The following is a 230,686-nucleotide window of genomic DNA, read 5'->3' as shown; positions in this document are numbered from 1 at the left end:
TTTCTTCTAATTCGTGGGTACGTATTTTAACTTGTTGTTCGAGTAGGCGTTTTTGATCATAGAGCGCAAGATGGGTTTTAACTCGCGCCTTAACCACAGGCGCACTCACGGGCTTAGTGATGTAATCCACTGCGCCCAAAGCAAAACCTTGGGCTTCATCGGAGGATTCAGATAAAGCAGTCACAAAAATGATTGGAATATGGCTGGTCAGCGGATCTTGCTTTAGCAGCTTGCAGACCTCATAGCCATTCATTCCCGGCATCATCACATCAAGCAGAATTAAGTCGGGCCGCGACTTTGCCACTAAGGCTAACGCCCTTGGCCCGTCGATAGCCACTTTAACTTTATAGTCATCACCCAAAATACCGATCAAAATATCGATATTCTCCGGTGTGTCATCGACGACTAATATTGTTGCCTTTTCCATTAACAACTCCACTTCATGTCATGCGTTTGAATTCAGTGTGCTACATTTTTATCCTAACTGAGCAATGACATCATCAATCAAGTCGATCGCCTCATCAAACTGGTACTGATTAATCATAGACAAGGCAGGGCTTAACGCTTGCCACATTGCACTGCTCACCTGCGGCTTTAAGGCATCAATTTTTGCCACTGCGCTGGCATCGGCATCATCTAAGTTCTGCCGCAAGGCCTGTAATGCCGCCCTTAAATCTTCAGCAGATAATAAATCAACAGCTTGGGGTTCGGCTTGATTCACCGCTGCGGGTTTGGCGTATTCAATCGCATCGCAAATAGAAGCCACTAGCGGTTGAATCTGAACTAACTCATCTTCAAAGGGCGCATTCTCAGTTAAATGCAACTCAAGTAAACGCGCTAACTCCACCAATTTAGCCGAGCTTAAATTGCCCGCTAAGCCTTTAAGGGTATGGGCAATACGCACCGCATCTTCGATTTGATTCGCCGCGATGGCTTTGCGAACCTGTTCCACCACATTACGCTGACTGCTCACGAAACGATCAAATATGCGTTGATAAAGCCGCGTAGAGTGTTGCACCAGTTGCAAACCTCTATCGATATCCAGCTCTGGGTGCTCAGGCCACTTAAGCAATACGGTTTGTTCTGCACTATGGCCTGCCTCACCCTTAGTGTTACTCAATATCGATTGAGTAAAGGTATCTACTGCAACCGTGTCAGATGCGGGAGCGAGATATTTCAACAGGGTTTGATAGAGAACATTCACTTCTATCGGTTTGGCTATATGGTCGTTCATGCCCGCCCTGATGCACATGTCCCTATCGCCAGCCATCGCATTGGCAGTCATGGCGACGACGGGTAAATTTGCCAACTCAGGCCTTTTTCTTATCGCCTGAGTGGCTTGGTAGCCATCCATCACCGGCATTTGGCAGTCCATTAATACTAGATCGAAATGCTGCTGCGACAGTTTGTCTAAGGCGATTTGACCATTGGTCGCTATGGATAAAATAATCCCCACTTGCTCTAAAAACTCGCTGGCGACTTCGAGATTCATCTCGTTATCTTCCACTAATAGGATACGCTTCCCTTGCAGTGGCAATAACAACTGCGGAGCCAACTCTTCGGTGCGGCGTCTCACGGGCAATATGCCTTCGCGGCCAATCGCGTTCATTATGCCATCGAGTAAGCGTGAGGCGCTGATGGGTTTACTGATGTATCCCGCTAAAGCCAGTTGCTCAATTTGAGTGAGGAACTCATGATCCGCATGGGCAGAGACCATCAATATTTTGGGCTGAGGATGAGACTGAGGTTGTGATTGAGATTGCGACTGAGCCTGCAATTGGATTTGACGCGCGGTTTCCAGCCCATCCATGTTAGGCATTTTCCAATCAATTAACGCCACTTCATAGGCTTGCAATAAGCAGCGGCTTATTGCTTCTTCACCCGAGCGAACCGTATCGACCCTAAAGCCCATACTTTCGAGCGTAGTGCGCATAATATCTCTAGCAGTCGCGTTATCATCGACCACCAGCACAGACATGCCTTCAAGCTCTTGCTCGAGTACTAATTTCTGACCATCGGAAATGTGCAACTTGACCGTGAAATAGAAAGTGCTGCCATGACCAAGCTGACTTTCTACCCCTATCTTTCCGCCCATAAGTTCGACTAGCTGCTTACAGATAGCCAAACCTAAACCTGTGCCACCGTATTTACGGGTGGTTGAAGTATCCGCTTGGGTAAAAGATTTAAACAATTTTGCTTGCTGCTGCTCAGTTAACCCGATGCCGCTGTCACGCACGCTAAAACGCAGCACGACATCATCATCTTGCTGCTCAACTAAGCTTAGCGACAGCAAAACCTCACCGCGTTCGGTGAACTTAATGGCGTTATTCATCAAGTTAATCAACACTTGGCCTAATCGCAGCGAATCCCCTAACAGATAACGAGGCACGTTGGGCGCAACGGCGAACAATAATTCAATCTGTTTGTGGGCAGCTTTCTCAGAGAACATATCGCTGAGATCTTCCAACATAGTATCGAGCTGAAAAGGTACTGAATCTATATCTAACTTACCCGCTTCAATCTTAGAGAAATCCAGAATGTCATTGATAATCGACAGCAAAGACTGCGATGCCCGCTCAATCTTCTCTACATAATTCTTCTGTTTTTTATCTAATTCGGTCTGCAAGCACAGCTGGGACATGCCAATAATGGCATTCATTGGAGTACGGATTTCGTGGGACATATTCGCCAAGAAGTCACCTTTGGCTTTACTGGCCGCATCGGCTTGCTCTTTGGCGAGTAACAGTTCATCTGAGAGCAATTTAAGCTCTGTCATATCGACCATGCTGATCACGGCCGATTCAAATTGTCCTTGGGCATCAAGCAGTGCCGACACATTGACTGTCATCCACAAAGGCGCACCGGAAGGACGAATAAAACTGCGCTCGCCACGATAATGGTCAATCTTACCTTCAACCAACTCCTGAAATTGCGCCTTGGCTATGGGTTGATCTTGCTCACTGAGAACCTCAAAAATAGCAGTATTACGTAAATGGTTACGTGACAGCGCCATATCGGCACAGAATTGGTCATTACAATCTAAAATAACGCCTTTAATATCCACATTGACTATGCCAATGGTCGCCCCATCGAACAGCGCCTTAAAGTGCGCCTCACTGAGGGCTAACTCCTGCTCTATGGTTTTGCGTTGGGTAATGTCCATCACATAGCCATTCCACGTGAGGGCACCCTCTTCACCCAAATGACCGCTCGCGCCCGCTTCCATCCAACGTATGCTGCCATTAGGGTGGCGATAGCGAAACTCGCGTATCCATTGCAGCCGGTCTTCACTCTGACCCGACAATGCCCGCACAACATCTGGCCTTTCTTCGTCAAAAATCCGCTCGGCTATGATGTCAAAATTACTCATCAGATCATCGCGATGCAGCCCAAGCATCTTCATGGCCGCACCAGAGAGGAAGGTAAATCTTCGGTCTGTAGGCGATTGCCACTGCAATTGATACACAGTGCAAGGAATCGACTCAGTAATATTGGTCATCTGTTGACGCGATTGCTCTAACTGTACCAGCGCGAGTTTACTCTCGGTAATATCGTCGATACTGCCGTCAAACCAGAGTGGAATGCCCTCTTCGGTATAACTCGCCTTACCTTTCTCATGTACCCAGCGAATACCGCCATCGCGGTGGCGAATACGATATTCCACTTCAAAGGTTTCTTGCTGCGCGAGTGCTCTATCAATATGCAAATGACATGTAGGCCTGTCCTCCTCTAAAATTAGCGAAGCAAAGGTACGTTGGCGATTTTCAATAAACTGGCTCGCTGCATAACCCGTAATCTCAGCAATATTGTCACTGATATATTCCATGAACCATACATCCCCGATGCGAGTCCGATAAACGGCGCCGGGAATATTCGTCACTAGCCCACGAAAACGCTGTTCGCTATCACGGATCTTCTGCTCAACGGCCAGTTTTTGTGTCATATCGCGTATTGAAGCCGCGACTTGCCTCTGTCCGTCAAAGGCGGAGGGAAGAATACTCAGCGCTATTTCCGCAATAAATTCATTACCATCGGCTTTTAACGCCCGCACATGACGGGCATTTGCCATACTTCTATCACGGCCTTCTCGCAGGAATGTTTGCCGTTCAAGTACATGCCTTTCTCCCAATTCTTGCGGCAATAACGCCTCAACCTGCAACCCCAGCATAGCGCCCGTTTCGTATCCAAATAGCTGCAGACAGCGACTGTTAGTGAACACGATTTGCCCTAGTTCATCGACAATCAACATGGCCTCGGGCGCGGCTTCCAGTACCGCATTTGACCAGACCGCCGCCGAGAACTGCTCTGTGACATCGGTAAATAACATCTCCACCGACATTAACTCACCGGTGTCAGACATTAATGGCTGCATAAACACATCGAGCCTTCTTAAATGCCCTTGATCATCCAGCATTTCCACTTGATGCGAAGGAACATTTTGGCCTTTTAAAGCAAAATCAGTGTATTGCCAGTTTTTCTCATTGAGGGGATTGGCCGAAAACAGTCTTTGGTATTTGCGCTTGAGCAGATCAGGGGAGATCCCCAGTACCTTAGTCACGCCCTCACTCACCTGTGCCAGCTGGCCGTCGGGATCGAGGGAACAATAGAAAGACTTATCGCTCATACCATCAATCAAACGAGCAAAGCGGTTGCCACGGGAATCAAGAATGGCTTGTTCACGGTCGGCGAGTAATGCCGCCATTTGATTGAAGGTATTGCTTAGCGTCACAATCTCACTCACAGCACCTTTAGGTACAATGAGCTGCTGGGTTTTACCCTGTCCAAAGGACAAGATACCCGACTCGAGTAACTCTAATGGCCGAGTCAGTCGCTTAGCGGCCAGATAGCAAGTCAACAATAATAAGAGGGTTAGCAAACTCAAATTGAGTATTATGGATGCCATATCATCGAGCAGGGAACTGAATAATTCTTGCTCTGGCGCTAGCACTATGACGCGCCATTTTAGCTGCGGAACGGTTGCAATACTCGCGAGGTAAACCACATCCTTATCGTCAACAAACCTTGCCTGACCATCAAGTCCTTTCGCTTGTAAGGCCCAAAAGTCAGCATTCCTGTATTTATTTTTATCGAGCCACTGTGTTGAAGTCGTGGCCAACACTTTTTCCCTATCGACATGATAAATCAGTCGCCCTTGATCGTCTAAAACCACCAGCCGATTAGGCGCAATTCCTAATTGTTTTGGTAAGCCATCTAAGGCTAAGTCAACCGTCGCGACACCAAAATAATGCTCGGCCTCACCAAAAGGAGCCGAATAAGTCACCATCAGAATATTGCCCGCCCCCTCATCAAAGTACGCCTTTGACCAGTAGCCCGCCGCTTGATTGATGGCATTGTTCCACCAGTCCCAAGTGCCATCGGTATAATCGTAACCCTCGGCGCCAATATCGAGATAATGGAGATCGTCGCTACCACTGGTGTCGCGGTAAACATAGGGAGAAAAGAGTTTGCGATTGGGAAAGGTGTTGGGTTTAAACGCGACTGCGGAGCCAAAGAAATCAGGATTACGTTTGAGTCGATTCATCAAGACACTTTTAACGCTCTCAGCGTCATTCATATCTTCTTTGCTTGACAAAAAACCAATAAAATCAGCAAGGCCTTGGGTATTGGCTTGTGCGTGCTCGAGTAACAATTGCAGACGCGAAGCCGAGTGACTCGCCTCCTGCGTAAGGCTATGGTAGAGCCGTTTCTCCGAGGAGAGATAACTAAACCAAGCATTGACAGCATAAACACTCGCCATGATTAAAATAAGAGGCAAGGCTATGTGGGATAAGATTCTGCTGCGAAAAGTACGAAGTTTACTTTTGTCCATGGCGTCGCCCTAAAGTCCTCGATTTTATATGCACTATTTTTTAAATAGTGCATATAAAGTAAACGAAGAATCCAGTGGCGACAATGTCAAAGTTAAAATAATATGAAGTAATTTATTGTTTTAAAAACACTAATAAACGGTATCTAAGGTTTGATTCGGTAAGATACGGGCAAAATAGCTTTGGGTTTCGGCGATAATGATATGCCTCAAGCCTACAATCGCGATCAAGTTTGGAATCGCCATCAAGCCATTAACCGTATCGGCCAGCAACCAAATCACATCGAGCTTGATAAAAGCACCACCGGCGATCAGTACTAAAAACACCACTTGATACAAGCGTAAACCGCGCTCGCCGACCAAGTAATACCAACAGCGTTCACCGTAGTAATGCCAGCCTAGAATCGTCGTAAATGCAAAACACACCAGCGCAATGGTCACCAGATATTGACCCACAACCGCAGAGCCACCGAGGGCAAACGCCGCGCTAGTCATTGCCGCGCCCGCAGTTTCACCACTCCACACACCTGTGATGATCAGCACTAAGCCCGTCATAGTACAAATAATGATGGTATCGAAAAAGGTGCCTGTCATGCTGACTAAACCTTGCTCAACGGGTTCATTGGTCTTAGCTGCAGCAGCTGCAATCGGCGCACTACCAAGGCCTGATTCATTGGAGAACACACCGCGAGCAATACCGATTTGAATCGCCTGCGCCACTGTCGCCCCTAAAAATCCTCCCGCTGCCGAGAGTGGCGTAAAGGCCGATTCAATCACTAAACCTAAGGCGGGTAAAATTTGCTCAGAAAATCCCACTAAAATCCACACGCAGGCCAGCACATAACCAATCGACATGGCAGGCACGAGCTTTTGCGCCACATTCGAAATTCGCTTAACCCCACCTAAAGTAACGGCGGCAACGAGCACAGTTAACACAGTCGCGGTCAACCAAGTCGGCACCTCAAAGGCAATCGTCAACGCATCGCTGATGGCGTTAACCTGTGCAAAAGTACCTATGCCGAAAAAGGCCACACCAACCCCGAAGATAGCGAACAATTTCGCCATCCAAGGCAGACCAAGGCCGCGCTCGATATAGTACATTGGGCCACCCGCAATCTGCCCGCGCGCATCGGTCGTGCGATATTTTACCGCCAACATACACTCGGCATATTTAGTCGCCATGCCAAAAAATGCCGCCAGCCACATCCAAAATAATGCGCCTGGCCCGCCCATTTTGATGGCTGTCGCCACACCGACAATATTGCCCGTACCTATGGTGGCGGACAACGCAGTACAGAGCGCCGCGAAGGAAGATAAATCCCCATGACCTTTTGCCGGTTTAAATAACAATCCCAGCGCCATAGGCAGACGGATAACTTGGATAAGCTTGAGGCGTGCAGTGAGATAAATCCCCGTGCCCACCAGTAAACAAAGGGTGATTGGGCCCCAGACGATGCCATTAATGCTGGCAAGAAAAGCTTGAAAACTCATGATATTCCTCGAATATTAAACAACAAAATTAATAAACGGAGGAGGAAAAGAAATGGCTGTGACGCGCCGCAGTCGGACGCTATTGCAAACTATTTCTAGCCTGTGCTCGACTGAGATTCACCCCAGCTGAACGCGAAATGCGCAGCAAGCGATGACTCAAACGAGTGCTTTTAATAGATGCAAAAGTGCGCTATCTCAAGCAAAGGGTAAAAATAGCCCACGACGACAAACGACAGGGACTGTGCAGTCATCCTCTCCTCTGTCCTTTTGCCTGAGCGTTTCGCGTCGCGGTTCAATAACACCACGACACTTTCGCCTTCGGCGCCACCTGATCACACTTTAAATTAAGTGCAATTGGCAGTCTCTCCAGAGGCTCGTCCAGTAACAGTCCACGCCTATCGGCACCTGAAAGAGTGCTTTGTTTTTATGGGAAGATTCGATTCAATAAAACCGTCGCTTCAAATAAAACCAAAGTTGCCTCGTCGGTGTGGGGTCAATTCCCCACTCTCCTGCTACCTTCATCCGAACGGATTGTTAGATTGAGATTGACTCCCAAGCTAACAGGACGCACAGAATGCAACAAACGCGACTTCAGCTCAAGCCGTTTGCTCACAGTTCGTCGAGGATTTAATTCAATTGACTATTTTTACGGCAAGTGACGATTTATGTTTTGTGATCTCGTTTATGATCCCATTACAGGAAAAATCAGTATCTATCTGAATAGAAAATGCTTTATCTTGAACACGGGATTGCAATGCTAAATTGCAGCCAGGATATGTTGGAGCCACAGCTTGAAACACTGCTTACCACATAAGCCGCCAATGGATATAAAGGAGTTGCTCAATGGCCGACGTCGCTAAACCAAATCCTGTCGACAAGCTTCACCCAGTCACCAAGCTTAACCAAGTCAGCAAGTGCTTTCGCGATGGCGAGCAATATCATCAAGTGCTGCAAGCGGTTGATCTGCAGATCCACAGGGGCGAAACCGTGGCACTCACAGGTCCCAGCGGCAGCGGCAAGAGCACCTTACTCAACCTGATCGCCGGTTTTGAAATGCCAGACTCGGGCGAAATCTTACTAGAACAAGCGTCCACCTCAACTTGGCAAGACAAAGATTGGAGCCGTTTCAGGCGCAATTCCTTAGGTGTCGTGTTTCAGCAATTTAACTTACTCACGCCACTCAACGTGAAAGACAACATCGCCTTCTCCTTAAGTTTAACCGCGCAGCCGTGGTCTGCCTGGTGTGACTATCTGGTTGAAAAACTTGGGCTGATGCCATTACTTCACCGCCAAGTTGAAGCCCTGTCCGGCGGTCAACAACAGCGCGTCGCCATCGCCCGCGCCTTAGCCCATAAACCGACATTGCTACTTGCCGACGAACCCACAGGTAACTTAGATGATGTATCGGGTAAGCAAGTCATGGCATTACTGTGTGAACTGGCACGGGAAAGCCAAACCAGTATCTTAATGGTTACTCACAGTGAAGAGTGCGCCGCCTTCATGCAAAAACGTTGGCACTTATCCCAAGGTGCAGTCGCTATCTATGAACAATAAACCGCTCACTAAGGCGACTCCCACAGAACTTAAGCAGATAGAACTTAAGCAAACTTGGCTGAGGCTGACGTGGCTCAGCCTAAAGGTGTTTATCGCCCATTATCGTCATGCGCCCTTGCAGGCGTGCGCGATTCTACTCGGTATCGCCTTGGCCGTGACTCTGCTGATTGGGGTTAAAGCGACCAACGACAATGCGGTGCGCAGTTATAGCGATGCGACTGAGCTTTTGAGCCAGCGTGCCGATGTACTACTTACTCCGCCCCTTGGACAAAACACCTTAGATGAATCTGTTTATTTCGCCTTAAGACGAGCCGGATTAAGTCAGGGTCTCGCCGTGGTGAATGGCAAAATTTCCGGTAAGAATGGTCAGTTTTGGCAACTGGAAGGCAGCGATTTGATTGCCGCATTAACGCTACAAAAATCGAGAAGTCACGCCTCGACTGAAACGCAGTCAACGACCTCGCCGCAGATGAATGAGTTACCGCTTGCCGATCTCCTCAACGGCGCCCCCACAGTAATAATGAGCCGCAGTCTAGCCGCCAAAGTTGCGCCCGACGGTAAACTTGTTTTAGAAAATAACACCTTAGATGTCATTGCAATTGATGATAATTTTGGCCTCGGCAGCGCCATCTTGGCCGATATTTCCCTCGCCCAGCAATTACTGAACATGCAAGGCCGATTAAGCTATATCGCCATGTTCAGCGAGCGAGAAAACTTACCTCAACTAAAATCCCAACTCGACGCTTTAGGGATTACGCCGCAAAAGGCCAGTTTTAGCCAGCAAGATCAAGGCCAAGCACTGATAGCGCTGACCCGCAGTTTTCACCTTAATCTCAATGCCATGAGCATGTTAGCCTTCGTTGTCGGCCTTTTTATCGCCTACAACGGTGTGCGCTACAGCCTAATGAAACGGCAAAAACTGTTAGTGCAGTTATTACAACAGGGAATCGAGCGCCGCGCCTTGATGACGGCGCTGATGTTAGAATTAATTTTGTTGGTTGTCATAGGCTCAAGTTTGGGCTTTATCAGTGGCTTGCAACTCAGCCACTGGCTGCAACCTATGGTCGCCATGACCTTAGAGCAAATGTATGGCGCCCACTTACTCCCCGGTATTTGGCAATGGACTTGGCTTATCGAGGCAATTGCCCTCACCTTAGGCGCTGCGTTCGCCGCTTGCTTGCCCTTGTATTTAGATCTTACGCGCCAAGCATTGGCACAAGGGGCGAATCGTTATCAGCAAATGCAGGCACACCGCAAAACTCATAGCATTCAATTTGCCTTAGCCTGTGGTTTACTGACCGTAGCGGCGCTGCTGTTTCCCTTCAGTCAAAGCTATAACATCAGCTTAGTGTTGCTCGGTATCGTCGCTATCGCGATCCCCTTGTTGTTGCCGCAATTATTGCATTGGGGTGTCAGTGCGTTAATGCCCTTGGCGCGCCCCGGACTTTGGCAATATCTGCTCGCCGAAACCCGTGAGCTTATCGCACCGCTCTCCCTTGCTATGATGGCAATCTTGCTGGCGCTCAGTGCCAATGTGTCGATGAACACCCTAGTGGGTAGCTTTGAGCAAACCCTGCGGACTTGGCTAGAAACCCGCTTGCATGCCGATCTCTATATTCGCCCACCGAGCCAGCGCATCGACACGATTCAAACCCAACTGATGCACGATCCTAGAGTCAGCGGTCTTTATCAGCAGTGGCAAATTGAAGCCCAGCTTTCACTCCCAGCATCGACGGATAATTCGAGCGAGTTGACGATTCCAATTAGCCTCCTTAGCCGTGATGAATATTCGATTCGCCACACCAGTGCACTAAAAGAAAGCCTGCCGACTCTGTGGAAATCCTATTTTAGTGCCCCCGTAATCTTAGTGAGCGAGCCCTTAGCCATCAAATACCAATTGCAGCTTGGCGATAGCGTGTCATTGGATGCGCTTAAGAAAACCGGTAACAGCCAAGCCATTATCGGCGGCATTTATTATGACCACGGCAATACCCACAACGAGGTAATTATCAGCCAGCCACTCTGGCAAAAGGCACAATTACCTGTACTGCCAATCAGTTTGGCGGCGAATTTTTATGGTAAAGAGCAAGGCAGTAAGATCAGTGAAGCACAGCTCGATGAACTACAAATCCAACTGGCTGCCGAGTTAGGCTTATCGCAAGCGCAAATCTACAGCCAAACTAAGATTAAAACCCAAGCTATCGCCATGTTTAAGCGGACTTTTTCGATTACCTTAGTGCTGAATAGTTTGACGCTGATTGTCGCCGCAATTGGCCTTTTTAGTGCCTGCTTAATGTTAACTCAGGCAAGGCAGGCACCACTGGCACGGCTCTATTCCCTAGGTGTGAGTCGTAATGCGCTGCGCGCTATGGTGTTTATGCAGATGCTGATTGTAGTGCTGATCACTTGTCTGCTCGCTATGCCAACGGGTGCACTGCTAGGTTACCTGCTCATCAACAAGATCACCTTGCAAGCCTTTGGCTGGACGATAAAAATGATTTGGGATTGGCAAGCCTATGGCAAAGCAATACTGATTGCCTTAACCACCTGCACCTTAGCCGTGCTCTTGCCGCTGTATTGGCAAACCCGCAAGCCACTGGTCGCCAGTCTGCAGCAGGAGACCCTATGATGAAAACACTCAGTATTGCATGGGCAGTGGTTGGGTTAATGCTTATCGGCGGCTGTGATAAAACGCCATCGACGCAAAACACTCAGTCCAAATCCATTGCCAATGTGGTGGGGAAAACCTCTACTAATCAAGATGATTTGGCCTTTACCCCTGTCGTTCCCGGCTATAGATTTGAATTTCCGCGAGCTCACTTGGCGCACAATAACTTTCGCCAGGAATGGTGGTATCTGACCGCCAATTTAACTACAGAAACAGGTGAGCAACTCGGCGCCCAGTGGACGCAGTTTAGAGTCGCCCTAAAACCCACAGATTTGCAAGCAACAGTACCGCAAGCAACAGATGTGGTTCCTCAAAGTGAATCCACTTGGGTGACTCAGCAGCTTTACTTAGCCCATAGCGCATTAACCTCGAGTAATGCTCACCTCGCCCATGAAAAATGGTCACGCCGTCATAGCGAGTTTGCCGAGGTTAAATTGGAACCCTATCAAATCCGCCTTGATAACTGGCGCTGGCAGAGCGAAACCAATGCACTCTTTCCCGCGACCTTAACGGTGGAGAATCCTGATTTTAGCTATCGACTTCAGCTTAATAGCCAAGCGCCACTGCAATACCAAGGCGTTAACGGCTATAGCCTTAAAAGCCGCGATGGCCAAGTGGCCTCTTACTACTACAGCCAGCCCTTTATTGAAATTTCAGGTGAAATCAACCGCAATGGCAAAGTGGAGCGAGTCACAGGCCAAGGTTGGCTCGACAGGGAATGGAGCTCGCAATTTCTCACTAAAACGCAACAGGGCTGGGATTGGTTCGCGCTCAGATTAAACGATGGCTCGACGCTGATGTTGTTTCAGTTACGGGATCAGTCTCCAGCAGAGAATACAAAGAATGCGCCTATCTCGGCATTTTATAGCGCCAGAAGAATGTTTGCCGATGGCACTGGGCGCAGTATTAATTCCACCGACAATCCTAATGACATACAGATGACGCCACTGAAATGGCAACACACAGTCAATGGCGACTATCCCGTCAGCTGGCGGGTAAAAATCCCCAGCGAGAATATCGATCTCACCATCACCCCGCTCAATCCTAATAGCGCTATGCCATTATCGACGCCCTACTGGGAAGGACCAGTGCAACTCTCTGGCAGCCATACTGGTACAGGTTATATGGAACTGACGGGCTATTGAGCCCAAACATAGTTCTTATAACCAGAAATGCTAAGTCAGCGCGAAGTAACATAACAAGATCGTTATTCAGAGAATGATCTTAAGCTGCTGTTGTATAAAGACATCGCAACACGCAATACGTGACCAAGCCCACAATAACACCCTATTTGCGATCGAGTTCAAGACTAATAATCAACCAATTGTTGCATTTTAATGTCAACCCAAATACATTATCATAAATTGAAATGACAACGTTGTCATAACGTACAGATAACAGTTTAACTCTCACGTTAATGAGTAACTGCAATACGCATCAACCAGCACAAATGGAGTTGTGAATGAGTTCTATCATCCGCATAGAGAAAGGTTTTACCTTAATTGAACTCATGATCGTCGTAGCCATCATCGGCATTCTCGCCGCTATCGCTATCCCTTCTTTTTCCGAATACCTAAAGCAAGGTCGTCGTTTCGATGCCCAGCAATATTTGATGACGAGCGTGCAAGCATTAGAACGCAATTATTCCCGTCAAGGTAAGTATCCTGCTGCGCAAACCTTAACCAACAGTCCTTACTACACTTTTAGCTACACACCGGCGGACGACAAGTTAAGTTTCTCCCTCTCGGCAGTCCCAACCAGCCGCCAATCGGATAGCTGTGGCACCTTAAGCATTAATCAGAAAGGCGTGCGAACTCCTGCTGCCAATTGTTGGACAAATTAAATGTCGAACACGTGGAATCAAGGATTTACCTTAGTTGAGCTTATGGTTACCGTCGCGATTATCGGTATTTTAGGCAGCTTAGCACTCCCTTCGTACCGCGATGTTATGGCACGTGAACAGCTAACCGCTGCCGCGAATGAATTGGTCTCTAGCTATAAATTTGCCCGCAGCGAAGCGATAAAACGCAGCACTTCAATTACCCTCACGGCAACAGAAGCGGGACTTTGGGTCATTAAAGATAGCGACGATAACGAATTGAAGGTTTTTACGCCCCCGACACGTGGGGTTGCTGTAACAGGACTGGCTAGTATCAGTATCAGTGCCACGGGCAATACAGCCAAAACCAGTATTTCATTGGCGAACAGTCAAGGTGAAAACATGAATTTATGCATTTTACCGAGCGGCCAAAGTCAGCTTCAGAGCGGGGATTGTGCATGAAAGCCTTTAATCACATAGGTAAAAAACACCTTGGCTTTACCATGACAGAAGTTTTAGTCTCACTCGTGGTATCAGTCACTTCATTGCTTGCACTGGCAAAAGCGCAGCTATCATCGCTACAACATGCCACCAATAGCTTTCAATACACAGTTGCCACAGTGCAAGCGCAAAATGTCATTGAACAGATTTGGCCAAGGTTATGCGAAGTGCAAAAGCAACCCGCCCGCTTCGAAGATATCAATTTTAGAGCCAGTTTAAGCCAAGATTTCCCCGTAGGCTTTGACTTAGTGTTACCCGCCACTTATCAAGACAACATGGCAATTACTGTGACTTGGCAAGATGGTCGAGTCGATACCGATAATAGCGTCAGTCTTAACGCCAGTTTTCCCCATCTGTGTAAGGCCTAACTGTGATTTCAGCTCATCACACTCAATGGAGACACATTAAACCCGCCTTAAGACAATCGGGGTTTAGCTTATCCGAACTGATGATTGCCATGGTATTAGGGCTGATCATCATGATCGCTGTGATCAATTTCTTTGCGCCACTTAAGGCCACCGTTGAGGAAAGTAAACGTCTAGAAAATGCCGCTGACGCCTTAAGATACGCCACGCTAACGCTCAGTAAAAGCATCAAACAGGCTGATAACGTCGCAAATGTATCGGCTAACGAACTCGTCTTAAGCACGCTCGCCTCTGCAAGCCAACCGAGTATTAGCTGCTTAGGCCAAAGTAAAACCGCTGATTACATTGAAACATTTAGCTTTATGGCACCTAACTTATCCTGCAACGATGGTGATGGAGCGCAAACACTCCTCACCGGGCTAGAAGCGGTTCACTTCTCGCAAGCTGGTGAACTCGTCAGTATCAATCTGAAGCCCTTAGCTTCGCCGACGCAATATGGTCAGGGTATTAGCTTGCAGGTCGCACTGCGTAAACCCCTTTGGCAACAAGCCATTAATTCACAACAAGTGCCATAGGCACGAGGAAGCACAGACATGCACACGGAACGTTCATTTGCTCACGCTTCGCCACCTCGCGGCAGTATCAATAAGCAAAAGGGTGCAGTGTTACTTATCGTCTTAGTCTTCAGCCTATTAGCCAGTTTATTAGTCGTGACATCACTGCGAGATAACTTAGTACAAGAGCGACTGAGCGGGAACTTCCAGAAACAAGTCAATGCACAACTCACCGCCGAACAAGGCATGTATGAAAGCTATAACACCCTCAAAGCGACTTTAATTAAAGTGCCCCAAAGCACGGCAGCCTCTTTAAATGACAGCCTGCCAAAAAGTGCCTCAGGCAGTATCGACAGCAGCGCTTATACGTTGACAAAAACCGTGACCCCGAGCGCCGAACTCAGCGTCAACAGCACAGGGCAACACTTAGAAGGTCAGGCCAAACTCAATGCACTCTTCGCCCTAAAAGGCGCAAAGGGCAATAACATTTTTAACGATGCTATCGTTTCCTGCGAGAGCCTCAATCTCACCGGCAGTAGCACAATCGATGGTTACGACTCACGTAAAGGCGCCTACGGCGATAGCTTCAACAATGCTCAAGGTAACAGCCAACTCAATAAGCATGGCAAAGGCAATGTGACGACGGTTGAACCGAATGCCGATGTAACCTTGTCGGGCAATTCGCCGATTTACGGCGATGTCAGTGCAACGGGAAATGTTACATTGACAGGCTCATCTTCATTAATGGGCAATATTCAGAGCAATAAAGATGTCATCTTAGGCACAGGTACTGTCGGGGGGAATATCGCTGCGGGTCAGAATTTCGAGCTAAAGAACAGTGGGACAGTTGAAGGCTCAGTGCAAGCCAATAACAACGCATCAACGGCTCCCGGTGCCAAAGTGAATGGGACGCTTCAATATGGCGGCGATGGTACCTTTCATCAAAATAGCAGCATTGGCCAAGCAGTGAAACAAGCGCCTAATGTCCCTCCCGTTCCCACTAAGTCCTGTGATCCATTAGATATTGGTGCCGTAATGGGAGGGTTTAAAATGCCCAACAATGGCGCGAGAACAATTGCATCGACTCAGAATGTTACCATTTCCCCAACGGGCTCGACTGCGAGTTCAGGTAACAGTAATGCGTTTCCTGCCCTGTCCTCAAGTTCAGAGAACATCTTCGGTTCTGAAACCCCAGTATTTAATCTCGACAGTTTAGTCATGAGTAGCGATGGTGTATTAAACATCAGCGGTGGGGATGTCACACTGATCATCAATGGTGACTTTAAAATGAGTGGCGCAAACCAACTCAATATCGCCCCGGGCTCAAGCCTAACGCTATTTGTGAATGGTGAGATTTCCTTTACGGCGGGTACCAACAACGGTAATAACATTAAAAGCCAAACCCTAACCAGCAGCAATAAACCGCCGTTAGCGATTTATTCGGGTTCAAATAAAGATGTGACTGTCAGTGGAAGCGTGCCGATTTACGCCGCGCTTTATGCGCCTAAATCCAAAGTCAATCTGCCCGGAGGTCCCGAAATCTTCGGTTCAGTAAGAGGAAAATCCATTACCGCCACGGGCAATGGCAAGATCCATTATGACAATGCCCTAGGCGAAGCCGATTTGGGCAGTGACAATGCCATTCCGCCTGCGATAGTGCTTAAAGGTTGGCAATATTTATAATCTTGAATTATTGGCTGTATCCCATATACGGCCAAGTACAACACACCTCATCAGCAATAAACTCACCGCTTAAATTTCAAACTGAGAGTTAGATCACTCGCAAAACTTTGATCCGGATCGACTATCGCTTGCAATACCTCTTGTGAGGTATACCCACATTTTTTATCAGGTCTAGACTCGCCAGTATCAGCACTCGGTTGCTCTCCTTTTTAATATTAAGCAAGCGAGTTAACGCCACTACAGGTCAGCCCTTATGAGTCAGGAATACCACGTCACCAGCCTTGTGGTGCATGCCGCACCTAAAGTCTTACAGCAGGTTGAAGCCAATATCCGCTCATTAATGGGCGCCGATATTCATGCGATTACGCCCGAAGGGAAATTGGTTGTCACCCTCGAAGGGAGTAGCCAAAGGGCGATACTCGACAATATTGAAGCCATCAATGCCCTGTCCGGCGTGTTATCTGCCAGTTTGATTTACCACCAAGTCGCACCTTTAGAACAAGAGAGTGAGGAAAGATTATGAGCATAAGCCGCCGCGAGTTTCTCAAGGCCAACGCAGCGGTTGCCGCCGCAACAGCCGTTGGTGTCACGCTTCCCATTAAAATGGTTGAAGCCGCCGAACAGCCAGACAATATCAAATGGGATAAAGCCCCTTGCCGCTTTTGCGGTGTGGGTTGTAGCGTATTAGTCGGCACCAAAGCGGGTAAAGTCGTTGCTACTAAGGGCGATCCTGAGAGTCCAGTCAACCGTGGCCTTAACTGTATTAAAGGTTATTTCCTATCAAAAATCATGTACGGCAAGGACAGATTAACAACGCCCTTGCTGCGGATGAAAGACGGCAAATACCATAAAGAAGGCGAGTTCACCCCAATCAGTTGGGATATGGCATTTGATACTATGGCAGCGAAATGGAAACACAGTCTCGCCACCAAAGGCCCGACGTCTGTAGGTATGTTTGGCTCAGGTCAATGGACTATTTGGGAAGGTTATGCCGCCTCTAAACTTCATAAAGCAGGTTTCCTTACCAACAATATCGACCCTAACGCACGCCACTGCATGGCCTCTGCCGTAGGCGGCTTTATGCGCACCTTCGGTATCGATGAGCCCATGGGTTGCTATGACGATTTAGAAGCCGCCGATCAGTTTGTGCTTTGGGGCGCAAACATGGCCGAGATGCACCCAATTCTGTGGGCACGTTTATCCGATAGACGTTTAAGCAGTCCAACTTGTCGCGTGCATGTGCTGTCGACCTTTGAAAATCGCAGCTTCGATTTGGCAGATAATCCTATGGTGTTCCGCCCGCAATCGGACTTAGTGATCCTCAACTTTATTGCCAATTACATTATTCAAAATAACGCAGTTAATACTGACTTTGTCACTAAACACACTAAGTTTGCCTTAGGCGTTGACGATATCGGCTATGGCCTGCGTCCAGAGCATCCATTAGAGAAAAAAGCCAAAAATCCAGGAAATGGTAAATCAACTCCAATTAGCTTTGACGAGTACGCCAAGTTTGTCAGCACTTATACGCTGGAATATGCCGCCAAGATGAGTGGTGTTGAGCCCGAAAAATTAGCAACCTTAGCCAAGGCCTATGCCGATCCTAACGTTAAAGTGATGAGTCTGTGGACCATGGGCATTAACCAGCATGTTCGCGGTGTATGGGCCAACAACATGCTCTACAACATCCACTTACTCACGGGCAAAATTGCTACACCAGGTAACAGTCCATTCTCGTTAACGGGACAACCTTCGGCTTGCGGGACTGCCCGTGAAGTGGGGACTTTCGCCCATCGTTTACCCGCCGATATGGAAGTCACTAACGACAAACACCGCGCCATTACCGAAAAGCTATGGCAAGTGCCTGCTGGGACAATTCCCGCAAAACCTGGCTACCATGCCGTACTCCAGAGCCGAATGCTCAAAGATGGCAAGCTCAACTGCTACTGGACCATGTGTACCAATAATATGCAGGCTGGCCCCAACATCGACGATGAAATTTATCCGGGTTTCCGTAATCCAGAAAACTTTATCGTGGTTTCAGATCCCTACCCAACCATCACAGCCATGGCGGCGGATTTGATTTTGCCAACGGCAATGTGGGTCGAGAAAGAAGGCGCTTACGGCAACGCTGAGCGCCGCACCCACATGTGGCACCAACAGGTTAAAGCCCCCGAAGGCGCGACCTCAGATCTGTGGCAATTAGTCGAGTTTTCAAAACGCTTTAAAGTCTCTGAAGTCTGGCCAGCTGAGTTGATCGCTAAGCAACCAGAATATGCGGATAAAACCTTATATGAAGTTCTATTCGCCAACGGCGTGATCGACAAGTTCCCCACATCGGATTGCAAAGCAGATCTCAACGATGAGAGCGAACACTTTGGTTTCTATCTGCAGAAAGGCATTTTTGAAGAATACGCCACATTCGGTCGTGGTCACGGCCATGATCTAGCTGACTTTGACCGTTACCACGAAACCCGCGGCCTGCGCTGGCCAGTCGTTGATGGCAAAGAAACCCTGCGCCGTTTCGTTGAGGGGAGCGACCCTTATGTCAAAGCGGGTGAAGGCTTTAAATTCTATGGCAAACCCGATGGTAAAGCGGTGATTTTCGCCCTGCCCTATGAGCCCGCCGCCGAAGAGCCGAATGAAGAATACGATTTGTGGATGTCGACCGGCCGCGTGTTAGAGCACTGGCACACAGGCTCGATGACAGCGCGCGTACCCGAGCTTTACCGCGCCTTTCCCGATGCGCAGATTTTTATGCACCCAGAAGATGCCAAAGCCCGCGGTGTACAACGCGGTGATGAAGTCATAGTGGCATCACCACGCGGTGAAGTAAAAACCCGTGTCGAGACCAAAGGCCGTAACAAACCGCCACGCGGCGTGGTATTTATGCCTTTCTTCGATGCACGCCAGTTAGTCAACAAACTGATATTGGATGCGACCGATCCCCTGTCAAAAGAAACTGACTTTAAAAAATGCCCAGTGAAAGTATTCAAGGCGGAGAATAACCAATGAGAAAAATACTCACCTTAACTGCGTTACTTATCGGCATAGCGGGCTGTTCCGGTCAGCAAGCCGACACCAATGCAGCGCCAGTTAATATTCAATCCCTCGCAGGAAACATGGCGATCACCGACATTCGCCCAGCCGATGCTATGGCGATTTATCCTAATCGCGGCTCCGCCATTGAGCGCAGCTTTAGCGAGCAACCACCGCTCATCCCACATAAGGACGATTACAAGATCACCTTAGATAAAAATGGTTGTTTAAGCTGCCATAGTTGGGACAAGGCAAAACGCATGAAAGCCACGCCTGTTGCTAAGTCCCATGTGATTGATGATAAAGGCACAGTTAACGGGCATAACTATTTCTGTACACAATGCCACGTCGCTCAAGCCGAAAACAAACAACCACTCGTGGAGAATCAGTTCTCCGACAAGTAAATCACTATCCCACACAGCAAAGCCACCCGAATTTATGAGGGTGGCTTTTTGCTATTTAAGCATCCCATCGTAATGAGTTGGCATGCAGTCATAATGAAGTATTCAAGTAAATATAAGACTAAACGTCTATCGCGAGTTAAGAGCTCGTTGCTGAACGGTACTTTCACGAAGGAAGGGATTGAGCATAAGTTAAAACGGCTAAGTGAGAATCGAGGGACATGAAGATAAGAGCAGAATCTAAAACGCAGAAAAGAAAAACCCAGCCTAGGCTGGGTTTACTTGTTGTTTTGCTTTATGCAAATCACCCGCTGGAGCCGTTTTAGTTACTTGCGCCGCTTTTGCTTTTTGCACATCTTTTGCCACAGGCATAGCCGCCTGCCACAAAGCACCTACCCACAGACTTGAACTTGATTTCATCGGTATTCCCCTGTTTTGTTAACAAGGTCAAAGTAATACTTAGGCCATCATTAGTAAAATGAATAAATTCCATAATATGGATTCCATTTGAGCATGAACATCCCAATCAAGACCTTACAGTGTTTTCTGACCCTAGTGGAAACTGAAAACTTTACCCGCGCCGCGCAGAAATGTTTTATCACTCAGCCGACACTGAGCAAAATCATCCAAAGACTCGAGGAGAGCCTAGGGGAAACCTTGCTGATCCGAAATAACCAAAAGGTTGAGCTCACTCAGGCGGGGCAGCTATTTGAGCACAGTGCACGGGAAATCCTCGGCCAATGGCATAGATTGCAGGAGGACATGAGTAACCTCAGCGGTCTCAAATCGGGGCGGTTACGGCTGGGTGTATGTCCTATGATGAGCAGCCTTATCATAGGTTTGCTCACTAGCTACCGTAAACGTTATCCGGGGGTTGAACTACACATGTATGAATACGGCGGATTCGGCTGCGAGCAAGCCCTGCTCAATAACAGTCTCGATATTGCCTTTACCGCGCTACCCACGACCCATGAGACTGAACTCGTCAACCAACCCCTGACTAAGTACCCTTTACTCGCATGCTTGCCTGAGGGGCATCCCTTAGCCGAGAAAGACCACTTAAACTGGCAGGACTTCCAACCCTATCCTTTTATCCTCTATAACGAAGACTTCTCCCTCGCCAAGTTGATCAATCGCCTCAGCCGCAAAGCAGGTGTTCAGCTCAACATTGCCTTTCGCAGCGGCCAGTGGGATTTTCTCGCCGCCATGGTCGAAGCCGATATGGGCGTCGCCATTTTACCTGAGCCGATTTGCAATAGATTAAGCACCAGCAAACTGGTCTTTAAACCTATGCAACCCGCAATGACATGGGATCTGGCGCTTATTTGGCGACAAAGTTTACCTTTAACGCCCGCGGCCAAGGCCTTGCTCGAATTAAGTAAACAAAAGACTGAACGCTGAAGTGCTGAGAAGATAAAGCGAGAAATGACATTCTGTTAAACAAAGGGGTACGGAGCTTCGTCAGCCGAAGCTGGTAATGGCCGTTGGATCTCACCCATAAAAAAACCGCTGCTAGCCTAGAGGCCGACAGCGGTTTTTATTAGCTAACTAAGCTAATAAAATATTAGCTTAGTTAAGTTAAGAATTACTTCTTAGCTTCAGCAGCTTTACGTTCTTTAACTTGAGCAACAACTTTCTCAGCTACGCTAGCTGGACATTGGCTGTAGTGTGAGAACTCCATAGAGAACTGACCACGACCAGAAGTCATTGTACGTAAAGTACCGATATAACCGAACATTTCTGATAACGGTACGTCAGCTTTAACGCGAACACCTGTTACACCAGCAACTTGGTCTTTGATCATGCCGCGACGACGGTTTAAGTCACCGATCACGTCACCCACGTTGTCATCTGGGCTGAACACGTCAACTTTCATGATTGGCTCAAGAAGTTGTGGTTTAGCTTTAGCGATAGACTGACGGAAAGCGCCTTTAGCAGCGATTTCGAACGCGATTGCTGATGAGTCAACTGCGTGGAATGCACCGTCAGTTAATTCGAACTCAACGTCTAACACTGGGAAGCCAGCGATAGTACCTGTGTTCATCATGCTCGCGAAACCTTTCTCAACTGCTGGCCAGAATTCCTTCGGAACGCTACCACCAACTACTGAAGATTTGAACACGAAACCAGTGTTTGGCTCACCTGGGCGAATGATATATTCGATCTTACCGAATTGACCAGAACCACCAGATTGTTTCTTGTGAGTGTATTGATCTTCAACCATTTGAGTAATGGTTTCACGGTAAGCAACTTGTGGCTCACCTACGATCAATTCAACGCCATAAGTACGCTTCAGAATGTCTACTTTGATATCTAAGTGAAGCTCGCCCATACCTTTAAGGATGGTTTCACCTGAATCTTCGTCAGTTTCTACGCGGAATGATGGATCTTCAGCGATCATCTTACCGATAGCGATACCCATTTTCTCAGAACCGCCTTTATCTTTTGGCGCTACTGCGATAGAGATAACTGGCTCTGGGAACACCATAGCTTCTAACGTAACTGGGTGTTTAACATCACACAGAGTGTGACCAGTTTGAACGTTCTTCATACCCACGATAGCGATAATGTCGCCAGCTTGAGCTGATTCAATTTCGATACGGTCGTCAGCGTACATTTCGCACATACGGCCGATACGTTCAGTTTTGCCAGTCGCGCTGTTCAGGATGGTATCACCCTTCTTCAGACGGCCAGAGTAGATACGTACGAAAGTCAGGGCGCCGAAACGGTCATCCATGATTTTGAACGCTAACGCTTTCAATGGCTCTTCAGCAGAAACGATAGCGAATTCGCCAGTTTCGTTGCCTTCTTCGTCAGTCAGTGGTTGTGGATCAACTTCGTCTGGTGCTGGTAAATAATCAACAACAGCATCAAGAACCAGTTGCATACCTTTGTTCTTGAACGCAGAACCACAGTATGTTGGGAAGAATGCAAGTTTACGAGTACCAGTACGGATACAACGCTTGATGTCTTCCATAGAGGGCTCTTCGCCTTCCATGTACGCTTCCATCACTGCATCGTCTTGCTCAACCGCAGTTTCGATCAGCATTTCACGGTATTCTTCAACCATGTCAACCATATCAGCAGGTACGTCTAATACTTCGAAGTTTTCTGGCAGACCAGAATCATCCCACACGTATGCTTTACGAGTTAACAGGTCAACAACACCGGTGAATTCATCTTCAACACCGATTGGTAAAACCATAACCAGTGGAGTTGCAGCTAATACGTCTTTAGTTTGCTTAACAACACGTAAGAAGTCAGCACCCATACGGTCTAACTTGTTTACGAAGATGATACGAGCAACTTCAGATTCGTTCGCATAGCGCCAGTTAGTTTCTGATTGAGGCTCAACACCGCCTGAACCACAGAATACACCGATACCGCCATCAAGCACTTTCAGAGAACGATAAACTTCAACTGTGAAGTCAACGTGTCCTGGGGTGTCGATAACGTTGAAACGGTGATCTTTCCAGAAGCAACTTACAGCAGCAGACTGAATAGTAATACCGCGCTCAGCTTCCTGTACCATGAAGTCAGTGGTAGATTCACCATCGTGAACTTCACCGATTTTATGGATTTTACCGGTTAGCTTAAGGATACGCTCGGTGGTCGTGGTTTTACCCGCGTCAACGTGAGCGAAGATACCAATGTTTCTGTATTTGGATAATTCGGTCATGATTCAACTTTAATGAGTAGTTTAAGAAGTAGACGGAGTATGCGACAAACACCGACACACCGCACATCAGATTATTTTAGGCGCATATTGTAAATTGGAACCCTTCTCGGCGCAAATGGCTAGACTACTTTTTCACGATAAAGTCGCGTAATAATTTAAGAAAATGGTCATAAACACGAACTAAAACAAATGAGTAAAACACTTTAGCTTATTTTTCACCCAATCAATAAAAATCGTTAAATAAACCGCATTCTAATGGGATAAGGCGATTTTCAAGGGATTTCTATCATATCGTCAGTACAAACATCGAACATTAACCGACATGCATTACTGCTGGCGCAATAATGCTAATCCTTTCTTTAAAATAAAGATGACATCATTGATTCAACTGAGTGGAAGCCATTTGCTCAGATAACGGCAAATCACGCTTGTGTAAATATTTACTTGTCGGTGCACATTTGATTACGCCCTTGTGCTTTAGCGCGATAAAGCGCGCGATCAGCACGTTCAAAGCACAACATCATAGGTTCGTTATCGGCGAGCTTAGCGACGCCAAAACTGCAAGTTAACTGCACATTGTCAGTAAATTGATAATGTTTGATCCTCTCTGCTATCCGCACACACAAGCTTTCAACTAAGGGCAAAGATGACTGCTGACAGAGGATCACAAACTCTTCGCCGCCCCAACGGGCAACCACATCAGATTCACGCACACAGTGCTGTAGCACCTGCGACACTTGCTGAAGGATCCGATCCCCGACGTTATGCCCTAGCGTGTCATTAATCTCTTTAAAGTAATCGATATCAATCATCACCAGGCACATGCCTGCTCTGGCAGATTTATCATGCTGCTCGTTATTAATAAAAAGGCGATTAAAGTAATGTCGGTTATACAACTTGGTCAGGGGATCATGGGTAGATAAAAACTCGAGTTCGGCATTTGAAGCCTCAAGCTGCTGTCGTAAGGTTTCGAGCTGCTGATTCTTATCGGTGAGTCTACGGTTATATTGGCTAATAAAGTAAGTTCTCGCCCCCAACATTAGCAGCAACAAACACGTCGCGCAGATAACTTGATAAACAAGCGAATAGTTAGTCTCATCTATGACAGTCACATTATTCCACTTCTGATAAATCAAGATCCGCTCCTGCTCACTCACAGCATTTAAGGCCTTGTTTATCAAAGGTAACAAGGACTCTTGACCATAGGCAACCCCCATCCGCAACTCATCTTCTGGTCCGCCCCAACCGGCTATTTTCAAATGATTAAATCCCGTCTGTTGGATGTAGGAGTTAACCGAAAACATCGATCCCACAAACAGATCGGCACGTTTATCCAGCACCGACTGCAATCCTGCTGGCTCACTGGCCACGGTAAGCGTCTCAATTTGTGGATAGTAATGCTGAATATATTCGGCTAAACGATAACCTTTTGGCACGGCTAAAGTACGCGCCCCAATATTCTCAAATCCTTGCAAGAAAGGCTGATCTTTAAGTGACACCAATACATTAGGCGAGCGGAAATAGACATCACTGAAGTGCAGATAAGTCTCTCGTATCAGAGTTTTATTCAGCATAGGGGTTAAATCACACTGCCCGCTTTGCAAAAAAGATAAGGTCTCGGTCCAAGAGGAAGTCGGCACCAGCTGAAACTTAAGGGAGGAATGCGATTCGATATAATCAATATAGTCTGACGAAATACCCAGATGTTTACCCTCTCGGATTCCTTCATAGGGTAACCAGTCAGGATCAACGCAATAACGGACTGTCTGAATCGTGCTAACGCTAGTGTCTTGGCCAGCAAGCTTGGCATTTGCCATAGCTAAACGGTCGGCATGAGCCAGTAATGGCGTACACATCAATAGCGGCAATAACCTCAATAAGTCACGCAATTCCATTGATAGTTTCAACCTAAAAGCAGACGCTCGATGGGGAATGTAAAAAAAGTGTATACGTGAAAACCGCATAATACCAATTCCCATCATTGCGAGTGCGTAGCGGTTATTTATCAATAGTCGGTTCAAAACGCTGAAATATGTGTCTGCGCGACGGTGTTTAGACTGGAAAGAAAACCTCTTGAGTCAGGAAGGTTAACATCGCTATAAGTGACCATTGAGGCTAAATATCACTTTTTTCAGATTTGGGCTTTCAGCTTTAATGAGCCTAACTGGACGCATATCGAGGATGTACCTGTCTATAAAGATAAAGCAAACCCGCAATCGTTTTGGCAAAAGTGATATTGTCTAATATGCCGAAACGAAAAAAGCCTCTACATTGCTGTAGAGGCCTTCATCTTTATGTTGGCGGGTGAAATATCGCGCAGCGATAAGCCCATGAACGAGAGGCATGGATAATGGAATGGACCCATCCACTTTTAATCGGCCTCGCAATGGGCCACGATGTAGTCGCTAAAACTCATCAGAAAGAGGACGGGTCCACTTATGAAGATTACTACAATTGGTTTAGATATCGCAAAGTCTGTTTTTCATGCTGTTGGTGTCGATAAAGCAGGCAAGTTAATCAAAAAGAAAATGCTTAGACGCAAGGACTTACTTCCCTTTCTTGCTCAAATTGAGCCGTGTCTGATTGTGATGGAAGCCTGTAGTGGGGCAAATTATTGGGCCAGAGAATTTGAGCTGTTGGGCCATAACGTCAAGCTAATCGCACCTCAATTTGTGGTGCCTTTTCGGCAAGGTAATAAAAATGACTACAACGATGCCTTAGCCATCGCTGAAGCTGCGCAGCGACCCAGTATGCGGTTTGTAAAACCCAAAAGCGTTGAGCAGCAAGATGTGCAACTGCTCCACCGCATGCGCGAACGATTAACTAAACAATCAACCGCCTTAATCAATCAAGTCAGAGGGATGTTAGCGGAATACGGCATCGTGATAGCCAAGAGTAAATCGGCTTTTAAAGTACAGTTCCCAGATATTTTAGCGGATGAAACCAATGCGCTAACCACCAAAGGTCGGGCCATTTTTTATCAGTTATATGAAGAGTTTAGTGATATAGAAAAACGGCTTAAGGGTTGTGACGTTCAAGTGCTCACTGAAACTAAGAACAATGTGATTTGCCAGCGTTTAGAAACTATCCCAGGTATTGGTCCAGTCACCGCTACCGCCTTTTATGCCGCCGCAGGTGATGGTAAAGATTTCAGTAATGGTAGACACTTTTCAGCTTGGTGTGGCTTGGTTCCCAAGCAACACAGCAGTGGAGGTAAAGATAACCTCCTTGGAATAAGCAAGCGGGGAAATGCTTACTTACGTACCCTGTTCATCCACGGCGCCAGAGCTGTGTTACAGCACAGTTGTCATAAACAGGATAAATTTAGTTGCTGGGCAATCCAGTTAGCAGAACGCCGAGGTTTTAACCGAGCCTGTGTAGCCGTCGCCAATAAACTCGCGAGAATGGCATGGGTTATCGCGGCGCATGACGAAGAATATCGACTTCCAGTATAGTGCTGAATAGATTCAATAAACGTTAATAATTAACCAACCAGCAAGTTGCTAAGACACTTGAATTGATGATGAGACAGTCAGACTGATCTACTGAAAACCTTAGCTCGGCATAGGCTCATAATGAAGCCGCAAGGATGATAATGAAGCCGCAAGGATGATAATGAAGCCGCAAGGATGATAAGGACAGTAGAAGCAGATATCCATCAGGGCCAGAGGCATACCTCAATAACAGGCCGAATATATGGGTGCAATGAACTCTTCTCAAAATCGCTATCGAATGTCTTGCAAACCGGATGGGTCCATATATGCCGAGCTGGGCTGTTAAGCAGGGATGCTGCTGGACGGGACGGCCGCGACGATTGAAATAGATAAATTCCAGATACGAAAGCCCTAACATTGCTGCTATACCAATTACATTAATTAACTGGTCAGCGTTGCCCACTGTCTAGTACACAATTCTATCACTCTTATTTTCTTCTCAATGAAGGTATTCCATGCGGCTAGAACACTGCTCGACAATGTCGTCATAGCCACTAAAACAACGATTGGCTAACACATTCTGACGCAGCCATTGCTATACCTGCTCTATTGGATTCAACTCCGGTGAATAAGGAGGCAACTTGAGGAGGGTGAGATTGTCAAAGTCATCGGTCAAATCCTGTTGATGCCAGCCTGCTCCGCCCATAATAACCAGCACGTGGCGTCCGAATGGTGTTGCGGTTGAGATCAGCTTTAAATGTTCGTACATATATTCGCGATTGGCATGTGGGGCAATAATGGCTTGTGTCGCGCCGGTTGTTGGGCACACAGCGCCATATAAATAAGCAGATTAAATTGTTGCTGCCTGACAGCCCTTGGACGAGTGCCTTTCTTAGCCCAAATACAGGTGGTTGTATTCTGTTGGCCAAATCGGGCTTAATCTTGAAACCAAACATCAATGCGATCGAGCGCAACATGCCCAGGCGTGTTAAGGATCGTTGCCATCCGGAAGTTTTTTAAAAGCCTCTTGTGCCGCTTCGGATTGTTTGGGGTGGCGAGAGCGAGTGGTCATCCATGAAAAGCCGAGTTGATGTAGCAAACGATAGATATTCGCTTGCTTGAACGTCACGCCAAATTCAGTCTGGATATAATGGCCGACGTCCTTGGCCATCAACCTGCCACCCTATTCTGGTAAGCTTTGGTGCTGTACGAACATTTTGAGCTTAGCTTGTTGTGCGGTGGACAATATCGAAGGACGGCCCGGATTAGGCGTATCGTCTAGACCACTTAAACCTTGAGCTAAATAGGTGGATATCCATCGATTCACACTGGTTCTACTGACCCTGAGCATGCTTGTGATAGCGGTACGAGAATGACCTTCGCTGAAATTAAGTAAGGCAAGATAGCGCATACGTTTGCGTGCGCTTTTCTCTGATTTCACTAAGGCTGCAATGTTGGGATTATTCATATTTCGTATGATTAAAAAGTGACAACTAATTAGATCACATAATTAATATATATGATATAAATTGAGGACAAACTAGGCTGAAATTGACAAATTGCTGACGCAAAAAAGCCAGCTTATTCAGCTGGCTTCGTTACATCTCAATGAGATAATTAGGCGCTTGGCGATGACCTACTCTCACATGGGGAGACCCCACACTACCATCGGCGCGTTTGCGTTTCACTTCTGAGTTCGGGATGGGATCAGGTGGTTCCACAAGGCTATTGTCACCAAGCAAATTCTGTTTATTACCGTGTCCATCTCTGGACCACGTTAATAATAATTCGGAAAGCTGATTTGCTTTGTTTGAGTTCGCACTTCATCAAGTGTCGATATTCTGTCTAAGGCTTTCAGTAAAACCCATCTGGGTTGTATGGTTAAGCCTCTCGAGTCATTAGTACATGTTAGCTCAACGCCTCACAACGCTTACACACCATGCCTATCAACGTCCTAGTCTCGAACGGCTCTTTAGAGGAATTAAATTCCTAGGGATGACTCATCTTAGGGCTCGCTTCCCGCTTAGATGCTTTCAGCGGTTATCGATTCCGAACGTAGCTACCGGGCAATGCCATTGGCATGACAACCCGAACACCAGCGGTTCGTCCACTCCGGTCCTCTCGTACTAGGAGCAGCTCCCTTCAATCATCCAACGCCCACGGCAGATAGGGACCGAACTGTCTCACGACGTTCTGAACCCAGCTCGCGTACCACTTTAAATGGCGAACAGCCATACCCTTGGGACCGACTTCAGCCCCAGGATGTGATGAGCCGACATCGAGGTGCCAAACACCGCCGTCGATATGAACTCTTGGGCGGTATCAGCCTGTTATCCCCGGAGTACCTTTTATCCGTTGAGCGATGGCCCTTCCATTCAGAACCACCGGATCACTATGACCTACTTTCGTACCTGCTCGACGTGTATGTCTCGCAGTTAAGCTGGCTTATGCCATTGCACTAACCGTACGATGTCCGACCGTACTTAGCCAACCTTCGTGCTCCTCCGTTACTCTTTGGGAGGAGACCGCCCCAGTCAAACTACCCACCAGGCACTGTCCCTAATCCCGATAAGGGACCTAGGTTAGAACATCAAAACTACAAGGGTGGTATTTCAAGGACGACTCCATCATGACTAGCGTCACAACTTCAAAGTCTCCCACCTATCCTACACATGTAGGTTCAATGTTCAGTGCCAAGCTATAGTAAAGGTTCACGGGGTCTTTCCGTCTAGCCGCGGGTATACGGCATCTTCACCGCAATTTCAACTTCACTGAGTCTCGGCTGGAGACAGCGTGGCCATCATTACGCCATTCGTGCAGGTCGGAACTTACCCGACAAGGAATTTCGCTACCTTAGGACCGTTATAGTTACGGCCGCCGTTTACCGGGGCTTCGATCATGAGCTTCTCTTGCGATAACCCAATCAATTAACCTTCCGGCACCGGGCAGGCGTCACACCGTATACTTCCTCTTGCGAGTTTGCACAGTGCTGTGTTTTTGATAAACAGTTGCAGCCACCTGGTATCTGCGACTCCCGTCAGCTTAGAGAGCAAGTCTCATCACCAACAAGAGCGTACCTTCTCCCGAAGTTACGGTACCATTTTGCCTAGTTCCTTCAGCCGAGTTCTCTCAAGCGCCTTGGTATTCTCTACCCGACCACCTGTGTCGGTTTGGGGTACGATTCCCACTAACCTGAAGCTTAGAAGATTTTCCTGGAAGCATGGCATCAACTACTTCAGTCCCTTAGGACCTCGTCATCAGCTCTCAGCGTGTACATTAAAGTACGTGTTCCCGGATTTGCCTAAGAACACCGCCTACCACCTTAAACGCGGACTACCAACGCCGCGCTAGCCTAGCCTTCTCCGTCTCTCCATCGCAGTTAGCGGAAGTACAGAAATATTAATCTGTTTCCCATCGATTACGCCTTTCGGCCTCACCTTAGGGGTCGACTCACCCTGCCCCGATTAACGTTGGACAGGAACCCTTGGTCTTTCGGCGAGGGGGTTTTTCACCCCCTTTATCGTTACTCATGTCAGCATTCGCACTTCTGATACCTCCAGCGTGGGTTACCCCTTCACCTTCAACGGCTTACAGAACGCTCCTCTACCGCGCACAGTAAACTGTGCACCCGTAGCTTCGGTGACTAGCTTAGCCCCGTTACATCTTCCGCGCAGGCCGACTCGACTAGTGAGCTATTACGCTTTCTTTAAATGATGGCTGCTTCTAAGCCAACATCCTAGCTGTCTAAGCCTTCCCACATCGTTTCCCACTTAGCTAGTACTTTGGGACCTTAGCTGACGGTCTGGGTTGTTTCCCTTTTGACGACGGACGTTAGCACCCGCCGTCTGTCTCCCGAGTAGTACTCATTGGTATTCGGAGTTTGCAAAGGGTTGGTAAGTCGGGATGACCCCCTAGCCTTAACAGTGCTCTACCCCCAATGGTATTCGCTCGAGGCGCTACCTAAATAGCTTTCGAGGAGAACCAGATATCTCCCGGTTTGATTGGCCTTTCACCCCCAGCCACAAGTCATCCGCTAATTTTTCAACATTAGTCGGTTCGGTCCTCCAGTTGATGTTACTCAACCTTCAACCTGCCCATGGCTAGATCACCGGGTTTCGGGTCTACACCTTGCAACTAAACGCGCAGTTAACACTCGGTTTCCCTACGGCTCCGCTATTCGCTTAACCTCGCTACAAAATGTAAGTCGCTGACCCATTATACAAAAGGTACGCAGTCACGGTCTCAAGAACCGCTCCCACTGCTTGTACGTATACGGTTTCAGGTTCTATTTCACTCCCCTCACAGGGGTTCTTTTCGCCTTTCCCTCACGGTACTGGTTCACTATCGGTCAGTCAGGAGTATTTAGCCTTGGAGGATGGTCCCCCCATATTCAAACAGGATGTCACGTGTCCCGCCTTACTCGTTTTCATCAATGGTTAGTTTTCATGTACGGGGCTATCACCCTGTGCCGCTGTGCTTTCCAACACATTCCACTAACACCCCACTGACTTAAGGGCTAATCCCCGTTCGCTCGCCGCTACTAGGGGAATCTCGGTTGATTTCTTTTCCTCCGGGTACTTAGATGTTTCAGTTCCCCGGGTTCGCCTCGCAACACTATGTATTCATGTTGCGATAACAGCTTATGCTGCTGGGTTCCCCCATTCGGACATCGTTAGCTCAAATGCTTGTTACTAGCTCGCCAACGCTTTTCGCAAGTTACTACGTCCTTCATCGCCTCTGACTGCCAAGGCATCCACCGTATACGCTTAGTCGCTTAACCATACAACCCAAATGAGTTTCACTCATCGAGCCGTATTGCGACCAGCTTGGTTTTACTTGTCTCACTTCCGACCAAGAAAGTGGACGCGCCTTAGACGTAAACTATTCAACAAAGAATAATTTACTTTTGAATATTCAAGACACTTAATAAAGTGTTTGAGAACTCATGATGCAAACGTTTCCACGTTTACATCGGTTTGTAAGTAACATGACGACAGACATCATCACATTACATACTATCAGCTTTCCAAATTGTTAAAGAACAATGCTAACCGGCTCGCGGCGCATTCAGCTCTGACTTCTCCTAAGAGAAGATAAACAAGCAATCTGTGTGAACACTCAAAAACACGGATGTTTTTGTGTCGACTCGGCACGGATGCCATGTTGTCGACCCAACAAGCGTAAGTTAGTCGTATAGGTAAGGAGGTGATCCAGCCCCAGGTTCCCCTAGGGCTACCTTGTTACGACTTCACCCCAGTCATGAACCACAAAGTGGTGAGCGCCCCCCCGAAGGTTAAGCTACCCACTTCTTTTGCAGCCCACTCCCATGGTGTGACGGGCGGTGTGTACAAGGCCCGGGAACGTATTCACCGTGGCATTCTGATCCACGATTACTAGCGATTCCGACTTCATGGAGTCGAGTTGCAGACTCCAATCCGGACTACGACGAGCTTTGTGAGATTAGCTCCACCTCGCGGCTTTGCAACCCTCTGTACTCGCCATTGTAGCACGTGTGTAGCCCTACTCGTAAGGGCCATGATGACTTGACGTCGTCCCCACCTTCCTCCGGTTTATCACCGGCAGTCTCCCTAGAGTTCCCACCATTACGTGCTGGCAAATAAGGATAGGGGTTGCGCTCGTTGCGGGACTTAACCCAACATTTCACAACACGAGCTGACGACAGCCATGCAGCACCTGTCTCACAGTTCCCGAAGGCACACCTGTATCTCTACTGGCTTCTGTGGATGTCAAGAGTAGGTAAGGTTCTTCGCGTTGCATCGAATTAAACCACATGCTCCACCGCTTGTGCGGGCCCCCGTCAATTCATTTGAGTTTTAACCTTGCGGCCGTACTCCCCAGGCGGTCTACTTAATGCGTTAGCTTGAGAGCCCAGTGTTCAAGACACCAAACTCCGAGTAGACATCGTTTACGGCGTGGACTACCAGGGTATCTAATCCTGTTTGCTCCCCACGCTTTCGTGCCTGAGCGTCAGTCTTTGTCCAGGGGGCCGCCTTCGCCACCGGTATTCCTCCAGATCTCTACGCATTTCACCGCTACACCTGGAATTCTACCCCCCTCTACAAGACTCTAGTTTGCCAGTTCAAAATGCAATTCCCAGGTTGAGCCCGGGGCTTTCACATCTTGCTTAACAAACCGCCTGCGCACGCTTTACGCCCAGTAATTCCGATTAACGCTCGGACCCTCCGTATTACCGCGGCTGCTGGCACGGAGTTAGCCGGTCCTTCTTCTGTAGGTAACGTCACAGCAACAGCGTATTAAGCTGCTACCTTTCCTCCCTACTGAAAGTGCTTTACAACCCGAAGGCCTTCTTCACACACGCGGCATGGCTGCATCAGGGTTTCCCCCATTGTGCAATATTCCCCACTGCTGCCTCCCGTAGGAGTCTGGGCCGTGTCTCAGTCCCAGTGTGGCTGATCATCCTCTCAGAACAGCTAGGGATCGTCGCCTTGGTGAGCCATTACCTCACCAACTAGCTAATCCCACCTAGGTTCATCCAATCGCGGAAGGCCCGAAGGTCCCCTCCTTTCCCCCGTAGGGCGTATGCGGTATTAGCAGTCGTTTCCAACTGTTATCCCCCTCGACTGGGCAGATCCCTAGGCATTACTCACCCGTCCGCCGCTCGCCGGCAAAGATAGCAAGCTATCTTCCCGCTGCCGCTCGACTTGCATGTGTTAGGCCTGCCGCCAGCGTTCAATCTGAGCCATGATCAAACTCTTCAATTAAAGTTTTGTTGCTTCCGTCTTGCGACTTCAGCGGCTCAATGAATTCTGATTTTTTGTTTCTCGCACTCCTTATAAAAGAAGGGCTAAAACAAACTGTACATATTGCTATGAACACTCATTGTTACATTGATTTAAATTTTTGACTGCCAACCCGAAGGTTAAGCAGTTTCGATTAACTCAACACCTGTGAGTGCCCACACAGATCTCTTGTTTTATCTTGTTAAAGAGCAACTCAATATCCGTAAGAGGACGTGAGTACCACACTGAGCGCCGAACGCTTCCAGTTGGCTAGGGCTGCGTATTCTACGCATTTCCCGTTTCGCGTCAAGGAGTTTTTTCAACTTCTTGCTGCGATTGAATTAAGTGCCATTCTCAACAGAGAGTAAGGCATTCAATTCAACTTCAACCTAACTCGTCAGCTTGCTTTCGCTGTCTGCCGTGTCAGTGGATGCGCATTATAGGGAGCAGGAGATTTTGTGCAACCCCTATTTTAAGGAAATTTGCAGTTAATTCATATTCTTCAAGCTAGTCACAAGATACTCACCACTTACCCCCAAACTTATCCACACACCGCTCAATTTTGAGTCAGTTCCAGCTTAATATGAGGTTGGATTGGCCTGTATTACTACGGATAAGGCATAGGGGTTTTCGTTGATTATCGAGGCCAAAGGTAGGTTCTTGGTGCTGCCTGTTCAGTTTTAATAGGCGAACGGCGATTAAAGAGACTCTTTGCCGACTTAATCAGAAATACTGGTCTTACACAAAGCTGATACTGGTCACTTGTATATTATCAACTTATCTCTTGGCTCTAAGTTATACCAATCAAATTAAATATCTAATCAGTTCAGAGCCTCACAGGCATCCCAATCCAAGGCGCATTGACGCAGAAATGGTTATTCCCTTTTAAGTCAATGCAACACCGGAGTGGGATGCCTGTGTGGCTCCCGAAGGGCGGGTTTCAAAGCGCTTTATACTGCGTTCAAGGCTTTCGACAGAGCACCACTATGCCTTCAAGCCTTCGCCTTGTCTAAAGCGTATTGAACTCCCGCTGAATGAACAGATATTTAATACGATTGGTATTAATTCATTAAAACCGTCATATATTAAGAGTGTTAACCTTCTTTCATATATTGGCGCCAAATAACAATGCTAAAAAAATACCCGCCAGTGGCGGGTATTTTCTCATTCAGCTATTGCGTTAAACGCTGAGCTTATTCTTCAACTGGCGAGACCACGAAGAGTAAGTCACCTTGAGACACTTGCTGACCATTGCTGTTCAGGATGCGCTCGATGCGATACTTCTTATCCTCAGGGTACAGAATCGCACTCTGACGGTTAAAGCCGGCTAAGGTCACTTGCGAGAACATCTTCATCGCTTCTGTGAGTGCTAGCGTTTGATCGACTGTGACTATGTCACCTTCTTTCACGAAATCCGCTTCACCTGGCGCAGAAGAGGTATAGAAGATACCTGCGCCTTGGGCTAACACTTTCAGTTCGTTACTTTCACCAACACGCAGTGACTCAGTGTCCACTTCCACAGTTTCAGCAGCGGCTTCCATTTCAGCGATCAACGCAGGAATATCCAGCTCAGCCATTAAACGTGGCAGATAGTTAGTATCGTAAACACCTTCGTTGAAGGTGCCGTCTTTCAGGATAAGCTTGAGTAACGGAATGTTAGTCGCGATGCCTTTCAGCACTACGCTGTCTAAGTATTCGTACAGTTTGGCAATCACATCTTCACGGTTTTCACCGCGCATGATGATTTGCGCAATCAAGCTATCGTAGTATGGCGATACTTCTTTACCTGGCGCAGCAATCGAAATGATTTCCACATCTGGATGTTCTGGGAACACACATTCAGTGATCTTGCCTGGATTTGGGATCAGCTGCAGTATACCATGGCTATCGAGCGCCGCTTTCTCAGCCGTCACACGTACTTCCATCGCATAACCAATTTCTTTCGGCTCTAACGCTTCAATTGAACGGCCAGCTGCGATATCAAACTGCGCGCTAACGATATCAATACCTGACGTCGCTTCCGTTACTGGATGCTCAACCTGCAGACGCGTGTTCATTTCCATGAAGTAGACTTCGTTTGCATCTAAGTTATAGATGAACTCAACGGTACCTGCGCCCATGTAATCGGTCGCGTCACCTAAAGCACGGGTATAAGCCAGTACTTGTCTCTTCAGCTCATCTGGCAACATAGTTGAACCAGACTCTTCGACCACTTTTTGGTTGTTACGTTGAACCGAACAGTCACGCAAACCTAATACTTTGGCGTTGCCGAACTTGTCACGCAGTAACTGCACTTCGATGTGACGCAGCGATGTCACATATTTCTCTAGGTACAAGTCACCATTACCAAAGGCTGCAGCCGCTTCAGTCGCAGTTTTTTGGAATAGACCAATCATGTCTTCAGGGCGTTTCACTACCTGAATACCTTTACCGCCACCACCTTGTACCGCTTTAAGCAGTACTGGATAACCGATTTCGCTCGCCACGTTTATGGCTTGCTCAGCATTGGTCAGAATGCCATGAGAACCAGGCACTACAGGTACATTTTGCGCTTGTGATGTCTTAATGGCGTTCGACTTGTTACCCATAGTCGTCATTGAATGCACGCTAGGGCCAACAAAGTTAACACCGTTATTCACACATAAGGCAGCAAACTGCGGGCTTTCAGATAAGAAACCGATACCTGGGTGCAATGCATCCACTTGCTCATACTCGGCTACTTTCAGCACTGAGTATGCGTTCAAGTAACTTTCGTCCGAGGTATTACCCCCTAAACAAACTAACTTGTCGGTGTCTTTCAACATGTCGGCTGGTACTGACGTCATATCAGGATCAGACGCCACTAATACCACATTGATATTATTGTCGTGAGCCTTACGGATCAGTTTCACCGCAGTACAACCACGGGCGTGAACCAATACTTTGTTAATTGGCTTCATTAACTGGCGTGGATCGTTCTGCACGATCACATCTTCTTCAACAGCTGCTTCAACCACTAAGGTCGATAGTGCATTGATGATCACGTCGTTAATTTTTGCCGAAGGCATTGGCATCAGAGGATCGATACCCGCTAACTGAGTGTCTAAATTGTCGCTGAATGGGTTATGGACTAAGCCCGCCATTGCGCCAGGTACTTTTGACAAGTAGTTAGACAGCGTTGCCGTTGATGGTAAGTAAGCTGGCACCACCATTTGACCCGCGAACGGCATGTTAGTACCAGACAGGTAGTAAGTTTGCACTAATGGGTGAGTCACAAAACTCGCCTGCGCACCACCGGTACAGTCACCAAAACCAAACATCAATACTGGTAATTCGTTATCACGAACAAAGCGCGTGATACGGTCGTTCACCACAGCCATAGAGAATAGCGCCGCGGCACCTTCTTTAGTCTGCATACCGCCAGAACTGATAAAGCACACGACAGGTAATTTACGCTTAGCACACTCGATCAATAGTGCAGAGAATTTCTCGGCACTGGCCATATCGAATGCACCGGCTTGGAATGCAGTGTTAGACACAGCCACACCCACACGCACTTTTTGACCTTTTTCTTTGAAGTCAGCAATACCTGTGATCAAACCACATGGGCGAATGCCTTTATCTAACGCGTCTTCAATCGATAAACGGAAGCCCGGGAAGTTGAGCAAGTTAGCCGACATCTTGTCGCCATTGATCTCTTCGAAATGGGTAAAGAACTGCTTAACCACATTTTCCCAAGTCATGTTGCCTTTACGTTTTTCGTCACGCAGCACTTTTTGGATCAATAGATCCTGATAACCCATGGTCAAGCGGTTCCAGAAGTCCTTACGACGACCGATACGCACAGGGTTGATCGCGCCAGTGTACTTACTGGTATCGCTTTCGCTATCGAAATACTCAGGCAGTAAACGTTCGAAGAAGTAAGTCAGTACCACGAATAGACTGTCGTTAAGCTGCGGGAAACCCACACTCTTCCACTGTTCTACGCGGACTAATAAATCTGCACGGTTCGATTGACCCATGAAGTATTTAAGCCACTTGTAGAACTTAGCTTTGTCGTTCGAGGTATCTTGTGTCGACATTGCATGGTCGATTGACTTGTGCAGCAGGTTGTTCACTGAATTACGTGACAAACTCTTCGACATCATGGCTTCTTTCGCGATTGACGCTAAGCTGCCGACAACGTTGTCGTACAAGGCATTGAAGATCAGAATGTTATGGCATTGCCAAATAAAGTCTTCACGCAGCTCTTCATTCACAACCACATCGAGTACGGTCAGCTGATTCAGCTCAGGCCATTTGGCTTGAGTCACAGACTTTGGCAAACTTTCTAAGTGCTGAATCAGCCCTTTGAAGTTGTTGGCCGCATTGCTCTTCCAGCGGTGATATAAAGACCAGCTGATGTTAAATAACAGCGCCTTACGTGCTTTCTTATAGTTCTCTTTTGGTTCACCCAAAATCAAACGAGTCAACATGTTACGCTCGGTAGACACTTCATCACGCTTAGCGACAAAAGTAGTCCACAATTTGTTCAGTTCTTCGTCATAAACCAGTTTGTCTGGGTTAGATAACCAAGCTTGGAACACACGGTCTTGTTCTTGTTGAATACGCGCCAACAAATCACCTTCTGGCACGCTAGCACGTGACAGACGACCATACTGCTCTTGAGAAATCGAATGGATACGGCTACGCAGCGTTAAATAACGCAGATAACGATAGGCGCTACCGAACAGGTTGTGGTGACTGGTCGGGCTCGTTGCCACAGCCAATTCTGCGTTCAGTTCCAAAGCCATCAAGTTTTTAGATGGATTCAAGAAACGGGTTAAGCTGCGATCATAATGCTCACGTAAATCTTTAGATTCACGCACAAAATTCATCGCTGCACGCTCAACCGCTTCTACGCTGCTAATAATAGCGCGGCGCAGATTGTGCTGACGCTCATCACGGTCGCCCGGTGAAAAGTCGATAATACCGTCGATACAACCTGAGGTATAAAGCTCTTCTGGCGATACACCCACAGATTTCGCACATTCTTGCCAAGATAAGTTGTACTTACGGGCAATACTTTGCAGACCTTGTGGCTGGATCGTGTTGAAAATACCGTCACGCAACGACAACAGAATGTTCGCCGCCGCTAATGGAATCGCACCGCCAGAATAACCGGCACCGATCACAATACCGACTGTCGGTACGTCAACGTTGGCGCTTTCTGCGATAGCTTTAGAAATTGAATGCGCTTGGTTTTGGCTGTTAGCGATTTCGCCAGCATCCGCCCCAGGAGTATCAATTAAATAGATAATTGGCATAGACAATTCGGCAAAATGACGAATTGCTTTACAGGCGGCGTAATGATGCTCAGGCATCCAAGCACCGTTGGCGGTAGTGCGTTCTTGGGCGATAAAGCCAATACGACGAGTGCGTGAACCGAAGTTCAGCTCGACCTCAGCACTGTAAAAAGAGCCCAAGTGAGTTTCAGTAATCAAGCGACCTTTAAGATCGGCAATGATACGTTTTGCACCAGGACGACCTTTATCTTGGGTCGGCTGGATCACTTTAGCAACGTAACCGTCGACATCTAACGATGCCAAGTCTTTCAAGTTTGCCTGAATGGCATCCTCATTTAAAAGACCTTTAATTTCTTCCGATAAACTCTGTTTGCTGTGCTTAGGAAACAGAGAAAAATCCTTTGCCAAATGCTCGGCTTGTAAAAAAAGCGGATCGGGCGTTTGGGCTTGAGTCATGTGTGTGGGCTGATTATTGCTGGTCATCAAAAGATCCTCTGCTTAGCCTCTGAAAATTTTTAGCCAATAAATATAACTTTGTTATCCCGTCAAATGCCATTAAACTGCATAAGACGCTATGTTCCAAATATGAGACAGTGGGAAAAACATGCCAGATTTAAACGGTATGATGCTATTTGCAGCCGTAGTTAGAGCTAAGGGATTCTCCCAAGCTGCACGTGAAACCGGCCACCCAAAATCCACCATAAGTCGCAAAATCGCGCAGCTTGAAGAACAACTTGGCGTGCGATTGCTACAGCGCGACACCCGTAACTTGAGTCTGACCCAAGTCGGGGCACTCTTTTACCAACACTGTGATTCCATTCGCAATGAGGTGGAAGCGGCCAAGGCTGTTATCGAGAATACTCACGATGATGTGTCAGGATCATTACGGATTGCGATCCCTGTATCATTTAGCCAAGAATTAATCGCTAACCTCTGTAGCGGATTTATGCGTTTATATCCCAATGTTGAATTAGATGTCCAGTTTACCGACAACGATATTGGTTTGGTCGGCGAAGGATATGACATAGCCATCAAATATGGCCCACTTCAATCATCGGACTTAGTCGCACGATTACTGTTTGAACGCCAACCGATTTTAGTCGCAAGCCCAGGTTACTTAAAACTCAAAGGCACGCCCGCAACGCCAAAAGAACTCAGCCTGCACAGTGGTATTTTATTGGGGACTTCTCGCTCGGCGCCGATTTGGCCACTGGGTAAAGGTTCGCGTAAAACCATGGCGAACTTCCAACGTAAAGTGCGGGTTAATAGCCCTATTATGGTAAAACAATTAGCCATGGATGATTTTGGCATCGCCATGTTATCCAATTCGGCCTGTAAGACCGAACTTGCCAATGGACAACTAGTACCGATTTTACAGGAATGGCCGATTGAACCCTTTAAGGTTTACGGGGTTTATTCGAGTCGACGTCAACTGGCCACCAACATCAGCGTCTTTTTGGATTTCTTCGTAAAACGCTTCAGCAGCCAAGAAAGCCTGCAATCCCTCATGGGTTAAAGTTTCCCGTCGCATAAAGGAAACCTGTTTCAAAAAAGCCTAATAAAAAGGCCTAGATCTGAGTCTAGGCTTTTAGCATCATGATTCATGTCAGCTAAGTAGGCAGCTTCATACGCAATTCTCGCAAGATTTAGATACGCGATGCTTACGCGACCTAGCATGACCTAAGGAATAACGTGTTCCAGTTTTAACACTTCTTTAGTGATGGCTTGACGCAATGGCAAACCTGCGGCGTCGGGTATATCCATATTCATTGCAAAAAACCACACATTATCATCGAGTTCTACCCAACCCACCCACCAGCCAATACTTGGCTCAGCTCTGACCGCATAGCCGGTTTTTGCGCGAATAATATAGTCAGAATTCGCCTCGGTGAGCATGGCCTGCTTAACGATTCGTTGACTGCGCTCTGAGGCATGGATCTTGTTGTGATAAAGCCGACGCAGGAAATCAATTTGCTCAGTGGCAGAAATTCGAATACCGCCATCGAGCCAAAAGCTATCTAAATTACCAGAGATATCCTCATTGCCATAATCGAAGGAGGCGATCATCTTCGACATCCGCGCCTCACCAATTTGGCGGGCAAACTCTTGATAGACAGGCACAACCGAATACTTCATCCCGGTAATCAAGTTGTGGTCACGATTCCAAGTGGCGATATCACGACTTTTACCATCCCATTTAAACACTTGATGCTCATCCTTCACCACACCCAGCTCGAGCGCAATCAAGCTATTGGGGATTTTAAAGGTCGATGCCGGTAAAAAACCTTGATTGGCACGTTTGAGATTGTTGGTGTATCCCTGTTGCTTGTTTTCGTTCCACAGCACCACCACGCCCGAGGCTTGTTGGGACTTAGTTTTTTGCGGTTTAGCTTGTTGTTGCTTAGCTTGTTGCGGTTCAACTTGGTGCTGAGTAAAAATGGCATCCCAACTGCGGGTTTCTTGCCACTCCGTCTTCGCCGCTGTTGAGGCAAAAGTTGGGGCAGCAAAGATTGACGACGCTAACAGTGAGGACATCACCAACACAGTCGATATGGCGAACGAACGCATAAAGTCTCCTTGTAGAAAACAAAAAATCCAATGAACTAAAAAAGTGCTTAAGGCTATCACTTAGCGTTTTAGCATGCCCTAGCAAACTGCTGATCAATTGTGGCAAAAAAGAGGCAAGTAAGTTCTGCCATAGAAGGACTGATGCCAGCTCCGCCGCCTTTGAAATAGAAGATGTTGAGATAGAAGATATTGGCATAAGATGACGAAGATCACTGAGCATAACTTTATTACCCTCAGCTTGTAGTGCATACTTTTTGGCATAAGAGCCTTCCGCAGGACGAGATGAACATCATTTCCAATCAATAACGTCTAATCACTACAGGGAAATCAAAAATGTTGAAGCCAGTGTTAACGCTAATCCTCGCCAGTAGCTTGATCAATACGGCCAGTGCTGTGCAGCTATTTGGTGATGTTGAAGTTTCCCGCCTACCAACAGCCGAAAAAACCATGGGCGAAGTCGTGACTCGTTATCAAGCACTCGATGATGGCCTGACTCAGCAGTTAATTTCCAAGAAAAACGAAGTCGATGCCACCCAATTAGCCGCGCGCCAAGGTCACAGATTATGGCTACAGGCGGTACGCGATGTGCAGTCAGGTCATGTTGACGACCGACCTTTATATTGGGCGCGCCTTGCCATGCTTAATAGTCTTAAGAGCACCAGCGCCAACTTTAAAATGGCCGATTGGCAAAATGACATATTAATGAGTGCAGTTGAAAAGGCCTCACGGGGATTTAGCGATATTCAATATGCTGATGATGTCCAAATCAAAATATTCCTCACGGGTTTCGATCCTTTCTTCCTCGATAAAGATATCACCCAGAGTAATCCTTCTGGCTTAGTCGCCCTCGCCTTGGATGGTTTCCGTTTTGAGGTTGATGGTAAAACGGCACAAATCGAGACCGCTATGGTGCCAGTGCGTTTTGAAGATTTTGACCAAGGACTTATCGAATCACTACTGAGCCCGATATACCGCGATCCTAAAACCCAATTTGTATTTACCGTCAGCATGGGCCGAACTGACTTTGATATTGAACGCTTCCCTGCCCGCAATCGCAGTGCAGCGGCGCCCGATAACCAAAATGTCCTCACTGGCGGCACTAAAACCGCACCGGTTGCCCCTAAGCTCAATGGCAAAGATTTTATCGGCCCGCAATTTGTCGAATTCTCGCTGCCGGTTGCAGCCATGCAAGTAAAAGATGGCCAATGGAAAGTCAACGATAACCACACTGTCACTACCCTTGCTCGCGGTGAGTTTAGTGCAACATCATTGAATGAGCTGCAAAACGAAACGTCGGTCGAAGGCTCTGGCGGCGGTTATCTTTCTAATGAAATTTCCTATCGCGCCATAGTGTTGCAGCAAAAGTTCAATAGCCATGCGAAAGTCGGCCACATTCACACCCCAAGAGTCAAAGGCTATGACGCCGATACAGAGCAAGCCATAGTCGAACAAGTGCGCACTATGGTGATGCAAGCGGCGGCGAGTTTATAACCAAGCCACACTGGCTGAAACTGGCATTGTCAGATAGCGTTCGCTATGATGCGAACGCTTGGCCTGACTCTTATTTCAAGCGCTAATTTCAATCGCTGATTTGGAAGGCTGAGTATAAGAGCGGATTGCAAGAACAAGCGTTCGAACGCAGAAGCCAAGCGCCATACTTAGGATTGGCTTCATAACTGATGCTTTTATAACTAAATGAGTGTTAAGCACTCAATGTTTACCTTTAACCGACGAGATCCAACGCTAACCTATGTTGAAACCTGCAGACTTACTCAACGCTTTACGTCGTCGCAGCAGTGAAGCACTCGCCCCACTGACAAAATCAACATACGCAGCCTTAGGCCAAAGCCAAGATAAGTCGCATGTGATAACGAGTCCACCAGTACAAGATACGGCTCAGGCACATATTTTCACCGGTTCATCACGTCCACTCTCGTCACTGCAAATACAAGTACTAGAGCGAATTGAAGCTTGTTATCAAGAAGCGGAGATATCGCTTAAGCGCGCTTTCCCGCGCCCAGTCACACAATTTAGTCTCAGGGGAAAGAGCGCGGGTACGGCTCATCTGCAGCAGAATCGTTTGCGATTCAATGCCGTGTTGCTACGCGAAAACAGCGAAGCTTTTCTAACTGAAGTTGTACCGCACGAAATTTGTCATTTATTGTGTTTTCAGCTTTTTGGCAAAACCAAGCCCCACGGTAAAGAATGGCAATCTTTAATGTTAACGGTATTTAAGGTCAATCCGAGTACCACCCACAGCTTCAATACCACTTCTGTTGCTGGTAAAGACGTGGAGTATCGCTGCGCCTGTGGACCGATTCGGTTGAGTATTCGCCGCCATAACAAGGTGCTACGCGGTGAAAGCCGTTACATCTGTAAACGCTGCAAGACCCATTTAACGGCGATCTAAGCACTCTTAGCGCACAATCCTCACACCCACTCCACAATTCGAATTTCAGCATTTGGGGATTGCGTGAGTAAAAAGTACGACGCAATTTGCATAAGCAGCGGCATTTCCCTTACCATCACGCCATAAAAGACGAGCCAAAGGCTCGCGTAGTGTTTGTTATTTTGGGATGAATTTTGAACAAAACTTCTTTAACCGTTAATTCGCGGCGACTTTTGCTGTGCCTAATCACTTGGGCCGCGACCTCATCTGTGCCCGCTAGCGCCTCAGTATCACACCCCAGCAGTTTCAGCCAAGCGAAAACCAAGTCGCAGGCGCTCTACGCCGGAAGTCGCCAAGGCACTCTACCCGCCACCAGTTTTTACTGTGGCTGCGATATTCAGATCAAAGGCAAATCGTGGAAACCCGATCTCGCCAGCTGCGGTTATCAAGTCCGTAAACAGGAAACCCGCGCCAATCGTATCGAGTGGGAACATATAGTACCCGCCTGGGAATTTGGCCATCAGCTACAATGCTGGCAAAAGGGCGGGCGTAAAAACTGCGCCGATAACAGTAACGAATTTAATAAGATGGAAGCTGATATGCACAACTTAGTACCCGCTATCGGTGAAGTGAACGGCGATCGCAGCAACTTCCGTTTTAGTCAATGGAACGGTAAAGCCGACCAATATGGCCAATGCGCTATGGTGGTCGATTTTAAGAATCGTCAGGCGCAGCCGCCCGTAAACGCCCGCGGTAAGATAGCCAGAACCTATCTCTATATGCAGCAGACCTATGGGCTTAAAATCGCGTCGAGCCAATTAAAATTGTTTAAGGCATGGGATAAAACCTATCCAGTTGATACTATTGAGTGCAAACGCGATAACGCTATAGCGCAAACTCAAGGCAACCATAACCCATTTGTGCAGAATGCCTGTAATGCGCCACCACTGCGTCAACAATTAGCCGAGTAAGGTCGACAATGAGAGTCCCAAGAATTTATCAACCTCAACCATTAGCCATAAATCAACAGTTGAACTTAGACGAAGATGGCGCGGCCCATATCGGTAAAGTGCTGCGTATGGGTAACGGCGAACATATCAGCCTATTCAATGGCGATGGCCATGATTATCTTGCTGAAATTGTCGATGCAGGTAAAAAGCATGTCACAGTAAAACTGCTTTCCTGTGAGGCCAATTTATCTGAGTCGCCACTCAACTTGCACTTAGGCCAAGTGATTTCCCGTGGTGATAGAATGGAATTCACCATTCAAAAATCGGTCGAGCTGGGTGTGAATACCATTACGCCGCTGTTTTCAGATCGCTGCGGTGTAAAGCTTAATGGCGAGCGCCTAGAGAAAAAAATTCAGCAATGGCAGAAAATCGTTGTGAGCGCCTGTGAACAATCGGGCCGCAGCCAAGTACCTGTGGTTCGCCCAGCGATGGACTTACACGATTGGTGCAGTGAGCCAACCTCGGCACTGAAACTCAATTTACATCCACGTGCCGCACACGGCATTAATGGCTTAGATTTAGCGCACACACGCGTGCGCCTGTTAATTGGCCCAGAAGGTGGTTTGTCGGCGGAAGAAATCGCCATGACAGAAACCTATCAATTTACCGATGTGTTGCTTGGCCCCAGAGTGCTTCGCACTGAAACCGCCTCGCTCACGGCCATTACGGCGCTGCAACTCAGATTTGGTGATTTAGGCTAAACCGCAGCCGCAAGCTGCGCTGGCATGACAGACCCCATTATCCAATAAATGCTTTTTTGCCTGCAAACGGCGACAAATAAGGAACAGATTAATGATAAAACTCGGCATAGTGATGGACCCCATCAGTGAGATCAACATTAAGAAAGACTCCAGTTTTGCCATGTTAATGGCCGCGCAGGACAGAGGTTATCAGCTGTTTTATATGGAAATGGCCGATCTTGCCATGGTCAACGGTGTGGCAATGGCCAATATGCGTCCGTTAACTGTTATCAATGATGCGAGTAAATGGTATGAGCTAGGTGAATCTCAAGACACGCCAATGAGCGAACTCGACGTGATCTTAATGCGTAAAGACCCGCCATTCGATACTGAGTTCATCTACGCCACTTACATGCTTGAGCGCGCCGAAGAGCAAGGCGTGTTGATCGTCAACAAGCCGCAAAGCCTACGCGATGCTAACGAAAAGCTGTTCACCGCATGGTTTAGCGAATTCACCCCAGAAACTATCGTGACCCGTGATGCCAAACGTATCCGCGCTTTCCACCAAGCTAAGGGCGATATCATTCTCAAGCCTTTAGATGGCATGGGCGGCACCTCGATTTTCCGCGTGAAGCAGGATGACCCTAACCTTGGGGTGATCATCGAGACCTTGACCAGCTATGGCCAACAATATGCGATGGCGCAAGCCTTTATCCCTGAAATTACCAAAGGCGATAAACGCATTTTAGTGGTCGATGGCGAGCCTGTACCTTACGCGTTGGCACGTATCCCAATGAAAGGCGAAACCCGTGGCAACTTAGCCGCTGGCGGTAGCGGTGTGGCGCAGCCTTTATCCGACAGCGATTGGGCGATTGCCCGCGCTATTGGCCCTGAGCTTAAAAAACGTGGACTGATTTTTGTCGGACTGGATGTCATTGGTGACAAGCTGACTGAGATCAATGTGACGAGCCCCACCTGTATCCGTGAAATCCAAGCGGCATTTGATGTCGACATCACGGGCATGTTAATGGATGCTATCGAAGCACGCATTAACGCCACAGCATAAGAATTTACCAGCGAGTTTATTGATTGTAAGGCGCGAGCAAATCGCGAGCGCCGAACCACTTCTAGGGATGTGATATGAGTTTCACCAAAGCGCCACTCTTGTTACTCGGCATCAGTTTGCTGTTATCTACGCCAGTTTGGGCAGATGAAACGGGTCCAACGAAAGCGCCATCGCGACCGAAAAATATCGTCATCATGATAGGTGATGGTATGGGGCCGTCTTACACTAGCGCCTACCGCTACTTCAAAGATAATCCTGACACTGAAGAAGTCGAGCAAACCGTATTCGACCGTTTACTGGTGGGTATGGCGAGCACCTATCCCGCGAGCGTCAGTGGTTATGTGACTGACTCAGCCGCGGCAGCGACTGCGCTGGCCACAGGGGTTAAATCTTATAATGGGGCGATTTCGGTCGATACCCAAAAGCAACCGCTGCCGACCATACTCGAAAAAGCCAAATCCCTTGGCCTCAGCACAGGTGTCGCGGTAACATCGCAAATCAACCACGCTACGCCAGCGGCCTTTTTGGCCCACAACGAGAGCCGTAAAAACTACGACGCTCTGGCACTCAGCTATTTAGAAACCAACGCCGATGTATTTTTAGGCGGTGGTCAAAAGTATTTCCCCCCAGCGCTGTTAGAGCAGTTCAAAGCCAAGGGCTATCAGCACATCAGCCGTTTTGAGGATCTCGCCAGCATCACCCAACCAAAAGTGTTGGGCCTGTTTGCCGAAGTACAATTGCCTTGGGCGATTGATGAGAAAGATGCAAGAAAACTCAGCACCTTAACTCAAAAGGCACTCAGCTTACTGTCGCAAAATGACCAAGGTTTTGTGCTGTTAGTCGAAGGGAGTCTCATCGACTGGGCGGGCCACAATAACGATATCGCCACTGCCATGGGTGAGATGGATGAATTCTCCAATGCCATTGAAGTGGTTGAGCAATTTGTGCGTGAACATCCCGATACCCTGATGGTGATCACCGCCGACCACAATACCGGTGGTCTATCGATTGGCGTCGATGGTAACTACAACTGGAACCCTGAAATCCTGCGTAATATCTCGGCCAGCACAGACACTTTGGCCTTGGCCGCCATCACTGGTGAACAATGGCAAGCCGATCTCGCCCGCGGTTTAGGCTTTGAGCTTAGCGAAGAAGAAGTCGCCAAATTAAACGTCGCCAGAATGCAGGGATTAGAAACCATGGCGGTCGCGATTCGCCATCTTATTGATAAACGTACTGATACAGGTTGGACAACCGACGGTCACACAGGCACTGACGTACAAGTTTTTGCCGCAGGTCCGGCATCTGAGCTGTTTAACGGCCATCAAGACAATACCGATATCGCCAATAAGATTTTTAGCTTATTGCCAAAACCGAAGAAACCTAAAAGCTAAGCGTTAATCGATTCCGTTCATTAAAGGCAATCACATAAGGCAACCGCATAATGCAGTTGCCTTTTTATTGGGTCTTTTTATTAGGGATTTTATTAGGTCTTAGCGCAGGGATTCGATGCAAACTGGCTCAGGCGTGAATAACGGGTATAATGCCCACACTTAAGTTTATAGGTGCCTGTAACTGTGTTAACCAATCCATCGCAAGTCATTATTCGTAATCAAGACAGCCTAAACCAACATAAAGTGTTAGTGCTCAATCATGAAGCCGATCTACTGCCAAAAGCCCTGCTCGATGTTGCGGCATCGGTCGATGCACTCGCCTTGGATTACCACCATTACTTGCACTTAGCGCCACACGCCAACTCAAAGCTGCGTTGCTATTTCGGCCATGACCTGCCGCACCAAGACCCGCTTGAACGAGAAAAGTACGATACGGTTATTGTTTATTTCCCCAAAGCCAAACCCTTAGCACCTTATTTGTTTAACCTCGCCGCCAATCATCTTGTGCCTAACGGCCAACTGTTAGTCGTGGGAGAAAACAAAGGCGGGATTAAGTCTTTAGTGAAGCTGTTGCCTGAGTATTTCGCGACTGGGATGAAGCTCGATAACGCTCGCCACTGCTTGTTATTTGGCAGCAGTTTAGAAGGCAGCGCGCCGGCGATGAAGCTCAGTGACTGGGTCAGTCAGTATCAACTGACTACGCCGCAGGGCGAGATCAGTATCTGTAACTTAGTTGGGGTGTTTAGCGAAAAACGCTTAGATCTGGGCACTGAATTATTACTGTCGCACCTGCCGACACTCTCGGGCCGAGTGCTCGATTTTGGTTGCGGCGCCGGCGTGATTGCCGCGGCCCTGCTCAAAGCCCAGCCGAGCTTATCCTTAGAGTGTGTCGATATTAATGCGATGGCCTTGGCTTCCTGCGAACTCACCTTAGCCGCCAATGGCATGACGGCCAAAGTCTATCCTTCCGATGGACTCGCGCAAACCACAGGGAAATTTAACGGCATTATCTCCAATCCGCCGTTCCACGATGGCCTTGCAAGCACCACCAGCATAGCGCAGAACTTTGTCACTGATAGTGCCAAGCAATTACAACATAACGGCATTTGGCAAATTGTCGCCAACCGCCACTTGCCCTATTCCGATATCATTGCCGCCGAATTTGGCCAATTAAAAGTGGTTGCCGATAACAACAAGTACAAGCTGTATTACTTCCAGCACAAGTAAAACCGCTATCGAGAACGCGCTTAGGCTTCAGCTATAGGCGCGTTATTGACTACGCCTCATACTCACTCGTATCACTATCCCTGTTTTTTCAGATAAAGCTTATCTTTCCTCGCGTTACAAAACTCAATATTGTGATCTGCCGCATGTCAGCGATTCCGGTAAACAGGCTTTCATTTACATCAAACTGCCGTTCCTAGCATAGGGATTTGATTTAAAACATCAAAATAATGGCTAAATCGAAAGTTAGCATTAAGTTGCGGCTTACACTGCTATGAGTACGAATAAACCAGAGATAACACTGCTTATCCCATTCAATTTCTTATAAAAAACTATTTAAAAACCACCCTATAGACCATTAACAACAAAATGCCAACATTTGCTGTTTTTGCAGCCAAAAAGGCTTCTTTACCCTAAGTTTCTACTGTTATACTCAAATCAGCTTCTTAAACAATAATAAAACGCAATTACTAGGAATGCCCCTATGCTGGACCCTGAACTCCTTGAGCTAAACAGCGATAAGACAAAAGCTGAATTGCGCCTGATCCCTAATGTCCATGGCCCAGTCACCCATGAAGATATAATGCGCCTGTTGTCTTTACCTGAATTCGCCTCCCTGTTTCCGCTAGAGCCTGCCATTACTAAAACCGTCGCTAAAATTAACTCTCTGTGCAGTCAAGACGACGGGAAGTTTGAGCTCTACGCCACTTTGGCTGAACGCCGCGATGGCACCATAGCAATCGAAATTAGCCCAGATAAAATGCAAGCCAGCCTAAAACTGACCGCAGCATGGGGCGGTAAACAGATAGATTTGCCAGAGATCCTTACCCATCTCAAAAAGAACAACGTCTGCATGGGGTTGAGCAAACTCAAAATTCAAGCGCTACTGAAACAACTCGGTACGCTCAAGGCGGGCGAAGTTTGCCAAAGTGACATCGCCCAAGGTAAAGCGCCAGTCAATGGACTCAATGCGGTATTAGAACGCAAAGTGTTCCTCGCACGCGAACGCTTACTCCAGCCACAAGAGCGGGAAGATGGCAGTGTCGATATGCGCAATCTCGGCTCTCTTATCGTCGTCAAAGCCAATGATCTCTTGATGGTTAAGCACCCCGCCACCGAAGGCACGCCGGGTTACAATATTAAGGGCGAAGTGCTTAAACAAAAACCGGGCAAAGATGCCGTGCTTCAAGCCGGTACAGGCACAGATTTTCATCCCAAAGATCCCAATAAACTCATCGCCACAGTGCCAGGGCAACCCGTCGAAACCCGTACTGGTATGAATGTCGATGATATTTTGCAGCTTAAAGATGTCGACATCGGCACAGGTCATATCAGCTTTAAGGGCAGTATTTTAATCACCGGCGATGTCCACGAGGGCATGGTCGTTAAAAGCTCGGGCGATATTACCGTGATGGGCTTTGTGGACTCCGCTACCCTAGAGGCGGAAGGTGATGTCACAGTCAGTAAAGGCATCATTGGCAGACAAATCAAAGCCAATGAATACTCTACCAATATCCATGCTCAAGGGCAGATCAGCGCCCAGTTTGTGCAATATTCCAATTTAGTGGCCAAGGGCAATATCTTAGTCACTAAACAGTTGCTACACAGCCATACCAAAACCGCTGGCAGTTTAACGGTCAGCGATCCGAGTGGTCGTCGTGGCGATCTAGTCGGCGGTGTCGCGCGTGCTGAGAAAGGCATCACGGCGGTTGTCATAGGGGCAACGGCGGGAACCAAAACCGACGTTTATTGCGCGATGGAACATGCCGAACTCAAGCAAGATCTCAAGCTGCTCGATGAAAGCGTTAAAGCTATGGTCGTCGCCAGTTTAGATATCGAGGCTCGCCTCAATAAGCTGCCGCCTAAATCAGAATGGCAAGGCGACGCGGCGATGATCGAGCAAATCAAGATGATGCTCGATGAGAAGAATCGCATTATGGATGAACGCACCCGCGAAGAACTCGAGTTCGATACCTTCAAACAAGAGGTCGAAGGCTATTACGAGAAATACCGTATCGAAGTGCTTAAACACGTATTCCTTAACGTTGAGTTACATATAGGTCCAGCGAATCATCGCACCGCCCGTGAACACGGCACTTGCTGCATTGCCAATGTCAGTCAAGAGATTAACTTTGACTATAACGCCAAAGCCAAAGCCGCACCGACCGCATAATCTTGGCTAGGAGTGATGACTCAGTCGTCACGCCTTCCTCATTCAGCCAGACTCAGTGAACTTGCTCTGGCCTCTATCAATCTTCCCTCAGCGTGGCATACTGCTGTCAGATAAACTCACGCAGCAGCATGCCAAGTATCTTCTTGTATAATCCTAATCCTTGTCTACTGCCGCCGATTGTTCTCAGAGACTGTCTCAGAGCCCATTTTAAACTTCCTAAGGATCTGAAATGACTAGCGTTAAGATGTCGAGTATTGAATGGCCAGCCATTGTAAAACTGACTCAAAGTGACGAATTACTTTACCTAGAACACCAAAGGGATTGGCTCGAACTCGCCTGTCTCTATCAGCATCATTTTATCGATACCGATCAATTACTCGACTCAAAAGGCCAGCGTTATCTAATCAGTGCCTGTCCGCAGAAAATCCATGAAGACCCCGTCGGCGAACTGCCGCAATTACTGCGCCAAAAACAAGATTTACCGCTCAATGAATTTATCAAGTGGGTTCAAAACCATGCCCAAGCACTGGGGCAATGCTGCGTCGCTAAGCTGGCTTTCACAACGATTTCCCAAGGGATTGAAATTGTACGCACCCTCGATGAATAAACGGCAAGCAGCAGAGATACCATCTGCCAGTAACACAGTTGCTCAATAAAAAACACTATGACCTTAAAAGCTAATATCCTCATAGTAAATTCACAGGCATAATTTGCCGCGGTGTAGCAGCGCCGAGTCCACTGGCAAAGCGCAGCTAAAATACACTTCAAAATGACCATTTTCTGCGTCGACTCAAGGGATGACGTTTAAGTTGGCACTAAATATACAAACAGATGGAACCGAAATTGGAACTACTTAAGATTGACTGCTTAGGCAAACAACTGCGCTTAGAAGGCTCACTCGCGGGCTGGCAACAACTCTTCTGGGACAACACCTTAGTCTCACAAAAAGAAGCTTCCGTCGACAATGGCGGCCTCAAGGTTCATGTCTTTGAGCTCACCCACCACAGCAGCCCATTGGCGATAGAAAGTGGCGAGCAAGCCATCGCCATGACAGAAAATAAAATTCAAGTTCGCCTCGAAACTGATCTCGTTTGGCAGCCTTTCCGCCTCGATTACTGCTTGCTGCTGGATGACAAAATTATCGACCAAGGCCGACGCACCGAAAAAGATATCGAACGCCAAACCCCAGAAACGCCCATCGTTAAGCAGCAAAAACTGAGCATGGTTGGACTCGCCTCCCTTGGTTTTAAACTGTTAAAAAGCGCCAAAGTCATAAAAGTGGTGTTAGCGGGCGCCAGCGTTGCGGCTTATTCTTGGCTATTCTCCTTCCAATTCGCCCTCGCGCTCATCGCCTGCTTGGTATTCCACGAATACGGCCATATCCGCGCGATGAAATATTTTGGGATGAAAACCAAAGGAATTTACCTTATTCCCTTTATGGGTGGGCTCGCGCTCTCCGATGAAAAAATTAATACGCGTTGGCAAGATGTGGTGATTTCCATCATGGGGCCAACCTTTGGACTCCTGATGTCCATCGCGTCCTTGATTGCTTACCACGCCACGGGCAATGTGTTTTTTGCGGGCCTTGCCGCCTTTAATGCGCTGCTTAACCTATTTAATTTATTGCCAATTTTACCACTCGATGGCGGCCATATTTTAAAGAGCATCAGCTTTTCGATGAACAGCATTATGGGCTTAGTCGCCTGCGCCGCCGGTGCCGCTTTCGGTGTGTATATCAGCTACACCTTAGGCTTAGCCTTATTGGGATTCTTGTTGTTGATCGGCAGCTTAGAAATCATCTTCGAGTGGCGCACTCGCCATCAAAGCCACCTGCTGCCGTTAGACAGATACGGACAAATCTTCTCGGTGATTTGGTACTTGCTCACAGTTGGCGCTTTAGTCGGCATCATCTGGCACTTAGCCGGAACCGGCGATGATATGCTCAGTCTGCCGCTGCAAATATTGCGCAGCTAATGTGGCTTAACGGCTAAACGCAGCGCAAAGGCACTAGCAACTCAGAGGCTTGCGCTTGCCTGAGTTATATAAAAACAAAAAACCGCTATTAATAGCGGTTTTTGTTTTTCTATAGTGCTGTGATGCTTTACAACAATGCGTTATTCCTTTGCCAAAGGCGGGGCGATATCGCTGCCGCCAAGGGCTTGATAAAGCGTCGCTTGGGCGGTGAGTTGGTTGTAACGATTTTCGAGCAAAGCCGCCTCGGCGCTACGACGATTCTCTTGGGCATCAATCCAATTCTGAATACCGATAGCACCATTGCGGTATTGACTCTCATAAATGGCTTCAACGGCTGCCGCCGCACTGAATTGCTGCGCCAACTTCTCCCCTTGATATCGATATTGCTGCTTAGCCGAAATCGCATTATCGACATCTTCAAAGGCGGAATAGAGCGTCTTGCGATAATTCACCACAGCGGTTTGATAATCGATATCGGCAATGTCGTTATTGATTTGCATTTGATTCCACTGCAAAAAGGGCAAGACAAGCCCCGCGCCTAAGCTACCAACAGGATTGCGTAACAGCTCTTTTAACTCTGAGGTCGACTCTCCAACACCGCCGGTTAAACTCAGGCTTGGGAAATAACTCGCATAGGTCGCGTCTTTACTCGCCAAGGCGGAGCGCAGTTGATACAAGGAAGCCTTCACATCTGGGCGTCTGACTAACAAATCTGCGGGTACGCCCACACTAACGTCCGGCACTGCCACGTCAGGGAGTTGCTTAATCTCAACCCAAGTCTCCCCTGAGGCTAAACTCTGCGCCGGATCAGCAGCTGGCGCCTGATTCAGTAATATCGCAAGGGCATTTTTAGCCACCGTTAATTGCTGGATAAGCTGACTATGGGCCGCCTCTTGTCCCGCCATACTGCGCTGCGCTTCGAGCACATTCACTTGCGTCACGGCGCCAGAATCATACTGCCTTTGGGTTAAATCTAACGTTTGTTTGCTGTACGCTATGCTCTTTTGGCTTAAATCAACCCGTTGATTTAAATAACCTATCTGCCAGTACAAGGATGCTGTGGTCGCCACTAGGCTTTGGGTGGTGCTTTCCCTATCTTCCGCGCTCGCCAGCGCCGCCCATTGGGCTTGGTCAATATTGGCTGACACTTTGCCCCACAAATCCACCTCATAACTGACAGACAAGTTGGCTTGATAACTCTTAGTCGCATCGCCGCCATCGAGTGGCTGATTATGGGAAGCGCCAAGATTGGCCGATAGTTGCGGGTACAGATCGTCCCGTGTTAGTCCTGCCTGCAAACGCGCTTTACGCAGGGTTAAGGTCGCCAGCGTTAAGTCATTGTTGGTGCTCAACACTTGGCTAACCAGCTTATCGAGCTCGGGCTGATGAAACAGCTGCCACCAAGGATCGACCTTTACTTGCTCGTTCACTGTGGTGTTTTGCCACTGTTCAGGAATCGCCAATGCGGGCGGTTCAAAGTCTGAACGCATAAAACTGCCACAGCCACTCAGCAAGGTGATTCCTAAAGCCATGCCCACAGCAATCGCGCAGCTACGAGGCGAAAAGTGTCGATTAAATATTTTTGTATTCATGGTGTTATTACTCTCTGGCTAATGCGTCAACGGGATCTAACTGCGCCGCATTGCGGGCGGGTAAGAAACCAAATAGCACACCAATTAAGGTCGAACAGGCAAAGGCGGCAACGATGGAGGTGGTGGAATAAATCATTTGGAAACTGCCTCCCGTTTGAGCAAACACCACGCCAATTAAGTAGGACAAAGCAATGCCTAAGGTTCCGCCACACAAACACACTAAGATGGCTTCGATAAGGAACTGGCGCAAAATATCACTCTGACGCGCGCCCACTGCCATACGTACCCCGATTTCACGGGTCCGTTCAGTCACAGACACTAACATAATATTCATCACCCCAATTCCGCCAACGACAAGGGAAATCACCGCGATCGCCGAGATCAATAAGGTCATGGTTGCTGTGGTTTTTTCGATGTTCTGCCTAATAGTATCGGTATTGATGGTGAAGAAATCTTGAGTGCCATGGCGCATTTTAAGTAGCGCGATAATGCCCTGCTCCGCCGCATTACTCGGCACAGTTTCATCGAGTCGTACTGTGATGCCATCCAAATAGTTTTTACCTATCATACGGCCAGAAACTGTGGTGTAAGGCACCCACACATTGAGCGCATCGCTGTTACCAAAGGCGCTTTCTTTTGGCTGCGTCACACCTATGATGCGCACGGGTAAATCCCCGAGGAAAATCACTTGGCCGATGGCCGAGTTATTCGCGCCAGCACTGCTAGGAAAGAGCTCCTTACGGGTGTTGTCATCAATCACCGCATCTTGGGCGAGTGTTGCAACGCTGGCATCATCCCAAAATTGGCCCTGTGCTAACTCGTAACCTCTCACGCGAAAGAACTCAGGCCCCACCCCATTCACCGAGGCCGATACCGCTTTATTGCCAAAACGTACCGTCGCGCTAGAACCAATACTTGGGGTCACGCTATCGACATAGGGCAGATTTTTAAGGGCATTGGCATCGGTCGCCGTTAAAGTACGCACCCGCGCCGAGCGTCGATCGCCAAAACCTGAACCTGGGCGAATATCAATTGTATTGGTTCCCATCGAACTGATACTTTTGAGAATGGCCTGCTGTGAGCCTTCACCTAAGGCCACCACAGAAACCACAGAGGCGATACCGATAATAATCCCGAGCATAGTCAAGAAGGTACGTAACCTGTGGGTCGACATCGCCACCAGCGCCATTTTAAGCGCTTCGACATATCTGTCCCACGAAGCCACCCGCGCACGCGAGCTGTCTTTCGCTAGCACTTTTTGTGACGCCGTATTTTTTAACGTTGAGCTTTGCGGCTTAGCCGTCTGTTTATCCTGACTGCGCTCATCGCTGATGATCACGCCGTCTTTAATTTCGATAATGCGGTCGGCATATTGGGCCACATTCATATCATGGGTCACGATAATGATGGTGTGACCGTCGCTGTGCAGCTCCTGCAACAGTTGCATCATTTCTTCGCCGCTGTGACTGTCCAGTGCACCTGTTGGCTCATCGGCGAGGATCACATCGCCGCCATTCATCAAGGCGCGCGCCACACTGACCCGCTGCTGTTGACCACCACTGAGCTGATTGGGTTTATGGTCGAGCCTGTCGCCAAGGCCTAAACGCGTCAACAAATGCTCGGCTCTGTCTTTACGCACCGTGCGCTCTTTACCCGCATACACAGCAGGCACTTCGACGTTGCCTATGGCGGTTAAATCGCCCAGTAAATGATAACGCTGAAAGATAAAGCCAAAGTGCTCGCGGCGCAGCTGCGCTAACTCATCCACGTCCATCGTTGAGGTATCTTGGCCATTGATAAAATACGCGCCCTCTGACGGCTTATCTAAACAACCAAGAATGTTCATTAGGGTCGATTTACCCGAGCCAGAAGCGCCTACTATCGCCACCATCTCGCCACGGCCAATCGACAGGTTCACATCTTTCAAGACAGTAAGTTGCTGCTCACCCGCCTGAAAAGTGCGATAACAACCTGAAATCTCAAGTAATGCCGTTGTCACTGTTAAAACCTCACGCTAGGTGGACGACGGAATTTGCTGCTGCCATCATCGGCGGACGGCATGCCAAGCACGACTTGATCGCCCTCCTTCAAACCAGTGGTGATTTCGGCATTGATTTTGTTGTTGATCCCAACCGTGACATCCACATATTGCACTTGGTTATCAACTAACACAGGCACTTGATATTGCGGGCCACTGCGGGCTTTACGCTCGCCAGACTTAGCCTCTGGCGCCGCGGATTTCTCCCTCGGCTTTATACGTAATATTTGCGCAGGCACTAATAGCGCATCATCGGCCTTAGCTAACACTATGGATACCTGCGCCGTCATGCCGATACGCAAGGTGCGGTCAGGGTTTTCAACATCAAATAACCCATGGTAATAAATGGCGTCTGAGTCGCTAGAGCTCATATTACTATCGTCGCCATCCATCGAAATCGGTCCAGGCTCAATCGCCCTTAAGATGCCTCGGTAGGGATGATTCGGTTTGCCAAGAACCGTGAAATACACGGCTTGACCCGGATGGACATTGACGACATCGGCTTCGGAAATCTGTGCTTTAACTGTCATGGTATCGAGCTGCGCCATTTCCACGATTGTCGGCGTCGTTTGATTGGCGTTAACGGTTTGCCCCACTTCCACCGCCGAATACACCACAGTGCCATCCATAGGCGCGGTGATTTTGGTATAACCTAAATCGATTCGGGCACTGTCGACGTTAATCTCAGCCTGTTGTTTTTGCGCTTCTAATTGCTCAAGCTCGGCTTGATAAACCGTTAAATTAGCATCGGCCACTTCATAATCTGCGCGGGAACTGGCCTTGTCGGCAAGCATTTGCTGCTGGCGGCTAAACTCCAACTTGGCTTGGCGGATCTGCGCCTGTTTAGCGCGGAACTGGGCATTGATACTCTTGAGTGATGCGAGGGCATCCTTCAAATTATTCTGCTGCGCTAGACTGTCAATCTGAGCAATCAAATCGCCTTTCTTTACTTCATCCCCCAGTGCCAGCGGCAAACTTAAGATTTGCCCCGATACCTGCGCACCCACACTCACCAGTTTAGAGGCCTGCAACATGCCATTGGCCAGCACTGAGTTTTCGATATCGCCACGGCGCACCGCTTCTGTCACATAGGCAGGTGCCGTTTCAGGCTTATGCCACATAAAATAAGCACCGCCACTCAGGAGGATTAAGCCGCTTAACGCGAGCAGCAATTTACGCTTTGAGGATTTTTTCATCGGTATTGTCGTGTCCATCAATGCTAAAGACAGCAAGCATGCATCTTGCTAAGGAACAGAAATTGTTCCAACAGTATATAGAGTTAGCCAAAGACAGTAGACGAAGGAAGTGTCGTTAACAGGTAAAGATTTGCAAATATCTGTGTAGAAATTTGCAAGGGAAGCACGGCTGAGTATTAGGTAGCAATGCCGATTTAGTGCGATACCAAATCGTTAGGCGGTAAATTGTAGGGGTTCGACGTTCTATGATTGTGCTACTTGTGGTAGTTCTGCCATGCAAACGAATCTAGATATACAAACTTCATTTAATTCTTTTTCAAGAAAGATCAAGGTCGTGGGGTGAAGTCTTATGACTTTGATGTCGATTTAAATACAAAAACGAACGATCCCATTCGACAACAATTACGCCAAGTACTGGCGATTCCCAGTGAATAACCCAATGATTAACCGAATGAATCACTTCATTCGGCTAATTCATGCTGGCAAGGATCACCTGCGTGGCATCAAAACAAGCGAAACATGGTTCGCCGACAGCCAACGCCTGCGTTTGAGTCAGTGGCATCACTGAATAGATGATGTCTTTGCCATCAATATCTATGGCTAATTCGGCCTTATCGCCAAGTTCAGTCACGCTCAGCAAACGGCCGCTGAGGCAATTTTGCCCATCTACTTCGCAAGCATGAGTCGTCGCCAGTACAGCGGGCGCTTTAAACAGTAACAACACAGATTTATCCATGGCTAACTGCAAGCGTTCGCGGCTCGAATGGGTCACTGAAATCTGAATCTGTTGTCCGCCCGCTAAGACCACGCTGATTTCGTCATTTAATCCAAATGAATCAATGCCATTGATACGAGCCGTTAACTGATTACGGGCACTAGTATTGAGGGAGAAATGCGCCATCACATCCAATAAACTGTGCATGTCGACGGACTCATCGAGCAAGGCAGCCAAAGCCATTTCTTGTACTTGGGAGGTGATGGAATACACCTTAAGCAAACGCTCGCCAAATTCGGTGAGTTTAGCGCCGCCACCGCCTTTGCCGCCCTTTTCGCTACACACTACGGGTTCGGGCATGGCGGTGTTCATCTCATTGATCGCGTCCCACGCCGCTTTATAACTGATCCCCGCAAGCTTGGCGCCTTGGCTTATCGAGCCTGTGCTGGCGACCTGCTCGAGCAGGCTTATCCGCCTAGGATTAGCGAAGGGCTTATCCCCAAGGGAAAGCGTAAGTAATGCATGTAAATCCATCGTTTATCCCGCACCCAAGTCTGACTTGAGCCCTATTGTCCTTCATCACCTTGAGGATACCAATAAGATTGACGAGATATTTCAGCGGATTAATGCCATTAATCCGCAAGAAACCGCACACAGATCACTAATTGATTGCTTAGGGCTTGAATAATCGATATATAGATTGGTATATAACGATCACTTTTTATCACGGAGGAACACAATGAAATCCATTCACCTTAAGCAATTGCTGCGTTTTACCACGGCTTCATTATTCACAATGGCACTGACATCTAGCCCAAGTTTTGCGGCAGACGATGAGCAAGTAACTGTTTTTGCTGCGGCATCACTCACCAATGCACTTAACGAAATCGGCCAGCAATATGAAAAAGAACACAATACTAAGGTGGTCTTCTCCTTCGCCTCTTCTTCAACACTGGCAAAACAAGTGGCTAATGGTGCGCCCGCCGATCTGTTTGTCTCGGCCAATCAAAAGTGGATGGATTATCTGGTCGAGGCCAAAGCGGTCGATGTTAACAGCCGTAAAACCTTGCTAAAAAACACCTTAGTCTTGATTGCAGAAAAAAATAGCCCCATCACAGAGGTGGTGCTCAATGGCGATTGGGATATCAAAACCGCATTAAAAGGCAGCCGTATGGCCGTTGGCGATCCTGATCATGTGCCCGCAGGACAATATGCCAAGCAAGCCCTCGAGAATCTCAAGCTGTGGCAAGCTACTGAGCCCTTACTCGCCCGCGCTAACAATGTCCGCGCCGCCCTCGCCTTAGTTGAACAGGGCGAAGCGCCGCTAGGCATAGTGTATTCAACCGATGCGAAAGTCGCCCAGAAGATCAAAATCGTGGCCACCTTCCCAGAGACGAGCTACAGCCCAATTGAATACCCTATCGCCTTAGTCAAACAAGAATCGACGGCAAGCGCCAAAGCGTTCAATGAGTATCTGCAAGGCCCAAGCGCAAAAAATGTGTTTGAAAAATATGGCTTTGGAGTGAATTAGGGTGCTGAGTGGTTCTCTACTAAGCGGCTCTCTTTTAAGCGACTATGAAATTGCCGCACTGCTGCTCAGCTTAAAGGTGTCATCCGTTGCCGTTATCGCCAGTTTACCCTTGGGCATTTTATGCGCTTGGGTGCTGGCCAGGGTCGAGTTTCCTGGCAAGGCTATATTTGACAGTGTGCTCCATCTACCACTGGTGTTACCACCCGTGGTAGTGGGTTACCTCTTGCTGATCAGCATGGGCCGCCAAGGTTTTATCGGCCAGTGGTTATTTAATTGGTTTGGCATCAGTTTTAGCTTTAGTTGGCGCGGAGCGGCCCTCGCGGCGGCGATAGTGTCATTCCCGCTGATGGTCAGAGCCATACGCCAATCCTTTGAAACCGTTGATATTCGACTCGAGCAGGCCGCACGCACTTTAGGTAGCAGTCGATGGCGGGTATTTCTCACCATCACACTGCCGCTCACCTCTCCAGGGATAGTGTCGGGGATGATTATCGCCTTTGCCCGAAGCCTAGGGGAATTTGGTTCGACCATTACCTTCGTTTCTAATATCCCCGGTGAAACCCGTACGATTCCGCTCGCCATGTACTCTTTTATTGAAACCCCAGGGGCCGAATATCAGGCCATGCGCCTGTGCATTATCTCGATAGTGATCGCGCTCGCGTCTTTACTCGCTTCCCAATGGCTGAGTAAAAAAGCCCTGCAGAGGACGGCAAGCGTATGTTAACAATCAATATTGAAAAACGGCTCGGACAACTGCAACTAAAAGTCGATACCCAATTGCCATTGCAAGGCGTGACAGCCGTTTTTGGCCGCTCGGGTGCGGGTAAAACCTCGCTCGTGAACCTGCTCGGCGGGCTTTCGACCCCAGATAACGGTGAAATCCGCCTCGGTGACAAACTGCTTTATCAGCAAGGCAAAGTGAACCTTCCCCCAGAAAAGCGCCATATTGGCTATGTATTTCAAGAGGCACGGCTGTTTCCACACTATAGCGTGAAGGGCAATCTCAACTATGGTGTGCGTAAAGCCAACCCAATGTTATTCGATAGAATTGTGCAGTTACTGGGAATTGAAAAACTGCTCAATCGCTATCCCAGCACGCTATCGGGCGGAGAAAAACAACGGGTTGCCATTGGCCGTGCCCTGCTAACATCGCCCGACATGCTGTTGATGGATGAGCCGCTGGCGTCACTCGATTTACCCCGTAAACGCGAGTTACTGCCCTACCTGCAAACCTTATCGCAGGAACTAAAACTGCCGATAGTGTATGTGAGCCACAGCCTAGATGAGATCTTACAACTGGCGGATTATATGCTGGTGCTGCATCAGGGAAAATTGATCGCCCAAGGGGCCTTAAGTGAAGTGTGGAATAGCGAGCAAATGCGCCCTTGGGTGCCATTGCAGGAACTCAGCTCACTCCTCAGTGCTAAGGTTGCCGACAGACATCCCGACTACCCCATGACGCGACTCGTGATGGATGATGGTAACCATCTATGGGTAAGCGGTTATCTGGCTGAAACGACTAAGAAACTCAAAGTGCGTATTCAGGCAAACCATGTCTCGGTTTGCACCGAAATCCCCAAAGGGTCGAGTATCCGTAATCTATTGAAGGGAGAAATTAAAGACTTATACCCCAGCGATAATGGTGAGCAAATCCAATTAAAAATCGCCCTAGGCCGCGATGAACTTTGGGCCAACATCACACCTTGGGCCTGCGATGAACTGCAACTCACCCATGGCAAAGCGATTTATGCACAAATCAAAGGTGTGACTATGACGCAAATGGATATCGCCGAATCCCACTAAATCGACCTACTGCCAAATTTCAGGTACAAAAAAACCGACGCTAGGTCGGTTTAGTTCCTTCATTAAGAAGGATTTGGTACCAGTGGCCAGACTCGAACTGGCACGCTTTTAAGGGCGCGGGATTTTGAATCCCGTGTGTCTACCGATTTCACCACACTGGCATATCAAGTATGCACTTAGAAGCAATCAAAACAACTGGCTGTCTCTAAGTGCTGGGAATTATACCTTTGCCCATGACAATGGCAAGTCTTTTGCCGCGACTTTAATACAAATTGCATTTAACCGCTCAAAAATCATGCTCTTGGGGTTATTCTGCGCCATGGGATAACAAAAAGGCGGTATATTCTTTATCACTTTTTTGGATATGGTTAACCAACCAAGCCTTCAAGAAAGTCATTAATTCGTCGGCAACATCTTCCCCTTTTACAACCCGCTTTTGAAAATCAAGTACTTGCCCGACTAACTTGCCGTGTTTATCCTTATGACTGTCGGTTTGTGGGTAACCAAAACGGGCAAAGAGCTCTTCTTCATAGGCAAAGTGATTGGCGGTGTAATCCACCAGCCCTTGCACGATACGTTTGATGGCTTCGAGTCCATACTCTTCGTTTAATGTGCGATGCAGTTCATTGATCAGCGACACTAATCGTTGATGTTGACGATTGATCTCTGGCATTCCTATGTCTAACTCAGGCCCCCATTTCACAAACAGTTTATTTTGTGCCTGACTCGAGTTAAAGAATGCCGCATTCACATGGAATCGGTGCAGCAAGGAGCCGATTTCCTGCGACATGTTATACACTTTCAAACTCGATAAGTTAGTGTTGTTGGTGTGGGACGCATTACTCAGGGCGAGCTCTGCCATCACAGTGATATTTTTATTAATTTCTTCAGCAACTGTGTGTTGTTGCCCCGATGCCGTGGCGATTTGATGGGACATATCGGTAATGGTCTCCACCTGCGTGACGATTTGTCCGAGCGCGCTGTGGGCTTGATTCACCATCTCAGCGGTTTCGTCGGCAATGACCACGTTTTTCAACATGACTTCAACGCCATGTTGTGCACCTTTTTGTAATGCGGCGATTTGTTGTTGGATTTCAACCGTGGCTTCAGATGTCCGTTTCGCAAGATTACGCACTTCATCGGCGACAACGGCAAAGCCGCGACCATGCTCACCGGCTCTCGCACTTTCAATGGCGGCGTTTAAGGCGAGTAAGTTGGTTTGCTCAGCCACCTGCGAAATCGTTTCGATAATGCTACTGATATTGTTACTGTCGGCGGCCAAGTGTTCAATTACAGTTCGAGTGTCATGGATCTGTGCTGACATAGCGCCAATTTTAGTCACTATGCCATTCATGATTTGGTCGCCATGCTTGGCAGAACTTTGGGCAATATCGGCAGCCTTGGCCGCACTCACGGCATTTTGCGATACCGCTTGCACGCTTGAAACCATTTGCGTCATCGCACTGGCGGCCAGTTCCGTTTGGTGCTCTTGCTCTAACACGCCTTGTTTTGCCTGCTCACTGATGACCTTGATATCCGAGGCCACTTTTTTCATCCCTTCGCAGGTATCAGTCAAAGATAGAATCGTGCGGCTTACATCCTCGCCCATGCGGTTGATACTATGCACGACCTTAATGAACACGCCCGCATCTTTCTCTTCTAATTGATAGCTTAAATCCCCCTCGCCTAAATGATGGGCGGCACGTTCAAGCTGTCTTAAATTGCGAATTAATTTATTGATGTTGAACATTAAAATGCCAGCGAGCGCGCTTAAACACAGGATGGCGACAAAGTGCCCTGTGATCACTAAACAATAGAGTGGATAAATCAGCAACAGCAGTGGCGCAAAGATAGAATTATATCCCATTGAATCCTTGCGACTTTTATTAGAATCCATTTTTTACTCCTTTAAAAAACTGATATCACAGCATTCATCTAAAAAAACAAGAACAAATAAATAGCATGGTGCGATAAAAAAATATCGATCTGGTTAAGTAGATTAATCCTAGACGCTAACTGAAGAACAAACAAAGCTAAATTATTTGAACTCATCCCAGTTAAACACCCACAGGAATATGACCAAGATCACAGAGTTAACTAAGGGTTATGACTTTGTATTCCTATGTCGATTCTTTATTGATCAAGATCAGTATTTTAGCTATCGAATACCGCTAATTTAGAGAGGACTTCACAGGAAAGAGGATTTCAGTCATGGCATTTTGGTTAGATCTAATGTTTGGTAACCCCATAGGCTTACTTTCAATGATCGTTATCTTTAGCACAATAGGGATAGTGTCTTATATCACTTGGATGTTCATTGTGAAGTCGGCACCGAAACAATAGTTTTTGCTCCAGTTGTTCTTCATGTTCTTGTATAAATGCAAAATCTAGGGGGTTTTTATCACCCCCATTTTTTGTTGTCTCGCTTTTCAGAATACTGCAACTCATCTAAAGCCAGCACTCATCCGAGCGAGACAAAACACGCCTATGCAGCGTGTTTTCTGTTTTGTACCAGACCATTTAAAAATTGCGGACGCGCTTTAATCAACGACTGCATCTCTTCTTGGCTCGGCTCACCTGCAGGCAAACGCAGCACATCGCGGTTGAGATACATGCGGGCTTTCATGGCAATCTTATAGTCGGCTGTCGGTCCCTGAATCGCATAATGGCGCTCGTTACCGAGTTTTTCTAAGATGCAGGCATTCAATAAACTTTTCACTGCGGTTTCATTTTGCGGCAGAGTCAAAATTGTGGCGCCCTGAAGAAAGAACTCTCTGACTAACGCTCGCTCTGCGGGATCAAGCAGGTTCACTTTAGCTTCAATCGTCTCAATAACGCGCTTATCACTTAAATGACGAATTGATTCATCTAAGCCTAAGTTAATCAACTGGCTCAAAAAATAGGCGATAGATATGATTAGGCCTAATCCAACAAACTGTGCATGTTCCGGCACAAATTTATCGAGCGCCAGCACTGCCAACACGTTCGGGGGAATAAGGAGTAAGACAGTACAACTCACCATTAGCCACAGCATGACCCTGAACATCATTTTCTTTGGACTAACAAACTTAACTGAATCCAGCTTGAGTTTAAACATAGTGCTATCCCAGTGACAAAAAATTGAACTTATCGGCTAATAAGCAAATTCAATGCCATAAATGAAGAGATATTTCGTTGATTTTATTCGCAAGAAAATGCACTTTCTGGAGCTGTAGGTCTATGCTTATAAGCATCTCAAGCCGCTATTGCATAAAGAAAATTTAAGATGCTGACATTCTTTAGCCAACTTATCAAAAGTCCCATAGGCAGGCACCTTACCTTGTCTATTGTACTTTTTAGCTCTGTTATCACCTTAATCACTACTGCCTATCAGTTGATCAGTGATTATCGCAATGACGTTGTGCGTATCGACAGAGTGTTTTCCAATATGGAAAAGGTGAACTTAGATGTGCTCGCCGCCAGTATTTGGGTGATTGACGAGCGGCTCATTAACACTCAGCTCAATGGCTTAATTCAACTGCCCGATATTAACTATATTTCGATTAAAGATGACAGCGGCCAAGCGTGGAATGCCGGCGTGCAAAAACAAGAGCACTCCTTAGATAAAACCTTTCCTTTAGTTTATAAATCCCCGACCGAGAGTATTAATGTCGGCACACTCGAGATACAAGTCGATGTCGATGCCATCTATCAGCGCTTGTATGATAAAGCCATTATCATTTTGCTCTCTAACGGAATAAAAACCTTCTTAGTTGCTGGATTTATTCTGTTTTTAGTATGGTTCAACATCACCAAACACTTAGATAAACTCAGCCAATACTGTAAAAATATCGACCTAGATCAAGAATACGAGCCTCTGCAATTTGCCCGCCAAGAAAAAATTGATGAGTTCAAACAAGTCGCCGACTCCATCAACAGCATGCAAGTGCAACTGAGAAGCTCCTTTGGCGCCTTAAAGAAATCTAAGACTGAACTGCAAACGGCCTTGGAAGACAGAGAGCGGCTACTCAAACTCGAACGTAGCTATAAAGAAGAACTCGCCAGACAAGTTAAAGAAAGAACCATAGAGTTAGAGCAATCCCTTAGTGCGCTAAAACGGGCGCAGCAGGTGTTAGTTGAGCAAGAAAAAATGGCGGCCTTGGGTGGACTCGTGTCGGGCGTTGCCCACGAGATAAACACCCCGATTGGCATTTGTTTGACGGCGGCGAGTGCGCAGCTCAGCCATATTGAAGAACTGATCGACCTGATCCACAGCGATCAAGCCACTTTAGACGAGATCAATGAGATCCTTAATGAGTATCAAGAAAGCTGCGAACTCATTGTCCGCAATATCACCAAAGCCAGTAGTTTGATCCAAAAGTTCAAAACGATCGCCATCGATCGCAGTCATGAAGAACACCAACCTTGTAACTTAAGTCAGCAACTCCACGAGATTTTAGAGTCGACATTAATTATGCATCCGCATGTCAACGCCGTCACTGAAATCAGCGTAGAGCCCACACTCAATATTCAAACCAATATCAGCTTATTGAATCAGATCGTCAGCAATATTCTGTCGAACGCCTTTACCCATGCTTTCCAAGGACGTGAAGATAATCTCATCCAAATCAGCGCCACTGTGGACGAAGAGTCGATTTTAATTAGCATTCAAAATAATGGCTTAGGAATTCCAGCCGATGTCGCTGAACACATGTTCGAGCCATTTTTCACTACGAATCGGAATAAAGGCGGCACGGGCTTAGGATTATCAGCGGCCTTTAATGCCGCGACACTGTTGAAAGGCACTATGAGTTATCGCGCAGACTCAACACTTGGCGGCCCGCAATTTGATATCAAATTTCCGTACACTCAATGCGAGCCTACGGTCCTCAATGGCCAACAAGATTTTTATATCTAGATATAACGCAGTGGAATGACACAATATTGCAGTGATACTCACCGCTCATACGAGCGGTGAAATCATCAGTAGAAAAACATTAACTGTTTAAAGCGTTTCTTGAGCCTGCAGTGCTAAGCGTGCTAATACTCGGCTTGCCGCCACAAAGCCAAATGTTCCTGTGACCATAGTGACAGCGCCAAAACCTGACGCACAATCCATTCTCATACTGCCATCGGCCGCCGCTTTAGTACCACAAACAGAGCCATCGGCTTGCGGATAAACTAACTGCTCACTGGAAAAAACCGCATCTATCGCAAATCGGCGTTGCACGTTTTTAGAGAAGTTATATTCGCGGCGCAAAATATTGCGCACTTTGGCTAACAAAGGATCTTGGTAAGTTTTAGCGAGATCAGTTAACTGAATTTGAGTCGGATCTGTCTGCCCACCCGCACCGCCTACCGTAACAATCTTGATTTTTTGACGCTTACACCAGGCAATTAACGCAGCCTTTTGCTTAACGGCATCAATACAGTCAATAACATAATCAATGTTGCCGCCCTCTTTAGCCCCGAGCAAATACTCGCCTAGATTATCCAATGTAATAAAATCTTCAATTTCATTCACTTGGCAATCAGGATTAATTTCACGGATCCGCTGCGCCATCACAGCGACTTTAGAGTTGCCGATAGTGGAACTGAGCGCGTGAATTTGACGGTTAGTGTTAGTGACACAGATATCGTCTAAATCCATCAAGCTTATCTGTCCGATGCCGCTTCGCGCTAAGGCCTCTGCCGCCCAAGTACCTACGCCACCAATACCAATCACCACCACGTGGGATGTGGCAAATTTAGCCAGAGCCTTTTGTCCATACAAACGGCCAATTCCGCCAAATCGATTTAGATAGGCCTCAGTCATAAATACTTACCTTATATTACCCAATAACAGCAGGAGCGCTTGCCCTAGCATCGAATGGATGCCAACAGGGGCAGCTTAATAGCAACACCAGAAATGTGCGGTGGATTCTAAACGATCTGGACATAAATCGAAATCAGATCAGCAGACACATAACGCCAGATGCAAAAGGATACGATTGCCAAGCAAGCGTAATAAATGCAAAGACTCATAATGCATGACCGAACAACTCGGTAATCAACATAATAAAAAGCTGCATTTCACTTGTAAAACAATATGTTAAATAAACCGCTCTTTATATGAAACTTGATCCAGATCACACTTTATTACTGAAAGTCTGTGCAGACTTTGCCACACAAAAGCTCAACAGCATGCATAGATACTTAAGTTATCCATGCATATAACAGCGATAAGCACAGGAAAATGAAGATGAAAAAGACTCTGCTGACTACGGCTATTATTTATAGCCTCACACTCTATTCATTCACAGCACACTCGCCGATGGCCCTGAATTCTATGGTCATGCTGATCTTGCTATTACCAACTCAGACACAGGTCACGCAACTCAGAACCAAAAGGACGGCACTGTCCTTGAAAACAACTTCTCATGGTTAGGCGTAAAAGGTTCTGAAGCTGTAAGCCCCTATTTTGACATCATTTATCAAATGGAATTTGGCGTCGAAAACTTTGATAACTCAAACAAGACGTTCAACGCCCGTAATACTTTCCTTGGTATCAGAAGTGCGGCTGGTACTGCCTTAGTGGGCCGTAACGACACTGTATTTAAATCAGCTGAAGGTAGCTTCGATCTCTTCGGCAACACCAACGCCGATATCGACTTGCTGGTTGCAGGCCAAACTCGCTCCGCCGATGGCATTTCTTACTATTCACCTAAAATTGCCGATCTGGTGACGCTTAATGCCACCTATCTGATGAGCGATAACTATGATCAAGTGGATAGCAATGGCGACGAGGTGTACAGCAAAGATCACATGTATGCTCTGAGCGCCACCTTAGGGGATAAAGCCTTTAAAGCACAAAACTACTATGTCGCTGCCGCCTATAGCGATGGTATTGATAATGTCGAAGCCTACCGTGGTGTAGCCCAAGCTAAATTCGGTGATGTTATCTTAGGTGCCTTATATCAACACAGTGAACATGTGGATGATAAGTTTGCCAATCTCTCAGGTGATACCTACTTCGTCAACGCGGCTTACTTAATTGGCGACTTAAAATTGAAGATGATGTACGGCAAAGATGACTCAGGTTTAGGTAAATACGTGAGCCGTTATGTCGGTGACCAAGACAACAGCGGCTTAGAACAAGTCCGTGATGTTGACCTGCAACAGTTCAGTGTGGGTGCCGATTACCGTCTGAGCACTAAGACTATGGTCTATGGTCACTACACGCGCTTCGATGGCGATCTTATGTTGGCTGATGTGAAGCAAGACCTGAATGACAACATCTTTACTGTTGGTTTACGCGTTGATTTTTAAATAGATTAATCAACTAACCACAAGGTTATTTCTTGATAAAAAAGCGGCTCCGGCCGCTTTTTCTGCTTAGATATCGTCCCCAAACACATATCCATAGCCGATATGACAGACTTGCTACAGTATTAGTATATGCTACAGTTACCCTCGCCGACCCACTGTCTAAGGCAATCCGCCTTACCTACCACTTAAGTAGTAAGTGAAAAATACAGTTTTGCACCTTTCAGGTAAATTTGCAGTCAAGGTATAAGGAAATATCCTAGAAATAGCCCGAATATGGACAAGGAGAGCCAAAAACATGATCTGCACCACAGCCTGCGAGTCGTAAAACTGTAAAAATCGGCTGCAACTTTGTTACCGACTCAGGTGACAAATGCGTTAAACCACACAAAAACCATGAAAAATGGAAAAGAACTTAGGTTCGAGGGAGCACAAAACATGAAAAAGACATTCATCTCTGCATCAGTTGCATCAGTATTGGCATTGGCTTCATTCGGTGCGCTAGCCGAAGGCCCAAGCTTCTATGGTCGTTTAGATTTATCTGTTACTAATTCAGATAAAGGCTATACCACACAGAATGGTAAAGAAGGTACTGTACTTGAAAACAACTTTTCTAACCTTGGTGTTAAAGGTAGTGAGAAAATTGCTGACGGCTACGACATTATTTATCAAATGGAGTTTCAAGTAGAAAATACAACTCAAACAAAAGATAAAAGCGGTGATGATGTTGTATTCAAAGCACGTAACACTTTCTTAGGCTTAAAAACCAATGCTGGTTCAGTGTTAGTTGGCCGTAACGATACCGTATTTAAACAATCCGAAGGTGGTATTGATTTATTTGGTAACTTTAACGCTGATATGGATCGTCTATTACCAGCTCAAACACGTAGCGCTGACGGTGTATGGTACTACTCACCAAAAATCGCTCAATTGGTTACTGTAAATGCTACCTACTTAATAGAAGATAACCAAGCCTCTACTGACAGCCAATATGCTTTAAGCGCGACTCTTGGTGATAGCAAATTCAAAGAACAAAACTATTACGCAGCAGTTGCTTATAACAAAGCAATTGACTCTGTAGATGCATACCGATTTGTAGCTCAAGCAAAATTTGGCGACTTTAAAGTAGGTGGCTTACTACAAAATTCTGAAAGTATTCTAGATAACTCTGTTGATGGTAATACCTATTTAGTTAACATTTCTTACAACCTAAACGGTGTAAATCTTAAAGCTGAGTATGGCGTTGATGAAGCTGGTTTCGGTAGTTACTTCAAAAATGCTTCTGGAATCGACCTTAAAAAGACAGCAGCAACTGCTGATGTAAGTGATGTGAGCGTTCAAAACATTACTATTGGTGCAGATTATCGTATTTCTAAATCTACAATGGTTTATGGCCACTATGCTATGTATGAAGGTGATTATAAAACTACTGTAGCTAAAGTGAATTTGGAAGATGATAACATCTTCACTGTAGGCGTACGTTACGACTTCTAATCTCTTAACCAAGATATAATTAAAAACCTACTGTAGCGATACAGTAGGTTTTTTTATGTCTCGAATCGAATAAACGGTCGAGACTCAGGCGATAAAAACAAAAAAACCACCCAAGTAAACTCAGGTGGCTTTCATTTATGTCTTTAATGCTTCAAAACCTTGAGTCCATCAAGGTATTAGATGCTCGGTAATGGCTCGCCGCCGTCACCTAATTCAACACTATCGACACGTTGTAAGCCTCTAGGCAACTTAGCGCCACGACGACCACGTTCACCACGATAATGCTCAAGATCGCTAGGCTTAAGAGTGAGCTTACGCTTACCCGCCCACAAGGTGACTGGCGTATCACTCGGCACTAATTGTAAGTGCGTCATCAGCTCTTCACGATTCTTGGCTCTTTCCGTAGGGATGCCGATAATCTTGTTACCTTTACCCTTAGATAATTGCGGTAAGGCTTCAAGGGAGAACAACAACATTCGACCTTCGTTCGTGATCGCCAAGAGCGACATTTCCTTCGTGCGATCAATCAACTTAGGCGTTAATGACTTAGCGTTTGTCGGCAAACTCAGCAAGGCCTTACCCGCCTTATTGCGCGACACCATATCATTGTACGAGCAAATAAAACCGTAACCCGCGTCAGTTGCCAACAGGTAACATTGGTCTTCCTCACCCATCAATACATGCTGCATGGTTTCGCCAGGCGCCATATTGAAGCGAGTCGTGATAGGCTCACCTTGGCTGCGTGCCGATGGTAAAGTATGACTGTCGGTCGCAAATGCCCGCCCAGACGAATCAATAAACACCGCCGCCTGATTACTACGCCCGATGGCGCTACACAGATATTGGTCGCCAGACTTATAGGAGAGCGATAATGGATCGATATCATGGCCCTTAGCACAACGCACCCAACCTTTCTCAGACAAGACCACTGTCACAGCCTCAGTCGGCGTTAACTCTTGTTCCGTTAAGGCGCGAGACTCGTTGCGCAGCACTATTGGAGAGCGACGATCATCACCGTAGGTTTCGGCATCTTGAATTAATTCTTTCTTGATCAAGGTCTTCAAGCGACGCTCTGAGCCCAATAACTGCTCGAGTTTCTCGCGCTCGGCTTCAAGCTCATTCTGCTCAGCCGTGATCTTAAATTCTTCTAACTTCGCTAAATGACGTAACTTTAACTCGAGGATCGATTCAGCTTGTTTATCACTGAGTGAGAAACGGGCCATTAACTCGGCTTTAGGCTCATCGTGAAAACGAATAATCTCAATCACTTCATCAATGTTGAGGAAAGCGATCATCAAAGCTTCGAGTATGTGTAACCGCGACACGACTTTATCTAAACGGTATTCCAAACGACGTTTAACCGTATCAACGCGGAACTCTAACCACTCAGTTAATAAGGTTTTTAGCCCTTTAACCCGTGGACGGCCATCAAGACCCAACACGTTTAAGTTAACTCTAAAGCTCTTTTCTAAATCCGTGGTAGCAAACAAATGCGCCATTAACTGATCGCAATCGACACGATTTGAGCGCGGCACGACCACCAGCCGCACAGGGTTTTCATGATCCGACTCATCGCGTAAATCGGCCACCATAGGCAATTTCTTCGCCTGCATTTGACCGGCGATTTGCTCTAAAATTTTCCCGCTACTGGCTTGATGCGGCAGCGCAGTAATGATTATTTCACCACCATCGACGGTGTAAACCGCGCGCGCTCTTAATGACCCACGGCCCGATTCATAAATCTTTGCAATATCGGCAGACGGGGTAATGATCTCGGCTTCGGTCGGATAATCAGGCCCAGGTACAAAGGCCATCAATTGCTCGAGATCAAGCTTAGGATCATCAAGCAATGCCACGCAAGCGGAGACTAATTCCCTGACGTTATGCGGCGGAATATCCGTCGCCATGCCCACCGCAATACCGGTAATACCATTAAGTAAAATATGCGGTAAACGTGCCGGCAGTACTTTTGGCTCTTTTAACGTGCCATCAAAGTTAGCGCCCCACTCGACCGTGCCTTGCCCCAGCTCGCTGAGCAGCACTTCGGAGAATTTAGATAAACGCGCTTCGGTGTAACGCATCGCCGCAAATGACTTAGGATCATCGGGCGCCCCCCAGTTACCTTGACCATCGACTAACGGATAGCGATAGGAGAATGGCTGCGCCATCAATACCATAGCCTCATAACAGGCGCTATCGCCGTGGGGATGGTATTTACCCAATACGTCACCGACCGTACGGGCCGACTTTTTATGCTTAGATTGAGCCGATAAACCTAACTCACTCATCGCATAAATAATTCGACGCTGTACCGGTTTAAGCCCATCACCAATGTGTGGCAGGGCTCGGTCCATAATGACGTACATGGAATAGTTCAGATAAGCCTCTTCGGTAAAGCGCCGTAATGGCATTTGCTCTACCCCATCGAGACTTAACTTGATAGCGTCACTCATTTTCTTCTAGTTCCTGTGGTTCTTCAGTACTATCGCCCTTGTAGAACAAGCGATACACGTTACCTTTTAAATCATCTGAGATGTACATAGCACCGTCGGCTGCCGATAACAGCGCAAAGGGACGAGCGACGGGAAATTCACCGTCAAGGAAACTGACAACCGTTTCACGACTCACCACTTTTTGATCTTCAATCTTAAGCATAACCACTTGGTAACCGACTTTACTCGAACGATTCCACGAGCCATTTTCGGCGACAAACAACTGATTATGGTAAATATTTGGAAATTGACTGCCGCGATAAAATGCGAGCCCTGTGGGTGCAACATGGGCTGGCAGTTCATATACTGGCAGCGTAATTTTTAGATTTTTTGGCTTTTCATAGGCAGGCTCAACCACAGTACTGGCATGTAAGTAAGGGAAGCCATAATGACTCCCTATCACATCGACGCGGTTAATCTCATCGGGTGGCAGGTTATCTCCCATCCAATCACGGCCTTGATCGGCAAACCATAATTTTTCGTCAAGCGGCGACCAATCAAACCCACTCGCATCACGTACACCGGCCGCAATCTGCTCACTCGCGCCAGTATCGATATTGATTGCTATGATACTGCTGTAAGGCACTGGCGCTTCACAGACATTACAGGGCGCACCAATAGACACGTATAAGCGACCATCTGGACCAAAATTAATAGACCGAGAACTCTTCTTCTCAGAGTAAGGCAAGTCACTGTAGATTTCTTTGGGTCGACTCGGGCGGCGCAATCTTTGCTCAATATCAACAAAGCGCACTATCTGATTTTCAGTGGCGACATATAAGTCGCCATTGTGAAATGCAATCGCATCGGGTGATTCAAGCCCTTTGGCTATCACGTAGCGCTTATCGACACGACCATCTTGATTGCTATCGACTAAAGCATGAATAGTGCCGCTCTTATGGGAGCCGACAAATAAAGTGCCATTCGCGCCCATCGCCATTTGCTTAGCATCCCCAATATCCGAGGCATATAGCGATAAGCCAAACCCCTTAGCGACGGTAATCATGATCGATTGGGACCCCGCAAAGGCGCTATTGCAGAACAATAACGTTACACTCGCTAGGAGCGTAAAACCGGCAGAAAACACCTTTAAGCAATTATAATTATTAGTTTTAATACACAACATTGTAATTTTCTTTATGCCTATGTTTTATTGTTATCGGCAATATAGTGCACAACATTAAAGTAAAGCCATGTCACCCTTATCTTCAAGCCAGTTTTTACGGTCCGGCGAACGCTTCTTAGCGAGCAACATATCCATCAAAGCATCAGTCTCTTCGATATCATCTATGGTCAACTGTACTAAACGACGGGTGTTCGGATCCATCGTTGTTTCACGAAGTTGTAAAGGATTCATCTCACCCAAGCCTTTAAAGCGGGTGACTTGCACCTTACCCTTTTTGTTCTCAGCAGCAATGCGATCTAAAATCCCCGCTCTTTCGGCCTCATCTAAGGCGTAATACACCTCTTTGCCGATATCGATACGGAACAACGGCGGCATGGCAATATACACATGGCCCTGTTCAACCAAGATACGGTAATGCTTCAAAAATAGCGCGCATAACAAGGTAGCAATGTGCAGTCCGTCCGAGTCGGCATCCGCAAGGATACAAATCTTGCCATAACGTAATTCAGATATATCACTGCTATCGGGATCGCAACCAATTGCGACCGAAATATCATGGACTTCCTGCGAGGCTAATACTTGTGAAGCATCAACTTCCCAGGTGTTTAAGATTTTCCCACGCAGCGGCATGATGGCTTGAAACTCACGATCGCGAGCCTGTTTCGCACTGCCACCCGCAGAATCCCCTTCCACGAGGAATAACTCTCCGCGCATTGGATCTTGGCCACTACAGTCCGTTAGCTTACCCGGCAGTGCAGGCCCTGAAGTCACCTTTTTTCGAGCAACTTTTTTAGCGGCCTTTAACCGACTCTGGGCATTATTAATGCACATTTCGGCTAACGATTCAGCGAGTTCAGTATTTGAGTTCAACCAGAGTGAAAAAGCATCACGCACAACGCCAGACACAAATGCGGCGCATTGACGGCTAGAAAGCTTTTCCTTAGTTTGGCCAGCAAACTGCGGTTCTTGCATCTTCACCGACAATATAAATGCGGCGCGATCCCAAATGTCTTCGGGTGAAAGTTTAATGCCGCGAGGAATTAAGTTTCTGAACTCACAAAATTCGCGCATTGACTCCAATAAGCCTTGGCGGAAACCATTCACATGGGTACCACCGAGCGGAGTCGGAATTAAGTTAACATAACTCTCGCCAATGGATTCACCGCCTTCTGGCAGCCAAGTAATCGCCCAATCAGCGGCTTCTAGCTGGCCCTTAAAACAGCCGACAAACGGCTCATCTGGCAACCTTAAATTGTCGCCAATCGCCGCCTTCAAATAATCAGTTAGGCCGCTTTCATAGAACCATTCATGGACTTCGTTTGTCTGTTTGTTGGTGAATTTGATCCGTAAACCAGGGCACAGTACCGCTTTAGCCCGCAGCAGATAAATCAGTTTTGAATTAGAAAAGTTAGCAGAATCAAAATAGCTGGCGTCGGGCCAAAAATGCACTCGGGTCCCAGTATTGCGACGACCACAAGTTCCCGTTGGGCGTAACTCTTCAACCTTAAAGCCATTTTCAAATGCGATATCATACACTTGACCATCACGGCGAACTGTTACTTCGACACGGCGCGACAGCGCGTTAACGACCGAAATCCCCACACCATGCAAACCGCCAGAGAACTGGTAGTTTTTATTCGAAAATTTACCGCCGGCATGCAATTTGGTTAGGATTAACTCGACCCCAGGAATGCCTTCTTCTGGGTGGATATCCACCGGCATACCACGGCCATCATCGGTGACTTCGAGGGAGTTATCTGTATGTAGAACAACTTCAATTTTGGTCGCGTGACCCGCCAATGCTTCATCGACACTGTTATCTATGACCTCTTGGCCCAAATGATTTGGTCTGGAGGTGTCGGTATACATACCTGGACGGCGTTTAACAGGATCGAGTCCGTTGAGAACTTCAATGGCGTCAGAGGTGTATTGATTCGTCATAGGGCACGCTATAAGTTATTGTATCCTGCCATGTTGCGGCTCGGCATGTCAGTTTGTCAAGGTAAGTGTAAAAATTGGCTTACAGTTTGCAGATGCGATTCGTAGCCAACAAAACTGTGATCGCCTCCCGCTTCAATTCGCAATTGGCAGTGATGGTACTTATTGAGCGCTTCGCGATAATCCAGCACTTCATCACCCGTCTGCAATAATACCAAAAAATGATCCGGATTGCGGATAACAGCCGTATTAAATTCAGCAACTTCCCGCTTATGCTCGGGCACGACAAGATAATGCTGTTCGGTATAGGGATTAAATTGCGGCCCCATAAACTCATCAAACAATTCAAAGGGTTTTACCGCTGGATTGACTAACACAGCCTTGCCGCCATAGGTTTCGGCTAAATAGCTGGCAAAATATCCGCCTAAGGATGAGCCTATGTAAGTTAATGGCTCATTGGCATCGACAGCCGCCTCAACATAAGTGGTTAACAGTGCCATGGCAGCCTTGGGCGTATTGGGTAATTGCGGCTGATAAAAGGTCACACTCGGGTGATACTGCGCCATGTACTCAGCCGTCATCACAGCTTTATCTGAAAAAGGTGAGCTATTAAATCCGTGAATATAAAGCAGCATATTTCCTCAGGCTGCGGTTATTCGCGTTAATAACCGCTAGAGTTGTTGTCGGGGGAAAAATGGTTACCCGGTACGCGATACACTTTAGTGTTGATGCTACCATCGGCTTTCAACTCCAGCAAACGATAACCCGGTTGGACGCTATCCAAAGCAAAATAAGGCGATAACGGCTTAAATTGAATACAAGTGGAAGGTGTCGCCATTAGCTGCATGCTGCCATGAGGGCCATTATGATGGGTATCGATACATTGGTGTACATGACCCCAGAGTAATCCTTTGACCTGCGGATACTTTGCTACTCGCGCAATAAATTCGGCGCCATTGTCCATGCAGTGTTGATCCAGCCAAGTGCAATTCACGACAATAGGATTGTGGTGCATCACCAATAAAGTGTGACATTCGGGATGTGCGGCAATGGCTTTATCAATTAATTCAAACTGAGTCTCGGCCATATTGCCGCCGGGCTTTCCCCGCACGGTTGAATCCAACATGAGAATTTGCCAGTTTCCGGCCAGAATACGCTGCTGTCCATAAATCTGTTCACCCTGCATGTGCAGATACATAATCCGCGGATCATCATGATTTCCAGGAAGATAATGACAAGGTAAACCAACAGGCGTGACGGCTTTCACGAATTGCTGATAGGACTCAGCCGAGTAGTCTTGACTTAAGTCACCCGTGGCAAGCATCAAATGAGCGGGATAGTCCACAGCTCTAATTGTATTTAATACGGCATCAAAACTCTTGCCAGTATTGACTCCTAATAGCTGAGCTTCAGGATCAGCAAAAAGATGCGGATCTGTGACTTGCACGATACGCACGCTTTCCCCTTCAGCTATGGAGTAAGAGACAGCCTCTTTCAGCACATTGAATACCCAATTCTAAGACTGGCACACGACACTATGGTGGTAACCAATCTTTAATAACTCTTCCAGGAATGCATTCACCTGGTACTTTTCATCACTTTGATACATACGGACATTGGGATAATCATACACTGGGCGTAATTGGTAAATCTGTTGACCAGTTAACACTTCTGCTAATTTAGCATCGTGATAAATTCTCACTAACACCTTGGGAGTATTGACAAACTCCTTGATTGCGATGGGACGAGATATCTCAACTAATTGAGTATATTTGGTATTTTCTAAAATTCGTACTACTAATATACCAAACTCACCTTCGAGTCGCCATGACTCACCGATAGCTATCTCTAACGGTAACCATTTCAACATGTAACCATAATTTCGCCCGCACAGTGCTAAAAAGTCACTGACGTTAGGTTTATAGCGCTGTTTTAGACTCGAAGTAGCCAAATTCATCCCAACTTAAACCAGTTGTTGATAGTTTAATTGTAACCATTGTAATCCAATGACGGTCGACGCATTATCGATCTCGCCCGCAACCACACTATTATAAGCTTGCTCGCGGCTCATGACATGCAATCGAATATCTTCGTGCTCTTCTGCTAATCCATGTAATCCACGGGCGTCGTTCGAATCGACATCGGCCCAATAGAAATAGAAACGTTCTGTGCTGCCACCTGGGCTGGCAAGATAACTATTCACGCTGTGTATTTGCTTAGCAACTAAGCCGGTTTCTTCCATTAATTCGCGGTGCGCAACGTCCAGAGGCGTTTCTTCGGGCGCAATCATACCCGCGACCAACTCGAGAAGCCAAGGAGATTTAGTGGTTGCTAATGCAGGAAAGCGCACCTGTTCGATGAGTACCACTTTATCTTGTCTGGCATCATAGGGCAGAACGACGACTGCATGACCCCGTTCAAACACTTCGCGGGTAACAGGTTTGCTCCAGCCGCCAGCGAATAATTTATGTTTGAAAGTGTATTCGTCCATTGAGAAAAATCCTTGGTATAGGGATTTTTTTTCTAAGATCTCAATATCCGTTTGCGAAAAAACAGGGGGTTTCATACTCTATCCTTAAAAGTTGAATTTGCGCCTATAATCAAGGCAATTTGAGCACATTTTTAAAATAAAATCTGTTACACTTCGAATTTGACTTGAAAGTGTCAGAGTTCTTAGACTCTAGGTCATTAAGTTTTAGCTGTATCGGGAAGCGTCGGGAAGCGCAAACCGCCTTGGTAAAGGCATTACTTAGTCTAAACGAAGTTAAAATATTCCTCCGTGGGGGGATTTTGTCTAATAAGGACAGCAAATGAAATTTAAGATCCATAATTTATGCGCAGCATTAACACTTGCGGCCTCCGCTTCAGCGGTGCAAGCAGATGATTTGTTGCAAATTTATCAACAAGCACTGACCAGCGACCCGCTCGTATTGCAAGCCCAAGCCCAGCGTAATGGTTTGTTTGAACAAATTGAACAAAACCGTGCACCGCTGTTGCCAACCATTAGTGCAAACGTCGGTTACGACAAAGCTTGGAATGATCCGAAGGATGATTCAAGCGGTCTAGTGGGTAGCCTGAAATTAAATCAAGTTATCTATGATCACAGTGCTTGGGTCGGTTTAAGCCTTGCTGAGAAAGCCGCTTCTCAAGCTGATTCTGCCTATGCTTCAGCATTACAAAACCTGATTACTCGTATCACTACAGCCTATTTCAACGTATTAACGGCGAAAGACAACTACGAGTTCCAAGGTGCAGAAAAACGCGCGATCGAACGTCAACTTGAACAAACTAAACAACGTTTTGCTGTGGGTTTAACCGCAATTACCGATGTGCATGAAGCCCAAGCTCAATATGACTTAGCCTCAGCCACTGAAATTTTAGCTGAAAACACACTCGCTAATAGCTATGAAGCCTTACGTGAAATCACTGGCATCGATCACAAGACAATCAACGTGTTAGATACCAACCGTTTCTCGGCCGTTACGCCAGCGCCAACGTCGTCAAACGAATGGTTAAAGATTGCTGAAACCAATAGCGTCGATTTGATGACTCAACGTATCGGTAAAGATATTGCTCAAGAAACCATTAAGCTTTATCAAGCAGGCCACATGCCTTCTTTAAGCTTGAATGCAGGTTACAACAAAGGTCTTGAGCAAAAAACCGGTAATATCAATGAGCCTGACTTCGATAACGTCAGTGTCGGTGTCAACTTAAGCATTCCGATTTTCGAAGGCTTTAAAGTGAGCTCACAAGTTAATCAAGCGCAATTTCAATATGTTGAAGCGAGTGAAAAACTTGAGCAAACTTACCGTGGTGTTGTGAAAAACGTCCGCAATAACTACAACAACGTAGGCGCTTCTATCAGCTCAATCAAAGCCTATGAACAGTCAGTTATTTCATCAGAAAGTGCATTGAAAGCCACTCAAGCGGGTTTCGAAGTGGGAACTCGTACTATCGTTGACGTACTGAACCGTACTCGTGACTTGTACGATTCAAAACGTAAATTATCCGATGCACGTTATAGCTACATCAACTCGGTCATTGCCTTGAAGCAAGCAGCGGGTACATTGAATGAAGATGACGTAATTGCCATCAACAATGGCTTAATTGCAGAGTAATCTCACTCTCGGTTCTCAGCTAAAAAAGTTGTCAGATAAAAAACCGCCGATAGGCGGTTTTTTTATACTCAAACACTAAATCAACAGATTAGAAGTTGATTTCAACACCTGCGAAGTAACCTTTAAATTTAGTATCGGCACTCACACCCGAGAAGTTACTCACGTCGAATAAAAACTCACGGTAGCCTACACGTACACGGGTATCGACGGCTAAACCATCGAATTGCCAACCTAAACCAATCGCATAATCGTGAACGCTTGATTCATTTACGCCCTGCATTAAATCAGCAAAACCGTACAAGCCTAAGCCAGGCATACCCACATGTGTACTGGCATAACCCATCACAATGCCGCTATCGACATCTATCTCTTCAGGGTGACCAGGGTCTTGCACGCGCAGTGAGCCATTCATTAACTTGTAAGCCGCACCGAGATCTAATGACACTATGTCGTTATCCAATATTTCGTAATAAAGCACGAAATCTGTGTTGCTCAAATCAGTATAAGTAGTCACATTACCTTTAAAATCATGACCATTGAAGTTGAAATCAGCATCAGACATGCTGCCTTTTTGATCTAAGCTATTTTCACGGATTTTAATATTTGGGACAAATGGCAAAGGATGTTCAACCGCAATCCAATAGCTACCTTGAGCCGATGAACTGTAATCAAATGATTGTTGTGGTTGACCTTTATCAGCAAAAGTACCGCTAGTATCGGCGCGCCAGTAGTCACCGCCAATTGTGAAACCGACCACAGTCGCCGCTTGGGCTGAAGTGGCCATGCATAATCCTAATACCGCACTGGCGAGGAGAGTTTTTTTCATAATTAACCTTGAGATAGCAAGTTCGTTAAATCAATCACCGCGGCATTTGCACGGGATACATAGTTAGCCATAACCAATGAATGATTAGCGACTAAGCCAAAACCGCTGCCATTAAGTACAACAGGGCTCCAGACAGTTTGCTGAGTGGCTTCTAGCTCACGAATGATCTGTCTTAAGCTCACTTCAGCATTTTTCTTCTTTAAGACATCGGCAAAATCGACTTCCACGGCGCGCATAAAGTTCAGTAAGGCCCAAGAAGCACCACGGCTCTCATAAAAAACGTCATCAATCTTCCACCAGCTGGTTTTCACCTGATGGCTTGCCAAGTTAGGCGTAGATTGACGCGCCGCATTATCGCCGGCTAAATCGGTATTTAAACGCTCTTGGCCAACACTGGCCGATAAACGTTGTGACATGCTGCCCAGACGCTTCTGCACTTCTTTCAACCATTCATTGAGGTTGTCGGCGCGAGCATAAAACTGTGCATCTTGATTGTTAGGGTCCATTATGCGAGCACGGTAAAGCTTCAGCAATTTAATGGCATCGCGGTATTCGCTTTCGGCACTTGGCACTAACCAGCTCGTGTGATCAATATTGAGCTTAGACTGGGCTTCGCCTAAATCTTTATCCGCTGCAGATTGAGACTGTGAGCGACTAAACTCTTTACGCATAATCAAGGCTAAATCGCGGGCTTGTTCTAATGCGCCGTATTCAAATGCGGGCATGTTATCCATAAAGATGGAAGGTGGCATCACATCGTTTGATAACCAACCGCCTTGCTTATCCAGTAATGTTTCGACCGTGAGGATCAGCGAAGTGGTGGTTGCGTATCCGACCACATTTTTATCGGTAGCCGTCAATTGTTGAGGATTGATAGGATCGGGCTCGATACTCCACCACACACTCAGGCCATAACCGATTAATACTAAAAATAAACCGACACCGGTAACTTTTTTCCATGTAATTTGCATCAAGCGACTCCTTAATGATGGTGATGATGCTCTTGCTCTGCGGCGTTTTCTGCTTCTTTACTAACAGGCAGTGTAATCGCCATTTTCTCGCCATCGTCAAACTCTAATTGCAGTTCAACTTGCTGCTCTAACACCAATGGCGCTTTTAAACCTAGCAACATGACGTGATCCCCTGACGGCGTTAACGTTAATGCGCCATGGGATGGGATATCAAAACCTTCAACATGGCGCATCTTCACCATGCCTTGATCTTCGATAATAGTATGTAATTGGGCATCCTTTGCCACTGTAGTACTGACGCCGATAAGACGAACCGCTTTATCTGTGTGGTTTTCAAGCGTAAAGTAGGCGGCAGTATTTGGTACTGTCTCAGGCATGGCGCGTACATGACCTTCGGTCACTATCACGCTTGCCAACGCTGAAAATGATGCACAAGATAAAACTAGACAATTAAACAGCTGTTTGAATATTGGTTTCAATGTCTTAAACTCCATGTCTACCCAATGTCGTCGTAAAGGAAACAACCCATGAGTCATATACAGGTTCAGGATGATCAGGGCGTACGTATTATCAGCTTTAATCGCCCCGATAAACGCAATGCACTTGATCTTAATATGTATAAACAACTGACAGAATACCTGATCGAAGGTGAAGCAGACAACGACATTCGTGCCTTTATGCTCCATGGCCAAGATAATTGCTTCACCTCAGGCAATGATGTTGCAGACTTTTTGAAAAATAGTGACTTAGGGCCAAATCACCCCGCTGTACGTTTCTTATTTTGCCTGCTGGAACTCAAAAAACCGCTGGTTGCCGCCGTTTCTGGCGCCGCCGTCGGCATTGGAACAACCGTACTACTGCATTGCGATCTGGTATATGCCGATAACACGGCGAAGTTTCAGCTGCCCTTCGTCAACTTAGCACTGGTGCCAGAAGCGGGGGCCAGCCTACTGTTACCTGAACTAGTGGGTTATCAAAAAGCGGCAGAGCTATTGCTACTCGGCGAAAGTTTTAATGCCGAGACGGCCCACAGACTCAATATGATCAACGAAATTGTGGCCCATGAAGACCTACTCAGTTATGCATTGTCTCAGGCTAAAAAGTTGGCAAATCAACCGCCACAAGCCCTACAAATCACACGTCAATTAATGCGTCCGCATAAAAATCGTGTACAACACCAAATGCATCAAGAATTAGAACAATTTAGCGCTAGGCTAAAAAGTGATGAGGCCAAGAGCAGATTTCAGGCTTTTTTGAAGAAGTAGTCTGCAAGCAGTATGCACATACATTTCGCATGAGGGTCAAAGTGCCCTCTTGTTGATAGGTTTAACACCCTATTTTTTAAAATATTCTTTCAATTTTTCAATCAAGACAAGCCTCAAATATAAGTCATCACTGCGGACTTACACGGGTCTTTTCCATTGATCAACTAACAGTGCTAAAACAAAGTAAATCAACAAACTCACGCCAGGCATAAATACCGTCGCGCCAGCCCACACCACTCGAGTCCAAAAGCAAGACCAACCAAATTTCCATGCCATACCAGCGGCAACACCACACACTAATCGCTCTGGGCTCTCCATACGTGCTTTTACTCGTTTCATCTCAAACCTCGACTCAATTGATTGTAATTTATTTATCATTATGCCACTGAAACCAGCAAATAATGCCTGAAAACAACGCAAGACTAATTACAGGTAACAGTAGCAAAGTCATTAAAGGTGCTACAAACCACATAAGCAGATCCCCTACTTAGCGCTATATTCATCGGCACTTGCCGACTCACCTTCATTCTCAGCGCTTAAGCCAAGTTGACTGTTGAAGTCATAAATACTTTCAGCGAGTTGTGTTTGCAATGACATCACAAACTCACGCTTAGCACTGACTAACATTTCTTGTGTTTGGGTAGTTAGCGTTTGCTCAATGGTTCCGACAACATCCGATATTGGCGCGGCTTCTGCGTGTACTGCAACGCTACCGACTAACGCACCTAATAACACACTCATTTGTACTGATTTTTTAATGGTTAACGTAAACATGATGGCATCCCTTTCGATTAATTAACTTGACGAAAGGAGTATTACAAACTGCGTGCCAACTTATAAAAATATTTTTAAGATTATGATTTTAATCATTTTAAAAAATTTTATGTGGACAAGATGAGATATAGGGATGGATTGGAAAATAACAAGTGGTGAAAAATACTACTCAAATTAGTAAATTTCACCATCTTTTAAGTCGAGTGGAATTACTCTGTAACTTCAGCCTGAATATTCTGAAAGGCCTGCTTTACCACTTCTATCCCAGCGCCGTTTTTATGGGCATTTTCGCTCAAATAACGACGCCACGCACGGGCACCCGGTAAGCCTTGGAATAACCCGATCATATGGCGAGTAATATGATTAAGTCGCCCACCCGACTGCAAATGTGCTTCGATATAAGGCAACATAGCCTCAATCACATCCTCACGGCTGATCACCGCCTTTTGGCTGCCACATAGAATTTGGTCTACCTGCGCCAGAATATAAGGATTCTGATAGGCCTCACGCCCCATCATCACGCCATCAAGCTGCGCCAAATGGAGTTGCGCTTGCTCAAGTGTGGTGACGCCGCCATTAATACCAATATTAAGCGTGGGATAATCGCGCTTTAGTTGATATACACGCTCATAATCGAGCGGCGGGATCTCGCGATTCTCTTTCGGACTCAAGCCTTGTAGCCAAGCCTTACGGGCATGAATAGTAAAATCCGTACAGCCTTTTGCACTGACCACGTCAATAAACTGGGTTAAAAACGCATAACTGTCTTGTTCATCAATCCCGATACGTGTCTTAACAGTCACAGGAATATCAACCACTTGCTTCATGGCATCAACGCACTCAGCCACTAATTCAGGTTCAGCCATCAAACACGCGCCAAAGCGACCATTCTGCACTCGATCGGAAGGACAACCCACATTGAGGTTCACCTCATCGTAGCCACGCTCAGCCGCGAGTTTAGCGCAACGCGCTAAATCGACAGGATTAGAGCCACCTAACTGCAACGCCAAAGGATGTTCTTCTTGGTTATATGCCAAGTAGTCACCACGACCATGCAATATCGCCCCAGTCGTCACCATTTCCGTATACAACAATGCATTAGCCGACATCAAACGCGCAAAATAACGGTAATGGCGATCAGTCCAATCCAGCATGGGCGCAATGGAAAAGGTGCGGTCGAGCGGTAGGCCATCATTAAGATTATTTTTCAACACGTTACTATCGACTCAAGTAATTAAAATTTGCCAGTAAGTTATCGCTTAGAAGGATAAAGAATCTTAATTTAAGCCGCAGATTACCAATAAACCTTAAGCTTAAAAATGGAAAAACAGTAAACGAGTTAACGTTTACTGTTTTATTGCCCCCTCAGAGCTAGCGCGATTATATCCTAAACAGCCCGCTTTGGGGAGATTAAGCTGGTATTGAAGCCTGTCTCTGAGCCAAAACTATAGCTCGCTCCAACGCCTGAGCAAGTTATGGTAAATCCCCGTCAGATTAAACAACTCTTGTTCTGCAGCCTGCTGAGCTGTGAGTGTTTGAATCGATTGATCAAGTTGAAATAGCAAACGACGCTGACCTTCATCACGAACCATACTTTGCAGCCACATAAAGGCGGCGGTACGCTCGCCCGACAGAACTGGCGTGACCTGATGCAAGCTGCTCGATGGATACAGCACTAATGAACCCGCAGATAATTTTATGCTTTGTTGGCCGTAGGTATCTTGGATAACTAATTCGCCGCCCTGATAGCTTTCTGGTTCACTGAGAAATAAAGTCGCTGACAAATCGGTACGGATCATCCCATCAGGAGTTGAGCGGATAGCATTATCTATGTGATATCCAAAGGTTTCACCGCCTTGATATCGATTAAACAAAGGCGGATAAAACTGTAATGGTAATGCCGCAGATACAAATTGTGGGTGTGCTAACAGCCTGTCCATAATCTGCTGACCTAGCGCGACGGCTACTGGGTCGTCCTTATCTAATTGCTGATTTCGCTTACGAGTTGTCGCCATCGCGCCGGAGGTTTGATTACCGTCTATCCAGCAACGCGCATCTAACTGGTCGCGTAAGTGACTCACTTCTTGTTTTGAGAAAACATTTGGAATTTCAATCAGCATCTCAGGGTTCCATAGGGCAAAAATACGGCATGACGTATACCGTTTATAAAACATAAAAGGCAGCCCGAAGGCTGCCGTAACATTAGCTAATGACTGACATTAAAAATGCATATCGGCACTGAGCATGACCAAACGTCCGGGCGCCATGTTAGCAAAATGCGCGGTATAGGCTTTATCGTAATAACGCTCGTCAGTGAGGTTTTGCACATTCAAGCGCAGCGTCAGAAAGTCATTCATCTTATAAGATGAAACCACATCAAAACGCCAGTATGAAGGAATCGATAAGGTATTGGCGGTATTACCGTAAACCTGCCCCATATAGTACGCGCCAGTTCCGACATTTAACTGTTCCGTAATGTCGTAAGTGGTAAACAGACTGATACTGTTTTTGGCCGTATTAGGGAAACGATTACCATCGTAAGCGGCATTAAATCCGTTACTTTCTAGGCTAGCATCAAGATAGGTGTATCCACCAAATCCATGCCAATGCTCAGTGATATCACCTGAAAAACCAATTTCGAAGCCCTTCACTTTCTGCTCACCAACGTTTTCTTGCGGTGAATTGCGATCGGCAGAAGTCGCAACGCGAGCGTTGTTCTTCTCGATTTGGAATACTGAACCATTAAGCGATAAGCGGCCACTGAAGAAATCCCACTTAGTACCTAGCTCGTAACTTTCAGTATCTTCAGGCTTTAAATCTTCATTGTTACTACCAAGACGATCTGAACCATCGCCATTAGATGTCCCTGGCGGATTCGAAGATGTGCCCCACGCTGCATAGATACTGCCGTTGACCGCAGGTTTATACAGCACTGATAATTGGTAGTTTAAAAAGTCATCGTCGTTGGATAGTGACGAAGTCGAGTTCTGTGCAGCAGTGCTGTAATCATCCCAGCGCACGCCGCCGTTAATCATCCAAGACTCATTCAACTCTATGGTATTAAAGGCATAAACTGAGCGAGTGTCCGTTTCAGTCACAGTGGCATCTGTTCCTAGCGTCACGCTGCCGACCCAAGGGTCGTGAGGATTAGGCTTCGATAGCAAAGTACAATTGTAATTAGCCAGTAGTGCATCATTACAACCCGCATTACGACCATTATCCGTATCGACCGTATAACTTAAGTTACTGGTGCGCTCGTTGCTAAATTCAGTGCCAATCGCAAAACGGTTGGTGAATCCGGCCAGCTTGGCCTCACCCGCCAGTTGCAATTGGGTCGCGAGCGTTTTAGTGACTGAATGGCGTGATTTAGTGTTACGCCATACATAACCATTGGCGACATTGCCTGTCGTGTCATCTGGGTTAGTCACAATGTAGTAATTGGTATTACGGCTATACACTGAGGTCGACGTAAATTGCATGTCATTGTTAAAGTCATGGCTTATCAGCACTGAAGCTGTGTCGTCATTATTATCGCGAAAATCCCGCGACAATAAGCCATAGAAGTTATTGGGATCAACATCGGCAGGCCTACCTGTCGCTTGATCATAGGGGATCCCATAGTCAGGTATGTCATGGTTTTCAAAATGATAGTATTCCAACGTCACCTTAGTGGGTGTCGTCAAGCCAAATGTCACCGAGGGTGCAATGCCCCAGCGATTACCAGAGACTTCATCACGACCCGGCGTATTGGCATCGTGCGCCATTAGATTCACCCGCACGGCAGCTTCATCTGCAATTACATGGTTAACGTCAAGGCTGGCGCGTTTTAAAGCATCAGTACCAATCGCCACATCCGCATTAATAAAATCTTCAGCTTGGGCTTTTTTAGTCACGATATTGATACTACCGCCAACTGCACCACGGCCGTTATAAACAGAACTCGGCCCCTTTAGCACCTCAATTTGTTCGATGTTAAAAGTCTCACGGCTCTGGGAGCCCACATCCCGCATACCGTTAATAAACGTTGAAGATTGAGCGTCATAACCACGAATAAACGGCCTGTCACCATAGGGATTACCACCTTCACCCGTACCAAGCGTAATACCAGGTGTTGCACGCAGAGCATCGGTAAAACTTTGTGCCCCCATGTCTTTGATCAGATCTTGATTAATCACAGTGACAGTTTTAGCGCTATTGAGCAGATCATCAGTAAATTTACCGGATTGTACTTTGCGCGTGTTGTAGCCCAAATATTCGCCGTTAACCTCAATATGTTCGACTTTCTTACCAGCGACTTGTGCCTGCTCCGCTGCTATCGCAGGGGTAGCTGATATAGCCATACCTATAGTTAATGAACCTAAAACATGGGCGCCGAGTGCGACTCGGCCATTGCGGCATTTTGCAAATTTCATTAAAAGCATTCCTGTTGCGGACTAAACCCTGTAACAGATGTCCCCCACCTGTTAATCGCCCGCTAATATAAGGAAATCACACAAACTGATCAATAACTATTATCATTTGCATTATTAGTTAACATTGGTTGCATAATTTATCGTCCAGCAATGCAGGTTTTTTCATTGCCTCTGAAATTGAGAGTAGTGGAGAAAGTGAGAGTGTCTTGATGTTTAAAAAAACCGGCGACGAGCTAACCACATAAAAATATTACATTATTACACGAGCCGAGTCAGTTTGTGCAATGACGACTGTAATTGAATTATCTACGGGGGATATTTTAATGTTGCTGTTGAGAAATCTCGTTAGCTGCCAGACGATAGCGAATGGAATGGTATCGCAGAATCGCACTAACCGAGATGCCACAGAGTCGGGCAATAATCGCTCTCCCCTCAGTTGTTGAATAGATAAAAGTCGAGTTACTCCATAAAAAGGCTAAAAAACTTTGCAGCATCGGCACACATGGGCCACTATGAATGGGGCTAATAGTGTCGATATTGCATCATATTTTGTATTTATGTAGCGTAAAACAGCGCCATTTGACGTTCAACGTCTTCCTGAGTAACACTTGTAAACTATGATGCAAAGCGATCGCAACCATAAATGGCACAGTGATATTGGGCCATAGCCGTATATATCTCGGATAAATGATAAGAATATCTTTAAATTAGCCTCACATTTATAGCTGTCTCATCTAAGCTGATAGAGTGTGATCAAGATTGCTGTCGATAAGCAACTTTTCTAATAGCCTTAAGCAATGCCATTACTTCATGGTTTAGGCTCAAAAGAGGACAAACTTAGGCATGAACGTTAATTTTATTAATCCTTTCCTCCAATCTCTGCTCAATGTCATTTCTACTATGGCGAGCATGGATTTGACGCCGGGCAAACCTCAAATCAAATCAGATAACTTAGCGAAGGGGGATGTGTCTGGCCTCATTGGGCTCGTTGGCCCCCAAACAAAAGGATCACTATCGATTACCTTCGAACAAAAGCTGGTTTTGCAGATAATGCAGAATATGCTAGGCGAAAACCCGGGTAAAATTAACGAGGAAGTGACTGACCTAGTGGGTGAAATCACCAACATGGTGACTGGCGGCGCAAAAAATCTATTGGGTCAGAAAGGCTATGAGTTTGAAATGGCCACCCCTATGGTCGTGTCAGGAAAAGGCCACACCATTTCCCATAAAGCGAATGGCACTAAGATTATCATGCCTTTTACTAGCCCACATGGGACCGCTTATATCGAAATATGTTTTGAAAACTAAAAACTTAAAATGTACCGAGTCAACATGGCTCAAATTACATTAACGCTCCTGTCGCTCTGGATCTTATGTTTCATTTGCTTATTTAAAGCTATATAACAAAGATCAGAACGGCTGGATTACCAGCACATGAATATACTTTTACCATTCATTTCACTGTCTCATTTGTGTTCGATAACTGTTCAATTCGCGCGGCTCTACCCGTAAACATATCGAGTCACCCAGCCTGCACATCAAATCAGTACTTAACTGCAATGCGCTTATCTAAGCCCTACTCGCTCAGCACACTGCAAAAATTAGCAAACTGTAACGCTTTTATTCGGAGCAATGAGACGATGCAAATATAGTGCTGATGATTCACCACGAGACTTCATCTTATACTTTCTACAAATAAAAAACGGTGTTTAACACACCGTTTTATGATTCTGCATCTTAACTCGCTCAAGCTAACGAGGTTCATTTCACCAGGCTAGTCTCATAAGACTAAGCACGCGAGATTAAGCCCATGAGAGTAAACTCACGCGATGAAGTTAACAAAGCTAAGCTAAACAAACCGCAACCCTAGGGGTGAGCTTAGTGACTAATTCATAAGCGATAGTACCGATATGTTCAGCAACTTCTTCAACGGGTAATGCCTTACCCCACAACAAAGCACTGTCGCCAACCTTATCCTGCGCATCTTGGCCTAAGTCGACAGTCAACATGTCCATAGAGACGCGGCCTACTATGGGTACGCGACGACCATTGACCCACACAGGTGTACCTTCCGGTGCATTGCGGGGATAACCATCACCATAACCAATTGCGACGACACCTAAACGGGTATCTTGTTTCGCGGTCCAGAAACAACCATAACCCACTGGCTGATTGGCTTTATGATCCCGCACCGCAATCAACTGTGATACCAGTTCCATCGCAGGTACTAGTCCGTGATTCGCACCGCAATCTCCAGTGACAGGTGACACACCATAGAGGGCGATTCCCGGACGGATCCAATCGCCTTGGCTTTGCGGCCAATACAAAGCACCGGCGGAATTGGCTAAGGTTCTAAATCCGGGTAAGCCAGCTGTTAAGGTATTAAAAGCCGCCATCTGTACTGAGGTATAAGTGTTATCTGGCTCATCTGCACAGGCAAAATGCGTCATCAAATGAATCGGTTTTGCCACATTGGGACAGGCCATTAATCGCTCGTAAACCGTTGAGAATTGCTCGGGCGTAAAGCCTAAGCGATGCATGCCTGAATCCACTTTTAGCCAAACAGTCACAGGTTTAGACAACACAGTTTGCTCTAACATCTCAAGCTGAGAGCTATGATGCACCACAGTGTCGATATCATGCCCGACGAGTAACGGGAGATCGGTGGCGCGGAAAAAACCTTCCAGTAATAACAAACGCGCTGTCACGCCGCCCGCTCGTAATTCTAAGGCTTCATCCAATCGTGCTAAGCCAAAACCATCGGCACTGACTAAACAATGGGCGACATTTAATAATCCATGACCATAGCCGTTCGCTTTAACGACGGCCATTACGCGACTCGCTGGTGCCTGTTGACGCAACGCAGCGAGATTGGTTTGCAGTGCACTACTGCTAATTTCTGCTCGGGGAAAAGGGTTCAAAATTTACCTTGCTCACTCAGGAAATAAAAAGTCACGGATATAAAAAATACATCAGCACAGCACGTCTTCTGCATACGCAAATTTACTATTTTCAAACGTAAATTTAGTCTTCTTCAAACTGAGGTCCGGCATAATTATCGAAGCGCGAAAACTGCCCTTGGAAGGTGAGTCGCACCCGACCAATCGGGCCGTTACGTTGCTTACCGATAATGATTTCGGCCGTACCTTTATCTTGAGAATCGTTGTTATACACTTCATCGCGATAAATAAACATGATGAGATCCGCATCCTGCTCGATAGCGCCCGATTCACGCAAATCCGAGTTTACCGGGCGTTTATCGGCCCTTTGCTCAAGCGAGCGGTTAAGCTGCGACAGGGCAATAATCGGGATTTCTAGCTCTTTGGCTAACGCCTTTAGGGAGCGTGAAATCTCAGAAATCTCTAAGGTACGGTTATCTTTCAAGGCGGGCACCTGCATTAACTGCAGGTAATCTATCATGATCATCGATAAACCACCGTACTCACGGGCGATACGACGCGCGCGGCTACGGACTTCGGTCGGCGTTAATCCCGAACCGTCATCGATATACATTTTGCCTTGCTCGAGCATAATACCCATGGTCGATGAAACCCGCGCCCAATCCTCGTCATCGAGCTGACCGGTACGGATTTTGGTTTGATCGACGCGGCCCAAGGAGGCCAACATACGCATCATAATCTGTTCTGACGGCATCTCGAGACTAAAGATAAGCACCGGCTTGTCTTCATTCATCGCGGCTTGTTCGCACAAGTTCATCGCGAAGGTGGTTTTACCCATAGAAGGACGCGCCGCAACGATAATCAAGTCGCCGGATTGGAAACCAGCGGTCATCTTATCCAGATCGTTAAAGCCGCTCGAAACCCCAGTCACACCGTTATGGGGGTTATTATAAAGCTGCTCAATCTTATCGACGGTTTTTTCCAGAATGGTCTTAATGCCTTCGGGACCTTCGTTGGAATTGGTTCGCATCTCAGCGATCTTAAAGACTTTACTCTCAGCAAGGTCGAGTAATTCGCTCGAATCGCGGCCTTCTGGGTTATAACCTGCATCGGCAATTTCGTGCGCTACGCGGATCATGTCACGCACTACAGCGCGTTCACGGACGATTTCGGCGTAGGATAAAATGTTACCCGCACTTGGGGTATTTTTCGCAATCTCACCTAAATAGGCAAAACCGCCGGCATCTTCTAATTGATTTTCAACTTCGAGCTGTTCAGAAACAGTGATCAAATCGATCGGCTGCCCCAGATCGACCAATCTGTGCATGGCAGAGAAGATCATCTTGTGTGAACGGGAGTAAAAGTCATCTTTTACGACGGCCTCAGCGACCCTGTCCCACGCTTCGGCATCTAACATCAAGCCGCCTAATACCGATTGTTCAGCCTCAATTGAATGCGGTGGCAGCTTGAGTCCATCAAGTTGCAAATCTCTTGGCTTACTTTTAGGCTTAAAAGCACCTTGTTGTGACATTAACGCTCCCGATTTCCAACAACTTAACAAAATATGATATAAAACCCGCGTCAAGCAAACAGGATGTTTACACTCGCCTGTTATCTCATTCCAACGGACACTCTAATAATCAATAAGGAAAGAACATGCGTATTGCATTGGTTGCGGCCTTAGTAATGACATCCGGCATAGCAACTGCCGACGAAGGACAATGGCAACCTTATCAAATGCCTTCTATTGCAGACAAACTCAGTGAACGCGGAATCGATATTCCTGCAGAAAAACTGGCCGATCTTACAAGTTATCCAATGAATGCCGTTGTAGGGCTGGGCTATTGTACCGCCAGTTTTGTCTCCCCCCAAGGGCTAGTTGTGACAAACCACCATTGTGCCTTCAAGGCGATACAATATAACACTAAGAAAGAACATAACTATCTCGAACAAGGCTTTTTAGCGACATCAATGGACAAGGAACCCTCTGCCGGTCCTAACGAACGTTTATACATCACAGAGGCAGTAACCGATGTCACCGCCCAAATCAATCAAGGCCTAAGCCAAGACCCGCTGAGCCGTTACGAAGACATTCAAAATCACAGCAAAGAATTGATCAAAAGCTGTGAAGCCGATGCGAATTATCGCTGTAATGTCCGCAGTTTCCATAACGGCCTAGAATACTACCTAATCAAGCAATTGATGATCCGCGATGTACGCTTAGTGTATGCACCTCCGGAAAGTGTCGGTGCCTTTGGCGGCGACATCGATAACTATGAATATCCACGTCATTCGGGTGATTTTGCCTTCTTGCGGGCTTATGTCGGAAAAGATGGCCAACCCGCAGCCTATAGCGACGATAACATCCCTTACAAGCCAAAGAGTTACCTTAAGATCAACGCCGATGGCGTGAAAGCCGGTGACGGCGTGTTTGTCGCAGGTTATCCAGGCTCAACCAGTCGCTATAACCTCACTAGTGAGCTTAAGTTTGCCAGTGACTGGCTGTATCCCACCCAAGCTAAACGCTATCAATTACAGATTGATACTATCGAAGCTATGGGGCAAAAAGATGCCGATATCGCCATTAAGTACGCTGGCAATATGGCTTCAATGGCCAACCGAATGAAGAAACTCAATGGCCTGTTAGCGGGTTTTAAAGCCACGGATATCGTTGGCATTAAACAAAGCCGTGAGGATAACTTTTTAGCTTGGCTTAAACAAAATCCTAAGCTAAATCAAAACCTCATCGCTGAGTTAGAAGTGCTACTTGCCGAGCAACAACAGGCGTTCCAAAGTAATTACTACTTTACTAATGCCCAATCGAGCACCCTGTTAACCGCAGCAAACAGCTTGTATCGTCTTGCGAAAGAAAAACAAAAGCCCGATGCCGAACGTGAACAAGGCTATCAAGAGCGTGATTTAGCGATGCTGAGCTCGCGTCTTAAACGTATCGATTCGAGTTTCGATGTCAAAGTCGATAAGACATTGTGGTTACAGGATTTAAATGCTTACCTAGGCCAATCGAATCGCGTGGCAGCGCTCGATAAAATGTTAAGTGTAAACAGTAAAGACGTAGATCTTGCGGCTAAACTCGATGGTTTGTATTCACTCACTACGCTCACAGACCAAGCCCAACGTCTGGCGTGGATGAATGCCGATGTTAACGCCTTCGAAACCAGTGCCGATCCCTTTATTCGTTTAGCCGTAGCACTTTACGACACGAATATGGCGCAGGAAAAAACGGAAAAAATCTTAGACGGTAAGTTATCAACTGCTCGCCCAGACTATATGGCCGCAGTGATCGAATACTATAAAGCCAACAACTGGCCAGTCTACCCTGACGCCAACGGTACGCTGCGTATCAGCTACGGTATGGTCGATGGTTATCAATCACGTGATGCACTCTACAAACAGCCGTTTACTCGTCTAGATGGCATAGTCGCGAAACACACAGGCGTTGAGCCCTACAATGCACCGAAAAAGCTCCTCGATGCGATTGCCGAGCAGCGCTTTGGCAATCATTTAGTGAAATCGGTTTATCAAGATCCCCGCGGCTGGATTTGCAGACTCTTCTCTTGCTTAGACAAACCCGAAGAATTTAACTCAGTACCGGTAAACTTCTTATCGAGCGTTGACACCACAGGCGGCAACTCCGGCTCACCAGTCTTCAACGGTAAAGGTGAGTTAGTAGGTCTTAACTTCGACTCCACCTACGAGGCCATCACTAAAGATTGGTTCTTCAACCCAACCATCACCCGCGCAGTACACGTGGATATCCGCTATATCCTGTGGATGATGGACGAAGTCGACCATGCAGATAACCTAATCCAAGAACTGGATTTAGTCAGAAATTAATACCTTGAGCTAAATCCGTTGCTCTAAACCAAAAGCCGCTCACTGTTATGCAGTAAGCGGCTTTTATTTGGGCTCGTATTTTAGCAGCGAATACACTTTGGGATGATGAGATTGAATGAGTAGGCGTATATCACCTAGCAATTATACCAATCGTATTAAATCCATCGCAGAGCCGATATCCAAACCTAAATACACTCAAATCCTAAATTTCAGCCATAAAAAAACACCGCCGAGGCGGTGTCTTTTTATATTTAAAGCGAGTCGTAATTAAGCTTCTGCAACCACAGATACTTTAACAACAGCTTTAACTTCAGTGTGTAACTGAACTTCAACTTCGAAGTCGCCAGTAGTACGCAGAGCGCCTAATGGTAAACGAACTTCTGATTTAGCCAGCTCAACACCAGCAGCAGTCACTGCATCAGCGATGTCACGGTTGCCAACTGAACCAAACAGTTTGCCTTCATCACCAGCTTTAGAAGCGATTACAACAGCTTCCAGTGCAGTGATTTTCTCAGCACGTAGGTTAGCAGCAGCTAATTCAGCAGCTAATTTAGCTTCTAATTCAGCGCGACGAGCTTCAAATACTTTAACGTTGCTTTCGTTAGCAACAACAGCTTTACCTTGTGGCAAAAGGAAGTTACGTGCGTAACCAGCCTTAACTGATACTTGGTCACCCAAGTTGCCTAGGTTAGCGATTTTATCAAGCAGAATAACGTTCATTATCAAATCCTCTATATTCGATTAGGAATACTGCAATTACTGATGTAAATCAGTATATGGCAGTAGAGAAAGATAACGAGCACGCTTGATAGCGCGAGCTAGTTGGCGCTGATATTTAGCACTAGTACCAGTGATACGGCTAGGAACAATCTTGCCGCTTTCAGTGATGTAGTTCTTTAAAGTAACGATATCTTTGTAATCAATTTCTGCAACACCTTCAGCGGTGAAACGGCAGAACTTGCGACGACGGAAATAACGTGCCATGTTGACAGTCTCCTAAGTTTTCAATTCGACATTTTCGGCATGGATAACTAAGCGGTTTTGACCATTGCGCCCCTGTTGAAGCGTCATAAAGCCTTGCACTTGTACTTCCACACCTGCTTTCAGATCTTCTGCGACGCTTTCAAAGCGTGGGCCACTCAAAATCACTTGAATTTGTACGTAGACGTTGCGGAGCATATCTGCTTCATAACGCTGCGATTTGTGTTCCAACATTATCACACTGTGTGCAATACCTGCTGGGCTTTTAAAGCGTCTTGAACGAGTTATCGTTCCTGACAACACCAAGTTATTGGTGGTCACAGATTACCTTACTCAGCGATTTCTTCAGCGTGAGCTTCATCGTATGAGCGTTCGCCAGCTGGGCCACGACGTGAATCGCGCTCATCTCTAGCTTTAGCCATTGGAGATGCTTCAGTAACGGCAACTTTAGTACGCATTACCATGTTACGCAGAACTGCGTCGTTGAAACGGAAAGCTGTTTCTAGCTCTTCAATCGTCTCTGCTTTAGCTTCAACGTTCATCAGAACGTAGTGAGCTTTATGCAGATCAAGGATTGGGTAAGCCAGTTGACGACGGCCCCAATCTTCTAAACGGTGGATTGTGCCGTTAGCTTCGGTGATAACACCTGTGTAACGCTCAATCATACCTGGTACTTGTTCACTTTGATCTGGGTGAACCATAAATACGATTTCGTAATGACGCATTTATTGCTCCTTACGGTTATGTAGCCTCGGTATTGGCTCAGTCAAACCAAATGGAGGCAAGGAACGAAAAATAGTGACTGATTTGAGCGCGAGATAGTACAGAAAGCAAGCCAGAAACTCAAGCAATAACTTTGCCTCGCCAATCAATACAGGTATGATGGCGCTTCATCTATATTCGGACGTCTGACATCAGCTAACCAAGAATAAAACATAATGCTAAAAGTTATTGCGCCAATCTTTTTATTTTCCCTTTCATTTCCTGCGCTTGCGCTTGTTCCACCTGATTATCAGGAACCGCCCAGCGATTTTACCGCAGAAATCGAAGCGGGTTTGCAACTGAATACAGGCAATACCGAATCCAGCAGTTTTAACGGTCGAACCCAACTGATTTACGACACTAAGCAAACCAAGCAAGAAGCCACGCTCAAAGCCTACTTTGCCTCAGAAAAAAGCAAAACGACTTCCGAAAAATACGAACTACAACTCCAGTCGAACTATAAACTCACTAAGGGTTATATCTTCGGACGCGGTGATTTCACTTGGGATCAATTCGGTAGTTACACGCAAATATCAACTATTTCGAGTGGTTACGGTTTTAATGCCATCAGTAGCTACAAGACCAAACTCAGTCTCGAAGTCGGCCCCGGTTATCGATATAACTTACCGGCCGAATCTGTCGATATTCCCAATCCTGATGCTGAGAAAGATATCATTTTGCGTACCGCTGCAAAGTTTTCTCAAAAACTGCAGGAATACAGCAGTCTCAATGCCGATTTAACTGCGGAAATGGGCGAGAACAACAACACCCTTACCTTAGACATGAACTACAAAAATCTGGTGTTCCAAGATTGGGCTTTTAAAATCGGCATGAACATCAAATACACTGAAGTGGTACCAGAGGGTAGCCAACAGACAGATACCATCACCACCTTTAACCTGCTTTATACCTTTAGATAACCACTTTTAGATAGTCCGAAGCAATACAAGAACACGACGCCAATGTCATCTTCGGCTGGCGTCAATGTTAAAGTTCCTCCGCCCCCTCTCAAGTCACTTCGACATAATCTAAGGATTTTTTGAGCAGAAATGCGCAATTAATCAAGATTTACCAACAATTTGCAACACAACATAAACACCAACCCCTGATATACTCACGGTTTATTATCAATCTTGTTTGTGTTTTCGGAGTTGTATATGACTAATCCGCTGCGCACTTTCGCCTCTTTATATAGCACCACCTTGTTAATGGTACTGGCCGGCGGTTTGCTCACAACTTACCTTGGGCTCAGGCTCTCGGTGATGAACGTGCCACAAATATGGATAGGTGGCATGATGTCAGCCTATTATGTTGGCCTTGTGGCGGGCTCTAAGATTGGTCATAGACTTATCGCCCAAGTGGGCCATATCCGCGCCTTCGTTGCCAGTGCAGGCATAGTCGCCGCATCTGCATTGGGTCATGCACTCGTGGATGAGCTAGCAGTTTGGCTGCTCCTCAGGCTCGTTGTCGGCATGGGCATGATGTGCCAATACATGGTGCTCGAAAGTTGGCTTAACGAACAAGCCGAAAGTAACCAAAGGGGCACAGTGTTTGCGAGTTATATGATCGTATCTTACTTCGGCTTGATCTTGGGCCAAGGCGCGATCAGTATCTTCCCCGAATTAGGCCTTGAGCCGTTACTGCTGATCGCGATTTGTTTCTCACTCTGTATCGTACCGATTTCACTCACGCGTCGTCTTCACCCTGCGCCTTTGGTCCCAGCTCCACTTAAAATTGCCCATTACTGGAAAAAAGCGCCGCAGGCACTCACAACCATCGCAATTGGTAGCATGATAGTGGGTTCGTTTTATGGTCTCGCGCCCGCCTATGCTAGTAACTTAGGTTTGCCGCCTGAAAAAGTCGCCACTTATATGACTGCAACAATTTTAGCAGGATTACTGGCACAATGGCCGATGGGGAAACTGTCCGACATTATGTCCCGCAGTCGCCTTATTCGTATCAACTGTATATTGCTTGGCATCTTAGCCTTAGCCATCGCCTTAACGCCCTATCATCCAGTGATTTCGCTGGTGATGACCTTCCTGTTTGGTATTTTAGGTTTCACCTTCTATCCACTTGCTACGGCACTGGCTAACTCACGAGTCGAACAGAATGAGCGGGTCGGTTTATCTGCCACCATCTTATTAACCTTCGGCTTAGGGGCCAGTATCGGCCCACTTATCGCCTCAACGTTGATGCAATGGCTTGGCAACAGCATGTTATATGGCTTTATGTCTGCCTGTACCTTCATCCTGTTTGTGCGGCTACGTTACGTGCATTCACAGCAAAAAGTCGAAACCAATGTCACCCAAGACTACATAATGGCGACGGGCGACCTAGTCTCTTCACCACTGGCGGCGGCGCTTGACCCTAGGGTTGATGTTGAATCGATTCAAGAACATATGACGCCGAGCGCCAACTTAGATGAATCTGAGCATGATTTAGGGGCTGATGGCGTCGATGACGATATTATCGACGAAAATGACAGTGATGAGGAGCAACTCGCCTTCAGTTTCGATATCGAACAAGCAGAGCCAGAAGCCGTTCAAACGGATGAAGCCGATAGCCATCAGGTTAACCTAGACAAAGCACTGACATAAAAAGGCCAACAAAAAAGACCGATTAACTGTTTAAAGTTAATCGGTCTTTTTATTACTGCAAGTGCTAACTACAACAAATAGTTACTGCAACAAGTCGTTACTGCAAGCCTGACCGCATGTGCGATATCAGGCAAGCATGAGCGTACTAGCTGCGGCGCTGACGCACAGCTTCAAATAAGCAAATACCGGTCGCAACCGATACGTTCAAGCTAGACACACTACCGGCCATAGGGATAGAGATCAGTGAATCGCAAGACTCACGGCTTAAACGGCGTAAACCTTTATCTTCCGCCCCCATGGCAATCGCCAGTGGCCCTTTAAGATCGGCTTGATAAAGCTCGCAATCTGCCTCGCCCGCCGTACCCACAATCCATACACCTTTATCCTGCAGGTGACGCATAGTGCGCGCAAGATTAGTCACTTGGAATAAAGGCACTGTTTCCGCCGCGCCACATGCCACTTTACTCACTGTCGCAGTTAAGCCGACTGAGTTGTCTTTAGGCACGATAATACCTTGCACGCCTGCCGCATCGGCATTACGTAGGCAAGCGCCTAAGTTATGGGGATCCGTCACGCCATCCAAAATCAGCAGAAATGGTTGCTCAGTGTTAGCAAGCAGCACATCTAGATCTTGCTCATTCAACACTTTCGCCGCTTTAACGCGCGCGACTATACCTTGATGCTGGCTACTTTCCGCTTTGTCATCCAAGGCTTTACGAGAAGCGACTTGAATCGTAGTGCCAAAGGCTTTGGCCTGATTGGCAAGCACAGTTAAGCGCTCATCGTCACGGCCTTGTAACAGCCATAACTCGATAATGCGCTCAGGGCTGTGTTTTAACAGGGCTTCAACTGCGTGGATCCCAAAAATAATATCTTGTTTTTTCATTTATTTCTTTCTCGTGCTCCGCTTAGCGGCTTTTGGCTTTTTAGCCGGATCTTTTACTGCTGTCTTTTTCGCTTTAGTGCCCGCTTTAGCCTTAGGTTTGGCTTTGCCAGCTTCAGCCTTAGTGCTAGGGGTTGCGGTTTTACCCGCTTTGCCTTGCTTAGCACCTTCGCGATTAACACGCTCACGGGCAGTCATCGGCTTATCACGGCTGGCAGAGGCTTTACGCTTGCCACCTTTGCCGTCATCGCCCAGCATGACTAAATCAATCTGTCTGTCATCTAAGTTAACAGCAGCGACCTTAACCGTCACAGGATCGCCCACTTGATAGACTTGGCCTGTATGCTCACCGATAAGGCGTTGACGCATAGGATCGAATTGGTAGTAATCGCTACCTAGGCTTGAGATATGCACTAAGCCATCGATAAACAGCTCATTTAAGCGCACGAACAAACCAAAGCTCGTCACTGAGGCAATCACAGCTTCGAAGGTATCGCCGACGTGATCTTGCATAAACTCGCACTTGAGCCAATCGCTAACATCACGAGTCGCTTCATCGGCACGACGCTCTGTAGTCGAACACTCTTCGCCCAATTGGTCGAGTTCATCGAGTTGATAGTGGTAGCCACCATCCTGCGTCCACTTCTCTGTGGCTTCGCCTCTTTCTTTCGCCAGTAAATAACGGATCACACGATGTAAGACTAAATCCGGATAACGGCGAATGGGCGAGGTAAAATGCGCATATTCTTCTAAGGCTAGACCGAAGTGACCTTCATTATCTGGGGTGTAAATTGCCTGACGCATAGAACGCAGTAACATCACTTGGATAAGTTCAGCATCGGGACGGTCGGCAATTTGCAGCATCACGTTCTGGTAATCTGACGGCGTTGGCTCAAGTCCGCCAGGCATAGTCAAACCACGCTCAGCAAGGAACTCTTTAAAGTTCGCCAACTTTTGCTCAGATGGCGCTTCATGCACTCGGTACAGCACGTCGCCTTTGTGTTTCTTCACAAATTTAGCTGCAGAAACGTTGGCTAAAATCATGCATTCTTCAATGATTTTATGGGCTTGATTACGGCCACGCGGCACGATTTTATCAATCTTGCGCTGCTCATTGAAAATGAACTGCGTTTCCATGGTTTCAAACGCAATCGCACCACGCTCGGCTCTTTGCTCATCTAGCGCTAAATACAATGACTGTAAACACTGCAGATGCGGGAACAAGGCTTCATGCTCAGGCGCAATCGGGCCGCCTTCTAACATCTCCGCCACTTGGGTATAAGTGAAACGGGCATGGGAATACATCACAGCCGGATAAAACTTATAACCCGACAACTTGCCTTTGGCAGACACTGTCATCTCAGCGACCATACATAAACGGTCGACGTGAGGATTAAGCGAACATAAGCCGTTGGAGATTTTCTCCGGCAGCATAGGGATCACTTGTGATGGGAAATACACTGAGTTACCACGGGCACGCGCTTCAGTATCTAAGGCTGAATCGGTGCGAACATAATAACTGACGTCAGCAATCGCAACCCATAAACGCCAGCCGCCACCGGCTTTTTTCTCCGCATACACGGCATCGTCAAAATCGCGGGCGTCTTCGCCGTCGATAGTCACTAATGGCAGATGACGTAAATCCACACGGCCGACTTTATCGGCGTCGGTCACTTCATCGGGAATTCGGCGCAGTTTCTTCTCGATCACAGGTGACCAAGTATGGGGCAAGTCATAGTTACGCAGGGCGATTTCGATTTCCATCCCCGGCGCCATTTGCTTACCAAGCACTTCAGTCACTTTACCCGCAGCCTTAACAAAACGACCTGGGCGACGCGTTAATTCAACCACAACCACATCGCCTTGACGGGCGCCGTTGCGATCTTCATTCGCGACTAAGATTTCTTGGGTAATACGCTTATCATCAGCAATGACAAATGCCATACCGCTATCAACATGATAACGGCCAACAATCGCGGCACTGCGCGGCTGGATCAAACGCACCAAACGCGCTTCGCGGCGACCACGACGATCTGTGCCCGCTTTTTGCGCCAGCACTTTATCACCGTGGAAATACATCAACATATCGCGGTTCGAAATAAATAAGTCATCACCGCCTTCATCGGGTTTGAAAAAGCCGAAGCCTTCTCTGTGTCCGAGTACAGTGCCGGGGATAAGATCCATTTTCTCGGGCAAGCCATAGCTCTGCCCACGGGTGAACACGAGTTCGCCATCGCGTTCCATCGCACGTAGGCGACGGCGCAGGGCCTCAAGCTGTTCTTCCTCTTGGATGTTTAACGCCGCGGCAATACTGTCACGAGTGATAGGTGATTTCTGAGAACGTAAGTAATCGATAATATACTCACGGCTTGGGATAGGGTTTTCGTACTTATCCTGTTCACGCTCAAAATGAGGGTCTTTGATCATTCAATATCCAAATAATGTGTCTCTAGATTAAGAGACCACTTAACGGGTTCGCAACTGTTCTTGCTGGGCCCGCGCCACTGCACTGGGGGGCATTTTAGCTGCTAACACCTGCAGTAAAGACAAGGCTTTTTTCTTCGTCGCCTCGTCCGCAAATACATCGTTATATAACCAGTGATAGGCCATCTCGTAATCCCTAGGACTACCATAACCTTCACCGAATAAACGCACTAACATCATACGAGCGGGTAAATCACCACTTGCAGCCGCAGGCAGTAAATAATGCACTGCTCTGTCTTTATTGCGGATGACAAATTTCCCACTCTGATAATACTCGGCAAGCTTTAACATCGCTTCTGAGCTACCTTGTTCGGCCGAGTCACGTAACAAAGCAATGCCCTTCACAGGGTTTGCCTTTACACAGGTTCCATAATTGAGCATTTCGCCCCACAGGAATTGATATAAAGGCTGTTTTAAGACTTGGGCTCGCGCCTCAATGTCTTGGACTAACTGGCAATCATCACGCTTCACTTTCGCTAAATATTGATCGCTTCGGATCAAATCAAGCAATTGATCTTGGCTATAAATATCCACCGCCTGCGTTTCAGCAAAGCACATTGAAGATACTAAGGGCAGTAGCGCAACTAGTGCTGTACGTAGCATAACGACTCTCAATGACAATAGGGTGAATACTTGCATCGGCAGTATAACCTATTTCTTGAGCTTGAGCTGAATTTCTAACCGCAGAATTAAACAGAGAAAGGCATAAAGAAGCAGAGAAAAAGGCCGTGAAACACGGCCTTAACAGGTCTTAATTGAACGGATTAACCAAAATCATGGTTTCGTTACGGTCAGGACCAGTAGAGATAATGTCGATTGGTGTTTCTAATAGCTCTTCAAGACGCTTGATATAATTGATCGCTGCCGGTGGCAGTTGCTCAATGGATGTCGCGCCAAAAGTCGACTCGCTCCAACCTGGCATAGTTTCATAAACAGGCGTAACCAGTTCATAACCTTCAGCCGCAAGCGGGGTCACTTTAGAGATAGTGCCATCAGGATTCTGATAACCCACACAAATTTTCACTTCTTTCAGACCATCAAGTACATCTAACTTAGTCAAGCAGAAGCCACTTACACTGTTGATTTGAACTGCACGGCGCATTGCCACAGCATCCAACCAACCTGGACGACGCTTACGACCCGTTGTCGCACCAAACTCATGACCTTTAGTACCTAAATGATCACCAACTTCACATAATAGTTCAGTTGGGAATGGACCTGCACCCACGCGAGTGGTGTAAGCCTTCATGATACCTAAGACATAGTCTAAGTGACGCGGACCAAAACCTGAACCCGTCGCAACACCACCGGCAGTGGTATTTGAAGAGGTTACAAAAGGATAAGTTCCGTGGTCGATGTCGAGTAATGTACCTTGAGCGCCTTCAAACAGGATTGGCTCACCGGCTTTACGCGCAGTATCCAACAGTTCAGTCACGTCAACACACATGCTCTTCAGATAATCGGCCATAGCCAAAGCATCTGCTAGCGTTTGCTCGTAATCAACAGCTTCGACTTGATAGTACTCTGTCAGCATAAAGTTATGGTATTTCATAACTTCTTTCAGCTTTTCAGCAAACAGTTCAGCATTGAACAAGTCGCCTACTCGCAGACCGCGACGGGAGATCTTGTCTTCATACGCAGGTCCGATACCGCGGCCAGTTGTACCAATAGCTTTATTGCCACGTGCTTTTTCACGGGCGATATCTAAGGCGCAATGGAATGGTAGGATCAGCGGACACGCTTCAGAGATCAACAGACGTTCCTCAACAGGAACACCACGATCTTTCAGCATGTTTATCTCTTTCATCAGGGCGTCAGGTGCAAGCACCACACCGTTGCCAATAATGCATTTCACATTATCGCGCAGGATACCCGATGGGATCAGATGAAGAACGGTTTTATCACCATCGATAACCAAGGTATGACCAGCATTGTGGCCGCCTTGATAGCGAACTACATATTTTGCCTGTTCTGTTAGAAGGTCGACAATCTTACCTTTTCCTTCGTCACCCCATTGGGTGCCGAGAACAACTACGTTTTTGCCCATTATTTGCTGCAAGGTTGCGGTTAAAAAAGAATTTTAACAGATCTTAGTAAGCAAGGGCAAGCAGGCTATTTTTTACGCAAAAATCACCAGAATCACCACTCCTGCAGTGACCAATGCGCCACCGAGTCGCTGGATAACCTGCTGATTTTGATGGGAGAGTTCATTTAAATAACAACGCCACTTGTTCGGAAAGAGTAAGGGCCCGACTCCCTCTAAAAGTAACACAAGTGCTACTGCCAGCATAAAAACTTGAAAAGTCATGCGCACCTCAAACTCAGTCGTTCAATACAAATTGATTGTATATCAGCCCACTCCAACAACAGAGTCTCTTATTTAAATGAATTCGCCAGCACCGTAAATTTTAGCCAATAAAAAACCCAGCATAGACTGGGTTTTTTGATATTCCAAAAACGAATTAACGCTTAGAGAATTGTGGCTTACGACGTGCTTTACGTAGACCCACTTTCTTACGCTCAACTTTACGAGCGTCACGGGTAACGAAACCAGCAGAACGTAGTGATGGACGCAGTGCTTCATCTAATTGCATCAGAGCACGGGTAATACCGTGACGGATTGCGCCTGCTTGGCCAGTGATACCACCGCCTTTAACAGTTACATAGATGTCCAGCTTGTCAGTCATTTCAACTAACTCTAAAGGTTGACGAACAACCATACGAGCAGTTTCACGACCAAAATACTGATCCAAAGGACGTTGATTTACAACGATGTTGCCACTACCTGCTTTAGCGAAAACGCGAGCTGTAGAGGTTTTGCGACGGCCAGTGCCGTAGTACTGAGTTGCAGCCATTTGCTTAATCCCGTTTAGATATCAAGAACTTGAGGTTGTTGTGCAGTGTGGTTATGTTCTGCGCCAGCGTAAACTTTCAGTTTACGGAACATGGCACGGCCCAGAGGACCTTTTGGTAACATACCCTTAACTGCTTTCTCGATGATCATTTCTGGCTTTTGCGCTTGCAGCTTTTCAAAGCTGATTTGCTTAATGCCACCAGGGAAGCCTGAATGCGAGTAGTACGTTTTGCCTTTCGCTTTGTTACCAGTAACAGTCACTTTTTCAGCATTAACAACGATGATGTAATCACCGGTATCAACGTGTGGAGTGTATTCTGGTTTATGCTTACCGCGTAAACGGGTAGCAATTTCAGTAGCGATACGACCTAAAGTTTTGCCGTCTGCATCAACGACGAACCAGTCACGAGTTACGGTTTCTGGTGTAGCAGTAAAAGTCTTCATTATTACAAAAACCCAAAGTTAATTTTCTGTCTCACATGCTGTCTGCATTTGCAAACAACACAAAATTGCCTTTTAGCACCCCTTCGAGCACTGACTTCGGCTTACAACTTCCGCCCAATTGGCGGAGTAACGTGGGCAGGTTGCGGAGTATAGACAAAGCTGAGTTAAAAATCACCTGATATTTTGATAAAAATTATAAAATATCGACCAATCTGGCTTGTCGTCCTAAGGATTAACAAGCCACTGGTGATTTAACACGGGAGTTAAAGCAAAACTCTTGCGCCGCAGGGTTAAGGCAGGTGCTCTGTTTTCAAATAATCGTGTGATTGCATCTCAATAAGACGCGAGCGACAACGTCTAAACTCGAAGTTAAGCAAGCCATCGGCGTAGATATCTTCGAGTGGCACTTGGGCCGATACGATAAGCTTTACATTGCGCTCGTAAAACTCATCGACCATAGCTAAAAATCGTCTGGCGATATCATCACCGGTCAGAAATGCCCCCATTTGCTCAATGCCGCTGACCAGTACAGTATGATAAATCCGCGCCAATTCCATGTAGTCACGCTGACTTCGCGGACCATCACAGAGCGCTCTAAAATCGGCCAACAATACGCCCTGCGCCTGCTGACGAATACTGATACTACGACCTTCGATTTCGATGTCGGCGGTAAGCACCTCTGACTCAGGCGCTAACTGGCTAAAATAACGCATAAGATTGGCATCGGCTTGTGCGTCTAACGGATGATGATAAATCTCCGCTTGCTCAAGGGTACGTAGTCGATAATCGATGCCAGAATCCACATTGAGCACTTCACAATGTTGATTAATTAAGGCTATAGCGGGTAAGAAACGTGCCCGCTGTAAGCCATTTTTATATAAGTCGTCGGGGATGATGTTAGACGTAGCGACCAGCACAACGCCTTCTTTAAATAGCGCTTGAAACAGCGTACCTAACAACATGGCATCGGTAATATCGGAGACAAAGAATTCATCGAAACAGATAACGCGATATTTCGCGGCCATCTTTTTCGCAATCACCAGCAAGGGATCGCGCACGCCTTTCAGTTCATCTAAATCTAAATGTAGCTGATGCATGAAACGATGGAAGTGAGCCCGCAGCTTTTGATCGCCAGGCAAGGCATCAAAAAAAGTATCCATCAGATAGGTTTTACCACGCCCCACACCGCCCCAAAGATACAGGCCTTTAGGTGAAGCAGGCGCCGATTTTAAGCCTAATGCACTAAACAATTTTCCTACGATAGAACTCGGCTCTTCCGCCGCCGTTAAGTCTTCATAGACACGTTGTAATGCTTTGACCGCAATTTCTTGGGCCGGATCATGGGAAAAACCGTCACGGGTAAGATCTTTTTGATAATGCTGCCAAGGGCTTAACTGAGGCACTTTTTAATTCTCTTATGTCCTTTATTAAAACTGCGATGATATTAGCACGGCCAATGTGACGCAGGATATATTAATGCTAAATACGACTTTTGCCTCAACGCTAAACAGCATACAAACGGCGAATAAACCTCTATGCTGTATTTCATTTTAATCGGCAAAACTTGCTGATATCAGGGCTTGAAAAATGAGTATCTTGCCCACAGTTTCCCACTCAGCAACGAGTATGAAACAGTCGATAAAATAGGCTCAAAAAAATTAACATTTGTTAATATGATGAACTTTTTCAATTAGGTGCGTGTCCGAATGGTTACCTAGGCAAATAGCCGGTACCGATACAGATTTGATCTGGCACTCGCACAATAGCTGATGCATTACATCCAGATCGTTCAACCCTTATTTGGAGTTATGAATAGATGAAAACAAAATTATCTGTACTTTCAGCCGCAATGTTAGCCGCGACCCTGACTATGATGCCAGTCGTCTCACAGGCCGCCATTCCACAGACGGTTGAGGGACAATCCATTCCAAGTCTTGCGCCCATGCTTGAGCGTACGACACCTGCTGTTGTGTCCGTAGCCGTTACGGGTACTCATGTTTCAAAACAAAGAGTACCTGATGTTTTCCGTTACTTCTTTGGCCCCAATGCGCCGCAGGAGCAAGTGCAGGAACGTCCTTTTAGAGGCTTAGGCTCAGGCGTTATTATTGATGCTGAAAAAGGCTACATAGTCACTAACAACCACGTGATTGACGGTGCTGATGATATTCAAGTTGGTCTACATGACGGTCGTGAAGTAAAAGCCAAACTCATTGGTACTGACTCAGAATCGGATATTGCATTGCTGCAAATTGAGGCGAAAAATCTTGTCGCAATCAAGTCATCAAACTCTGACGACTTGCGTGTTGGTGACTTTGCCGTTGCCATTGGTAACCCCTTCGGTTTAGGGCAAACCGTGACTTCAGGTATCGTCAGTGCTTTAGGTCGTAGCGGTTTAGGCATAGAAATGCTGGAAAACTTTATTCAAACCGATGCCGCCATTAACAGTGGTAACTCGGGTGGCGCACTCGTTAACTTAAACGGGGAATTGATTGGGATTAACACCGCAATTGTAGCGCCAGGCGGTGGTAACGTTGGTATCGGCTTTGCGATCCCAGCCAATATGGTGAAAAACTTGGTCGCGCAAATTGCCGAACACGGTGAAGTACGCCGCGGAGTACTGGGGATTTCGGGACGCGATCTTGATAGCCAACTCGCCCAAGGCTTTGGTTTAGACACCCAGCACGGCGGCTTCGTGAATGAAGTCGCTAAAGACAGTGCCGCCGAGAAAGCCGGTATTAAAGCGGGTGATATCATTATCAGCGTCGATGGCCGTGGCATTAAGTCCTTCCAAGAACTGCGTGCCAAAGTCGCCACTATGGGCGCGGGTGCTAAGGTTGAACTAGGACTCATCCGCGACGGTGATAAGAAAACCGTTAAGGTGACCTTAGGTGAAGCAAGCCAAACCAGTGAATCTGCGGCGGGCGCCGTGCATCCTATGTTGCAAGGTGCATCCTTAGAAAACTCATCTAAGGGCATTGAAATAACCGATGTCGCCCAAGGTTCACCTGCGGCAATGAGTGGCTTGCAAAAAGGAGATGTGATTATCGGTATTAACCGTACTGCCATTAAAGATCTTAAGGCACTTAAAGCACAGCTAAAAGATCAAGAAGGTGCGGTGGCACTGAAGATCATGCGTGATAAGAGCATGTTGTATTTAGTCCTACGTTAATCGACTAAATAGGCCATTTTTTCTACCACACATAAGCATAGGGAGCTTAGGTTCCCTATGCTTACATAGATTAAACATGTTAATCTAACTCACCTTTTTCAAGATCCATCCTGCCATGACGATAAAAGACACACTATTATATCTCGGTAAAGCCACCCTTTTCGGTCTTATCATGGCGGCCATGTTTTTATTGGTAACCCGTTATTTCGATAACCAATCCCTCGGTAATAGCCTGCTACAAACCCGAGCCAACAACACAGTCGAGCTCTCCTTTGCCAAGGCGGTCCGCCGCGCAGCCCCTGCCGTTGTAAACATTTATAGTCTCAGCATAGATCAGAACCGCCCTCTTAACTCGGGCTCGCTACAGGGCCTAGGTTCTGGGGTGATAATGAGCAAAGAAGGCTATATTCTTACGAATTATCATGTCATTAAAAAGGCCGACGAGATTGTTGTCGCCCTGCAAGATGGACGCAAATTTACCTCTGAAGTGGTAGGTTTTGATCCTGAAACCGATTTATCGGTACTCAAGATTGAAGGCGATAATTTACCGATTGTCCCCGTTAACCTCGACAGTCCGCCTCAAGTTGGTGATGTCGTACTCGCCATTGGTAATCCCTACAATTTAGGCCAAACCATTACCCAAGGCATCATAAGTGCCACGGGTCGTAACGGCTTAAGTTCTGGTTACTTAGACTTTTTGCAAACCGATGCGGCGATTAATGCCGGTAACTCTGGCGGCGCGCTCATTGACACTAACGGCAGCCTTATCGGTATTAATACCGCAGCATTCCAAGTGGGTGAAGAAGGCGGCGGCCATGGGATTAACTTCGCTATCCCGATTAAATTGGCCCACAGCATTATGGGTAAGTTGATTAAGAATGGCCGCGTGATCCGTGGTGCCTTGGGTATTTCTGGCGAGCCAATTAACCCTGTGGTGGCGCAAATCCTTAATCTACCCGACCTAAAAGGTGTGCTCGTTACAGGTGTCGATCCTAATGGCCCTGCGGCGCGAGCCCTCTTAATGCCAAGGGATGTGATTATTAAATACGATGGTGAAGATGTGCCAGGTGTTGAAATGCTGATGGACCGCATCGCTGAAACCACACCGGGTAAGAAAGTGATGATGACTGTGATACGCCAAGGTAAACAACAGGAGTTACCTGTGATTATCGATGAAAAGGTTGTGGTCGATAACTAGAGTGGCGCCCCTCATTGCGTAGCACACTAAAACGCAGACAACAAAAAACCAGCTTTTAAGCTGGTTTTTTAATGGGTCGAGATTTTAATCTCTCAGGCCTAACTCAATAGCTCAATAACTCGTTACTGAGTACGCACAACCTGCGCGCCTAAACCTTGGAACTTATTCTCAATATGCTCGTAACCACGGTCTAAGTGATAGATACGATCGACAATCGTCTTGCCATCGGCCACTAAACCCGCAATCACTAGACTCGCTGATGCGCGTAAATCCGTCGCCATCACCTGTGCACCACTTAAGGATTCAATCCCTTGGATAATGCAGGTATTACCTTCAAGCTCCATGGTTGCGCCCATACGAATAAGCTCTGGCACGTGCATAAAGCGGTTTTCGAAGATGGTCTCGGTAATGGTTGCCGTACCTTGCGCTAAAGCGTTGAGCACACAAAACTGCGCCTGCATATCCGTTGGAAAACCGGGATAAGGTGCCGTCTTGATATTGACCGCCTTTGGACGCTTACCTTGCATATCGAGCTCAATCCAATCTTCGCCCGTCGTAATCTTAGCGCCCGCATCTTCAAGCTTAGCGATAACTGACTCAAGTGATGCAGGATCGGCTTTTAGGCAACGAATACGCCCACGAGTTACCGCGGCAGCAACCAGGAATGAACCGGTTTCGATACGATCTGGCATCACGCGGTAATTACAGCCCTGTAAACGCTCAACCCCTTGAATACGCAAGGTTGCACTGCCTACGCCGGTGATTTTTGCGCCCATGGCAATCAAGCAATTGGCCAAATCGATCACTTCAGGTTCGCGCGCCGCGTTTTCAATCACGGTTTCGCCATCGGCTAACGCCGCAGCCATCAGCAAGTTTTCGGTTGCGCCGACACTGACCATGTCCATGAAAATGTGTGCGCCCTTAAGACGACCATCAACACGGGCTTTAATATAGCCTTCTTTCACTTCAATCTTGGCACCCATCATTTCGAGGCCATGTAAGTGTAAGTTAACCGGTCTTGCGCCAATGGCACAGCCGCCTGGCAATGACACGTCTGCGGTACCATAACGCGCCAATAACGGCCCTAAGATCAAGATAGACGCGCGCATGGTTTTCACGAGATCGTAGGGAGCGCAAAACTCATTCAGATTAGTAGTTGAAATGCGGATCTGTCCGTCGCCAAGCTCAGTCACTTCAGCACCGAGGCAGCGTAATAATTTACAGCTAGTAGTCACATCGCGAAGATTCGGCACGTTAGAAACCACAAAATCGGTCTCGGCCAATACGCCTGCCATCAGAATAGGCAGAGCCGCATTTTTAGCACCTGAAATGATCACATCACCGGCAAGCGGGGGGCTTGCCTGAATTGTTAGTTTATCCACTTTTCCTCACTAGCTAGGCATGTTGAAAACTTTTTCGCGTTTCCATTGAGTCGGCGTGAAAGTTTTGATCGTTAATGCATGTAATTCACCGCTGGCAATGTGTGCCGCCAACGGTGCATAAATGGCTTGTTGCTGTTTGACTCGGCTCATACCATCGAAGCATTCGCCTACGGCGATCACTTTATAATGGCTACCATCCGAGCTAGCGTGAACTTCTTCAAGCCCTAACGCATCACGTAAAATCTGTTCGATTAAGCTGCATTCCATGAAATCTATTACCCTATTCTCAATGCGCTTCTTCGGTAAAGAAGGCATGTAAATCATATAAATCGATGAGTTTTTTAAGTTGTGGTGAGGCAGAACTCAATTCAAGTTGGCTGCCATGTTCACGCACTAACGCCAGCAAAAATGCCATACCAGCGCTATCACTGTATTCAAGCCCAGATAAAGACAATATCTGAGTAGACTCGCACAGCAGTTGTTGCCGCCGTGGCCAAAGTGTAATGACATCGGCTTGGGTTATGCGCCCTTTGAGATGACAAACTGTGCCCTGTTGCACAAATTCAATCACGACTGCGACTTCCCTGATTTAGCCTTGATGGTCACTTTTTCTTTAGTGCGATCTTCAAGCATCTTAATCACAGGATCGATACCCTGCTGACGAATCAGATTCGAGATTTCAGACTGCTTAGAAGACAGTAAGCTCACACCTTCGGCGACTAAATCGAATGCCTTCCATGAGTCATCTTTCAAACGGCGTGCCTTAAACAGCAGTTTGATTGGCGGACGACCGGCTTCGATGATCTGCACGTTCACATCCACCATTTTCTCTTTACTGAAATCAACCCCAGGTGAAAATTCCACTTTTTGATTGGTGTATTCAGTAAAAGCTTGGGCATAGGTCGACACTAAATAACCTTCAAAGGCATCGACGAAACGATTACGCTGATCTTCGGTTGAATCCTTAAGATACTGGCCTAAGACTTTGTAAGATGCGTATTTATAATCGACATAAGGCATTAGTTCTTCACGAACGATCACCTTTAAATGGTCTGAGTCAGCATCGATTAACGCTTTATCTTTATGAAAACGATCAAAGGTTTTATTGGCAACGGCTTTCACCATGGCATACGGGTCCATAGTGTCGACCACCACATCGGCGGCAACAGCGCTCGTTGTCCCTAAAACCATCACTAACGGCAGTAAAAAACGAGATAAGTTTTTAAACATAGCGGTAACCCCTATTTATCCTTCGAACCCATACTATATAAGAACTGACCAATCAGTTCCTCCAACACTAATGCCGAGCGCGTGTCATCAATCTTGTCGCCATCTTTGAGCATACTGACATCATCGTCGACAAAACCCGGTGTTAACCCCAAGAATTGCTCGCCCAATAAACCCGAAGTCAAAATAGCTAAACTACTGGTTTCTGGGAATTTATCGTAACGCTTATCCATCACTAAGGTGACCACAGCCACTAACTTAACGGGATCTAAATCAATGCCACTGACGCGGCCAACCACAACACCGCCAACCTTAACGGGCGAACGTACCTTCAAGCCACCAATATTGGTGAAATTGGCTTTTATGGTATAAGTGCTATCGCTGCTTTTAACTTCAATATTGGCGACGTTAAAGACTAAGACCAAAAAAGCGGCCAATCCCGTTAAAAGAAACACACCCACTAATAATTCAATTTTTCGTGTCAACATGTTCGGCTACCACTCTGTTAATCCATCTTACCTGTGTCGAAATCCGCAGTGTTCCGTTAGCGGCCAAACATCAGGGCTGTCAGTAAAAAATCTAATGCCAATACAGCGAGGCTCGACTGAACCACAGTCTGAGTCGTTGCACGGCTGATGCCTTCCGGATTTGGGATCACTTGATAACCGCGATATAACGCAATCCAAGTCACCACTACGGCAAACACACCACTCTTGATCAAGCAGTTAACTATGTCCTGACGCCATTCGACAGACGCCTGCAGAATCGACCAAAATGCCCCGCTGTCGATACCCTTCCATTCCACGCCGACTATGTGACCACCGTAAATACCCACAGCGGTAAACATTAACGCCAGCAATGGCATACTGATAACCCCAGCCCAAAAGCGCGGTGCAATAATCTGCCTTAATGGGTCGATAGCCATCATCTCTAAACTCGATAGCTGCTCAGTACTTTTCATTAAACCAATTTCAGCGGTTAAGGCTGAACCCGCACGTCCCGCAAACAAAAGTGCGGTAACCACGGGCCCTAACTCACGCAGTAAACTGAGCGCCACCATAGGGCCTAAGCTTTCTTCGGTGCCAAAACCAACTAAGATGTTGTAGCCTTGCAGCGCCAACACCATACCGATAAAAAGCCCTGAGACTAAAATAATCACCATAGATTGCACGCCGACCACATAAATCTGGCGCACTAATAGTGGAAAACCTTTGCGCACCCATGGCCAGCGAAAAATCGCCCCCCACAACATGAGCCCTGCGCGGCCAAAACCGAGCACTAACTCAATCGCGCTGCGGCCCAAGTCGGCAATACTGTCTATTAACTTCACTTGCCAACTCCTTTTGCCATTAATTCTTGTTGGTAATCATTCGCCGGATAATGGAACGGTACAGGGCCATCCGGCGCGCCTTGAATAAACTGTTTCAGCTGCGGATTGTCGGCGTACTTCAATTCTTCTGGCGTGCCGTGGGCGATGACTTTTTTGTCGGCCACCACATATACATGATCGGCAATACCGAGGACTTCATCTACATCGTGGGACACCACAATGGAGGTCAGATTCAGCGCATCGGATAACTCACGAATAAGCTTCACTAACACGCCCATAGAGATAGGATCTTGGCCGGCAAAAGGTTCATCGTACATCACCATTTCAGGCTCAAGCGCAATGGCTCTGGCCAATGCCGCGCGGCGCTGCATACCACCGGATAATTCACTCGGCATCATCTGGGCGGCACCACGTAAACCTACGGCTTCGAGCTTCATCAGCACGATAGTGCGAATAATGTCTTCTGGCAGACCTGAATGTTCGCGCAGCGCAAACGCCACGTTATCGAACACATTGATGTCGGTAAACAGCGCGCCGCTTTGAAACAGCATGCTCATCCGCTTACGCAGACTAAATAATTCATTGCGACTCACGCCATGGATATCGTGGCCATCAAATAGCACTTGTCCGTGGTCAGGCGTTAATTGGCCGCCGATCAACTTCAACAGGGTCGTTTTGCCTATGCCGCTCGGCCCCATGATCGCCGTCACCTTGCCCCTTGGAATGGACAGGCTAATATCTTCATATATCACACGCTGACCGCGGCTAAACCCCAAATTACGGATCTCAACCAACGGCGTTTGTTCTTGAGTCATGCTTGATTCCGACATTTACAAAAGAGGTGATCCTAGTCTTCCTAGACTGACCAATCGAAGAGCCGCAAATTGTACGTAATTGCGCTTTAACCTACAACCGAATCGACACTATCGCCCTGCGATACTTTCAATTTGCCTCATTTACAGCGAAAATGCGCCCTAAGTTTTCACTCTGCACAGGTAAAATGTTACTTAATGTTTTCAACCTAGTTGCAGAATTGGCGATATTGGCTAATTCGTTCGCACTTAGCTCGCTCTTCGTCCACTTTTAGGTGCGATGAGTCGATATACGAGTGTGAAATAGAGGCATCCCGTGCGGTAATACCCGGCGCGATACGGGATAAATCCATTGAAATAAACAACAAAGACGATGATATTGCTCAAGACCTTCGACCGCTAAACAGGTTATTGTGCATGAATAGCTGCCGCAGCTGAACTTGACGAGTCGGATCAATCGCTCTAGCCTGCCGCAATTGTTTTGTTGTTTTAGGGAATTCACCATAACAAGACATAAGCTAAATCGTCTGAAAACAAACTAAAACTTGGCAGAAAGCCTATTACATATCATCTTTATCGCGTACCAAATTGTGCTATTCCAATCCCATCAATGGGGCGACAAAGACAATGCAAAAAGAGAGATAGACATGGTAGACAAATCACAACTGCGCCAATGGGGCTGTAAAGTTATCGACATTGAAAAGTCAGCCCTAGACAATCTTTATCAATATGTTGATTCGGCTGAATTTGCAGAAGCTTGCGAGTTGATCCTCAACTGCACAGGCAAAGTGATTGTCATGGGAATGGGCAAGTCGGGCCATATCGGCAATAAGATTTCTGCCACCCTCGCCAGCACAGGAACGCCCGCATTTTTTGTGCATCCAGGTGAAGCCAGCCACGGCGATCTCGGTGTATTAGCCGATAACGATGTGATTTTAGCGATTTCAAATTCCGGTGAGTCGAGCGAAATCCTCACCTTAATGCCCGTCATCCAACGTATGGGCGTGCCCGTTATCGCGGTAACAGGCAAACCCGAATCGAATATGGCGCGCTTATCTAAAGTACATTTATGTATTGAAGTCCCAGAAGAGGCTTGCCCACTTGGACTCGCGCCAACGTCAAGCACCACAGCGACCTTAGTGATGGGCGATGCGATTGCCATTGCGCTGCTACAAGCGAAAGGCTTTACCCGTGATGACTTTGCTATGTCTCATCCTGGCGGTGCTTTAGGACGCAAGTTATTGTTAAAAGTCTGCGATGTCATGCATAGCGGTGATGACTTACCGCTCGTTAACCACGATATTTGCATCACAGAAGCCCTGTACGAAATTTCCAAAAAAGGCTTAGGCATGACCGCGATTATCGATGATCAGCGCAAGCTGGTTGGTATCTTCACCGATGGTGATTTACGCCGCGTTATCGATGCCGAAGTGAATCTACGTACTACGCCCATCGCCGATGTGATGACCCGTAACTGCGTGACCATCACCGACGGTGTGTTGGCGGCCCAAGCGCTGCAAGTGATGGACTCAAAAAACATCAACGGATTAATTGTTATCGATAAAGACCGCCATCCAATCGGCGCTCTTAACATGCTAGACATGGTTAAAGCAGGAGTCATTTAATGCCACAGCAAGGATTTTACGGCCCAATCAGTGATGATGTGTGGCAACGCGCGCAAAAGATTAAACTGTTGATCTGTGACGTCGACGGGGTGTTTTCCGATGGTCGTATTTACCTAAGCAATAGCGGCGAAGAGCTAAAAGCCTTCCACACTCGCGACGGCTATGGCGTGCGCTCGATACTCACCAGCGGCTTTAATCTTGCCGTTATCACTGGACGTCAATCCAAAATCGTTGAAAACCGTATGACAGCGCTCGGCGTAACTCATATTTACCAAGGCGTAGACAATAAGTTCGAGCCCTATGAAGCATTGCTCGCACTCTATGGCGTTACCCCGGAAGAAGTGGCGTATATCGGTGATGACATTGTCGATCTGCCAGTGATGAATGTCGTCGGTTTAGCAGTCAGCGTAGCCGATGGTCATCCCTATGTTCGTCAGCACGCCCACTTTGTGACTACGCTCAATGGCGGCCACGGTGCCTTGCGTGAACTCACAGATCTATTGCTACTCAGTCAAAATAAATTCACTTCGGCCCATGGAATGAGTATATGAGTCGTGTGACACTCGCGATTATCGCTTTTTTTGGAACGGCATTAGTGCTTTATTGGCAAGTGCAGAACAAACACAGCGGTGATACCGATAACAGAGTAAAAGATCAAAATACCCCAGATTTCATCGTTGAAGATCTGCGCAGTGTTGAGTTCAATGAACAAGGGTTAGTCAATAGCCGTGTGACGGCGAAACACATGGAACATTATGATTCAACGAATCAAACTTACTTTACTCAACCTGTTTATCTTGTTTATCCAGACCAAGGTAAAGCACAATGGCAACTCAGAGCAGATCAGGGCAAGCTAAACAAGGAAACGGGCAAGGTTGTATTAGAAAACAATGTTATTATTGATGCCATTAGCCCAGAAGAACCGATCCAGACCTTGTCCACCAGTTATCTGGAACTCGATCTCAATACGATGATAATGACCTCTGACCGCACCATTTACGTCACAGGGAAAGATTTTAATATTCAAGGCCAAGGCCTTTATGCCGACCTCAACGCGCAAGAAGTGCAATTGACCAGTCAGGTAGTAGGAACATATGAAGCAAAATAACGTATTACTTGCCAGCCTAATGCTAATAATGAGCATGAGCGCCTTTGCTAAAGTCGACGACCTGAAACAGGAAGTCAAAATCAAGGCTGTGAGCCAAACGGCAGATATCAAGAACAACCAGATCATCTTCTTTGGTCCGGTTGAAGTCACCCAAGGTTCGATTAAAATCCATGCAGATCAACTGCGTGCATTTTCTGCCGAAGGTGAAAATAGCAAAATTTTAGTGGCCACTGGCAACCCTGCGACGTACAGCCAAGTATTAGACGATGGCCGTCCAGCCTCGGCGAGCGCGAAAGAAATTCGTTACGATATGGCGAGCCGCACCCTGACACTTAAAGGTTTAGCCTCGTTAGATCAAGCGGGCAGCCAAGTGACGGGTAATTTAATCCGCTACAACATCATCCAGCAAAAATTGATTGCCGAGAGTACCGGCAGTGGCGACGATCGCGTGATCACTATCATTCAGCCAGAAAGCTATCAAGATGATGCCAAACCAGACGCGCCAGCAGATAAACCTGTGAAAAAGCAGGACTCTAAATGACCCAAATCACCCTAAGAGCACAAAATCTGGCGAAGAGTTACAAGAGTCGCCAAGTGGTTAAAGACGTCAGTCTGACGGTAAAAACCGGTCAGGTCGTTGGCCTACTCGGCCCGAACGGCGCGGGTAAAACCACCACCTTTTACATGGTCGTTGGTCTGGTTAAAAGCGATAAAGGCCACATCTTTATCGACGATGATGATTTAACCGCAGATCCTATGCACCTGCGCGCCCGCAAAGGCATAGGTTACTTGCCACAGGAAGCCAGTATCTTCCGTAAACTGACCGTCCATGACAACATCATGGCCGTGCTTCAAACGCGTAAAGAACTAAAAAAAGAGCAAAGGGAAGAAGAGCTAGAGCATCTGCTTGAAGAGTTCCACATCACCCACATCCGTGACAGCCAAGGCATGTCATTGTCGGGCGGTGAACGTCGCCGTGTCGAAATTGCGCGGGCGTTAGCAGCAAATCCTAAGTTCATTTTGCTAGATGAACCCTTTGCTGGTGTCGATCCGATTTCGGTTATCGACATTAAAAAGATTATCGAACAGCTCAAAAGTCGTGGCCTTGGCGTGTTGATCACAGACCACAATGTCCGTGAGACATTAGATGTGTGTGAACATGCCTATATCGTGAGTCACGGAAACTTGATTGCCGAAGGAACACCCGCAGAGATCTTAGACAATCAGCAAGTTAGGGCTGTGTACTTAGGTGAACAATTCAGGCTATAGTTAATCAAGCGGAGCCAATGCAGGCAATTTATGCCACCATTGGACTCCACTCAAGATGATAACAAGCGACCTCATCCAACAATAATAACGTAGGGATCAGCGGTAACATGAAAGCGTCACTCCAGCTCAAACTGGGTCAACAGTTAACCATGACGCCACAATTACAACAGGCCATCCGTCTGTTGCAACTGTCGTCATTAGAACTGCAGCAAGAGATCCAGCAAGCCTTAGATTCTAATCCCCTTCTCGAGCTGGAAGAGGATCAATTCGACGCCACTAAAGACCCTGTAAACCAAACGCTATCCGATACGGATTTCAGTGAATCTAGCACCCTGCCGCCAGAAAAAGACAGCTCCACCATAGACACGGCAGAGTCCTTAACCAAAGAATCCATGCCCGACGAACTCCCCATGGACACCACTTGGGATGAAGTGTTCACCGCCTCTCCCAATTCTGGCCCCGGCGGCAGTCGTGAAGACGATATGCCCTTCCAAGGTGAGACCAGTGAAGGCTTGTATGAACACTTAGAATGGCAAAAAAACCTCACACCGTTTTCTGAAACCGATTTAGCCATTGCCACCGCCATTATTGATGCCATCGACGATCAAGGCTATCTCACCCAAAGCACTGACGAAATCCTCGAAGCCATGGGCAATTCTGAGGTTGAGCTCGACGAAGTCGAAGCTGTACTCAAGCGCATTCAACATTTTGATCCCATTGGTGTTGCCGCCCGCGATTTAAGCGAGTGCCTGTTGATCCAACTGTCGCATTTCGCCGCTGACACGCCCAACCTAGAAAACGCCCGCATGCTGATCAAAGATCATTTAGATCTGATCGCCGCCCGCGATTTTAGATTGTTGATGCGTAAGACTAAATTAAAAGAGGATGAGTTAAGAGACGGCATCGCGCTTATCCAAACCCTCAATCCCCGCCCAGGTTTATTGATTACGCCCAACGATGACGAATACGTCATCCCAGATGTGTCAGTGTCGAAGAAAAATGGCCGTTGGGTGGTTGAGCTTAATCCTGACTGCATGCCAAAAATCAATGTAAATCAACATTATGCTTCGATGGCGCGCAGCACTAAAAGCCAAGCCGATAGCCAATTTATTCGTGGTCATCTGCAAGAGGCTAAATGGTTTATCAAGAGTTTAGAGAGCCGTAATGATACCCTGTTGAAGGTGGCGAACTGTATCGTCCAATATCAGCAAGGTTTCTTTGAATACGGTGAAGAAGCCATGAAACCTATGGTGCTGAACGATATTGCCGAAGCGGTAGAAATGCATGAGTCGACCATCTCAAGGGTGACGACACAGAAATACATGCATACCCCTAAGGGACTTTTTGAACTAAAATACTTCTTCTCTAGCCACGTCGGTACTGACGATGGTGGGGAATGCTCATCCACAGCAATCAGAGCCTTCATTAAGAAACTGGTTGCAGCGGAAAACCAGAAAAAACCATTAAGCGACAGTAAGATGGCACAACTTCTGGCAGAACAAGGGATCAACGTAGCCCGCAGAACCATTGCGAAGTACCGAGAGGCTATGCTCATTCCGCCTTCTAATCAGCGTAAAAGTTTATAACCTACAGTGGATATCGGAGGACGTTTCTATGCAAATAAACCTGAGTGGACACCATGTCGAAATTACCGAATCGTTACGTGCATATGTAGAAGAAAAGTTTTCAAAACTTGAACGCCATTTCGAACAGATCAATAATGTGCACGTTGTGCTCAATGTCGAGAAAATGCAACAGATTGCCGAAGCGAGAATAAATCTTATCGGTGGTGAAGTTTTTGCTACTTCAGAGCATGCTGACATGTATGCCGCTATAGACGCCCTGATTGACAAGCTTGATCGTCAGGTTATTAAACACAAAGAGAAGTTAACAAAACACTAATAATGGAACTTTGTACCATACTGCGGCCGGAGTGCACTACCTGCGCCACTCCGGGCAGCAAGAAAAAGGTACTGGAACTCATCAGCGACTTAGTCGCTGCCCAGTACCCGACCCTCTCATCTCAAGAGATATTCGAAAGCCTAGTGGCGCGCGAAAAGATGGGGAGCACAGGTATAGGTAACGGCATCGCCATTCCACATGGTCGACTAGCCGATATAGATCAGCCCATTGCCATACTCATTAAGTGTGAAGAGCCGATAGCATTCGATGCTATCGATAAGCAACCTGTTGATATTTTATTTGCACTACTGGTGCCTGCAGACCAATGTCAGCAGCACTTAAGTACCTTGTCTTGCATGGCCGAAAAGCTGAGCGACAAGCAAATATTAAAGCAATTACGCAAGACGCATGATGAAACGGAACTCTATCAGGTAATCACTGGATGAAACTGGTCATAGTGTCGGGCCGCTCAGGCTCAGGCAAATCTGTCGCCCTAAGGGTACTCGAAGATCTCGGCTATTATTGTGTCGATAACCTTCCCTTGCCCTTAATCGGCACTTTGCTTGAGCAACTCAAAGGCAGTAACGATCTCGTCGCCATTAGTGTCGACGTGCGTAACATGCCTGAGCAGGACAAGGTCTTAGTAAAGCAACTCGCGAGCCTGCCTCCTGATACTGAGTTAACCAGCTTCTTCCTCAATTCCAGCGATAAAATTCTGCTCAAGCGTTACAGCGAAACCCGCCGTTTGCACCCTTTGTCGAAGAGCCAAGTCTCTTTGCAAGAAGCGATAAAACTGGAAGGGAAGCTGCTCGAGCCTATGTCAAAACTGGTCGATCACTACATAGATACGTCGAACCTGAATATCTATGATTTAAGCGACCAAGTCAGACAAATTCTGCTCGGCAGCGTTGATAAAGAGTTAGTGATTAACTTCGAGTCCTTTGGCTTTAAGCACGGTATGCCAACCGAAGCCGACTTTATGTTCGATGTACGCTTCCTGCCTAACCCACACTGGGAACTGGCGCTGCGTCCATTGACAGGCTTAGATGAACCCGTGGCTGAGTTCTTAAATCGTCAACCACTGGTCAATAAGTTCATCTGGCAAATCGAAAATTTACTGGAAACTTGGCTGCCACATCTCGAGCGCAACAATCGCAGTTATTTAACTGTGGCGATTGGCTGCACGGGTGGGCAACACAGATCGGTTTACGTCGCAGAGCAATTGGCTAAACGCTTTAGTAACGGTAAACATAAAGTTTATGCCCGCCATCGAGAGCTGAATAATGCCAAAGCTTGAACGTCAGATCACCATCTGTAACAAACTGGGATTACATGCCCGTGCCGCTACTAAGTTGGTGGTACTGGCATCCGAGTTTGATGCGACCATCACCTTAATACAAGGCGATAAACAGGCATCTGCCGCCAGCGTGCTTGGCTTATTGATGCTTGAAACTGGCATGGGTAAAACCATTAAACTTATCGCCGAAGGTCCAGATGCTGAGCCCGCTCTGGATGCCATTTGTGCCTTAATCGACGCTAAGTTTGACGAAGCCTGTTAGTTTGATTTCATACTCAGCGTTCCACACAGGCACTCAGATTAGTACACCTCACATTTAGCACTGCTTATTTGTGCAGTTCACATCTCGTTTCAAAAGCTTGGCGACACATTTGTCGCTCGACGGCACGAACCATAGGCGATTACACTAGCGAGCATTACCGCTGACTCACCTTAGTCTTAGCCGCCTTAATCTATGCGTAAAACGCATGACCTACACTGGAGCGCTCTATCTGTGACTGAAGCATAGTTATCGCGAAGTCAACGCTAAGTCTTAGCCCTGCGCCAAGCAGCGCACTCTCGAACCAATTTGCCGCACAGTGGCGGACAACCATGGAGGACAAATGCCCGTAGATAATTCAGAAAACAATCACACCGGACATAGTCTCGACCAGTTAAACCAAGCGCTTAGCAGTGGCATGTTTGTGCACGTGCGTAACATGCTGCAAAAAATGGCCGCCTCAGATATCGCGCTGATCTTAGAATCCTCACCACCCAGCGCCAGACAAGTGCTGTGGCAGCTTATCGATCAAGAACAAATAGGCGACATACTCGACGAGTTAAGCGAGGAACTCAAAGATCCGCTGATCCGCAGCATGAGTCCTGAGCGAGTTGCGAAAGCGACGGCGAGCATGGACACCGATGATCTGGCCTATATTCTGCGTAGTCTTCCCGATGCCGTTTACAAGCAAGTGCTGCAGTCGATGACAGAACAAAACCGCCAGCGGGTAGAACAGGCCTTATCCTATCCCGATGAGACCGCCGGCAGCTTGATGAACACAGATACCGTCACCTTAAGACCCGATGTAAATATCGATGTGGTGCTGCGCTATCTTCGCCAAAGGGGCAACCTGCCAGACACCACAGATACCTTATATGTGGTCGATAAACAGGACAAAGTGCTCGGCGGTGTCAGGCTGGCAGATCTACTGACTTGCGCGCCAAGCACCACAATTCGCAACATCATGGACCCCGATATCCAAAGTATTCCTGTGAGCATGTCCGACAGTGAAGTGGCGCAGAAATTCGAACGCAATGACTGGGTATCAGCTCCCGTTGTTGATAGCGATGGCAAGCTGCTAGGACGAATAACAATCGATGACGTGGTCGATGTTATCCGCGAAGATGCCGAACATTCCATGATGGGGATGGCGGGGATGGACGATGACGAGGATACTTTCGGCCCAGTGCTAAAAAGTACCCTACGTCGCTCACTCTGGCTCACGATTAACTTGTTCGCCGCGCTACTCGCCTCCTCGGTCAGTAATATGTTTGAAGGCACTATCGAGCAATTTGCTACCATCGCCATCTTGATGACAATTGTCCCTAGCATGGGCGGTGTGGCCGGTAATCAAACCTTAGCACTCGTGATCCGCGGTATTGCCTTAGGCCACATAGGCCAAAGCAACGCCCGTTGGCTTATTGGTAAAGAATTATCGATTGGTTTTCTCAATGGCTTAATGTGGTCGATTTTGGTGTTTATTGCCGTGTTGCTGTGGAAGGATGATATGGCACTGGCGGGATTAATTGGCAGCGCTATGCTGATCAACATGACAGTTGCTGGGCTTGCAGGTGCGAGTATTCCATTGATTTTAAAACGCCTTAAAATCGATCCCGCCCTCGCTGGCGGCATGGTGCTCACCACAGTCACTGACGTGGTTGGTCTATTCGCCTTCCTCGGGTTAGCGACGCTTTATCTGATGCACTAACGCACTAATGTTTTAACGCTTTAACGCTTTAACAGTTTGAGTTTATAACAAAAACGGCACCGAAAGGGTGCCGTTTTTTTATCTCGCTGAAAAACTAAAAAGGCTATTTTGCCGGAGGTTGAAAACCATAACTGCTCAGAATCGCTTGGCCCTTTGCCGATAGAATAAACTCAGCTAACGGCATTGCGGCAGCATTGGCGCCCTGCAAAACCAGCAAACCATAGTCGGCCCCCACGGCGAGTTCCTGCGGTAAGTCGATGATTTGTAGACTCGGCACTTCTTGTTTAGCCAGCACAGCATTGGTGCAATAGGTTAAAAAGATATCTGCTTGTTTGTTTTCCATCACCCAGCCATAAGGATTGCGATCTTTAGGTGGTTTAGCACTCTCAGGGCCGCCCGTCAGTTGCAATGCCTTGGTCTCTAACGCGGCTTTCGCATTGGGTTTTACCGCTTCGGCCTTAGCAAAAACAGCCCAGGCATAATCACCCGCCGGATCGGCTTTCGGGGTTGAGGTGCCAACTTTGATCTTAGGATCTAACATGGTATCGAGTAGCGTTGCGCTCGTCACCTGAACATTATCCTGAGCAACCGCGCAGAGTTGATTGCGGGCAAACATTTGCACCGCTTTCCCCTGACCCGCATCCACTAACGCCTGCGGATGTTTCATATTCGCCGAGGCAAAAATATCGACTTTTTCACCCTCTTGAATGCGTTTTAACAGTAAACCAGATGGCGCATATTGTGCCGCAACACTCGTGTGCGACTCGGCTTGATAAGCGGCAATAATATCCTTCATAGCAGTCTTTAAACTGCCTGCTGCGCGCAATTCTATCGGCGCCGCTCCTGTGGTCACTTCGGCTTTCATCGGCATTCCTTGTACAGCAGCCACCATGATGACAGGGCTTAAACTCAAGGCAACTAACACGTGTTTGCTTATCATAGTCATATTCTCCTCTGGGCGCTAAAAGTCATTCTTGTGACTTATCCCCATACAGAACGTGAAATCGGTAAAGGGATCAAGCTGAACTCATCCCAAGGCAAACCGCTGTGATGTGATTGTGGTGCAGATCACCCAAAACACAGGTTAGAGAGGACAAATTGTCTAGCTTAAATCTGCGAGGCACTTATCGCTAAATATACCTATCACAGAAACAAAAAAGTCGCCCTCAGGCGACTTTTGTAAAACTAGAATACTTAATGTCTATTGACCCGTCGGCGTTAATACAATCTCAACGCGGCGGTTTTGGGCGCGGCCATTGGCATTAGCATTTGATGCGATAGGACTCGCTTCACCCATGCCTTTTGATTTTACACGGGCAGAGGCGACGCCTTTGCTCATCAAGTAATTACCCACTTCACCCGCACGCACTTGTGACAGACGTAAGTTGTAAGAGTCTGAGCCACTGCTATCGGTATAACCTAAAACGTTAAGCTGTGTTTTGCTGTATTCCTTGGCCACAACCGCCACTGAGTTCAGTACGCGTTTAGCGCCGTCGCTTAACTCGGTTTGATCAACGCCGAAGGTGACTTCATTAGGCATATTCAAAATGATGTTATCGCCGCTACGGGTCACACTCACGCCCGTTGAGGCGAGTTGTTGGCGTAATTTGGTCTCTTGCACATCCATGTAATAACCAATACCACCACCAACTGCAGCGCCTGATGCAGCACCAATTAAGGCACCTTTACCGCGGTCACTTTTGCTCGAAGAGACTACGCCAATGGCAGCCCCTGCGACGGCACCAATCAATGCACCACTGGTCGCTTTAGCGGTTTGTTGTTCGTTTGAATAGGGATTGATTGTTGTACAACCCGATGCAACTAGCGCGGTCGTCAATACCACTATGGCTAACAGGGATGGTTTAGATTGCACTGCCTGAAAACACTTCATCATTTATAACCTCTTTATATGATTGATGACTGTGAATACCGCTCAAAGGGCAAGAAATATCACTTCACACTAAGTAATACGAATGACCTAGGGATTGCCACAAGGCAGGCAGTATATAAGTAATTGCGCTCGAGACAATCCTTTATCCATATTCAATTCTGCTAATCTAGATTGTAGTCAGCAAAGATACAGATTTCGGGCTTCAATCTTGGCTTAGACCGCCCTGCTCCATATCAAGCCGATGGCACCGAAATAGTGCGTCTTGCACCTTTTTTGTCAGCACTAAAAAATCACGCCGTTTTAATCGAATAAGCAAGATCATGATTTTAAACATTAAAATAAAAATTAGAATATTGGCACGAATTTTACATACTACTAAGTGAGTAGACAGTCAGACGCGGTAGAAATCGCCGAAAACTCAAGTCGACTTCAACAGGATTAATCCAAATTAAATGGACCTATCGAGACAGAAAATGAACTCGAGTATTTAGGGTCATGAAGGAGGAAGTATGAAAACAGTCATGAACTTTATCGCACTATGTCGCCACGAATGGATTTGTCTGCGCCACCTAGGTCTGAGCCAGTGGGATTTAGAACAGCGTCAATATCATCAATAAAAGGCAACGCAAACGGTCATATTTTAGTTCGAAAGCAGTAAAAGAGGGAACGCTCATGGGAATCGCAGAAAATAGTCTCAAGCTACATGTTATCACCGAGGTTAAAGTGCAAGGTCGCTTACTGTCGGATGTTGCACGTCAATACGGTTTATCTGCCAAGGCAGTTTACCAATGGGTGCGGGAAAGCGATCTGCAACCCCAGCAAAGAGAATGCGCATTAATGAGCGAGATTGCCCAACTGCAGAAAAGGATTAAACAGCTCAATAACGAGCTACGCACCATAGGTTAAGCGCTGCATGGCAATTGAGTGCCTGTACAACAAGTTAAACGTGCCCGAATAGACAAGGCCGGACGAGATTGCATATCGCCCTGCTGATAACGCTAACGATGTAAAAGATGTGCTAACAACAATAATAACAGCGCCCTTTTTAGTCCGGCCTTGTCGTCCAAATTGTTAAGCGAGAAAAATTAAGAAAATTAACCAGTTTAGGCAGAGTCGGATGGTTATCTATTATCGCTCCCCAACGACCTAAGATATGAATTGTGCAAATAACAATAATAAGTGTGCTGTTTACGACTATCTGACTCTGTCACTTCATTGATGAACCCAGCGAAGATTGGGAAATAGTAATAAAACCGACAAACGAAACGAACAAAGACAATGCAAAAGTTTCGGCAAGACTAGGGAGGGAGTTATCTCCCCCAAGATCAAATATGTGAATTGTGCTCCCCCAAGTCATGAACATATTTCTCTCTCTGGTCTTGTCATTTTATTCACAGGATCAATGATGATCCAGCGCTATAACAAGTGTGGCGCGCCAAGGAAGGCTGTGATTTAGTGTGCTGTTTCATAGATTGACTGAAGAGTTACCAAGGTTTCGGCAAGGATTGAAGGAGTTGTCTCCCCCAAAGATTAAATATGTGAATTGTGCTCCCCCAAGTCATGAACATATTTCTCTCTCAGCTCTTGTCCTTTTATTACACAGTTTGATGATTGCTAGCTTGTTTATAGCAACTAGGATGGACCCAGCTCCAACCGGAGATTAAGCCATGGATTGGCTAACGCCAAAAATTAAATAACAATAATAAAATCAGTAATAAAATCAACAATAAAAATAATAGTGACACTTAATTTTTAGCATAAAAAAAGACGCTACTTTGAGCGTCTTTTTTATGGGCGAAAAACGACTGACAATTAATAGTCTTCTTCGTTTGCCTCTTGGATCCTTTGTTTACGCTCTTGCGCCTCTTCAAAGGCCGCTTGAATTTCCTCTAACACGGCACTGACATCGGCTTCGACCAACACTTCGGTAAACTCACCGGTTAATGGCGTTTCAGGCTTCAATTCACCCGCTTCAAACAGGGCCCAAATCTCTTTGGCGTATTGTGTTTTCAACAGCTCAGGAGCATACAAGCCATAGTATTGGGTCATGTTATTCACATCACGCGCTAACATCCATTTGGCATGGTTATTCGCCGCGGCATCGACGGCCTGAGGCAAGTCGATAATCACTGGCCCTTCACTATCGACTAACACGTTAAACTCAGACAAGTCACCGTGCACTAAACCTGCACAGAGCATACGTTTGACATAGGTCATCACCAACGCATGATCGTTCAGGGCTTTTTCTGCCGACATACTGACATCGTTCAATCTCGGAGCGACATTGCCCTCGGCATCCGTCACTAACTCCATCAGCAACACGCCATCAAAACAGCCATAGGGCGTTGGCACGCGCACACCCGCATTCGCTAAACGATAAAGCGCTTCAACCTCGGCATTTTGCCAAGCTTCTTCCTGCTGATCGCGACCAAATTTAGAGCCTTTCTCCATCGCACGTGCACGACGGCTGTTGCGGACTTTTCGGCCTTCTTGATACAACACAGCTTGCTTAAAACTGCGCTTGTCCGCTTCTTTATAGACTTTGGCACAGCGGATATCATCACCACTGCGTACAACGTACACAGTGGCTTCTTTACCGCTCATTAACTGGCTAATGACCTCATCGACCAGTCCTTCATCAACCAGGGGTTGGATTCGTTTCGGAGTTTTCATAGCGCCCTTATACATTACTTAGGCATGATATGGAATACTGCGGGCAAATCTTCATACAAAAGCGGTCTCCAGCGGAAGTTTGATGAATATAGTTCAGGATTGTTAAACGAATTTTAAGTAAAAACTAATGCACTTGCGTGTTAAACACAATACCAGATTTACTGAGGACTTTGGCAAAGAAAGAGACTGAAAATGAAGCTTCAACTAAAAGAATATTCTTTTCCGCAAACCAGTATAAAGCAAGAGGTAAAACCACAGCCACGATCCTGCAGCGAACATTCAAATCTAAGACCGCTCAAATAGATATCCAAGCAGGTTTACGCAAAAACTTAACTCACACAAATAAGGCAATCACACTTCCCACAGTCGCCGCCGCTTTCAATATTTGGCCAGCGCTGTAATAAGTATCGTTCGAATCATTCGCGTCATTAGGGGCTGTATCGGGAGTAGGCGCCTCAGTTTTGCTCATCGCAGCAACATCGGAACTGGGCTCAGCTTTGGGAGCCGCCAAGCCCAATGCGCCATAGGTAAAGGATTTCAGTCCACTTGGCTCCGCCGTATCACTGGATTGATGAACCGATTTGGCCGTCGGTAATGAAGCAGAATGCGCCGATGAAACGGGTGAAATCATAGCTAACCCCAAAGCAGACATTAAAGTGTTAATCGCAAACTAACACAATATCAGCCTGTTATCATGCATTCATCCACTAAACTGTGATGGATTCTGCCCAACAAAACGCATCTATGGCAGTATAAACGGCGGTATATAAAACTAGATCTCCCCCATAAGAGCCTTTATCCTAAACGCCACAACATATAGAGAACTTGTCCATGCATTATCCTAGCCTTTTCCTCGCCCTTTCGGTCCTATCACTCACTCAATGCAGCAGCTTATCGATTGAAGAATGCGCCAATAGTGATTGGTTTGCCCTAGGACTGGCCGATGGCAACCGTGGGACGAGCGCAGGGCAATTGAATCAATATCAAAAAGATTGCCGAGAATTTAATCTCAGCGTCGATACCGGGCAGTGGAAACAAGGATACCAGCAAGGGTTAGCCAGTTACTGTCTTCCCGAAAATGGCTACCGCGTGGGCTTAGCGGGAGAAAGCTATTATGGGGTTTGCAGCAATAACGCCTTCGTTGAACGTTATAATCAAGGCCATCAACAATATCTGACTAACAAACGCTTATCTGAAATAGCCGATCGCTTAAATACCATCGATAGAGAGATAAGCAGTCTTGATGGCAAGATCAATAATCTCACCGATAAGGCCGACTTATTGAAACAGAAAAACAGCCTACTCAATGAGAAGAACCAACTGTTAGATGAAAGATCTCGCCTACGCAGACCCGATATGCGCTTCGAATTCAGATTCTAAACCATAAAAAACACTGAGCCCAATTGGACTCAGTGTTTAGGTTAATCACATAGGTTATGTCAGTTTCACAGTCCGCTATTTTTGTGGTAATCCAGCAGTGGATTTAACATGGACTCTTTGGCTAACATCGGCCAATTTAGCTTTTTTTAACCCTGATGGACGCAGGAAAAAACCATAGTAAAGTAGACTCGCCGACGTCCATGCAATAGCTAAACTCCATAAGTCATGGCTCAAGAAATGGGCACCGCGTAACTCTTGGCCGATACCAAACACTAGGCCTAAACTCACCCCGAAAATCAAACCAAACTTAGCTAAATGCGGACGATACTCACGCAAAACGTAATACAAGGCAACCCAAGCAAACCCGCCGCTGGCATGGCCGCCAGGGAAACATTGACCAAATTCAGCGCCTTCAGGTAAACGGGCAAACAGGGAGGAATGCAGCATACGGCCGCCAAACTCAATCACATCCCACGGGCAGGTCATATGGGTAAAGCTCTTGCCAATGCGTACCAGCAACACACTCGCCAATACGCTACAAAATAGATAAATCAAGCCTTTGCGGTACGGCTTAACCCTGTCACTTCGAAAACTAAAGGCAATGCCGACTACAACGCTCACCGCCAGCAAGATAACAAAGTTACGCCCAGCAACGTGCAATACATTTTCGGTCAGCCAATGGCCTCTTAATGGCCAAGAGTCGACGCCACCCTGCCAATGAAATAACAAGGTTGCCACTTTCATATCGGCGTGAGTCCATTCAAGTCCAAAGATGATCACCGCAAACACTAACAGTGGCGCGATTAGATGCCCTTTGGCAAAATCTATAAATGTCATCCTAACATTACCTTTCAAATAGTTACTCACTCATAAATCCAATGACTAGAATATCTTGCGTTAGGGTAGCGCTGAATTCTTATCTAAAACTTAAGAAACGCAATTGCGCCGACGTTAACACAAAATTTACATCGTAATACAACTAAATTTATTCAAAAAACTCACAACATGAGTAAAAAGACTATAGTTTATAGATAATATCGCGCCTCTAGGACTGAGCATTCATGCCATACAATTTCGCCATTAATCAGTCTCAAAAAGATCGTTTATTCGCCGACATTGCTATCGACACAGACAAAATCGTGGTTCCCCAAATAATGGTTGATAACTGGCAACAAACCTTAGATTTGCTCTCTGAATTAGTCGACACTCCCGCGGCTTTAATCATGCGTGTCCATCAAACCGATATAGAAGTGTTTACCTCGAGCCGCACTCAGGGGAATCCCTATAAAAAACACGACAAAGACAGTTTAGGCCACGGACTTTACTGCGAGACAGTGATAAAAGGAGGCAAGGAACTCCACATTCCGAATGCCCTAAAAGATAAAGACTGGGATAAAAATCCGGATATTAAACTCGGCATGATTGCTTACTGTGGCTTGCCTTTACGCTGGCCCGATAACAGCGCCTTTGGCACTATCTGCATGCTCGATAGCAAAGAGCATAATTACAGCCAATCGTTTCGCAGCTTACTCGCTCGGTTTCAAAATGGTATCGAAGCCAACCTCGTCACCCTCTATCAACAGGCAAAGCTGCAACTGCATAACCAAGAGTTAGAGCAAAAAGTACAACAACGCACCCATGAACTCGCCGAACTCAGTGGCAAGCTCATCAAAGAAATCGAAAATCGGACCTCCACCGAAACCTCATTGGAATACCATAAAAGCTATGATCCACTGACGGGATTACCGAATCGCATCAATTTGATTAATAGCCTTTCGACCATGCTCGAAGAAGTGAATCGCAAGGAAAAGATTTCGGTACTCTATCTGGGACTGCGTAATTTCAAATCCATTAACGACAGTTATGGCTATCTGATTGGCGATAAAATTCTCACCATCCTCAGCCACCGTTTACAACACTATGCCAATGAAAATACCTTCATCGCCCGTATTGCCGGCGCCGAGTTTGTGATTATTCAAGCCCATAAACCTTCGAACAACGAAACCAACAAACTCATCAATAAAGTGCTTAGCTGCTGTAATACTCCCTTTGGCGTGGCGGATTTTGTGATCACCATTCCATCGAGCATGGGTATAGCTCAAGCGCCCATCGATGGCATAGATGCCGCCATTCTGCTGCAAAAAGCGGGGGCTGCGATGACGATCAGCAAAGCCGATGGCTCAACTCACAGCTTCTTTAATCAAGATACTCAAGCGGCTTTGAATCTACGCTATCAACTGGAATCTCACTTAGTCGATGCATTGAACAAAAACGAGTTAAGCCTTCATTACCAACCCTTTATTAACTTAAAGACCCAAAAGGTGATAGGCGCCGAAGCCCTGCTGCGCTGGCACAATCCGATCCTTGGCAATGTCGCCCCAGACAGATTTATCGCCTTAGCAGAACGTAATGGGCAGATTATTGATATCGGTAATTTTGTATTGCATACCGCTCTGGCTCAGGCGGCTAAATGGTGTCGTGAGCTAGATCGGGAGTTTAAAATCGCCATCAACATCTCCCCTTTGCAAATGCGCAATCCCCGTTTTAGCGAGCATATAGCTGACTTACTCATCCTCTATCAATTGCCACCGACCGCCCTAGAGCTTGAAATCACCGAAGGCATGCTGATGCAGGACGAGCACATTGCCCACAACGCCATCCAAAAACTGCAGGAACTCGGGATCCGCATCTCCTTAGATGACTTTGGTACTGGCTATTCATCCCTAAGTTATCTACAAAAATACTCTTTCGACACCTTAAAAATAGATCGCTGCTTTATCAATAAACTCGAAGAAAACGAACAAGATAGGGAGCTCACGAAAGCGATTATTGCCATAGGCAAGAAACTGAACTTAGTCGTGATCGCCGAAGGCGTGGAAACCCTAGAACAAGATGCCTTTATTCGTCACGAGGAATGCGACTTAGGTCAAGGCTACCTCTACGGTAAACCCATTACCGCACAAGAGTTTGAGCAGGAATTTATCCATAAAAAAGAGCATTAAGTTCATCCTTAATGCTCTTTTTATCTCACGAATAAAAATCGACTGCACAATGCTGCGTGAATAGTCATTTCCACAGAATGTTATAACTCACATTTGGATAGATATGTGTTGGAGACTAATGTTTGGGACCATTAATTTTCGTCGTTAGCAGTTTAGCGTTTGCTGATATCCACTCATACAGGCTTGCCATGGTATTAGCGTAACCTGTAGATTTAAAAGCCTTACGCAACACACTTTTGGGACAATTCCGAGTTAGACTTTTAGCTCGAATTAGTGAGTTTCGAATTTAAATATCTATGTATAACAAACTGTTAATAGGGAAATGGTGTTTGGCTATAATTTTGGAACATAGAGATAAAAGCCAAACAGTATTTGTCCCTGTTGAACAGCTTGTATGTTACCGCTTCTTGATTACGTTACCGTATCTATCTCTCCAACCTTCAATTTCAGGCGTTGAGAGCAAATATGCGTGAAAAGTGATAATACCATGTGTTTTTCGAATAGTTTCAGCCCACCAAATACCCACAATAAAACCGAGACCTGATGCTCCGTACACAATGTTCAATGCCGTATTGAATTCGAAAAAATAAAAGCTAAATAAACTGGGCATGCAAAATAATGCTGTTGCCGAAAGAATTATTTGGAAATACAACCAAGCGAATATAAGCCAAGCTGTTAAATGTAGGTAGCCCTCAAGTGGCTTAATTATGATTAATTTTAGATACTTCATGCAATTCCATTTGGTAACATAACGTCTTAGTATTTATGCGCTGCGCTGCGCTGTTTGCAGGGCATAAATCGCTTGTTCACTAAATCTCAAATATGGCCGCTGCCACATCCATGTCAATTGGTATAAATGATGCTATAGGAATTTACTTTTTTGCGGTAGCGGTTTTTTATCCAGTTTGATGGGTAATCACTTGATATCGTTTTAGCTTTCTCATTTTTAGCGCTTATTTTTTGCTGATGAATCGCTATCTAACGACTCAAAACTCCAAGGAATACACCTCCCCTCGGAGTTGCCGCAGGGCGAATAGACAAATTGCGTGAGTTCGGTCATGGATGACCGACTAGCTTTCGCAGGTGCAGTGTAGTGGTCAAGTAAAATTGGCCACGGTTTTAGAGTCATTCCAATATAAACGTTCTGACTCATTTGGCGTTAACCCACCATTATATTGATGGGGTCTGGTCTCACTGTAATATCCAGTGATGTAATTTGTGATCTCTTTATCTGCTTCTGTAAAATTCCCATAACCACTGGCGGGTATCCACTCAGATTTCAAACTTCTAAAGAAACGCTCCATTGGTGCGTTATCCCAACAATTCCCGCGACGACTCATACTTTGCTCAATCTGAAGACGCCATATTAATTGTCTGAATTTCAAGCTCGTGTAATGTGAACCTTGATCGCTGTGATATATCACATTCTCAGGCTTACCCCTTAACTCAAATGCCATTTTCAAAGCTTTACAGGTCAGCTCACTATCTGGTGATAATGACAAAGCCCATCCAACAGGTTTGCGGGAAAATAAGTCTAAAACAACGGCTAGATAGGCCCAGCGATTACCGACCCAAACATACGTCACGTCGCCACACCACACTTGATCTGGTTGAGTTACTGCAAACTGTCGATTAAGCGTATTGGGGATTGCAACATGCTCTTGTGTCGCTTTCCGATAAGAATGCTTAGGCTGCTGACAGCTTAATAACCCAAGCTTTTTCATTAGATTACGGGCTCGATAACGACTGAGACCAATCCCTTTGTTAGTCACTAATTGCGCTATCGTTCGCGCACCGGCAGAGCCATGACTAATGCGATGTGCGGCCTTCACTTCACTGCATAAAATAGTAAAGTCTGCATCAATATGTTCTTTTCTTTTTAGCCAATACTTATAGCTACTTCGATGCACTTTGAATGCATTACAAATTGTGAGAATAGAGTGGCTCTGCTTGAGTGCGCTGATTAGCGTAAATTGTTCATCGAGTCTGACATCAAGAGAGCGGTAGCCTTTTTTAGGATAAGATTGTGCTCCTCAAGACGAGCTATTTGCTTCTTCAGCTCACGGATTTCAATTTGTTCAGGGGTAATCGGAGATGCTTTTGGTGTGCCACCCTGGCGTTCTAGTTTTAACTGTCTCACCCATTTATCCATAGTGGACTTACCTACGTTCATCGCCTTTGCAGCTTCGATGATACTATGGTTTTTATCGAGGACTAATTGGGCTGCTTCAAGTTTGAATTCAGCACTAAATGTTTTTCTGGTTGTCGATCTCATGTGTTCACCTAAAGTCATCTACGAGGTAATAATATCACCTCTATTTAGGTGGCCAATATTAGTGTGCCACTACACAGGGACGCATCCTTCGGAAGCGATAGCAAATTTGGCAATGAGCACAAGGGGCTTTCAACTCCGCTAGGGGCGTCTTGGAGCATCCAAGGAGGATAGGACGAGCAGTCCTCCTTGGTCGGGTGTGGGGTGAAGCCCCACGACTTTGATTTTGATTAAAGCATTCAAACTACGAAAAAGAGAAAAAGATGGGACATGCATAACTTCTAAGTCGAACTAGACCCTTTCACATCAACTTTTCTATAGGCAAAGCTTTACTTGGCCTATTTCCCTTTTGAACTGCGAAACACACTTTGGAACAGTAGTTTTTAGCTGAAGGAACAGCTAGAAGGTTAGAGAGGATTGGCATTGTTGCAACAGTGACCTTCTAAAACATGGATGACTAAAGCGGCGACCATCAACGGATAGTCGCGGCTTTACATCTCACTCATAGGGATAGGGAAACGAGACTAGTCTGCTTTGATGACGGCTTGTTTTAGTATTTCTTCATCATTCTTATACACCACTAGCTCGCCTGGAGGGCTATCGCTGGTGCCTAAGACGGTGACATAACAATGATACTGGTATGGGCCGCTGTGAAATTGGAATGAATGATTCCCGCCGCTACCATCGAATACGAGTTTGCCCTTATTCAGCACTAGATCTGGCTTTTCGCTCAATGACTTACCCTTTGCCCAAGCGGCATAACGGTATTGGCTGTTCCCCATATTATCGACACGAATCGTAAACTTAGCGGTTTCCCAAGTTAATTCTGGGCTCACGAACTCACTCACGCTCGCATGTAATCCCGTTTTTTGCTTAGCGATCAGCTCAGCTTTCAGTTTTGCCTCTGCAGGTGTTTGGTAGTTAATGGCTATGATCTTGCCATCTAAATCCAGCCACACTTCACCGCTGCCGAGCATAATGCCGCGCCAGCCCATAATCTGCCAATCAGCATCAACCTTAGAATTAGCAATCAGCTCAATTAGTTGCGAATCGAAGACTTGGTTGAAACGTGCGACCATTTCCTGGGTATTTTGAATCGCTGGGATCGGATATTCACGTTTAAGTGGGTAAGCCAATCGCTTAACAATGGCTTCTGGATCGTTCGCCTTAGCCGCATCGATAAGCCCTTGCACCAGAGGAATATATTCCTTTGGCAAAGCCTCATCGGCGGCATTCACTGTGCTACTCAAACCCATAGCACCAAATATCAAAGCGGCATAATACGCGATTTGCATTAGTTTAGCTTGGCCGAAAACTGCTAATTTTATTGCCTTTAGTGGTGAGGCGAGTGACATCTTTATCCCTTACATCCAAACGTCTCTACTGAGACCAAAGGCCAAGAATAACATAAATGCACAGGACTAAAACCTAAGCTGATTGACGCTACGCCTGACTAAGCCGTGAGCAACAGGTTAGCGTAAATAGCCAGCGCGACCGACATAAAGATGACACCAATAATTGCATCGATAATCGGTGTCAGTCGCTGCAATTTAAGTTGCACCTGCGCCTTAGATAACATCACCGCCAAAAAGCCAAACCATGCCAGCGACAGCGATAACAACAAGACAGCGGAGGCAATTTTAGTGCTAGTGGTGACGCTTGGGGTAATCAAGGCCGAAAACAGCGTTAAGAAAAACACTAATGCTTTGGGATTCAATAGATTGGTATAAAGCCCAGTCAAAAAACCTTGCTTCTGTGACATAGCGCCACCTAAGCCACCAGCAATAGACGCAGTGCCTTCAACGTCAGCAGAAAGAGCATCAACATTTGTCCCAGCATTTGTACTGGCACTCGCTTTACGTTTAGCCAGTATCGCAAGGCCTGCACGCAGGGCACCAAACCCCATCCAAGCTAAGTAAGACGCACCCACAATTTGCACTAATAGATACAGGGTATGCGAACTTTTAATAAGCAGACTCACGCCAGTCAGACTTAAAATCGTGTGGGCTAAAATGGCTATTGAAATCCCCACGGCTGCGGCAATCGCCGTGCTTCTGGACTGCTGAGTAGCAATCTTCACCATAATAGCGAAATCGGGTCCGGGGCTTATCAAGGCAACCGAGTGGATCACGGCCAAGGTGAGTAATAAAGATAAATCCATAGAGATGCGGCTCCGCAAAAAAGGTGATAAACGATAACTGAGGCTGTCAGTATGGCCATTTGTCGCAGGGCTGAATTGTAATAAATTGCACTATTCTGTTTTATTCGAATCAGTCGTCGAAAGACGGGGGAAACTAGAGCATACGTCGCTGAAATTGCACCGGCGATAATAGGAATGCCTGCTTAAAGGCTTTATTTAAATGGCTCTGGTCAAAAAATCCGAATTGCTGCGCCACATCCGCCACTAGAGCGCCATGACTTAAGGATTTTTTCGCCAACTCTAAACGCACCCGCTTGAGATAAGCATGGGGTGTCATCCCTGTCGCCTGTTTAAATTGCCTTAAAAACTGAAACTTACTTAAGCTCACTTCATTGGCTAAGGTTTCAAGCTGAGTATTATGCCAAGGCTCATCGTGAATTCGCTGTTTCACTAAGCTCACCTGCAACTTAGATAGCCCCTGCGGTTGATTAGGCTTAGTGATGCAAGATGAAACGCCGCTTGGGTAACGCTCCAGCAGCAGATGAATAAAGTTCAGTAGGTGGGACTCGCCCGCGAGCGCACTGCATTGGCCTTGGATTAATAGTTCGTGTAGCTGAATAAAATATTGATAAAGCGTCGGGTCATCCACCATAGGCGCGCTGAAAAAGTGCTCCTTCAACCCCAGTTCTTGGCTGACTTCATTCATATATTCCACGGGGATAGACATGACTTTCACCCGATAACCGTCGGCATCGCGGCTCTGGCCATCGTGGGTTTCGTCAGGATTTAAGGTCGATAGACTGTGCTGACCAAGCTGATAACTGCTGCCCTTATTCACAAACTGCTGCGCACCTTGGGTGACTACACCTAAGTGGTAATCCAGATGCACATGTTTATCAAAACTGAAATGCGTGAATTCCGCCTGACTCAGTTCTATGCCTGATAAGCTGGGATGACGCCAATAGTTAATGTTTTCAATGGGTGTTGCTGTACTCATCGCTCGCGGCTATTACCTATTACATCAGTTGCAAAACTGGGGGAACTCAAATCCACTAGGGTTCATTTTAGCCTTCATTGTCAGCGCGGGAATAGTAAATTATTGCAGCCATATCGTTTGATGAAATGTGCGCATAGATTGGCACATTAACTAGCGCATGAATGGGTGTTCACATTAGCGCCGAAGAAAAACAAAAAACGCCCAACTCTGTGGGCGCTTATAAATACGGACTGGCTTACGTTATAAGTTCTACTCAGCGCGAAGCTCGTCAGTATCACTTACACTTAATATCGATTAATGCGGATTAATGCGAATGGCTGCCGTGTCCGCCCTGGGCTTCAATAGATTGGCCTTCGCTGTTGTAAAAACCGCTACCGCCATGTTCAATAAAGCCTTGGTTGATCATCTTAGCGATAAAGGGATCGGACTCACTGTCACCAACATCGGCAAAATCAATATCTTGATAATCTTGGGTTAATACCACAAACGCATCGCTATCAAATGGTTCTACGCCCACCAGCTTGTACGCTAGATTCGGTTGAGATTGACCTAAGATAAACTCAGCGGGCAGGCCGATGGCATCAATCCAAACAAGCTCACTCTCTAAACCGTTAACCTTACCTTCAAAGGCTTGAGTCGCAAAACACGCCTCTTGCTTAGCTTGTGTCTTGGCCATGTGGGTCGGCAATGCTGGCGATACGACATGGTACAACTGGTCGCGATCGTGTTGAATGTTGAGTGCGCGCAAATCACCTTTGCGGTAAGTCACAGAACGTTTTTCAGCGGGGAAATAACGCACGTACTCGCCATTGCTCGACCATTCTTCAAATGTTGATCCATCACGCTGAATAATAAAGTCTTGTCCATTACGGATGAGGGTCATTTGCCATTGCTGGCCCTTGCCATTGGTCACTTGATATTGAGCCTTTAAATGCTCGGCTTGTAGCGTTGGACACTGAGCCTCTTGCGCTGCCATAGCAACATTGGGCAGAACTAAGCTGGATAACATTAGAGCCAATAGACGGTTTTTCATTAGACTTCTCACTTGCTGAACAGAGTAAACACTTAAGCTTTTGTAAACGCTTTGGTATGTTAAATCGTTAGGTTAAAGGCCGATGGATGACGTATGCCCCCCATCGGCACTGCTTTTACTTAACTATTTCTTACTGCACTATGTCTTACTTCACTATTTCTTACTGCACTATTTCTTACTTCACTATGCAGAGACTAAGCGGGCCTTACTTAACGGCAGCCGCTTCAGCTTTAGCCACTAAATTTGCCGCGCGGTTCATCACGTGGAAAATGTGGTTCTGCTCAACCGTACCTTGGATAAGATCCGAACTTGGGCCGCGGGCGAAAATCGCTACGTCTTCCCCAGCATGGGTCTCATCGCTTAATGGCACTAGGGCTTCTTGGTGGAATCCTGCACTTTGGGTATCAACAAAGTTCAAGTCCTTACGGCCTGCGTCCACTGGGAAGTTGTAACGCTCATCGCCACCTGTCGCTAATGACGCATAGCCCATGCCGTTAGCGTAACCGACTGTGGTATATGGCAAACCGTTAGCATCGGTAGAGTTAGTCACTTCAGCAACGCCGTTGGCGTCGTTCGACTTCACTAAACCTAGGATAGGGTTACCGCGAGTTGGATAACCTGCGATGGTGAACACATGGCTGTGATCCGCTGTAACCATTAACAAGGTATCGTTTGCCGAGGTTTTTTCCATCGCCACACGTACCGCTTCAGACAATGCCATTGTGTCATACAGCGCACGCGCCGCATTACCCGCATGGTGAGCGTGGTCGATACGGCCAGCTTCAACAATCAGCACGAAGCCTTTTGAGTTTTTCTTCAGAATATCAATCGACTTAGCCGTCATTTCCGCCAGTGATGGCTCACCAGTCACACCAGCTTCTTTACGGTCGTAGTCGTATTCCATGTGCGATGAGTTGAATAGGCCAAGCAAATGATCTGTGCTTGTTGCATCCACACTGAGGAAACCGTCTCTGTCTTGCACGTAAGCGGCGTTAGTGTATTTGCTCATCCACTCAGCAGTGAGATCGCGACCATCGTTACGCTTACCGGCTTTACCTTCTGGATCTACGGTCGTCTTAGGAATAAAGGCGCGGCGACCGCCACCCATCATCACGTTAAGACCGCTGCCGTAGTTAAAGTCGAGCATTTGCGCGGCGATATCTTTACAGCCGTTAGTCACAGCTTCAGCTGGCAGGTTTGAATCGGCTTCCCAATCACGTTCTGGCACATGGGCGTAAGTCGCCGCAGGGGTTGCGTGGGTTAAACGCGCAGTCGTTACCACACCCGTTGCCATTCCCGCCATTGCAGCAAGCTCTAATGATGTCACAAGATTTTGATCTTTAGTCGAAGCACAGTTAGCACGTACTACGCCTTCAGCTTGTGAAATCACACCCACGTCAGTTTTTACACCTGTCATCATCGCCGACATAGTGCCTGCAGAATCCGGCGTTTGGCCGTCGACGTTATAGGTTTTAGAAAGACCCACATAAGGCAGAGTTTCGAAAGATAACGAGTTTTCTTCACCCGTTTTACCTTTTAGCTGGCCTTCTAAAATACGTGCGGCAGTAATGGTTGATACACCCATACCGTCACCGACAAACAGGATCACGTTTTTCGCGGCGCCAACATCATTGTTAACCGTTAAGCCTTCGGCTTTGGTCACGCGAGCTTGTGCATCGACATACCACTGATTAACAGCAGTCCAATCTTTGCCATTGCTACCGTTAGACCCATTTGATCCATTGCTACCCGGTGTTCCCGCGGTACCGTTATCACCATCGCTACCGCATGCGGCTAAACCCAGCATGGCTGAAATCGCGACTACTAGTAATTTCTTATTCATTTTTTGCTCCAAAAGTGAGGACTCAGTAACTAATACGTGATTAGTACTTAGTGCCGCCAAGCTGCTGCGCTTGGTTGATAATGTGGAAGATCACGTTCTGCTCAATCACGCCCTGAACCAGATTCGAACCTGGACCTCTGGCATGTAAGCTGATGTCTTCACCGGCGTGAGTCTCACTTTCCATTGGGATAAGCGCTTGTTGCATAAAATCTTTATCTTGCGTATCGACTGAGGTTAAGTCGTCACGCACACCCACCACAGCACCTGGGCCGTTGGTATAAGCCAGCGTGGTATAAGGCTTGTTGTCATTCGCTGTCGCTAATGTGCCATCGACGTTATGCACTAAACCTAAGATTGGGTTACCGCGTTTTGGGTAGCCTGCGATAGTGAACACATGGCTGTGATCCGCTGTAACCATGATCAAAGTATCGTCGCTGCTCGTTGCATCCATTGCCGCTTTCACTGCATTAGATAATTCAACCGCATCGGTCAACGCGCGGCTCGCATTGCCCGCATGGTGACCATGGTCGATACGGCCAGATTCAACGATCAGCAAGTAGCCTTTGTCGTTCTTCTTCAAAATATCGAGGGATTTCGCGGTCATTTCAGTTAGTGATGGCTCACCACCTACGTCATCGGCGCGGTCAGCTTCGTATTCCATGTGTGATGGATTAAATAGGCCGAGTAAATGATCTGTGTTGGCAGCATCAATGGCGTCGAAGCCTTTTTTGTCCCACACGTAGGCAGATTTGCTGAAGTTATCGACCCAAGCTTTGGTTAAATCTTTGCCATCTTTACGTTTACCGGCTTTGTTCTCGCCATCTGTCACAGTTGTGGGTAGGAAGTAGCTACGGCCGCCACCTAATGCCACAGTTAACGAATTAGCTTCATCGCGCATCACCAATTGGCTGGCGATGTCGGTACAACCGTTCGCAACCGCTTCGGCAGGTAAGTTGAAATCGCCTTCCCAATCGCGCTCAGGTGATTTGGCATAGGTTGCCGCTGGCGTGGCGTGGGTTAAACGCGCCGTAGTGACTATGCCCGTTGATAACCCTTTGGCATTAGCAAGGTCGACCAGAGAAACAAGTTCATTGCCTTTTGAAGACAAACAGTTACCACGTAAGCTGGTATCTGAAATAGAGATAATACCCGCCTTGGTTTTAACGCCCGTTGCCATGGCTGTCATAGTGCCCGCAGAATCTGGCGTTTGTTGGTTAGTGTTATAGGTTTTCACTAACGCCGTGTGGGGGAACTGTTCGAAACTTAAGAAGTTTTCTTCGCCGCCTTGGTTATCAGCTTTGTCCTGCCCTTGCAGAATACGGGCTGCCGTGAGCGTCGAAATACTCATGCCGTCACCGACAAATAAAATCACATTTTTAGCGGTTTTTTTAGTGTCAACTTGGGCTTTAGCCACCACGTTTGCTGCACTGTCTTTAAACCACTGACTGTCTGTTTGTGTTGCTGGCAGGACTGCAGCATGCGCTACAACCGTCATTAAGCTGCAGGAGATAGCTGCAGCGATCCGTTTAATATTCATCACGTTCATCACCGATTTATTATTGAGTGTATGAGGGTATTCCCTGTAGAGGCGACCCGATTTTCAGGCATTTATGTGACGAATAAGCGTGATTTGGATGGCGGTTTTATTGCAGCTAAGTGTCAGATTTATTTCAACTAACAATATGCAAGACGTTAAGTTTGACCACCAGCATGGTGGCCAAACTGCTCAAAAGAAGGGGTAATCTTAGAAATGGTAACTCAGGCTCACTCTTACCATACGCGGCTCAACGGGATGATAATGCTGATCTTCAACGCCTTCGGCTGCTTCACCGGGTAAGCGTGAGGCATAGAAGTAATCTATGTCGTGATCTTTACTATCGAACACATTGAGCAGCTCAAGCTTAGTGTCAAAGCTGCGGAACTCGTATCCTAGCGCAAGGTTAACTAATGTGGTCGCATCGGCCTTGTGATCATTAAAACTGTCGAGCACCCGCTCACCAAGGTGGCGCACGCGTACACTCGAATACAGGCCATCGCCGTCGGGTCGATAGGTGATGCCCGCACTGGCAACAAAAGGAACCGCGCCATCGATATACTTGCCCTCTTCGAGTTCGTTTTCAGTAAATCTAGCATTGGTCCAAGCCAACTCCATATCGATACTGACGGCATCATTCAACCAATAATAAGCCGTTAATTCAGCACCATAACGTTCAGAAGCACGACTCGGCTCAGTGTTGCCGGCATCGCCGACAAACACGAGTTCTGAGTCTAATTGCAGATACCAAAGCGCGGCGGAGAAATTGATAAAGTCCCTATCATAATATTTCACCCCAAATTCACCGCCATTGGAGCGCACGAGCAGATCGACTTTCTCAACCTCATCACCACTCACGGGATCGACGTTAATGGTCGCACCACGGGCATCGTTCGAATGTAGCCCTTGGCCTGCATTCACATATAACTCAAGATTATTGCTCCACAAATAGGAAGCGCCCGCCTTAAGACTGAACATACCATCGGACGCATCGCCACTGTTCAGTGGATTATCACTGTCGACCTGCACATCAAAATAGTCGTAACGCAGCCCAAGGTTGAAGCGCCATTGCTCTACGGGCAGCCACTCCACTTTGCCAAATATGCCGCTCGACAACTCTTGCACCTCATCGAGCCTGACGGTATTCAGCCGTTGTCGCGCCTTAGTGTTATACAAACCCACAGCGCCAATATCGTCATAACGTACATCGGCGCCCACACTGTAATTCAGTTGAGTGCCGCCAAGGTAAGTTTGCCAGTCGCGTTTCAGATCGCCCCCCCAAAGCGTACGCTCATCGACTTGTTCAAACTCATCACCATTAACGGGGTCGTTTAAGAAGTAGGTAAAATTAGAGAATAAATTCATGGTCGAGCGAATGGCATACACATTTCCCTGCAAATCGCCCGCATCGTAATTGGCAGACACGCTATAGCGGCTTGAATCACCGCCGACGTCTTTATCTAACGAGCCGTAAAAATCGATTAATCCAGAATCTACCGCGCGGGCGGGGATCTGATCCGCCGAATTCCAGCTGTTGTCATAGGCCATCATAGTCACGCTCAAGTCACCCTCACCGAGCCGAGTTAAATAACGCCCCACCAAACTGACTTTACTCACATCCTCATTAATATCCGTCCACGGACCATCATAGGCTTGTACCTCACCGCCAAGAATAAACCGCCCCATATCAGTGTTTAACTCCTGCGTCGCCACAAGCCGCTGGTAACCATATTCCCCAAAAGTCACGCCCACTTGGTTGTGGGGCAATTGATCGGCAAGCAGCAATTGGGCGGCACCCGCACCGGAAAAATCGGCCACCTCAGGATAATAAGCGCCTTTGGCATAACGGATCTCACCAATAAGTTCTGGGATCAAAAAGTTAAGATCCGTATAACCCTGACCATGCCCGTGGGTGCGCATATTCACCGGCATACCGTCGACGCGGGTACTAAAGTCTGTGCCATGATCCAAGTTAAAGCCGCGTAAGAAATACTGATTCGCCTTACCTGAACCACTGTGTTGAGTGACTATCATCCCAGGAACAAATTCGAGGATTTCCCCCGTGCGCAATAGTGGTCGACTCTCAATTTCAGCCGCGCCGACTATCCCTTCAGATGCTGAGGTGCTATGGCCTAAGGTATTAATCTGCCTGCCGCGCACCTCAAGGCGTTCAATATTGTCAGTCGCCGCATCAGCCATAACCACGCTGGATAAACTACAGAGAGGTAATAACCATGCCATTGATAACCAAAGTTTTGATAACCGTATTCCTGGTAGTTCACGTCCCGACTTCATCCCTTATTTCCTAGTACAAGTAATAGATGACGCCGATTTAACGCCTAATTCACACGGAAAAAGCCGATCGAGCTCAAACTCTGATGAGTAAAAAAACAGCAAAATACCGGCAAATATTAATTCTATGTGTTGTATCGCACATTTTTAAAAGCAAAAGGACAAAATGTCCGCCAGCAGATCACATTTCAACACCCTATTGATGCGAGTTCATGGAAACGAGTGATTTAACTTGAATAAAAATGAACCCATTTATTAGGCTAGCTATACTCTAGATAACTCAACACGTTTAGGGACAGGCTATGCAGCGACGGAGCAATATGCGCATTTTTTGGGGGGTGATAGTCCTATTCTTTTGTTTCTCAGTTCCTGCGATCTGTAAATCCACAGCAGAAACTACAACGGCGCTTGCAGCTAAACCTATTATTACCATGGCGTTTTATGAGGACCCCAAACACAACTTTTACTTTAAATGGGCTGAGCTGATATACACCCAAGCCTTTAAACGCTTAGGCTATGGCTTCTCCTATCAAGTGGTTCCCGCTGCCCGCGCCAGTATGATGGCAGACTCTGGAAAAGTGGATGGTGAACCGGGACGCGTATTTCATTATGGTGAAAAATTTACTAACCTCATTCGCATCGAAGAACCGGTTGTCGATACTCATTTAATTGCCTTCGCACATAATCCCAACATCAAGATTACCAACTGGCAAGCACTGCAAAAGAGTCGATATAAGATCGAATACTATCGAGGCGTGTTCCTCGCAGAACAGAAGCTAAAGGGACTCATTCCAAAGGAACGCCTGACGGAATCCTCATCCCCAGTGAGCTCTTTTCGTAAAATGCTCCGCAACCGAATTGATATCTATATTGATACAGAAGCAAGCTCATTGGATCTATTACAAACGCCAGAGTTTCAAGGTAGCGAGATCAGCGCGATTGCCACCCTAGAAGAACTCACCAGCTATGGTTACTTGAATAAACGTCACGCGGCACTCGCCGTTAATCTTGCTCGGGAGTTAAAACAGATGAAGCAAGAAGGCATATTTGAAACCTATAAACAGCAGGCAAAAAAATCACTTAATGATGCAGTGAATAATGGCGATGCCCCACAATAACTTAATCGGCATCGCCAATCTTGTTTCAATTATTTCATTGACTTAATTTCAAAGCGTTTTAGTGTTATCTAAAGTATGTCGCTGACAATATATGGCTTAACTGACAGTACATGACTTAATTGGAAATACATTAATTAACTGGCAGTGCATTGCCCAACGAAGAGGCTGACCCACAACCAAGCGGTACTTTGATTTAGCATGTGGAACAATCAATCTAAGGAACAGATGAACAACAAAATAACCTTCAAAAATAGCAGGCAAATCGATTCACTCCTTCTCCCTAAGCTGCCCACTCTAGAGTGGCGCCACTGTATTGGTTGTGGAGCATAAGGATGGGGACTCAGTTCACACGCACATTAGCTATTTTACGGCAACGAACTCGCTCAACGGTTGCTAAGGTTCTGTTGATCATCAGCATGTTTATCGGGATCTGCATCGCCCTCGTCGCCCTAGTGTATATTCAAGGCAATATATTTGATGGTGTACGCACCTATGTCCGCGGTGAAGGCTTGTGGGCCAAGGCGCAAAAAGATGCGGTACTTTATCTCACCCATTACTCTTACACCCAAAATGATGTGGACTTTCAGCGTTATCGTGCAGCGACTAGCGTCATGGAAGGTGATCATCAAGCTAGGCAATCCCTACTCGCAACGCCAATCGATGAACAGGCCGCCAAACTGGGTTTTATTCAGGGCCTCAATGACGAACGGGATACCGACTCACTGATCTGGTTCTTCCGTCACTTTCAATCCAATTCCTATATGCGGCAAGCGATTCAGCTTTGGGGCTTAGCCGATCAACGCTTCGAGTTTGTAATGCAACTCGCCGAGAATATGCGTATTGAAATCAATCAACTGGGTGGCAGACCCGAAATCCTCGCGCAATACCGCCAGCAATTGATTGATGTAAATGAAGAATTACTCAGCCTAGAAATTGAATTTTCAGCTGTGCTCAGTGAAGGCGCACGTTGGGTCAAGCAAATGACCTGGTTGATTAGCCTTGGCGCCCTACTGCTGTTTATTAGTATTGGGATCTTCGCCAGTCGGCAGATCATTCGTAACATCGCCAAGTCTGAACGGCAGTTACTGATCAGTGAATCTCGCTTCACTAGCCTGAAAAACTCCGACACTATCGGGATCATTTCATGGCAACTCGATGGCACCATACATGATGCCAATGATCATTTTCTCCAGATGCTCAATTTTGACCGTGCGGATTTAACCTCAGGCTTAATCAACTGGCGCTCAATTACCCCACCAGAATATGAAACACGAGATGCCATTGCGATTGCAGAGTTAGAACAGTTTGGTCACTGCCAACAATATGAAAAACAACTTATCAGCAAGAGTGGTGCCTTAGTGCCTGTGATGTTAGCGGCCAGTTTTTTAAATGGCAGCAAATGTGAAGGCGTGGCTTACTTTATGGATCTCACCGCCAGTAAACAGGCCGAAGATAAACTCAGGCTCGCGGCAACCGTGTTTAATGCCAGCACCGACGGCATAATGATCACCGATCCCCTGCTGAGTATTATTTCTATCAATCAAGCCTTTACTCATATAACTGGCTTTACCCAGCAGGATTTGCACGGCGATGCCAACCACTTCCTCAATGACGGGCACAATAGTGATGACGCCCGCCAAGCCATGCTAAATCTGCTACAACAGGGCGAACAATGGCAGGGGGAATTACTCAAACAAGTTAAATCGGGCGACTTACTGCCACTCAGTGTGCGCATCAATACAGTGCGCAATGAGCATGACCGCCTGACTCATTTTGTCATTGTGATTACCGACATTGCCGAACGCAAGGCAGAGGAGGAATATCTGCGTCATATCGCCCATCACGATGCCCTGACTAACCTGCCTAATCGTGTGTTATTCCACACTAAACTTGAACAAGCCATAGTGCACGCCCAAAGGTCTGATGATATTTTTGCAATCCTTTTCTTAGACTTAGATAACTTTAAGCCAGTGAATGACCAGTTTGGTCACGATGTGGGAGATAAACTATTACAGGAAGTCGCGAAACGGCTTTCATCTGGGATTCGCCAAATGGATACCATCACTCGCCTCGGAGGCGATGAATTTGTGATCCTGCTAGAACACCTTGCCAATACCCACAGAATCGGCCAACTGATCCCTCAGATAAGCCAAGCTATTTGCGCGCCTTACACTATCAATGGTCATCAAATCCATATCGGTGTCAGCGTCGGTTTGGCGATTTATCCAGAAAACGGCACAGATGCAAAAAGCCTGATCAATCATGCTGATCAGGCCATGTATTCGATGAAAAAAACCAATAAGACTCACCTGCAAAGCCTAGGTTAAGCCTTACTGGCTGGCGAGTTTACGCCAACGTAATCCATCACGAATCACCTCATACCCAGGGAACATAGCGGCAATCACTAGACTATAACTGAGCCATTTATCTAGCTGCAGTAACGTAAATATCCCCTGCAATTCAGGTCCTTGGTTCTGTACTTGGTTCTGTACTTGGGTTTGTAATAGTGGCGAACTAAATGCCAGAAAGACTAAGAACGAGGCATAAGCAAGATTAATCCCCATATTCGCCAGTAACAATTCAGTGGTCCACACTCTGCGGCGTAACTGCCACAGACTATTGCCCATAGACAGCAAAATAATAGGGCTAAACCATTGCAGTAATTGCTGAGCATTGGCGCTAAAAATCACAGTACGTGCAGCTAATTGCTCGCTACTCATCCACACAGAACACCAGATCACGAGCAAGAGGAAGAGATACGTCGCCAGATCGGCAAACACATCGCTTAAACTAATATGCTGCCAACCGGGGCCGACCTTTGGCAAATTCTGCGGCTGCCATTTTTGACAATTACTGCCAGATAGGGGTTTTCCTTGAGCCGAAAAGCTCCAAAAAGACAAGCCAATTGCAGTAAAGGCAAGACAAGCATCGCCGATAAAACCCTTGGCAATATGATGGATAAATCCGAATAGATTCCCCTCTGCCGAGCCCAGCCATTGAGTAGTGCCACCCACCACCTGCAGCACAAACAAGACACCAAGCACCATGAAAAGTGTATGTTTAAAAAGCGGAATATCCTCAGAAGCAATAATAGACACTGCCGGTACAAATTGCTGCGCGACCTTACAGGGATGACCCATTTGCTTTAATACAGCGGCAATTTGCGATTCGGTCAATTCACCTTGTTCAGATAAGGCATCCAATTGGTCGCAGATATTGGCTTTTAATTCACGACCAATTTCCTGACGCTTGTTCTCGGGCAATTCACGCTGCACCGCGGCGATATAGCGATCGACTAATTCCATATCAAATCTCCTCTGCGCTCTCGTCTGAGCTATTAATATCAGAGCCATTAGTGTCAGCGCTTTGCTCCAGCAAAAAAGCCAAGGCGCCATTAAGTTGCTGCCATTCATCGGTAAGTTGACTGAGTAACTCAGCCCCCAATGACGACAATTGGTAATAACGACGCTCACGCCCTTCGGCCTGTCGCCACTCACTATCCAACAATCCTTGATCGGCTAGGCGGCGCACTAAGGGATACAGAGTCCCCTCATCAATATCGATACCGCCTTCCTGCAACTGTTTGCGGAGCGAATAACCGTAATGGGGTTGTTTTAATAATCCCAGTACTGCCAACACTAATACCCCACGACGCAACTCGAGTCGCATTTTGACTAGCTGTGAACTTGTCATAGTCGAATTCCTATCCTGAACACTGTGTCACACACACTGTGCGCCACACAGCAAATACTATGCAGCACACAGTAAGATTGCAAGTTCTCATTGCACACTTTTTGCTCTTTATGTTCAAAATAAACACAAGCAATTGTTTGTATTGAATTTAGAAAAATGCCAACCGTTTCTGCTATATGCTCACATATCCCCTACTCCATACGCTCAAAGCGAATGACTCACACATAAGCAAATTCAGGATAAAAAATTGCAAAACTTCCTATGCTTGAGTAACTTAGCAGCCAACACTGGATAATCGACCAGTCAACCTAAGAACGGTTTACTCCTCAAAGGGGATAAATCGGATCGACTCAAGTAAGTGTTGATATTCAATAACTAGAATATTAAACCGTTAAATTAAGGACATAGAAAATGCTCATGGATAGAGGCGTGCTGGTACGCTGGAACGATGAAAAGGGATTTGGCTTTATTCAGCCTGAAAAAAACGCAGCCCAAGATGTGTTTATTCACATTTCGGTGCTAAAAAAGATGGCGAGAAAACCCATAGTGGGCGACAGCATTCTGTTTCAAACTGAAGTGCAAAATGACGGAAAAAGAAAAGCGGTTATCGCCTCGATTGAAGGCGTCGCTGTGGTAGCGGCAAGCTCAGCGCCACGCACTAATTCCCACTCTCATGTCCAATCACGCAATGAAACCTTCAACTTCAACAACAAAGGCAAAGCGCATTCCCTTAGCCCAAGAAAATCGTCCTTTAATACGATAATCCCGCTGCTAATAATCGTGGCCATCGTTATCTTTGGCTTTAAACAATACCAAGAATTCAATGAAGCTCCTGCAATCGATGAAGTACCTGTCCTCACGAATGAAGACACTCAGCCAATGCCCATGTATGAAACTAAAGCGCGAACACAAGCAACGGCAACACCAAAATTCCAATGTGAAGCGGGTAAAACCCATTGCAGCCACATGAGTTCCTGTGCTGAGGCGACTTTCTACATCCAACATTGCCCCAATACTCAAATGGATGGTAACGGTGATGGCATTCCCTGCGAGCGCCAGTGGTGCAGTTAGCGATACGACACCCATGAATTCATACCCATAGCAACTTCTAAATGGCAACGCATGCACACTGATATCATCATGCACATTGATTCACCTGAGATGCTTGAGTCCATGTTAACCGAGCACGCAGCGGTGCTGTTGTTATTTGGCGCGCCAAACTGCGGTGTGTGCCAAACGCTCAAACCGAGAATTGCGGAGCTGTTAGCGCAAGCGTTCCCGCTGATGCAGATGGCCTATATCGATTGCCAAGCCCAAGCTGAGATAGCGGCGAGCCACAATGTATTTACTCTGCCAGTGGTGGAATGTGTGTTCTATGGCAAAACCTTTGGACGGTTTTCTAAGGTGTTTTCGTTAGCGGATATTCGAGGGGCGCTTGCCCGCCCCTATGGTTTAATCGTGACGGAATAATCCAGAGTCAACACTGGGATGACTTGTGTGTCAGCGGTCTAAAACCAGCGTAATGCACTGACTTATCGAGTGTAACCTGTGCTGCTGGCGTGCTTATAAGACGTGTTGAGCCAGATGCTGCTTTAGCTTTTCCGCTGCAACCGCAGCCGTCACCTGTAGAATGACAACATCCGCCCTTGGCCGCATGTTTGAGTGAAGCGCGACCTTGGGATGCATCCGTCAACCTAAGATTAAGATCCGCCGTTTGTGCAAGCAAAGTCGCCACTGTTTGACTAGCACTGCCTTTACTCACGCTAATCCCCGCATCGAGCAACTTTCCTAACATGCGCTCACCGATATTCTGGGCAATCACAATGTCGGTACCTTGTTGAATAATCAGCTCAAGTAAGGCTTTTTTAGCACTACAGTCACCCTCTATTGCCGGGCTATCCACCAGCTTAATTAGCTGAAACTGTTCGTTATAAAACCCAATTTGCACGGCTTTAGTAAAGTGACTGGCAAGTCGTTCGCGGCTAATCGGCATGGCAATAATCATGATAAATCCTTGTCTGTTTGGGTTGGCAGTCTCAAGGCTTGACCTTGAGTAATGGCCGTCGCCACCTTTTTACGGGCATTGGCGAGAAGGTAACCAAAGGTTTGCCGAGAGATCCCCATCAAGGCCGCGGCTTCGATCTGGCTTAATCTTTTCACATCACCCAGTTCGAGAGCCTCAAACTCATCGGCCTCTAATTGAATATGAGTTAATTTAACCGCAGGGATCCCATTAGGCTTAAATAGGCTACAGGGCACACAGCTCGATAATTGACGGCATTTTTTGGGTCTTGGCATAACGGTTTTTATCTTTAAGTCGTCTTATATGTCTTGAAATCGTGTTTTAGGTCTTAGTGCACATCTTCGGTACTACGAGTAACACTCGGGCTCAACTAAAGCTCATCTAAGGCTCATCTCGCTAAGGGAGTCCATAGCTTTGGATTCTCAAGCGTGATAACTGACTTGATGAATAAGTTCGGTGGATGAAACATAAAACTGTCACGAGTTTCTGGCCTAGGCCAGAAACTATTATTCGCGCCAACGACATTAAAAACTGTAGGACGGCTCACAGTTACCTATATCAAGCATGACTAATTAACAGAACGGCTGTCTGGCGTGACTCACATTCTCAATGGCTAGCGCCCTGTAAGGTCAGTCTTAACCTGCGTTGGAGTGCCGAGGGATAATGACAAACTCTGCAAACAAAGAAGCAGCCGTTAAGCTGCTGCGATAGGTGGCATTTACAGATTTAAACGGGTTAAATCCTCAGACTCACAGTAGTTCACCTGTACCGAATAGCCGTCATCTTGCTTGATGAAATCGACAAAGTTTTTAATCGCAGGTAAGGCATCTTCCCTATGGTGCGACACGTACAGCAATTGGCTCAGATGATGCTCGGCTATCATCTCCAACGCCCGCATCACTAAGGTGCGATTGATAAAATCTAAGCCCTGATACGGCTCATCTAAAATCAGTAATAAGGGCTGTTTAATCAGGGCGCGACCTATTAGCAATAACCGCTGCTGACCATAATCGAGCTTCTTAAAGCTGGTGCTTGCCAGCCCTGTCATGTGCAAAATGGCTAACCATTCCTTCGCCAAATCCAGCTGAGGTTTAGTAGGTTTCTGGTACAGACCAATAGAGTCAAAAAAGCCCGAAAGCAGCACATCTAATGCCGAGCAACTGACGCGATACTGCAAGTGCAGCGCCGACGATACTATGCCAATCCGTTGTTTAATCTGCCAAATACTCTCGCCGCTTCCGCGAGGTCGGCCAAAGAGCGTAATGTCGTTGCTATAGCATTGGGGATGGTCGCCTAAAATCAGCCCCAGCAAAGTGCTTTTACCGCAGCCATTTGGGCCGCGAACTTGCCAATGTTGCCCTGCTTCGATGCGCCAATTAACGCCACTGAAAATCAGCCCACTGACATATTCCACTTTGCCATTTTTAATCTCGACCAGAGGATCAAACGCCTCGGCGTTGTGCCTTTGCCGCTCCATCAAGGCCAAGAGTTCATCACTACGCTGCGCCGATAACGCATTAAGCTGCGCCATCACAGGATGATTGTGCCATTGCTCAATCGACATCGACGGGCTGAGTTTGTGCACACTCTGCCCCGATTTGAGCATCTCGCCATTAAACAGCGCCACATGGCTGATACACGGCGGCAATTCTTCTTGGCGCGAGGTGATGATCAGCAACTGAGTATGCTCAGCCACTTCACTCAGCAGCTCAGATAAACTCGCCTGATGTTCAGCATCGAGCCCAGCATAAAGGTCATCTAAAATCAGCAATTGCGGTAACATTGCCAGCGCACGCGCCAGCATGACTCGGCGCGTTTCGCCCGTAGATAACTGCCGAAAACCACGCAGACGCAGCGGCTCAAGCCCAACCTTTTGTAATAATGGCGCGAGTTGTGCGGCATCTTGGCAGCATTCCAACACTAAGGATTCGACACTCGAACCGTAATCCAACTCGTCTTTTTCTAACTCGCGCTCCAGCAACGCTTGCTGCAACCCAAGTGACACCCAGCCGATACGTTGCGGCAGGCCAACAATCGTCCCTTCATCGGGCAGAATATCACCGATTAATATTCGCCCGAGCAAGGAACCACAATAACTATCGGTCGCGAAAATAGCCCAGTGTTCAGCAGGGTGCAGTTGCCACTCATCGACCACTAGCACCTCGTTATCACGCCCATATCGTAACTGTTTAACCACAATACTTTTGTCTTGGTTCGCGACAACATCAAGCATAACCACAGTTCCTTTCCATTTTTAAGGGATGATAAAATCTAATGCGCTTAATGGCATAGGCAAAGCGTGACAAAATCCAACGGGTACAGCATGTGTGGGGCAACCACTCTGGCAGAATTGTGATAAAATCGGCACCTGTTTAACTTTCATATCAACAAGGTAACGCAATGAACCCCATTATTGCCATCTTAAAAGAACACAAGGTCAGTGACGCTAAGATCAACGAGCTATTTCAAACATTAACCGACAATCCATTAATGGCGATGGGCACGCTCGGTCAATTAGGTATCCCAGCCGAAAAATTACAACAACTGCTGGGGCTAGTGATGCAGAAACCGGCCTTGATCAAAGAAGCCGTACTTGAACTCGGTTTGGATTTCTCAAAAGTAGAAGCCGCAAAAGCCCAGCTACAAAAATAAGCGCAGACTTTTCAAGTTTGTAACCATCGTGCGCTAGGGGAATCCGCGTAACTCAGATCCCCTAGCGAATGTTAAAACCACTAAACCTCAATGTAACTAAATCTCACAGCAACTAAATCTTGCAGCGGCTGGGTAAAATCCGTCGCACTACTGAGCGCCTTATCCACATAGCTATCGCCCATCACAGCACGACGCACCTCAAGCCCCTTCTCGTATTGCTCATCGTTCATCGATGCATCCTTTTTGTTATGTAATTAAGCTATGTGATTAAGCTCTGTAATTAGGCTTATTGAACCGCCGCCAAACAATCTGCCCTATATCCTTACCACCTATAACTGATAACTAACGTTAGATTGAGCGCACCCAAGAAACGAACTCTTCGGCGAGTCTGGGAGGGTTACAGGCCTCTGTCTGATCTGCGATCTCGTTATAGTACTCGAGCTCGTGAACTATGATGGGTACCGAACGACCGAAAACGCGACTAACGGTTAAGTTAGAATGGAGTGTAGAAGCGACAACGCATACTGCAGCAACAAATTGCTCGGTTATCTCCTGACCAAGCTCAAGGCAGCGCTCAAAATCGACATCTTCCTCCGCATCACTGTACCCGAGACCGAGATCGGCCACCCAGCGAGCTAAGATATCCGCTGTCTGAGAGTCAGAATCCCCAAAGACAAGGAGTTCGTTTTGAAGCCAGAAGGCATAGTTCCATTTTGCTTCGTCAGAGCTAGAAGCCTTTGGAATCGAGGCATGCCACTCGTCGACTGTGTTATAGCCGACTGTCAGCGTAGGTAGGCGGGGATCGTCATATTCGTTGTTGATATAGAAAGACAATGCATAGATCTGCTCCGCCTCAGCGGTTGGTATACTCGCGAGCGCTTCGGTAATAGCACTCAGAAGCGCGGTAATCATTGGGATATTCATGCTGGGTTTCCTGCTCGTTTAATGCCGCATTTAGCGAATGAAAATAGTGCATTGTAATTGAGAATAAGAGCTTAACCCACTATTTTTGTTCAGCTTAAATGTCTGCCAATATATTAGTATTCAACCAATTTATCATTAGGATTGTCTCCAATCTATCACACGTAAGACTGCCACTTTTATATAACCCTACGGCCAAGTGATAGAAGCTTGGAATACTCAAAGACACCTATATTTTTCTTGTAAATAACTCAGAAAGAAATATGTCAGTCCTCGCTTTCGATCTTATCAAAGGTCGGCAAACTCTTTTGCTGCTCGTTTGCGGCTTAACAGCCGAGGTGAATCAAGCTGATGATTAAGCACTGTCATTCCTGTGACACGCCACCCCTTTTATTTCACAAGAAGTATCCATGAGGGCTCGACTACGGCATCTGCTGCATACGGAAGTGCAAATGCCGCGATCACATGGATGTGAAAGAGCGGCCATGCCGTCAACGGTCACTTACATGCCAATGCTTAATCCAACCAACTATCCAGTTATCGGTATGCCTTTTTACAAGAACACACTCTGCAAATTTAACAATGGATGGCTCGTTAAATTCTTTTGCTGCTCGTTTGCGGCTTAACAGCGGAAGCTGATGATTAAGCACTGTCATTCCAGTGACACGCCCCCCTTTTATTTCACAAGAAGTATCCATGAGACCTCGACGACGGCATCTGCTGCATACGGAAGTGCAAATGCCGCGATCATATGGATGTGAAAGAGCGGCCATGCCGCCAACGTTCACTTACATGCCAATGCTTAATTCAACCAACTCTCCAGTTATCTGTATGCCTTTTTATAAGCATACACTCTGCAAATTTAACAATGGATGGCTCGTTAAATTATTAAAATTTATAGCGCAGGTTAAATTAATTTAATTGCTTGCAGATTCTGAAAGGGATACATTGTAAAGAAAGAATACGATTGGATGTAACGATATGAAAGTTAATGGATTAATAAAATACCCTCCCTTCTGGGGTGTACTTGTGGTAGGCCTGCTTATCTCGGGTGCCTCTGTCATTGCTTTATATATTGAGGAAGTTAGTGCTAATGATTTGGTTTTGTGTGGAACTAAAAAGTGTTTTTTTAATTTTATAGAAATATACCACTTTCCACTTGAGATATTAAAAGCAACAATTGCATTATTAGCAATTATTGCTTTAATCCATAAAAGCGCTGAAACTCAAAAGCAAATTATAATATCGGAAAGTCAGAATAACTTTTCAAATCACCATAAGCACATGGAAGAGTTCTTTAAATATATTAATTCATTCAATATTGGGATGGTTAAATTTCAAAATAGAAAGTTGCACGCTGTATTATACCCAAGATCAAGGGTTGGTGAATTAAGGGTTTCAGCCGAAACAATTGATAAGCTTGATGTTGATATTGGGAAGATGATTGAATTCATTAAGGCACTATCAGTTATTGACAAGGATAATTTATACGATAGATATGTTGATGCCATTTTGAATTATGAAGTTCTGAATAACTTATTACATTATCTACATATCGATTTAGAAGATAAAGTAATTCTCAGTAGAGAACTCACTGAGAAAAGTGCATTCCTTTTCTGTTTAAAGTCATTACATTCAACATTGTTGCTTTTACATATTTTAAATTATGTAACAGATTTTGATGGAATTGCTTGTTTTTCTCTAAAAACCAATAGCATATTTAAATCAATCAATATGAAAGATATTACATCGAGGATCAATAGTATAATTTATGGGAACTCAAACGATTATGGAGAGCCTACATTTATTTTTAACTTTAAGACGGATAAGGATAGTTCAGTAAATTCGCTGAACGAGTTAAGTGCAATCATTAATGAAATAGTTTAACCACAACTTACCCGTTAACGAATACGCTTTCTTCCCACCTCAAATCCCCGTATACCTATAAACCGCAGGCCCGCCAATGCTGTAAAGCGTGGGCAACTTAACCGCCGTGAGGCGCTAAACTCTGCAGTGAGGCAGTGCATCCCAAGGGGAATAAAATTTAACGATCCACCCATTGTTAAATTTTATGACAAAGATGGGACAGGCATAACTCTTTTGGATCTAACAACAGACACCGAGACTACAGAAGTTCACCCTCACCTGCGAAGTTGCTGAAGGGCGTTGAAGACTCTTTATTGAAAGAATGGCGTGTGACGCAGACAGGACGTCTGCGTAGCTTTCGGGGTACAGGATGTACCATCGGAAGCGTTAGCGATTTTCGAATAAGCACGAAGCCACTAACCAATGCATGTAACTTAGCTAGGGGCGTCTTGGCTGCTTGTGAAAACAATAGCAAGGAGGATAGGACGAGCAGTCCTCCTTGGTCGACTCTTGATTAAGAATCAGAGGGGTGAAGCCCCACGACTTTGATTCACCTCGGCCGTTAGGCCGCAATGACTAACAATGTAGAAAGATGGAACCATCTAACCACCAGAAAAAGTATACGATGTTACACTTTCAGTAACGATTTCAGTGCTTAAATCCCAAAAAGTGTAGCTAAGTACACCAGAAACTTACTCACATCGTTAGACCAAGAAAACATAACCCCGACTCAGTTACCCGAGTCGGGGTTTTCATTTTTCTCTTATAAGAATTTAGGTTTTAAGCGATTAAGCTAAAGACCGCAGATATTTTTGCGCAGGATAAAACGTTCAGTACAAGGCGCTGTGAGCGTAGCATACGTTGTGTGTATGTGAGCGAGCAGCAACGCCGCACCGATCTAAACCAGCAAAAATGTCGACTAAGGGACAAGCATTACTGCTTTTCCCTCCCCTAAGAACCGTACGTGTGAATTTTCCCGCGTACAGATCAAGCCTTTATAAATCAATAGCTAATTGCAGACCAGCGACTAAATAACTTTGACTCGCAATTATTATAACTCTATGATGATTCCAGTTTCGACGAACTTTATCCTCTTGTTGGAGAAAGTGGTGAACTCAGGCCATATCTGAACCTAGCCACCATAGGGCTCAAAGCAAGACCTAGTCTGCTAACCCTAATGGTACACCCGCGGTTAATCCCGTAAGTGTCACCATGACTTTAAACCCCAACCTGTAAGGAGCCAATTATGATAATTGAGTTGCGCGTCGAGATAGACCCAGCATTAGTTATCATGGTGATGCGAATCATTATGATGCTGATGTAAGTCGGTGGCGGGGGCAGAGGCGCCCCTAAGCCATTTATTAATCAAGCATTCGCATGTAATTGCCTGTGACAGGAACACAAAGATGGGACAGTCACAAATCTCCGAAGATTAACAGCCAACACTGTGGCTAAAGAAGTTCTCCCCCCTGCGAAATTACCGCTGGGTGATAAGATGTAGCTAGCACCACACTTCCACATCCCTGACCTCGGCGGCAAAACTAAGGTAACGATCACATCTCGCCAGCAACTGCGCTTTGTAATGAGCCACAAATACTGTTTCACTCTCATCGAGGGCCGGGAGCATTGAAATCACACCATCTATTGCCTGCGGTATTCTTCGCGCTATTGTCGTTAAGTTACTGATTAATAAATTTCTTGGTAAACCTAAGCCATCAATAAATGCGGCCAATTGATACGCGTAAATGCTATTTGGATCAAATTCATCATCAATTGCCATCGCAAGCTGTTGTTCAAAATCCTCATACATAGCCACACTGACCAAATCGTACCAAGGAGTTGGCTCCATTCCGCTTGCCGTCATAAAAAATGAGTAGTTTTTACCGTGTGCATCGGCATTGCCGGTCAGTAAATTGAACAGCGCCCACTGCAACATATCCTGCTTAGCGGCCACTGGATTACGGCATTTTGCGGCAAGACTAAATAGCCTGTTAAAACTTACCCCTTCTCGAATATCTTTAACATCGCGCCCTGAACCAAAATTACGTTCATATTTTTTGCTAACACTAAAACCAAGGGCTTGGCAGCTATCGACAATATGCCTTCTTAATACCCTTTGTTCACTTGGCATATAACGTCGGTCAAAGCGTTCGACACAGAGTACTTTGTAATGGCCAAAATGAACGATATCAACATTCGCCACATTCATTCCAATCGCCTTAGCTAAGCGCATCGTCATAAATTCATTGAGCACTAAATGGCGATATTTTTCGAATTTAACTATATGGGTCGATGACAGCACGCCTTCGGCAAATGCAAATTCTTCACCGTTATAAAACAGGTTTAATTTAGGTTGTACACCCGCAACCGACAGTCGTGGTTTGCCGTCCCAAATTTCCATCGGCCACATTGTGGGATCTTCAATGCGCTGAATAACTTCTTCAGCCTTAATTGGCCGTAATTGTGTTTCAGGCAGCAAAGTCCCTTTAGGAACAAAAGCAACAGCACCTGCGGTATCGAGACCAATGGCGCGGATCAAGGCAAAGGTATTTCCCTTGGAGACGCCAAGCGATTCAATTAGATAATCTAATCCTTTGTTTTCTGGCAATAAGTTAACCAAAAACATCGATATCTGACTGCTACTTCCTGTGCCATCTAAGGGAATTGTTGGGGATAGTGGAAATCCACTCTGCTGCCAGTGCTTGGTGTAATGTACGGCAAAGGTGTCGGTCGTGGCATCAAAGGATAGCTCCCCGATAATTAAATCACCGAGGTGCATCTCTAACGTGAGCTTTTTGGAAGTACTCATAGGTTAATACCAGCCGTTAGTTTCGGTGTCGCTGGCTTGAGCCGAAACGATCTCAATCCCCAGACCATCAAGGATTTTGAATACGGTTGAGATATAAACATCCTCACCTTTTTCAACTCGGATCAGCGTTTTTTTGGTTACGCCGCACAGCATGGCTGCCACGTCTTGAGTAAGAGCAGCACTTTTCCTTCGCTCTTTAATTAACAAGCCGAGGGATTGTTGATTTAGCGGTGATACCATCATCATCTCCAAAAGTGTAACTTCATACACCTTAGCCCTAAAACCAGCCCCATTCAATATAAAAGTGTACAGAACTACACTTTTGGATGATTGAAAATGACAAGCCATCGAAAAGTGTACAATATTACACTTTTAGTAACCATTTCAGCGCTTAAATCCCAAAAAGTGTAGGTAAGTACACCAGAAACTTACTCACGTCGTTAGACCAAGAAAACAAAACCCCGACTCAGTTACCTGAGTCGGGGTTTTCATTTTTCTCTTACAAGAATTTAGGTTTAAGCGATTAAGCTAAAGACCGCAGATGTTTTGCTAATCTAGCGCAGGAAAAATCGTTTTAGAGCAAGGCTTTTTGTTGCGACGTGTAGTGTTTTTCTACACGAGTAACAAAGTAACGCAGCTATAAACGATTTTAACCAGCTAGGATCACATCATGCCGCCCATTCCGCCCATCCCACCCATACCGCCCATATCTTGGCTAGCATTTTGTGGAATTTCAGCAACCATAGCTTCTGTAGTGATCATCAGACCTGCGATTGACGCAGCGAATTGCAATGCACAACGGGTCACTTTAGTTGGGTCAAGGATACCCATTTCTAACATGTCACCGTAAGTGTCGTTGCCGGCGTTGTAACCGAAGTTACCGCTGCCGTTCTTCACAGTGTTAGCAACAACTGACGCTTCTTCACCCGCGTTAGTGGCGATTTGACGTAGTGGCGCTTCCATTGCACGCAGTGCGATAACCACACCGTGTTTTTGGTCTTCGTTTAATACTTCAACTTCAGCGATCTTAGAAGCTACGCGAACCAAAGCAACACCGCCGCCAGGAACCACGCCTTCTTCTACCGCAGCGCGAGTTGCATGCAGAGCATCTTCAACGCGGGCTTTTTTCTCTTTCATTTCAACTTCAGTCGCTGCGCCAACTTTAATCACTGCTACGCCGCCAGCTAGTTTAGCCATACGCTCTTGCAGTTTTTCTTTGTCGTAGTCAGAAGTTGATTCTTCAACTTGTTGTTTGATTTGGCTTACACGAGCAGCAATTTGTGTTTGCTCGCCGTTACCATCGATGATGGTGGTGTTGTCTTTAGTGATCACAACACGCTTAGCTGTACCTAAATCTTCCAGGGTTGCTTTTTCAAGCTCTAGGCCGATTTCTTCAGCAATAACAGTACCGCCAGTCAGGATTGCTACGTCTTGCAGCATTGCCTTACGACGATCGCCAAAGCCAGGTGCTTTAACGGCAGCCACTTTCACGATACCGCGCATATTGTTCACAACTAAAGTTGCTAATGCTTCGCCTTCAACATCTTCAGCAACGATAAGCAATGGCTTACCGGTTTTTGCCAGACCTTCAAGGATAGGTAACAGTTCGCGAATGTTAGAGATTTTCTTGTCTACTAACAGTACGAATGGGTGGTCTAACTCAACGCTGCCGGTTTCTGGCTTGTTGATGAAGTATGGAGATAGGTAGCCACGATCAAACTGCATACCTTCTACTACGTCCAATTCGTTTTCTAACGCTTGGCCTTCTTCAACTGTGATCACGCCTTCTTTGCCGACTTTTTCCATCGCAGTAGCGATGATTTCGCCGATAGATTCGTCAGAGTTTGCAGAGATAGTCGCAACTTGCGCAATCGCTTTTGAATCTGCACAAGGTTGTGATAAGGCTTTTAATTCAGCAACAGCAGCGATAACGGCTTTGTCGATTCCGCGCTTCAGATCCATTGGGTTCATACCGGCTGCAACAGCTTTTAAGCCTTCAACGACAATGGCTTGAGCCAGTACAGTTGCAGTAGTTGTACCATCACCGGCGGCGTCGTTGGCTTTAGAAGCAACTTCTTTCACCATTTGCGCGCCCATGTTTTCGAATTTGTCTTCTAACTCGATTTCTTTGGCAACAGACACACCGTCTTTAGTGATCAGTGGTGAGCCGAAGCTCTTGTCTAATACCACGTTACGGCCTTTAGGGCCTAAGGTCACTTTTACTGCGTTCGCTAGAATGTTTACGCCAGCCAGCATTCTTACGCGAGCGTCATTACCAAATACAACTTCTTTAGCTGCCATCTTGATTATCCTTTAAATTTTTAATGATTAATTGGAATGTCGAATTGATGCTGAGGATTAACCCACTACTGCCATCAGGTCAGCTTCCGACAGGATCAAAACTTCTTGTCCGTCGATTTTTTCTTTCTTAACGCCGTAACCTTCATTGAAGATCACCACGTCACCCACTTTGACATCCAGTGGTTTAACTGTGCCATTTTCTAAGATACGGCCATTGCCCACAGCAAGGATTTCACCGCGAGTTGATTTTTCAGCGGCGCTACCGGTCAGTACTATGCCACCCGCTGATGTTGATTCAACTTCTAGACGCTTAACGATTACGCGGTCATGTAATGGACGAATATTCATCTATGAACTCTCCTAATGATTTGATGCCCTACAATCGAGCCTATTTGTGATTAAAAAAACAGACACCTGAGTCTGCTCTTTTGCTGTCTGAGATATGGGGCTGGTAGTGTCGAGATCCAAGGGCATTTACAAAAAAAACTTCAATTTTTTGATGTCGGTTTTTTCAAGTCCGCACAATCCTGCTAGAATCTCGCCTCCGCTCGCTAACAAGGCACTATTTTTCCATGAAAGACAGACACGGGCTGCTCACCGCGCCAATTGGTCGTGTACTGCTCAACATGAGCCTCCCCAACTTAATTGGCATTATGACCATTCTAGGTTTCAGCCTCGCTGACACTTTTTTTATCAGCCAATTGGGCACCGAAGCCTTAGCCGCCATCAGTTTTACCTTTCCGGTGACCTTAGTGATCTCGAGCATCGCCATTGGTATTGGTGCTGGAGTCTCGACCAATTTAGGCCGACTAATTGGCTCGGGTAATGCCCACAAGGCCAAAGTATTCTTGCATGATGCCTTATTACTGACCTTTGGCTTGATTGCCAGTTTAGCCGCCCTGGGTAGCATTTTTATCGAGCCACTGTTTCGCTTACTCGGGGCAAACGATGACAGCTTGCCGCTGATCCACGACTATATGATTTACTGGTATGTCGGTGCGCCGCTGCTGGTGTTGTTGATGGTGGGCAATCAGGGCTTACGTTCCACTGGCGATACCCGCTCGCCTGCGATGATTATGGCGCTGGCGGCAATCATCAACCTCATTCTGGATCCATTACTTATCTTCGGTATTGGGCCGTTTCCACGTTTAGAAATTCAAGGTGCCGCGATTGCAACCCTGTTCGCTTGGTTGGTGGCGTTATCTTTGTCGGGTTATTTGTTGATTGTCAGGCGCAAGATGCTCGAATGGACAGTGTTTGACATCGACAGAATGCGCGCCAACTGGACTAAACTTGCCCATATCGCCCAACCCGCCGCCTTGATGAATTTAATCAATCCGTTAGCCAATGCCATTATCATGGCTATGTTGGCGCATATCGACCACAGCGCAGTGGCAGCCTTTGGTGCAGGAACTCGCTTAGAGTCAGTGCTATTAATCGTGGTGATGGCGCTATCGTCGAGCTTAATGCCCTTTATCGCGCAGAACTTAGGTGCAGGCCAGCCACAGAGGGCGAAAGAAGCCCTGCTGCTATCGATAAAATTTATCTTTATCTTCCAAACCATACTTTATATTCCACTGATCTTTTTGGCTGAACCTATCGCGCACTTGTTCAGTACCGATCCGCTGGTGATCGAGTGGTTGAGTTTTTACATCTTAGTGCTGCCCTGCGCCTACGGCCCTTTGGGCATAGTGATTATTGTGGCGACCTCGCTCAATGCTTACCACAGACCTATGAGTTCACTGGTGATCAACCTGTGCCGCTTAGTGCTACTTATGCTGCCGCTGGCGGCTTTAGGATCCTATATAGGTGACGTTAAAGGCCTGCTGCTGGCGCTACCTGTGACCAATATTTTGATGGGAATTGCCTGTTACTGGCTGGCGCAGCGGATCTGTGAACCGACAAAGATCACAACCGCCAACGCCATTCGCGAGGGGTAAACTAGCTTGATTTTTTAACGGGAAAGCGCAACACGTCGTCTGAAAAATCTCCCGTAGAGGCTTTGCAGGATCGACGTGGGCCTTGCTCGCTCATGTTGATCGGCACGCCATTTGGCACTAACTCTTGCATTATGTAGTCGATAAAGCGTCGACAGGCTAAACTCACGTAACGTCTTGATGGATAAGCTAAGAAACACTCGCCTTGGTGGGGCTGGATTTCAGGTAACAGAGTCACCAACTCACCGCTTTGTACATATTCATCCACGACTTCAGCAGGCGCATACACTATGCCGCGTCCTTGCAATCCAAACTCAACCGCCACTTCAATACTGTTGGAGCAGAAATTGCCTCTGACTCTCACCTCTTGTTCTGAACCGATAAATAACTCATTAAAAATTTTGCCGTTGGATAAACGGAACATAGACACATTATGCGCTTCAATCTCTTTCGGTGTTTTAGGTGTGCCGTGTACCGCTAAATATTGAGGACTCGCGTAAAAACGTAAGTCAGTGGTAAAAATTGGCCGCACCACTAAATCTAAGGTATCCAACGCAGGCTCAACCACAAAGGCCACATCGAGATTATGTTTCACCATATCGACGGATTCTGAGCTGCTGATGACTTCTAAGGTGAGTTTAGGGTGCATATCCATAAAGCGGAAAATGGCTTGCATCAAGATTTTCATGCTATGGATAGGGAACATTTGAATACGCAGATGCCCGCTGATCTCAGCATCATCATTGGTCATTTCGAATAGGGTTTCATCGAGCTGGGCCAGAATGTTTTGCGAGCGCTGGTAGAAATGACTGCCCGCAGACGTGAGCGTCATGGAGCGGCTCTGGCGGTGGAACAATTTAATATTCAGCTCATCTTCCAAGGCTTGCAAACGCCGACTGACAGTCGATTTTGGCAAGTTAAGTAAATCAGCCGCTTCAATCAAACTACCGGTTTCAGCAATTCGGTGGAATAACGCTAAGTCCTCTGTCTTCATTTTGACCTTAAGTTCAATCTCATTATGTGGGACTGATAATCCCAAAGTATCCCGTTTATTGCAACTACTTTAGCTGGTATCTTCGCGCCCAGAAATGCTGACAACTTGTTAACTAGGAAATCGCCACCATGAAATCATATCGACTCTTGCCACTGGCAATGCTGCTTCCAGCCCTGCTCAGTGGTTGTTCGCCTGCGGAAAGTTCAGTACAAGTGGACACTGTCCGTCCGGTTAAACTGTTTGAAGTGCTCAACGTAGAAGCTGGAGATTTTAGAACTTTTCCTGCCCGCGTTGCCGCCAATAGCCGCGCCGAATTGTCGTTCCGTATTTCAGGGCAATTAACCGAACTGACATTAGTCGAAGGCCAAAGAGTCGCTCAAGGTAGTCTGCTCGCCCAGCTTGACGACAGGGATGCCAAAAATAACTTAATGACCCGTGAGGCCGAGCACGAACTGTTAGCTGCCGACTTTAAACGTAAGGTCGAGCTGCTTAATCGTAAGCTGATTTCACAATCTGAGTTTGATAGCACGCAAGCGCAACTCAAATCGGCCAAGGCTGCCCTTGCGGCAGCGCGCGATCAACTGAGTTACACCCGCTTAACCGCGCCCTTTAGCGGCACGATTGCTAAACGTTTAGTGGATAACCACCAAATAGTGCAGGCCAATCAGGGGGTGTTAACACTGCAAAACAACAACTTGCTCGATGTGAGCATTCAAGTGCCCGAGGCGATGGCGGCGGGGCTGAAGCAATATACCGATCAAGCTCACTTTACGGCGAAAGTGCGTTTTAGCGCCTTTCCCGAGCAGAGCTTCGACGCCAAATTTAAAGAATACTCCACCCAAGTCACCCCAGGTACTCAAGCCTATGAAGTGGTGTTTTCATTGCCTCAACCCCAAGATATTCAATTACTTCCTGGGATGAGCGCCGAGTTAACCTTAGCCTTAGTTAAAGATCCAAGCGCCCTTGCATCCAGCATAGTACCCGTGACCGCCATCGATAAACGCGATCAAGATGGCCAAGTGCAAGTGTGGGTTTATCAAACCCAATCGGGTGAAGTTAAGCCGACTATGGTGACCCTAGGGCGCGTGAGTAACCAAGGTGTTGAGATTTTAACGGGTATCAACAAGGGCGATCTTATCGTCAGCGCTGGGGTGTCTCAATTATCCGCTGGCATGAAAGTCAAACCACTACGCTGGCAGCGTGGGGTGTAATTGATGAACATTGCAGAGTATTCGATACGCCACAAAGTCATCAGTTGGATGTTTGTGTTGCTGCTACTCGTGGGTGGCGGCGTGAGTTTTACCGGTTTGGGGCAATTGGAATTCCCCGAATTCACCATTAAAGAAGCCCTAGTGATCACGGCTTACCCCGGCGCATCACCTGAACAAGTTGAAGAAGAAGTCACGCTGCCGCTCGAAGATGCCCTGCAGCAACTCGATGCCATTAAGCATGTGACCTCGATTAACAGTGCGGGCCTGTCACAAATCCAAATCGAGATTAAAGAAAGCTACGACAAAACCACCCTGCCACAGGTGTGGGATGAAGTGCGTCGTAAGGTCAACGACACGGCGGGCAACTTACCTCCGGGTACAACCGCGCCGCAGGTGATGGACGATTTTGGCGATGTGTATGGCATTTTATTTAATCTCTCAGGCCCCGATTACAGCAACCGCGAGTTAAGCAATTACGCCGACTATCTGCGCCGCGAACTCGTACTCGTGCCCGGGGTTAAAAAGGTTTCAGTTGCTGGCAGCGTCACCGAGCAAGTCGTAATTGAAATCTCCCAGCAAAAGCTGTCAGCACTGGGATTAGATCAAAGCTATATCTATGGTTTAGTGAACAATCAAAACGTGGTCTCCAACGCGGGCAGTTTAGTGATTGGTGATAACCGTATCCGCATTCATCCCACGGGCGAATTTAGCAATGTGCAGGATCTGGCGCGCTTGATTGTCAGCCCACCGGGTAGCACTGAGCTGATTTACCTTGGCGATATTGCCAATATCGAAAAGGATTACGACGAAACCCCGAATGTGCTTTACCACAATAAGGGCGAAGCGGCGTTATCACTGGGGATATCTTTCTCTAGCGGCGTGAACGTGGTCGAAGTAGGGCAAAAGGTCAGTGACCGTTTAGCCGAGCTTGAATCCCAACGCCCAATCGGGATGAATTTAGCGACGGTTTACAACCAGAGTCAGGCGGTCGATGAGACAGTCAATGGCTTCTTAATCAACTTATTAGAATCGATTGCTATCGTGATCGCCGTGCTCCTGCTGTTTATGGGGCTGCGCTCGGGTATGTTGATGGGCCTGATCTTACTGCTGACGATTCTAGGTACCTTTATCGTGATGAAAGTGCTAGGGATTGAGCTGCAACTCATCTCCCTCGGCGCACTCATTATCGCCCTTGGCATGTTGGTCGATAATGCGATTGTGGTCACCGAAGGTATTTTGATTGGTCTGCGCCGTGGTAAAACCCGTCTCGAAGCGGCCAAGCAAATTGTGGCTCAAACCCAGTGGCCGCTATTGGGCGCGACTGTCATTGCCATTATTGCCTTTGCGCCCATTGGCTTATCGCAAAATGCTGCAGGTGAATTCTGCCGTTCTTTATTCCAAGTGTTGATGATTTCGCTGTTTATCAGCTGGATAACCGCCATCACCTTAACGCCGTTCTTCTGCCATCTGTTATTTAAGGATGCGCCGAGCAATGAAGAAGCCCAAGACCCCTACAAGGGCTGGTTCTTCAGCTTATATCGCGCAAGTTTAACCCTAGCGCTGCGCTTTAGATTGGTGAGTATTCTGCTGGTTGTCGCCATGCTGTTCAGCGCAGTAGTGGGCTTTGGTCATATCAAGAATGTGTTCTTCCCTGCCTCTAACACGCCGATTTTCTTTGTGGATATCTGGATGCCAGAGGGCACGGACATTAAGGCGACCGAACGTTTTACTGCCGATATTGAGCGCCAGTTACTGCAACAGAACGAGCAAAAAGATATAGGGCTAAAACACTTAACAACCGTTATTGGCCAAGGTTCGCAGCGTTTCGTCCTGCCTTATCAGCCAGAAAAAGGCTATCCCGCCTTTGCCCAGTTGATAGTCGAAATGCAAGATCTCGCCGCCGTTAAAGCCTATATGCCAGAGTTAGAAACCTTGTTAAATCAACGTTTCCCACAGGCACAATATCGCTTAAAAAACATGGAAAACGGCCCGTCGCCCGCAGCCAAAATTGAGGCACGCTTCTACGGCGACAATCCTGAAGTGCTGCGCGCTTTAGGCGCCCAAGCCGAGGCCATTTTCCACGCCGAACCGAGCATGGATGGCATACGTCACAACTGGCGTAATCAAGTGCCCTTGATCCGTCCGCAACTGGAAAATGCCCAAGCGCGAGAAACGGGGATCAGTAAGCAAGATCTCGACAATGCCCTATTGGTTAACTTTAGCGGTAAGCAAATTGGTTTATACCGAGAAACCAGCCACTTGTTACCCATCGTCGCCAGAGCGCCCGCCGAAGAACGTTTGCAGGCCGACAGCCTATGGAAGTTGCAAATTTGGAGTAGCGAACACAACACCTTTGTGCCTGCTACCCAAGTGGTGAGTAGCTTTAACACTGAGTGGGAAAACCCGCTGGTGATGCGCCGAGATCGTATGCGTATGCTCGCTGTGATGGCCGATCCTAAGCTTGGCAGTGATGAAACCGCCGACTCTGTACTGCGTAAAGTGAAAGACAAGGTCGAAGCGATCAGCCTACCCGCAGGTTATCACTTGGAATGGGGCGGTGAATTTGAAACCGCAGGCGAAGCGCAAACCGCGGTATTCAGCTCGATTCCCATGGGTTATCTGGCGATGTTTTTAATCACAGTATTCCTGTTCAACTCAGTGCGTCAGCCCTTAGTGATCTGGTTTACTGTGCCCTTGGCCCTGATTGGAGTGTCTGCCGGACTCTTGTTGTTCGACGCACCTTTCAGCTTTATGGCGCTACTCGGCCTGCTGAGTTTGTCAGGCATGGTGATTAAAAACGGTATCGTCTTGGTCGATCAAATCAACCTCGAACTCAGTGAAGGCAAACCCGCTTATTTCGCCTTGGTCGACTCCTGTGTCAGCCGCGTGCGCCCCGTCATGATGGCGGCGATTACCACTATGCTCGGGATGATCCCACTGATCTCAGACGCCTTTTTTGGTTCAATGGCGATTACGATTATCTTCGGTCTCGGTTTTGCGTCACTGCTGACACTCATAGTACTGCCAGTGATGTACAGCCTAGTATTCAATATTAAAGCGACAGCGATAGGAGGTGAGTCACCTAACAAATAATACTCAACTTTTTAGCTCCGCAATTGATCCAAAAACGCTTCCCGGCGCGGCCGGTCAGTCACTCGTGGCTGGCTGGTCATTTCTAATACATGTCCCCCCCTAGCTATTGCGATCTGTTGCGCTTATCTGACTTGCCATTTACACTTGATGGCGAGCGACAAGCTCAAGGAAGTGATTATTAAATAAGGAAGTTATATGAAGCTCATCAAGCTAGCTGTGCTGCTCGGCCTCGTTTTTATGGCGTATCAAAAATGGTATGCGGTCAAACCCCTCGAATCCCATGTATTAACTTCTGTCCCCGTAAAAGTGCACATGTTACCTAATCCCAAGGCGCTACATAAAAACTCGGGACAAGTCAGCGTTGAAACCATTACCACTCAAAAACAAGCTCAAGAACCGCTGGTATTGAGCGTTATCGCCTACAGCTCCCAGTTTGAAACCATAGACGAGGAAGACATTACCGAGCTTTCCTTCGATGACACCAACACGCTCGCGAAAAAGTTTAAAGAGATGCAGGGAACAGATGAGCTGAAATTGACGCGCGGATATATCGAACACGGCGGGCAGCGGGGTTATGAGATCAGTATGGATATGGGTAAAGATCTTGGCACTTTAGTGCAGCATGCCTATGCCTACAATAATCACCTGCTGATTTTAACCGCCAGCTATGATGACAACGGCCAAAACCGTCGCACCGCAGAAGCCTTTCTCAACTCAGTGGAATTTTTATAACGAGTGGATGAAGTGCACCAGCGGCGCAGCTCAGAGGATTCTGAAGACCGCTGGTATTGAAGCGAGATTTGGGTAGAAGTTCAAGCGAATAAACGCGCAAACCAAATTAGCTAAACCATAACAGACTAAGGCTTAGGATCTTTATCCTGCGCGTTACCTTGTTCTTTATTCTGATCTTTATCAGGCAGCTGGTGACTCGCGGGCTTGAGATCACTTGGATCGACTTTATGTTCGAAGTCGCCCTCAAACACATTACCGTCTTTCTTCACGCTATCATCAAACGGCGCTTGGCCAAATGGGTCCTGCGGCTTAGGCCCAAAGGGACCTTGACCCGCTTGAAAACCGCCGTGCATTCCGCCCTGTAACCCCGCCACAACCCGCAACTGCATGCGCTTGAACAGCAAGGCAGCAATGGGACGACGGGTGAATGGCGTCAGCAATAACAGGCCAATGGCATCGGTTACAAAACCGGGGATCACCAGTAAAATACCCGCCATGGCTAACATCATGCCTTCGACGATTTCTTGCCCCGGCGCTTCACCGCGAGCGAGTTTTTGCTGTACTTGCATTAAGGTGCTTAAACCTTGGCTGCGAACCAAAGAGACCCCGAGCACAGCGGTAAACAGCACTAAACCTATGGTAGTCCAAGTGCCAAGCACTTCACCCACACGGATCAGCACCGACAGCTCTATTACTGGGATCAGCACAAAGAGTAAAAATATAATGAAAAACATACCGACCTCAGGTTTATCTGACTATCTGTGTAAACTAAATGGGGACTATCCGGTCTTAATTCAAGTCAGGCTAAGCATTGCGACAGACTAAGGGGCTAATAACCTCTGATTGAGCAACGGATTTAACAACTGATATTTAGCTCACCCTTTTGTTAACGCGCTAATGTATGAGACCATTAAAACACGTAAAGTAGCCTAACTCAGTTGGCTTAAGCGAACTTTAAGATTCTTAAGAGACGATACCTAATACCATGCAGCATCAGTATTTAATGGTTAGCACTACCTGCCCCGATGAAGTACAAGCCAATACCTTGGCTCGGGCTTTAGTTGAGTCGCGTATTGCCGCTTGTGTTCATATCTCCGCCCCGATACGTTCAATTTATGCTTGGGAAGGGAAAATCTGCGAAGAACAAGAATTTAGCTTACAGATTAAATGTTTACAAAATCGATATTCAGAGTTAGAACAACTTGTGCTTAGACTTCACCCTTATCAAGTACCAGAAATTATTGCCGTGCCTGTGACTCACGGGCTACCAGCCTACTTAGATTGGATAAAAGACAACACTCAGCCATGAAAAAACTACTCAGCCTTATTTTCACGTCTTTATTGCTCCTCACGCCCTTAGCGCACAGTGAAGGGGTTTTCGGTAACAAATTCGACTTCATGAAGAGTGAACCGGAATTGATGCCTGTCGATCAAGCATTTGCCTTCGATTTCAAGCAAGAAGGTAATCAGGTCAAACTCAATTGGGTGATTGCCGACGGTTACTACATGTACCGCGACAAGCTCAAATTCAGTGTCAATGGCGCCGAACTAGGCACAGTGGCGCTGCCCAAGGGCAAGCCCCATGAAGATGAGTATTTTGGCGAGCAAGAAGTCTATTACACCTATGTGGATATTCCCGTTGCGCTGAAACAGGCCGATGAAAATGCCACGCTTACCGTCACTTTTATGGGCTGCGCCGAAGGCAAGTTGTGTTATCCACCGACCAAACGTGACGTCGTGCTAAAAGCGATTGCCGCCAACGATGGCTTGATCGCAGGTGCCGAAGCGAGCGAATCGACCGCCGCAGAACCAGCAAGCACTGAGTCAGCCAGCAATGAGCCGAACACGGCCGATAAAGCCAATACCCAACCTATTACTCAGCAAGATACTCTGAGCCAAATGCTGTCAAACGACAGCCTGATTTGGACCTTAGTGATCTTCTTTGGTCTAGGTGTCGGTCTGGCATTAACGCCCTGCGTGTTCCCTATGTACCCGATTTTGTCAGGCATTATTGTCGGCCAAGGGCAAAAGCTTTCAACCGCCAAAGCCTTCACCTTGTCCATGGCTTACGTCCAAGGTATGGCAATCACTTACTCTATCTTAGGGTTAGTGGTCGCATCGGCGGGACTGAAATACCAAGCGGCATTGCAACATCCAGCCGTGTTAGTGGTATTGGCGATTCTATTCTTTGTGCTCAGCTTATCTATGTTTGGCCTGTACGATTTAAAACTGCCATCGAGCTGGCAGGAGAAGATGAACTCAGTATCGAACAACCAAAAAGGCGGCAACTTAGTTGGCGTATTCTTGATGGGCGTGATTTCTGGCCTTGTCGCATCACCTTGCACTACCGCGCCGCTATCGGGTGCGCTCGTTTATGTGGCGCAAACCGGCGACTTACTCCAAGGCTTCCTAGCCCTGTATGTGCTGAGTATGGGCATGGGTTTACCGCTACTGATTATCGGCACCTCAGGCGGTAAATTATTACCTAGAGCGGGCGCTTGGATGGACATCATCAAGACCGTCTTCGGCTTCCTGTTGATCGCTGTGTCTATCGTAATGCTCGGTCGTATTTGGACGGGCGTGGTATCCGATGTGCTTTGGTCACTGTGGGGCGTGAGCTTCACCGGCTACTTGATGCATCAGAACAAACTCAGTCCCTTCAACTGGAAACAAACTGTCCGTTCAGTGCTATTAACGCTGACGCTACTGGCAAGTTTCTCCTACGGATTCCAAGCTGTGATGGGCCACTTTGGTTTTAATCACAATCCCGTAGGCACCGCGGCGACGACCGAAGAAGCCCATGGCTTTAAACGGATTAAATCCATTGAAGATCTTGAGCAAGAAATCGCCGCCGCTGCTGCCCAAGGTAAGCCTGTGATGCTGGATCTCTACGCCGATTGGTGTGTTGCCTGTAAAGAGTTTGAAGCCATCACCTTTAAGGATGCTGACGTGTTAGCCCGCATGAATAAAATCGTGCTGCTGCAAGCCGATGTGACTAAGAGTGACAAGGTCGATGTGGCCTTACTCGAAAAATACAATGTGCTCGGTTTGCCTACGTTGTTGATGTTTAACGAACAAGGTGAGCAAAGGGAAGATTTACGTGTGACTGGTTTTATGGGCCCTAAAGATTTTGCCGCCCATTTAGATCATCTGGTGAAATAGTCACGATTTAGACTTAGACCACTAAAGCGATTTAACTCGCGCCGGTTTTAACCAGCAAGTGTATTTGCCGCAACACCAATAGAAAGCGGACTTTTTTCATTAAAAGTCCGCTTTTTTGTTCCAGTGTCATAGATTTCTTATACAATCACTCATAATTTTGGACTTTTTTAGATTGGAGCATCATGGAACCCGGTATCCTCATTATCACACTCATCTGCGGCATGCTCGTCAGCCGTATAGGACTGCCACCGCTCATCGGCTACTTAGTGGCGGGCTTTGTACTATTCGTCCTCGGGATAGATAAAGAAAGCCTGCCATTGCTGCAAGAACTCGCCAGCCTAGGTGTGACTTTGCTGCTGTTTGCTATTGGTTTGAAACTCGATATTCGCAGCCTGTTCAAGGCCGAAGTGTGGGCGGGTTCGAGTGTCCACTTAATTCTCTCCATTGTCGTTTTTGTACCGATTCTGAAACTCTTTGGCTTACTGGGTTTAAGCCAACTCACGAGTCTTAACCTTGAGCAACTGACGTTAATCGCCTTCGCGTTAAGCTTCTCCAGTACCGTATTTGCGGTCAAAGTGTTAGAAGATAAGGGCGACGTCCAATCCCTCTACGGCCGGGTCGCCATTGGTATCTTGATTATGCAGGATATCTTCGCCGTACTGTTTTTAACAATTTCTAAGGGCGATGTACCTTCGGTATGGGCCTTCGCATTACTCTTACTGCCACTGGCTAAGCCGCTTATTTATAAAGCCTTCGACCGTGTCGGTCACGGTGAACTGTTAGTCCTGTTTGGTCTAGTGATGGCACTTGTGGTTGGCGCTTGGTTATTTGAATCTGTTGGCCTGAAACCCGATCTCGGCGCACTGATCATAGGTATCTTGTTGGCGGGCCACAAAAAGTCCTCAGAGCTGGCAAAATCCCTGTTCTATTTTAAAGAACTCTTCCTCGTGGCCTTCTTCTTAACGATTGGTCTCAACGGTTTACCTACGGTATCGGATATCGTTCTCGCAGCACTGTTAGTGCTGCTAGTACCACTTAAAATCCTGCTGTTTGTTTACATTCTTACCCGCTTTAAGCTGCGTTCACGTACCTCTATGTTGGGCTCGTTCAACCTAGGTAACTTCAGTGAATTCGGTTTAATTGTCGCTGCCGTCGCCACCTATAAAGGTTGGTTGCCTCCCGAGTGGCTAGTGATCATCGCCGTGGCATTAAGCTTTAGCTTTTTACTCGCCGCGCCGCTTAACGCTACCGTCGGTAACATATATCAACGATTCCAGCAGCGTTTAATCAAGCTTGAAAAACGCCCATTGCACCCAGAAGACAGACCGATCGCCATTGGCAACCCACGCTTCTTAATCTTAGGTATGGGCCGCATTGGTAGCGGCGCCTACGATGAACTCAGGGAACAATTTGACGGCGAAATTCTCGGCATTGAGCACAAGCAAGACTTAGTCGATTTACACAAAGCCAAGGGCCGCAACGTAGTGCAAGGTGACGCCGCGGATACCGACTTTTGGGAGAAACTCGACAGAGCGCCTAACCTTGAGTTAGTGCTGCTGGCCATGCCGCACCACGCGGGAAATATGTTTGCGGTTGAGCAACTCAAAAAACTGAATTATCAAGGCAAGATCAGTGCGATTGTGCAGTACAGTGACGATGCCGCGGCACTTCGCGAATCGGGCGTACACAGTGTTTACAACCTGTACGAAGCTGCGGGTGCCGGTTTTGTGGATCATGTGATTTACGAGCTGTTGCAAGACTCAGAGAAAAACGCCGCGCAAGCGGAAGAAATAGCGCAAGTGGCTGATCCTAAAATTAATGCCGAGTCCAATAGTTAAGTGCCTGCTAATGCTGCATTGAATTAAAATCACGCCATAATAGGCCGCACAAACGAGCAGTAACTTCCTCTGCAAGTTTGTGCGGCCTCCAACTAACTACTGACTAATCTTTACAAATCAATCGACTAGATAACGCACTGAATACGTTATTTTGACTTCCTATCACAGTATCGATTTTCTCATTGTCGCCCATCGCCATTTCAGCAAAAAATCTCAGTTACATCACCGACTCAGTCGTGATATAAATCGATGACGGTAACGAAATTAGCTCAGCTTTTTTGGAATTTTTTACAGCATGTCAAACCCTGCGCAGCGCGCCACAAAGTTATTTGTCCAAACCTTTGGCACTAAAGCCGACGATTTATATCAAGCCCCTGGGCGCGTCAATCTGATCGGTGAATACACGGATTACAACGACGGTTTTGTACTCCCGGCAGCCATTAATTTTCATACAGTGATTGCGGTAAAACGCCGTGACGACACTAAGTTTCGTGCCGTTGCCGATGCCTTTCCCGGACAAATTAAAGAGTGGACCTTCGGTCAAGAAAACGACATGGACCCGCAAGATGGCTGGGTGAATTACCTCAAAGGTTTTACTGCGGCTATGGCGCAAACGGGCTTATTAGCCAAGGGCTTAGACTTAGCCATTGTGGGCGATGTACCACTTGCGGCGGGGTTATCCTCATCGGGCGCCCTCGTTGTCGCCTTCGGCACTGCCATCAGTGATACCAGCCAATTGCATTTATCACCAATGGCGGTAGCGCAACTGGCCCAACGTGGTGAACACAGATATGTCGAATCGGCCTGTGGCATCATGGATCAAATGTGCAGCGCTATGGGTGAGCAAGACCACGCGCTGCTGATTGACTGCTTAGATCTGGACAGCGAAGCCATTCCTATCCCAGAAAACTTAAGCCTTATCATCATAGATGCCCATATTGAGAAGCAACGTTTAGCCGCCACCAATCAACAACGTCGCAACGAATGCGCCCAAGCGGCAGAATACTTTGGCTTAGATGCGCTGCGTCACCTCGATTTACGTCGATTAGAAAGCGCAAAAGCCGATTTAGATGAAGTGTTATATCGCAGAGCGAAACACGTCGTCACAGAAAACCAAAGAACCCAGAGTGCAGCCCGCGCGTTAGAGCAAAATAACATTCAAAAATTCAGCCGCTTAATGGCGGAATCCCATGCTTCACTGCGGGATGATTTTGAAGTGACACTGCCCGAATTTGATACCTTAGTTGAAATTGTCAGCCAAGTGATTGGCGAGCGTGGCGGTATCCGCATGACTGACGGCTGCGTGGTGGCTTTAGTTGACCATGAACTGACCGATGCTGTCGTTGCTGCCGTTGAACATGAGTTTTTCGACAAAACCGCAATCGATGCCACTGTCTATTTATGTTCCGCCAGCGCTGGCGCGGGCCGCATAGATAATTAGCCAGAACACGCTTAAAACAAAGAAAACCAATACAGTGACAAGGCCGTCGATAACATACGAATTCATCGCTGAACTTTATGGTGTTGATGGCAAATAATAGGGTTAACATACTAATTTAACACAATAAGCAGTGAGCATATTCAACACAGAGGGAAGCTAAATGGTACGTTTCAGTGTTTTGGATCCTTGGACCGATCCCCGCGGCGGCGAAATCGAACGGGTTCGGATCGACAATGGCATACTCGCATTAGAAGTCATCAGCTTAGGCGGAATTATCCGCGCTCTGTGGACCCCAGATAAACACGGCGAACGTGCCAATATCGTCCTTGGTTGCGACAACGCCGAAGACTACCTGACGCAATCGGCTCACTTAGGCGCCATTGCTGGCCGCTTTGCGAATCGTATCGCTAACGGCAAAATGCACTATCAAGGTCAAGATTATCAACTTGATGTCAACCAAGCGACTAACTGTTTGCACGGCGGCCGTGAAGGATTTAATCGTAAAAACTGGCACTTAGGCCAACTGCCCGATGGTGTGCGCTTGACCTTAATGAGTCCAGACGGCGACATGGGTTTCCCCGGTAATTGCACGGTTCAACTGGATTACCGCCTCGCAGGCAATAATCTCTATGTGGAGATCTTAGCCTCGGTGGATAAAGCCTGTCCCGTGAGCTTAACCCAGCACAGTTATTTCAACCTCGATGGTTCAGAGACCAATCACGAGCATTTGATGCAAATCGATGCCAAGCGTTATCTCACCATGAATGATGTCAGTGTTCCCACCGGGATTGCCGAGACTGCAGGATCGATTTTCGACTTGAGTCAGCCGATACGCTTAGGCGACAAACTGCATGCCGCAGAATTGGCGAGCACGCGCGGTTATGATCATTGTTATATGATGAATGACCCCGACGGTTCACTCGCCCGCTTTGGCTGTTTAAGCAGTCCAGTGAGTGGCCGCGCTATGACGGTTTATACCAATCAACCGAGCGTGCAGCTCTACTGCGCTAACTTTTTAGATGGCACCGTGGGTCGCAATCAACAGGTATTAAATCAACATCATGGCGTGTGTTTAGAACCGCAGATGCTGCCAGACTCACCGAATCAAGGCGAGCGCTTTGGTGATGATGTTTGGTTAGTGCCAGGCAAGGTTTATCACCACATCAGCCGATATCAGTTCGATGCCGATGCGTAACATTAGCTATAAATTAGCGGTATATTAACGGGTAAATCGAGTCGCGATAAAATAGCGATGAATTGAGGTTAACGCGCGGTTTCGCGGAAGGAAATAAAGCGATAAGGAATAAAATAAGCACTATTTTATTCCTTACACTCACAGTGTTAGCCCTTAAGCCGACACTGTGTTAATCATCAAAATCATCGACCCAATCATCGTCAAAATCGACGCCTACGGCATCGGATTCCACTTCTGGTTCAACTTCAGGTTTCGCCTTACGAACAGGCGCAGTTTCCTTCACGTTGTTTAGGTCAATACGAGCTTGATGCTTACTCATGAATTGAGCTCTAGCCGCCTTCCATGCACCACTAAACTTAGCCTCAGCAGCTTTTAACGCAGCCTCATCTAAGTCGTATAGGTTCACTTTGACGATATCTTCCACATACTCAATGATCGCATCGCGATCGGAATTGTATAGGTAGATACGTCCTGGGGAGGCATCGGGCAGCTGGTTGTCATGGACGACAATCGCGTTGCCTTTCGATGTTCTCAGCTCACCATACCAAACCTGTTTCTTTGCTGTGTTATACATATATGCTAATACCCTTAAATCAACACATACACTATGAGTTTTTTAGCCTGAATAAGCGAAGCATCGCTTGCTTTGATCCACGAATAGCGCCTGAAAGTCTCTGACGTTTTCAACTGGGTATTTTTACAGAATATTTCCGATAATCAATGCCTCATACCATGAAATTTTCACTAATTACGTATTAATTTCTGCCAAAGTACCCAAAAAGTTTAATCATTAACGACTTTAGTCTAAAAAATCGACGCGGCAAGTTTTATTCCCAATAAAAAGCAATCATATCGACTATGTTCGATGGGCATAAATTTTACGATTCGAAGTTGCTGTTCGAGGTTACTGCAAGGTTAAGCATCAGGTTTAACCATGACGATTTAACGACAGTAGCGCAAACGACTATTTACCCCTACGTTACTCAGCCACGCTTTTGTCAGAACGCTCTCAGACTTGCCTCAAATGGCCGTGACCTAAACGATGCATCGCAGCCAAACCAACGTGCCGAGCCTAAATGACCGTCAGTACCACCTTGCCCCTGTGCTCACCCGACTCCATCAGCGCATGGGCTTTCGCGGCTTCGCCTAATGGGAAGGTCGCAAAAATATTGGGCACAATTTTATGGGCGTTTAACAGCGGCCAGACTTTCTCAAATAATTCGGCGGCAATGGCGGCTTTAGCCTCCACGCTTTGCGGCCTTAAAGTCGACCCTGTCCACATAATACGTTTTGCCATCAGACGGAAAATCTCGACCTCGGCCTTAGGGCCACGCTGCATCGCCACCGACACCATACGGCCGTCCATCGCTAAGGCTTGTAAATCAAGATTAATAAAATCGCCACCCGCGATATCAAAGACCACGTTCACGCCCTTATCTTGGGTGAGCGCCATGACGGGCTCAACAAAGTTGTGGGTGCGATAGTTGATGACTTCAGCGGCGCCAAGGCTCAAGCAATAATCGCGCTTCTCATCTTGCCCCGTCGTGGCAATGACTTTTGAGCCTAAGGCGCTGGCAAGTTGAATGGCCGTACTGCCGATACCGCCCGAGCCGCCGTGGATCAGCACAGTCTCGCCCGCTTTCAGTCCCGCACGCATAAACAGGTTGCCCCATACGGTGAAGAAGGTTTCTGGCAGCGCGGCGGCCTGCACATAACTAAAGCCCGTTGGAATAGGCAAACAATGGGCAGCATAGGTGAGCGCATACTCGCCATAACCACCGCCCGGAACTAAGGCGCAAACCTTGTCGCCGATTTGCCATTGGCTTACGCCGTCACCTAGGGCACAAATATCCCCCGCGACTTCAAGACCAATAATCGGTGATGCACCCGGTGGTGGCGGATAAGCGCCCACCCTTTGTTTGACATCGGGGCCATTTACTCCTGCTGCATGCACGCGGATCAACACTTGGCCAGCCGCTGGCACAGGCAAAGGCGAGCGCGATAGCTGCATCACCTCGGGCGCACCGGGTTGCTCAACATGGATATGGGTGTATTCGCTTGGTAAAGCTGACATAAAAGCTCCTTTGGGAATGGCATCAACCTCATCGCAGATGGCTTAGCATCTCAGGGTTCGAGTGCTAACTGCGGAAAAGTGCATCTAACCTTAATGCGGCTAAGCTAGCGCGAATTCAAGCCAAATAGCCACTCTTATTCCACAAGGTATTCAATCAGGTATTTCATAAGGCATTCAATTAGGCCTTTCTAAGCTGTGGAGTCCAACAGACTCAGCTTCTGGCGCGAGTCCTTTGAGTAATAAGCTGAACCTAAGCTGAACAGAAAAGATGTATCAAACAAATTTACAGGTAAATACTAGATATATTAAAAACTTACAGCCATCATTTGAACGCATTATTTGCCAGCTGCGATGTTTGTCGCGCTATTGTTATCACGCAAATAATCCAATGAGGTTTGATGCAAGCTTAGGTTCCACGCATCAAATAACGCCCAAGGAAGATCTGCTTTGCAGACTAGATAACTACGGATACACAATGAAAAACACACTGCTCTTCGCAGCTATTAGCTTAGCTTTTGCGACTCCCGCTCTCGCCCATGACACTCATACGAGTCACCCATTAGGCAGCAACACACCCAGCAATCCACAAGCGCAACCCGCACCACGACCACCCTCGGCGCCCATTAGCCAAATAGAATCCCATAGACCGCTACTGCGGGAGACGCCATTGATGGCATCCCCGAATGAGCCAACTATGACAGAACAGACAATGACAGAACCGCCTAAGATGCATTCACGCAAGAAGCGAGAAGTATCTGAGCAACCGCCACTTAAGTTACAGAGTCGCAGCGCCGCACTGCAGAGCAATGACTGCAGTGACTTTGTCGGTAAATCGGGCCAAGCCCTAGTGGATCAATTGAGCCAATCGACACCCGAGTGCGTCGGTAAGCTCTATAGCCTCAAAGGCAGTGCTGCGACCGCGCTATTTAGCGAGGCCAATGTGATCAGTGTCGCCAACGCCATTGCCACTAAAGCCAAGGACTACACTGGGGTCGATGTTCAGCATCTTGAATCGCATATTTACTTTGTCCGCGCCGCCCTCTATGTGCAGTTTTACAGCCCAAATGATGTACCCGCTTACAGCAGCGCCGCTAAGGCCAGCTTAAAATCGGCCCTCAACGCTTTATTTGCGAACGCTGCGATTTGGACTGTCTCCGATGACAATGCTGGCGTGTTGAAAGAAGCCTTAATCCTGATTGACTCTGCCGAGCTCGGCGCCGATTTTAATCATGTCACCATAAAAGTGCTAACGGACTACGACGCTAACTGGCAAGCCAGTTTCGCCATGAACGCCGCAGCAAACTCAGTGTTTACCACCTTATTCCGCGCCCAGTGGAATGATGAGATGCAGGCGCTGTTCGCTCGTGACCAAGGCATTTTAGATGCGCTAAATAACTTCCAGCTCGAACACCGCGACTTGTTAGGCACCAATGCAGAGTATCTGTTAGTCAACTCAGTCAAAGAGTTATCTAGGCTGTATTACATTGATGCCATGCGCCCGCGAGTGACTCAGCTAGTTAAAAACATCCTCAGCAGCACCAGTAAAACCGAACCGAGCAAAGTGCTTTGGTACGCGGCGGCTGAAATGGCCGACTATTACGATCGCAGCCATTGTAACGATTACAATATCTGTGGCTTTAAGGCGCAGCTAGAGGCCGATACCCTACCGTTCAACTGGAAATGCTCCGATAGCCTCAAGATCCGCGCCCAAGATCTCTATCAAGATCAAGCCAAGTGGGCCTGTGATGTGCTGACCAGCCAAGAAAGCTATTTCCACAGCAAACTTGAAACGGGCATGCAACCTGTAGGGCAAGATAACAACGATGATTTAGAGCTAGTGATATTTGGCAGCTCGTCTGAGTATAAATCCTTAGCCAACAGTATCTTTGGCATCAATACCGACAACGGCGGCATGTACCTTGAAGGCTCGCCCGCCGGACTCAAAAATCAGGCGCGTTTTATCGCCTATGAAGCCGAATGGCGCACGCCGGATTTCCATGTCTGGAACCTGCAACACGAATATGTGCACTACCTCGACGGGCGCTATAACCTGTTTGGTGACTTTAGCCGCGGCACTTCGGCCAATACTATTTGGTGGATTGAAGGTCTAGCGGAATACATTTCTTACCGTGACGCCAATACCGCGGCGATTGCCATGGGCGAAACCGGTGAATTTATGTTGTCGACCATATTTAAAAACAACTATGAATCGGGCCAAGACCGTATCTACCGTTGGGGTTATCTGGCGGTGCGCTTTATGTTTGAGCATCACAGGGACGATGTAAGACAGATTTTGGCCTACCTACGTAACGACCAATACGCGGAATATCAAACCTTTATGGATGGTATCGGTACACGTTACGACAACGAGTGGCAAGGTTGGCTCGCCAGCGGCTTGAGCACGGCTGACGATGGCATTGTCGATAAAGGCCCAAGTGATGTCGATGCTGAGCCCAGTGGCCGTGAAGGTAACTGGGCTGGTCCTGCGGGCACTATCAGTAAGGATTACTCTCCTTGCCAAGTAACGAACGAAGCCTACCGTTACACTGAATCGGCTAGCCTGAAAATCGATGTGCCGATGGAATGTATCGACTCTAAACTCGGTCGCGCCAGTTTCAGTTTCACTAATACCGATCGCTCGGCCCAAGATCTGTGGATCAAGATTGGCGGCGGTTGGGGTGATGCCGACATTTATTTCAATTCTAAAGGTTGGGCAAGCCCAGAACAAAACCAAGGCGCGGGGATCGGCAACGGTAACTATCAAGTCATTAAAGTGCAGTTAAACCCTGACGAATATTGGCATTACATTACCTTGTCGGGAGATTTTGGCGGCGTTGATATGCAAGTCAGCACCACTGAGCTGTTCGCTGATGTTGATCCCGATCTGGGAGATGGCGGCGTGGATCCTGAGCCACCAGCAAATTGCGGTGCAGTGACCTTAGATTACGGCCAGCTCACACTGGGCAAAAACGAGTGTATCAGTGGTGGACGCAACAGCTTCTACTTCTGGGTTGAGGAAGATAATACTCAGTTCACCGTCACCACTAAGGGCGGTTCTGGGGATGCCAATCTTTACTTCAATGCCAGTCAGTGGGCCGACGCCGAAAATGCCGATGCCAAGAGCACTCAAGCAGGTAATCAAGAGTCGCTAAGTTTTAGTGCCAATCGCGGCTGGCGTTATATCACAGTTGATACTGCCACTGAGTTTAGCGGCGTAACACTCACCCTCAATACAGGCGCGAGCAACACGCCTTCGCCAGCTCTCATCGCCAATGCTTGCGCGACGCAATCACCCTTGAGTCATGGTGAGCTGAGTTCAGGCAAAGCCATCTGCACCACCGATGGTCGCAGCGATTACTATCTTTGGGTGCCAGAAGGTACGAGTCAGTTAAGCATCAACTCAGCCCACGGCAGTGGTGATGTGAGCCTGTTTTCGGGGACGACTTGGGCCAATGCTCAACACTTCGATGCAGCGTCTGTCACGCCTGCTAACACTCAAGAAAGTATCACAGTCGATGCACCAAGCCTGGGTTGGTATTACATCACAGTGCAGAGTGAACCCCAGAGTTCGGGTGTCGCACTGCAGGTTGATTTACGCTAGTTGGCTGTCGTTGCTTAAGCCAGAACGTTTAAATCTGCTTATTTAACTCTAGCCACTTAACACTAGAGGCTTAAATCAAGCAGCTGAATAAATAGCAAAATCCCTGCCATGGCAGGGATTTTTATTGGCTAAATACTAACGAATACTCTTTTATATAAACATGAGGTTATAAGCGCAGCTGTTCGAGCACTTGCACTCTGTCCTTGGCCCTTGCTTCATAGTCATTTGAAAATCGCTCTGCAATTTCAATGCTCTGCTGATAAAGCGTTAACGCTGTTTTCGCATCGACCGCGCCGCCCTCGCCTTTATCTAATAAGGTTGCGAGCTGGAAGTATGCATTGCCTAAAATATCCGCCTGCAAACCTTGCTCAGCACCCAGCGTCGTTACTCTTGCTAACCAGTAGCGCGCATTAACCGCATCACGATGGGTTTCCGATAACAAGATATTGGCAAGTTCGGCTGCGGCATAAAGACCCCGCTCGGCGGCTATCTGCCAAAACTCCTCACCCGCAGCAAAATTATCCGCCAAATAGTAGTAATCGCTGGCCGTCGCATGGGCCAGTTCAGGCTTAGCCTTCACGCTCAGACGATAATTTTCCAGCGCGGCATTAGCATTAAAATACGGCGAATAAGGTAACAGTTGATAGAAAGCCATAAGGCTGCTTGCCTCTGGCAATCCTTGGTCAACTAATTGATTTAACTGCTGCCACGCTTGCGTTTCTCTGACCTTATCTTCACCCGTATTAACGAGGCCACGCTCGATGGCAGATAAAGGCAAATGGATTAACTCAAGCTTTGCCTCTTTATCACCAAAGCTCGCGGCGCGCCCGAGCCAATAGGTTTTTTCATCAATTCGCCCCGCGTAACCGGCTTGATCTAGCATCCAGTGCAAGGCCTCAATATCGCCCGCCTCTGCGGCTTCACGGTAATACTCTTGTGCCTTAGCCTCGTCCTTAGGTAAGGCGTGGCCCAACTCATAAATACGCGCCAATAAGCGCTTATCTTCGGCCTTGGCACTTTGAGCTAAGGTCTTGATTTGTGATTCAGGTTTGCCATAGGCATACAGTTTTACTTCACTGTTGGCATAAGCATATTGAGTGCCGTCGGGATACTTCACTTCAACCGTATCGGGCTGATACCAAACATCGACCTCGTAATGCTCGGCAATCTGTGGATTAAAGTTCACCCGCATTACCGCCTCCTCACCGCGCCGAACCGCTTGAGTATATGGGCTGGCCCACAGGCTAGAAGTGCGCTGCAGGCTACTCTTCAGCCGTGCCTCGAAGGGCTTGTCTTCCTCTGGATAATGAATAAAAACCGGATAGTAAACTGGCGCTAACGATAACGGCGTGGTCGCCAGCAGTGAGTTATCCGCCTCGCTGCCTGCATGAATAGGATCGATATTAAGCTCATGACTTAGATAAAAATCATCGTGGGATGACACTTGAGTCGGCAACACCGTTTGGCTGGCAAGCTGAGCCGCAGAAGCCGAGGTGCCCTGCAACTTGGCGAGGTAATCCCATTGCAGCGTTTTAGCTCTCTGCCACAGCGGGTGGTTCGGCAGTATCGTCACATCGAGCATTAAATCCTCGAGATGCCACTGACAATCACCGCCACCATTTAAGGCTAAGGGCAGCGAAAACTCACTCGCTTTGCTACCACTGCTAATCACTTGCCGTAGCACTGAGGTTTCTTCGAGTGTGGCGCGGTAGGGATTAGCAAGATCGCCACTGGGAAAACGGATTTCCTTGCGGGTACAAATCGATGAGGCGTAATAACCGACGAGTTCTAATTGCGTATTAGCGGGCAACACACCGACAAACTCGAAACGCTGGCTGTCCGCCGGCGCCGTCACTTGATCGACTGGCAACTCACGGCGAAACAAGGACTCCCAAAAAGAGGCCATGACCGGAGAGGCAAACATCAGCCCAGCCGAACAAGCCAAATACAGGGGCGCCCTATGAAAGCACTGTAACAAACTCATAATGCCAGCTCTCCATCGCTGATGAGGCAAATCCACTCGCACTAAAACACTCGCTTAAATACAAAAGATCATTAAGTTATCAAAAAAATAAGCCAACGCGCTTAGCTATTGGCTTAAATCATAACGTATTTGCGGGCAAGTTGAACCCATGCTGTCGATCTAGTCTCGATAAACCCCAACGAACCTAGGACTAAGCTTTGGCGCTGCGCAGTCTTGCAAGCACATCCTTAGCTTTGAGCTCGGCCATAGCGACATAGGCCACAGGCACTACAAATAACGAGAAGAAGGTCCCTGCCAATAGACCACCAACTAAGACTAACCCTATGTTGGCTAACCCTAAGGAGCCAGGCCCAGAAGCCAGCGCTAAAGGAATGGCACTTAAAATCATGGTTAAAGACGTCATTAAAATCGGTCTTAAGCGAGATTTAGCACTGCTTCGCGCTGCCTCAATCGCACTCAAGCCTTGGTCTTGTTGCTTATTGGCAAACTCCACCAGCAAAATACCGTGCTTGGTCACTAGCCCCACTAAGGTTAATAACCCTATCTGCGAGTAGATATTCACGCTCTGGCCAAACAAGGTTAAGGTCAACAGCGCGCCAACAATACACAAAGGTACAGTCAGTAAGATGATTAAGGGATCGACGAAGCTTTCAAACTGCGCGGCCAAAATCAAATAGATAAACACCAGTGCCAGCAAAAATAGCGACTGAGTACCCGCCTGTGAATCCATTAAATCTTTCACTACCCCATTGTATTTAAAGCCTTGGGCATCGTTGAGCAATGTTGGCAGTTGCTCGTCTAAGTAGGCTTTGATTTCATCGGTGGAATAGCCGGGCATAACGTCCGCCGTCAGCTCGGCGCTATCAAGGCCCATAAAGGTCTTAATGTTCGATTCTGCCGTGGTCTGCTTAATCGACACAAACTGCGATAACGGCAGGGCTTGCCCAGATTCTGAGGTGACGTACAGCTTATTCAATACTTTGAAATCACTGAGCTTATCTAAGTTCACTTGCACTTGAATCGGATAAGTAAAGCCATCGGTGGCATGTAAGTCTGCCGCCTTAACTGAGCCCAAGAAGGTCGACAGCGCATTCGTCACATCGCCATAACTGACGCCCGAGAGGATAATGGCGTTGCGATCGATAGACAGATCGTAGCGCAGCTGATCCCTCAGCACTGAGTTACCGACGTTGTTCAGTCCAGGATAATCCTCGAGTAACTTTTGCACTTTGGCGGCAGTATCATTGAGCTCGTCCTTGTTGCGATCTAAGGTCGTCAGTTCTAATCGCAGGTTATTGGCAATGCTGAGATTATTCGCCGAGCGAATACTAAAGGACATGTTATAGGCAGAAACGCTTTCCTTTGATTTTGTCATCAAGTCGCTGATCACATCATCTATGCCCTCGCTACGCTCACCCCAAGGTTTAAGCAGCACATGGTTTACTGGCTCGCCCTCGATGTAAGACAGGTTCGCTCCAACGGCGGGATGCTCATCCATCACGCCATTAAGCTCAGCATTATGGTTCAGATGATACTGGCGACCCACACCGGTTGGGCCATTGGACGCCACATCGATAAAGCCTGAATCTTCAGCAGGCAAGAGTATTTTCGGCAACTGCCAGTAGGCGATACCTGCAAGACCGATAAGCACCACAGCCACGCCTAGCATTAAGCGCTTACGGGTAAACCACTTATCCAGCTCTTTGATATACATATCGTTTAACTGCTGCAGCGCATGCTCGACTCGGCTAAACCATTTTGGCTGCTGCTCAGTGGTATTGATAAGATAGGCGCTCATCATAGGCGACAAAGTTAACGCCACCACCCCAGAGATCATCACGGCGGCGGCCAAGGTGAAGGAGAATTGCCTAAACAGATCGGCGGTTAACCCCGACATTAATCCTATCGGCAGATACACGGCCGCGAGCGTTAAGGTCATGGCAATGATCGGGAAGATGATTTCCTGACAGCCTTTAATCGCCGCGTTAAAAGGCGTTTCACCGTTTTCGATGTGGCGATAACAGTTCTCCACCACCACAATGGCGTCATCCACCACCAGACCGATGGCCAAAATTATTGCCAGAATGGTCAACACATTGATGCTAAAACCGAGGGCCGACATTACGGCAAACACCCCAATTACACACACTGGAATGGTAATAATCGGAATAGATGCCGCCCGCAGGCTGCCCAAAAATAACACCACAATCAGCGACACTAAGATCACCGCCTCAATCAGCGCAGAAAAGCCTTCGTCGATGGAAGCCTCAATAAAGTCGGCCTGATTGTAGGCCAAGGTCATTTCTAACCCTTGGGGTAAATGCTGCTGCATACGCGCAATTTCGGCCTTAATGTTCGAGGCCACTGTCACAGGATTCGCGTTACTCAGCGGTAAAATTTGCAGCGACATCGCGCTATGGCCGCCGATAGACAAGATACTCGGCGACAGACTTTCTTCGCCCATCACCACATCGGCGACGTCGGCCACACGGATGATCTTGCCTTCGCTGACCTTGATCACTAAGTCCTTCACATCTTCGAGTGTTTCAACTTGATTCAATGGGTTAATCGAGAAATCCCGCGACTTACCTTTAATCGCGCCCGAGGTGAAGCTGGCATTGTAGGAGCCTAAGGTGCCCACCACATCGGCGGCCTTAATGTTCAGCGCCTTCATCTGCTCGGGGTTGAGCCAGACTCTAACCGCCTTTTGTGAGCCGCCATACGGCCCCCACACAGCGCCAACGCCTTGAACTTGCTTGAGCTGCGGCACTAGTTGCTGGCTAATGTAGTCGTACATGGCCTGCTTTTCCATGCCGCCCGCGTTCACAAAGGTAATGATATTACTGGCAGAATCTGTGGCCGAGGTATCGTCGGTGACCGTTGGCTTATCTATCATGCTCTGGGGAAAATCGTTAATCCCTTCAACGCTGCTACGCAACTTATTCATTAAGTTGGTGTATTCAATATCGCTGGTATCGTCATTGAATTTAATGGTTAACGAGCAGCGCCCCTCGCTACAGTCAGTCGACATAGTATCGACCTTGTCTATGCCCGAAGCCGCAGCAATCAACTTATCGGCCACATTGCTCGACATAAAATCGGCGCTCGCCCCTGCAATCGATGCATTCACAGATGCCGAGTGGGTGGTGTGCTCAGGAAAATATTGGATATCGAGTTTTTGAAAGGCAATCAAGCCCAGTAACACAGCCATAATGCTGAGTACGGAGGCGAAGATAGGATGACGAATACAGACTTCGGGTAAACGCATTATTCGGCTCCCTCAGTGCTAGGTTCAGGACTTGGAGTAGCATCCGCACCTGAGTTGGAACTGGAGGCTGAAGCTTTATCGGCCGTGTTTTTATCCTGAATGACTTTGATCTTGCTATCGGACTTGAGGTTTTGCATGCCCGTCTTAACCACGAGATCGCCTTCGGCTAAACCTTCGGTCACGACCGCATAACCGTCATTAGTGTTTTGCGCGAGTTTAACCACTTGTTTTACGGCGCTATCGTCCCGCACTAACCAGACAAAGCGTTCGTCATTATTGGCGATAATCGAATTTTGCGGCACTAATAAGCGTTTAATCCCACGGCTATAGAACTGCTTAATATTGGCGAACATGCCGGGCGCTAGTTTGAACTCTGGGTTGTCGAGGGCGGCGTGCACTTCAACTCGTCCAGAGCTTTCATCCACCGCTGGAGCCACATAGTTAACTAATCCTTTGAACACCTTATTGCCATAGGCTTCGACCGTCACATTCACCTTCTGGCCTTTTTGCGCCTTACCAAAATCGTTCTGGCTAATGGCATAACGGACTTCGACGGGATTTAAACTATAGAGAGTGACTAAGGCTGTACCTGCGCCAATTTGGCTACCGATGGACTGACTAAAGCTTGTTAGCTGACCGTCGAAGGGCGCCTTGATCAAGTAGTCGTTCATGGTCGCTTGTTTCTGGCGAAAATCGGCATCGGCCAGATTCACATTTTCCCGCAGCTCATCTACATCTTGCTTGGCGAGTGCGAATGGCTCTTTGATCAGCAGGTCTTCAATACGCTCAAGCTTAGTTTTCGCCAGTGCTAAGGTGCTCTTAGCCTTGTCTAAATCGGCCTTGGCCTTAGTGTTATCTTGCTCGGCAATCACTTGGCCTTTCGTCACTTTGTCGCCGTTACTAAAATGAATGGCACTGATTTTTTCGCTGGCGTTGAAGTTGAGTATCGCCGAATCGATGGCGTTAATTTTACCGACTTCATTGACGACATCGGCAAAGGAGGTTTCTTTAATGGCCTCGACCGTCACAGGGATAACGTCGACCTTGTCCGCCGCAGATACGGCTATAGGGGTTAAGGTGAAAAGACTCGCCAATAGAAACGTCAAAGGCGCGAATAAGGGCGCCTTTGGGAGATGATGGGGGCTTTTTAATGAAATATCGCATGCACTGCGTGCTCGTTCAGTCACTCTTTGTATAAACAGCGTTTGTGTAAACAGCGTTCGTGTAAACATAGTATGCAAACCTATCGTTCTTACTATTCAACGGACATCCTATCCGACAATAGCAAACCGGATTGAACCCAAGACTAATACCAAGTCCCCCAAATGCCTGTTTCAGCAATTTGAGGTTATTTGGGTATACAGCCTATAGGCATAATCCCAGTCAGTGCCAGTAAAAACTCGGCTACACAACCAAACAAAACAATGAGTTAACGCTAAATCCAATAGAGCAAACTTAAATCACACAAGGACACATAAAACACAACAAACTAGAAACAGATGTAAAGTCAGCCTGTTAGCAAGCCACTATTTGCCTTTTAGCAGGGCTTCGATGGCCTTTTTTACCTCTGCAAAACAGGGGCGCTGAGTCACATCCAACTGCATACATTCGTCTTTAATCGCATTCAACTTTTTATAGTGTTCAGGGCCAATCGAGGCACTCACATAGGCCGATGCATCCACATAGGCCAACAGATCCTCAATCAAGCAGCCCAGCGCGCGCACTTCAATCGCTTCCATCGCCAAGCGATCTACTGTAGACAGATTGCGTAAATTAGATGCCGCGCCAAAATCACCAAACAACAAGTTCATCTGTTGATTAACCATAATGTTATGGGCGTAGACATCGCCGTGGCTCACTTGCTTAGCGTGCATGTGCGCCATCGCATCGGCCAATTGGAGTGCAATCTTAGCCACATCATCAAGGCTAAACTGAGTACCTGCGTTAAAGGTATCACGGGTGCAGGTTGCCAAGCTTGGCGGTAAACCTAAATTGCTAAACCCGGGCGGGATGAGCTCCATCACTAAGCCCAATTGGTCTTTCTGGCTGATGTGCGCCACCACCTTAATAAGGCTCGGGTGATCTCCCGTTGTGAGGCAGCAATCTAACTCGTCGGCGGGATAACCATCGCTGGTCACCTCCCCTTTAAAGAGTTTTACCGCAATCTGTGATGACCCCGTCGCGGCGACCATGGCCTGATTCAACCAATCACCACGGTAAATCACCCCAGAGGCGCCTTCGCCCAGTTTTTCTGCCAACTTGATATCATGCAGAGTCACGTTTGCCACTGTGGCCACATCGGCATGGGGATCGACCAAGGTATGGCTGAACGGATTACCCGCAAAAGCGAGCCAAGTCAGCTTAGGCAAACCCAGTAGCCAAGCTGGCAACGCTTGCAGTTGATTGGCCGATAGACGCACTAATTCTAAGTTACGGCAATTGGCCATCGACTCGGGCAAAGCCGTTAACCGGTTGCCCGCTAGTGCTAATTTTTGCAGACGAGGTAAATCGCCCATAGCCGCAGGCAAGGTCTCGATGTGGTTATCGGTAAGGATAAGCCAGCGGGTTTGTGGCGGTAACGCGGCGGCAGTCACAGTGCGGATTTGATTCGCCTTAAAGCCAATCATCTCTAAATTCGCACAGCGCCCTAATGCCTCGGGTAAGTATTCGAAGCGGTTATTAGAAGCAAAGAGGATCCTTAAACGCGATAAACGGTGCAAGTCCTCGGGCAGAGTACTCAGTTGATTATTTGACAAATCGAGGATTTCGAGGCTATCGGCTAAGTCAAAAATCTCCCGCGGAAACTCGGTTAACTCCTCGACCAATTGTAAACGCGTGATCCCTTGTAACTGCCCTGCTCTTAACTGCGCTAACGTCTGCACTTTGCTACCCAAGTCAATGAAAAATCGCCACTATGGTAGCGCATTAATGGTTAAAGCTAAACGCAAGATATACAGCCAAAGTGCAGCACGATCGGCGCTAAACGGACGTTAAGCGGGCGTTAGGCGGGCGCTGCAAATAGGGGGAAACCGTGGGGAGCTATCCAGAAACGCGAAAACAGATTAGCATGTGCACCAATATGGAATGCCCAGTTAACTCATCACAGGACAATCATGCGGAAACATTTTCGCCAAACGCACTCTTTTACAGTGCTAATGCTGGCCATGTTCGTGGCCCAATTGAGCGGTTGCGCGACCACGTCGGCAAGCCCATCAACCACAGAATTCAGTGCCCCAGCAAATGATGTGAGTAACGGTAGCTACCACTCGCCACAACACCAGCAGCACACGCCACCCGCTGTGGTTGAGCAGTACAGCGACGTTTGGGAAAAGATCCAACACGCCAATACCATTGACGTACATGACGATGCCGAAGTGCGCAAACAGCGTAACTTTTTCGATGATAAACAGAAATTTATGAACCAAGTCGGCGAACGCGCCGAGCCCTTTTTATATTACATCGTCAGCCAGCTAGAAGCCCGTAACATGCCATTAGAATTGGCGTTATTACCCATAGTCGAGAGTGGTTACAATCCACTGGCACAGGCAAACGGCCCGGCTGGACTGTGGCAGATGATCCCAGCCACAGGGCGTAATTTTGGCTTAACGGTTAACTCTGCCTACGACGGTCGCAAAGATGCGCTGGCCTCAACCGATGCCGTGCTCGACTATCTACAGCATTTATACGACACCTTAGATCACGACTGGATCAACGCCGTCGCCGCCTACAATACTGGTGAATTGGTGATTAAAGCCGCCATCGACAAGAACAAAGCCAAGGGTAAACCGACGGACTTTTGGTCGCTGGGCATTCCGGCGAAACGCGTACAAACTGTGCCTAAGTGGCTGGCGTTTATTCAAATTATTCGCGCCCCTAATCATTACAATCTAAAAGTGCGACCGATTGCTAACCGCCCATTCTTGGATAGAGTACCAGCGCCCAATGGCGTGGATATCGGCCAAATCGCCAATGCGGCAGGGTTGAGCAAGGCAGAATTTAAAACCTATAACCCTGGCTTTCGCCAAGGCGTGATCCCGAGCAAAGGCAAATATCAAATCGCCTTACCGCTGGAAAACATAGGTCAATATCAGGAAAACCACGACAAACTCTACGCCCAAAAACGCTATGACAGCCAAAGCTACATCGTTAAATCCGGCGACAGCCTAGGCACAATCGCGGCCAAGTTTGATACGTCAGTCAAGGCATTAAAACAGGCTAATAATCTGACCTCCGACCGCCTCAAAGTCGGCCAAGAGCTCACACTATTAACGCCAATGGCGGCCAATGACAATGCGCCTGAACCCGCTAAAGCCAACACTAAGGCCGATAGCAAAGTCAACAGCAAGTCATCGACTAAAGCAAATGCCACTAGCACTAAAGCCACCAGCTCAAAATCGGCCGACAAACCAGCGGCAAAAGCGAAAACCTATAAAGTGAAATCCGGCGATTCACTGGATAAAATCGCCCGTAAGAATAAGGTCAAACTGGCTGATTTAATGAAGTGGAACCAGCTCAATGGCAAAAGCATTATTAAGCCAGGCCAAGAGCTGAAAATCAGCGAATAACACTTGCGATATTAACTGCAAAAAAGCCCAACAAAGCGCCAATTAAAAACGCTGTGTTGGGCTTTTTTGTGTCCCACACTTACAGGAAGAGTGGCTTGTGACTTGCGACTTGCGACTTGCGACTTGCGACTTGCGAAGAGTCACTTGCGAACAACCACTTCAAACCCATCTTTTAAAATAAGTCACTTAAAATACAACGCTGCTATTTTGTGTCTTTCTTCGCTAACCCAAGGGGATACAATTGCTGCTTAAACATGCCAACTGGCATGTAATCGCCAACGACACCATATTGCTCTGGCCACTCTTTCTGACCTCGAACGGCGGTCCCAAATAAGTAATCTAAAAATGAAAAGTGGGCAGCATAGTTACGATCGATAGCCGCCTTATCGGAAGCATGATGCCAATGGTGGAACTGCGGGCTGACGATTAAGTAACGTAGCCAACCGAAGTTAACTTGGACATTGGCATGATTAAAGACCGCCTGCACGCCAACGATAATCACATAAATACTGATGATGTCTTTAGAGAATCCCAAGATAAAAATCGGCGTGAGTACCAAACAACGAGTAGCGATCAACTCAAACATATGTTGCCGAGATCCCGCCAACCAATCTAAATGCTTGGCGCTATGGTGCACTGAATGGAAGCGCCACAGGAAAGGAATTTCATGGTAAGCGCGATGCGCTGCATATTGCATTAAATCGGCGACCAATAGGATCAACAGCAGTTGCAACACAAAGGGCAGACCCGCGATAAAGCCTTGCACTGTGCTGGAAATGGCCCAAGAAAAGCTCGACTGCACAAATTGGTTTGCCACCAATAATACAAATCCAATCGCTAAATGATTCACCAGAAAATGATTCAAATCCCCTTGCCACTCGGGTCTCAATATTGGCTGTTCAGGTTTATGGGGTAACCATTTCTCGATAAAAATGAAAATTAAGGTTGAGCCTAATAAGTCTAAAATAAACCAATCCAAACCCAGTGAGACCTTATGATTGGCAAAAGGCTCGACCTCGACTTGATGGCCACCGAAGGCGATCGCTAAGCTCACAAATACCCAAGCCACAAAGCCAAATCGTTTATTTTTATTTCGAATAAAATTCAATAAACCTAAGCTGCCCGACACCACCAAGGCGACAAATATCAAACTACGAATAACATCGACGTTATAGCTTTGGCGTAATTCGGGAGTGGTGAGATATTCGGGGAAATGAAATGCCAATACACCCAGAAACGATAATATGGCTAACATACACGCTATGGTGCCGCTAATACTGCCTTCACCAATTTGGAAATGGCCGTCTTTAAATCCTTTACTCATCACAGTGAACTCCTTTTCCTATTGTTGCTCGCGTTATCCACGCAACAGCGCTATTCACACAACAATCACTCAGCTTGATTTTTGCCGATTAGCCTACATTAACCCCACAACCACAATCAATAAAAAGCGCACGCTAAGAGAATAATGCTGAATCTATTAAGCCTCTCTAAAACCAACACCTAAAAAACAGCCCAAAAAAAGCGCTACCTAAGTAGCGCTCTTGTATTAGCTAAGTTTACTCACCTTAGCGGTTAGATCTTAATCAAGTTATAACCAAAGCTAGTCGCAGGATCTTTATTCAGCACCATAGTGACATTGTCTTCATTGCTGAAATCCATTAAATCGGATGCATAGACAACGGTTTTAGTGCCGTTTTCGACTGCGATGACTTTAATAGAATATTCGCCTGCTGGTACAGTCACTGACTGAGGGCTAGCTGGGTTGACCGCAGTGATTTTATTTACCGCAGTTTCAATCGTGTCATTTGCTTTTAAGAAATATACAGTGAGATTGCTTTTATCGGCAAAACTCACGATGTCAAACTTAAAGCTATAGGGACTTGGAGTCTGAGTTTGCTTCATCTCCATCGCCTTCACTTGGCTGCCCTGCTCTGTCGCCTGCTCGTAAATGAAGATGGTTTTAATATCATCTTGATTAAGGGTGATCAGCACATTGTCGAGTAATTTAGCTTGGCTAGTATGGTCAAGTACGCTCACACCAAAGTCATTAAACTCGGCGCCTTGGTAAGCTGTTACGCCGAAGGGGGCCACATTGCTAAATAGCGCTTCTTGCTTACTACTCACCACTTTCACATCGACATTATGTGCAGCCAAGCCATTGAATACCCTAAAATCTACACTGCTTTCGAGGGCGACATGGTTACGCACATTGGTGGTTGAGTCGACGCTGTCTAAACTGATTTTAGCGGCTGAAGCGCCAAAGCTTTCCCTTAAAATCAACTTATAAGGCACCTTGGTTTTAAAGTTAATGCTTGCCGTGGTGTAACTGATATTGGTCGTACCCGCCGCAGTCAGATAAATTTTATAGTCGCCTGTATCTAAAATCTGTGGTGTTGAAACCTCACCATAGGAGACGCTGCCTAGCATCACTGCATCGGCAAAGCCTTTATCCGCTTTGGCAATATAGGCATCGTAGGCAGGTGCATCAGTCGCAGTGTGTGCAATCAATAATTGCATCTTACTCTTGTCCGCTTCGGCATTTTGTTTATCGAGCTCGGTACGCGAGTAATTGATATTCAAAAGGGCTGGCGAGGCAAAATCCCCATGCAATACAAAGAAATGGTCGGTTGCCGTTTTTAAATCGATATTCTCTTTGTAGAGTGAAATATCTTTATTTGCCGCATCCTTACCCATCACCTCTACCTCACTCACACCGGGGGTAGATGTAAATCGTGGCATCGCATCTGCGTAGCTCACGCTTTCATAGGTTTTATCGCCAATCTTCAGCGCGGTAGCAGTGCTCCCCACTGTCGCATTATAGAATTGCACATAAGTATCAGTTTTAGAGGTATCCTCATCCTTGTCATTATCAGAACCACCGCAAGCGGTCACGCCTAAACAGGCGAAGGTCAAAACCGCGAATCCCTTTAGCTTACTTTTTATCATTGTTTCCCTCATTAGCAGACAAAAATTCAGTTCAGTCTACGCAGTTATACAATGACAACAATGGCAATTTCCACTAAAAACAAAAACAAATATTTCACAAACTCAAACACTTAACAAACATTTCAATAACACACCAAATACTGATACAAACGCCACTTTTCAGGCCCTTAATTGATACAAATGCGGTTGCTGATACCTTAGTTCACATCTACAAAAACGCATCTGCTCCAGAGAAATAATGCTGGCATATCGAATACCCTCTTTTAGGTTATTGCGACCATGGAGAAATCATCCGCAGTTGGTGCAAACCTTGTTCGACTTATGCGATTGAGTTACTCTCGCACCGCCAATTAAGCCTTTGGGATGGATAGGGTTTGCAAGGGATTCTCAACTACTACAAACAGTGTTTTCAACACGATAGTGCTGAAATTAACCTTTGGTCTAGCCACAAACTTGCTGAGCAAGAAAAGCTATTGCTCCAAGGAGAAGACGAGTTAAGCAGTGGCTTTCTACCACGCTTGCCGGTGCCATTTGCCCAAGCCTCTGCATTAATGGCGCGTAGTGCCTTGTATCTACGTGAAAAAGTACTATTGCACTGTTGTTTTTTTTTCTGCGGCACTGTCGAGCTTAATGGCGAAAAACGTAAAGTCGTCACGCCACTGCTGTACCGTGAATGCCAGTTACAACTTGATGGCAATAACATTTACCTCGAATCTAATAACAGCTTCTCTGGCGGCGGGCCATTCACCATCAATGAAGCCCTGTTAGAAAAATTAGTCGTTGAAGGACACAGCTTAAGTCAAGAGTTACGCGATAATCCAACTGATGTCAGTGGCTGGATAGCTTGGCTCCGGGCGGGCCAAGCCGATGTTGATACCAGTCATTTATTGCATTTTCCCAAACTGATCGATGAGACTGAATTCACTGGCTTATGCCGTAAACGTGGGCGGTTTATGGTTAGTCGCAGCCAAATTATTCTTGCAGAGCGTTCACAGGCAAGTCGCGGCATATTGCACGAACTCGACAGTCTCATCACAGCGCCCTCACACTCTGCGCCGCTTCAAGCGCTTTTTGGGCAAGCGCCAACTCGAGATTCAGTTAGTCACAATGTCGATACCCAAGAGCATTACCTTCCTGGGCTATTAAGCCGCGCCCAAATTCAGGCGTTAAAGATAGCGGCCAATCAAACTTTGGGGCAGATCTCAGGCCCACCCGGAACAGGTAAAAGTTATACCATAGCCACAGTGGCGGCGGAGCAGGTATTAAGGGGGAAATCTGTCCTCATCGTCGCCCATACCGATGTTGCCGTTGATGTGATTGCCGATAAGTTAGAGCAACAATTCCAGCTAGGTAGCAGTCTTATCCGAGCCGGCTCGCCGCAGTTTATTAAAGTCCTTAAAAACCAGATAGATGAAATGCTACATGGTCAGCACCCAGCGACTGATGAAACCATTTCAGATATCTTACTACTCAATGCAAAACAGCAACTTAATACTGTGACTCGCGAGCAAACCAAAATGGAAGCCGGTTTTATACACCATTGCCGCCACGCCATACGTCGCGGCCAAAAACTGGCGACCTTACAACAAGGACAATCACGCTGGCGCTTAGGATTTTACAACTGGGCTTACCGTGCCGGGATCAAACAGTTTGCTCAGCAATGGGATGTGCTCGATAAATTAACCGCCCTTATCGCCCAAAAAGAAGACTTAAGCCTCAAATACTTACAATTGGCCACTCACTATCGATTAAACCAATTACTCAAACATAAGCGCAGTACGCTGGTGAGTTTTGCCAGTGCACTTCGCGCTCGGCAGTCCGCTAAGCAACTCGACGGTTTCTACAAAACGGATTTTGATGCCTTAAAGCAAACCTTTCCCATTTGGTTATCGAGCCTTGCCAGCTTGCATAAAGTGCTGCCCATGGAGCAGCAAATGTTTGATCTAGTGATTATTGATGAAGCCACCCAAGCCAATATTGCCGCATGTTTACCGGCCTTACAGCGGGCAAAAGCGGCACTGGTGGTGGGCGACAGTAAACAGCTGCGCCATTTCTCGTTTTTATCCCGCGCAAAACAAACCCAAATCCAAACCCAACTTGGACTTGCTGCGGATTGCCGCGGCCTAATGAGCTACCGTGATGCCAGTATGCTCGACTTAGTATCACAATCCCTTGCGAGCCAATCCCAAGTGGTATTTTTAAATGAGCATTTTCGGAGTAAACCTGAGCTGATCCAATTTAGTAATCAGCAGTTTTATCAAGGTATGCTGAAGATTATGCAGCACAGACCCTGCACAAGTTCAGGGCACTTACACAGAGTCCAGGTGACTGGCAACCGTCATAGCAAGGGCATTAACGCCATAGAAGCTGAGGCATTAATTGAAAAGTTAGCTCAACTGATTGATGAACAAGAGAATGCATTAGTGCCCGCCAGCATTGGAGTGCTCTCCTGTTTTCGCAATCAGACTGAGTATTTATCCCAGCAGATCCTCGCACGCTTTAGCACGCAGCAAATAGAACGTCATCAATTGAGGATTGCCACGCCCTTTGGTTTTCAAGGGGAAGAGCGCGATATTATGCTGCTGTCGTTTAGCATTACGGCCAATGACAGCCGCGCCGCCGTGTATTTAAATCGAGCCGATATGTTCAATGTCGCCATCACCCGCGCTAAACAAATGCAGTGGCTATTTTTATCGGTACAAGAGCATGAGCTCCCCAACAATAATTTACTGGCAACTTACTTAGCATCGGCGGGCCAATTTCAAGCGGCACACAATTATGTCGATGCACTCGATACCTTTGGCCAGTCGGTGGCACAGGCGATTGAAGAAAAAGGGATTACAGTATGGCGCGCCTACCATATGGCGGGGCTGGAACTGGATATTCTGTGCCGTTATGGTGACCAATATTTAGCGATAGATTTAATCGGTTACCCAGGACCATGGGCGGACTTTTTCGATATTGAACTGTATAAACTGTTACAGCGTGCGGGGATTAAACTCATCCCCGTCAGCTACGGACTGTGGTGTCAGCAGCGGGAACTGTGTATCCAACAAATCTGCAATCAATTTAAGCTAGAACAATCGAATTAAGCAATAAGCATCTCACGGATGACATCCCAGTTGACGACCGATGAAATAGGCCAAGACTGAACGTTGGAGGTAGAACAAAATATCCCCTGCACTGGCTAGCACAGGGGATATGGCGGTAAATGATCAATCTTCTATTCTATGCACCAACACTCATTGCTGAGGTTCAAGTGGTGCAGGAAGGACTTGGATGGTTAAACTGCCATCAGCTGGCAAATATTGCTGTGCCAGTTTACTGAGCTCTGCCGGTGTCATCTTCTGTGCCAACGCTTGTCTTTGTTTAAAGGTGGCAAAGCGTCCAGGATAACTCTGGGCATTTGATGCCAAATCTAACCAAAAACCATTGCTCTGCGGCGCGGCTTGCATCCATTCAAGCACAGGTTGGCGGGCTCGGTTAAGTAAGTCTTCGCTAATCCCCTGCGGCTGCTTCACTTGGTTAACTGCAGCGGTGAAATACTCGGAAACCGTTGGCAACATGGCTTGAGTCGTCACGCTAAATAGAACGAGATAACCATATCCGCTGGCATTGAGATCATTGTAAGAAAAGGCCGATGGCGAATAACTCGCGCCCGCTTTTTCTCTCACATTTTCCGTTAATAGGATGCTGAGCACTTGCTCCAACAATCCCAGTCCAGCGTGTTGGCTTAGGTGAGTCATATCCGTTGTTGGCCACACCATGGCCAGCGCCGCTGAATCTGGATGACCATAGTGTGTTAACGTCATCTTAGCCGGCACTTTCGGGAACACAGGCACTAGCGATTGGCCATTTTCAGTGGGGCTGCGTTTGATTGCCCCGAGAGTTTCAGCCACTGCAGCGATGGCGCTGGCTTCGTCAAAATCACCCACTATGGCGATTTCAATTGCCCCTTGTTCGACGGCTGAATGGAAACTCGGCGCCAGCTCTGCAAACTGACGTTTTAAAATTTCTTCCGGTTCACCATAACCATAACGTTTATCACCACTGTGGGAGATGCGGGCAAACTGATTAGAAAACTCAGTTTGCGGGTTGCTATGGAGACTTTGCTGCTCGGCAATCACTTGCTCGCGGAACAATTGCTCAGCCTGCTTATTCATGCCGGGTTCAATCAAAAAGGCCGTCATTAAACCGAGCTGCGTGCGCAGTTCTGCAGCATTGGTACTAATCTCACCGCCAAAACTCTGCTCACGCACGCCTAGGTTGATGGAAATATCTTGCCCAGCAAAAATCTCCTGCAGGCTTTCATTATCATGGGCCTTGAGTCCACCCTGCACAAACGCACTGTTAAACAGATAAGATAAGCCATCTAACTCAGGGAATGGCACTTCACCAAAGCCTATGTTGAGGCTGACCAAAGTAGTGCCTTTATTAAAGTCAGTAGGCTTAAGATTAAGGCGCACGCCATTGGAAAATTGTAGCTGGCGGATGCCTGTTTCGGCATCGCGACTATCGGCGATTAACTTGCCTTGATCGCCAAATTGAGTGTATGCAAACTCATCAATCGCCTTAGTTGCTGGCGCACTCACAGCTTGTTTGCGGCTTTTCTCATAGCTAGCGATAAGCTGTTTTTCAACATTTTCGATGGGCTTATTGCTCGTCAGATACAGATACGGCGTAGCATTCCATGTCTGATTAAACACTTGCTTTAGCTTTTGCGGCGTCACTGTTGGCAGTATTTTTTCAAAAAATGCCAGCTGCCACTCAGGCTCTACAGGCACGCGATTTTCCGCGACCGAATACACTAACCCCTCGGCAATATTCACACTGTGGATAGTAGTGCTACCCGCTGCGCTGAGCTGATACCCTTTGTGCATACGTTTGATTTGTTGGTCAATTTCCTGCTGACTAAAACCAAACTCTTGTGCTTGGCGCAGGGTTTGCTCCAATATTGCTATGCCCTCTTGCCAGTTATTCTCCTGCGTACCTAAGCTCATTTGAGTGCCATAGGCGATATCAAATTGATCCCCAACCTGCAGGCTAACGCCAGATAAACCTTGGCTATGTAGTAACTGCGACTCCATTCTGCGATACAAGATGCCGTGGGCGAGTTCAAGCAGTATTTCCTGCTTTCGCACGGCAGGGCTGTCGGCAGGGTATGCCATAGGCTTGAGCATACCGAGGGAAACCGAGGTCGATAGGCTAGGATCGAAAAATGCCGCCGCATCGACGCGTTGACGCTCTGCGACAGTGCCTAGCGCTTGCGGCTTAACCTTCGCCGCCAAAGGCGCGGCCTGCCAACTGGCAAACTGTTGTTTTATCTTTTGTTCAACTGCGGCTACCTCGATATCACCCACCACAATTAAGGTGGTGCGTGAGGGCGTGTAAAAACCTTGGTATAAAGACAGCAGCGTCTCGCGAGTAGCATTCTTGATGCTGTTCGCCTCACCCACAGGTAAGCGCTTTGACAACAGTGTATCTGGCATTAAAAACTGTAATTGATTGCGGTAATTCTCCAGATCCGCACCGCTACGCTCACGCAGTTCAGCCAATACCACCGCTTTTTCACGCTCGATAAGCGCCGGGTCAAGTAATAAATTACTGCCAATTTCGCGCATTAAAAACAAAGCGGTATCGACTTTATCTTGGCTATTACTTGGCAAGTTGAATTGATAAACCGTCTGCTGAAACTCAGTCACAGCATTGGTATCGGCGCCAAAACTCAGACCAAGACGCTGCAATGTCGGGATCATCTCCCCCGCAGCCAAACCCGTCGAGCCATTAAAGGCCATGTGTTCAAGAAAATGCACTAACCCCTGCTCGGTATCAGACTCCACCACTGAGCCCACGTCCACCCGCATGCGTACTATGACAGCCTGCTCTGGCGTCTTATTGCTCACTAATAAATAGCGCATGCCATTGGCAAGTTCACCGGTCTGGATTCGCCCACTCATGGGCAAGTCAGCCGTCCCCATCCACAGCGGATCTTCGCTCGCCTGTAGCGGCAACGCCACACTTAATAATGCCAGCAGTAACCACTGACGCATCAAACTAATCACCTTGAAATTGTTCATTAAAATTCGCACTTTCCCCCCAAAATCAAATAAGAAACCTAGGAAGCGCACACCTAAGTTTCAGATAAAATAAGCTTTCACTATAGTACCTAAAGCACTTTAAGTCACAAAATCAATACCTTATGCCGTACTAAAAATAGTTTATAGCCTTGATATTTAGCAGGAATATCTTGAAAAATAAGCGCGAGAGGGGATAGGGCAAAGGATAGTATTCAGTAAGCTAACAAAATTAGCTTATACCAACCGTATTAGTTCCCAGATGTTGGCAGTGACTTTAAAAAAGCAGAATATAAGTGATTAGAAATATATCCCGCTATCATATTCAGAAATTTAAACTAACAAGGTGAGAGCATAAATAATCATCGCCCAATAGAAACAAAACAGAAAAATCCATATCCAATTCAACCAAGTTAAGCGTGAATTATCAGGATATTCCACAGATTCAAGCGCAAAATTAACTGCTTTTTGAGCTTGATACAGCGGATATAAAACAGCTAATGGAACAAATATTGATGCCACAACTAATGATATTGGCAACGTATCAATTTGATTAAGAATTCCGCCAACGACTAACAATACAACATAAAATGTCGCCATAGCTGAGCTATTCCAGCGATACTCTCGATTATCTTCTTTAATGTATTCACTAATATAAACAAATAGAGAATGTGTATAAAAGATAGAAAAAAAGCTACGCGCTATTGGCCATGCATCTAAGTCATAGTAATTTTTTAAAGCCTGCCACTGTTTATAAAACCAATAAACTTGGTAGAGACCAAAGGTCGCAATAAACATGATAATTAACTTGGTCAGTGATACATGAAACAGCGGTACCCCATGGGTTTTAACCTCTTCCGTTGTTAACCTAGCATCACTTTCTAGCGAACTGTTTTCCTGACGAATCACTTCTTCCATGGTGGGGGAAATTCCTTTATTTTTCTCAATTATCTCAATGTTAAATAGCTCTATTGCTTTCAATTACATCATCTAAAACTGATGCGAGTAACATTCTAATCCACAATGTAAAATTTGTTAACATAATTTGGGTGGTACTTGGCGTTATGAGTAACTAAAATACTGCTAAGAACAACGACAGCCTAGTTGCTGCTAAACGAGATAGGCGCCTGCAGAATGAGAGTGAAGAGTGTTAATTAGATAGCGTGTCACTCCGACAGAACGTCTGTATCACTTTCGTAGAAAAGGAAATATTATCGAAAGCATTAACTATTTTTGAATACACGTGAAATCAGCGCGATAAACATAAGTCATGCATGTCATTTCGATAAGGCGAATAGTTTGTTGCAGCACATACACTCGGAATATTTGAATACCCTACATGGAAGTCGTTCTGTTTAGTGAATAGAAGGATCGGCAGTCCGCCTTGGTCGCCTCTTGATTGAAGCTCTGAATTGAACCCTCACTATTTTTAGCTTTCAAAATCACAACCAAGTTGAGATATCTCTACTCATGGCATCTAGGAAAAACAACGTCATGGATAGCTCCTCAATGACAAAATGCAAAAGCCCTACGAATATGCGCAGGGCTTTTGTTTTATCACTCAACTGAGATCCTAAAACTGTTGAAACCAACGTTGGATCTGCTGTGGATCTTTGCTTTGCGTTAACGACAGCATCAACAAAATACGGGCTTTTTGCGGGTTAAGATTACCTGCTGCAATAAAACCATATTTAGCGTCGTCTATTTCGGCATCGAGTGTCGTTGCACCAGTGGGCACTCGACTAGAGCGAACGACTAAGGTGCCTTTTTGACTCGCTTTAGCTAAAACATCGAATATAGAGTGGTAGATATTACCGTTACCCACACCGGCACTGACTATGCCATCAAAACCCGCTTCAACCATGGCTTTGGCTGGTAAATCACTGGCATTGGCGTAGTTATACACTATGCCTACCTGCGGTAACTTGTCGAGTTTGCTGACATCAAAAGGCGTCTGCGTAGTATGTTGACGCTCAGTATTACCCATGTACTCAATCTTGCTGTTATGGATCACGCCAAGCGGGCCAAAGTTAGGCGCGGCAAAGGTATGCACACCTGTGGTATTCGTCTTAGTGACGTCGCGGGCGTTCAATACGGTATCGTTCATTACCACTAATACACCTCTACCTTTAGATTCAAGGTTCGCGGCGGTTGCGACGGCGTTATACAGATTCATTGGACCATCGGCACTCATGGCGGTTGATGGACGCATAGCGCCAACCAGTACCACAGGTTTATCGCTCTTGATGGTGAGGTTTAGAAAATAAGCGGTTTCTTCTAAGGTGTCGGTGCCGTGGGTGATGACGATACCGTCGACCTCTTTATCGGCCAGTAACAGATTGATGCGCTTGGCTAACGCTAGCCAAACTTTATCGTTCATGTCCTGCGAACCGATTTTAACCAGTTGCTCACCTTGAATATCGGCAAGCTGTTTCATTTCAGGCACGGCCGCAATTAAGCTACTAATGCCCACTTCGCCAGCCTGATAGTTAGACTCAGTGGCCGATTGCCCTACTCCGGCAATGGTGCCACCCGTGGCAATGATCCGTACCTGTGGAAGCGCCTGCGCCGCAGAGGAGAGAACTAACCCTAAGGTGACCGAGAGCAAGAGCTTACGCATTGAAAAATTCATGCTTACATCCTTTTATTAATAATAAACGCTCCACAGTGTGCACTATTATTTAAGTCTAACCGTGATAATTCTCACTAAAATGAAATAACAAATTTAGCGTTATCTAATTGATTATTTAAAACTTAAATAAAACACCATGCATTTATTATTGAGTAGATTTAACTAATCAATGATTATTCGCGACTGATAAAGTGGAAATTAAATAGCGTACGGTTTATTTAGATTCAAAAACACTTGAGTAAATATGTCGCCGATTGGTTAACAAATAACAAATCTATAGCTAATTTGCATCAAAAAGTAATAGCTCACACTAGCTAACCGAGTTGAGATGCTTATCTAATAAACAAAACAAATCTACCATTTCAAACAGTTAAGTGATCCCCATCTAAATCCTGTTATTGCCAAAGCGTTAAGATCTGTGTCGATAGTCAAGGAGACGATTCTCCTTCATGTTTTCGATGAGTTATTTTTGAAGTGTTACGCATACTTATGTACGCACCACAACTCAATACTCGGAGATATATCTTACTATTAACCGGATTTAATAGGATCGAAATGAAAGATACTAATAGCGTACGGATCGAAGAAGATTTATTGGGAACGAAAGAAGTGTCCAATGAATTTTATTACGGCATACATACATTACGTGCCATCGAAAACTTTAAGCTGAGTAATCAAAAAATTTCCGATGTACCTGAATTAGTCCGTGGCATGATGCTAACAAAGAAAGCAGCTGCCATGGCCAATAGCGAATTAGGCGCTGTAAGTCCTGAAATCGCTGACAAGATTATTGAAGCGTGCGATTTGATACTCACAACGGGCCGATTTGTGGATCAATTCCCAGTCGACGTGTATCAAGGGGGCGCAGGCACTTCAGTCAACATGAATACCAATGAGGTATTAGCCAACGTTGCACTGGAGATCATGGGGCTTGAAAAAGGCCGTTACGATGTCATCAATCCTAATGATCATGTCAACAAGTGCCAATCGACCAACGATGCCTATCCAACAGGCTTCCGTATTGCGGTCATCAACAGTACCGATATTCTGCTAGATGCATTAACTGACCTTATCAGTGCCTTCGACACTAAAGCCGCAGAGTTTAAAACCGTCTTAAAAATGGGCCGCACTCAGTTGCAAGATGCCGTGCCTATGACCTTAGGCCAAGAGTTTCATGCCTTTGCTGTCACACTGCGAGAAGAAATTAAGTCCATCAAGCGTTGCCAAGAATTACTGTTAGAAGTGAACTTAGGCGCAACGGCTATTGGTACCGGCCTTAACACGCCAGTGGGTTATTCCTCACTCGCCATTAAACATCTGGCTGAAATCACTGGCCGCGCTTATGTGCCAGCGGAAGATTTAATCGAAGCGACCTCCGATTGTGGCGCCTACGTCATGCTGCACAGTGCGATTAAGCGCATGGCGATTAAAATGTCCAAGATTTGTAATGACCTACGCTTACTGTCATCGGGTCCACGTACAGGTCTGAAGGAAATCAATCTGCCTGAATTACAAGCGGGTTCTTCTATCATGCCAGCCAAGGTTAACCCTGTGATCCCTGAGGTCGTCAATCAGGTTGCCTTTAAGATTGTCGGCAACGATATCACTATCACTATGGCCGCCGAAGCGGGCCAGTTACAGCTTAACGTCATGGAACCTGTGATTGGTCAGGCGATGTTTGAGTCACTCAGTTTAATGGGTAATGCCTGTATTTCCCTACGTGAGAAATGCGTTGAAGGTATCACTGCAAACCCAGAGATCTGCATGGCCCATGTGATGAACTCCATCGGGATCGTGACCTACCTTAACCCCATCATCGGCCACCATGAGGGTGACATCATCGGCAAGATTTGCGCCCAAACGGGTAAAAATGTCCGTGAAGTGGTACTCGAACGCGGTTTGTTAACGGTTGAAGAACTCGATGACATTCTCTCGATTGAAAACCTGATGAATCCTAAGTATCAAGCTAAACGCAGCAGCAAAGCCAAAGTGTAACTCAGTGGGGCTGGGGAGCCTTTCCCAGCCCAAAACTCGATGATTCAAGAATAAGCCTGCGCATAGTGAATATGCTCAGGCTATTGAAATTAAAAACAAAATAGAGTTAACACTATGATTATATTAGAGATAATTATCGTACTCGGGGCCATTTACCTAGGTGCAAGGATGGGTAGCATGGGAGTCGGCTTTGCGGGCGGTGTCGGGGTACTGATACTGACCGCAGGGATGGGACTCAAACCGGGCAATATTCCGATTGATGTGATCCTCATCATTATGTCGGTTATCACCGCGATTGCGGCCATGCAAGTATCAGGAGGGATGGATTATTTAGTCTCACTGGCAGAAAAATTATTACGTAAACATCCAAAACAAATCACTTTTCTGGCACCTGTAGTCACTTATTTCATGACACTCTTTGCAGGAACAGGCCACACAGCATTCTCAACCTTACCTGTTATTGCCGAAGTCGCAAAAGAGCAAGGTATTCGTCCCTCTCGTCCTCTTTCTATCGCCGTTGTCGCGTCCCAAGTCGCCATTACCGCCTCACCAATTTCAGCGGCAGTCGTGTTCTTCTCAGGCATTCTAGAACCCTTTGGCGTGGACTATTTAGTACTGTTAGCCGTATGTATTCCTTCAACTTTCTTAGCCTGTATGGTCGGCGCCGTTGTTGCTAACTTAATGGGTAAAGAGCTGGCTGATGATCCTATTTATCAAGACCGTTTAGCTAAGGGCTTAGTTAAAACACGCGGTAAAACGGAGATCAAGATTAAAGCCGGCGCAAAACGATCTGTGATGATTTTCTTGCTGGCGATTGCGGCTGTGATGGCTTATGCCACTGCGATATCTGACAAAGTCGGCTTGATTGTTGACCCTGTACTGCCACGCGATGCCGCCATTATGGTGCTGATGCTCACGGCAGCTGCAGCTATCACGATTTTCTGTAAGTTAGACGCAAGTGAAATCTCCAATGCGGCCACCTTCAAATCGGGCATGTCAGCCTGTGTTTGTGTGTTAGGTGTGGCTTGGTTAGGCGATACCTTAGTGTCGAATCATATCGAGGAAATCAAAGATTTAGCAGGCACCTTACTGCAAAGTCAGCCTTGGTTATTGTCGGTAACCCTGTTCTTTGCCTCCATGTTGCTCTACTCCCAAGGCGCAACCACTAAGGCGCTGATGCCTGCGGCCTTAGCCATTGGCGTGAGTCCTTTAACTGCCGTTGCCTCTTTCGCCGCCGTCAGCGCGCTGTTTGTATTGCCCACTTATCCTACGCTACTGGCTGCGGTTGAGATGGATGATACCGGCTCGACGCGGATTGGTAAGGCGGTATTTAACCATCCGTTCCTGGTCCCTGGCGTAGTAACGATTGCCACCAGCGTGGCATTGGCCTTCCTGTTTGGCGGCATGATGCTGTAGCGCAACTTTACCCAAAGTGTTCTAAGGGCTAATGCCAATAATTGGATTAACCCTCTTCTTTTAATCTGGATCTAAAGACTTTGTGTTGGCGTGATGCAGGTACATTCACGCCACAACAAACCTGGTAAGAGGTGAATTAATGTCAGCGAAAACGCGTGTTCCTACCGCCATTAACGGCGGACCATTTGGCCAAGCCTGGTCGGCTAAAGCAGACTGCTTACAAAGTGCGACAGGGCTTATATTGGGTATTTTCCTGTTATTTCATATGCATTTCGAGGCGAGCATTTTATTTGGTAAAGAAACCTTCTTTCACATGGTGCAATTCTTAGAAGGCAGTATGTTTAGCTCGACGGGTCATGGCTTCCCCATAGTGACCAAGATCATTTCAGTCATTATGCTGGTGATTGTTGCAGTACATGCCGCCACCGCACTACGTCGTTTTCCAGTGCAATTAGGCCAATGGCGAGCAATGCGTGGCTTCATGTCGAGTATCAAGCATAGAGATACCCAAGCATGGTTCTGGCAAATGATCACCGGGTTCTTACTGTTTTTCTTAGTGTCAGCCCATCTCGCCACTATGATTTTAAACCCTGATATTGGCCCTCACCTTTCGGCCGAAAGGGTTTACCACGATAACGCTTGGCTCTTATATGCGGTGTTTTTACCTATCGTGTTATTCCACGGCATCGTTGGTTTATACCGAGTGATATTAAAGTGGGGTGTGAGTAGTAACCGCCCACTTATCCGCACTATAGCGCAAGTATTGATCGTCTATTTATTGTGTTTAGGCACATTAAGCCTAGTGACCTATATCAATATTGGTATCGAATTAGTTCTGCCAGTACAACCGTTTATTCCTCAGTAATGGGCATGACGCTATCGGCGCACTTAGCCTGTATAGCAATACAAACAACATACGGATCCTCCTCTGATACATAGTTGCCGCGCATCTATGCCCGAGGAGTGCAATGATAAATCCATGAAATGTTATCTAAATTATTAGATAAGGATCTGATTTGAAAATCATTTATACAGACTCATTAGTCATTGGCGCAGGATTGGCAGGCCTCAGAGTCGCGATTGCCACCAAAGAGCGAGGCCTAGATACCTTAGTGCTATCGTTAATTCCCGCAAAACGTTCACATTCGGCCGCCGCACAGGGCGGAATGCAAGCCAGCCTAGGCAATACCGTTAAAGGCATGGGCGATAACGAAGACATTCACTTTCAAGACACAGTCAAAGGTTCTGACTGGGGTTGCGATCAAGACGTCGCCCGCATGTTTGCCCACGTTGCACCTAAAGCGATCCGCGAACTCACCAACTGGGGCGTGCCTTGGTCGAGGATTTCCGCCGGCCCGCGCGAAGTCATCATGAACGCGCAAAGGGTAACGCTCAATGAGGCCGAAGAAGCTCACGGCCTGATCAATGCCCGCGATTTTGGTGGCACAAAAAAATGGCGTACTTGTTACACCGCCGACGGCACTGGCCACTCTTTACTGTATGCAGTGGATAACCAAGCCATTTCTATGGGCATTCCAGTACACGAACGGATTGAAGCCCTGTCGCTTATCCATGACGGCAAGCGTTGCCATGGGGTGATTGCCCGCTGTTTAGTCACAGGTGAACTGCGCGCTTATGTCGCCAAATCCACCACTATCGCCACCGGCGGTTATGGCAAGATTTATGAAATATCGACCAATGCCACCATCTGCGAAGGCATAGGCCAAGCGTTAGCACTCGACACAGGTGTCGCCACCTTAGGCAATATGGAAGCGGTGCAGTTTCACCCTACCGCCATAGTGCCCGCGGGGATTCTTACCACTGAAGGATGTCGTGGTGATGGCGGTATTCTGCGCGATAAAGACGGTCATCGCTTTATGCCAGATTACGAGCCAGAGAAAAAAGAACTCGCCTCCCGCGATGTGGTTTCCCGCCGCATGACAGAGCATATGCGCAAAGGCAATGGGGTCGAAAGCCCTTATGGCCCTCATCTATGGCTGGATATTACGCAGCTGGGCCGTGAACATATCGAAACTAACCTGCGCGAAGTGAAAGAGATTTGTGATTACTTCCTTGGTATCGATCCTTGCAAAGATTGGATCCCCGTCCGCCCTACCCAACATTACTCTATGGGCGGCGTGCGCACCAATGCCACCGGCGAAAGTCCACAACTCAAGGGGCTGTTCAGCGTCGGAGAAGCGGCCTGTTGGGACATGCACGGCTTTAACCGTTTAGGCGGTAATTCGGTGGCAGAAACTGTGGTCGGCGGCATGATCATCGGCAAATATGTGGCTGATTTTTGTGAGAATAACGATTTAGAAATTGATACCGCGCTGACTCAAAAATTCATCGATAAATTGCAGCAAGAAATCGATGGGCTGGTCGAAGGCAATGGCACAGAAAACCCCTTCCAAATAAAGAAAGAAATGCAACGCATCATGATGAACTACGTCGGGATCTTCCGTAATGGACCCGAATTAGATAAAGCCATCAAAGGCTTGAAAGACTTAATGCTGCGGGCAAAAAATCTCGGTCTTAAATGTAAAAAACGTCACGCTAATCCTGAGTTAGTCGAAGCACTACGCGTCACGCGTATGTTGAAAGTGGCCCTCACCGTCGCCTGTGGCGCAGAGGCTCGCACCGAAAGTCGCGGCGCCCATTCACGGGAAGATTACCCACAACGCAATGATAAAGATTGGCTTAACCGCACACTGGCAACTTGGCCAGATGCCGAGTCACTGGAACCTGTGCTGCGTTATGAAGCGTTAGATGTGATGAAAATGGAGCTACCACCGGGATACCGAGGCTACGGCAACGATAACACTATCGCCCATCCTGATACCGAAAAACGCGTACAAGAAATCAATCAAGTGCTCGCGCGCTTAGGTGACGATCCCGATAGAAACACACTGCAGCGAGCCCTAATGCCATACGAGCTGCCAAGTCATCTGCAGGCTCCCAATGGACGCCTCAGCGATACCTTAGCGATCACTCCAGCCCAACCGGTAGGGAATAAACCACTATGAGCCGTCAAATCAGCTTTAATATCTTCCGCTACGATCCGCAAGATGGCCAAGACAAGCCAAAGATGGAACGTTATCAGTTGACTGAAACACCGGGCATGACAGTGTTTATCGCCTTGAATCAACTGCGTGAACAACAAGATCCCTCGCTGCAGTTCGACTTTGTCTGCCGCGCGGGCATCTGTGGCAGTTGCGCCATGGTGATCAATGGTTTCCCCACATTGGCCTGTCGCACGTTAACGGCGAATTATCCCAATGGCGAAATCACCCTAATGCCACTGCCCGGCTTCGAACTGATTGGCGATTTGTCGGTGAACACAGGCAAATTTATGCGCGAATTAGCCGAACGCTTAAAACTCTGGCTGCACCCTAAACCCGATGATCAGGACATTCATCACCTCGAAAATCCAATGGCACCTGAAGAAGCCGCGCGGATCTATGAGCTAGAACGCTGCGTCGAATGTGGCGTTTGTGTGTCAGCCTGCGCCACCAAACAAATGCGTGACACCTTTGTTGGCGCGGTTGGCATGATGAAAATTGCCCGCTTCGAAATGGATAGCAGAGACAGCCGCAGTGCGGATGATTTCTACCATGTGATTGGCAATCAAGACGGCGTCTTCGGTTGTATGACGCTACTCGGCTGCCAAGATAACTGCCCTAAAGATTTGCCGCACATGCAGCAGATTGCTTACCTGCGCCGCAAAATGGCCGCAAGCATACTCTAGTTGTCCTTAACCTAAAGTCCCGCTGCGTTAGCGGGGTTTTAAGGCAACACCTTTCCCAAACCAGCGGGCAAATCATATCTGCCCGCTGCAGATATGCGACGCCTTGCCTCTGAGCGAGACGCCTCCTTGAGCACTATCACAAGTGCAGATCCTTACTACTAGCAGTACTGTTCCATCGGCAACAAAATCCATTAACGGCAAGCTAGTAGTTGTTATGTAAGGAAACATAAATGAAGCAGTTCAAACTAACATCAGCCGTGCTTGTGCTGAGCTTTGCCACACCTATCTTTGCTGTTCAAGCCAATGATACCGCTGCAACCAATGACGAGTTACGCACTGAATTACAACAAATTCAGCAAAGACTCGCCATGCTCGAAGCCCAAGAAAAAGAGGCATCGATTTTATCGGATACTCAGTTTAATTTTTATGGTTCTTTACGCCCGACTTTCGGCCTGACCCATACTAACTCGGACGATGTGTGGGATGTGGGCGATGCGAACTCGCGAATTGGCTTTGCCGCAGAACACCAACTTGGCAATGGCTTAGTCGGGTTTGCGAAAGGGGAATTTAAGGTCGATATCAAAGATGACGGCGACTTTGGCGATGCGCGCAAAGCTTATGTTGGATTAAAGGGATTTTTTGGTAGCGTAGCCATAGGTAAACAAGCCGTCACCCAGGAGATCATTTCCGATCCCGTCGACATCTTTAACCGCTCAGGAACCCCACTCGCCTATGACAGTGCGAGCCCCTTCAGGCTCAATAATCTCGTGACCTATCGTAAAGAATTTGGCGATCTGTTGTTTTCGGCCGATGCACAATTCGATGGCAATAAAGGCAGTGGCGGCAGCGACTTCGTTAACGCGGGTATCCGTTATAAAACTGACCTAATCTATATAGCCGCAGCTTTTTATAACAAAGAGTTAGACGACGGCAAAGATGAGAACACTGTCGGCGTCACCCTAGCAAAAAGTTTCAATGCCTTGTACCTCGCGGCTGCCTATCAAAACATTGAAAAAGACGACATTGATGGAACCACATTGGATGGCTCAACATTAGATGTGGTCGCCAGCTACCCCATCACTGACAGCTATAAAATCAAGCTGGGCGTGTCCAGATACGACGATGGCGGCAATGACATCACCTCTGCTAAATACAACGCCTATAACACTACGCTTGAGTGGCATAAAACACCGCAATTCAGCACCTTCATCGAATATCAAAAGACAGATTTTGAATACCGCGAAACCAATGACCAAATCATGCTGGGCATGCGTTATAACTTCGATTACACGTTCTAAGTTTTATCTCAAGCGTATAGTCATGTGAGTGAAGGGTTTAACGGCTTCACGGCATAAAGACTAAAAATATAAAGACCAGAAACAACAAAGCCACGACTCGCGTGGCTTTGTTCATTAAAGACGATACCATCTTTACATTTCGATAAATCCCAAATCAAAACGGAATATCGTCATCCCAGCCATCATCCAAATCTGGAGTGAAGTTTTGCTGTGGTTGTGGTGCTGGACGTTGTGCCGGTGCTGCTGGCGCTTGGTAAGCAGGTGCTGGAGCGGCTTGTGGCTTAGGCGCATAACCACCTTGTTGTGGTTGAGCTTGTTGCTGTCCATATTGCTGCTGAGCAGGTGCTGGCGCAGCATATTGTTGCTGAGCTGGCGCTTGGTAAGCAGGTGCAGCTTGAGGCGCTGGCGCATATTGATTTTGCGCTGGAGCCGCTTGTTGTGGTGCAGATTGGTAACCTGCGTTTTGTGGCATGCCGCCGCCCATTGGCGCGCCTTGTGCTTGGCCACCTTGACCACGGCTACCTAGCATTTGCATGCTACCGCTTTGGTCGATAACCACTTCAGTGCTGTAACGGTCTTGACCGCTTTGGTCTTTCCACTTACGGGTTTGCAGTTTACCTTCAAGGTAAACCTGTGAACCTTTACGCAGGTATTCACCTGTAATTTCAGCTAATTTGCCGAACAGAACCACACGGTGCCATTCAGTACGCTCTTGCTGTTGACCTTGTTGGTCTTTCCACGATTCGCTGGTCGCAACTGTGATGTTAGCGACTGCATTACCGTTTGGCATATAACGCACTTCTGGATCTTGTCCCAAATTGCCAACCAAAATTACCTTGTTAACACCACGACTGGCCATTGAAATCTCCTGCGATTCTTTAAATAATCTATTAATTCAGTATGTTGTTTATCTGTGTCGCCATAGAGGAAAATCAGCTTCCCCAAATATCACACGGCAGACCCAGATATTATTGAGCAGAGCCTAACACAGCTCGTGCTTCTCTTAAATCGAAATGCTCGTCGACCTTAAGATAAGCAACTTTTTCATCAAGCACGACGATCGCTTCGACGACGCCCATGAGCTGTGATAACTGAGCCGCCATATCCCGCGCTTGTGCCTTGTCTTTGACTTCGGCTTCTAAGGTGTAACTCTTTAACAGCACGGGATTTTCCATGCCCAATGTCAGGAATAACCAAATAGACATTAAGATCACAGCAACGATAAACACCCCGACCGCGCCCACTAATTGGAAGGCGCCACCGCCCAGCATACCACCACAAAAGGCCCCTAAAAACTGACTAGTGGAATACACGCCCATGGCCGAGCCTTTTTCACCGACGGGGCAAAATTTGGCAATCAAACTGGGCAATGAAGCTTCTAAATAGTTAAAGCCAGTGAAAAACAGCACCACAGCAAAACTCAGCACCCATAAGTTGTTAGAGAATAAAGCCATCGCCAGCAGCGCCACTATCATGATCACTAAGGCGATTTGGAACATAGCTTTAGTATTCTTACGTTTAACCCCTATGATGATTAACGGCACCATCAGGAAAAACGCGCCCACAAAAGCGGGGAAATACAGCATCCAGTGTTTTTCTTTGACTAAGCCCGCATCAACCAGATCCAGCGGCAAGGCCACGAATACTGCGGTTAACACTAAATGCAGAATAAAGATCCCCGCATCGAGTCTAAACAACTGGGGATCGGTCAACATACGCTTGAGTCTGGCAGGCGTGGCTAACGTGTCACCCTTAGGCGCGTGGGAAATCGGATTCGGTACTAAAAATTGCACGATCAACATGCCCGTCACAGCGAGAATCGCCGTGAGGAAGAACAGGCCTGATAAGCCCACATGTTGTGCCACAATCGGGCCGACCAGTAAGGACAGCGCAAAAGAGCCGCCGATACACATACCAATAATCGCCATGACCTTAGTACGCTGTTCATCGCGGGTTAAATCCGCTGCCAGCGCCAACACGGCAGCCGCAATCGCACCCATGCCCTGCACTGCTCGACCAAACACCACGCCGTAAATCGAATCAGCATTGGCGGCAATCAAGCTACCAATGGCAAACAGCACCAGACCGATAAGGATAATCGGCTTGCGACCATATTTGTCAGATAAAATCCCCATAGGGATTTGCAGCACAGCTTGAGTCAGACCGTAGGCGCCGATAGCAATACCGACCCACAGCGGCGAGAAGCCTTCGAGGTGCTGACCATAAAGTGCAAAGACGGGCATGATCATAAACAAGCCCATCATGCGTAAACCAAATACACTGGCTAAAGAAAACGCGACTTTTTTCTCAGTACCCGAAAGTCCGTTGTTACCCATGATTTTGCCCTGGATTGAAGTCTTTTAAGGGGCGCATGTTACCACACCCAAAAGGATTTGCTCAAAAGGAAATAGTGGTCTAAACCACTGCCTGTACAGTTAACTTTTATCCCGATTATCACAGACCTATATTGACCGTGCTCGGGTTAACATGTTTATTTTTCTGCCCTATTTAACGCTCAGGCACTGGGAACCGAGTCTAACATAGTGTTCACATTTGTCCTGTGAGTCAGTACGCAACAACCGCATTAATCTTAGTTAATCCACTCGGTACATAACTGTCACTGTCAGCAAGGTGATTAAAAGCCAGTGCCAGCCCTAGGATTGGTGCCGATCACAGAATCAACTAAACTCAGCCGCGGAACTGTGCGATACTTATGCTCATTTTTTTAAGCATATGGCATTAGAGCGATAGATGGATAAGATTGAAATACGCGGCGCACGCACCCACAATCTCAAGAATATCAACCTGACTATCCCAAGGGATAAACTGATTGTCATCACGGGCTTATCGGGATCTGGCAAATCCTCCCTTGCTTTCGATACTTTATATGCCGAGGGCCAGCGACGTTACGTCGAGTCCCTGTCAGCCTATGCTCGCCAATTTTTGAGTTTGATGGAAAAGCCCGATGTGGACCATATTGAAGGCTTAAGCCCAGCGATATCCATAGAGCAAAAATCCACTTCCCATAACCCGCGTTCCACCGTGGGCACGATTACCGAAATTTACGATTACCTGCGCTTGATGTTTGCCCGCGTGGGTGAGCCGCGTTGTCCGACACACAATCAACCTTTGGCGGCGCAAACCGTCAGCCAGATGGTCGATAAAGTGTTAGAAATGCCCCAAGACAGCCGCTTAATGCTGCTCGCGCCTGTGGTCAACGCCCGTAAGGGTGAACACGTTAAATTGCTCGAAGGTCTATCGGCGCAGGGTTATATCCGTGCGCGTATTGACGGTGAAGTGTGTGACTTAACCGATCCGCCAACCTTAGACTTACACGTTAAGCACACGATTGAAGTGGTCGTCGACCGTTTTAAAGTGCGTGACGATATCAAGCAACGCTTAGCTGAATCCTTTGAAACCGCACTGGAACTCTCCGGCGGCATAGCGACCGTTGCCACCATGGATGACGACACAGGTACTGGTAAAGCAAAAAGCGAAGAACTGATTTTCTCTGCCAACTTCGCCTGCCCGCACTGCGGATATTCGATGGCGGAATTAGAGCCAAGGATCTTCTCCTTTAACAATCCAGCCGGCGCGTGCCAAACCTGTGATGGTTTAGGGGTACAACAATTTTTCGATCCTGAGCGCGTGATCAGCAACACAGAGCTGTCACTGGCTGGTGGCGCGATTCGCGGCTGGGATAGACGCAACTTCTACTATTTCCAAATGCTCAGCTCACTCGCCGAACACTATAAGTTCGATGTCGAAGTGCCCTATGAGCAGCTCAGCGAAAAAGTCCGCAAAATCGTCCTGTACGGTTCAGGCAAAGATAGCATTGCCTTTAAGTACATCAACGATCGCGGCGATGTGGTGGTGCGTAATCACCCCTTCGAAGGCATTCTCAACAACATGGACAGGCGCTATCGCGAAACCGAAAGCAACTCGGTACGTGACGAATTAGCCAAGTTTATCAATACCCAAGCCTGCCAAAGCTGTGGTGGTTCGCGTCTGCGCGAAGAAGCCCGTAACGTGTTTTTAGGCGATATCAATCTGCCGCAACTCACCACTTGGTCGATTGGCGAAGCCTTAGATTACTTCGAAAAAGTCGAGTTTAGTGGCCAAAAAGCGCAGATCGCCGAGAAGATTTTAAAAGAAATCCGTGATCGCTTAGGTTTCCTCGTGAACGTGGGCCTCAATTATTTGAGCCTATCACGCTCGGCGGAAACCCTCTCGGGCGGTGAAGCCCAACGAATTCGACTCGCCAGCCAAATTGGTGCCGGACTTGTCGGCGTGATGTATGTGCTCGACGAACCTTCAATCGGCCTGCATCAAAGGGATAACGAACGTCTGCTGCAAACCCTGATCCACCTGCGGGATTTGGGCAACACAGTAATTGTGGTTGAGCACGATGAAGATGCGATCCGCATGGCGGATCACGTGATCGACATCGGCCCTGGCGCAGGTGTTCATGGCGGCGAAGTGATTTGCGACGGCCCGATTGAGAAAATCATCGCCTGTGAAGAATCAGTTACCGGACAATATATTTCCGGTAAGCGCTGCATTCATATCGATACGCCGCGTATTCCGTTCGACAAAACTCAAGTGATTGAGTTATTTGGTGCGCGTGGCAACAACCTGCGCAATGTGGACTTAACCATACCGATTGGCCTCTTCACTTGTGTAACGGGCGTATCGGGTTCAGGTAAATCAACCTTAATCAACGATACCTTCTTCAAGATCGCCCATAGAATGCTCAACGGTGCGACTGTGGATGAGCCATCACCCTATGATCGTATCGAAGGGATGGAGCTGTGCGACAAAGTGGTCGATATCGACCAAAGCCCGATTGGCCGCACGCCGCGCTCTAACCCTGCCACTTATACTGGCATCTTCACCCCAATTCGCGAAATTTTTGCCGGAACCCAAGAGTCACGCACTCGCGGTTATCAAGTCGGCCGCTTCTCCTTTAACGTTAAAGGTGGCCGCTGTGAGGCTTGCCAAGGCGACGGCTTGATCAAGGTCGAAATGCACTTCCTCCCTGATGTGTATGTACCTTGTGATTCCTGTAAAGGTAAGCGCTATAACCGCGAAACCTTAGAAGTACGCTATAAAGGCAAGAATATTCACGAAGTACTGCAGATGACAGTGGAAGATGCGCGCACTTTCTTCGATGCCGTACCTGCCATTGCCCGTAAGTTGCAAACCTTGATGGATGTGGGTTTATCCTATGTGCGCCTCGGCCAAAGTGCGACCACACTTTCGGGCGGCGAAGCCCAAAGGGTGAAACTTGCCAAAGAGCTGTCTAAGCGTGACACGGGCCAAACCTTGTATATCTTGGATGAACCGACCACGGGCTTACACTTTGCCGATATCCAACTGCTGCTTGACGTATTGCATCGTCTTAAATCCCACGGCAACACCATTGTGGTGATTGAGCATAATCTGGACGTGATCAAAACGGCGGACTGGATTATCGATTTAGGTCCAGAAGGCGGTGGTGGTGGCGGTATGATTTTAGCCACAGGCACACCGGAAGAAGTCGCCGAGCATCCAACCTCCCACACGGCCCGCTTCTTAAAGCCACTGCTAAAACGGGATATTGAAATGGCAAAGGCCAATAAAGCCAAGGTATAAGTTTCAAGCCCTTGGTCTGAGTACAGTAGAAGCGCAGTCGCATAAGCACTGCGCTTCTTTTTTTAGTTCAGCATGTTAAGTGCATAGTGCTAATTCTAGTGCTCGTTTTAAGATCCAAAGCTGACGATTCTGTATTCCAATAAGCCTAAGCTGCTATATAAGACAAGCTGGCGAATAAAGCCTAAGCTTTCAACATCCATCCACTCTCAGTAATAGCACAATCAACATCAGCCACTGACATAAGAACAGTCGACTCACGCAGCATGTCGCCTTGGCTTATATTCGCCCCTCGTTGAATACGGCGCTGGTTAAACTCGACTTAGGTTGAATTCGGATCAGCTTTAAGCAAAGATGACAGTTATCTTCAGGCGAAGGCATCAGCAATAAGGACAAGGAATATCCATGCGTGATAGTACTCAGCTCCCTGTTACCCGCCGTATGTTACCGAGCCTATATCAGTCAATCTGCCTAATCCTAAGCAGCCAAAACCTCAGCGGCATAAATCTAAGCGTTATAAACCTAAGCAGTATAAACCTAGGCCCATCGACCTTATTCCACCATACACGGCTTAGTCAGCGGCTCGCAAACTTCAAAATCCAGCGTCCTATAAAACATCAATCCCAACGATTTGGCATATGCGCACTGGCCTGCTTTGTGGCAGCGACTCTCAGCGGCTGCGCTAACTCACTAGAAACCTGTGCGCGCACTGAGCTTAAACTCACTTGGGCCGAGCGAGCAGAGTTACAAGCGACAGTGACAAGATTAAGCTCGGATGAATTTGAAGGCCGCAAAACCCAAACCCAAGGTGCGGCAAAAAGTCGTGACTATATAAAGCAGCAATTTGAAGATCTCAATTTACAGCCTTGGGGAGCGGACTTTATCGTGCCCTTTGAATACCAAACCTTCTTCACCCAAGAAACCGGCGCCAATGTGGTCGCCACCGCGATGGCGCCAGAGCCGACGAATCGATGGCGTATTATCGTCGCTCACTATGATCACTTAGGCATGAGCGGCAGCAAGATTTACCACGGCGCCGATGATAACGCCTCCGGCGTCGCCGCTATGCTCGCCATTGCCAAACATTGGCAGCAGCAATTTGCCCTGCAACCCAATACCTTGCCTAAGGTGAATCTAATGTTTGTGGCAACCGATGCCGAAGAACCGGGACTCTATGGCAGCATCGCCTTGGTTGAACAACTCAAAACCCGCCTACCAGAGGCGACATTTGAATTAATGATTAACCTCGACATGGTGAGTCATCCCGGTAGGCCCTATGGGATTTACCTTGAAGGCAGCCGAAACTTCACTCAGTTCAATCAATTTAAACCTCTACTTAATCAACAGAACCGCCTTTGCATTAAGCTCACGCATCCAAAACCCGTTGGCCGTAGCATACAAAGTACCGACTGGCTGCGGGCATCGGATCATTATCCCTTCCACAAAGCCAATATCCCTTGGCTGTATTTTGGCGTGCCGACCCATCCCCAATATCACACCCCTGAGGATACCGTCGCGACAATCGACATCACTTTTCTCGCAGCCGTGACTGAGTCAGCATTTGAGTTACTTCAATTAAATGCCGAATATTTAAAGAATTAATGGGAAGTGGCGCGTTTCTTGCTCAGTTTTAGCGAAAAAAATGCAGAAAACAGGTTAAATAGCGTGACTCTGATTGGTAAAGTGCCGTCCATGCTGCTATAATCCGTCGTTCGCGGGAAATCGACACGGGGTTGATTTTCTGTCTGTGAAACTTTAGCGCCATTTCGCGCGCGCATCCACAAGGCTACAACCCAATGTCATCCGATGAAAGAACTTTCCGTGAACTCGGCCTATCCGAGAATTTGTTGCGTGCTCTTGACGAGCTAGGTTATGAAAAACCGACGCCAATCCAATCAGCCAGTATTGATCCACTTATGGCTGGCAAAGATATTTTAGGTCAAGCGCAAACAGGTACAGGTAAAACTGGCGCCTTCGCTTTACCACTATTAAACAAAGTTACCAGCCAAACTACACCGCAAATTTTAGTCTTAGCACCAACACGTGAATTAGCCGTGCAGGTTGCTGAAGCGTTCAGTAGCTATGCCAAATTTATGAAGAATTTCCACGTTCTTCCTATTTATGGCGGACAAAGCATGCAACAACAGTTGAATGCCCTGAAACGCGGCCCACAAGTTATCGTTGGTACGCCAGGTCGTGTTATGGACCATATGCGTCGCGGCACCTTGAAACTCGACTCATTACAAGCTTTAGTGCTAGATGAAGCCGATGAAATGTTAAAAATGGGCTTCATCGATGATATCGAATGGATCCTTGAGCACACGCCAAGCGAGCGCCAACTGGCGTTATTCTCTGCCACTATGCCAGAGCAAATTAAGCGTGTAGCTAACCAGCACTTACGTAATCCTGTACATGTTCGTATCGAATCAAGCCAAACGACGGTTGAGTCAATCGAACAGCGTTTCGTACAAGTATCACAACACAACAAACTTGAAGCTTTAGTACGTGTATTAGAAGTTGAAAACACTGAAGGTGTGATCATATTCGTACGTACTCGTAACTCATGTGTTGAGTTAGCTGAAAAGTTAGAAGCCCGCGGTTACGCTTCATCACCACTACACGGTGACATGAACCAGCAAGCCCGTGAGCGTGCAGTTGACCAACTGAAACGTGGCAAGTTAGACATACTGATCGCGACTGACGTTGCTGCCCGTGGTCTTGACGTTGAGCGTATCGGTCACGTTGTAAACTACGATATTCCGTATGATGCCGAAGCTTATGTACACCGTATTGGCCGTACAGGCCGTGCTGGCCGTACTGGTATGGCGATTCTGTTTGTAACTAGCCGTGAAATGCGCATGCTGCGCACTATCGAGCGTTCAACTAACAGCCGCATTTCACCAATGAAAATCCCAAGCCCAGAGACTGTTGCAGAACGTCGTCTGTCTCGCTTAGGTGAGCAATTGGCTGAAACCATCAACGGCGATTTAGATTTCATGAAAGAAGCTGTTGCTCAATTATGCCAACAGTTAGAAGTCGATACTGATCTGCTAGCCGCTGCATTATTACAGCAAGTTCAACAAGAACGTCCTTTGCAATTGCCAGCAATTCAAGAACGTGCTCGTGATGAACGCAGTGAACGTGCTGAACGTAGCGACCGCGGAAGTGATCGTGGCGACCGTGGTGGTGAGCGTGGTGAACGCAGAAGTCGCGAACCGCGTCCAATGCCAGCAAGCTTAGGCTCAGCTGAAGCGTTGAAAGACAACCCAGATTTGAAAATGTGCCGTTACGTGATCGACGTAGGTCGTGAGAATGGTGTAGGTGTGGGTAACATCGTTGGCGCTATCGCGAATGAAGCTAACATCGACAGCCGTTACATTGGCGCAATCCAACTTTACGATGCAGTGACCACTGTTGACCTGCCAGACGGCATGCCAAAAGACGTGTTACAGCACCTACGTAAAGTACGTGTTTGTGGCAAGCCATTGAACATCCGCGAAGCTGGCGATCAAGTATTTGTTGATTCAGGCCGTAGTGCTCGTTCAGACCGCCCTGCTGGTGACCGTAAACCACGTGGCGATCGTCCAACGGGTGACCGCCCAGCTGGTGACCGTAAGCCACGCGCTGCGTCTACTGGTGACAAGCCTTTTGCTGACCGCAAACCACGTGCAGACAAACCTGCCGGTGAGCGTAAGCCACGTAAACCACGTGAAGACTAATCTAGCTTAAGCTAGAGACTAAAAAGGAGCCTAGGCTCCTTTTTTGTTGGCTTAAAATCAGCAATCTGTCTCTAATGAAGAGAGCCTACGACCATTTACAACATGAATACAGGCCTCAGATAACGAGTTTGCTAACAGCTAAAACTAGCATCCATCGGTCTCGAATAAAAACGAGTGTCCAGTTGAGGTATGGTGATATTCGGCATAGCACTGGCCGGCAGTTAAATCTCCCGTTCCATAACCCAACCGCGAATAGTCATTATCTTCAAATGCTTGTATATCGCCGTAATCAGCCTGCCTTTTAGTATTATCTTTAGTCTGTTGTTTAGGCACGCCTAAATCCATAAAAGTCTCTAAGAAATACAAATTAGGTGACGTAGATTCACTCTTAGTTTCAGGAAAACCTGCATAGAACTGATAATCACCGTATTGGGTCGCGATAGTAACATCGTCGCCAGTGGTGTTGACGATTTGTGCTTTCATATGCAGCATCTTGGTCATATCTTGCATCTGCCCCAAATACCCTTTCACGGCATTCACTTTGGCATCTCTTTGCAAGTTCATAAATTTAGGCGCGGCGATAACAGCCAAAATGCCTAAAATAATGATCACGACGACCAATTCAATTAAGGTAAACCCTTGAACATGTTTCTTTAAAGACATCTGCATTTTTATTCCTTTTCCTCCAGAAGCTGCCATGCAAGCAGTGGAAGAATACGCTCTGTGTAGACTGATGTTAATAAATAAACGACGAATAGGCAGCGCAAAGACACAATATCGACAAAAACAGACTCCTTAACAAGCAGCCATGGCTCAAGATTGACTCTAACGCTTATTGGCTTAACAATGTCATCCAAACGCTAAGTGTTCCCTTTGAGAGTTTCCCCATGAAAAAAGCCCTTACCGCTGGACTATTATCCGCCTTCGTCGCCCCTGGCAGCGGCCATTTTTATCTGCAACATAAACGCAGCGCCTTAGTGTTTTTTGTGCTGGCAATACTGAGTCTCGGCCTGTTGCTGCAACAAGTCATGCAAGTGGCGCAGCTTATCTCGCTAGATATTCAAACTGGCGTTTTGCCGCTGGATATGGGCGTAATTGCGGCCGAAGTGACCAAGCAAACCACGACAACCATTCGTGATGGTGCGGACAAGCTGATGTACGGATTTATCCTCTGCTGGCTGATTGCCTTACTGGATAGTGTACGCTTGGGACTGAAGCAAGATAAGCAAGATGCAGCCCCAAACAATGCCTAGTCACCCACTGTCCACGCTTCGATAAAGCTATGGTAGCAAGCCACAAGCATGTCGGCGTCGTGGGCATAATCGGGAATGATGTCAGGACAATAAAGTGCACAGCGGCTACCCGCATTACGCGCAGTTTGCAGATCAAACAAATAATCGCCCACATATAAGATATCTGCGGGGGCGAGTTGCCACTGCTGGCAAATAAGATGAATCCCTTCGGGATGCGGCTTAGGCTGCGCGTCGTAACGGGTTAATACTAGTTCGATATCGATGCCGAGCTTATCGATAGTGATTTGCGCCGCTTCCGGCATATTGCGGGTCAAAATAGCCAAGGGCAGCGATTTAGCCCGTAGGCATTCGATAAGCTCACGCGCGCCATCAATCCAACTGGCATTGAGTGAGCTTTGTCTCTCGTACTCATGGACGGTTTCCAGCGCCTGAGCCTGTGCTTCACCCGCACTCAGGCTATCCACATGGGCCAAGATATCCGTACCAGAATGAATCCCCAACTCACGCCGCAGACCAGAAAAATCCGGATTGGAGTGCGCTAAGGTGCCGTCGAGATCGAAGATGACCCCACGGATATCCTTAAGTTTTAAATCGCTGAGTCTAGTGATCACTGGCCTTTCCCATGGGTAAAAATGTATGTTTCATATGCTAATTAAATACCATTGGGCTAATCAAATACCATGGATATTAGGCAGCCTGCAAACGCTTCGCCTGACGATTGCGATATAGAGGCAGTAATTGTACCACCATCACAGACACAATAATGACGCCAATCCCCAGCAGAGATAATCCATCTAATTCATCGGCATGGAAGACTTCTGGCCACCAGCCAATGCTTACTACCAAAGCAGTGGCACTAAAGCTAAATACTGGCGTTAGGGCCAACATGGCGCTCACCTGTGCCGTCGGCCAGTACTTCATCGACTGCCCAAAACAGCCATAGGCGATCAAGGTATTGGCAGCGCAAAACAGCGCTATCTGCCACTCGAAGCTGTCCATACTGGCAAACTGACTAAAGTCGCTAAAGGGAGCCATTACGAAAATACCTAAGCCATAGATCACTAAAAGCACGTTCGCGGGCGATAAACGATTGAGTAATGATTTTTGCAACAAGGCATAGCTAGTCCACGACAACGCCGAGAACTGGATAATCATCACCCCAATCCAAACCTGATGATTATTGGCGCCAGATAAATCCAAATACGGATGGAAAAACATCAACATGCCTAAGGCCAGTGTCGCAAAACAACTGAGCTGCACCGCATTCAGCCGTTCCTTAAAAAACAGCACACCACCGAAGGCGAGGAAAAAGGGCGAAGTCTGGAAATTCAGCTGGGCAGCACCCGGCGCGAGATAATCGAGGGAATAAACAAAAGACACATAATTGAGCATCAAAAACACGCCCGCAAGCACTAACCTTAACCAGACTTTGGCATCGAGCGCCGCAAATTGCTTAAGGCTGCCCGCGCTCCATTGGATCAATATGCTGACCACAAGCGCAACCAAAAAACGAAACCAAGTCAAAGTGACAGGATCGATAAAAGCCCCCGAAAGCTTCAAGGCTATGGGTAACATACCCCAAAATACAATCGCAACTGAGATGAAGAGCAGCCCGAGTTGAGCATGATTATTTGCCTGAGGGGCGTTATGGCTAAGGTTCACGGAGATGTCCAGTAGAGACCGCAAAATGGAGCGTCATTCTGGCACTGAGTCAGCACAATATCTAGCAGCACATAATGGAAACATTCGCGTTAGCATGGATACTTTAGCTGACACTTATGTGGGGCAAGTATCAGCATCTTACGATGATTGGAATATTGGCCGCACTCTTGATTCAACTGCAGCAGATTTACCCAGAAAGCCAACATTGGCATTTCCAGCCATGGCAATAACCGAGTATATTTGGCCGATTAAATGGCCTCTCTGCCACACTGTTTCTACGTCACGTCTTTCTAGGCTCACTCTTTAAATAGGAAAGTTAATGTCATCTACCGCAACGCTCGAACCAGTTCAAATGCAGATTCATGCCGCAGCAAAGGAACTCGCCGAGCGCCGCGCCGCAGGCACCAGCGGCGATTTACTGATCCCAGAGCTGAGGCCAACGAGCTTCGAACAGGCCTTCGCCATTCAGCAAACCGTGGCTGCAATCTATAAGGCTAACAACAATCCTATCGCGGCGTGGAAATGCCTATTACCCTCGGCGGAAAAAACCGTCGTAGCGCCTATTTATCAAGCTGATGTGTATCTGCAATCGGCCACTTGCCCACTCTATCCATCGACTAAAGATCTGGCCCGAGTCGAACCTGAACTCGCCTTCGAGATTGCTCGCGATTTACCACCAAGAGCCACACCTTACACAGAGGCTGAAATCGACGAGGCCTTAGGCCACACTCGCTTAGCCTTGGAATTGATCAAAAGCCGCTACCATACGCCCAGTGAAGCGACGCATTTCGATGCCCTCGCCGATGGCTTAGTCAATCAAGGATTATGGTTAGGGCCAGTGCTAAACCCGCTAGCAGGTATAGAGACCAGCCATTTCGAACTCAGCGTTAACATTCACAATGGCGAAACACTGCAAAAATCCGCCATTCATCCTAATGGTTTCCCTAAGGCGGGACTCTACTGGTTAGTTAACTTTTTATCCGCCCAAGGCATTGGCTTAACTCAAGGGCAATATGTGATCACAGGCTCCTACGCTGGCGTCCTCGATCTGCCATTGGCGCAGGTTTGTGACTTTGAATACGGCGCGCTCGGGCAATTTGCCATAACGTTCACAGCTAAGTAATTGCGGCGAGTAAAAGCACTTGTGGCTAATAAAGCGACAAAGCTCTGATAAATAAGCGAACTCGGTTTCAACTAGGCTCGCTTATTTTTAATCTCAGATCTCAATTCTCAACTCTCAACTCTCAGTTATCAGTTATCAGTTATCAGTTATCAGTTATCAGCACTCCACCAGCATTATTAACAAAAGCCAAACCGACTTGTCCCATAATGCACATCTATGTATCATCTAAATTCATCAATAATAAGGATATATAGAATGTCGCACGGAAAAATGTTGCCCATCGCCTGTCTTCTTGCCCTCACTTTAGGCACATCTCTTAGCGTGCACGCCTCAGAAAATAGCTTTGCCAAAGCCTATAGTGACTATCAAGCCGCCGTAGAAAAAGGCGATGCAGCTAAGATTGAAGCGAGCGCAAAAATCGCTTACCAACTCGGCGAAGCTCAATATGCCAAAGACAGTGTCGGCTTAGCTAACCTCGCCTTGAACTGGGCCAGCGCGATAGAAAAGCAAGTCGCCCCTTACCCATTTACAGAAAAGAATTTGCCCAAAACGGCTAAGGCGAATGAGCTGTATCAGCTCGCTCTGGCTAACTATAAAGTTCATTATGGCAAACAAGCGCTTGAGCTTATCGATCCCTTACTTGGCGCTGCGCAAACCGCCGTCGAAGCCAAAGATGCGAAAGAGGATTTGCTTACTGCAATCGCAATTGCTGAAAAGTCCGATAAAAAGAAACTGATCGCCGATGTAAAAATGGCAGCCTTTAACCGCTTATCCAATACTGAGCTATACACGAGAAACGTAAGACGCTATGCCTTCGATGCCTATGATATTTATAAAGAGATTTTGCCAGAGAACGCCATAGACAGAGTCAAGGCAACCTTTACTGTTGGCGCCGTTGAATTTGCAGACAAACACGATGGTAAAGCCGAACCTTTACTGCTGGAAGTGGTTAAACAATTCGACGCACTCAATTTTAGTCACCCCTATGCCTTGAGTGCCCATGCGTATTTAGTCGAACTGTATGAGCGCCAAGGAAAGCGTGACGTATCCACCGCTCACTGTATTGCTATTGGCAAAATGCGTCCTTGGGCCGACACGCAGGAACAACAACCTATTTTCCGTACCGTCCCAGACTATCCAATGTCCTATGCGCAGCGAGGTAAAAGTGGCTGGGTTCAGCTTAAATTTACTATCGATGAGCATGGCTTCGTCAAAAATCCTGAAATTTTAGCTTCTAAGGGTGGTGCTCTCTTCGAGAAAGAAACGCTAAAAATGATAGATAAATGGCGTTACGCACCCAAGTTTGAAAATGGCAAAGCCGTGGAAGCACAAACTAGCGTGCAACTGGATTACACCATAAATCGATAGCTCATTACTTCAGCCCGCTATTTCACCTCATAACCTAGCCCATCGCTCACACTCGATGGGCTTTTTTCATCCTGCATTGTAATCTGCCCCTGACTTAAACTCTGCTTGAGTTGGCTTAGACAGGTTTGGCAAATACACGCATCGGCAGACGGTAAAATGGGGCTAATAGCCCCTTGCAGCGAACCTAATGCTTGCGCTTGCAAGGCAGCCAAAGGCGGGAACATCTGCTGCGCACACCAACAGTCCTCAATACCCTTACCTAAAATCACCGCACATTGATTCGCGCCTTTGCACAGGGGGCAAATTTGCGCAGTTTTTAACTTAGGTTGTTCCGATGGCTGAGACACGGTAATCCTTATAGCAAGATAAGTTGTTATAGCGCGGAGATCATAATGGTTTTTCAATAAGCGCGGGATAGATTATTCAATGAAGCAAGGTGCTCATGTCAATTCAGCGTGCAAATTAACACCTAGGTGTTTCTTATCCTTCAATTGGTTATATTCATCAAGTTATCTAACTTAAATGATATTTGGGTGTATTCATTTGGCTCTGTGAGCTGCATTCCTGCGTTAGAGCAAGTGTGTTCACAGATGCATACATTATAGATTAATAAACTTTACTTACGGGCAAGCATACGCTTATGTTAGGCACAGCCCATACATTCATTTCATAAACAGAGACATGGACGTTAGAGCACAAGGAAATTCAGTTTAGTTTGTGAATAAAAACTATACACACTTTCAATCATACTAGGGATAGAAAATGCTCAATATTCAAAGCGAGATTAGAACTTGGCTCTATACACAGCAAGACTGGCTACAAGAACTAGCCGATAAATTATTAAAACAGGGTAAGTTGAGCGAAGAAGATTTAGCTATTGCATGTCAAAGTATCAAATCAGTAAATGGTCAAAAGGTGAGTCAAAATCGGAATTTTGCTGGTTTAATTCAACCTAGTTTAATTTCAGGTGAATTACGATTGTGCAGTATTGGCAATGTTCATGGGATTGAGAATCTTGCACCAAGACTGCCTTTATCCTTTTCATCAGGTAACCTGACGGTTGTTTACGGTCAAAATGGTTCAGGTAAGTCTAGTTATACTCGCATTCTAAAGAAAATGTCCGGTAAGCCTCGCTCTGCAA

The 230,686-nt window shown here is 47.0% G+C and carries 180 protein-coding genes, 1 tRNA gene, 3 rRNA genes, 3 pseudogenes and 1 riboswitch (2 of these 188 only partly in view); of the genes and pseudogenes, 87 read left to right on the top strand and 100 right to left on the bottom strand.

Annotated features, from left to right (window positions below):
• The 3 genes from AC5YB3_RS15700 to AC5YB3_RS15690 form a co-directional block, all read right to left on the bottom strand.
• Positions 1 to 427, bottom strand: partial view of a response regulator gene (locus AC5YB3_RS15700; protein WP_006082980.1) — the beginning only. The gene continues 590 nt to the left of window position 1, outside the view; the window shows 427 of its 1,017 coding nt (coding positions 1–427); it begins with the start codon at positions 425 to 427; its stop codon lies off the left edge, out of view.
• A gap of 48 nt (positions 428 to 475) precedes the next feature.
• The gene (locus AC5YB3_RS15695) at positions 476 to 5,830 is read right to left on the bottom strand and encodes a PAS domain S-box protein (RefSeq protein ID WP_494525676.1); all 5,355 of its coding nucleotides are present in this window, start codon (positions 5,828 to 5,830) and stop codon (positions 476 to 478) included.
• Positions 5,831 to 5,959: 129 nt separating this feature from the next.
• Positions 5,960 to 7,318, bottom strand: a complete 1,359-nt coding sequence (locus AC5YB3_RS15690; RefSeq protein ID WP_011847708.1) for an alanine/glycine:cation symporter family protein — start codon at positions 7,316 to 7,318, stop codon at positions 5,960 to 5,962.
• A gap of 249 nt (positions 7,319 to 7,567) precedes the next feature.
• A riboswitch (glycine riboswitch) is annotated at positions 7,568 to 7,698 on the bottom strand.
• A 463-nt stretch (positions 7,699 to 8,161) separates the two neighbouring features.
• On the opposite strand from AC5YB3_RS15690, the gene AC5YB3_RS15685 reads away from it, so the two are divergent.
• From AC5YB3_RS15685 to napB, 11 genes are all read left to right on the top strand, one after another.
• Positions 8,162 to 8,872: an ABC transporter ATP-binding protein gene (locus AC5YB3_RS15685; protein WP_494525675.1), complete on the top strand. Its 711-nt coding sequence runs from the start codon at positions 8,162 to 8,164 to the stop codon at positions 8,870 to 8,872.
• A complete protein-coding gene (locus AC5YB3_RS15680; protein WP_494525674.1) occupies positions 8,862 to 11,501 on the top strand; it encodes an ABC transporter permease in 2,640 nt (879 codons plus the stop codon). The genes AC5YB3_RS15685 and AC5YB3_RS15680 overlap by 11 nt, the downstream gene beginning before the upstream one ends.
• On the top strand, positions 11,498 to 12,685 hold the full coding sequence (locus AC5YB3_RS15675) for a lipocalin-like domain-containing protein (RefSeq protein ID WP_494525673.1): 1,188 nt from the start codon (positions 11,498 to 11,500) through the stop codon (positions 12,683 to 12,685). Before AC5YB3_RS15680 ends, AC5YB3_RS15675 begins: the two co-directional genes overlap by 4 nt.
• A gap of 317 nt (positions 12,686 to 13,002) precedes the next feature.
• Entirely contained in the window at positions 13,003 to 13,383 is a 381-nt protein-coding gene (locus tag AC5YB3_RS15670) for a type IV pilin protein (RefSeq protein ID WP_006086002.1), read from the top strand.
• On the top strand, positions 13,384 to 13,821 hold the full coding sequence (locus tag AC5YB3_RS15665; RefSeq protein WP_107946583.1) for a GspH/FimT family pseudopilin: 438 nt from the start codon (positions 13,384 to 13,386) through the stop codon (positions 13,819 to 13,821).
• Positions 13,818 to 14,228 carry a type IV pilus modification PilV family protein gene (locus AC5YB3_RS15660; RefSeq protein ID WP_006086004.1) on the top strand — a complete coding sequence of 137 codons (411 nt, stop codon included), beginning with the start codon at positions 13,818 to 13,820 and terminating at the stop codon, positions 14,226 to 14,228. The genes AC5YB3_RS15665 and AC5YB3_RS15660 overlap by 4 nt, the downstream gene beginning before the upstream one ends.
• Before the next feature lie 2 nt (positions 14,229 to 14,230).
• A complete protein-coding gene (locus tag AC5YB3_RS15655; RefSeq protein WP_115335440.1) occupies positions 14,231 to 14,800 on the top strand; it encodes a PilW family protein in 570 nt (189 codons plus the stop codon).
• 18 nt (positions 14,801 to 14,818) lie between these two features.
• Positions 14,819 to 16,462, top strand: a complete 1,644-nt coding sequence (locus AC5YB3_RS15650; protein ID WP_494525672.1) for a DUF7305 domain-containing protein — start codon at positions 14,819 to 14,821, stop codon at positions 16,460 to 16,462.
• Positions 16,463 to 16,715: 253 nt separating this feature from the next.
• Positions 16,716 to 16,985, top strand: a complete 270-nt coding sequence (locus tag AC5YB3_RS15645; protein WP_259580065.1) for a chaperone NapD — start codon at positions 16,716 to 16,718, stop codon at positions 16,983 to 16,985.
• The gene (napA, locus tag AC5YB3_RS15640; RefSeq protein ID WP_494525671.1) at positions 16,982 to 19,477 is read left to right on the top strand and encodes a nitrate reductase catalytic subunit NapA; all 2,496 of its coding nucleotides are present in this window, start codon (positions 16,982 to 16,984) and stop codon (positions 19,475 to 19,477) included. The genes AC5YB3_RS15645 and napA overlap by 4 nt, the downstream gene beginning before the upstream one ends.
• Positions 19,474 to 19,905 carry a nitrate reductase cytochrome c-type subunit NapB gene (gene napB / locus AC5YB3_RS15635; protein WP_494525670.1) on the top strand — a complete coding sequence of 144 codons (432 nt, stop codon included), beginning with the start codon at positions 19,474 to 19,476 and terminating at the stop codon, positions 19,903 to 19,905. The genes napA and napB overlap by 4 nt, the downstream gene beginning before the upstream one ends.
• Before the next feature lie 264 nt (positions 19,906 to 20,169).
• Here napB and AC5YB3_RS15630 read toward each other — a convergent pair whose 3' ends face one another.
• Positions 20,170 to 20,322 (bottom strand): hypothetical protein, encoded by a 153-nt coding sequence (locus tag AC5YB3_RS15630; RefSeq protein ID WP_006086010.1) that lies wholly within the window; start codon positions 20,320 to 20,322, stop codon positions 20,170 to 20,172.
• A 93-nt stretch (positions 20,323 to 20,415) separates the two neighbouring features.
• Here AC5YB3_RS15630 and AC5YB3_RS15625 point away from each other — a divergent pair, with 93 nt between their 5' ends.
• Positions 20,416 to 21,303, top strand: a complete 888-nt coding sequence (locus AC5YB3_RS15625; RefSeq protein WP_006086011.1) for a LysR family transcriptional regulator — start codon at positions 20,416 to 20,418, stop codon at positions 21,301 to 21,303.
• 184 nt (positions 21,304 to 21,487) lie between these two features.
• Here AC5YB3_RS15625 and fusA read toward each other — a convergent pair whose 3' ends face one another.
• Together fusA and AC5YB3_RS15615 are read right to left on the bottom strand one after the other, a co-directional pair.
• Positions 21,488 to 23,581: an elongation factor G gene (gene fusA, locus AC5YB3_RS15620; protein WP_012586852.1), complete on the bottom strand. Its 2,094-nt coding sequence runs from the start codon at positions 23,579 to 23,581 to the stop codon at positions 21,488 to 21,490.
• 440 nt (positions 23,582 to 24,021) lie between these two features.
• Positions 24,022 to 25,476 (bottom strand): diguanylate cyclase, encoded by a 1,455-nt coding sequence (locus AC5YB3_RS15615; protein ID WP_494525669.1) that lies wholly within the window; start codon positions 25,474 to 25,476, stop codon positions 24,022 to 24,024.
• Positions 25,477 to 26,019: 543 nt separating this feature from the next.
• Here AC5YB3_RS15615 and AC5YB3_RS15610 point away from each other — a divergent pair.
• A complete protein-coding gene (locus tag AC5YB3_RS15610) occupies positions 26,020 to 27,036 on the top strand; it encodes an IS110-like element ISSba19 family transposase (RefSeq protein ID WP_268649793.1) in 1,017 nt (338 codons plus the stop codon).
• Positions 27,037 to 27,456: 420 nt separating this feature from the next.
• Here the strand turns inward: AC5YB3_RS15610 and AC5YB3_RS15605 are convergent.
• From AC5YB3_RS15605 to AC5YB3_RS15590, 4 genes and pseudogenes are all read right to left on the bottom strand, one after another.
• Positions 27,457 to 28,483: pseudogene (locus tag AC5YB3_RS15605) on the bottom strand (IS630 family transposase).
• 155 nt (positions 28,484 to 28,638) lie between these two features.
• A 5S ribosomal RNA gene (rrf, locus tag AC5YB3_RS15600) occupies positions 28,639 to 28,754 on the bottom strand.
• A gap of 138 nt (positions 28,755 to 28,892) precedes the next feature.
• Positions 28,893 to 31,795: ribosomal RNA gene (locus AC5YB3_RS15595) — 23S ribosomal RNA — on the bottom strand.
• Between the two features lie 418 nt (positions 31,796 to 32,213).
• A 16S ribosomal RNA gene (locus AC5YB3_RS15590) occupies positions 32,214 to 33,758 on the bottom strand.
• The 16S, 23S and 5S rRNA genes sit together here, the layout of an rRNA operon.
• 937 nt (positions 33,759 to 34,695) lie before the next feature.
• Here AC5YB3_RS15590 and AC5YB3_RS15585 point away from each other — a divergent pair.
• The gene (locus AC5YB3_RS15585) at positions 34,696 to 34,902 is read left to right on the top strand and encodes a hypothetical protein (RefSeq protein WP_259213675.1); all 207 of its coding nucleotides are present in this window, start codon (positions 34,696 to 34,698) and stop codon (positions 34,900 to 34,902) included.
• 67 nt (positions 34,903 to 34,969) lie between these two features.
• Here the strand turns inward: AC5YB3_RS15585 and AC5YB3_RS15580 are convergent, their stop codons facing one another.
• On the bottom strand, positions 34,970 to 39,523 hold the full coding sequence (locus AC5YB3_RS15580; RefSeq protein ID WP_006082993.1) for an ATP-binding protein: 4,554 nt from the start codon (positions 39,521 to 39,523) through the stop codon (positions 34,970 to 34,972).
• A gap of 121 nt (positions 39,524 to 39,644) precedes the next feature.
• On the opposite strand from AC5YB3_RS15580, the gene AC5YB3_RS15575 reads away from it, so the two are divergent.
• Positions 39,645 to 40,556, top strand: a complete 912-nt coding sequence (locus tag AC5YB3_RS15575) for a LysR family transcriptional regulator (protein WP_006082994.1) — start codon at positions 39,645 to 39,647, stop codon at positions 40,554 to 40,556.
• A 164-nt stretch (positions 40,557 to 40,720) separates the two neighbouring features.
• Here the strand turns inward: AC5YB3_RS15575 and blaOXA are convergent, their stop codons facing one another.
• On the bottom strand, positions 40,721 to 41,608 hold the full coding sequence (gene blaOXA, locus AC5YB3_RS15570; protein WP_107402613.1) for an OXA-548 family class D beta-lactamase: 888 nt from the start codon (positions 41,606 to 41,608) through the stop codon (positions 40,721 to 40,723).
• A 333-nt stretch (positions 41,609 to 41,941) separates the two neighbouring features.
• Here blaOXA and AC5YB3_RS15565 point away from each other — a divergent pair, with 333 nt between their 5' ends.
• The 10 genes from AC5YB3_RS15565 (at position 41,942) to AC5YB3_RS15520 (ending at position 53,518) form a co-directional block, all read left to right on the top strand.
• Positions 41,942 to 43,099 carry a PA0049 C-terminal domain-containing protein gene (locus AC5YB3_RS15565; protein WP_494525668.1) on the top strand — a complete coding sequence of 386 codons (1,158 nt, stop codon included), beginning with the start codon at positions 41,942 to 41,944 and terminating at the stop codon, positions 43,097 to 43,099.
• A gap of 259 nt (positions 43,100 to 43,358) precedes the next feature.
• The gene (locus tag AC5YB3_RS15560) at positions 43,359 to 44,018 is read left to right on the top strand and encodes a SprT family zinc-dependent metalloprotease (protein ID WP_432330446.1); all 660 of its coding nucleotides are present in this window, start codon (positions 43,359 to 43,361) and stop codon (positions 44,016 to 44,018) included.
• Positions 44,019 to 44,191: 173 nt separating this feature from the next.
• Complete coding sequence (gene endA, locus AC5YB3_RS15555) at positions 44,192 to 44,968, top strand: endonuclease EndA (protein ID WP_006082998.1); 777 nt, start codon at positions 44,192 to 44,194, stop codon at positions 44,966 to 44,968.
• 8 nt (positions 44,969 to 44,976) lie between these two features.
• The gene (rsmE, locus tag AC5YB3_RS15550; protein ID WP_006082999.1) at positions 44,977 to 45,708 is read left to right on the top strand and encodes a 16S rRNA (uracil(1498)-N(3))-methyltransferase; all 732 of its coding nucleotides are present in this window, start codon (positions 44,977 to 44,979) and stop codon (positions 45,706 to 45,708) included.
• A 91-nt stretch (positions 45,709 to 45,799) separates the two neighbouring features.
• Complete coding sequence (gene gshB / locus AC5YB3_RS15545) at positions 45,800 to 46,753, top strand: glutathione synthase (protein WP_012088318.1); 954 nt, start codon at positions 45,800 to 45,802, stop codon at positions 46,751 to 46,753.
• 74 nt (positions 46,754 to 46,827) lie between these two features.
• On the top strand, positions 46,828 to 48,147 hold the full coding sequence (locus AC5YB3_RS15540; RefSeq protein ID WP_494525667.1) for an alkaline phosphatase: 1,320 nt from the start codon (positions 46,828 to 46,830) through the stop codon (positions 48,145 to 48,147).
• A 183-nt stretch (positions 48,148 to 48,330) separates the two neighbouring features.
• Positions 48,331 to 49,374 (top strand): methyltransferase, encoded by a 1,044-nt coding sequence (locus AC5YB3_RS15535; protein WP_259484404.1) that lies wholly within the window; start codon positions 48,331 to 48,333, stop codon positions 49,372 to 49,374.
• A 481-nt stretch (positions 49,375 to 49,855) separates the two neighbouring features.
• Positions 49,856 to 51,544 (top strand): flagellar assembly protein A, encoded by a 1,689-nt coding sequence (locus AC5YB3_RS15530; protein WP_259570057.1) that lies wholly within the window; start codon positions 49,856 to 49,858, stop codon positions 51,542 to 51,544.
• A gap of 229 nt (positions 51,545 to 51,773) precedes the next feature.
• Positions 51,774 to 52,151, top strand: a complete 378-nt coding sequence (locus AC5YB3_RS15525; RefSeq protein WP_006083004.1) for a DUF4144 family protein — start codon at positions 51,774 to 51,776, stop codon at positions 52,149 to 52,151.
• A gap of 224 nt (positions 52,152 to 52,375) precedes the next feature.
• Complete coding sequence (locus AC5YB3_RS15520; protein WP_259511258.1) at positions 52,376 to 53,518, top strand: site-2 protease family protein; 1,143 nt, start codon at positions 52,376 to 52,378, stop codon at positions 53,516 to 53,518.
• 140 nt (positions 53,519 to 53,658) lie between these two features.
• Here the strand turns inward: AC5YB3_RS15520 and AC5YB3_RS15515 are convergent, their stop codons facing one another.
• The 4 genes from AC5YB3_RS15515 to AC5YB3_RS15500 all read right to left on the bottom strand — a co-directional run bounded on the left by AC5YB3_RS15515 (position 53,659) and on the right by AC5YB3_RS15500 (position 59,593).
• Positions 53,659 to 55,110 (bottom strand): efflux transporter outer membrane subunit, encoded by a 1,452-nt coding sequence (locus tag AC5YB3_RS15515; protein WP_494525666.1) that lies wholly within the window; start codon positions 55,108 to 55,110, stop codon positions 53,659 to 53,661.
• Positions 55,111 to 55,117: 7 nt separating this feature from the next.
• Positions 55,118 to 57,109 carry a MacB family efflux pump subunit gene (locus tag AC5YB3_RS15510; protein ID WP_494525665.1) on the bottom strand — a complete coding sequence of 664 codons (1,992 nt, stop codon included), beginning with the start codon at positions 57,107 to 57,109 and terminating at the stop codon, positions 55,118 to 55,120.
• Between the two features lie 2 nt (positions 57,110 to 57,111).
• The gene (locus AC5YB3_RS15505) at positions 57,112 to 58,344 is read right to left on the bottom strand and encodes an efflux RND transporter periplasmic adaptor subunit (protein ID WP_494525664.1); all 1,233 of its coding nucleotides are present in this window, start codon (positions 58,342 to 58,344) and stop codon (positions 57,112 to 57,114) included.
• Between the two features lie 469 nt (positions 58,345 to 58,813).
• Positions 58,814 to 59,593, bottom strand: coding sequence for a TOBE domain-containing protein (locus tag AC5YB3_RS15500; protein ID WP_494525663.1), 780 nt, complete (start codon positions 59,591 to 59,593; stop codon positions 58,814 to 58,816).
• Positions 59,594 to 59,798: 205 nt separating this feature from the next.
• Here AC5YB3_RS15500 and modA point away from each other — a divergent pair, with 205 nt between their 5' ends.
• The 3 genes from modA to modC are packed head-to-tail and all read left to right on the top strand — an operon-like array spanning position 59,799 to position 62,393.
• Positions 59,799 to 60,590 (top strand): molybdate ABC transporter substrate-binding protein, encoded by a 792-nt coding sequence (modA, locus tag AC5YB3_RS15495; RefSeq protein WP_494525662.1) that lies wholly within the window; start codon positions 59,799 to 59,801, stop codon positions 60,588 to 60,590.
• 1 nt (position 60,591) lies between these two features.
• A complete protein-coding gene (gene modB / locus AC5YB3_RS15490; RefSeq protein WP_071938613.1) occupies positions 60,592 to 61,314 on the top strand; it encodes a molybdate ABC transporter permease subunit in 723 nt (240 codons plus the stop codon).
• Entirely contained in the window at positions 61,308 to 62,393 is a 1,086-nt protein-coding gene (modC, locus tag AC5YB3_RS15485; protein WP_494525661.1) for a molybdenum ABC transporter ATP-binding protein ModC, read from the top strand. Before modB ends, modC begins: the two co-directional genes overlap by 7 nt.
• 74 nt (positions 62,394 to 62,467) lie before the next feature.
• On the opposite strand, the gene AC5YB3_RS15480 is transcribed toward modC, so the two are convergent.
• Positions 62,468 to 62,554: transfer RNA gene (locus AC5YB3_RS15480), tRNA-Leu, on the bottom strand.
• Positions 62,555 to 62,700: 146 nt separating this feature from the next.
• Positions 62,701 to 64,290 (bottom strand): bacteriohemerythrin, encoded by a 1,590-nt coding sequence (locus AC5YB3_RS15475; RefSeq protein WP_494525660.1) that lies wholly within the window; start codon positions 64,288 to 64,290, stop codon positions 62,701 to 62,703.
• A 314-nt stretch (positions 64,291 to 64,604) separates the two neighbouring features.
• Between AC5YB3_RS15475 and AC5YB3_RS15470 the strand changes: the two genes are divergently transcribed.
• Entirely contained in the window at positions 64,605 to 64,736 is a 132-nt protein-coding gene (locus AC5YB3_RS15470; RefSeq protein WP_006083014.1) for a DUF3149 domain-containing protein, read from the top strand.
• A 142-nt stretch (positions 64,737 to 64,878) separates the two neighbouring features.
• Here the strand turns inward: AC5YB3_RS15470 and AC5YB3_RS15465 are convergent, their stop codons facing one another.
• Positions 64,879 to 65,490, bottom strand: a complete 612-nt coding sequence (locus tag AC5YB3_RS15465; RefSeq protein ID WP_006083015.1) for a superinfection exclusion B family protein — start codon at positions 65,488 to 65,490, stop codon at positions 64,879 to 64,881.
• A 168-nt stretch (positions 65,491 to 65,658) separates the two neighbouring features.
• Between AC5YB3_RS15465 and AC5YB3_RS15460 the strand changes: the two genes are divergently transcribed.
• Entirely contained in the window at positions 65,659 to 67,290 is a 1,632-nt protein-coding gene (locus AC5YB3_RS15460) for an ATP-binding protein (protein WP_494525659.1), read from the top strand.
• An 87-nt stretch (positions 67,291 to 67,377) separates the two neighbouring features.
• On the opposite strand, the gene tcdA is transcribed toward AC5YB3_RS15460, so the two are convergent.
• The gene (gene tcdA, locus AC5YB3_RS15455) at positions 67,378 to 68,187 is read right to left on the bottom strand and encodes a tRNA cyclic N6-threonylcarbamoyladenosine(37) synthase TcdA (protein WP_347672934.1); all 810 of its coding nucleotides are present in this window, start codon (positions 68,185 to 68,187) and stop codon (positions 67,378 to 67,380) included.
• A 426-nt stretch (positions 68,188 to 68,613) separates the two neighbouring features.
• Between tcdA and AC5YB3_RS15450 the strand changes: the two are divergent.
• Positions 68,614 to 69,680 (top strand): annotated as a pseudogene (locus AC5YB3_RS15450) (porin).
• Positions 69,681 to 70,115: 435 nt separating this feature from the next.
• Entirely contained in the window at positions 70,116 to 71,171 is a 1,056-nt protein-coding gene (locus AC5YB3_RS15445; RefSeq protein ID WP_006083019.1) for a porin, read from the top strand.
• 176 nt (positions 71,172 to 71,347) lie between these two features.
• Here AC5YB3_RS15445 and parC read toward each other — a convergent pair whose 3' ends face one another.
• Genes parC through nudF form a run of 7 tightly spaced genes read right to left on the bottom strand, consistent with a single transcriptional unit; the run spans position 71,348 to position 79,293 of the window.
• Positions 71,348 to 73,624 (bottom strand): DNA topoisomerase IV subunit A, encoded by a 2,277-nt coding sequence (gene parC / locus AC5YB3_RS15440; protein ID WP_012586831.1) that lies wholly within the window; start codon positions 73,622 to 73,624, stop codon positions 71,348 to 71,350.
• Complete coding sequence (locus AC5YB3_RS15435) at positions 73,617 to 74,789, bottom strand: PQQ-dependent sugar dehydrogenase (protein WP_006083021.1); 1,173 nt, start codon at positions 74,787 to 74,789, stop codon at positions 73,617 to 73,619. The genes parC and AC5YB3_RS15435 overlap by 8 nt, the downstream gene beginning before the upstream one ends.
• Before the next feature lie 54 nt (positions 74,790 to 74,843).
• Positions 74,844 to 76,730 (bottom strand): DNA topoisomerase IV subunit B, encoded by a 1,887-nt coding sequence (gene parE, locus AC5YB3_RS15430; protein ID WP_006083022.1) that lies wholly within the window; start codon positions 76,728 to 76,730, stop codon positions 74,844 to 74,846.
• A gap of 56 nt (positions 76,731 to 76,786) precedes the next feature.
• The gene (locus tag AC5YB3_RS15425) at positions 76,787 to 77,362 is read right to left on the bottom strand and encodes a YqiA/YcfP family alpha/beta fold hydrolase (RefSeq protein ID WP_494525658.1); all 576 of its coding nucleotides are present in this window, start codon (positions 77,360 to 77,362) and stop codon (positions 76,787 to 76,789) included.
• A 26-nt stretch (positions 77,363 to 77,388) separates the two neighbouring features.
• Complete coding sequence (gene cpdA / locus AC5YB3_RS15420; RefSeq protein ID WP_494525657.1) at positions 77,389 to 78,228, bottom strand: 3',5'-cyclic-AMP phosphodiesterase; 840 nt, start codon at positions 78,226 to 78,228, stop codon at positions 77,389 to 77,391.
• A 15-nt stretch (positions 78,229 to 78,243) separates the two neighbouring features.
• A complete protein-coding gene (locus AC5YB3_RS15415) occupies positions 78,244 to 78,684 on the bottom strand; it encodes a DUF1249 domain-containing protein (protein WP_006083025.1) in 441 nt (146 codons plus the stop codon).
• A gap of 6 nt (positions 78,685 to 78,690) precedes the next feature.
• Complete coding sequence (nudF, locus tag AC5YB3_RS15410) at positions 78,691 to 79,293, bottom strand: ADP-ribose diphosphatase (protein ID WP_494525656.1); 603 nt, start codon at positions 79,291 to 79,293, stop codon at positions 78,691 to 78,693.
• Between the two features lie 244 nt (positions 79,294 to 79,537).
• On the opposite strand from nudF, the gene tolC reads away from it, so the two are divergent.
• Positions 79,538 to 80,845: an outer membrane channel protein TolC gene (tolC, locus tag AC5YB3_RS15405; protein ID WP_494525655.1), complete on the top strand. Its 1,308-nt coding sequence runs from the start codon at positions 79,538 to 79,540 to the stop codon at positions 80,843 to 80,845.
• Between the two features lie 88 nt (positions 80,846 to 80,933).
• Here the strand turns inward: tolC and AC5YB3_RS15400 are convergent, their stop codons facing one another.
• Genes AC5YB3_RS15400 through AC5YB3_RS15390 form a run of 3 tightly spaced genes read right to left on the bottom strand, consistent with a single transcriptional unit; the run spans position 80,934 to position 83,136 of the window.
• Positions 80,934 to 81,671 carry a TIGR04219 family outer membrane beta-barrel protein gene (locus AC5YB3_RS15400; protein WP_494525654.1) on the bottom strand — a complete coding sequence of 246 codons (738 nt, stop codon included), beginning with the start codon at positions 81,669 to 81,671 and terminating at the stop codon, positions 80,934 to 80,936.
• Positions 81,672 to 81,673: 2 nt separating this feature from the next.
• The gene (locus AC5YB3_RS15395; RefSeq protein WP_494525653.1) at positions 81,674 to 82,642 is read right to left on the bottom strand and encodes a DUF2333 family protein; all 969 of its coding nucleotides are present in this window, start codon (positions 82,640 to 82,642) and stop codon (positions 81,674 to 81,676) included.
• Positions 82,643 to 82,653: 11 nt separating this feature from the next.
• Positions 82,654 to 83,136 (bottom strand): copper chaperone PCu(A)C, encoded by a 483-nt coding sequence (locus AC5YB3_RS15390; RefSeq protein WP_006083030.1) that lies wholly within the window; start codon positions 83,134 to 83,136, stop codon positions 82,654 to 82,656.
• A 33-nt stretch (positions 83,137 to 83,169) separates the two neighbouring features.
• On the opposite strand from AC5YB3_RS15390, the gene AC5YB3_RS15385 reads away from it, so the two are divergent.
• Entirely contained in the window at positions 83,170 to 83,907 is a 738-nt protein-coding gene (locus AC5YB3_RS15385; RefSeq protein WP_006083031.1) for an enoyl-CoA hydratase, read from the top strand.
• 138 nt (positions 83,908 to 84,045) lie between these two features.
• Here the strand turns inward: AC5YB3_RS15385 and AC5YB3_RS15380 are convergent, their stop codons facing one another.
• The 5 genes from AC5YB3_RS15380 to AC5YB3_RS15360 form a co-directional block, all read right to left on the bottom strand.
• Positions 84,046 to 84,246: a PspC domain-containing protein gene (locus tag AC5YB3_RS15380; protein ID WP_006083032.1), complete on the bottom strand. Its 201-nt coding sequence runs from the start codon at positions 84,244 to 84,246 to the stop codon at positions 84,046 to 84,048.
• Positions 84,247 to 84,390: 144 nt separating this feature from the next.
• A complete protein-coding gene (locus AC5YB3_RS15375) occupies positions 84,391 to 84,681 on the bottom strand; it encodes a hypothetical protein (protein WP_006086053.1) in 291 nt (96 codons plus the stop codon).
• 209 nt (positions 84,682 to 84,890) lie between these two features.
• Positions 84,891 to 85,895 (bottom strand): tRNA dihydrouridine(20/20a) synthase DusA, encoded by a 1,005-nt coding sequence (gene dusA, locus AC5YB3_RS15370; protein ID WP_494525652.1) that lies wholly within the window; start codon positions 85,893 to 85,895, stop codon positions 84,891 to 84,893.
• A 231-nt stretch (positions 85,896 to 86,126) separates the two neighbouring features.
• Complete coding sequence (locus AC5YB3_RS15365; RefSeq protein ID WP_494525651.1) at positions 86,127 to 86,801, bottom strand: Fe2+-dependent dioxygenase; 675 nt, start codon at positions 86,799 to 86,801, stop codon at positions 86,127 to 86,129.
• 99 nt (positions 86,802 to 86,900) lie between these two features.
• Positions 86,901 to 89,093, bottom strand: a complete 2,193-nt coding sequence (locus tag AC5YB3_RS15360; RefSeq protein ID WP_494525650.1) for a TonB-dependent receptor — start codon at positions 89,091 to 89,093, stop codon at positions 86,901 to 86,903.
• 843 nt (positions 89,094 to 89,936) lie between these two features.
• Between AC5YB3_RS15360 and AC5YB3_RS15355 the strand changes: the two genes are divergently transcribed.
• Complete coding sequence (locus AC5YB3_RS15355; protein WP_006083037.1) at positions 89,937 to 90,401, top strand: chemotaxis protein CheX; 465 nt, start codon at positions 89,937 to 89,939, stop codon at positions 90,399 to 90,401.
• A gap of 536 nt (positions 90,402 to 90,937) precedes the next feature.
• Here the strand turns inward: AC5YB3_RS15355 and alr are convergent.
• Positions 90,938 to 92,014, bottom strand: coding sequence for an alanine racemase (alr, locus tag AC5YB3_RS15350; protein ID WP_494525649.1), 1,077 nt, complete (start codon positions 92,012 to 92,014; stop codon positions 90,938 to 90,940).
• Between the two features lie 103 nt (positions 92,015 to 92,117).
• The gene (gene dnaB, locus AC5YB3_RS15345; RefSeq protein WP_006083039.1) at positions 92,118 to 93,524 is read right to left on the bottom strand and encodes a replicative DNA helicase; all 1,407 of its coding nucleotides are present in this window, start codon (positions 93,522 to 93,524) and stop codon (positions 92,118 to 92,120) included.
• A 125-nt stretch (positions 93,525 to 93,649) separates the two neighbouring features.
• Between dnaB and AC5YB3_RS15340 the strand changes: the two genes are divergently transcribed.
• Entirely contained in the window at positions 93,650 to 95,848 is a 2,199-nt protein-coding gene (locus AC5YB3_RS15340) for a S46 family peptidase (RefSeq protein WP_259566775.1), read from the top strand.
• A gap of 267 nt (positions 95,849 to 96,115) precedes the next feature.
• Here AC5YB3_RS15340 and rplI read toward each other — a convergent pair whose 3' ends face one another.
• Genes rplI through rpsF form a run of 4 tightly spaced genes read right to left on the bottom strand, consistent with a single transcriptional unit; the run spans position 96,116 to position 97,554 of the window.
• A complete protein-coding gene (rplI, locus tag AC5YB3_RS15335; RefSeq protein ID WP_006086059.1) occupies positions 96,116 to 96,568 on the bottom strand; it encodes a 50S ribosomal protein L9 in 453 nt (150 codons plus the stop codon).
• Between the two features lie 36 nt (positions 96,569 to 96,604).
• Positions 96,605 to 96,832, bottom strand: coding sequence for a 30S ribosomal protein S18 (gene rpsR / locus AC5YB3_RS15330; protein ID WP_006083042.1), 228 nt, complete (start codon positions 96,830 to 96,832; stop codon positions 96,605 to 96,607).
• Between the two features lie 12 nt (positions 96,833 to 96,844).
• Positions 96,845 to 97,150 carry a primosomal replication protein N gene (priB, locus tag AC5YB3_RS15325; RefSeq protein WP_006083043.1) on the bottom strand — a complete coding sequence of 102 codons (306 nt, stop codon included), beginning with the start codon at positions 97,148 to 97,150 and terminating at the stop codon, positions 96,845 to 96,847.
• Positions 97,151 to 97,158: 8 nt separating this feature from the next.
• Complete coding sequence (rpsF, locus tag AC5YB3_RS15320) at positions 97,159 to 97,554, bottom strand: 30S ribosomal protein S6 (RefSeq protein WP_006083044.1); 396 nt, start codon at positions 97,552 to 97,554, stop codon at positions 97,159 to 97,161.
• 213 nt (positions 97,555 to 97,767) lie between these two features.
• Between rpsF and AC5YB3_RS15315 the strand changes: the two genes are divergently transcribed.
• Positions 97,768 to 98,511 carry a DUF481 domain-containing protein gene (locus AC5YB3_RS15315; protein ID WP_107402640.1) on the top strand — a complete coding sequence of 248 codons (744 nt, stop codon included), beginning with the start codon at positions 97,768 to 97,770 and terminating at the stop codon, positions 98,509 to 98,511.
• A 237-nt stretch (positions 98,512 to 98,748) separates the two neighbouring features.
• Positions 98,749 to 100,191 (top strand): MFS transporter, encoded by a 1,443-nt coding sequence (locus tag AC5YB3_RS15310; RefSeq protein WP_115335534.1) that lies wholly within the window; start codon positions 98,749 to 98,751, stop codon positions 100,189 to 100,191.
• A gap of 145 nt (positions 100,192 to 100,336) precedes the next feature.
• Here the strand turns inward: AC5YB3_RS15310 and rlmB are convergent, their stop codons facing one another.
• The 8 genes from rlmB to zapE form a co-directional block, all read right to left on the bottom strand.
• Positions 100,337 to 101,077, bottom strand: coding sequence for a 23S rRNA (guanosine(2251)-2'-O)-methyltransferase RlmB (gene rlmB, locus AC5YB3_RS15305; RefSeq protein WP_006083047.1), 741 nt, complete (start codon positions 101,075 to 101,077; stop codon positions 100,337 to 100,339).
• On the bottom strand, positions 101,078 to 103,501 hold the full coding sequence (gene rnr, locus AC5YB3_RS15300) for a ribonuclease R (protein WP_006083048.1): 2,424 nt from the start codon (positions 103,499 to 103,501) through the stop codon (positions 101,078 to 101,080). It abuts the gene before it with no gap.
• A 39-nt stretch (positions 103,502 to 103,540) separates the two neighbouring features.
• Entirely contained in the window at positions 103,541 to 104,197 is a 657-nt protein-coding gene (gene motX / locus AC5YB3_RS15295) for a flagellar protein MotX (protein ID WP_011847814.1), read from the bottom strand.
• A 112-nt stretch (positions 104,198 to 104,309) separates the two neighbouring features.
• On the bottom strand, positions 104,310 to 105,605 hold the full coding sequence (locus AC5YB3_RS15290) for an adenylosuccinate synthase (protein ID WP_006083050.1): 1,296 nt from the start codon (positions 105,603 to 105,605) through the stop codon (positions 104,310 to 104,312).
• A gap of 72 nt (positions 105,606 to 105,677) precedes the next feature.
• Complete coding sequence (locus AC5YB3_RS15285) at positions 105,678 to 105,866, bottom strand: DUF2065 domain-containing protein (RefSeq protein ID WP_494525648.1); 189 nt, start codon at positions 105,864 to 105,866, stop codon at positions 105,678 to 105,680.
• A 154-nt stretch (positions 105,867 to 106,020) separates the two neighbouring features.
• Entirely contained in the window at positions 106,021 to 106,413 is a 393-nt protein-coding gene (rpsI, locus tag AC5YB3_RS15280; protein WP_006083052.1) for a 30S ribosomal protein S9, read from the bottom strand.
• 14 nt (positions 106,414 to 106,427) lie between these two features.
• Complete coding sequence (gene rplM / locus AC5YB3_RS15275; RefSeq protein WP_006083053.1) at positions 106,428 to 106,856, bottom strand: 50S ribosomal protein L13; 429 nt, start codon at positions 106,854 to 106,856, stop codon at positions 106,428 to 106,430.
• Positions 106,857 to 107,146: 290 nt separating this feature from the next.
• Positions 107,147 to 108,259, bottom strand: coding sequence for a cell division protein ZapE (zapE, locus tag AC5YB3_RS15270; protein WP_115335535.1), 1,113 nt, complete (start codon positions 108,257 to 108,259; stop codon positions 107,147 to 107,149).
• A 413-nt stretch (positions 108,260 to 108,672) separates the two neighbouring features.
• Here zapE and degQ point away from each other — a divergent pair, with 413 nt between their 5' ends.
• Together degQ and degS are read left to right on the top strand one after the other, a co-directional pair.
• Complete coding sequence (degQ, locus tag AC5YB3_RS15265) at positions 108,673 to 110,025, top strand: Do family serine endopeptidase DegQ (RefSeq protein ID WP_494525647.1); 1,353 nt, start codon at positions 108,673 to 108,675, stop codon at positions 110,023 to 110,025.
• Between the two features lie 115 nt (positions 110,026 to 110,140).
• Positions 110,141 to 111,223, top strand: coding sequence for an outer membrane-stress sensor serine endopeptidase DegS (gene degS, locus AC5YB3_RS15260; RefSeq protein ID WP_006083056.1), 1,083 nt, complete (start codon positions 110,141 to 110,143; stop codon positions 111,221 to 111,223).
• Positions 111,224 to 111,345: 122 nt separating this feature from the next.
• Here degS and murA read toward each other — a convergent pair whose 3' ends face one another.
• From murA to AC5YB3_RS15220, 8 genes are all read right to left on the bottom strand, one after another.
• The gene (murA, locus tag AC5YB3_RS15255) at positions 111,346 to 112,605 is read right to left on the bottom strand and encodes a UDP-N-acetylglucosamine 1-carboxyvinyltransferase (RefSeq protein WP_006083057.1); all 1,260 of its coding nucleotides are present in this window, start codon (positions 112,603 to 112,605) and stop codon (positions 111,346 to 111,348) included.
• A 9-nt stretch (positions 112,606 to 112,614) separates the two neighbouring features.
• A complete protein-coding gene (locus tag AC5YB3_RS15250) occupies positions 112,615 to 112,872 on the bottom strand; it encodes a BolA family protein (RefSeq protein ID WP_006083058.1) in 258 nt (85 codons plus the stop codon).
• 19 nt (positions 112,873 to 112,891) lie between these two features.
• Positions 112,892 to 113,176 carry an STAS domain-containing protein gene (locus AC5YB3_RS15245; RefSeq protein ID WP_494525646.1) on the bottom strand — a complete coding sequence of 95 codons (285 nt, stop codon included), beginning with the start codon at positions 113,174 to 113,176 and terminating at the stop codon, positions 112,892 to 112,894.
• The gene (locus AC5YB3_RS15240; RefSeq protein ID WP_012586764.1) at positions 113,173 to 113,835 is read right to left on the bottom strand and encodes an MlaC/ttg2D family ABC transporter substrate-binding protein; all 663 of its coding nucleotides are present in this window, start codon (positions 113,833 to 113,835) and stop codon (positions 113,173 to 113,175) included. Before AC5YB3_RS15240 ends, AC5YB3_RS15245 begins: the two co-directional genes overlap by 4 nt.
• A gap of 11 nt (positions 113,836 to 113,846) precedes the next feature.
• Positions 113,847 to 114,320 carry an outer membrane lipid asymmetry maintenance protein MlaD gene (mlaD, locus tag AC5YB3_RS15235; protein WP_006083061.1) on the bottom strand — a complete coding sequence of 158 codons (474 nt, stop codon included), beginning with the start codon at positions 114,318 to 114,320 and terminating at the stop codon, positions 113,847 to 113,849.
• Positions 114,321 to 114,376: 56 nt separating this feature from the next.
• Positions 114,377 to 115,162 (bottom strand): lipid asymmetry maintenance ABC transporter permease subunit MlaE, encoded by a 786-nt coding sequence (mlaE, locus tag AC5YB3_RS15230; protein ID WP_494525645.1) that lies wholly within the window; start codon positions 115,160 to 115,162, stop codon positions 114,377 to 114,379.
• Positions 115,159 to 115,977: a phospholipid ABC transporter ATP-binding protein MlaF gene (gene mlaF / locus AC5YB3_RS15225; protein WP_494525644.1), complete on the bottom strand. Its 819-nt coding sequence runs from the start codon at positions 115,975 to 115,977 to the stop codon at positions 115,159 to 115,161. The genes mlaE and mlaF overlap by 4 nt, the downstream gene beginning before the upstream one ends.
• Before the next feature lie 206 nt (positions 115,978 to 116,183).
• Complete coding sequence (locus AC5YB3_RS15220; protein WP_494525643.1) at positions 116,184 to 116,342, bottom strand: hypothetical protein; 159 nt, start codon at positions 116,340 to 116,342, stop codon at positions 116,184 to 116,186.
• 279 nt (positions 116,343 to 116,621) lie between these two features.
• On the opposite strand from AC5YB3_RS15220, the gene AC5YB3_RS15215 reads away from it, so the two are divergent.
• The 11 genes from AC5YB3_RS15215 to mgtE all read left to right on the top strand — a co-directional run bounded on the left by AC5YB3_RS15215 (position 116,622) and on the right by mgtE (position 125,142).
• Positions 116,622 to 117,599, top strand: a complete 978-nt coding sequence (locus tag AC5YB3_RS15215) for a KpsF/GutQ family sugar-phosphate isomerase (protein ID WP_006086070.1) — start codon at positions 116,622 to 116,624, stop codon at positions 117,597 to 117,599.
• Positions 117,599 to 118,150 carry a 3-deoxy-manno-octulosonate-8-phosphatase KdsC gene (gene kdsC, locus AC5YB3_RS15210; protein ID WP_006083065.1) on the top strand — a complete coding sequence of 184 codons (552 nt, stop codon included), beginning with the start codon at positions 117,599 to 117,601 and terminating at the stop codon, positions 118,148 to 118,150. Before AC5YB3_RS15215 ends, kdsC begins: the two co-directional genes overlap by 1 nt.
• Positions 118,147 to 118,707, top strand: a complete 561-nt coding sequence (lptC, locus tag AC5YB3_RS15205; protein WP_006083066.1) for an LPS export ABC transporter periplasmic protein LptC — start codon at positions 118,147 to 118,149, stop codon at positions 118,705 to 118,707. The genes kdsC and lptC overlap by 4 nt, the downstream gene beginning before the upstream one ends.
• Complete coding sequence (gene lptA / locus AC5YB3_RS15200) at positions 118,694 to 119,248, top strand: lipopolysaccharide transport periplasmic protein LptA (protein WP_006083067.1); 555 nt, start codon at positions 118,694 to 118,696, stop codon at positions 119,246 to 119,248. Before lptC ends, lptA begins: the two co-directional genes overlap by 14 nt.
• Positions 119,245 to 119,976, top strand: a complete 732-nt coding sequence (gene lptB / locus AC5YB3_RS15195) for an LPS export ABC transporter ATP-binding protein (protein WP_006086073.1) — start codon at positions 119,245 to 119,247, stop codon at positions 119,974 to 119,976. The genes lptA and lptB overlap by 4 nt, the downstream gene beginning before the upstream one ends.
• A gap of 107 nt (positions 119,977 to 120,083) precedes the next feature.
• Positions 120,084 to 121,562, top strand: coding sequence for an RNA polymerase factor sigma-54 (locus tag AC5YB3_RS15190; protein ID WP_006083069.1), 1,479 nt, complete (start codon positions 120,084 to 120,086; stop codon positions 121,560 to 121,562).
• A gap of 28 nt (positions 121,563 to 121,590) precedes the next feature.
• The gene (hpf, locus tag AC5YB3_RS15185; RefSeq protein WP_006083070.1) at positions 121,591 to 121,878 is read left to right on the top strand and encodes a ribosome hibernation promoting factor; all 288 of its coding nucleotides are present in this window, start codon (positions 121,591 to 121,593) and stop codon (positions 121,876 to 121,878) included.
• Between the two features lie 2 nt (positions 121,879 to 121,880).
• A complete protein-coding gene (gene ptsN / locus AC5YB3_RS15180) occupies positions 121,881 to 122,324 on the top strand; it encodes a PTS IIA-like nitrogen regulatory protein PtsN (RefSeq protein WP_006083071.1) in 444 nt (147 codons plus the stop codon).
• Positions 122,321 to 123,175, top strand: coding sequence for an RNase adapter RapZ (rapZ, locus tag AC5YB3_RS15175; RefSeq protein WP_006083072.1), 855 nt, complete (start codon positions 122,321 to 122,323; stop codon positions 123,173 to 123,175). The genes ptsN and rapZ overlap by 4 nt, the downstream gene beginning before the upstream one ends.
• The gene (locus tag AC5YB3_RS15170; RefSeq protein ID WP_006083073.1) at positions 123,162 to 123,437 is read left to right on the top strand and encodes an HPr family phosphocarrier protein; all 276 of its coding nucleotides are present in this window, start codon (positions 123,162 to 123,164) and stop codon (positions 123,435 to 123,437) included. The genes rapZ and AC5YB3_RS15170 overlap by 14 nt, the downstream gene beginning before the upstream one ends.
• 340 nt (positions 123,438 to 123,777) lie before the next feature.
• Positions 123,778 to 125,142 (top strand): magnesium transporter, encoded by a 1,365-nt coding sequence (mgtE, locus tag AC5YB3_RS15165; RefSeq protein WP_012586759.1) that lies wholly within the window; start codon positions 123,778 to 123,780, stop codon positions 125,140 to 125,142.
• A gap of 103 nt (positions 125,143 to 125,245) precedes the next feature.
• On the opposite strand, the gene AC5YB3_RS15160 is transcribed toward mgtE, so the two are convergent.
• A complete protein-coding gene (locus tag AC5YB3_RS15160) occupies positions 125,246 to 126,082 on the bottom strand; it encodes a molybdate ABC transporter substrate-binding protein (RefSeq protein WP_259570090.1) in 837 nt (278 codons plus the stop codon).
• Between AC5YB3_RS15160 and AC5YB3_RS15155 the strand changes: the two genes are divergently transcribed.
• Positions 126,068 to 126,193 (top strand): hypothetical protein, encoded by a 126-nt coding sequence (locus AC5YB3_RS15155; RefSeq protein ID WP_301336287.1) that lies wholly within the window; start codon positions 126,068 to 126,070, stop codon positions 126,191 to 126,193. The genes AC5YB3_RS15160 and AC5YB3_RS15155 overlap by 15 nt on opposite strands.
• A gap of 150 nt (positions 126,194 to 126,343) precedes the next feature.
• On the opposite strand, the gene AC5YB3_RS15150 is transcribed toward AC5YB3_RS15155, so the two are convergent.
• Positions 126,344 to 127,033: a YiaD family glycine zipper/OmpA-like lipoprotein gene (locus tag AC5YB3_RS15150; RefSeq protein WP_162096847.1), complete on the bottom strand. Its 690-nt coding sequence runs from the start codon at positions 127,031 to 127,033 to the stop codon at positions 126,344 to 126,346.
• Positions 127,034 to 127,705: 672 nt separating this feature from the next.
• Here AC5YB3_RS15150 and AC5YB3_RS15145 point away from each other — a divergent pair.
• Entirely contained in the window at positions 127,706 to 127,939 is a 234-nt protein-coding gene (locus tag AC5YB3_RS15145) for a transposase (protein WP_006083078.1), read from the top strand.
• 906 nt (positions 127,940 to 128,845) lie between these two features.
• Here the strand turns inward: AC5YB3_RS15145 and AC5YB3_RS15140 are convergent.
• Both AC5YB3_RS15140 and AC5YB3_RS15135 read right to left on the bottom strand, forming a co-directional pair.
• Entirely contained in the window at positions 128,846 to 129,706 is an 861-nt protein-coding gene (locus AC5YB3_RS15140; RefSeq protein WP_006083079.1) for a PA4780 family RIO1-like protein kinase, read from the bottom strand.
• Between the two features lie 334 nt (positions 129,707 to 130,040).
• Positions 130,041 to 130,358 (bottom strand): hypothetical protein, encoded by a 318-nt coding sequence (locus AC5YB3_RS15135; RefSeq protein WP_006086079.1) that lies wholly within the window; start codon positions 130,356 to 130,358, stop codon positions 130,041 to 130,043.
• A 179-nt stretch (positions 130,359 to 130,537) separates the two neighbouring features.
• Between AC5YB3_RS15135 and AC5YB3_RS15130 the strand changes: the two genes are divergently transcribed.
• On the top strand, positions 130,538 to 131,086 hold the full coding sequence (locus AC5YB3_RS15130) for a DUF2799 domain-containing protein (RefSeq protein ID WP_494525642.1): 549 nt from the start codon (positions 130,538 to 130,540) through the stop codon (positions 131,084 to 131,086).
• A gap of 75 nt (positions 131,087 to 131,161) precedes the next feature.
• Here AC5YB3_RS15130 and AC5YB3_RS15125 read toward each other — a convergent pair whose 3' ends face one another.
• Positions 131,162 to 131,923: a phosphatase PAP2 family protein gene (locus AC5YB3_RS15125; RefSeq protein WP_494525641.1), complete on the bottom strand. Its 762-nt coding sequence runs from the start codon at positions 131,921 to 131,923 to the stop codon at positions 131,162 to 131,164.
• Positions 131,924 to 132,147: 224 nt separating this feature from the next.
• Between AC5YB3_RS15125 and AC5YB3_RS15120 the strand changes: the two genes are divergently transcribed.
• Positions 132,148 to 134,088, top strand: coding sequence for a bifunctional diguanylate cyclase/phosphodiesterase (locus AC5YB3_RS15120; RefSeq protein ID WP_494525640.1), 1,941 nt, complete (start codon positions 132,148 to 132,150; stop codon positions 134,086 to 134,088).
• Between the two features lie 1,097 nt (positions 134,089 to 135,185).
• Here AC5YB3_RS15120 and AC5YB3_RS15115 read toward each other — a convergent pair.
• The 8 genes from AC5YB3_RS15115 to AC5YB3_RS15080 form a co-directional block, all read right to left on the bottom strand.
• A protein-coding gene (locus AC5YB3_RS15115) for an IS3-like element ISSba5 family transposase (RefSeq protein ID WP_086010626.1) occupies positions 135,186 to 136,363 on the bottom strand; the annotation gives its coding sequence in 2 pieces (ribosomal slippage) (positions 135,186 to 136,105 and positions 136,105 to 136,363; 1,179 coding nt in all).
• A 521-nt stretch (positions 136,364 to 136,884) separates the two neighbouring features.
• A complete protein-coding gene (locus AC5YB3_RS15110; RefSeq protein WP_494525639.1) occupies positions 136,885 to 137,715 on the bottom strand; it encodes a hypothetical protein in 831 nt (276 codons plus the stop codon).
• A 98-nt stretch (positions 137,716 to 137,813) separates the two neighbouring features.
• Positions 137,814 to 138,521: a LysE family transporter gene (locus AC5YB3_RS15105; protein ID WP_259521135.1), complete on the bottom strand. Its 708-nt coding sequence runs from the start codon at positions 138,519 to 138,521 to the stop codon at positions 137,814 to 137,816.
• A gap of 133 nt (positions 138,522 to 138,654) precedes the next feature.
• Complete coding sequence (locus tag AC5YB3_RS15100) at positions 138,655 to 139,497, bottom strand: AraC family transcriptional regulator (RefSeq protein WP_006086087.1); 843 nt, start codon at positions 139,495 to 139,497, stop codon at positions 138,655 to 138,657.
• Between the two features lie 304 nt (positions 139,498 to 139,801).
• Entirely contained in the window at positions 139,802 to 140,530 is a 729-nt protein-coding gene (locus AC5YB3_RS15095; RefSeq protein ID WP_494525638.1) for a hypothetical protein, read from the bottom strand.
• Between the two features lie 205 nt (positions 140,531 to 140,735).
• Positions 140,736 to 142,373 carry an alkaline phosphatase family protein gene (locus tag AC5YB3_RS15090; RefSeq protein ID WP_413487892.1) on the bottom strand — a complete coding sequence of 546 codons (1,638 nt, stop codon included), beginning with the start codon at positions 142,371 to 142,373 and terminating at the stop codon, positions 140,736 to 140,738.
• Between the two features lie 40 nt (positions 142,374 to 142,413).
• The gene (locus AC5YB3_RS15085) at positions 142,414 to 143,910 is read right to left on the bottom strand and encodes an alkaline phosphatase family protein (protein WP_311906070.1); all 1,497 of its coding nucleotides are present in this window, start codon (positions 143,908 to 143,910) and stop codon (positions 142,414 to 142,416) included.
• A gap of 207 nt (positions 143,911 to 144,117) precedes the next feature.
• Entirely contained in the window at positions 144,118 to 146,148 is a 2,031-nt protein-coding gene (locus tag AC5YB3_RS15080) for a TonB-dependent receptor (RefSeq protein ID WP_494527195.1), read from the bottom strand.
• A 353-nt stretch (positions 146,149 to 146,501) separates the two neighbouring features.
• Between AC5YB3_RS15080 and AC5YB3_RS15075 the strand changes: the two genes are divergently transcribed.
• A complete protein-coding gene (locus AC5YB3_RS15075) occupies positions 146,502 to 147,317 on the top strand; it encodes a hypothetical protein (RefSeq protein WP_259582332.1) in 816 nt (271 codons plus the stop codon).
• Positions 147,318 to 147,649: 332 nt separating this feature from the next.
• Positions 147,650 to 149,644, top strand: coding sequence for a diguanylate cyclase domain-containing protein (locus tag AC5YB3_RS15070; RefSeq protein WP_494525637.1), 1,995 nt, complete (start codon positions 147,650 to 147,652; stop codon positions 149,642 to 149,644).
• Positions 149,645 to 149,647: 3 nt separating this feature from the next.
• On the opposite strand, the gene AC5YB3_RS15065 is transcribed toward AC5YB3_RS15070, so the two are convergent.
• Both AC5YB3_RS15065 and AC5YB3_RS15060 read right to left on the bottom strand, forming a co-directional pair.
• Positions 149,648 to 150,622, bottom strand: a complete 975-nt coding sequence (locus AC5YB3_RS15065) for a hypothetical protein (RefSeq protein ID WP_259582334.1) — start codon at positions 150,620 to 150,622, stop codon at positions 149,648 to 149,650.
• A 1-nt stretch (position 150,623) separates the two neighbouring features.
• The gene (locus AC5YB3_RS15060; RefSeq protein ID WP_259560395.1) at positions 150,624 to 151,010 is read right to left on the bottom strand and encodes a PadR family transcriptional regulator; all 387 of its coding nucleotides are present in this window, start codon (positions 151,008 to 151,010) and stop codon (positions 150,624 to 150,626) included.
• A 411-nt stretch (positions 151,011 to 151,421) separates the two neighbouring features.
• On the opposite strand from AC5YB3_RS15060, the gene AC5YB3_RS15055 reads away from it, so the two are divergent.
• A complete protein-coding gene (locus AC5YB3_RS15055) occupies positions 151,422 to 152,081 on the top strand; it encodes an excalibur calcium-binding domain-containing protein (protein ID WP_494525636.1) in 660 nt (219 codons plus the stop codon).
• A gap of 51 nt (positions 152,082 to 152,132) precedes the next feature.
• Complete coding sequence (locus AC5YB3_RS15050) at positions 152,133 to 152,480, top strand: thioredoxin family protein (protein WP_494525635.1); 348 nt, start codon at positions 152,133 to 152,135, stop codon at positions 152,478 to 152,480.
• 7 nt (positions 152,481 to 152,487) lie between these two features.
• On the opposite strand, the gene AC5YB3_RS15045 is transcribed toward AC5YB3_RS15050, so the two are convergent.
• The 3 genes from AC5YB3_RS15045 to AC5YB3_RS15035 all read right to left on the bottom strand — a co-directional run bounded on the left by AC5YB3_RS15045 (position 152,488) and on the right by AC5YB3_RS15035 (position 155,266).
• A complete protein-coding gene (locus AC5YB3_RS15045; protein ID WP_006083098.1) occupies positions 152,488 to 153,015 on the bottom strand; it encodes a NifB/NifX family molybdenum-iron cluster-binding protein in 528 nt (175 codons plus the stop codon).
• Positions 153,012 to 153,308 (bottom strand): DUF134 domain-containing protein, encoded by a 297-nt coding sequence (locus tag AC5YB3_RS15040; protein WP_012088215.1) that lies wholly within the window; start codon positions 153,306 to 153,308, stop codon positions 153,012 to 153,014. The genes AC5YB3_RS15045 and AC5YB3_RS15040 overlap by 4 nt, the downstream gene beginning before the upstream one ends.
• Before the next feature lie 443 nt (positions 153,309 to 153,751).
• Complete coding sequence (locus AC5YB3_RS15035; protein ID WP_494525634.1) at positions 153,752 to 155,266, bottom strand: ATP-binding cassette domain-containing protein; 1,515 nt, start codon at positions 155,264 to 155,266, stop codon at positions 153,752 to 153,754.
• Between the two features lie 167 nt (positions 155,267 to 155,433).
• Here AC5YB3_RS15035 and AC5YB3_RS15030 point away from each other — a divergent pair, with 167 nt between their 5' ends.
• A complete protein-coding gene (locus AC5YB3_RS15030; protein ID WP_342899251.1) occupies positions 155,434 to 155,685 on the top strand; it encodes a DUF2999 family protein in 252 nt (83 codons plus the stop codon).
• 110 nt (positions 155,686 to 155,795) lie between these two features.
• On the opposite strand, the pseudogene AC5YB3_RS15025 reads toward AC5YB3_RS15030, so the two are convergent.
• Both AC5YB3_RS15025 and AC5YB3_RS15020 read right to left on the bottom strand, forming a co-directional pair.
• Positions 155,796 to 155,915 (bottom strand): annotated as a pseudogene (locus AC5YB3_RS15025) (4-carboxymuconolactone decarboxylase); the annotation flags it as partial.
• A gap of 118 nt (positions 155,916 to 156,033) precedes the next feature.
• Positions 156,034 to 156,609: a hypothetical protein gene (locus AC5YB3_RS15020; protein WP_494525633.1), complete on the bottom strand. Its 576-nt coding sequence runs from the start codon at positions 156,607 to 156,609 to the stop codon at positions 156,034 to 156,036.
• A 978-nt stretch (positions 156,610 to 157,587) separates the two neighbouring features.
• Between AC5YB3_RS15020 and AC5YB3_RS15015 the strand changes: the two genes are divergently transcribed.
• On the top strand, positions 157,588 to 158,493 hold the full coding sequence (locus AC5YB3_RS15015) for a hypothetical protein (RefSeq protein WP_494525632.1): 906 nt from the start codon (positions 157,588 to 157,590) through the stop codon (positions 158,491 to 158,493).
• A 1,480-nt stretch (positions 158,494 to 159,973) separates the two neighbouring features.
• Here AC5YB3_RS15015 and AC5YB3_RS15010 read toward each other — a convergent pair.
• The 4 genes from AC5YB3_RS15010 to AC5YB3_RS14995 form a co-directional block, all read right to left on the bottom strand.
• On the bottom strand, positions 159,974 to 161,281 hold the full coding sequence (locus AC5YB3_RS15010) for a HipA domain-containing protein (RefSeq protein ID WP_494525631.1): 1,308 nt from the start codon (positions 161,279 to 161,281) through the stop codon (positions 159,974 to 159,976).
• A 3-nt stretch (positions 161,282 to 161,284) separates the two neighbouring features.
• The gene (gene hipB, locus AC5YB3_RS15005) at positions 161,285 to 161,521 is read right to left on the bottom strand and encodes a type II toxin-antitoxin system antitoxin HipB (protein WP_494527194.1); all 237 of its coding nucleotides are present in this window, start codon (positions 161,519 to 161,521) and stop codon (positions 161,285 to 161,287) included.
• A gap of 423 nt (positions 161,522 to 161,944) precedes the next feature.
• Positions 161,945 to 163,582, bottom strand: coding sequence for a chaperonin GroEL (gene groL, locus AC5YB3_RS15000; RefSeq protein WP_011847850.1), 1,638 nt, complete (start codon positions 163,580 to 163,582; stop codon positions 161,945 to 161,947).
• A gap of 57 nt (positions 163,583 to 163,639) precedes the next feature.
• Positions 163,640 to 163,930, bottom strand: coding sequence for a co-chaperone GroES (locus tag AC5YB3_RS14995; RefSeq protein ID WP_006086113.1), 291 nt, complete (start codon positions 163,928 to 163,930; stop codon positions 163,640 to 163,642).
• A gap of 224 nt (positions 163,931 to 164,154) precedes the next feature.
• Here AC5YB3_RS14995 and AC5YB3_RS14990 point away from each other — a divergent pair, with 224 nt between their 5' ends.
• On the top strand, positions 164,155 to 165,522 hold the full coding sequence (locus tag AC5YB3_RS14990; RefSeq protein ID WP_006083121.1) for an MATE family efflux transporter: 1,368 nt from the start codon (positions 164,155 to 164,157) through the stop codon (positions 165,520 to 165,522).
• Position 165,523: 1 nt separating this feature from the next.
• Here the strand turns inward: AC5YB3_RS14990 and AC5YB3_RS14985 are convergent, their stop codons facing one another.
• Positions 165,524 to 166,513: a LysR family transcriptional regulator gene (locus AC5YB3_RS14985; protein WP_411357182.1), complete on the bottom strand. Its 990-nt coding sequence runs from the start codon at positions 166,511 to 166,513 to the stop codon at positions 165,524 to 165,526.
• Positions 166,514 to 166,641: 128 nt separating this feature from the next.
• On the opposite strand from AC5YB3_RS14985, the gene AC5YB3_RS14980 reads away from it, so the two are divergent.
• The 3 genes from AC5YB3_RS14980 to AC5YB3_RS14970 all read left to right on the top strand — a co-directional run bounded on the left by AC5YB3_RS14980 (position 166,642) and on the right by AC5YB3_RS14970 (position 171,549).
• Complete coding sequence (locus AC5YB3_RS14980) at positions 166,642 to 167,724, top strand: efflux RND transporter periplasmic adaptor subunit (protein WP_259570142.1); 1,083 nt, start codon at positions 166,642 to 166,644, stop codon at positions 167,722 to 167,724.
• Between the two features lie 3 nt (positions 167,725 to 167,727).
• On the top strand, positions 167,728 to 170,817 hold the full coding sequence (locus AC5YB3_RS14975; RefSeq protein ID WP_494525630.1) for an efflux RND transporter permease subunit: 3,090 nt from the start codon (positions 167,728 to 167,730) through the stop codon (positions 170,815 to 170,817).
• 195 nt (positions 170,818 to 171,012) lie between these two features.
• Complete coding sequence (locus tag AC5YB3_RS14970; protein WP_012088204.1) at positions 171,013 to 171,549, top strand: hypothetical protein; 537 nt, start codon at positions 171,013 to 171,015, stop codon at positions 171,547 to 171,549.
• Positions 171,550 to 171,674: 125 nt separating this feature from the next.
• Here the strand turns inward: AC5YB3_RS14970 and AC5YB3_RS14965 are convergent, their stop codons facing one another.
• Positions 171,675 to 172,283, bottom strand: a complete 609-nt coding sequence (locus AC5YB3_RS14965) for an FxsA family protein (protein ID WP_006083126.1) — start codon at positions 172,281 to 172,283, stop codon at positions 171,675 to 171,677.
• A 251-nt stretch (positions 172,284 to 172,534) separates the two neighbouring features.
• Between AC5YB3_RS14965 and cutA the strand changes: the two genes are divergently transcribed.
• The 5 genes from cutA to AC5YB3_RS14940 all read left to right on the top strand — a co-directional run bounded on the left by cutA (position 172,535) and on the right by AC5YB3_RS14940 (position 179,185).
• Positions 172,535 to 172,858, top strand: coding sequence for a divalent-cation tolerance protein CutA (gene cutA / locus AC5YB3_RS14960; protein WP_011847865.1), 324 nt, complete (start codon positions 172,535 to 172,537; stop codon positions 172,856 to 172,858).
• Entirely contained in the window at positions 172,855 to 174,711 is a 1,857-nt protein-coding gene (locus tag AC5YB3_RS14955; protein WP_494525629.1) for a protein-disulfide reductase DsbD, read from the top strand. Before cutA ends, AC5YB3_RS14955 begins: the two co-directional genes overlap by 4 nt.
• Before the next feature lie 182 nt (positions 174,712 to 174,893).
• Complete coding sequence (locus AC5YB3_RS14950) at positions 174,894 to 176,549, top strand: cation:proton antiporter domain-containing protein (RefSeq protein WP_494525628.1); 1,656 nt, start codon at positions 174,894 to 174,896, stop codon at positions 176,547 to 176,549.
• A gap of 295 nt (positions 176,550 to 176,844) precedes the next feature.
• The gene (gene galK / locus AC5YB3_RS14945) at positions 176,845 to 177,990 is read left to right on the top strand and encodes a galactokinase (RefSeq protein ID WP_006086123.1); all 1,146 of its coding nucleotides are present in this window, start codon (positions 176,845 to 176,847) and stop codon (positions 177,988 to 177,990) included.
• 160 nt (positions 177,991 to 178,150) lie between these two features.
• Positions 178,151 to 179,185, top strand: coding sequence for an aldose epimerase family protein (locus AC5YB3_RS14940; RefSeq protein WP_311999048.1), 1,035 nt, complete (start codon positions 178,151 to 178,153; stop codon positions 179,183 to 179,185).
• 169 nt (positions 179,186 to 179,354) lie between these two features.
• On the opposite strand, the gene AC5YB3_RS14935 is transcribed toward AC5YB3_RS14940, so the two are convergent.
• Positions 179,355 to 179,759, bottom strand: a complete 405-nt coding sequence (locus AC5YB3_RS14935) for a hypothetical protein (RefSeq protein ID WP_006083132.1) — start codon at positions 179,757 to 179,759, stop codon at positions 179,355 to 179,357.
• Positions 179,760 to 180,257: 498 nt separating this feature from the next.
• Positions 180,258 to 181,259 (bottom strand): NAD(P)H-quinone oxidoreductase, encoded by a 1,002-nt coding sequence (locus tag AC5YB3_RS14930; protein ID WP_012088198.1) that lies wholly within the window; start codon positions 181,257 to 181,259, stop codon positions 180,258 to 180,260.
• A 475-nt stretch (positions 181,260 to 181,734) separates the two neighbouring features.
• Here AC5YB3_RS14930 and AC5YB3_RS14925 point away from each other — a divergent pair, with 475 nt between their 5' ends.
• Positions 181,735 to 184,860 (top strand): M9 family metallopeptidase, encoded by a 3,126-nt coding sequence (locus AC5YB3_RS14925; protein ID WP_494525627.1) that lies wholly within the window; start codon positions 181,735 to 181,737, stop codon positions 184,858 to 184,860.
• A gap of 166 nt (positions 184,861 to 185,026) precedes the next feature.
• Here the strand turns inward: AC5YB3_RS14925 and AC5YB3_RS14920 are convergent, their stop codons facing one another.
• The 4 genes from AC5YB3_RS14920 to AC5YB3_RS14905 all read right to left on the bottom strand — a co-directional run bounded on the left by AC5YB3_RS14920 (position 185,027) and on the right by AC5YB3_RS14905 (position 192,994).
• Positions 185,027 to 186,844 (bottom strand): SEL1-like repeat protein, encoded by a 1,818-nt coding sequence (locus AC5YB3_RS14920; RefSeq protein ID WP_494525626.1) that lies wholly within the window; start codon positions 186,842 to 186,844, stop codon positions 185,027 to 185,029.
• A 190-nt stretch (positions 186,845 to 187,034) separates the two neighbouring features.
• Positions 187,035 to 190,112 carry an efflux RND transporter permease subunit gene (locus tag AC5YB3_RS14915; RefSeq protein ID WP_494525625.1) on the bottom strand — a complete coding sequence of 1,026 codons (3,078 nt, stop codon included), beginning with the start codon at positions 190,110 to 190,112 and terminating at the stop codon, positions 187,035 to 187,037.
• Positions 190,112 to 191,344 carry an efflux RND transporter periplasmic adaptor subunit gene (locus AC5YB3_RS14910; protein ID WP_494525624.1) on the bottom strand — a complete coding sequence of 411 codons (1,233 nt, stop codon included), beginning with the start codon at positions 191,342 to 191,344 and terminating at the stop codon, positions 190,112 to 190,114. The genes AC5YB3_RS14915 and AC5YB3_RS14910 overlap by 1 nt, the downstream gene beginning before the upstream one ends.
• A 294-nt stretch (positions 191,345 to 191,638) precedes the next feature.
• Positions 191,639 to 192,994: a leucine-rich repeat-containing protein kinase family protein gene (locus AC5YB3_RS14905; RefSeq protein WP_494525623.1), complete on the bottom strand. Its 1,356-nt coding sequence runs from the start codon at positions 192,992 to 192,994 to the stop codon at positions 191,639 to 191,641.
• A gap of 231 nt (positions 192,995 to 193,225) precedes the next feature.
• Between AC5YB3_RS14905 and AC5YB3_RS14900 the strand changes: the two genes are divergently transcribed.
• Positions 193,226 to 194,677: a LysM peptidoglycan-binding domain-containing protein gene (locus tag AC5YB3_RS14900; protein WP_494525622.1), complete on the top strand. Its 1,452-nt coding sequence runs from the start codon at positions 193,226 to 193,228 to the stop codon at positions 194,675 to 194,677.
• A gap of 202 nt (positions 194,678 to 194,879) precedes the next feature.
• On the opposite strand, the gene AC5YB3_RS14895 is transcribed toward AC5YB3_RS14900, so the two are convergent.
• Both AC5YB3_RS14895 and AC5YB3_RS14890 read right to left on the bottom strand, forming a co-directional pair.
• Positions 194,880 to 196,001 carry a sterol desaturase family protein gene (locus tag AC5YB3_RS14895; RefSeq protein WP_494525621.1) on the bottom strand — a complete coding sequence of 374 codons (1,122 nt, stop codon included), beginning with the start codon at positions 195,999 to 196,001 and terminating at the stop codon, positions 194,880 to 194,882.
• 251 nt (positions 196,002 to 196,252) lie between these two features.
• Complete coding sequence (locus AC5YB3_RS14890) at positions 196,253 to 197,626, bottom strand: DUF4397 domain-containing protein (protein WP_259511517.1); 1,374 nt, start codon at positions 197,624 to 197,626, stop codon at positions 196,253 to 196,255.
• A gap of 374 nt (positions 197,627 to 198,000) precedes the next feature.
• Here AC5YB3_RS14890 and AC5YB3_RS14885 point away from each other — a divergent pair, with 374 nt between their 5' ends.
• Entirely contained in the window at positions 198,001 to 200,718 is a 2,718-nt protein-coding gene (locus AC5YB3_RS14885; RefSeq protein WP_494525620.1) for a DEAD/DEAH box helicase, read from the top strand.
• Between the two features lie 150 nt (positions 200,719 to 200,868).
• Here the strand turns inward: AC5YB3_RS14885 and AC5YB3_RS14880 are convergent, their stop codons facing one another.
• The 3 genes from AC5YB3_RS14880 to ansB form a co-directional block, all read right to left on the bottom strand.
• Positions 200,869 to 203,676: a M16 family metallopeptidase gene (locus AC5YB3_RS14880; protein ID WP_494527193.1), complete on the bottom strand. Its 2,808-nt coding sequence runs from the start codon at positions 203,674 to 203,676 to the stop codon at positions 200,869 to 200,871.
• Positions 203,677 to 204,033: 357 nt separating this feature from the next.
• Positions 204,034 to 204,618, bottom strand: a complete 585-nt coding sequence (locus AC5YB3_RS14875; protein WP_413485145.1) for a hypothetical protein — start codon at positions 204,616 to 204,618, stop codon at positions 204,034 to 204,036.
• A gap of 655 nt (positions 204,619 to 205,273) precedes the next feature.
• Positions 205,274 to 206,332, bottom strand: a complete 1,059-nt coding sequence (ansB, locus tag AC5YB3_RS14870; protein WP_494525619.1) for an L-asparaginase 2 — start codon at positions 206,330 to 206,332, stop codon at positions 205,274 to 205,276.
• 555 nt (positions 206,333 to 206,887) lie between these two features.
• On the opposite strand from ansB, the gene aspA reads away from it, so the two are divergent.
• The 6 genes from aspA (at position 206,888) to AC5YB3_RS14840 (ending at position 214,789) form a co-directional block, all read left to right on the top strand.
• The gene (aspA, locus tag AC5YB3_RS14865) at positions 206,888 to 208,327 is read left to right on the top strand and encodes an aspartate ammonia-lyase (protein WP_012196633.1); all 1,440 of its coding nucleotides are present in this window, start codon (positions 206,888 to 206,890) and stop codon (positions 208,325 to 208,327) included.
• Positions 208,328 to 208,441: 114 nt separating this feature from the next.
• Entirely contained in the window at positions 208,442 to 209,743 is a 1,302-nt protein-coding gene (locus AC5YB3_RS14860) for an anaerobic C4-dicarboxylate transporter (protein WP_006083147.1), read from the top strand.
• A gap of 139 nt (positions 209,744 to 209,882) precedes the next feature.
• Positions 209,883 to 210,608 carry a fumarate reductase cytochrome b subunit gene (locus tag AC5YB3_RS14855; RefSeq protein WP_259511511.1) on the top strand — a complete coding sequence of 242 codons (726 nt, stop codon included), beginning with the start codon at positions 209,883 to 209,885 and terminating at the stop codon, positions 210,606 to 210,608.
• A 151-nt stretch (positions 210,609 to 210,759) separates the two neighbouring features.
• A complete protein-coding gene (locus AC5YB3_RS14850) occupies positions 210,760 to 212,769 on the top strand; it encodes a fumarate reductase flavoprotein subunit (protein ID WP_494525618.1) in 2,010 nt (669 codons plus the stop codon).
• The gene (locus AC5YB3_RS14845; RefSeq protein WP_071938665.1) at positions 212,766 to 213,491 is read left to right on the top strand and encodes a fumarate reductase iron-sulfur subunit; all 726 of its coding nucleotides are present in this window, start codon (positions 212,766 to 212,768) and stop codon (positions 213,489 to 213,491) included. Before AC5YB3_RS14850 ends, AC5YB3_RS14845 begins: the two co-directional genes overlap by 4 nt.
• Before the next feature lie 230 nt (positions 213,492 to 213,721).
• Positions 213,722 to 214,789 (top strand): porin, encoded by a 1,068-nt coding sequence (locus AC5YB3_RS14840; protein ID WP_494525617.1) that lies wholly within the window; start codon positions 213,722 to 213,724, stop codon positions 214,787 to 214,789.
• 154 nt (positions 214,790 to 214,943) lie between these two features.
• On the opposite strand, the gene ssb is transcribed toward AC5YB3_RS14840, so the two are convergent.
• On the bottom strand, positions 214,944 to 215,648 hold the full coding sequence (gene ssb / locus AC5YB3_RS14835; RefSeq protein WP_006083192.1) for a single-stranded DNA-binding protein: 705 nt from the start codon (positions 215,646 to 215,648) through the stop codon (positions 214,944 to 214,946).
• 109 nt (positions 215,649 to 215,757) lie between these two features.
• Positions 215,758 to 217,125, bottom strand: coding sequence for an MFS transporter (locus AC5YB3_RS14830; protein WP_006083193.1), 1,368 nt, complete (start codon positions 217,123 to 217,125; stop codon positions 215,758 to 215,760).
• A gap of 415 nt (positions 217,126 to 217,540) precedes the next feature.
• Between AC5YB3_RS14830 and uvrA the strand changes: the two genes are divergently transcribed.
• The 3 genes from uvrA (at position 217,541) to AC5YB3_RS14815 (ending at position 224,139) form a co-directional block, all read left to right on the top strand.
• Complete coding sequence (uvrA, locus tag AC5YB3_RS14825; protein WP_494525616.1) at positions 217,541 to 220,423, top strand: excinuclease ABC subunit UvrA; 2,883 nt, start codon at positions 217,541 to 217,543, stop codon at positions 220,421 to 220,423.
• Positions 220,424 to 220,825: 402 nt separating this feature from the next.
• Positions 220,826 to 222,022, top strand: a complete 1,197-nt coding sequence (locus AC5YB3_RS14820) for a M20/M25/M40 family metallo-hydrolase (RefSeq protein ID WP_242326375.1) — start codon at positions 220,826 to 220,828, stop codon at positions 222,020 to 222,022.
• A 194-nt stretch (positions 222,023 to 222,216) separates the two neighbouring features.
• On the top strand, positions 222,217 to 224,139 hold the full coding sequence (locus tag AC5YB3_RS14815) for a DEAD/DEAH box helicase (protein ID WP_006083196.1): 1,923 nt from the start codon (positions 222,217 to 222,219) through the stop codon (positions 224,137 to 224,139).
• A 144-nt stretch (positions 224,140 to 224,283) separates the two neighbouring features.
• Here the strand turns inward: AC5YB3_RS14815 and AC5YB3_RS14810 are convergent, their stop codons facing one another.
• Complete coding sequence (locus AC5YB3_RS14810) at positions 224,284 to 224,808, bottom strand: type II secretion system protein (protein ID WP_259483754.1); 525 nt, start codon at positions 224,806 to 224,808, stop codon at positions 224,284 to 224,286.
• Between the two features lie 218 nt (positions 224,809 to 225,026).
• Here AC5YB3_RS14810 and AC5YB3_RS14805 point away from each other — a divergent pair, with 218 nt between their 5' ends.
• Complete coding sequence (locus AC5YB3_RS14805; RefSeq protein WP_494525615.1) at positions 225,027 to 225,392, top strand: DUF6677 family protein; 366 nt, start codon at positions 225,027 to 225,029, stop codon at positions 225,390 to 225,392.
• Here AC5YB3_RS14805 and AC5YB3_RS14800 read toward each other — a convergent pair.
• Entirely contained in the window at positions 225,389 to 226,003 is a 615-nt protein-coding gene (locus tag AC5YB3_RS14800; RefSeq protein WP_494525614.1) for an HAD family hydrolase, read from the bottom strand. The two genes, AC5YB3_RS14805 and AC5YB3_RS14800, sit on opposite strands and share 4 nt — an antisense overlap.
• A 76-nt stretch (positions 226,004 to 226,079) precedes the next feature.
• Entirely contained in the window at positions 226,080 to 227,054 is a 975-nt protein-coding gene (locus AC5YB3_RS14795) for a DMT family transporter (RefSeq protein ID WP_126491119.1), read from the bottom strand.
• A gap of 4 nt (positions 227,055 to 227,058) precedes the next feature.
• Between AC5YB3_RS14795 and AC5YB3_RS14790 the strand changes: the two genes are divergently transcribed.
• From AC5YB3_RS14790 to AC5YB3_RS14780, 3 genes are all read left to right on the top strand, one after another.
• The gene (locus AC5YB3_RS14790; protein ID WP_494525613.1) at positions 227,059 to 227,361 is read left to right on the top strand and encodes a hypothetical protein; all 303 of its coding nucleotides are present in this window, start codon (positions 227,059 to 227,061) and stop codon (positions 227,359 to 227,361) included.
• 12 nt (positions 227,362 to 227,373) lie between these two features.
• On the top strand, positions 227,374 to 228,177 hold the full coding sequence (locus AC5YB3_RS14785; RefSeq protein ID WP_494525612.1) for a hydratase: 804 nt from the start codon (positions 227,374 to 227,376) through the stop codon (positions 228,175 to 228,177).
• Between the two features lie 255 nt (positions 228,178 to 228,432).
• Entirely contained in the window at positions 228,433 to 229,545 is a 1,113-nt protein-coding gene (locus tag AC5YB3_RS14780) for an energy transducer TonB (protein ID WP_494525611.1), read from the top strand.
• A 17-nt stretch (positions 229,546 to 229,562) separates the two neighbouring features.
• On the opposite strand, the gene AC5YB3_RS14775 is transcribed toward AC5YB3_RS14780, so the two are convergent.
• On the bottom strand, positions 229,563 to 229,892 hold the full coding sequence (locus tag AC5YB3_RS14775) for a cysteine-rich CWC family protein (RefSeq protein ID WP_494525610.1): 330 nt from the start codon (positions 229,890 to 229,892) through the stop codon (positions 229,563 to 229,565).
• A gap of 415 nt (positions 229,893 to 230,307) precedes the next feature.
• Here AC5YB3_RS14775 and AC5YB3_RS14770 point away from each other — a divergent pair, with 415 nt between their 5' ends.
• Positions 230,308 to 230,686, top strand: partial view of an AAA family ATPase gene (locus tag AC5YB3_RS14770; RefSeq protein ID WP_259560351.1) — the 5' portion only. It continues 2,186 nt past the right edge of the window; 379 of the gene's 2,565 nt are visible here — the first part of the coding sequence; the start codon lies at positions 230,308 to 230,310; the stop codon falls past the right edge of the window.

This window comes from Shewanella sp. 1311, assembly GCF_059338235.1.
This window is presented reverse-complemented; position numbering and strand designations above follow the sequence as displayed.

Excerpts from the sequence above, each read along its gene's own strand:
- AC5YB3_RS15695 (WP_494525676.1), bottom strand. The coding sequence starts at position 5,830 with ATGGACAAAAGTAAACTTCGTACTTTTCGCAGCAGAATCTTATCCCAC.
- AC5YB3_RS15690 (WP_011847708.1), bottom strand. The coding sequence starts at position 7,318 with ATGAGTTTTCAAGCTTTTCTTGCCAGCATTAATGGCATCGTCTGGGGC.
- AC5YB3_RS15685 (WP_494525675.1), top strand. The coding sequence starts at position 8,162 with ATGGCCGACGTCGCTAAACCAAATCCTGTCGACAAGCTTCACCCAGTC.
- AC5YB3_RS15680 (WP_494525674.1), top strand. The coding sequence starts at position 8,862 with ATGAACAATAAACCGCTCACTAAGGCGACTCCCACAGAACTTAAGCAG.
- AC5YB3_RS15675 (WP_494525673.1), top strand. The coding sequence starts at position 11,498 with ATGATGAAAACACTCAGTATTGCATGGGCAGTGGTTGGGTTAATGCTT.
- AC5YB3_RS15670 (WP_006086002.1), top strand. The coding sequence starts at position 13,003 with ATGAGTTCTATCATCCGCATAGAGAAAGGTTTTACCTTAATTGAACTC.
- AC5YB3_RS15665 (WP_107946583.1), top strand. The coding sequence starts at position 13,384 with ATGTCGAACACGTGGAATCAAGGATTTACCTTAGTTGAGCTTATGGTT.
- AC5YB3_RS15660 (WP_006086004.1), top strand. The coding sequence starts at position 13,818 with ATGAAAGCCTTTAATCACATAGGTAAAAAACACCTTGGCTTTACCATG.
- AC5YB3_RS15650 (WP_494525672.1), top strand. The coding sequence starts at position 14,819 with ATGCACACGGAACGTTCATTTGCTCACGCTTCGCCACCTCGCGGCAGT.
- AC5YB3_RS15645 (WP_259580065.1), top strand. The coding sequence starts at position 16,716 with ATGAGTCAGGAATACCACGTCACCAGCCTTGTGGTGCATGCCGCACCT.
- napA (WP_494525671.1), top strand. The coding sequence starts at position 16,982 with ATGAGCATAAGCCGCCGCGAGTTTCTCAAGGCCAACGCAGCGGTTGCC.
- napB (WP_494525670.1), top strand. The coding sequence starts at position 19,474 with ATGAGAAAAATACTCACCTTAACTGCGTTACTTATCGGCATAGCGGGC.
- AC5YB3_RS15630 (WP_006086010.1), bottom strand. The coding sequence starts at position 20,322 with ATGAAATCAAGTTCAAGTCTGTGGGTAGGTGCTTTGTGGCAGGCGGCT.
- AC5YB3_RS15625 (WP_006086011.1), top strand. The coding sequence starts at position 20,416 with ATGAACATCCCAATCAAGACCTTACAGTGTTTTCTGACCCTAGTGGAA.
- fusA (WP_012586852.1), bottom strand. The coding sequence starts at position 23,581 with ATGACCGAATTATCCAAATACAGAAACATTGGTATCTTCGCTCACGTT.
- AC5YB3_RS15615 (WP_494525669.1), bottom strand. The coding sequence starts at position 25,476 with ATGGAATTGCGTGACTTATTGAGGTTATTGCCGCTATTGATGTGTACG.
- AC5YB3_RS15610 (WP_268649793.1), top strand. The coding sequence starts at position 26,020 with ATGAAGATTACTACAATTGGTTTAGATATCGCAAAGTCTGTTTTTCAT.
- AC5YB3_RS15580 (WP_006082993.1), bottom strand. The coding sequence starts at position 39,523 with ATGACCAGCAATAATCAGCCCACACACATGACTCAAGCCCAAACGCCC.
- AC5YB3_RS15575 (WP_006082994.1), top strand. The coding sequence starts at position 39,645 with ATGCCAGATTTAAACGGTATGATGCTATTTGCAGCCGTAGTTAGAGCT.
- blaOXA (WP_107402613.1), bottom strand. The coding sequence starts at position 41,608 with ATGCGTTCGTTCGCCATATCGACTGTGTTGGTGATGTCCTCACTGTTA.
- AC5YB3_RS15565 (WP_494525668.1), top strand. The coding sequence starts at position 41,942 with ATGTTGAAGCCAGTGTTAACGCTAATCCTCGCCAGTAGCTTGATCAAT.
- AC5YB3_RS15560 (WP_432330446.1), top strand. The coding sequence starts at position 43,359 with ATGTTGAAACCTGCAGACTTACTCAACGCTTTACGTCGTCGCAGCAGT.
- rsmE (WP_006082999.1), top strand. The coding sequence starts at position 44,977 with ATGAGAGTCCCAAGAATTTATCAACCTCAACCATTAGCCATAAATCAA.
- gshB (WP_012088318.1), top strand. The coding sequence starts at position 45,800 with ATGATAAAACTCGGCATAGTGATGGACCCCATCAGTGAGATCAACATT.
- AC5YB3_RS15540 (WP_494525667.1), top strand. The coding sequence starts at position 46,828 with ATGAGTTTCACCAAAGCGCCACTCTTGTTACTCGGCATCAGTTTGCTG.
- AC5YB3_RS15530 (WP_259570057.1), top strand. The coding sequence starts at position 49,856 with ATGCTGGACCCTGAACTCCTTGAGCTAAACAGCGATAAGACAAAAGCT.
- AC5YB3_RS15525 (WP_006083004.1), top strand. The coding sequence starts at position 51,774 with ATGACTAGCGTTAAGATGTCGAGTATTGAATGGCCAGCCATTGTAAAA.
- AC5YB3_RS15520 (WP_259511258.1), top strand. The coding sequence starts at position 52,376 with ATGGAACCGAAATTGGAACTACTTAAGATTGACTGCTTAGGCAAACAA.
- AC5YB3_RS15515 (WP_494525666.1), bottom strand. The coding sequence starts at position 55,110 with ATGAATACAAAAATATTTAATCGACACTTTTCGCCTCGTAGCTGCGCG.
- AC5YB3_RS15505 (WP_494525664.1), bottom strand. The coding sequence starts at position 58,344 with ATGAAAAAATCCTCAAAGCGTAAATTGCTGCTCGCGTTAAGCGGCTTA.
- AC5YB3_RS15500 (WP_494525663.1), bottom strand. The coding sequence starts at position 59,593 with ATGGATTTACATGCATTACTTACGCTTTCCCTTGGGGATAAGCCCTTC.
- modA (WP_494525662.1), top strand. The coding sequence starts at position 59,799 with ATGAAATCCATTCACCTTAAGCAATTGCTGCGTTTTACCACGGCTTCA.
- modC (WP_494525661.1), top strand. The coding sequence starts at position 61,308 with ATGTTAACAATCAATATTGAAAAACGGCTCGGACAACTGCAACTAAAA.
- AC5YB3_RS15475 (WP_494525660.1), bottom strand. The coding sequence starts at position 64,290 with ATGGATTCTAATAAAAGTCGCAAGGATTCAATGGGATATAATTCTATC.
- AC5YB3_RS15470 (WP_006083014.1), top strand. The coding sequence starts at position 64,605 with ATGGCATTTTGGTTAGATCTAATGTTTGGTAACCCCATAGGCTTACTT.
- AC5YB3_RS15465 (WP_006083015.1), bottom strand. The coding sequence starts at position 65,490 with ATGTTTAAACTCAAGCTGGATTCAGTTAAGTTTGTTAGTCCAAAGAAA.
- AC5YB3_RS15460 (WP_494525659.1), top strand. The coding sequence starts at position 65,659 with ATGCTGACATTCTTTAGCCAACTTATCAAAAGTCCCATAGGCAGGCAC.
- tcdA (WP_347672934.1), bottom strand. The coding sequence starts at position 68,187 with ATGACTGAGGCCTATCTAAATCGATTTGGCGGAATTGGCCGTTTGTAT.
- AC5YB3_RS15445 (WP_006083019.1), top strand. The coding sequence starts at position 70,116 with ATGAAAAAGACATTCATCTCTGCATCAGTTGCATCAGTATTGGCATTG.
- parC (WP_012586831.1), bottom strand. The coding sequence starts at position 73,624 with ATGAGTGACGCTATCAAGTTAAGTCTCGATGGGGTAGAGCAAATGCCA.
- AC5YB3_RS15435 (WP_006083021.1), bottom strand. The coding sequence starts at position 74,789 with ATGTTGTGTATTAAAACTAATAATTATAATTGCTTAAAGGTGTTTTCT.
- parE (WP_006083022.1), bottom strand. The coding sequence starts at position 76,730 with ATGACGAATCAATACACCTCTGACGCCATTGAAGTTCTCAACGGACTC.
- AC5YB3_RS15425 (WP_494525658.1), bottom strand. The coding sequence starts at position 77,362 with ATGCTGCTTTATATTCACGGATTTAATAGCTCACCTTTTTCAGATAAA.
- AC5YB3_RS15415 (WP_006083025.1), bottom strand. The coding sequence starts at position 78,684 with ATGAATTTGGCTACTTCGAGTCTAAAACAGCGCTATAAACCTAACGTC.
- nudF (WP_494525656.1), bottom strand. The coding sequence starts at position 79,293 with ATGAAACCCCCTGTTTTTTCGCAAACGGATATTGAGATCTTAGAAAAA.
- tolC (WP_494525655.1), top strand. The coding sequence starts at position 79,538 with ATGAAATTTAAGATCCATAATTTATGCGCAGCATTAACACTTGCGGCC.
- AC5YB3_RS15400 (WP_494525654.1), bottom strand. The coding sequence starts at position 81,671 with ATGAAAAAAACTCTCCTCGCCAGTGCGGTATTAGGATTATGCATGGCC.
- AC5YB3_RS15395 (WP_494525653.1), bottom strand. The coding sequence starts at position 82,642 with ATGCAAATTACATGGAAAAAAGTTACCGGTGTCGGTTTATTTTTAGTA.
- AC5YB3_RS15390 (WP_006083030.1), bottom strand. The coding sequence starts at position 83,136 with ATGGAGTTTAAGACATTGAAACCAATATTCAAACAGCTGTTTAATTGT.
- AC5YB3_RS15385 (WP_006083031.1), top strand. The coding sequence starts at position 83,170 with ATGAGTCATATACAGGTTCAGGATGATCAGGGCGTACGTATTATCAGC.
- AC5YB3_RS15380 (WP_006083032.1), bottom strand. The coding sequence starts at position 84,246 with ATGAAACGAGTAAAAGCACGTATGGAGAGCCCAGAGCGATTAGTGTGT.
- AC5YB3_RS15375 (WP_006086053.1), bottom strand. The coding sequence starts at position 84,681 with ATGTTTACGTTAACCATTAAAAAATCAGTACAAATGAGTGTGTTATTA.
- AC5YB3_RS15365 (WP_494525651.1), bottom strand. The coding sequence starts at position 86,801 with ATGCTGATTGAAATTCCAAATGTTTTCTCAAAACAAGAAGTGAGTCAC.
- AC5YB3_RS15360 (WP_494525650.1), bottom strand. The coding sequence starts at position 89,093 with ATGAAATTTGCAAAATGCCGCAATGGCCGAGTCGCACTCGGCGCCCAT.
- AC5YB3_RS15355 (WP_006083037.1), top strand. The coding sequence starts at position 89,937 with ATGAACGTTAATTTTATTAATCCTTTCCTCCAATCTCTGCTCAATGTC.
- dnaB (WP_006083039.1), bottom strand. The coding sequence starts at position 93,524 with ATGTCACAACAAGGTGCTTTTAAGCCTAAAAGTAAGCCAAGAGATTTG.
- AC5YB3_RS15340 (WP_259566775.1), top strand. The coding sequence starts at position 93,650 with ATGCGTATTGCATTGGTTGCGGCCTTAGTAATGACATCCGGCATAGCA.
- rplI (WP_006086059.1), bottom strand. The coding sequence starts at position 96,568 with ATGAACGTTATTCTGCTTGATAAAATCGCTAACCTAGGCAACTTGGGT.
- rpsR (WP_006083042.1), bottom strand. The coding sequence starts at position 96,832 with ATGGCACGTTATTTCCGTCGTCGCAAGTTCTGCCGTTTCACCGCTGAA.
- rpsF (WP_006083044.1), bottom strand. The coding sequence starts at position 97,554 with ATGCGTCATTACGAAATCGTATTTATGGTTCACCCAGATCAAAGTGAA.
- AC5YB3_RS15315 (WP_107402640.1), top strand. The coding sequence starts at position 97,768 with ATGCTAAAAGTTATTGCGCCAATCTTTTTATTTTCCCTTTCATTTCCT.
- AC5YB3_RS15310 (WP_115335534.1), top strand. The coding sequence starts at position 98,749 with ATGACTAATCCGCTGCGCACTTTCGCCTCTTTATATAGCACCACCTTG.
- rlmB (WP_006083047.1), bottom strand. The coding sequence starts at position 101,077 with ATGAAAAAACAAGATATTATTTTTGGGATCCACGCAGTTGAAGCCCTG.
- rnr (WP_006083048.1), bottom strand. The coding sequence starts at position 103,501 with ATGATCAAAGACCCTCATTTTGAGCGTGAACAGGATAAGTACGAAAAC.
- motX (WP_011847814.1), bottom strand. The coding sequence starts at position 104,197 with ATGCAAGTATTCACCCTATTGTCATTGAGAGTCGTTATGCTACGTACA.
- AC5YB3_RS15290 (WP_006083050.1), bottom strand. The coding sequence starts at position 105,605 with ATGGGCAAAAACGTAGTTGTTCTCGGCACCCAATGGGGTGACGAAGGA.
- AC5YB3_RS15285 (WP_494525648.1), bottom strand. The coding sequence starts at position 105,866 with ATGACTTTTCAAGTTTTTATGCTGGCAGTAGCACTTGTGTTACTTTTA.
- rpsI (WP_006083052.1), bottom strand. The coding sequence starts at position 106,413 with ATGGCTGCAACTCAGTACTACGGCACTGGCCGTCGCAAAACCTCTACA.
- rplM (WP_006083053.1), bottom strand. The coding sequence starts at position 106,856 with ATGAAGACTTTTACTGCTACACCAGAAACCGTAACTCGTGACTGGTTC.
- degQ (WP_494525647.1), top strand. The coding sequence starts at position 108,673 with ATGAAAACAAAATTATCTGTACTTTCAGCCGCAATGTTAGCCGCGACC.
- degS (WP_006083056.1), top strand. The coding sequence starts at position 110,141 with ATGACGATAAAAGACACACTATTATATCTCGGTAAAGCCACCCTTTTC.
- AC5YB3_RS15250 (WP_006083058.1), bottom strand. The coding sequence starts at position 112,872 with ATGGAATGCAGCTTAATCGAACAGATTTTACGTGATGCGTTAGGGCTT.
- AC5YB3_RS15240 (WP_012586764.1), bottom strand. The coding sequence starts at position 113,835 with ATGTTTAAAAACTTATCTCGTTTTTTACTGCCGTTAGTGATGGTTTTA.
- mlaD (WP_006083061.1), bottom strand. The coding sequence starts at position 114,320 with ATGTTGACACGAAAAATTGAATTATTAGTGGGTGTGTTTCTTTTAACG.
- mlaF (WP_494525644.1), bottom strand. The coding sequence starts at position 115,977 with ATGACTCAAGAACAAACGCCGTTGGTTGAGATCCGTAATTTGGGGTTT.
- AC5YB3_RS15215 (WP_006086070.1), top strand. The coding sequence starts at position 116,622 with ATGGTAGACAAATCACAACTGCGCCAATGGGGCTGTAAAGTTATCGAC.
- kdsC (WP_006083065.1), top strand. The coding sequence starts at position 117,599 with ATGCCACAGCAAGGATTTTACGGCCCAATCAGTGATGATGTGTGGCAA.
- lptC (WP_006083066.1), top strand. The coding sequence starts at position 118,147 with ATGAGTCGTGTGACACTCGCGATTATCGCTTTTTTTGGAACGGCATTA.
- lptA (WP_006083067.1), top strand. The coding sequence starts at position 118,694 with ATGAAGCAAAATAACGTATTACTTGCCAGCCTAATGCTAATAATGAGC.
- lptB (WP_006086073.1), top strand. The coding sequence starts at position 119,245 with ATGACCCAAATCACCCTAAGAGCACAAAATCTGGCGAAGAGTTACAAG.
- AC5YB3_RS15190 (WP_006083069.1), top strand. The coding sequence starts at position 120,084 with ATGAAAGCGTCACTCCAGCTCAAACTGGGTCAACAGTTAACCATGACG.
- hpf (WP_006083070.1), top strand. The coding sequence starts at position 121,591 with ATGCAAATAAACCTGAGTGGACACCATGTCGAAATTACCGAATCGTTA.
- ptsN (WP_006083071.1), top strand. The coding sequence starts at position 121,881 with ATGGAACTTTGTACCATACTGCGGCCGGAGTGCACTACCTGCGCCACT.
- rapZ (WP_006083072.1), top strand. The coding sequence starts at position 122,321 with ATGAAACTGGTCATAGTGTCGGGCCGCTCAGGCTCAGGCAAATCTGTC.
- AC5YB3_RS15170 (WP_006083073.1), top strand. The coding sequence starts at position 123,162 with ATGCCAAAGCTTGAACGTCAGATCACCATCTGTAACAAACTGGGATTA.
- mgtE (WP_012586759.1), top strand. The coding sequence starts at position 123,778 with ATGCCCGTAGATAATTCAGAAAACAATCACACCGGACATAGTCTCGAC.
- AC5YB3_RS15160 (WP_259570090.1), bottom strand. The coding sequence starts at position 126,082 with ATGATAAGCAAACACGTGTTAGTTGCCTTGAGTTTAAGCCCTGTCATC.
- AC5YB3_RS15150 (WP_162096847.1), bottom strand. The coding sequence starts at position 127,033 with ATGAAGTGTTTTCAGGCAGTGCAATCTAAACCATCCCTGTTAGCCATA.
- AC5YB3_RS15145 (WP_006083078.1), top strand. The coding sequence starts at position 127,706 with ATGGGAATCGCAGAAAATAGTCTCAAGCTACATGTTATCACCGAGGTT.
- AC5YB3_RS15140 (WP_006083079.1), bottom strand. The coding sequence starts at position 129,706 with ATGAAAACTCCGAAACGAATCCAACCCCTGGTTGATGAAGGACTGGTC.
- AC5YB3_RS15135 (WP_006086079.1), bottom strand. The coding sequence starts at position 130,358 with ATGTCTGCTTTGGGGTTAGCTATGATTTCACCCGTTTCATCGGCGCAT.
- AC5YB3_RS15130 (WP_494525642.1), top strand. The coding sequence starts at position 130,538 with ATGCATTATCCTAGCCTTTTCCTCGCCCTTTCGGTCCTATCACTCACT.
- AC5YB3_RS15125 (WP_494525641.1), bottom strand. The coding sequence starts at position 131,923 with ATGACATTTATAGATTTTGCCAAAGGGCATCTAATCGCGCCACTGTTA.
- AC5YB3_RS15120 (WP_494525640.1), top strand. The coding sequence starts at position 132,148 with ATGCCATACAATTTCGCCATTAATCAGTCTCAAAAAGATCGTTTATTC.
- AC5YB3_RS15110 (WP_494525639.1), bottom strand. The coding sequence starts at position 137,715 with ATGTCACTCGCCTCACCACTAAAGGCAATAAAATTAGCAGTTTTCGGC.
- AC5YB3_RS15105 (WP_259521135.1), bottom strand. The coding sequence starts at position 138,521 with ATGGATTTATCTTTATTACTCACCTTGGCCGTGATCCACTCGGTTGCC.
- AC5YB3_RS15100 (WP_006086087.1), bottom strand. The coding sequence starts at position 139,497 with ATGAGTACAGCAACACCCATTGAAAACATTAACTATTGGCGTCATCCC.
- AC5YB3_RS15095 (WP_494525638.1), bottom strand. The coding sequence starts at position 140,530 with ATGAAAAACCGTCTATTGGCTCTAATGTTATCCAGCTTAGTTCTGCCC.
- AC5YB3_RS15090 (WP_413487892.1), bottom strand. The coding sequence starts at position 142,373 with ATGAATAAGAAATTACTAGTAGTCGCGATTTCAGCCATGCTGGGTTTA.
- AC5YB3_RS15085 (WP_311906070.1), bottom strand. The coding sequence starts at position 143,910 with ATGAATATTAAACGGATCGCTGCAGCTATCTCCTGCAGCTTAATGACG.
- AC5YB3_RS15080 (WP_494527195.1), bottom strand. The coding sequence starts at position 146,148 with ATGGCATGGTTATTACCTCTCTGTAGTTTATCCAGCGTGGTTATGGCT.
- AC5YB3_RS15075 (WP_259582332.1), top strand. The coding sequence starts at position 146,502 with ATGCAGCGACGGAGCAATATGCGCATTTTTTGGGGGGTGATAGTCCTA.
- AC5YB3_RS15070 (WP_494525637.1), top strand. The coding sequence starts at position 147,650 with ATGGGGACTCAGTTCACACGCACATTAGCTATTTTACGGCAACGAACT.
- AC5YB3_RS15065 (WP_259582334.1), bottom strand. The coding sequence starts at position 150,622 with ATGGAATTAGTCGATCGCTATATCGCCGCGGTGCAGCGTGAATTGCCC.
- AC5YB3_RS15060 (WP_259560395.1), bottom strand. The coding sequence starts at position 151,010 with ATGACAAGTTCACAGCTAGTCAAAATGCGACTCGAGTTGCGTCGTGGG.
- AC5YB3_RS15055 (WP_494525636.1), top strand. The coding sequence starts at position 151,422 with ATGCTCATGGATAGAGGCGTGCTGGTACGCTGGAACGATGAAAAGGGA.
- AC5YB3_RS15050 (WP_494525635.1), top strand. The coding sequence starts at position 152,133 with ATGCACACTGATATCATCATGCACATTGATTCACCTGAGATGCTTGAG.
- AC5YB3_RS15045 (WP_006083098.1), bottom strand. The coding sequence starts at position 153,015 with ATGATTATTGCCATGCCGATTAGCCGCGAACGACTTGCCAGTCACTTT.
- AC5YB3_RS15040 (WP_012088215.1), bottom strand. The coding sequence starts at position 153,308 with ATGCCAAGACCCAAAAAATGCCGTCAATTATCGAGCTGTGTGCCCTGT.
- AC5YB3_RS15035 (WP_494525634.1), bottom strand. The coding sequence starts at position 155,266 with ATGCTTGATGTTGTCGCGAACCAAGACAAAAGTATTGTGGTTAAACAG.
- AC5YB3_RS15030 (WP_342899251.1), top strand. The coding sequence starts at position 155,434 with ATGAACCCCATTATTGCCATCTTAAAAGAACACAAGGTCAGTGACGCT.
- AC5YB3_RS15020 (WP_494525633.1), bottom strand. The coding sequence starts at position 156,609 with ATGAATATCCCAATGATTACCGCGCTTCTGAGTGCTATTACCGAAGCG.
- AC5YB3_RS15015 (WP_494525632.1), top strand. The coding sequence starts at position 157,588 with ATGAAAGTTAATGGATTAATAAAATACCCTCCCTTCTGGGGTGTACTT.
- AC5YB3_RS15010 (WP_494525631.1), bottom strand. The coding sequence starts at position 161,281 with ATGAGTACTTCCAAAAAGCTCACGTTAGAGATGCACCTCGGTGATTTA.
- hipB (WP_494527194.1), bottom strand. The coding sequence starts at position 161,521 with ATGGTATCACCGCTAAATCAACAATCCCTCGGCTTGTTAATTAAAGAG.
- groL (WP_011847850.1), bottom strand. The coding sequence starts at position 163,582 with ATGGCAGCTAAAGAAGTTGTATTTGGTAATGACGCTCGCGTAAGAATG.
- AC5YB3_RS14995 (WP_006086113.1), bottom strand. The coding sequence starts at position 163,930 with ATGAATATTCGTCCATTACATGACCGCGTAATCGTTAAGCGTCTAGAA.
- AC5YB3_RS14990 (WP_006083121.1), top strand. The coding sequence starts at position 164,155 with ATGAAAGACAGACACGGGCTGCTCACCGCGCCAATTGGTCGTGTACTG.
- AC5YB3_RS14985 (WP_411357182.1), bottom strand. The coding sequence starts at position 166,513 with ATGAAGACAGAGGACTTAGCGTTATTCCACCGAATTGCTGAAACCGGT.
- AC5YB3_RS14980 (WP_259570142.1), top strand. The coding sequence starts at position 166,642 with ATGAAATCATATCGACTCTTGCCACTGGCAATGCTGCTTCCAGCCCTG.
- AC5YB3_RS14975 (WP_494525630.1), top strand. The coding sequence starts at position 167,728 with ATGAACATTGCAGAGTATTCGATACGCCACAAAGTCATCAGTTGGATG.
- AC5YB3_RS14970 (WP_012088204.1), top strand. The coding sequence starts at position 171,013 with ATGAAGCTCATCAAGCTAGCTGTGCTGCTCGGCCTCGTTTTTATGGCG.
- AC5YB3_RS14965 (WP_006083126.1), bottom strand. The coding sequence starts at position 172,283 with ATGTTTTTCATTATATTTTTACTCTTTGTGCTGATCCCAGTAATAGAG.
- cutA (WP_011847865.1), top strand. The coding sequence starts at position 172,535 with ATGCAGCATCAGTATTTAATGGTTAGCACTACCTGCCCCGATGAAGTA.
- AC5YB3_RS14955 (WP_494525629.1), top strand. The coding sequence starts at position 172,855 with ATGAAAAAACTACTCAGCCTTATTTTCACGTCTTTATTGCTCCTCACG.
- AC5YB3_RS14950 (WP_494525628.1), top strand. The coding sequence starts at position 174,894 with ATGGAACCCGGTATCCTCATTATCACACTCATCTGCGGCATGCTCGTC.
- galK (WP_006086123.1), top strand. The coding sequence starts at position 176,845 with ATGTCAAACCCTGCGCAGCGCGCCACAAAGTTATTTGTCCAAACCTTT.
- AC5YB3_RS14940 (WP_311999048.1), top strand. The coding sequence starts at position 178,151 with ATGGTACGTTTCAGTGTTTTGGATCCTTGGACCGATCCCCGCGGCGGC.
- AC5YB3_RS14935 (WP_006083132.1), bottom strand. The coding sequence starts at position 179,759 with ATGTATAACACAGCAAAGAAACAGGTTTGGTATGGTGAGCTGAGAACA.
- AC5YB3_RS14930 (WP_012088198.1), bottom strand. The coding sequence starts at position 181,259 with ATGTCAGCTTTACCAAGCGAATACACCCATATCCATGTTGAGCAACCC.
- AC5YB3_RS14925 (WP_494525627.1), top strand. The coding sequence starts at position 181,735 with ATGAAAAACACACTGCTCTTCGCAGCTATTAGCTTAGCTTTTGCGACT.
- AC5YB3_RS14920 (WP_494525626.1), bottom strand. The coding sequence starts at position 186,844 with ATGAGTTTGTTACAGTGCTTTCATAGGGCGCCCCTGTATTTGGCTTGT.
- AC5YB3_RS14915 (WP_494525625.1), bottom strand. The coding sequence starts at position 190,112 with ATGCGTTTACCCGAAGTCTGTATTCGTCATCCTATCTTCGCCTCCGTA.
- AC5YB3_RS14910 (WP_494525624.1), bottom strand. The coding sequence starts at position 191,344 with ATGTTTACACGAACGCTGTTTACACAAACGCTGTTTATACAAAGAGTG.
- AC5YB3_RS14900 (WP_494525622.1), top strand. The coding sequence starts at position 193,226 with ATGCGGAAACATTTTCGCCAAACGCACTCTTTTACAGTGCTAATGCTG.
- AC5YB3_RS14895 (WP_494525621.1), bottom strand. The coding sequence starts at position 196,001 with ATGAGTAAAGGATTTAAAGACGGCCATTTCCAAATTGGTGAAGGCAGT.
- AC5YB3_RS14890 (WP_259511517.1), bottom strand. The coding sequence starts at position 197,626 with ATGATAAAAAGTAAGCTAAAGGGATTCGCGGTTTTGACCTTCGCCTGT.
- AC5YB3_RS14880 (WP_494527193.1), bottom strand. The coding sequence starts at position 203,676 with ATGCGTCAGTGGTTACTGCTGGCATTATTAAGTGTGGCGTTGCCGCTA.
- AC5YB3_RS14875 (WP_413485145.1), bottom strand. The coding sequence starts at position 204,618 with ATGGAAGAAGTGATTCGTCAGGAAAACAGTTCGCTAGAAAGTGATGCT.
- ansB (WP_494525619.1), bottom strand. The coding sequence starts at position 206,332 with ATGAATTTTTCAATGCGTAAGCTCTTGCTCTCGGTCACCTTAGGGTTA.
- aspA (WP_012196633.1), top strand. The coding sequence starts at position 206,888 with ATGAAAGATACTAATAGCGTACGGATCGAAGAAGATTTATTGGGAACG.
- AC5YB3_RS14860 (WP_006083147.1), top strand. The coding sequence starts at position 208,442 with ATGATTATATTAGAGATAATTATCGTACTCGGGGCCATTTACCTAGGT.
- AC5YB3_RS14855 (WP_259511511.1), top strand. The coding sequence starts at position 209,883 with ATGTCAGCGAAAACGCGTGTTCCTACCGCCATTAACGGCGGACCATTT.
- AC5YB3_RS14845 (WP_071938665.1), top strand. The coding sequence starts at position 212,766 with ATGAGCCGTCAAATCAGCTTTAATATCTTCCGCTACGATCCGCAAGAT.
- AC5YB3_RS14840 (WP_494525617.1), top strand. The coding sequence starts at position 213,722 with ATGAAGCAGTTCAAACTAACATCAGCCGTGCTTGTGCTGAGCTTTGCC.
- ssb (WP_006083192.1), bottom strand. The coding sequence starts at position 215,648 with ATGGCCAGTCGTGGTGTTAACAAGGTAATTTTGGTTGGCAATTTGGGA.
- AC5YB3_RS14830 (WP_006083193.1), bottom strand. The coding sequence starts at position 217,125 with ATGGGTAACAACGGACTTTCGGGTACTGAGAAAAAAGTCGCGTTTTCT.
- uvrA (WP_494525616.1), top strand. The coding sequence starts at position 217,541 with ATGGATAAGATTGAAATACGCGGCGCACGCACCCACAATCTCAAGAAT.
- AC5YB3_RS14820 (WP_242326375.1), top strand. The coding sequence starts at position 220,826 with ATGCGTGATAGTACTCAGCTCCCTGTTACCCGCCGTATGTTACCGAGC.
- AC5YB3_RS14815 (WP_006083196.1), top strand. The coding sequence starts at position 222,217 with ATGTCATCCGATGAAAGAACTTTCCGTGAACTCGGCCTATCCGAGAAT.
- AC5YB3_RS14810 (WP_259483754.1), bottom strand. The coding sequence starts at position 224,808 with ATGCAGATGTCTTTAAAGAAACATGTTCAAGGGTTTACCTTAATTGAA.
- AC5YB3_RS14805 (WP_494525615.1), top strand. The coding sequence starts at position 225,027 with ATGAAAAAAGCCCTTACCGCTGGACTATTATCCGCCTTCGTCGCCCCT.
- AC5YB3_RS14790 (WP_494525613.1), top strand. The coding sequence starts at position 227,059 with ATGTCCAGTAGAGACCGCAAAATGGAGCGTCATTCTGGCACTGAGTCA.
- AC5YB3_RS14785 (WP_494525612.1), top strand. The coding sequence starts at position 227,374 with ATGTCATCTACCGCAACGCTCGAACCAGTTCAAATGCAGATTCATGCC.
- AC5YB3_RS14780 (WP_494525611.1), top strand. The coding sequence starts at position 228,433 with ATGTCGCACGGAAAAATGTTGCCCATCGCCTGTCTTCTTGCCCTCACT.